The organism is Arthrobacter sp. FX8, from assembly GCF_026723805.1.
In the GTDB taxonomy this organism is placed as follows: Bacteria; Actinomycetota; Actinomycetes; order Actinomycetales; family Micrococcaceae; genus Arthrobacter.
The window spans coordinates 1,147,439-1,378,124 of sequence record NZ_CP113505.1 but is presented as its reverse complement, the minus strand read 5'-3'; the positions used below and the strand labels follow the sequence as shown (position 1 = coordinate 1,378,124).

Sequence of the window (230,686 nt, the reverse complement as noted above, 5' to 3'; positions counted from 1 at the left end):
GTAGGGCGGCCGCAGCAGGGACGCGGCCTGGCCGGTGACGCCCACAATCGCGTCCTGTCCGCCCTGCACCTCAAGTTCCCGGCGCCAGTCGGGAGCTGGGCCGAGGTCCGTGTGCGTCAGCGTGTGGACCCCCACTTCATGGCCTTCGGCCACGATGCGGCGCAAAAGATCCGGGTTGTCCACCGCTGCGGAGCCCACGACGAAGAAGGTCGCATGGACATGGTGTTCCCGGAGGACGTCGAGGATGCGGGGCGTCCACAGGGGGTCAGGGCCGTCGTCGAACGTCAGGGCGACCGTCCGGTCCGGCGGCCTGACGGACGTTACGGTCCCGCCACGGGAATCCAGCACCGGGCCACCGTGGGAAACGGCATCCGGGACATTCCCGGCGGCCTGGTTCACGGGCACCTGGTCCACGCCGGCACCGCCCAGGTGGTGCAGGTATCCCTGCACCGCCAAAGCCAGCCCCAGCGCCATCAAGGTGGCCAGGAGGACGAACCAATGGGCCCTGACATTCGCGGGCACATTGCTCTTTGCGTTTCTGGTGCCCTTGTTCCGGAGGGTCATGTTACTGGCGGGAAGGGGCCGACGGCCGCGTTGCCTGGCCCGGTGCAACACCGCTGGACCCCGGCGCAACACCGCTGGTACCCGGGGCCGTCCCGCTGGAGCCGGGGGCGGTTCCAGCGGCACCGGGGGCCGTCCCGCTCAGTCCGGGTTGAGTGGACGCAGCAGGAACCGGAGCAGCAACAGGGGCGGAAGTCGCGACGGCGGTACCGCCCACCGGGGGTGCGGCCGGTGCGGCGGCCAGGGCCACCGGCACTGCCGCCGGGGACTGCTCAACGGGCGGAGCGGCGGGGCCGGACAAGGCTGCGGCAGTGTGGGAATCAGCCGCTGGTGAAGACGGCGGAATTGACGGCTGGTCGTGGGGGCCTGCCGCGGCGGGCAGGGGCAGGAAGGGCGCGGAGACCCCGGAGCCGCCAATGAACGCGGCAAGCACCAGGACGACGTATCCGGCCACCAGCCCGAGAACCCCCAGGCCAATCAGCTGGACCCGCCGGAGGCGCCGTCCTGAGGCATCAACAAAAACGGGTCCGCGCGGGGAACCTGCGGGCAGCTGATCGGAAGTCTTCTCAGGGGCTTTCATCGAGCGTCAACCTTAGGGGACCCGGATTGGCTACCACAAAACCCGGGCCCCCGGCCCCTGGCCAACGGCGGGGTGGAAATCCAGGGGCGGGCCGTCACCATTCCACCCCGGCGCCGGCAAAGGCGGGCACCACTTTGGCCGGTCAAAACGAAAACGGCGTTCGAGTGCCACAACCATGGCATTGGTGTCGGATAGAATGCCCTCTCGGCGAGTCCCACTCGCCTCGATACCCGCTAAAGGGCGGAGGTTGACAGCAGAATACAAGGGGAAGCAATGAGGCATGCCGCGGCTAAGGTCCGGGCGCACGGCACCAACGGCTCCGGGGCCAGACGGGACATCCAGGGCCTCCGCGCACTGGCCGTTGGGATCGTCGTCATCTACCATCTTCGGCCTGAAGCCCTCCCGGGCGGGTTCGTAGGAGTCGACGTGTTCTTCGTCGTCTCGGGCTTCCTCATCATCGGCTCCCTTGCCAGGGAAGCGTCAAAGAACGCGTCAATCTCCGTCCCCGAGTTCTACGCACGGCGCATCCGCCGCCTCTTTCCGGCGTCGGCCGTTGTTTTGGTTGCAGTCCTGGCCGGGGCAATGCTGCTGCTTGCCCAAAGCCGCTGGCAGAACATCTCCTCCGATGTCCTGTTCTCGCTGCTCCAGGTACAAAACTGGCATCAGGCCCTGTCCGCAGTCTCATACGCCGGCGCAACGCAGGAAGTGTCTCCCCTTCAGCACTTCTGGTCCCTTGCCGTCGAGGAGCAGTTCTACCTCGTCATCCCGTTCTTCTTCCTTGGCCTGATCTCCGCGGCGCTCGCCACAGGCAAGCCGCCCGGCCGCTTCATCGTCCCGGCGTTGTCCGTGACTGCCCTGGCGTCGTTCGTCTACAGCATCTACCTGAGCGACCATGAACACACCATCGCGTACTTTGCCACGACGACGAGGATCTGGGAACTCGCCGTCGGCGGGCTCGCCGCTCTCCAGCCGGCACTGCCGAAACCGTCCGGCCGGCTTGCAGCGGTCAGCGGGTGGCTGGGCGTCTCTGCCATCGTCGTCCCCGCTTTTCTCTTCAGTACTGACATTGCCTTCCCCGGCAGCATCGCCGCCATTCCAGTACTCGGGACCGCCATCCTCTTGCGCACTGGCCCTCCAGCAGCAGCCGTTCCGTGGTCCGCTTCCAGGTTCCTTGCCATCCGGCCCATGACGCTCGTCGGAGACGTGTCGTATTCCCTGTATCTGTGGCACTGGCCCGTCATCGTTTTCGCTGTCGCGCTGTTGGGCCGCACGCCACGCATCAGGGAAGCGCTGCTTCTCGCCCTGCTCAGTCTTGTCCTCGCCGTAGCCTCCTACCACCTGGTGGAACAGCGCTTCCGGCACCGCTCAGGGCATGCTGGCTGGAGCGTGTACCGCCGGACTTACGCGATGGCGCTGTGCGGCGCGATGGTGGTGTCCGTTGCAGCGTGGGCGCCGTGGCAGGTAATTGAGATTAAGCGCGCACAACTGTCGACCGAACTGTCGGACCACGATTACCCCGGCGCCCAGGCGTGGTCCACCCGCCCCGCGCCGGTACCTGCCGGCCTCCCCATCCGCCCTGATCCCTCGGTCGCCATGCAGGATGTACCTGCCACCAGCGCCGGCGCCTGCGGCGTTTACGACCCCGCAGTGGTGCCTGACACTGATTGCTGGTTCGGTTCGGTGGCACAGCAGGATGCGCCTGTTGTTGTGGTTGTCGGGGATTCACACGCCGGCCAGTTTGTTGACCCCCTCATTGCCGTATCCCGGAAGATCCCGCTGAGAATCCACGCCCTGGTGCGGAACGGCTGCCCGTTTGCCTTGACTCCGCCGCGGTCCGAGACCACCCTCTACGCCAACTGTTCGAACCAAAATTCCATAACAGCCGAAAGAATCGCAGCAGGAAAACCGGACCTCGTCCTGGTTGCCGGGATGCGCGAGTCCGGTTACAAAAAGGCTCTTGGGTGGTCCTGGGCGCCGGATGCCCCGCTTGTCGAGGGTTATGTTCAGACCCTTTCCCGGCTGCGTGCTGCGGGACTGCGGGTCGCGGTCGTCGCGGACCTGCCGTATCCACAGGGCAACCCGGTGGAATGCATTCAAAAGTATGCCGACCACGGCGCTTGCGCCACGCGTGCCTCGGAGGCCCTTGCGGGCGGGGATGACGCGCTTGTGGGGCGGCCCGCCGGGTTGGAGGCATTGAAATTGTCGACCTTTCCAGGCTCTTTTGCCGGGACGGCCTTTGCCCGGCTGTCATCGGGAACGTCTTGGTCTATCGGGACAACCACATGACCAATACCTTCGCGAAGTCACTGGGACCGGACCTCGCCGTCGCCTTACGCCTGGGGTAGGTGTCTGTTGCGGTTCCGGCAATCCCACAGACGGCGGCGGGGCCCGCTGACAGCCAGACTTCAATAGCGGCCAGGGATTTCGACGGCGGGACTGATGACCCAGGCGCAGGCTTTGGTTAGGATCAAGGTTCCACGCTCAGTCGTTTGAGGCCTTGGCGCCCGCCGTGCCCCCGGGAGCGCCAAGGAGGCAGAGAGGCCACCATGGACGTCACACAGGCTGCTGAATATCCGCTCGATCCCTTTCCCCACTACGAACAAATGCGTGCAGCCGCTCCTGTCTTCCAGGACGGCCGATCGGGGAGCTGGCACGTATTCCGGTATGACGATGTTCAGCGGGTGCTGTCCGAGCACGCTACGTTCTCATCCCGCATGGGCGGTGAAAATCCGTCCGGCTCCGGCCAGCTCTTCGCCTCAAGCCTCATCACCGCCGATCCCCCGAGGCACCGGCAGCTGCGCTCCCTGGTGACACAGGCTTTCACGCCAAAGGGCGTTGACGCGCTGGCTCCACGTATCGCCGGCCTCACGGACGAACTCCTGGAGGGGATCGCGGCCCGCGGGAGCGGCGACCTGATCAAGGAATTGGCGTACCCGCTGCCGGTCATCGTGATTTCCGAGCTCATGGGCATCCCGGCGGAGGACCGCGAGCGTTTCAAGCAATGGTCCGACGTGATTGTCAGCCAAACCCGCACTGGCCCGGCCAGCGACGGGCAGGACGCAACCGCCTCAGAGATGATCGAATACTTCCTGGCCCTCATCGACCAACGCAGGAGCCGCCCCGGCAGGGACCTGATCAGCAGCCTGCTGTCTGCCGAGATTGACGGCCAAAAGCTCACGGTCCCTGAACTGCTCGGCTTCTGCAGCCTGCTGCTCGTCGCCGGCAATGAGACCACCACCAACCTGATCGGCAACGCCGTTCTATGTTTGTCCGAGTCGCCGGGCTCTCTCGAGCGTGTCCTTAAGGAGCCGGCCCTGCTTCCCCAAACCCTCGAAGAGGTACTGCGGTTCCGGTCGCCGGTCCAGTCCATGTACCGGGTGACGGTGGCGGAGACGATTTTGGGCGATCAGCGAATCCCGGCCGGGGCACCGGTTGTTGCCTGGATCGGGTCCGCCAACCGCGACGGGCAGCAATTCGAGCGGCCGGCGGAGTTCGACATTGACCGCAACCCCAACCGTCATCTGGCGTTCGGCCACGGCATCCACTTTTGCCTCGGCGCGCCCCTTGCCCGGCTGGAGGCCAGGATTGCGCTGGAGGCACTGCTGGCCCGCTTGCCTGGGCTCTCCTTGGCTCATGAAGCGCAACTGGAGCGGATGGAAAGCACCATCGTTTACGGACTGAAGGCACTTCCCGTCAGGTGGCAGCCTGCCTGACGCACGGACGGCCGAGTCCACGGGGAGACCCCGTATGCACCTGAAGCCGGCACTGCGACCGCCAGCCGCCCGGCATCATTCGGGGGTGCCCGTTTCTGCGGCGTAAGCGGTCGCCTGGGCCCGCACCTGACGGATGTAGGCATCGGACTGGTTGTAGGAGTGGATGGCGTCTGCCCACCCCTGCGGGGTTGTGAGGTCCCGGCCGTGGGCGCACAAATATGTGGCCGCGCTGAGGGCGGCGTCGTCGATGTTGGACGGGTCCGCTGTTCCGTCCCCGTTCCCGTCCCTTCCTGCAAGCCGCCACGTGGAGGGAATGAACTGCATCGGCCCCACCGCGTGGTCCCACCGGGCGTCGTCGTCAAGGGCGCCGCCATCCGTATCTACGATGGCGGCGAATCCATCGCCGTTAAGGCTTGGTCCCACGATGGGCCCGCTCGCATGGCCGTTGCTGTCCAGGCGGCCGCCGCCATAGGTTCCATGGGCTGATTCGACGAAGCCGACAGCAGCCAGAGTATTCCAGCCGATTCGACACATCGGGGTGGCGTCATTGGCCGTGGCGGCGGCACCAACGTAGGCCCGCAGGGCCCGGGCAGGGATACCGGTCTGGGTGGAAGCCTCCAGCAGCCACTGGGCGTCCGGGCTGCGTGTTACGTTGACGGCGGTGTCGATGCCGGCGGGGCCGAGTGCGAAAGTTGCCCCTGCCCGCGGCGGTGCGGAAAAGGCCACCCGGGCGTCCGCGCCCGGCTGCCGGATGAGCCAGAAGGAGACAGCAGTGCTGATGCAAACGACAAACAGGCTGAAAACAACAAAGCGTTTTACACGGAGCACTGACTAATCAAACCATCAACCGCGAGGGCTGAAGGACGAGCCGGTTCCCAACCCACCATGCAGCGCCCGGGAACATCGTCGGATCCATCTTCTTCAGCACGCAGTATCGGTACCATCAGGCATGGGCAGGAAGAACTACCTCATCGAAGGCGGCTCAGGAACCGGCAAGACCGCTGTCTGCGACGAGTTGCGCCGGCGCGGTTATCACGCAATCAACGGTGACCGCGAACTGGCCTATCAAGGCGATCCTGAGACCGGTGAACCACTCGCCGGCATCACCGGCGTCTCCGTGCACCATCACCATCTCTGGAGGGTGGACGACGTGAAGGCCCTCACCGAAGACCGGCGGGAGGCGGTGACGTTCTTCTGCGGCGGATCCAGGAATCTCTCAAAGTTCATTGAGCTTTTTGACGCGGTGTTCGTTCTTGAGGTGGACCTCGAAACGCTTCGCCGGCGGCTTGATGCGCGCCCAAAGGACGAGTGGGGAGGGCGCCAGGCTGAACGGAAGCTCATAGAACGCCTTCACGGAACACGGGAAGAAATCCCGTCCGGTGCCATTGCGATCGACGCTACTGCACCACTCCAGAGCGTGGTGGATGACATCCTCCACAGGACCGGAACAGGTTCCGGGAGCTAAGCAGGCGGTTTACGAAACCTGCGCGCGATGGTTGTCTGCAAGGACGGCAAGGTCGCGGATCAGGCGCTGTACCTCATGTTCCCGCCTGCTGGAACGCGAGGTCTGTTGAACCGTGCTGGGTCTTGCCAAGGGCCCCACAGGTGGAGCGGGCACCGGCCGCGTCACCGTATGTTCGTCCTTGGCGGCCGGCGGATTGCTTGTGCTCATGCGGCCCCCCTTGGCCTGGTCAATTGGGGGACTGTCCCCCAAGTCGTAGCTGTACGGCCACTTTAGGAAGCCCTGCGGCCACGGGGAAGATATTTTGTCCACTACAGGGATTTATTGTTTCAATCTTGAGCTTGGCTTCATTGTCGGCTGTCGACCAAGAACCCCCACGGCCTCCCGCCGCGAAGGTGCTGCCAGTGACCGGACCATTGCCTTGAACCGCGGCCATGGCGACCATGGAAAGGTGGGAATGAAGGACAGGCAGCGTGGTCTTGCTTTCACCCTTTGCTTGCCGATTGTGGCCTGGGGAACCGCCGGCTGCGCGTATGAGTACAAAGAGACTGTGCAGAGTCCCATGGCGAGCCCGTCCCCAGTCGCTGATTCCCCTGCCCCCTACGTTGACCCGCTCGTCCTGGAGCGCGAGGTGGGAAACTATGCTGAGCTGGACCGGCTTCTTAAGGCAGTACCCGGGCCTGCGCTCCTTTTCGAGGAGGGACCCCTGGATGGCCCCGTCAGGGGTTTGGCACGATGGCGAAGGTGCCGGCGGCTGGGCTGTACACCGTCACCGTAGCCTGCGTGGGTGGTTCCGGCGCTGTGGTCTCCGTGGGGCAGGAACATCCCGGCGCCCCCTTTCAGCCGGTGGAGCTGTGCCTGAAGTGCGCAGGGGCCACGTCCAGGGTCCTCCCACTTGAGCAGGGGTACGTTTTTGCGCATCTGGTGCTGCCCGTTCCGGGCGATACGCCGTGGACAGGGGCGGTGGGCGGAGTACGTGTCACCGGTCCCGGCGCGTCATCGTTGGGACCGTCACCGGATTCTTTGTTGGACTCCTCCAAAATCGAGTCGCCCAGGGAGAACTAGCGTCTGCTGTGAGGCATATTCCATGTAGACGCAAAGGACCAATTAATGACCATCCAGGCAAACCTTCCCAGCGCCGGCAGCACCGGGACCACCGCGGGCGGAGGCTACGCAATCCTGGAAACCGCCCGCCGGCAGGTTCTCGGGGACGGCATCGGCCTGAACCAGGCCCAGCTCGAAGAGGTCCTCCGGCTCCCGGATGAGGCACTTCCAAGCGCCCTTGAATTGGCCCACCAGGTACGGCTCCGCCACTGCGGGGAGGAAGTGGAGGTAGAGGGCATTATCTCCATCAAGACCGGCGGCTGCCCGGAGGACTGCCATTTCTGCAGCCAGTCCGGTCTCTTTGACTCCCCCGTCCGTGGCGTGTGGCTGGATATCCCGGAACTGGTCAAGGCCGCCAAGGAGACAGCCGCCACCGGGGCCACGGAGTTCTGCATCGTCGCTGCCGTCCGGGGGCCCGACATCAAGTTGATGAACCAGATCAAGTTCGCCATCGACCGCATCACCCAGGAAGTGGACATCAACATCGCCTGCTCGCTGGGCATGCTGACGCAGCGCCAAGTGGACCAGCTCAAGGAGTGGGGGTGCACCGCTACAACCACAACCTGGAAACGGCACGCAGCTACTTCCCCGAAGTCGTCACCACCCACACCTATGAGGAACGGCTGCAGACCTGCGCCATGGTCAAGGACGCCGGCATGGAACTGTGCTGCGGCGCCCTTATCGGAATGGGTGAAAGCCTGGAGCAGAGGGCTGAACTGGCCGCCCAGCTCGCAGCCCTGGAACCCCACGAAGTGCCGCTCAACTTCCTCAATCCCCGGCCTGGAACTCCGCTGGAGAACCAAGGCATCATGGACGGCAAGGACGCCCTCCGCGCCATCGCCGCCTTCCGCCTGGCCATGCCCCGCACCGTTCTTCGGTACGCCGGCGGCCGCGAACTCACCCTCGGCGACCTCGGCACCCGCGATGGCCTGCTCGGGGGCATCAACGCCGTCATCGTGGGCAACTACCTCACCACCCTCGGCCGCCCTGCCACCGCAGACCTGAACCTGCTCGTGGACCTCAACATGCCCATCAAGGAACTTCAGAAAACGCTGTGAAGAGAGCTTTTCCCTCCATGTATTCAGCCGCCGGGAACTTTTGCGGGCACTGCGGCGAGGCGTTCGACGGCGGCAACCACCCGCCGTCGAACGCCCACCAACGCTGCGGCGAACGCATGGCAATGGAACCGCCGCGGTACTGCGCCGCCTGCGGGCGCCGGATGAAAGTACAGGTGACGCCGCTTGGCTGGACAGCGGAGTGTTCCCGGCACGGCGTGGTGGTGGCCTGAGCCGGGGGCTTCGCCCACGTCTATTGACTATGGTGTGGCACCGCGCTATACGTCAACTAAGTCCAGCAGCAGGCCCCGCTTCAGCTCAGCCGGAGGCCGCTGTGACATCACCCCTATCCCCCACCCGCTGCAGGATCCTGCGCGTCAGCAGCCACCCCGGACCCCACCATGGCATGGGACCGCCCGTGGTGCGTCCGGGTACAGAGGCACCACGCCAATGACCCCGTTCTTTACGTGAACCAGCAAACCCCTGCTTCCTGAGGAAGTGCCGCAGTGGACACGATTCCGACAGTGCTCCTTGTCATCGGCGTTGCGTTCGCCTGGATCGGCCTGACCGTCCTCGTGATCGTCCATCTTCGCCGCCGAAGGAACGGATCCACCCTGGTGGCATCAGCGCCGTCTACCACGGTCCACCTTCATGCAAGGCCATGGCACAGCCGCATGCGCCGAAACCGTGCCGCTCCACACCCCCGGAGGGTAAGCCTGCGGCGGGCACGGGGCCGAGGCAATACCCCCCACATCTGATCACTGTCTCGAAAGCAGCGCCGCGCTGGACCCTTGCATACTGAAAGCACCGCCATGGTCCCAGGCACCAAATCGCCTCAAGGAAGCTAAGCCGTGTACCGCCTTCTTCGCTTTGCAGGCCCCGGCAAAGTAGAGATCATCGAGAGCCAGAGCGTTGCCCTCCAGCCCGGAGAGGTTCGGGTCCGCACCCTGTTTTCGGGTATCTCGGCCGGGACCGAGATGACCGCGTACCGGGGCACTAATCCCTACCTGACCTCCGTATGGAATCCCGGGATCCGCCTGTTCCAGCAGGATCTACGTGAACCGCGGCTTGGCTACCCCCTGGACGGGTGGGGATACTCGGAGGTCGGAGAGGTCGTGGAGGTTGCTGCCGTGCCCGACCCGGTCGATGAGGGGAAGGACGCCGGCCGGCCTGTCAAAGTCGGAGACACCGTCTGGGGCATTTGGGGGCACCAGTCCGAGGCTATCCTGCCGGCAAAGACCGTGGCCGGTCACCAACTGCCCGAGGGCATGGACCCGCTCGCTGCCGTATTTGTGCGGGTGGGAGCGATAGCCCTGAACGCCGTCCTGGCAGCTGACCTGGGGGTGGGTTCGACGGTTGCCATTTTTGGCCAGGGCGTCATCGGCCTGCTGGCCACCCGCTTCGCCGTTTGAACGGCGCGACGGTGATCGCAGTTGACGGAACCAGGGTGCGCCAAAACAAGGCACTCGCTTGGGGTGCGGAGGAAGCCTTGGCGCCGGACCCGGATCCCGCAGCCCGGATTCGCGAACTTACCGGCGGCATGGGGTGCGATTGCGCCATTGAACTCAGCGGGAACTACCGCGCCCTCCACGAGGCCACGCGGGCCGTGGGTGCCGATGGCACAGTGGTTGCTGCCGGCTTTTACCAGGGCGGCGCGGCACCACTCCGCCTGGGAGAAGAGTTCCACCACAACCGGGTCCAGATACTCGCCTCGCAAATCGGTTCGGTCCCAAACCGGCTGCGCACCCGGTGGAGCGTTCCCCGCCTGGAACAGACAGTGATCGCTTCGATCGCGTCCGGCGCCCTGGACGCAGCCTCGCTGGTGACCCACCGGTTCGACATCGCAGATGCTGCCAAGGCCTACGAGCTGTTGGATAACAATCCCGAGTCTGCCCTTCAGACAGTTTTGGAGTTCCGATGATCCCGCTCACCGTACAAGAGCAGCACCTGCCCGGTAGCTGCCTGGAGGAGAAATTTGAGAGAGCCGTTGCCTGGGGCTTCGACGGAATTGAGCTCCGCGCCCAAGGCGACCTGGGTTTCCAGAACCGTCTGTCCGAGCTTCGGCGCGCACGGAAGAACGGAGTGGTCATGCCCACCGTATGCGTGGACATGCTTCACTTCATCGGAGACTTTGACGAGGCCCTCCGTCGGGACGCCGTGGTTCAACTTCGATCCCAGCTAAGTGTCATGGCCGAGCTGGGGGCCGGGGCGCCGTAACCCCGGCCTCGTACGGCATGTTTTCAAAACGCCTTCCCCCGTTCATTCCGCCGCGAACCCAGGAGGAGGACACGGCCGTGCTTGTTGATGTTCTCGGTCAACTTGGCGGGCACGCCGCGCGCGAAGGCGTAGAACTCTACCTGGAACCCTTGAACCGGTACGAAGACCACATGGTCAACACACTCGCCCAGGGCGTGGAACTGCTGCGGAAAGTCGGACTCGGTTCGGTCAAGCTTGCCGCAGACACCTATCACATGAACATTGAAGAAGCAGATCCCGCAGCGGCACTGGAGGCAGCGGGCGCTTTCGTCGGCCACGTCCAGGCCAGCGACTCCAATCGACTGGAACCGGGCGCCGGCCACATCGACTGGGCTCCGATCGGCGCCGCCCTCAAGGCCATGGGGTACCAGGGAACAGTGGCCCTCGAGTCCCGGCTTTCCGGTCCCCCCGAACTGGTCCTGCCCCGGGTCCCGGAACTGCTCAGACGCTTCCTCTGAGACGCTGGCCTTTCGGGGGATAATCCATCGGTGGCCGGCGCCTTTGTAGAACGATGCTTTCTTGCCGCCGCTGAACGCCCTCCTACATCCGTCCTGAGGCAAGATCTGCGTCGACATTCGCATCCGCACCGCTCATGTCCTGCGAACTGTCCGAACGCACCGTCTCTTCCTTGGACGCCTGCATTGAGCGCCAGACTGCTGCCCCGGCTGCCAACGCTGCGAGCCCTGCGATCCACCACCACATCCGGAAGGCCGGCTGCCGGGACCTCACCGGGCCGCGTCTCTTGGCTCGTGCGGCCGGTTTCGGGCCAACGCGCTTAAGCTGTCCCTGGACCCGTGGCGTCAGTGTCTCCACACCCCCGGCAAGCTCATCGGCCAACCGGCGCAACAGCGCCTGGAGGCGGGGAGAAGCGGTCTCGATGCCTGCATCCAGCCCGGCCACCGCCCGCTGAAGCGCAGCCTGCACACCAGGCGTGGCCCATTCCCTGCCTCTGGCCAGCTGGCCCATGAGGTTCTCGGAGAGATGATGGACCCGCTCGGTTTCAGTCATTGCAGCTCTGCGCATGGATGCCTCCTTGATGTAATGGATGACGACAGACTAGGGCGCGGAGAAGTGCCCAAACAGGGTCTTTGGAACCAAGACAGGTATCCGGGGCGTCCCGGCGCTCCAGAGGTACAGGGTGCCATGACCAAAGCCCCTACTCCGCCATTGCCTGCGCTATCACGCTGGGAGTTGGGGGTAGCAGCTCCCGGGTCACCGGCGGGCGCGCGTTTGGTCAGGCAGGAGGGTCCCCATGACAACGCAACCACAGCCCGGAGTGCCGCTCGTTTCGGGCGCCGCCGGCAAGGGGTTCTCCTCGTTCACGAGGCGCCATCCCTTGCCTGTTTTCTACCTCCTCGCATTTTTCATCTCCTGGGGCGGAATGGCTGCCATTCTCAGTGCAGGGCACCTAACCGTAACGTGGGCCGCGGCGGCGCTCCCGGCAGGGCCCGCCGCAGCCGGCGTTTCCCTTACCGCCCTTCTATACGGCCGAACAGGGCTTCGGGAACTCGGGACCCGGCTGCGCCAATGGCGGGTGGGCCCCCGGTGGTACCTTTTCGCCCTTCTTACTGGCCCGATCGTCATGGCTACGACGGCGGCCTTGGTCTCGATGATGTTTCCGGGTTACTACGCGGGCACGACCACACTGGAGGGGACAGCGGCCATTATCCTGGGCGGCCTCCTGGTCGGGCTCGCGGTCGGCATCCTGGAAGAGCTTGGCTGGACGGGCTTTGCCCTGCCCAGACTCCGTAGGCGTTACGGCATTCTTTTGACTGGCCTCATCATGGCCCTGCTGTGGGGAACCTGGCACTACCCGATGTTCGCGGACAGCACTGACCCTTCAGGAGCTATACCAAACGCGGTTATCGTGGCGGTGTTCCTGTTTGCCTGGCTGCCCCCATTCCGGGTGCTGATGGTGTGGGTCTACGACCGGACAGGGAGCCTCCCGCTGGCGATGCTCATGCACGCGCCGCTTTCGGCAGGGGCGTTCATCAACTCTTTCATGGCATCAGGTACGGCGACCGGAATGGCGGTCCTGATGCCGGCACTGCTTTGGGGTGCTGCATTCTGGACGATTGTTGCGGTTGTCTTCCTCGTCAAAGCCCGTCGACTTCGGGACGCAAACCCTTAGCGCACCACCTTGCGGTGGCCTGCGTCCAACCGCTGGGTCCACCCCCGCGAATCGAGGTGTTCCAGCAGTGGAACCGCTATCCGGCGCGTCGTTCCGAGGGCTTGGCGCGCCTGGCTGGTGGTAAAGGGCTGCTCCAGGCCGGCGAGGGTTCGCATCGCAAGGGCCGGCGCCGTTGGCAGCAGCACCACGCCGTCACGCAGCCTCAGCAGGCGGCCCGAGCGTTCTGCAGCAGCCAGCTCCCGCGTGCCCAAACCCAGCGCGGCCAGCTCCTCGGATTCCGGGGCCTGGAACGTATCCGTGGTGAGCCTGCGCTCCAGCTCGGCAATTGCCGGTTCGATGGGGCCAAGGTGGCCCCGGCTGCCGGGCAGCCGGATGTGGCCTGCGTCCTGTTCCAGGGCGGCCCCACGGATGACATGGGAAAGCAGCTTCTCGTCGGGCAGGCGAAGCAGGTTGCGGGCTGCCCCCATGGAAAGGCCCGGCGCCAAGGGATCGGATTCCTGCAGCGCCTGGACTGCGCTGCGAAGCTGGTGCTGCCAGGCCTCAAGGACAGGAGCGTGCACCCACCAGTCGTCGATGACCTGCACGCCGGACGGCCCTTCCGGGTCCTGCCCGGACAACAGCCCGAGCCGGCGCAGATGCTCCACCTGCACGGCTTTGCGGGCTGCCACCTCCCCCAGCACGTCACCCGCCGGGTCCATGCCTGCAAGCCGCTGGGCCCAGTGGGCGCCGTCTCCGCGCCGCCGCAAGGCCGGTGGATCGGCGTCGAGGATGCGTGCCCCGCCCAGCACAGAGCGGCTTCCGGGGTCGCGCAGCACCAGCCGGTCGCCCAGGACGAGAGGCAGGTGCCTGTCAAGGACGAGCCTGGCGTGGTCGGCGCCGAAAGGACGCAGCCTGGCCGGCACGGACGCGGTGCCAACATGGACCATGAGCTGCTCCGGCACATCCGTATACGCCACACCGGTGGTCCGTTGGATGCCCACGACGCCGGTGGTGGGCCACGCATCGGGGGTGAGCAGCGCATCACCGCGCCGGATGTCCGTGGCGGAAACGTCGCGCAGGTTGAGGGCCACACGGCTGACTGGCGCCACCGAGGTGTACGAGGTGTCGCGGCTTTGCAGGCCACGGACGACGACGGACCGGGAACCAAGGTGACCAAAGAGGCCCAGCCGGTCCCCCTGGACGATCGTTCCTGCGGCCAGCGTTCCGGTCACCACGGTGCCGGAACCGGTGATCGTGAACGACCGGTCCACCCACAGCCGGACCCGCCCATCTGTGACGGGTTGGGGCACACTGGCCAGGACGCCGTCGAGCGCTGAACGCAGCTCAGCCAGGCCGGTGCCGTCGATGGCGGACACGGCAACGGCCGGGGCATCCCTCAGACCAGTCCCGGCCAGCTCCACCCGGGTGCGTGCCAGGACGTCCGCCACCCGCTGGCTGGACGCCCGGTCCGCGCGGCTGAGGACCACCACACCGTGCTCGATGCCCAGCGCCGCCACGGCGTCCCGGTGGTCACTCGACTGGGCCTGCCAGCCTTCGTCGGCGGCGACGACGAAACACACCACCGGCGCGGGTCCGATGCCGGCAAGCATGTTGCCCAGGAAACGCTCGTGGCCGGGGACGTCGACGAACGCAACATCCTGCCCGGACGGCAACGTGGTCCAGGCGTAACCCAGGTCGATGGTCAGCCCGCGGCGCCGTTCTTCTTCCCAGCGGTCCGGCTCCATGCCGGTAAGGGCGCGGACAAGGGTGCTCTTGCCGGAATCGACGTGACCGGCCGTGGCAACGACGTGCACGGTTCAGCCCGCCCTGCCAACATCCGCAGCCTCGAGGGCTGCCTGCGCCTGCCGAATGGCCTCGAGAATCCGGTCGTCGTCCGCGGCGGGCACGCACCGCAGATCGATCAGGCAGGAACCGTCGTGGACGCGCGGAAGCACGGCGGGATCGCCGGTACGCAGGAGCCGCGCCAGTCCTTCGGGGAGCCGGAGCGCCCACCCGGGCAAGGCAAAACCGGGGGCGCCCCCGCCGCCCACCCTGCCGTCATGCGGCACCACCGCTGCCCCGAGTTCCTGGGCCAGCCGTTCCGTGCGGCGCCGCAATTGCCCGACGTCGGCGTGCAGTGCCTGTACGACGGGCGGCATTCCGCCGGCCACGGTCGCCTCCAAGGCAGCGAGGGCAAGTTTGTCGGCCCGGACGGCCCGGGCAAGCGGGTGGCGGGCCAACCGGGTGATGACCTCCTTGCGGCCCAGCAGCAGGCCCGCCTGGGGTCCGCCGAGAAGTTTGTCGCCGCTGGCGATGACGACGTCGGCCCCGGCCGCCAAAGCGGAGGCAACATCAGGTTCATCAGGGAGGTGCGGGTCAGGTGCCAGCAGTCCACTGCCAAGGTCGGCCACGAGCGGTACTCCGTGTGCCTGCGTCAGCGGGGCCAGTTCATGCAGCGGAACAGCGGAAGTGAAACCGTCTACCCGGAAGTTGCTCGGATGGACCTTCAGCACGCAGCCCGTATCGGCGCCGAGGGCCGCGGCGTAGTCGTGCAGGTGGGTCCGGTTGGTGGTGCCCACCTCGCGAAGCCTTGCCCCTGTCGATTCCATCAGGTCGGTGAGCCTGAAGCCTGCACCGATCTCAACGAGTTCGCCGCGGCTCACCACCACGTCCCGGCCGGCGGCCAGGGCTGTAGTGGCCAGTACCAGCGCCGCTGCTCCGTTGTTGACCACCAGTGCGTCCTCAGCGGCGGGACAGGCGGCGAGCAGTACCGCCCGGGCCCCGGCGCCACGGCGCGAGCGGTTTCCGTCAGCCAGGTCGAGTTCCACGTCAACGTAGCCGCTGGCTGCGATAACAGCTTCGACCGCGGCCGCGGAAAGGGGTGCCCGCCCCAGGTTGGTGTGGACGATGACCCCGGTGGCGTTCAGCACCGGGCGGAGGGTTGTTGCCTTGCGGTCAGCGACGGCGGCCAGCAGGACTGGCTCCACCTGGCCGGGAGGAAGGTCACCGCGCCGGGCCTGGTCCTGGATGTCCCGGACGAGTTCGCGGATCACACGCTCACTCAGCCGTGACCGGGCTTCGCGGACGGGCGGCAGTGCCAGCAGGTCGTCCGTGCGGGGAATCAGGCGGCGGGGATCGACGTGGTCCACAGCCCTCCTCATATCGCGGCATTCACTGCCGAAAGTTGGCGGTGGCGGACGGGAATCGAACCCGCCAGGCCGAGATGCTCAGCCGCACCGGTTTTGAAGACCGGGGGGCCCACCAGGACCCGGACGCCACCGCGCCTCAATATAGCAGGTCGATTCACGGGGGTACGCTAGGCGGGTGAATGAGGCCCAGACGTCAGTCCAGCAACTTGATGAGGGCGCCGTGGGCGCCCTTCGGCTCACCGACTACGCCCACGGAGGAGGCTGTGCCTGCAAGATCCCGCCGGGTGAGCTCGAAGATGCCGTCCGTGGCCTCATCGGCCAGCCGGGCGCAGAGGTGCTGGTTGGCCTGGACAGTGGCGACGACGCGGCGGCCGTCCTGGTGCGCGACGACCTCGCGGTTCTTACCACGGCGGATTTCTTCACTCCCGTTGTCAACGATGCCTTTGACTGGGGCCGGATCGCCGCCGCCAATGCGCTCTCGGATATCTATGCAATGGGCGGCCGGCCGGTCACGGCCATCAACCTGGTGGGCTGGCCCCGCGGCGTCCTGCCAATGGAGCTGATGACGGAGGTCCTCCGCGGCGGGCTTAGTGTGGCGTCGGAGGCCGGTTGCCCGGTGCTTGGCGGACACTCCATCGACGATCCGGAACCCAAGTACGGCATGGCCGTCACCGGCGTCGCGCACCCGGACCGGCTGCTGCGCAACGACGCCGCCCGGCCGGGCCTGCCCATCACGCTGACAAAGCCGATCGGCGTCGGGCTTCTCAACAACCGGCACAAAGCGACCGGTGAAGTGTTTGCCGAGGCGATAGCGACCATGGTGGGCCTCAATCGCGACGCGTCCGAGGCAGCGGTGGCCGCCGGCGTCCGGGCAGCAACGGACGTCACGGGTTTTGGCCTGCTTGGCCATCTTCACAAGATGGTCCGGGCATCGGAAGTGGGCGCAGTGATCGACCTGAAGGCGGTACCGCTGATTGATGGAGCCCGCGAGGCACTGCGCGACGGCTTTGTCTCCGGCGGGACCCGGCGCAACCTCGACTGGGTGCGGCCGCACCTGCAGACCGCACCGGGCATCACCGAAGACGACCTGCTGCTGCTTGCCGATGCCCAGACTTCCGGCGGGCTGCTGGTGGTCGGCGAGCTGCCAGGGCACCCCGTCATCGGCCACACCACTGCCGGCCGGGGCATCAGGATCCGCTGATGCCTGGCGGCCAGGTCAGCTGGCGGTCGTGATCGCGTCGCCGGTTACGCCGGCTGCGCGGCGGGCTGCGAGCCGGGCCTTCTGCGGTTCGATGGTGTACCGCGGGTCCTTGGCAGAGGCCAGCCCCGCTTCGAAGATGCCAAACCGGGTCAGTGCAGAAGCGGCCAGCAACGCCACCCCCGAAGCGGCAGCTGCGACGCGGTTGCGGCCACCCAGCACGGTTCCCAGGCCGCCGGCGACTGCCAACCGCTCGCTCCACTTCAGCATGGTGCCTGCCTTGCCCTGATGAAGGGGCTCGGCTGCCACCGGATCCATCCGGCGCTCCATGATCTTCATGGCAAGCACGTCGCCCACGACGCCAAGCACCGCGAGTTTGCGGGCGGGACCGGTCTCGCGGGCCGGCGTGGTGACCATGGCGAGCCCGGCAGAAGCGAGGCACGCCGAACTGACGAAGACGAACGGCAGTTCCTCGTGCGCAGCGTTCCAGGTGGGGGTGGCGGTGTCGCCAAGCAGCACAGCTGTGTATGCCGCCAATGGTCCGGCGAACACCGCAGCCTCGACGCCCGCCGGTCCTTCCACGGCCTGCAGCACCCTGCGCAAGGGTCCCAGCGGCAGCCGGTTTCCGCTCATCCGGTCGATTTCGGCCACTGCGGCAACGCCCGCACCTGCGCTGAAGGCGCTGAGGATCCAGGAGCCCACGCTCATCGGCGAGGTCACTTTGAAGGTCCGCAGCATATGCAGGAAACGCTCCGGCCTGCCCAGGTCCTTCACCAACGCGACGGCGCCGGCACTCACGGCGGCCAAGGCACCCAGCCGGGCATTCCGGCGAAGTATCGGCCGTCCGGTCAACTGGCCGCCGAGGCCAAGCAGCGCCGAGCCTGCTGCCACGCCGCCCAGGAACAGGTAGATGGCAACGTCATCGCCCCACGGCGCGGGCTTTACGACGGGGCGGCCGTAGTAAGAGGTGAATTCAGGCTCCGGGACCATGGGCACTTCGCGGGAACCGTCCCCGTTGTCCCTGCGGCGGCGCAGGCCGGGTTTGCCGTCCTGCCGGCGGCGCCGGGCACGCTCCGCCGGCCGGAAGCTGTCGAATTCCGAAAGGGTCACGCCCGTCCTCCCAGGAAAGCCAATGCTGCAGCCGCGGCCATGCCCGCTACAGCCATGCCTGCCCGCCGGTACATCTGCGGCAGGTCGGCTGTGGGGACGCGCGGGTCCGGCGGGAGCCCGTACACCTCGGGCTCATCCAGCAGCAGGAAGACCGATCCCGTTCCACCGACGCCGTCGTTCTCGTTCGCACCGTAGAGCCGCGCTTCGGTGAGGCCTTGCGCGTGCAGGTGGGCCACCCGCTCCCGGGCTGTTTCCACCATGTCGTCGTGGTCGCCGAACTTGATGGACGTCGTCGGGCATGCCTTGGCGCACGCGGGCGTCTCATCGGCCACCAGCCTGTCGTAGCACAACGTGCACTTCTGGGCCACGCCCACGTTGGGGTCGGCGGGATGCTTTTCGTGCTGCTCGTCCCGCTGGCCGGCCACCTTCACCGTGCCATTGCTGCGGCGTTCGATCACGCCGAAGGGGCACCCGGCCACGCAGGTTCCGCAGCCGTTGCAGACGTCGTCCTGGACCACCACGGTGCCGAATTCGGTACGGAAAAGGGCCCCCGTGGGACAGACGTCAAGGCATCCGGCGTGGGTGCAGTGCTTGCAGACGTCGGAGGACATCAGCCACCGGAAGTCTGCCGTGTCCGGGGGCGTCGTGTCGGCCTCTGCCAGGTCGGTCGCTGCGGACCCTGCCGTGGCGGGAGGACCAATGCGGGGCATGCCCAAATTGACCAGGGCCCGCCCGGATTCCCGGGCCTCGGTAATGCGTTCCTGGCCTTGCTCAATGAACGCCACATGCCGCCAGGTGCTGGCGCCCAGGGATCCGGTGTTGTCGTAGGAAGACCCCAGCAACTCGAGGTTTCCGTCCTGCGGGTTGTGGTTCCATTCCTTGCAGGCAACTTCGCAGGCCTTGCAGCCGATGCAGATCGAGGTGTCGGTGAAGAATCCCTTGCGCGGATGGTTGTGTTCCCAGTGGGCATCGGCGGTGGGGTCGGTCGGTCCGGACAGCTGGCCCATCTAGTCCTCCGTTGTGGGATCGGTATGCGGGGCGGGTTTGTTGCCTTCCGCCGTCGGATTGGTGACGGCGCTGTTCCCCGTCTCGATGGTCACTCCTGCCCGGGCCTGGTACTCCGCAACCAGGGCAAGCAGTTCCTTCCCCCGCGGACGGCGGCCCGGACGGATATCGCACGAAGCCACCTTGGACTCCTGGATCTGGACGTTGGGGTCCAGGGTCACACCCAGCAGGTCGTTGGCCGCGTCACCACTGACCACGGCATTGCTGCCGACGCCCCAGTGGTAGGGCAGCCCAATTTGATGCACGGTGTGGCCGCCAACAGCCAGGGGCCTCATCCGGTCCGTGACAAGAACCTTCGCCTCGATGGCGGAGCGCGGCGAAATGATCGTGGCCCACCCGTACGGCTCAAGTCCGCGCTCGGCGGCCAGTTCAGGCGAGACCTCGCAGAACATCTCCGGCTGGAGCTCCGACAGGTATGGGAGCCAGCGGCTCATCCCACCCGCCGTATGGTGCTCCGTGAGCCGATATGTGGTGAAGACGAACGGGTAGACGTCTGCCCCGCTGGTGCCGGCGCTCGGTGCGCTGAGGTTGTCCGCGCGGGGGAACACCAGCCGCGCAGGACTTTGCTGCTGCGGATAAAGCGCGTTCGCCACCGGTGATTCCTGCGCCTCGTAATGGGTGGGAAGGGGTCCATCCATGAGGCCCTTCGGCGCGAACAACCAGCCTTTGCCGTCTGCCTGCATGATAAAGGGATCATCACCGCTGAGTGCGGCTGGACCACCGACAGAGGGATCGGGTTTGCTGCCAGGTGCCCGGTCAACCGGGAAGTCCGGCACGTCGTCTCCGACCCACTTACCCTGTTCCTGGTCCCACCAGATGTATTTCTTCCGCTCGCTCCACGGGTTGCCGGCCGGATCAGCCGACGCGCGGTTGTAGAGGATCCGGCGGTTGGCCGGCCATGCCCAGCCCCATTCCGGGGCCGCAGGCCCCTGTTCCTTGCCCGGCTTCCGGTTGGCGGCGTGGTTGACACCGTCAGCGTACACGCCGGTGTAGATCCAGCAGCCGGCCGCCGTGGATCCGTCGGCGCGCAGTTCGGTGTATGCCGAGAGGGGCTTGCCCGCATCCGGGCCGTCCAGGTGGCGGCCGTTGATTTCCGCCAGCACGGCTTCACCATCAGGTTCGCCATGCTCGTCCGTGGGGTAGTCCCAAGTGAGGTCCAGCAGCGGACGGTCCCGTTCGTCCTGCGACCCGGCCAGTTTCTCCCGGATCCGCTGGCCCAGTTCGAAGAAGAACTGCAGCTCGCTCTGGCACTCCCCGGCGGCGACACCGCCTGGTGCCGCCACTGCAGCAGGCGCTGGGTCTGGGTGAAAGAGCCGGCTTTCTCAACGTGGGTTGCGGCAGGCAGGAAGAACACTTCGGTCTCGATGTCCTCGGTGCGCAGCTCCCCGGATTCAATTTCCGGACCGTCTTTCCACCACGTGGCCGACTCGATGAGGTTCAAGTCACGCACCACCAGCCACTTCAAGTGCGACATGGCCAGGCGTTGCATCCGGCCGTGGGCCGAACCCACTGCAGGATTCTGGCCGAGAAGGAAGTAGCCCTCAACTTCGTCCTCGAGCATGCCCATTACTGTCTCGTACGTTCCGTGGGCCCCCGTCAGTCTCGGGAGATAGTCGTAAGCCCAGTCGTTGTCCGCGTTGGCAGCCTCACCCCACCAGGCCTTTAGGAGGCTGATGGTGTAGGCGTCGGCATCAGCCCAAAAACCCTTCTGTTGCTTCGAGCCAATGACTGACAGGTACTCCTCAAGGCTGTCATGGCGTCCGGCGCTGGGCATGGGCAGGTACCCGGGCAGAAGGTTGAAAAGGGTGGGGATGTCCGTTGAGCCCTGGATGCTGGCATGGCCACGCAGGGCCATGATCCCGCCACCGGGGCGTCCGACGTTCCCGAGCAGAAGCTGCAGGATGGCGGCGGCCCGGATGAACTGAGCCCCAAGGGAGTGCTGGGTCCAGCCGACGGCGTAGGCGAAACACGTCGTGCGGTCGCGCCCGGAGTTTTCCGTGATGGTGCGCGCCAGGTACTCGAAGTCCGCGGCGTCGATCCCGCACATGTCCTGGACCATCTCCGGGGTGTAGCGGGCGTAGTGCCGCTTGACGATCTGGAAAACAGTCCGCGGGTCCTGGAGGGTGTCGTCGCGCTGCACTTCGGCGTGCTCCAAAGGTGGGCCGCCGCTGCCAAAGGCGTGGCCGGCGGCGCGGGCCGTGGCATCGGCTCCGTGTTCCGAACCTGGCCCGGGCTCATCGATGGCACCGTCCCCTTTTTCCGCATAGGCCCACGATGACGTGTCGTAGGCGCGCTTCTCCGGATCAAAGCCGGAGAACAGCCCACCCAGGTCCTCGGCGTCGCGGTAATCCTCATGGACCAGCGTGGCGGCGTTGGTGTACGCGCTGACGTACTCCTTGAACCACAGGTCATTGGTGAGGACATAGTTGATCAGCGCACCAAGGAGAACCACGTCGGAGCCTGCACGAATGGGAATGTGCTTATCCGACACTGCCGACGTCCGCGTGAACCTGGGGTCAACGTGGATGACCTTGGCTCCGCGGGCTTTAGCCTCCGCTACCCACTGGTATCCCACGGGATGGCACTCGGCCATGTTGGAACCCTGGATAACGATGCAATCGGCGTTGGCCATGTCCTGCAGTGACTGCGTTGCACCACCGCGTCCAAACGAGGCTCCCAAACTGGGAACCGTGGCGGAGTGTCATATGCGGGCCTGGTTCTCGGTCTGCACCGCCCCTGCAGCCGTGAAGAGCTTCTTGATCAGGTAGTTTTCTTCGTTGTCCAGGGTTGCGCCGCCCAGCGAAGCAATGCCCATGGTGCGGCGAAGCAGCCGGCCCTGGTCGTCCTCCTGCTGCCACGTCCTGCGGCGCGTTTCGATGAACCGGTCCGCCACCATCTCGACGGCCGTGGCCAAATCCAGGTGTTCCCACTCCCTGGAGCGCGGCGCACGGTAAAGCACCTTGGTCTGCCGGCCTGGTGAATTGACCAGTTGCTCGCTGGCAGAACCCTTGGGGCACAGGCGGCCGCGCGAGATGGGTGAGTCCGGATCGCCTTCGATCTGGATGACCTTTTCGTCCTTAACGTAGACACGCTGTCCGCAACCCACGGCGCAGTAGGGGCAGACGCTCTGGACAACGCGGTCGGCAGTAGCTGTGCGGGGGGCAATGGCCTGGGTCTTGGCCGAGGTGACAGCGGGCCCACGGCCCAGCAGATCCCCCGTCGACAATTGACGGATGACCGGCCATTGAAGGAAACTTCGCGGTGCCATTTGTGGAGCATATCCCGAAGCGCCGCGAAAGCAACAGGACAGCGTTCGCGTGTCTTCCGCAGAAACTACGGCGCCGAAATTCAAGTAGTCCCCACAAAAGTCAAGGAGCACGACGACGGGACGCACCGCCGTCGTGCACCTTCCGCCGGTGCCCCCTCCCCCAGGCGGACGCAAAAAGACATTCGCCCCGGTCCGACCGTCCCCGCGTTCAGCTTCATGGTGGAACGATGGACGCATCAGAAGGTAAAGGGAGAGAATTTTGAACCAGTTTGATAACTCCGACGACGGCGCTGAAGGCGGCGAACGCGGTTCGCATGCGGGCGGCACCCCCGCGGCCCTTACGGTCGACCAGTTACTGGAAGAGAGCCGCAGCGGGCTCGTGCGTGTCCACCCTTCGGATCTTGAGCGGGAAATGGCAGCGGGCGCCCTTGTTGTTGACATTCGGCCCGTGGATCAGCGGGACCGGGACGGCGAAATTCCGGGAGCCGTCGTGATCGACCGCAACGTTCTTGAGTGGCGGCTCGATCCTTCCAGCGCCCATCGGCTCCCGATCGCTGACGACCCCGCCCGCCGCATCGTGGTTGTGTGCAACGAGGGCTACAGTTCCAGCCTCGCTGCGCACACCCTGCAGAGGCTGGGGCTGATCCGTGCCACCGACCTGATCGGCGGTTTCCAGGCGTGGGCGGCGTTGCGCAACCAAAGCAGTGAGTAACCGGCCCCGGGCCAGCGTCCAACCGGATTTCACACGCCTTAGCTGATGCGCGCCCGGGTCCAGTCAGCACGTTTTTTCGTAGTTTTTGGCGGCGTCAATTAATAGATTGACACCCTGCGTGGCACGAGTCACACTGTTGCATATGGTGATCGATGTTGCGTACAGCGCGAACAGGGACGTCCCCGACGGACGCATTGGTGCAGGTCGATCCTCCCCAACCTTTATGACTGCAAAGTTGCGGCAACGCCGGTTGCCGCCTCCAACTCTGTGGTCGCCACGAATCGCACACCAGCCAGCCCTCCCGGGAGGAAACCCAACATGACTGCTTCAGTGAACGTCCCCCTCAAGCGCGGAAAACTCGCTGCATCCCTGCCTGCCGAGCAACTGGCGGAAATCACCGAACTGTTCGAGTTCCGGCGCACGGGATATTCCCTCGATGCCCCCTTCTACACGGACCCGACGATCTTCAATATCGACATGGAGGCCATTTTCGGGCAGCACTGGATCTTTGCCGCCAGCACTGCCGAACTGCCGGAACCGGGCGACTACGTCACTGTCGACTACGGGCCCTATTCCCTGATCGTGCTGCGCAACGACGACGGCGGCGTGAACGTACTGCACAACGTGTGCCGGCACCGCGGCGCCCGCGTCCTGACGGAATCCACGGGATCAACGGGAAACCTGGTCTGCGGCTACCACTCCTGGACCTACTCGCCCAGCGGCGATTTGATCCACGCCTCGGCCCCGGGGGAAACGAAGTTCGACAAGAGCTGCTTCGGCCTCAAGCGCGCCCACGGCCGCGAGGTGGCAGGACTGATCTTCGTCTGCATTGCGGACGTGCCGCCGACGGACTTCGATGAAACCGCAAAGATCTTTGAGCCCTACCTCGCGCCCCACGATCTGTCGAAGACGAAGATTGCCTACCAGCAGAACATCATCGAAGAGGGCAACTGGAAGCTGGTCATGGAGAACAACCGGGAGTGCTACCACTGTGACGGCCACCCCGAACTCGCCTGCTCCCTCTTCCCCACCTGGGGCCTCACGGAGGGGCTGATCCCGACGCACCTTGAGGAAGTGTGGGACCGCAACAAGAACGCACAGTCATCGCTCGAGGAGCGCTGCCGCCGCTACGGCCTTCCCTACGAGGTGGTCGAGGAGCTCGACACGCGCATCGCGGGAATCCGCATCTCACGGGAATCGCTCGACGGCGAGGGCGAATCGTTCTCGCCCGACGGACGCAGGCTTTCCAAGAAACTGCTTGGCGACCTTCCGGACTTCCGCCTTGGCCGCTGCTCGATGCACCTGCAGCCCAACAGCTGGTTCCATTTCCTTGGGGACCACGTCATCACCTTCGGTGTCTTCCCCATCAACGAACACCAGTCGCTGGTGCGAACCACCTGGCTCGTGGCGGACGACGCGGAAGAAGGCGTCGACTACGACCTGGACAAGCTCACCTACACCTGGAAGCAGACAAACCTGCAGGACAAGGCGTTCGTGGAGCTGTGCCAGAAGGGTGCCGGCAGCCCTGCCTACCAGCCCGGCCCCTACATGAAGAGCGAATACCAGGTGGAGGCCTTCATCAACTGGTACGTTCAGCGCGTTCAGGAGCACTTGGCATGACGGAACTCCTTACTGAAACGGTAGTCCAGGAACCCCAACGCATCCGTGGCCTTGAGATGCCGTGGAACAGGGTAATGGGCAGCGCCGAGGCACCCGCCCGCGCTGCACGTGCTTTGGGTCCCTGGCATCCGCAGGAGTTCATGGCGGAATGTGTGGAGACCGTACCCGAGGCCGGGGGCATGATGACCTTCGTGTTCCGCCGCTGCGACGGCGCACCCCTGGCATTCAGGGCCGGCCAGTACGTGAATATCGCCTTTCCCGTGAACGGCGAGGACCAGGAACCCGTGGACCGCAGCTACTCAATCTCCAGCTCACCCACGGAACCCTGGACCTTCAGCGTCACCGTTAAGCGCGATCCCGGCGGACTGGTTTCACCATGGGTGCATGACAACGTCAAACCCGGCACCGTCCTGGACATGCTGGGACCCGTGGGGGCATTCCACCTGCCCGATGCCGACCGGCGCGCACGGTACCTCTTCCTGGCTGCCGGCGCGGGCATCACTCCGATCATGTCGATGCTGCGGACCATCCACTCGCTGCCCGGTACGGCCAATGTGGTAGTGCTCTACCACGGAGCGGAAGCCGGCGGCTTTGCCTTCCACCGTGAACTGGCCTACATTGCGTCGGTGGACTCGCGCGTCAAGGTCTTCTACGCCCTTGGCGACCGCGGCCGGCCCGAGGAGTGGGATGGCTTCAGCGGAAGGCTGTCCTCGGCCATGATCGACGAGGTCGCTCCTGATGCCAACGGCCGCCAGGTGTACGCCTGCGGCCCGGAAGGTTACCTGAACACCGCCACCGAGCTGCTTAAGAAGGTCGGCGTCGACGACACCTCCATTTACATGGAGTTCTTCTCGGGGGATCGCCAGACACTCCTTGAATACCAGGCAGAAATCGCGCTCGCTTCGGACATCGCGGAGGAGATCGCCGAGGAAATCGCCGATTCCGCCGAGGACTACTTCGACAGCCAGCCCAGCGCGTTCGGGCTCTACGAGCCCGGCTACGACGACGAGGGAACCTTGAAGGCCACGGGGCTGCCGCTGGAAACGGTCGACCCGGGCAAGGCGGCCGCCGAAGGCGGATCAGATGCGGAACCGGAGGCCGCGTCCCCCGACGCCTCGAGCTTTGACACTGTGGGAACGGGCAGCCTCACGTTGTCCTTCATGCGGACGGGCATCAATGTACGGATCGGCCCGGACGAACACATCCTCGGAGTGGCCCAGCGCGCAGGCGTCCGGATCGGCGCGAACTGCAAGGAGGGTATGTGCGGCTCCTGCAAAGTCGTCAAGCTTTCCGGCGAGGTGGAGATGAACCACCAGGGCGGGATCCGGGCACGTGAGATCACTGCAGGCAAGTTCCTTCCCTGCTGTTCAACCGCGCTGACCGACATGGTAATCGACGCCTAGCCGCACGGACCGGGCCGCCCGGCACATCAATCCACCCCCTTGCTTCACGAAAACTGACAACTCTTGCCCCACGGAAGGTCTGATGCAGCCGGCGTCAGGCCTTCCGTGCCAATTCGAACACCAACCATAGGAGCCATGCCCATGTCAGCCAACAAAGCCGTTGCGTACAAGGCACCCGGGATTGTCGAAATCATCGATACCCCCTACCCCACCTTTGAACTGCAGGCCGGCCCCGGGGTCAATCCCGTCAACGTCGGCCGGAAAGTCCCGCACGGCGTCATCCTGCGCACCGTGAGCACCAACATCTGCGGGTCGGACCAGCACATGGTTCGCGGCCGCACGACCGCCCCGGCCGGCCTGGTCCTGGGTCACGAGATCACCGGGGAAGTCATCGAGACCGGGCCCGACGTCGAGTTCATCAAGGTCGGGGACATCGTCTCGGTCCCGTTCAACATCTCCTGCGGGCGCTGCCGGAACTGTAAGGAGCGCAAGACCGGGATCTGCCTGAACGTGAACCCGGACCGCCCAGGATCCGCTTACGGCTACGTCGACATGGGCGGCTGGGTCGGAGGGCAGGCGGAGTACGTCCTGGTCCCTTATGCCGACTGGAACCTGTTGCGGTTCCCCGACCGCGACCAGGCCCTGGAGAAGATCCTGGACCTGACCATGCTCTCCGACATCCTCCCCACCGGATTTCACGGCGCCGTCACGGCAGGTGTCGGCGTCGGGTCAACCGTCTATGTTGCCGGGGCCGGACCCGTAGGACTTGCCGCGGCGGCAAGCGCCCAGCTGCTGGGGGCCGCCGTGGTCATCGTAGGGGACCTCAATGAGGATCGCCTCGCCCAGGCCCGGTCCTTTGGCTGCGAAACCGTCAACGTGGCCAACGGCGACCCGGCCGACCAGGTCGAGCAGATCCTCGGCGTTCGGGAGGTCGACGCCGGTATTGACGCAGTCGGTTTCGAGGCCCGCGGGCACGGGCATGGCGCCAAGGAAGCGCCGGCCACCGTGCTCAATTCGTTGATGGACCTCACCGCCGCCGGCGGGTCCGTGGGCATTCCCGGCCTTTACGTCACCGGAGACCCGGGCGCCGCGGACGAGGCGGCCCAGAAGGGTTCACTGTCCCTGTCCCTGGGCACTGGCTGGGCAAAGTCCCTCTCCTTCGCGACCGGCCAGTGCCCGGTGATGAAGTACAACCGGCAACTGATGATGGCGATTCTGCATGACAAGATCCAGATCGCCAAGGCGGTCAACGCCACAGCCATAGCGCTCGATGATGCACCGCGGGGGTACGCGGAATTCGATGCCGGAGCGGCCACAAAGTACGTCCTGGACCCGAACGGCTACCTCAGCAACTAGATCCGGGCAGGAAGCGGGCTGCCTGGGCAGGCTACCTCGTGTGAGGTCCGCCGGTTCGTCACCGGCGGACCCGCTCCCCCTGTCCGGTATCGCTCCCCCGCCGCCTGCGGTTCTCCGGCCGGTTCAAGTGACGGTGAGCTCCGTGTACATCCCTGCCCAGTAGTGGCCCGGGAGATTACAGAACAGTTCATACCGCCCGGGCGGCAGGTCAAGCGTGACCCAGCCGCTCGTGGACGGCAGGATCCCCTCTCCTTCACCTTCGGCGCAGGCAGCGGAGGCCTCGCCCAGGCTGCCGGCCTCGTCGGCTCTTCCGTCCCGGCCCACGGGGCGCGTTCCTGCGCTCTGGGTGCCCGCCACGGGGACGACCAGCATTTCATGGGGAATGGTGCCGGCGTTGACGACCAGGAAGGACACTTTGCCGTGGACCACGGTGGCCCGGTCCGCGGTCAGGCGCATGCTGCCGCGCATCATTCTGGGACCGGCCATCATGGTCCCGCCCCTGTCGATGGTAGTGACGTTCACGACGGTGCCCGCGAAACTCGGCGCCGCACAGCGGGTGGTGCCGGGATTCCCTGCTCCGCCCGGATTCGGGGCACCGCCCAGCAGCGCGATCCCCTGTCATGGACAACGCGCTCAGCAGTACTGTCGCGATAGCCCCGATCAGGATCTGCGTGCTGCGGGAGAGTGTCTTCACGGCCTGCGTCGGAGAGCAGCCCGGCGTTCATTCAGCTCGGTAGCGTCGATTTCCCCCGCGCGAAACGTTCATTCAGGATCCGCTCAGCCTCATCATGAGCAGACCCGTAGTATCCCCCGTGCCCCTGGCGTCCGCCGCGGACCAGAAGAATCACGACCGTCACCACACCACCCCAGAACAGCAGCATCATCAGGGCCATGACAATCCAACCGCCCACACCCCAGTCGCCATACCATCCGTACATCATCCCCGGACCCGCCCCTTCAATCCCTGCCGTTCATTCCAGCTTTGCGCGGTCACCGACGGGCGAACAGAGCCATTAGTCACCTGGTTTCGGGCCTTCCCGAAGCCACGGGATTCCCTGGCCTCCCGCCCGTCGCGACGGCGCATTCCGCCGGATCGTCCATCTGTGCTGTGTTCAAACCAAGCCTTGAACAGCAGGCACTTTCTCATCTGGTTGACATGCAGAGCCGGTCAAGGGTCTCGTTCAGGGAGGACTCGACCTGGCTGTCCAGGAGGTCACGCCTGTTCCCGGTGGACGGGCCTTCGAGTTCGGTGGGCAGTGATGGCGTTGTGACTGTCATCGCCGCCTGGTAGCGCCCGTCAGCGCTGCTGACTGCTATGGTCCGGTATCCCCAGACTGAGCCCCTTCCTTCGTGCCGCGACTCTTTCGAGCATCCGTCCGCCTGCTCCCACAGGCCCAGCCCGTAGGGGCCAAACCCGGGCCTGGTGTTCACCCTGGAAGGGCTCCTGCCCTTGGATACCCTCCACGCCTTTACGGTGGGCAGGCAGGGTTGTTTCGGACGCTCGAAGCAGTGACAAACACAACGGGAAGGGCGCGCTCACTGAACGGAGCGCGCCATACATGGCACGCCTCTTCACTGGCAAAGCGGTTACGGTGGAGATGCTGCGGGAAATGGAGACCAGCCCGGTTTCGCCCCGACGGACTGGGCCTGTGGGAGCAGGCTCCGCAGCCCTGCACAACTGACCAAAGACCTATTCTGACTGTCTTGGCACCGTCGAATCAAGGGCACAACAAAGCCTCGGACCAGCAATGGTCCGAGGCTCCCCAGATGCGCCTAACGATCGATGCGGACGCTGAGATCCAGGTGGATGTTCTCGGCCATGAGGCGGTCCTGAAGGTACTGGGCGAGGCTCGCATCGGTCGCGGTGTGCGGGCCTTTCGGCGCAGCCCCGCGGAACAGGGCCTGGGTGTTCGTTGACTTGATAACGTCCAGCGGCGTCCACCGGAGATGTCCGTCGGTCATCCGCTCGATGTCGGTGCGGAAGGTGCGCCGTTGGTCGTCTCGGACCGAGGCGCGCATAGTGAAGGGAATGAAAGCAGTGGGCAAGAGGGTCCTTTCGAACGAGGCAGCCAACCGTCGGCGCCTCACTGGGAACAAGCCCAAAACCAGCACTGGTATTCCCTCTAAGCCAGAATGAGGTGGGCGTCACTGACGGACGTCAAGGTCCCGCTTGTTGGGGGCAGGACCTTGAATGGGGACAGGGCCGGCGGCCGTGGCAGCTTTGAGACAGGATGCTGCCCTCTAACCGCCGCCGGCCCAGCCTTTCCCGGGCATCTGCGTGGGAGGGCTCCTGCGCCGATGATACCTGCGTGCCAAGAATCATCTGGGGCCCGGGCCTCGGCTGGAGCTGACACCGGAGCTTGAAAGACGACGCCCCGGACGCTTAGCTTTTGGCGTCGAGTCCGGCCTGCGAAATGAGCTCGCTCAGCCACGGCCGGTGTTCGCGGTGGAAAGTGATGCCCTCCGGCAGGCCCTGCACCGATGGGCCCGAGGGGGTGATGTCAATGGTGATCCGGCCCCCGGCAAGGGGCGCATTGGTAATGTGCAGATCCCCGTACGATGCCGGCAGAGCAGGATCCATCCAGAAGCCGCCCCGCGACACGTGGGCGTCGTACCGCATCAGGCTGGTGATCAGCATGATGGGTGTGGTGGCCGCCCACGCCTGGGGTGAGCAGGCCGTGGGGTACGGCACCGGTTCGGTTACCTGTTCCCGGCTGAAACCGCAGAACAGTTCCGGGAGCCGCCCGTCGGAGTAGTCCGCCGCTTCAAGCAGGGCCGTGGCGATCCGTTGCGCCTCCTCCACGAAGCCGTAACGCATCAGGCCCGCCGCGATAATGGCATTGTCGTGGGGCCAAACAGACCCGTTGTGGTAGCTTGCCGGATTGTAGGCGCCCATGTTCGTGGCAAGGGTCCGCACGCCCCATCCACTGAACATTTCAGGCGACATCAGCCGCTCGGCCACCATCGGCACCTTGTCATCATCAATGATGCCGTGCCACATGCACTGGCCCATGTTTGAGGCGCAGGCATCCACCGGGCGTTTCCTGCCGTCCAGCGCTACCGCGAAGTAGCCGCGTTCCGGCAGCCAAAACGCCTCGTTGAACCTCTTCTTGAGCGCCGCCGCCTCATCGGTGAGCTGCGCGGCCAAACCCGCGTCGCCGCCGTCGTACGCCATCCACGCCCGTGCCTGCAGCGCAGAGTACACCAGCGCCTGCACCTCGCAAAGGGCTATCGGCGGCTCGGCAAGGGTGCCGTCAGCGAAGTTGATGCCGTCCCACGAGTCCTTCCATCCCTGGTTTAGCAGGCCGTGGTCATTGAGGCGGCAGTACTCGACGAAGCCGTCGCCGTCCTTATCGCCGTAGTTCCGGACCCAGTCCAGGGCGCGGTCCGCGTTGGGCAGGAGGGCTGCGATGGTTTCCTTGGCGAAACCCCACCGGCTGACGGAGGCCAAGGTCATCACGAACTGCGGAGTGGCGTCCACGCTGCCGTAGTAGACCGACTTTCCGCCCAGAGCCAGCCCGGAAGATACCCCAAGCCGTACCTCGTGGAGGATCTTCCCGGGTTCCTCCTCACTCACCGGGTCCACCACCTTGCCCTGGCGGTCGGCCAGGGTCTGCAAGGTGCCAAGAGCCAGTGACGGATCCACAGGAAGGGCCATTTCTGAAGCCCACAGCGAATCGCGCCCAAAAAGGGTCATGAACCATGGCGCTCCTGCGGCCACCACAATCCGCTCCGGATACGCAGGGTCCTCGATCCGAAGTGCGCCGAGGTCGTCGTAGCTGCGCCGCAGCGTCCGTTCGATGGACCGGTTGGTCATCTGCAGCCTGGGTATCTTCGCGACCCATTCCTGGTGCCGCCGATCACTCTGTGAGGTGCCGTGCCGGACAGGGCGTGAAACGTCCTTTTGCCCGGCCGGTGCAACGCTTAGCCGCGTTGTCCAGTGGCCGTAAGCGGGCACCACCGCCTGGTACGTGAGTGCGCCGGCGGTGGCCACGGCCGCGCGTCCCCGCACCAGGACAGCCTTCCGCAGGTCCTGCCATGCCGCGCTGATAATCAGGGAATCACCGTCGGCTCCACGGACGACCTCCCAGCGCCGCTGGACCCTCGCCTCCTTCACCTCGAACAGGTCCGCGAAATCCGAATCGACGCCAACGGAGACGCTGCACTCCACAGGGTTTCCGGAGTAGTTGCGAATGGTGATTTCCTCTATCACGCCGTCAGCGACTTCCCGCAGGCGCTCCACGATCAGAGGGCTGTCCGCGTATCCGTCCCCGCGCGGAACGCGGCCGATGAACAGTGCCCGGTAGGGTTCTTTCGTTTCCGCGGCCAGCGGCTCAAGCGACTGGCCGTTCACCGTCATGCTCCACCCGGACAGGATCCGGGTGTCCTCGTGGAATACACCGTGGGGAAGTTCCGAATGGATGTCGCCGTTGGCGGCGGAGATGCAGAAACATGACCCTTCCACCAGCGTTACGGTTCCCGCCCCCACCGGCCCCGCCGCTGTGTCCGCATTCCATCCAGCCATGTCCGCTCCTCTGACGGCTACGACCGTTCCCGGCGGAATAGACGATACGCCGCCGCCAGGGCTCATGAAAGGGCCGTCAGCAGGAGTGGCAGGGCGTCATCCCGCACATCCTCGACAACGGACTGGAGCGACGTCGACCGCATGAAGACCTGGGTGGAACTCCCCCGGACGGCATCGCCGGCGGGACGCGAGTTCATGGGGACGAGCCCCAGCCGTTTCAGACTGGTCCTGGTGAGGCTGGGGCATGTGGCTGTCCCGTGAGTATTGGAGGACTGCTGACTTCACACCCGTCTGCAGGCCCTTAGGAATTGTCAATAAATGTTGACGCTAGCGATTTCCGTCAACTAATGTTGACGCATGGAGGTGGACCGGATGAAGACATTGGTTGCATCAATGGACGGCAAGGGCCCCGCTGACGCGTTGCGCGCGGTCGCTGAGCTGCAGAAGGAGGTTGGGCGCACCGAAGCGTCCCTGGTCAGGAAGGCCCGGCAGGCCGGCCTTTCTTGGGAAGCCATTGCCCTGTGCCTGGGCGTAAGCAAACAAGCCGTCCACCGCAAGTACGGGAAGCGCTAAGCGCTGCTCCTCAGTCTTTCTACCGGCTCGTCCCCGCCGGATGGGAGCAAACTTTGGCAGGACAGACAGGTGCCCCATCTCCCGCGCCGAAGAAAGTAGCCGTCCGAGGAAGTTCCCCACCACAATCAGCAAAGTCTTGTTGTGCCCGCTCCCCCGGCCCTTGCACCGGTGCTGGCCATCCCGAACCAACCCGACACAGCCGGAAACGAAGCCGGCTGTTCGCTGTTCAGCTTTTTGATTCGGGGTCGACTGCCTGGCTCTTTGCCGCTGCTGGCGACCGGGAGGGGCGGATGCGAGACGGTGGCGAGGGCCCTTCGACACGGACGTGCAGCTCGTTGTCCCCGCGCAGAATGGCGCGGAGCAGCCGCCGCTCCTCCCATCTGAGTGACCTGAGCGCGTGACCGCGCCGCAGTAGCAGACCCCCGTTCGGGGTGGCGTACCACTTCTGCAGATCTCCCAGCTCCTCGGCTCGCAGCAGCGCGACCGTGCTGCCCGCCGCCGAGTCGATCATGCTGACAAGCGACGAAGGTCCCGTCAGATCGGTCGAAACGACTCGCCGCTCGCTCTCGGCGAGGATTGTCTTTTGCGCTGCGCGTGTCACGACGAGGGGACGGGACGGGCCGTCCAACAGCCCGGTCAGCACGTCCGCCGCAGCGTCAGGGCGGCCCGTTCTCCGCGCCGCCGCCTGCATCCGCTGCAGGCGGCCCGGCTCCCGCAGCAGCTCGTCGATCTTCCAACCGATCGTCGCGGGAGTGTTGCAACGGACCGCCGCCCCCTGCTCCATCAGGTAATCCCCGTTGCGAACCTCCTGCCCCGGAATGGGGTTCACAAGCACCATGGGCAGCCCTGCAGCCATGCACTCCGCCGCCGCCAGACCGCCCGGCTTGCCCACAAACAGGTCGGCGCGGCGCAGCAACTCGGGCATCTCCGCCGTGAAGCCGAGCACGCGGTAGCGGTCGCCAGCGGGCGCCACTAGCTGTTCGATACGCTGCCGCAGGGCATCGTTGCGTCCGCACAGAACCGTGGCCGTGAAGGATGAGCGCATGTGCAGCGTCTGCCGCACGACCGAGACGGCATAGTCTCCGCCAGTCGCGCCCGCCGAGATCAGCAGCATCGGGGGCTCGTTTACATCGCGCGCAGGCGCTACATCCAGCTGGCTGGCGATCGGGATGCCCGTGGCCGCGACGCGGTCGGGGGCAAACCCAGCGCTATCAGCTCCACCCTGCCCTCTTCCCTGGCCAGGAAGAGCGCATGGAACGCCCCCGTAAGCCATAGGCCCTGGAAGTCGTAGTCCGTCATGACGACGGCGGTCCGCGCGTCAATCACGCCGCGAAGGAGCAGCGACGCCAGCAGTTGGGCTGGCAGGAAGTGCGTGCACAGGATTGCGGTCGGCCGGAATCGCTTGATCGCACCGATCACCGGAAGAGCGTTCACCCGTGTCCAGGGATCAACTGGGACCCGGCGCCGGAACGGACGGTCGTTGATGTCGTAGCCCCACTCGACCAGCCAGGGCAAGTCCTTGACCAGGACGAAGTAACCCTTGCCAAGCAGTGAGCGGTAGAGCACGCTGCTCACCTGCAGCACGTCGAGCACCTGCACCTCATCAATGTCGGCGCGCGCGGCACACGCCTGCCGCAGCGCCGCCGCGGCGCTGTTGTGCCCCGCTCCTACCCCTGCTGACAGGATAAGTACGCGCTCGCTCCCAGCGGCGTCGGGGCCTCGTGCCGAGGTTCTGCGCATGAAACGAGTCTAACCGGCCCGACCCTATCACCACCGCCTGACCCAAGTAGTACTCGATCGGCATGGGATTGGTTCTCCTGTTGACGGCCCTGCAATCCTGGGCACCCTCAGGCTTTCCGGCAGGAGTAGTGTTGGAAGCACCGTCCATGACCTAGCCCTCTCACGTCTGCCACAACTTGAGCGATTGCTTTCTGCTTTCTGAACGTGTCTGTGAATCTCAAAAAGTCGTTATTTCTGGTGCTGAACCTATAGGCGAAGTGAGGTGCCCTCCAGTAAGCGAAACAGCTACCTGACCTGTTCAACGCGTGACATATCCGAATATCAGTTAGGCCCTGGACAGAACCGCTGGGGCCTAACTGCTCCAATCAGGACTCACTCGCACCGAACGGCAGGTACGCCCGCAGCAGGCGGAACGATTCGGTCATGAACGGCCAGGGAGAGCCCGTATGCACTTCTGAAAGGTGGCACAAATATTGTTGGTTCGCTTCGACGCCTACTGACCACAGCCTTCAGGCACAATGGCGTCATGTGCGGCAGATACGTGATATCCAAGGCCACCGGCGACCTTCTGAGCTACTTTGATGCCAAGAGGTAGAAGGTGACCCGCCTCCTCCGAGCTGGAATGTGGCGCCGACACAGAGCGTGCATATCGTGGCTGAGCGCCTGGACGAGGGCTCCATCGAGCGGCATCTGCTCGTGGCCCACTGGGGTCTGGTCCCCTCTTGGGCGAAAGACATCAAGATCGGCAAAAAGCTGATCAATGCCCGCAGTGAACTGGAGAAGTCGTCATTCCGCAAAGCGGCGGTCAAACGAAGGGCAATCCTGCCAGCTGACGGATACTTTGAGTGGCAGAGCACCTGCTGGGCTCTCTGCCGGAGCCAACCCTGACACCCCGGGTTGTCAGCACGAGGGTAAACAGCGTCCGTAACAACGGACCTGAGCATATCGAGCCGGCCGAGTGATCGAGGCGTAGAGCACCACGATGCCGTTCCCGCATGCCCCGATGTGGCTTATGGCTGGCAGGCTTCGCGTCCCATGTAATTGTTTTTGCATGGCGAAATTGGCCGGCATTGAAAGGTCAAGGATGCCTTCAAGGAGTAACAGTTCTATACGGGAAGGGCGCGCGCTCAGCGAACGGGGCGCGCCTTCTTCGTGCCCTCTGACCTTCCTGCGTTGAACTTGAAATAGCGTGGCACCAGGCCACTGGCTGCCTCCGCTCTCCGGCCGTCCCTGCGGCGGGAGGAGGATGGAGTTAAGAGGTGCCCGGAGGGCCGTCCGCCATGTCGAAGAGGTCAAGGACCGCTGCGCCCTCCTCCAGCAGGGGGTCGCGATCGGCTGGCTGCGCCACGAGCCGGGTTACGTCGCTCATAAGGGTCTGCACATACTGCCGAACGACGGCGCGGTGCGCGGCGTCTCCGAACCAGGCGAGATCACGGCACACCCGCAGCAACGCCCTGACGACGCGGGGTTCGTTCGATCCGTAACGCCGAACCTGTCCGAGGGCCAGATCGACGAGATAGGCGAAGTCGCGGGCCGGGATGTGGAGCCTGACCGTACCTTGGGCGTCTGTCACTGCTCGCGGGCCGTGCTGCCTGAGTGTAAGCGCGGCGAGGATCGTGCCCAGATGGTCGACCGCCTGGTTCGCCGTGTATGGGTCATTAATAGCTGGCGAGAGCGCCTTCGACGCGACGTCCGCGAGCTGTCGGATCCCGAACGCGACGTCCTGCTCCAGGGTCCGTTCGTAGCCGATGCGTACACTCTGCGCTAGTGCACGCCGAAGCGGGGCGGAAGCCTCGGGCACATACGGTCTCCCGCTGCCGTCAGCGACGTCCCATACCCAGGCGATGGGTGCTCCGGCAACCACGTGCCGGCCCACCATGGGCACCATCAGTGCCTTCAGGCCCCGCTCCGCGAGTGCACCGACGAATGGCCCGACATGGAAGGCCTGGACGTATCCCGATGCCGGTGCCGGCAGGGCGGTGGCACCCTGCGGCACGTCCGGCATGGGGATCCCAGGGTCGCCGGGGACGTATGACTGCTCGATCACCTTCAGCGTCGCCGTCTCGACGCCCTTCATGACTTGGTCCACCTGGATCGAATGCGATAGATGGTGGACGAAGAACACGAGCATCACCATGCTCACGAACAGCAGCATCAGCGCGCCGCTAACGGCGAGTCGGGGGTACTCCTCGATGCGTTGGCCGCCTGCGATGCCCACCGTGTAGAGCCCCGCCGTGCTGTACGCGAAGGTCGCGACGAAGGCGCTCAGGGTCAGCTGGTTGGGGATGTCGCGGAGGAAATTCCGCAGGAGCCGAGGGCTGAACTGCGTCGACGCGAGCTGCAGGGCCACCACGGTAAGTCCCAGGACGAGGGCGATGACCGTGACCATCGTGCTGGCGATGCTCACGAGCAGGTTCCGGGCGTCATCGGATGTCCCCTGGAAGAGGAGGACTGCAAGAGGCGACGTCTTGTCGATCTGCACAGCGGAAAGGCTCGCCCCCGCGATGAGCGCGAGCACGACGGCGCATGTCGGCATCGCCCACAGTGCGCTCGCCAGATACTCCCGAAGAGCCACACGCTTCACATGTGCCACTCTCTGCCGACGGTCCTCGGTCGTCAAGGGGCGCTGTGCTGAGTCCGGTCCACCGGAGGTCACTGGTCTTCGCAGGACGGAAGCCCATGGCATCCATGCCCTTGCTGGTCTCCTCAATACCGCCGCCGCCGAACCACCCGAGTTGTTTCTGCCACCCGTGTGCGACGAGTACACCGCGTCCGCTCCGCCCAGCTGCGTGGTGGGGTTGCAAGGCCCTGCGGGCGAATCCGACAGCGCTGGGGCGAGGGTGAGGGGCCGGGTCTGCTGCTGATGCTGCTAGGCGCCCTCGGCTGCGATCCACGCCTGAACCTTGTCTAGATGCTCCCGCTCCTCACCGGTAACTGTCGCCTCGTCGATGTGAAGCGGGGCAGCGACCGCCAAGAGATGGATACCTGTGACGGCGCCACGATACGCCTGCCCGAGCCGCGAGGTGATTCCGGCGCCGAGATCACCACCATGCGCCGCGTACTGCTGGAGGCCGAGATGACGGTCATCAGGTGGTGCCAGAGTTTATGCGTTTGCTCGTCCAAAGTCGGTCGCTGGGGGAGAAGCAAAGCCCAGGAAGGGCCGGAACTACCACCGTAACGGCGCGGTCCGGGTCGCCACCGAAGCGCGACGGCGTGGCCAGGCGCTGTGCCACTTCAACGAGCTCGAGGACACTGATTGGCCACCCATTGGTAAGAATGCTTACTCAATTCGGACGGGAGGGAAAATAGATTGTCTTCAGTGAAACTAGCCTGGGCGACATCATCCCGGGTCCGGGTCGGCATCTCCCCCAGAGATGGACGAGAAACAAGTCCGTGCCACCCCGACGGTGTTGGTGTGCATGGGTTCGCGAAACAAAGCTGTCAGTGTCCGCTGCGCCGGCCCGACGGTTAACCCCGGGGTGAGGTGTCGAGGACCAGGCGGGCGAGTTCCTTGGCGATCCGGACGGCGTCCGGGTGCTTGTCGAGTTGCGAGTTCGCGACCGCTCCGTCGTAGAGCAGGCAGATGCGGGCGGCGACATCGGCGGGGTCCCTAAAGCCTGCTTCTTCCGCCAACGCCAGGAGGGTGCCGGCGAGCCAGTCGCGGAAGGCACGCAAGGCCTTGGCTTCGACGCTGTCCGGGAGTGCCTCGGCATTGGCGTTGGCGAATGCGCAGCCCCTGTAGCCCGGGGCGAGAACTGCCTCCTCCAAGGCATCAAAGACGGCCAGCAGCTTATCAATCGGGTCCTCAAGGCCCAACTGATGGCGAGCGATCCGGTCGCGCCGCCGGTGGTCCCGGCCGGCAAGATAAGCGGCAACAACGTCGTCCTTGCCCGTGAAGTTGTAGAACAGCGATCCCTTTGCAACCCCGGCCTCTTCAATGAGCCGGTCAATACCGACGGTATGGACTCCCTCGGAATAGAACAGCTTGTCAGCCGCATCCAAGAGGCGTTGTCGTGCCGAAACCCGTGCAGAGGCCATACATCCACCATATCAGACAGATCGGTCTAAACAGCGCTTGACAGCTTTGTACAGATCTGTCTAACTGGAAGTGTTAGACCAATCTGTCTAAGGAGTTTCCACCTTGTTCCCCAAGAAAATGTCCGCGCGTCTCGCCTTCCCCGGGCTCGCCGCAGTATTCGCAGCGTTCTTTTTCGCTGCCGGTGCACCGACCCCACTCCTCTCGCTGCGCCAGCAGGAGTGGCACTTTTCAACTGGCCCCCTTGGCATCGCTTTTTCCGCGTACGCCATAGGCCTGTTGGCGGCGCTGCTCGGGGCTGGTTCGCTGTCCGATCACGTGGGCCGTCGTCCCGTCATGCTCGCTGCTCTTGCTGCTGAACTCGCTGCGATGATTGGATTCGTACTCGCTCCAAGCATCACGTGGGTCATCGGTGCCCGCATCCTTCAAGGCATCGCCACGGGCCTGGCGACCAGCGCCTTCAGTGCTGCCATTACGGAGCAGGCACCTGCCCGATTCAAGAAGTTCGCCGGGGGCCTGGCTGCGGGTTCCGTTGCCGGCGGCCTGGGTGTCGGGGCGCTCGTGACCGGCGCTGCCGTTCAATTCACTTCCGACGCCAACACCGTGATATTTAGTGCCCTTACGGCAATCATGGCGCTGGGCCTTGTGTTCGTGGGCTTCACGTCCGAAACAACTCCGAAGTGGCCCGGCGCACTACGCTCCCTCATCCCCCGCATTGGCGTGCCCGCAGCGCTCCGCAGCGAGTTCGCTGCCGGCGTCCCGGTGCACGTCGCGGGCTGGATGTTCCCGGCCTTCTTCCTTGGACTCTCACCTGCGATCCTCCGCCTCCATTTCGCCCTGGACGGCGGACTGGTCGCAGGGTTCACCGCATTTCTAGGTCCTTTCGCCGCTGCCGTCTCAAGTTTCACCTTCAACCGGCACCCCGCCAGGCAGGCCACCATCATCGGTACGTCCCTCACGCTGATCGGGGTCATCGTGGTCCTCATCGGCGTGAATCAAACCTGGCTCGCCGCCGTCTGGATCGGTGCCGTACTCGGCGGGACCGGCTTCGGTGCCTCATTCGGGGGCAGGTCCGCCTGATCGCCCCGCACATCCAGCCGCACCAGCGTGCCGGCGTCTTCTCCGGCATCTACACGGTCGCGTACTTGGCCTTCGGTCTTCCTGTCATCATCGCCGGGCAGCTTGTACCCATCCTCGGACCGGTACCGACCTTCCAGTGGTACGCAGCGGCCATCGTGGCCTTCGCCGTCCCGGCGGTCGTCATCCAACTGGTCCGCCAACGGCGCGATACCGCAAGCGCCCTCACCCCGGCAGCCCCCGCCGCCTGAAAAAGCAACCCCCAAGAACAATCACCACACAACAGGAGCATCAGTGAACCCGACACATCCAAGCAGCACAACGGCCATCCAAGCCCCGCCCGTGGCGTGCCGGGTTGAAGCGGTGGTCATCCCCTCGCCGACTTCTCCCGGGCCAAGGGCTTCTACGCGGGGCTGGGCTGGAGAATCGATGCAGACCTCGACGACGGCAATGGGTACCGCCTGATGCAACTGACCCCCGGGTCAGACGCCCTGTCCTCTTCGGCACCCAGGTCACCTCCGCCCAACCCGGCAGTCTCGACGGACTGCTCCTGGTGGTCGATGACACCGACGCCCGCCCGCACTGCCCTGATGGAGTACGGCGATGGACCGGGCGAGGTCTTCCAAGTCGCCAAACGGTAGCCTCGGCGGTGGTTTCCACATCAGCCTCGGCGGTGGTTTCCACATCAGCCTCGGCGGTGGTTTCCACATCGCAGACGAAGGACGGGCCCCAGGACAGATCCCGGCGGCCGATCGCATGCCTCCTACGCATCATTCCATGATTCGGAAGGCAACCGCTGGATCCTGCAGGAGATCACCACAAGAATCCCGGACGCATCAGCGCCACCGGTACCACGGACACAGCGGATCCCGCCGAACTACTCAAGGAGACCGCGGAGTGGAACATCTCCCTCCGGAGCCGCACTGGCGGATCACGAGCCGACCCCATGGAGGCGGCTTTCCTCTTTAGCGTGCAGGAACCTACCTTGTCCTCGCCGAACACGGCATCACCCGCCAGGACGACTCTTCATCGGCAAACCAACGCAAGCAACAGCGAATTCGTCTACCAGGCATCCACCGCAATCCCTTGACGGCTCAATATGGCGCAGGTTACAGTTTTACAGCAATCCAGTTATACGAATAACTGATACGAATAACGACCGGCCCAAGGAGGTGCCCATGGCACGACCCCGCTCACACTCAGGCCCAACCATGCACGACGTGGCGGCGGAAGCGGGTGTCTCGCAGGCAACTGTCTCCCTGGTCCTGAATTCGGCTTCCGGCTCACGCTTTTCGGACGACACACGAAAACGGGTGCAGGATGCCGTCCAGAAGCTCGGCTACCGCACTAACGCCCATGCCAAAACCTTGCGTGACGGCGTGTCTGGAATCATCGGATTCCTCGGGGATGCCGTGGCCACCGCTCCGTTCGCCGGAAAGATCATCGAAGGCGCACAGGAACGGGCATGGGAAGACGGCCTGCTCCTGCTTACCATGAACACCGGCGGAAACAAGGCCCTCGAGGCAGCGTCGCTGGACTCCATGCTCAGCTACAAGGTGGCTGGGGTGGTGTATGCGGGCATGTACCACCGCCGCCTGGACGTGCCTGAGGCGCTGATGGACGTCCCTTCCGTGGTGCTGAACTCCCAGGACCGAAGGGGCCGCCTGCACAGCGTGGCTCCCGACGAGGAATTGGGGGGCCTCACGGCTACCCGGCATCTGCTGGACGCCGGCCACACCCGGGTGGCGATGATCAACATCGAAACCCTGGAAAGCGAACTCCCCGCCGCCGTCGGACGCTTTCGAGGCTACACCCAGGCCATGAACGAAGCGGGGCATGGCGTTCAGCCGGAGCTGGTGCGCTTCGGCAGGGGCAACGAAGAGGATGGCTTCACCCACGCCATCGAGCTGCTTACGGCTGCGGAGCCGCCCACCGCCATCTTCTGCGCCAACGACCGTACCGCCTGGGGCGCCTACCAGGCCGCCCAGGAACTGCACCTTTCGATTCCGCGTGACCTATCCATCATCGGCTTCGACAACCAGGAAACCCTCGCCCCGCACCTGCGGCCCGGCCTCACCACCCTTGAGCTGCCGTTCGTGGAGATGGGACGCCGCGCCGTGGACCTCATCCTGCAAGGCGCCGAACCCGACGGCCAGGTGGAATTCATCACCTGCCCCCTGATCGAAAGAAACTCAGTGACTCATCCCAAGGAGAAGCCATGAGCCGCATCCTGGCTCGATCCACACCGGCAGCGCCGCCGGCTCCACCGGCTGGACCAACGCGCCGCACTCCCCTGCCACTGCGGCTGAAGAAAATCGCCCGGTCTTGGCAGTTATACGTATTACTAACCCCGGCCCTCATCTATATCGCGGTCTTCAAGTACTGGCCGATGTACGGAGTGCAGATCGCCTTCCGCAACTACAACCCGGTTGACGGCTTCACAGGAAGTCCGTGGGTGGGGCTCCAGCACTTCATCAGGTTCGTCAACTCATACCAGTTCGGCCAGGTTGTGGGGAATACCCTCTGGATCGCGGTCCTCGGCCTGGTGGTGGCCTTCCCCATCCCGATTGTCCTGGCCCTGCTGGTCAACCAGCTGCAGAGCGAACGGTTCAAGAAGTTCACGCAGACCGTGCTGTACTCGCCGGCGTTCATCTCCACGGTGGTGGTGGTGGGAATGATGTTCGTGCTGCTGTCTCCACGGTCGGGCCTGGTCAACAACGCCATCCAGCTGGCCGGCGGCGAGCCCATCTTCTTCATGGGTTCGGCCGAGTGGTTCCGGCCGATCTATGTGATCTCGGATGTCTGGCAGAACGCCGGATTCTCCATGATCGTCTACCTTGCTGCGCTCTCCGGCATCGACCCTGCGCTGCATGACGCAGCCAAGGTTGACGGCGCCTCCAAACTGCAGCGTATCCGGCACATCGACCTCCCGGGCATCATGCCCGTGGTCACGGTCCTGTTCATCCTGGCCATCGGCAATTTGCTCAACGTCGGTTTTGAGAAGGCCCTGCTGATGCAGACCAACCTGAACCTCCCGGCGTCGGAAATCATCCAGACCTACGTCTACCACGCAGGCCTGCAGCAGGCGCAGTTCAGCTACTCGGCCGCCATCGGCCTGTTCAATTCCGTCCTCAACCTCGTGCTGCTGCTGACCTTCAACTGGGTAGCACGCCGGGCCAACCAAGCAACCCTCTGGTGATGCCGCTATGACCCTCCATACCGAACCCCTGTCCACTCCGGCCCCTGCCAAACGAACCAGGCCTGGAACGAATGGGCCAGCCTCCGGGCGGCCCGTCCCTTTCCGCGAAAAGTGGGCGGACAAAGCCTTCAACATCACGGCCATCACCATCCTGACCCTGTCCATCATCGCGGTGGTCTATCCGCTGTACTTCATCGTCATCGCCTCCGTCAGCGACCCGAATGCCGTCTATGAAGGCAAAGTGTGGCTGGTCCCCTCCGGCGTGACGCTGGAAGGCTACCAGCGCATACTCGCCGACAGCCGGATCTGGAACGGCCTCGGCAACACCCTGGTGTACACCGTGCTGGGGACTGCCATCAGCGTGAGCACCATCCTGTGCGGCGCCTACGCCCTGTCCCGGAAAGACATGCCGGGCCGGAAGATCCTGATGCTGCTCTTTGTGGTCACCATGTTCTTCGACGGCGGCCTCATCACCAAATACCTGGTGGTCCGCGACCTGGGCATGCTGGACACGGTCTGGGCCGTTGTCCTGCCGGGCGCAGTGGGCGTATGGAACCTCATCATCGCCCGCTCGTTCTTCGAACACACCATCCCCGGTGAACTGCGCGAAGCCGCCCAAATGGACGGCGCCAACGACTTCACCTTCTTTTTCAGGATGGTCCTGCCACTGTCCAAGCCGCTCATCATGCTGATGATCATGGTCCACGTGGTGGCCCACTGGAACTCGTTCTTCGACGCCCTGATCTTCCTCAACGATGACACCAAGTACCCCCTGCAACTGGTCCTGCGGAACATCCTGATCCAGTCGGACGTCTCCTCCACCGGCACCACCGGCGCGGACATCCAGTCCTACGCTGCCGCCCAGCGGATCGCCGAACTGACCAAATACGCCATGATCGTGGTCTCCAGCCTCCCGCTGATGATCGCCCTGCCGTTCATGCAGAAGCACTTCACCAAGGGCACCATGATCGGTGCCGTCAAAAGCTGACACCCCGCAAAACCAATTCTCGACGCCGTTGCCCCGCACCGCCGTCGTACTCCTCCCTCCACCCAAGCAAAGGAAAACCCATGGCAACCAGCCGTAAACTCGCCGTCGCCGGCGCCCTGATGGCAGGAACGATGCTGTTCACCGCCTGCTCAGGCAACTCCAAGGGCACTGCGGAGATCAAGGATTCCTCCGCGGACTTCGGCTTCCAACAGTCAGGACTGCCGATCGTCAAGGACACCCTGACACTCAAGTTCTCCGGAACTAAAACAGCACTTGCCCCCGACTACAACACCATGTCCCTGGTGCAGCAATGGGAAAAGGACACCAACGTCCACATCGAATGGCAGAACCTTCCCGAAACCGTGTTCAAGGAAAAGAAGAACCTCATCCTTGCCAGCGGCGACCTTCCTGACGCCTTCTTCAACAGCGGCCTGACCGACGCCGAAATCGCCACCTACTCGGCCAGCGGCACCTCATCCCGCTGGAAGGACTGATCGAGACGAATGCCCCCAACCTCTCAAAGCTGCTCGCGGACAGGCCCGACATCAAGGCAGCCATCACCTCCTCCGACGGGCACATCTACTCCCTCCCCTCCATCGAGGAGCTCGGCCTGGTCCAGTTCCCCAACGAAATGGCCATCAACACCGCCTGGCTGGACAAGCTGGGCATCCCGATGCCCAAAACCGTCAACGAACTCCACGACGCCCTGCTGGCCTTCAAGAACCGCGACGCATCCGGCACCGGCAAGACGATCCCACTGAGCTTCATGCCTGGCTCATGGTGCGGGGACATCGTGGACCTGATCGCCGCACTCGGCGGCGTTCCGGACAACATGGACCACAGGATCGTCCAGGACGGCAAGGTTAGCTACACCGCCACCCAGGACGGTTACAAGAAGGCCCTCCAGACCCTGCACCAGTGGTACCAGGAAGGACTGATCGATCCGGAGTCCTTCTCCCAGGACGACAAGGCCTACCTGGCCAAGGGCAAAGCCGGAACGGAAAACCTCGGGTCATTCGTCTGGTGGGAGATCAAGGAAATGGTCGGTGCCGATCGCGCCTCCGACTACAAGCTGCTGCCGGTCCTGGAAGGAGTGGACGGCAAGCGGCGGGCCAGCCAGTCCAACAACCAGGAGATCGCGCGCGGCGCCTTCGCCGTGACGCGGGCGGACAAGTATCCCGCCGCGACCATCCGCTGGGCGGACCACCTCTACGAACCCATCCAGTCCGCCCAGGCCAACTGGGGACCCATCGGCGAAACCCTGCAAAAGGACCCCGCCACCGGGCTGCTCACCCAGATCCCGGCACCGGCGGGCACCAGCGAAGGCGAACGCCGGCAAAAGGTCGCCCCGGGCGGTCCCAAAGCCAACACCGCTGAAAACTTCAAGAACGTCGTAGCGCCCGAACCCCGCGCCGCCGAGCGTCAGAAGACGGTCCAGGAGAACTACAAGCCCTTCGCCGCCAACGACGGGTACCCGCCGGTCCCGCTGTCCAATGAGGAAATCCAGCAGATCAGCACCATCGAGTCCGACGCCGCCACCATCGTCAAGCAGTCAACGGCCAAATGGATCGTGTCCGGCGGCATTGAGAACGAATGGGACGGCTACGTCTCACAGCTTAAGAACATCGGAGTGGACAAGATGGTCGAGGTCTACCAGCAGGCCTACGACCGGTACAAGAGCAACTCCTAAGCCCCCGGCTTTCCCTCCCGGTGCCGGGCGCGGACTCCGCGCCCGGCACCCCAGCCTGCGCCGCCCCGGCCGGCGGCATCACGAAAGAGACCCATGAACACTGTCACGTCCACCCTTGAGACCTTCCGCCCGGCCATGCACTATACGGCCAGGGACACCTGGCTCAACGACCCAAACGGCCTGGTCTTCCACGAAGGCACCTACCACCTCTACTACCAGAACAACCCGTTCGGGAACGTCCACAGCAACATGTCCTGGGGACACGCAACATCCACAGACCTGGTGAACTGGGAAGAGCAGTCGGTGGCCATCCCATGCGATGACACTGAAGAGATCTTCTCCGGGAGCATCGTGGTGGACCACGGGAACACCTCCGGTTTCGGCAACGACGGCACGGCCCCGCTGGTAGCCATCTACACCAGCGCCTACAAGCCGGCCTCAGCCCACCCCGGCATCCAGGCACAGTCCCTCGCCTGGAGTACAGACGGCGGCTACTCATGGACCAAATACGCCGGCAACCCCGTACTCACGCGTGACTCCCCCGAGTTCCGTGACCCCAAGGTCTTCCGCTATGAAGGCCCCGCAGGCAGCTACTGGGTGATGGCCGCCGTCGAAGCCCACGACTACGCTGTCCTCCTCTACCGTTCCGACAACCTGAAGACCTGGGAGTACCTCAGCACCTTCGGGCCCGCGAACGGCACAGGAGGCATCTGGGAATGCCCGGATCTCTTCGAACTTCCCCTGGACGGCGACGCCGGGAACACCCGATGGGTCCTGACCGTGAACATGAACCCCGGCGGCCCCAACTGCGGGTCCGCAGGGCAGTACTTTGTGGGAGAGTTCGACGGCGTCACGTTCAGCTCCGAGACAACCCTCACCGAGGGGATGCAGGACCCTGAGCGCGTACCCGACTACCAGTGGCTGGACTGGGGCCGGGACTACTACGCAGCAGTCTCCTTCAGCAACGTCCCGGACGGCCGGCGGCTGATGATCGGCTGGATGAACAACTGGCAGTACGCCAACCACATCCCCACCTCGCCCTGGCGCAGCCCCATGAGCCTCGTCCGCGACGTCACCCTCACCTTCGTCAACGGACAGCCGCGGCTGGTCCAGCAACCCGCCGCCGAATACACCGCCAATTCGGTTCCCGTTCCCGCTCAGCAGCTGCAACTGGACGGGACGGTTGCGGTCGACGGCGGCACGGCCGTCCAGCAGATACAGGTCACCTTCACTCCGGGAACAGCGGAAGAATACGGCGTTGCGGTCAGGGGCGGCGAGGATGGTGGCGCTACCAGGATTGGCATCCGTCCGGTATCCGGCGAACTCCTTGTGGACCGCACCAACTCCGGCGACACTGGATTCCACGACGCCTTCCCCTCCGTCAGCACCGCACCAATCCAGCCGGGTCCCAATGGGACCTACTCCCTGCAGATCTTCATCGACCACTGCTCCGTTGAGATCTTTGCGCAGGACGGGCTCGTGACGCTGACCGAACTGATCTTCCCTGACCCCTCCGCGACCTCGCTGGCGCTCTACTCGACCGGCGGAACAGCCGCCGCTTCCCTGCAGCTGACGCCGCTCGCCTGAAACATGAACACCTGCACCAAACAACCGCACGGCCCTGACGTCCTTGTGGTCGGCGAGGCCCTGATAGACGTCGTCAACTCACCGGAAGGAGTCTCCGAACACCCGGGCGGCTCACCGGCAAACGTGGCCTACGGGCTGGGTCGCCTGGGGATCCAAACCAGCTTCCACACGTCGATTGGCCAAGATCCCCGGGGGCGCGCGATCGCCGCCCACCTGAACAGCGCCGGCGTCGAACTCTTGCCCGGTGCACACCGCGACAGCCCGACGGCCACCGCAACCGCCACTTTGTCCACCGATGGGTCCGCGTCCTACCACTTCGACATCAGCTGGGACCCTTCAAGGATCGCTCGGCACTTCCTGCCGCAAATCCTGCACGCGGGATCCCTCGCTTCCTTCCTGGCGCCCGGAGCATCGGTGGTGAGGGAACTCATTGCACAGGCTCACCGGCGGTGTCTTATCACCTACGACCCAAACATCAGGCCGGCTCTGCTGGGCTCCGTATGGGAGGCACGGTCGACGTTCGAGGATCTGGCGGCGTTTGCACAGGTCATCAAACTCAGCAATGAGGACGCCGCCTGGCTTTACCCAGAATTGACGGCAGAGGAGGCTGGCAAGCGAATCCTCCGCCTCGGGCCCGGGATGGTGGTCACCACACTGGGTGCAGACGGATCACTCCTGATGACTCCTCACGGCAGTGTGCACGTACCGGCATTCCCCTCACCGGTCGTCGACACCATCGGAGCAGGGGACTCATACATGGCCGCCCTCATTTACGGGCTCCTCGCGCGCGGAACACACGGACTGACGCCCCAGGCCCAGGAAAGACTCGGCCGAACTGCTGCCGCCGCAGCTGCAATCACGGTCAGCCGAAAAGGCGCAGCTCCGCCTACCGCCGGCGAACTGTCGGCATGGCTGCAGCAGGCCAGCATCCCCAGCTAATCTGCGCGCGGCGTGTGGGCCGGGAAATCGTCCCCGCCAGCATCATCCTCGCCCTCAGCCCCGTCATTGAACGAAACCCTCCATGTAGTGGGCGACGGCGGACGAGTTAAAAACCTTTGACACCAACCAACTAACGCGGGTAACTTAGATCACGCAACAAGGTAACGCGAGTTACTACCGATAAGCGCAAACCACTAGCAGCCAACGTCCAGTTCAACGAAGACTTCTGGAGCATCCAATGGCGGACACCGCCTCCCAAAGCCGGGCACGGAACTACTCAGGCATTGCTTCGCCAGGCGCTCACCCCACGCGATGAACCTGAGAGCACCCCGACTCCTGCAATTGCAGCCAGTTGATTTCGCAGTGGTCCCTTTACGCCAACACACGCCCGCTCCACAGGTCCGAGGACCTCAGCCGGCCATGAAAAGAGAAGAATGAACAGCGTTACCACCACCGTTGAGACCTACAGGCCGGCAATGCACTTCGCCGCCAAAGACACGTGGCTCAACGATCCGAACGGGCTTGTCTTCCACGAGGGCACCTACCACCTGTACTACCAGAACAACCCCTTCGGAAACGTCCACGCCAACATGTCCTGGGGCCATGCGACTTCTACTGACCTGGTCAGCTGGACGGAGCAACCGGTAGCGATTCCCTGCGATGACGTCGAGGAAATCTACTCCGGCAGCATTGTGGTGGACGCCGAAAACACCAGCGGATTCGGCGCGGACGGTAAGGCTCCCCTAGTGGCCATCTACACCAGCGCGTACAAGCCGGGCTCCCTCCACGAGGGCACGCAGGCGCAGTCCCTCGCGTGGAGCACGGACGGCGGATACTCCTGGACGAAGTACGCCGGCAACCCGGTCCTGACCCGAAACTCGCCGGAATTCCGGGACCCCAAAGTCTTCCGCTACGACGGCCCTTCGGGCAGCTATTGGGTCATGGTGGCGGTGGAAGCCCATGATTTCACCGTCCTGCTCTACCGCTCACAGGACCTCAAGATCTGGGAATATCTCAGCACCTTCGGCCCGGCCAACGCCACCGGCGGGATCTGGGAATGCCCGGACCTCTTTGAGCTGCCCCTGGACGGTGACTCCTCAGCCATGAAATGGGTCCTGACGGTGAACATGAACCCCGGCGGCCCCAACTGCGGGTCCGCAGGGCAGTACTTTGTGGGAGAGTTCGACGGCGTCACGTTCAGCTCCGAGACAACCCTCACCGAGGGGATGCAGGACCCTGAGCGCGTACCCGACTACCAGTGGCTGGACTGGGGCCGGGACTACTACGCCGCGGTCTCGTTCAGCAACGTCCCGGATGGCCGGCGGCTGATGATCGGCTGGATGAACAACTGGCAGTATGCCAACCACATCCCCACCTCGCCCTGGCGCAGCCCCATGAGCCTGGTCCGGGACGTGTCCCTCGTTTCCGTGAACGGGCAACCCCGGCTCCTGCAGCACCCCGTACCGGAAGTGAGGGCAACTTCGACACCCGGTCCCGAGCAGCGGCTGGCACTGAACGGCCCCGCAACTGTTGAGGGCGGCACAGCAGTACAGCTTATTGACATCACCTTTTCCCCTGGGGACGCCGAGGAATTCGGCGTCGTGGTCAGAGGGCCAGCGGACGGCACGGTCGGGACACGGATCGGGATCCACCGCGGCAGCGGCGACCTGATCGTGGACCGCACCCACTCCGGCGACACCGACTTCCACGAAGCCTTCCCCTCTACCAGCCGCGCCCCCATTGCCGCAGCCAAGGACGGCAACTACACCCTGCAGATCTTTGTCGACCACTGCTCCGTGGAGGTCTTCGCGAACGATGGGCTCGTCTCGGTGACCGAACTGATCTTCCCGGATCCAGCCCAAACTTCCCTCACTCTCTACTCCACCGGCGGCACAGCCGACGCAGTGCTCCAACTCACCAACTTCGAAAAGGCTGATGCCTAATGGAATACCGCAAACTGGGAACCTCCGGCCTGTACATCAGTGAAATCGCCTACGGAAACTGGGTCACCCACGGCGAGCAGATCGACCAGGCCGCGGCGACGGAATGCGTCAAACAGGCACTGGAGTTGGGCATCACCACCTTCGACACTGCCGATGCCTATGCCGGAACCCGGGCGGAGGAAGCTTTGGGTTTGGCGCTAAAGGGAACACGCCGTGAGAGCGTGGAGATCTTTACCAAGGCCTACTTCCCCACCGGGGACGGCCGGAACGACCGCGGCCTGTCCCGCAAACACGTCATGGAGTCCATAAACTCCTCGCTGCGCCGGCTCCAGACTGACTACGTCGACCTGTACCAGGCGCACAGGTATGACTACGAGACTCCGCTGGAAGAGACCATGCAGGCTTTTGCCGATATTGTCCGGGCGGGGAAAGCACACTATATAGGTGTGTCAGAGTGGACGACGGACGAGATACGAGCCGGTGTTGCCCTTGCCAAGGACCTTGGGGTCCAGCTCATCTCCAACCAGCCGCAGTATTCCATGCTGTGGCGCGTCATCGAGCAGGAGATCGTTCCCCTGAGCGAAGAACTGGGCATTGGCCAGATCTGCTGGTCCCCGCTCGCCCAGGGAGTCCTCACCGGCAAGTACACCCCCGGCGCGGCGCCCCCACACGGCTCCCGCTTCCGAGGCGACAACGGCGAACTGAAGAATGACCACCGCTTTCTCAACGAGGACATCCTCACCCGCGTCCAGGAACTGAAGCCCCTGGCCGAAGAGACCGGAGTGTCCATGGCAGCCTTCGCGGTCGCATGGGTACTGCAAAACCCCAACGTCTCGGCAGCCATCGTGGGAGCATCCCGGCCCGAGCAGCTCGTTGACAATGTCCGGGCCGCAGGAGTCAAACTCGACCAGGAAATGCTCCTGAGGATCGATGACATCCTCGGCCCCGTCATTGAAAGAGACCCCGGGAAGGTCGAGTCCTTCAAGCACCGCCCCTAACAGCAGCGGCTGAAGAAACGTCTTGACACCGTTTAGTAACGCGGGTAACTTAGATCACAGCCCGAAAGTAACGCGAGTTACTATACACAGATTCACCCAATTACTTCCGTATTAGCACGGGCAACCCCAGCTCAATGAAGACCTCTGGAGCATTCAATGGCGAAGACCACCTCACCCAACAAACCCGGCACTGCCCGGCAGCGTGGCGTCACCATGAATGACGTAGCCAAGCATGCCGGAGTATCCCGGACAGCTGTTTCATTCGTGCTGAACAACCGTGAAGACGCCAGCATCTCGGAGGAGACCCGGGTCCGCATCGCTGACGCGGTTCAGGCTTTGGGCTACCGTCCAAATGCCGGGGCCAGGGCGCTGGCATCCCAGCGCAGCGATTGGTACGGGATCGTCACCGAGATCGTCACCGCCCCCTTCGCCGTGGACATCATCAAGGGTGCCCAGGACCAGGCCTGGAGTGATGGCCGGTTCCTCCTGATCGCCCCGTCGGAACAGGGTGATGCGGCTGGCCCCAACCAGGGGAGGGAGGACGCCGCTGTGGAGAAGCTGCTGGAGCAGCGGGTGGAAGGCCTGCTGTACGCCGCAACACACCACCGCGGCGTCCACGTGCCCCGCAGCGCACACGAAGTACCCACGGTGCTCGTCAACTGCTTCGACCTGGACGGGAAGCTGCCCTCAATCGTCCCTGACGAACGCGCGGGCGGACGGGTCGCCGTCGAACGCCTCCTCAGGGCCGGCCACACCAAAATCGGTGTGATCAACCTGGACCCGCGCATCCCGGCAGCTGTTGGGCGTTTGCAGGGCGTCCGGGAGGCCTTGGCCGACGCCGGCCTGGAGCTTGATCCGGAGCTGGTGACGGCCGGATATGCGACGGCAGACGGCGGCTACGACGCTGCGTGTCAGATCCTTGACCGGTACCCGGCCAAGGAAAGGCCCACCGCACTGTTTTGCCTCAATGACCGTATGGCCATGGGGGCTTACGACGCCATCAAGGAACGTGGCCTGGCCATCCCCGGTGACATCGCCGTGATCGGCTTCGACAACCAGGAACTCATCGCGGCCTACCTCAGGCCCAAGCTGACTACTGTTGCGTTGCCGTTCGAAAAGATGGGCGCTCTGGGAGTCCAGACGCTCGCCGCCCTTACAGCCGGACAGCCGATCACTGCCAATCAGCAGTTGGTCGACTGTCCGCTGTTAGAACGCTCTTCGGTCTGACCGCGAAATCAACGTCGAAGAGCAAAACCCCAACCCACCCTTCACCTTGCTGATGAAGACAGGAAGAGATAACCCCATCATGACACAAACCAAGTTCCTCAAGTCCGCCCGCATTGCCGCGGCCGGACTGGCGGTAGGCGCGATGCTGCTGACCAGCTGCGCCGCCACCGGCAACAAGTCCGGCGGCACCGACGCCGCGGCCAACGCCAGCGCATTCCTCACCATTCCCCGTGAAGACATGGGAACGTTCGTGCAGAACTTCAACCCGTTCGCGCCGACCGTCAACCCCATGGTCCAGCAGTCCATTTACGAGTCCCTCCTGGTCTTCAACCCGGCCAAGGGGAATACGGTGCCGTGGCTGGCCACCGACTGGAAGGCCGCGGACGACGGAAAGTCCATCACCTTCACCCTGCGTGACGGGGTGAAGTGGTCCGACGGCCAGCCCTTCGTTGCCGACGACGTCGCGTACACCTTCGAGCTTCAGAAGAAGCTTAAGGGCGGCTACGAGTACCTCGACGGCGTCACGGCGCAAGGCAACAAGGTCACCTTCAACTTCAACAAGCCCTGGTCCCCCGCCCTGTCCGACGTCGGCCAGCTCAGCATTCTGCCCAAGCACATCTGGTCCGCACTGGCCGATCCGGAAAAGGATGCCAACGCCAAACCGGTCGGCACCGGACCGTACACCGAGGTGGACAACTTCCAGGCGCAGTCCTTCGTGCTGAAGAAGAACCCCAACTACTGGCAGCCGGATAAGCAGAAGATTGCCGGCATCAAAATGCTCGCGTTCGCGGGGAACGACGGCGCCAACCTCGCCGCCGCCAACGGCGACGTGGACTGGGCGCCCCAGTACATCCCGAATATCGAAAAGACCTTCGTCTCGAAGGACAAGGACCACCGGCACTACTGGTTCCCTCCGACCGGTGCCATGATCAACTGGCAGCTCAACATCACCAAGGCGCCCTTCAACGATGTTGATGTCCGCAAGGCGCTGAGCATGGCCGTGGACCGGGACCAGGTCACCAAGATCGGCATGAGCGGCTACGCGCAGCCGGCCGACTGCACCGGCCTCTCCGGCAACTACGAGACCTGGAAGAACACCCAGGTCAAGGACACCTGCACGTGGACCAAGCACGACGTCCAGCAGGCAAACGACCTGCTGGACAAGGCGGGCTACCCCAAGGGCGCCGACGGCAAGCGCACGCTCAAGGACGGCAAACCGTTCGAGTTCAAGATTTCCGTGGGTGCTACCTCGTCCGACTGGCTCTCCGTGGCCAACGTGATCTCCCAGAACCTGGCGGAGGTCGGCGTGACCGCGAAGGTGGACTCCCCGGACTGGGCTGCCGTCGTGGCAGGGTACGAAAAGGGTGACTTCGACTCCGGCATCGTCTGGAGCGCCAACGATCCCAGCCCTTACAAGTACTTCAACACCACCATGGGCACTGCATCGGTGAAGCCGGTGGGCACTAAGGCCTCCGACAACTACCACCGTTTCGGCGACCCCAAAGCCGATGCCCTGCTGAGCGACTTCGCCGCAGCCACGGACCAGTCCAAGCAAAAAGATATTGCCAACAAGCTGCAGGAAGAATACAACGACGTCGCACCACTGGTGCCGCTGTTCTCCGGCCCGGAATGGGGTGCGTACAACGACACCCGCTTCACCGGCTGGCCCACCCAGGACAACCCGTACGCCACCCTCTCTGTCCGCGCACCCTCCACGGTTCTGGTGCTGACCAGCCTGGAACCGCGCAAGTAGTCCCCCGCCCCTGAGGCCCATCTGGCCCTCAAGGCATCACACGCCCGACGGCCTGGCTCATGCCATCAGCCGGCCGTCGGGCGTACCCACAATCTTGACCACTCCCGAATTGGAGGGAAACCGTGCGCTTCATCCTGCGCCGACTGGGTTTCTACCTGATCGCCTTCTGGGCATCCATTACCCTGAATTTCCTGCTCCCCCGCTTCATGCCCGGGGACCCCGTATCACGCATGTTTGCCCGCTCCCAGGACAGAATGCAGCCCGAACAGCTCGAAGCCCTGCGCAAGCTGCTTGGCGTGGACGACCGGCCCATCTGGGAGCAGTACGCCGGCTACCTCCAGAACATCCTCACCGGACAGATGGGGGTATCGATTACACGCTTCCCCACCCCCGTCACCGAAGTCATCTCATCCCAAATCGGCTGGACCCTCCTGCTTGGCGGGACCGCGCTGGTGATTGCCGCCGTCGTGGGCAACCTGCTGGGCATCCTGGCAGCCTGGCGCCGCGGCAGCGCCCTCGACTCGGCTCTGCCCCCCGTGCTGGTCTTTATCGGATCGTTCCCCTACTTCTGGCTGGCAATGGGCGCCCTGTACCTGTTCGGCGTCGTGCTCGGCTGGTTCCCCATCCGCCACGCGTTCACCGACGGCCTGGAGCCGGCGTTCACTGCCGAGTTCATCGGTGACGTCGGCGCCCACCTCGTGCTACCGGCGCTGACCATCGTGCTGGTCTCCATCGGTGGCTGGATGTTGGGCATGCGGAACACCATGATTGCCACGAACTCCGAGGACTACATCACAATGGCCGAAGCCAAAGGCCTGCGCCCCGGACGGATCATGCTCCGCTACGCAGCCCGGAACGCGATGCTGCCCTCGGTGACCAGCTTCGGCATGGGCCTGGGCTTCGTCGTCGGCGGCGCCCTCCTGACCGAGGTCGTCTTCGCCTACCCCGGCGTCGGCTACCAGCTCCTCAACGCCGTCCAAGGCCTCGACTACCCGCTTATGCAGGGCCTGTTCCTGACCATCACCGCCGCCGTGCTGCTGGCGAACTTCCTGGTGGACATCCTCTACGTCCGCCTCGACCCCCGCGTGCGCAGCAACTGAGCAGTGCGTACCCAGTAACCAAGGGACCGACCATGACCAGCGTTATCCTCCAGCAGCCAACTGAAGCAAAAGCTGCCCGCAAAACCAACCGCGGTTTCATCCACGGACTCATCACCAACAAGAAGGCCATGACCGGCATGGCCATTATGCTCGTCTTCATCGTCCTGGCCCTGGCCGCGCCGGTACTGTTCCCGGACGACCCCTCCCGGATCACCGGGATGGCCTCACTGGAACCAGACAGCGAACACTGGCTCGGAACCACCGCCAAGGGCCAGGACGTGCTCGCCCTGACCATCCACGGCGCCCGAAGCTCCCTGCTCGTAGGGCTTACCGTCGGGTTCGCATCCACTTTCATCGGAATCCTCGTCGGCCTGGCATCAGCCTATTTCGGCAAATTCATCGACGAAGCACTGTCGCTGCTGACCAACGTCTTCCTCCTCCTTCCCGGCCTGCCGCTGCTTGTGATCCTGGCCGCCTTCCTGCCCCCAGGCCTGGGCACGGTCATCCTGGTCCTCACCGTCACGGGATGGGCCGGATCAGCGCGCGTACTCCGGGCACAGGCCCTGTCCATCCGATCCAAGGACTTCGTCGCTGCCGCGGTCGTCTCCGGAGAGCGCGCCGGCCGCATCATGTTCCGCGAAATCCTGCCGAACATGGCATCGATCGTGATGGGAACGCTGCTCGCCTGCGTCATCTACGGCATCGGGGCCCAGGCGGGCCTCGAATTCCTTGGACTGGGCGACGTCAGCACCGTCTCCTGGGGCAACAACCTCTTCTGGGCCGGAAACGAAGGCGCCCTGCTCACTGGAAGCTGGTGGGTCTTCATCCCCTCCGGCCTCTGCATCGCACTGGTCGCGTTCGCCCTGGCCCTCATCAACTACGCCGTTGACGAAGTAACCAACCCCCGCCTGCGGAAGATCCGCAAACCCGCCACCACCGAAAGGGGCGCCGCACAGTGACCGTCTCCCAAACCTCCTTCGGCTCCCATGAACCGGTCCTCGACGTCAAGAACCTCACCGTCAAGTACATCGGCGACTCCCGCTCGACCACGGCTGTGAACGACGTCTCCTTCAGCATCGGCGCCGGCGAGGTGTTCGGGCTGGCCGGCGAATCCGGTTGCGGAAAATCAACCATCGCCAACTCCATCATGCGGCTGCTCAAGGACCCGGCGAAGATCGCCGCCGGCAGCATCTCCTTCGGCGGCAAGGACGTGCTCGCCATGAACCAGGACGAGCTGCGCCGTTTCCGCTGGCAGGACGTCGCCATGGTGTTCCAGTCCGCCATGAACTCGCTGAACCCCGTGCTCACCGTCGGGGAACAGATGGCAGACATATTCACCACCCACGCCGGCTACTCGCGCAAAGAATCCCTTCGACGCGCCGCACAGCTGCTGGAACTGGTGAGAATGGACCCCGCTCGCCTCAAGTCGTACCCGCATCAACTCTCCGGCGGCATGCGGCAACGCGCCGTCATCGCCATGGCTGTGGCCCTGAAGCCGTCACTGCTGATCCTTGACGAGCCCACCACCGCACTGGACGTGGTGGTGCAACAGGAGATCATGGCCCAGATCAAGGATCTCCAGCGCGAACTGGGCTTCTCCGTCCTCTTCATCACGCACGACATGTCCTTGATGGTGGAACTCTCCCACCGGATGGCCGTCATGTACGGCGGCCGGATCGTAGAGACCGCCAAAGCGCACGACATCTACACCGCCCCAGGGCACCCTTACACCCAAGCCCTCATGGGCGCGTTCCCGCCGCTCACCGGCCCGCGGATCCCGCTTAAGGGCCTGCCCGAAGGCGTGAAGTTCCGGAACATCCCGGACCTCGCCGAAATTGCGCCCGGCCACTTCGTGGCACCGTTTGATGCCGACGCCGAAGCCGCCGTCCTTGAAGGAGCAGCACAATGAGCCACGCCGTCCACTCCCCGACACGGCCGGATGTTTCGACCCTGACGCCGGCCCTGGAGGTGCGCGGACTGGGTAAGTCCTTCCACATCGGCGGCCTGTTCTCCAGCCAGGCGGTCCGGGCGCTCCACCGCGTCGACCTGACCATCGGCCGTGGAGAAATCGTGGCACTGGTCGGCGAATCGGGCTCAGGCAAGAGCACCCTGGCCCGCTGTGTCGCCCGGCTCGAAAAACCCAGCGAAGGGGCCATCCTGGTCGACGGCGTCGACGTCCTCAAACGTGACCGTTTCCAGGCCTCACGGGAGTTCCGGTCCCAGCTGCAAATGGTCTTCCAGGACCCCTTTGGCTCACTGAACCCCGCCCACCGAATCGAGCACTTCCTCCGCCGGTCCCTCACCGTCCACGGCAAAGGCGGCACCCGCCAGCGCGGTTCCGAAGAGCAGACCAGGCGCCGTCTAGAAGAGCTCATGACCACCGTCGGGCTTCAAGCCGACATGCTCGACTCCTACCCCCATGAGCTCTCCGGCGGGCAACGTCAACGGGTCGCGATCGCGCGGGCCCTGGCCGTGGAGCCAAACGTCATCCTCGCCGACGAGCCGACTTCCATGCTGGACGTTTCGGTCCGCATCGGCGTGCTGAACCTGATGCGGAAACTGCGCGATGAGCAGGGCATTTCCATGCTCTACATCACCCACGACCTCGCCTCCGCCCGGTACCTGGCGGACCGGACGGCAGTCATGTTCGCCGGCGAAATCGTGGAAGAAGGTGAATCACTGGACCTGCTCGCCAACCCGGCCCACCCCTACACCCAATTGCTCGTCTCAGCCGTCCCCGACCCGGCGCGGGCGGGATCCTACGACCCCATCCACCGCGCCCATCTCCGGCAAGCCGTCATGGCTTCCGCCAGCTGCGCCTTTGAGAACGACCCGGAGCAGCGCTGCTCATCCGAGGAACCCGTCCGGCACCAGGTGGGCGACCCCCTCAACCGCCACTGGGTCCGCTGCCACCTCTACCGCCCGCGCGCCGGTGCCGGCGGCCATGCATTGGCGACAGAACCGGAGCCTGGAGACTGACGTTCCCGTTCCCACGTCCAAAACATCAACATTCACGCACTGGCAGCACCGACGCTGCCCGCCGAAGGGTAACTGATAAAAGATTCACCCGCCGTATCCCGGCGTGCCCTCCTGACCGGAAGCGGGGCCGTTGCCCTCACCGGATCGCTCGCACTCGCAACACCATTCGCCCAATCAGCGGCAGCGGCACCCCGAACGCCCGCGACAACGCACCGGCCAAGCCGCCCTACAAAGGACCAACCCGTATGCGCCCGACTTATCACTTCAGCGTCCCCGACAACTGGAAGAACGACCCCCAGCGGCCCATCTACATTGACGGCGAATACCACTACTACTACCTCTACAACGCCGATTACCTCCAGGGCGGCGGCGGCACATCGTGGCGCCGTGCCACCACCACCGACCACGTCTCCTTCCGCGACCGTGGCGTGGCCATCCCCAAGTTCAGCAACGACAACGGCGACTGCTGGTCAGGCTGTCTTGTCATCGACGAACGAAACACTGCCGGCTACGGTGAAAACGCCGTCATAGCCCTCGTGACCCAGGCACCCCAGGGCCGCCAGGCGCAATACCTCTGGTACTCAACAGACCGTGGGCGTTCGTTCAAACCTGGTGGGACGGCGCCGGTACTTCCAAACCCAGGCGTGCAGGACTTCCGCGACCCGAAAGTCATCTGGGACGCCGACCGCGGGCAGTGGTTCATGGTCAACGCCGAAGGGCAGAAGCTCGGCTTCTACACATCTGCCAACCTGCGTTCCTGGCGGCGGGTCGGCGAATTCGTCCGGACGGACCTGGGGTTGCTGGAGTGCCCGGACCTTTTCCGCATGACCGCCGACGACGGTACTTCGCACTGGATCCTGGGCACCAGCGCCAACGGCAAGGGCCGTGGACTGCCGGCAACATACGCCTACTGGACAGGAGCCTTCAACGGAATCACGTTTACTCCCGACCATGCCGAGCCGGAATGGCTGGACTACGGCTATGACTTCTACGGTGCAGTGACCTACCCCCATCACGACTCCTCCGGCGCGGAGGATGCCACCCTGCGCAGGGCGCTTGGCTGGGCGAACTTCTGGGACTACCCCCACAACACTCCCACCCTGGCGACCGACGCGTACAACGGTGATGACATGATCGTGCGCGACATCCGGCTCAAGAAGGCAGGCGGAAGCTACCACCTCGCCTCAACCCCCACCACCGGCCTGGCCAACCACATCAAACGCACCCACCACCTCGGGGACGTCAAGGTCACGGGAACCCAAGACCTCGATATCAGTTCACTGGCCTATGACCTGACCTGTGAGCTCGTATGGGACCCGGCGGCCCCTCCGTCCAACATCGGCCTTGAGCTCTGCCGTGCATCCGGTGGGGGCCGGCACGTCGCGGCCGGTGCATTCCTCCGCGGCCCGTTCGCCTACGTCAACAGGCGACCCACCATCAACCCCACTGGCGGGGAAAGCCAGACACCTATCGATCCCTCGGCAGGGCGCCTCACACTCCGCCTCCTGGTGGACCGGACCAGCGTCGAAATGTTCGTCGGAGACGGACGGGTGGTGCACTCACACCGCGTTTTTCCCCTGGAAGGTGACAACAACATCCGGCTCTACGCCAACGATGGAACGGCCACCTTCAGTGACCTGACGATCAACGAGATCAACGCGACGACCTAGCCGCTCCCCCATCAACACTGTCCGAGAGACAAACATGGATTACCTCAAAGCAGCCTGCCCAGACTCCCAAAAGCCTTTTGACGCCGTCGTTGTCGGTGAAGCGTTGATCGATGTGGTCACCACCCCGAACAGCCAGGTTGAGCATCCTGGCGGATCGCCTGCCAATGTCGCCTATGGCCTCGGTCTCCTGGGGGTCACCACGGGCTTGCTCACGGCCATTGCACCCGATGAGCGGGGAAGAACTATAGAGAACCACCTCCACCGGGCAGGGGCGACACTTCTGCCAGGATCAAAATCCCTCACCCGCACCGCAACAGCGACCGCAACCCTCGGACCGGACGGATCCGCCGCATACGACTTCGACATCCGCTGGCAGCTGCCAAGAGCAACGCCTGCCTGTTTCCCCCAAATCCTGCACACCGGTTCCATCGCCACCTTCCTCAACCCCGGCGCCGGTGCCGTCAAAACCCTGCTCGAACAAGCCCACAAGCATTGCACCATCACCTACGACCCGAACATCAGGCCATCCCTGCTTGGCAGCCACGCCGAAGCGAAGGCAACCTTCGAAGCAATCGGCGCACTGACCGACGTCGTTAAACTCAGCGACGAGGACGCCCAGTGGCTCTACCCCGCGAAAACACTGGAAGAAACCGCTGAGCACATCCTCCGCCTCGGCGCCGGGCTGGCGGTGATAACCAAAGGTGCTGCCGGCTCCCAATTCACCTCGCCGTCCGCGAGCATCACCATTCCCGCCGTCAAAGCGACGGTGGCGGACGCCATCGGCGCCGGCGACTCCTACATGGCCGCACTGATCCTGGGCCTGCTCACCCGCGGCACCGAGGGCTTTGCCCCCGCCGTCATGGAGCAGCTGGGACGCACCGCAGCCGCAGCAGCGGCCATCACCGTGCAGCGCGCCGGGGCTAACCCACCCACCCTTAACGAACTCACAGCTGCTGTCGAAGCACACGCCTCCACACCACGGGCTTTCGCATGCGACCAGGCATAAACAAAACGACCCTGCGGGCAACAAAAGTAAAGGACGCCGTTTACCCTGTTAGGAGGAGCCAACAATGACGTCTGAAAAGACACCGGGGCACCAAGCCCCTGCGCATTCGCTGCCGTCCAGCAGCAGGTTTGCGCAACTCACCCGGCGTTCCATGCTGGGCCTGGGCGGGCTCGCCGTGGTGGGGGCCCCTGTGGGGGCCTGGCCCCGACTTACCGGCGCTGACATTCCGGGCCGCAGCAGCAAGGCCCTGAACATCGCCATTCTGGGAACGGCAGCGGATGCGGCGGGACGCCAGGGCCTGATCCAGGCTTTCACCGCCGCCCATCCCGACATCCCAGTGCGGCTGCAGGCGATTCAGGGTGCGGACTGGAAGGACTTCTTTTCCAAGATCCTGACCATGGTGGCCGCGGGCACGCCCCCGGATGTGGTCTATGTCGCCACCGAAGGCGCCCAGTTGTTCGCCGACAAGCTGGCCGAGCCTCTGGATGGATATGTCCGCCGGGACGCCGCGGCGATGAGCGACTACTTTAACGACGTTCATCCGAGCCTGCTGGAAGCCTTCATGTACCAGGGAAGCCTGTACCAGCTTCCCCTGGACTGGAACGCGGCGAACATGTACCTGAATACCACCACCTTCGCGCAGGCCGGCCTTGACCGGCCGAGGGACGACTGGACCAAGGACGACTTCAGCGCCACACTGCGAGCCCTGCGCAAGGCCCGGCCGGCTGACTTCACCCCGTACTACTGGACCAACCGGCTTTTCGGCGGGGTTGTCCCGTGGCTTTACGCCAATGACACCAGCTTCCTGTCCGAAACAAAGGCTCCCGGCGGGGACTGGCTTTGGGACCGCTTCTACCCGAGCGATCCTGCCCGTGGGACCCGCGGCGGCGGGTACCAGTGGCTGGCCCCCAACGCCGAGGACGGGCGGGTGGTCGAGACCTTCGACTATCTGCGTGAACTGGTAGCCGAAGGGCTTGGCGTGCGGCCCGAATCCGGGGGCGGCAACGCCCTGGTGGGCCTGTTCGGCAACAACCGCATCGGCACGACGCCGGCCGGTGGCTATTGGGCGCAGGGCCTGCACGAGGCCGGGATGACCGCCGATCAGTTCGACGTGCAGTTCTTCCCGCGCTGGCGGACCCAGCGGCACCAGTTCGGCGCTGCCGGCTACGCGATCATGCGCACTGCGAAAGACAAGGACGCGGCCTGGGAATGGGTGAAGTTCTGCTCCAGCCGCGAAGCGATGCAACTGGCCATTCCCAAACCGAACACCACCCCCACACGCCGTTCGATGGTCAACGAGTCCTTCTACGCCGCCACCGGGCCGCGGCACTGGAAAGTCTTCTACGACACCCTGGACAGGTTCCCCACCTCCGGTCCGATCCCCGCCCCACCGCAGCAGGCGGCCGTCGAAACTGCCCTGATGAAGAACGTCTCCACCGCGGTCAGCGGCAGCTCCGCCGATGTACGGACAGCGATGGGCAACCTTCAACGTGACCTCGAACTGGCCCTGAGGAGGAATTCATGACCACCACGTCCACCGTCCCGCGGCCAACCATGAAGCCACCGGCCGTGCGCCGGTCCTTTGTCGAGCGGCGGCTTGCAAGGATTTTCCTTGCTCCTACGGTGATCGGGATGGCCCTTTTCACCTTCCTGCCGATCATTGCTTCGCTGGTCCTGGCTTTCTTCCGCTGGGACATCATTTCGGCACCACAGTTCGTCGGTTTCGCCAATTTCGCCTCACTGGCACAGGACCCCACCGTCCGCGTGTCCTTCCTGAACACCATCGGGTTTGTGATTGTGGCGGTAGTCCTTCAACTGGGCATCGCCCTTGGCCTGGCCTCCATGCTTCAGGCCAGGATGCCGTCCTGGCTGAGGGTATTCCTCCGTTCCACCTTCTTCTTTCCCCTGGTCCTGTCCGCCGCGTCGGTGTCCATCTTCATGCGGTACATGTTCAACGAACAATTCGGCGTGGTGAATTGGCTCCTGTCACTCGTCGGGATCCCCGCTGTGCCGTGGCTGACAAGCCCCGCGGCGTCCGCCGCCGTCGTCGTCCTGGTCTACTTGTGGCAGAACTTCGGGTTCTCTTTCCTGCTCTTCCTTGGCGCCCTCACCAATATCCCGAAAGAACTGCATGAAGCAGCGAACCTGGATGGTGCCACGGGCTGGAAACAGTTCAGCAACGTGACCCTTCCGCTGATCAGCCCGACGGTGCTCGTGGCGTCCGTCATGGCCATCATCAGCGCCCTGCAGGTCTTCGACCAGCCCTATGTCCTGACCAACGGCGGCCCCGGCGACTCCACCCGGACCGCCGTCATGGTCATCTTCGAATCCGCCTTCCAGCAACTGGAGTTCGGCAAAGCCTCCGCCATCGGCCTGGTACTCACCGTGCTGATCCTTGCCGTCACCGCCCTGCAATTCCGCCTTAGCCGCCGCTTCGTCTTCTACCAGTGAGGTCCCCCATGTCCAGCCAGACCCTGCACACCGGGACCGGCTTGCCTTCCGGTTCCACCGCCGAACCGCCCGCGACCCGTACGCCCCGCCGCTTGCCCTCAGCCAGCACTGTCGGCAGATACGCCGCCTTGGCCGTGGCAGCGGCGCTGACCCTCGGCCCTGTCCTGTGGACCTTGTCCACGTCGCTGCGAACGCCGTCGGAATCGTTCAACCTGCCGCCCTCCATCCTGCCCATCAACCCTGACGTCACCGCCTACCAGGATGTGTTCAAGCAGATCAACGTCGGCCTCCTGGTCCTGAACAGCGCCCTGGTGACCGGCCTGATCGCACTTGGCCAGATGGCGTCGGCCACCCTGGCCGGCTACGCCTTCGCCCGCCTGGACTTCCGCGGTAAGAACGCCATCTTCTCGCTGGTGCTGGCCACCATGATGGTCCCGGTGCAGGTCACCATCGTCCCGGTGTTCATGCTGATCCGTGGAATGGGCCTGTCCGACACCCTGCTGGCCCTGATCCTTCCGGCCATTCCCACAGCATTCGGCACCTTCCTGATGCGCCAGTACTTCCTTGGCCTGCCGAACGACTTCGCCGAAGCAGCAGCCCTGGACGGTGCCGGGCCGTGGCGGATCTTCCGTTTGGTCTACGTCCCCCTGGCGGTCCCCGGCATGGCGATCGTCGGGATCCTCGCCTTCAACTTCCATTGGAACGAGTTCTTCCGGCCACTGATCCTCACCATCAGCGAACAGAATTTCACCCTTCCCCTCGGCCTGGTCACGCTCCAGGGCAACCTCGGCACCGGCAGCATCTCGGTGGTCCTCGCCGGCGTGATCCTGTCCATGCTGCCGGCTCTGGTCGTCTTCATCTTCGGCCAACGAACCCTGCGAGAAGGCCTCACCGCCGGCGCCAGCAAGTAGCGGTGCTGTAGGAAAGAAACACGCCCACGCAGTGGGGTGCATCATCTCGGGACGGCACGGCGAGCACCGCGGCGGCCCGGCCACAGCCCGCGACAGAACCCTCAGAGCGACGAGAATCAAGCTCCGTTTAGACGTTAAAGGCACGCGGAGCTCGTCGTTTAGCTCCATCACAGGCGTCCTAGACTACCCGCCGCTGTTCGGCACGCGGGGCGCGCTTCGACGACGGCGCTGAGGAGAGTGCCGCCGCCAAAGTTCCGTCTGCGCCAAGGCTGGCTTAGTCGACTGTGGAAAGCCTGTACAGGACCACCTGATCGGGGTGGATTCTTGGTGAGGCGACGCCCACCTTTTCCAGTGAACTGCCTGCGAACACAGCGCCCGGAAAAGTCACGTCGTCCTGGACGGTCGCCCGCAGGGACGTCCGCGCAATGGGCACTCCGGCGGACGTTGGTTGGCCCCACCATTCCGGCGGCACCAGTCCGGATGGGGTGGGTCCGGTAAAGACCGGCGCCACCTTATACCTCACTGTCGGGTCGAGTCCGCGGAAGCGGAGGCGCCCGGCCGGGTCCGGGTAGAGGCTGTCCAAGGCGGCTTGCGCGAACATCGCTTCCGAGCGATCCGGACTGACGACTCCATGAATAAACACCTGGGAATCGGGGCCGTCCATGCGGATCACGTCGCCGGTGAGCAGCAGTGCACGTTCGTGTTTGTAGAAGGAGATCCACCGGCGCAGGTGGTCGAGTTCCTCGTCGGTGGCGATGGTAAGGTCCCACTCAACACCGAGGTGCCCGAAGACGGCGGTGCCGGCGCGGAACGCAAGGTCGTGTTGGCGGCCGGTGGTGTGGGAACGGCCTGATGCAATGTGTGATCCCAGGTATTCGGGCGGCAACAGCTGCGTGGTCCAGCGGAGCATTGTCTGCCGGTCGTGGGGATCGATGTTGTCAGACACCCAGACCCTGTCAGTGTGCTCGAGTACGCCGAGGTCTATGCGCGCTCCTCCCGAGGAGCATGATTCAATCTCCAGGTCGGGGTGTTCCGAACGGATCTCCTCCAGCAGCGCATAGAACGCCAAGGTCTGCCGGTGAACACCCGGACGGCCACCCTCCAGCTGGTTTCCAGCCTCAATGAGGTCCCGGTTGTGGTCCCATTTGATGTAGTCCAGCTTGTATTCGGCGAGGAGCGCGAGGATCTGCTTCTTGACGTGCTCGTACGCCTCTGGGATTCCGAGGTTGAGGACCTGCTGGTTGCGTGATTCCATGGGCCAGTCGGAGCGGGCCGCCATGATCCACTCCGGGTGGTCGCGGGCCACATCACTGTCCGGGTTGACCATCTCGGGTTCGAACCATAGTCCGAACTGCATTCCACGTGCGTGGACGCGGTCCACCAGCGGGTGGAGCCCGGCCGGCCACACGTCCGGGGAGACGACCCAGTCCCCCAACCCCGAGGTGTCGTCGCGCCTCGAACCGAACCAGCCGTCGTCGAGCACGAAGCGCTCAACGCCGGCGGCAGCTGCATGTTCCGCCAGGTCGAGGAGTTTTCTTCTTCATGGTCGAAGTAGACTGCCTCCCACACGTTCAGGGTCACGGGGCGATCGGCGGAGACCGGAGAAGTGCGGCTCCGCACATGGGCATGGAAACGCTTGGCGACGGCGTCAAGGCCGGTCCCGTAGGAGGCGTAAACCCAGGGGCACTGATAGGTATCTCCAGGGCCCAGCCGGACCTCGCCCGGAAGAAGCAGTTCCCCGCCACCGAGCAGCTGGTCGCCAAAAAAGCGCTCCGCATAATGCAGGTGGTTTCCGCTCCAGGCCGTGTGCACCGCCCAGACCTCGCCGTGGCCGAAGCCGAATCCGGGAGTTCCGGCGTGCAGGATGAAGGCGCTGTCAGACCCGGTCCGGCCCTTTCGGTTCTCACGCAGGTGCGTCCCTGTGCGCAGGGTTCCGCGCTGTGAAACCCGTTCAAAGTTGTGGCTGCCCGCGAAATCGAGCAGTTCCGTTGCCTCAGCGGGAATAGGGAAGGCCACGGAGACCTCGTCGACCGCATACGTTTTCTCGTGCAAATTGGTCAGTTTCGCCCGGCTGCGCATCAGGCCGCCGGGAAGCAGGTCCAATGTCAGGTCAAGGCGCAACCGTTGCGCGTCGTCGATTGCGCCGACCAGCACGCGACCTGCTCCGGCGGGTGCGAACCCGGTCACTGGTGCGCCATCGAGGGTCACTGTGTGTACCTTGAATTTCGGTGACCAGCCCACACCGTCGAAGGACCCGCGTAGTCCTGGGCGCCCCATCCAGCCTGAGTCCTGTCCGGGCAGGAGGCCGGGCCGGGGCGGGACGTCGATGGTACTCGACCCTGCGACGGGCGTACTGGCGCCCACCAGTGTCCGGGCCTCTTCGGCAGTCAGCACCGGCAGTTGTTCGCCCCAGTGCACGATAGCGGGCAATTGGCCGTCCCTGGCGTCCAGGACCACGGACACTCCACCCGCTGTCAGATGCAGGATCGCTCCAGGGTGGCGGGCGGGCATGGAAGTCCTCATGGGTTCGTGGGCGACGGGACGATGGCCAGGGCTCCCCGTTCGGGATCCCAGTGCACCGGCAAGGGGTCGGACACGATGCCGTCGAACGTGCCGTCGCTGTTGGCGTCATGGCAGGCCATCATGAACCATTGTCCGGACCGGTCCTGGACCAGCTTTCCGCTGTAGAGCGGCGCGGTAGTGACGACAGCGGCGGAAGCGATATCGAAGGGACCACTGGGCTGGCGGGTTTCGAGGCTCCAGATGCCGCCGCCGTCGAACCCCTCAGCCTTCCCGGCGGAAAGTGTCTCCACGCCGCACGAGAACACGAGGAGGTTCCTGCCGTCAAGCACCAGGGTCTGGGGAACCTCGAGGTGCCCGAAGCCGGCGCCGGGCCGGCTGAGGGGTGGCCTGACTTCCCAGGAGGAGAGATCGGGTGAGACTGCGTGTCCGATGACGCCTCGGTTGTCATCCTCACCTTCATTCGCGCGGGCGGTGATCAGCATGTGCCAGCCGTCGCCGTCCGGGTCGGCGAAGACCCAGGGGTCCCGCCATGCCTCTTCCGGCCAGCTGCTGTCCCCGTATCGTTCGTACCAGCGGCCGTCCGCTTCAATCACGACGGCGGGTTGCTTGGTCCAGGTGTAGAGGTCCGGGGACGTTGCAACACCGATGGCCTCGATGTTGTGGGTGTCGTAGAAGCGGGCGCCGGTGTAGAACATCCGCCACATCCCGTCCGGGCCCTGGACCACGCTGCCCGTCCAGGTGGACGTTGCGTCGAACGCCTCCGGATCATCTGGCTGCAGGACCACGCCTTGGGGTTCCCACGTGACCAGGTCCTTTGAGGTCGCGTGGCCGATCCGGGCATTGCGGTGCCGCAGTGCCGGGTCTCCCAGGCTCTTGGGGGCGTGGAGGTAGTACATGTGGAACGTGGCGCCGTCGTCGGCGATCCAGAAGTCCCACACCCATGAGTCTTTGAGGCTGAAGGCCAAGGTAATGCATCCATTCTGTTCGTTGAGGTGGGCCGGTGAAGTCGACGCGGTGCGTCAGCCCTTGATGGCGGAGCTGCTGATACTGGCGACGAACCATCGCTGGAAGATCAGGAAGACTGCCAGCACCGGGACGATAAACATCGTGCCGAACGCCAGTACCTGGCCCCATTCGGGAGGCTGCTGGTTTTGGAAGATGCTTATCGCCAACGGCAGTGGCCGGACGGTCGGGTCTGAGACCATCAGGACTGGCCACAGGTACGAGCCCCACTGGGCGAGAAACGTCAGGATGGCCACTGTGGCGAATGCCGGCTTGGTGATCGGGACGATGACTTGGAAGAACGTCCTGAGAGGCCCGGCTCCGTCCAGCCTCGCGGCCTCTTCGATCTCGCCTGGGACGTCCAGGAAGAACGTGTAGAAGAGAAAATCGAGAACGCGTTGGCTATGAACGGAATCGCCTGGATGATGACAGTGTCCCGCTGTCCCGAAAACATGTAGTACAAGGGAAGAGCGACGGCTTCGAACGGGATGATGGTCAGGATGATCACCAGCAGGAACAGCACCTTCTTGCCGCGCCATTTCATCCTCGCGAACGAGTAGGCCGCCATGGAATTCACGATCAGGCTGCCGGCAACCACGGCCGTGGTGACGACGATCGAAACAAGCGCGAACTGGACGAAGTGGCCGGTGGCATCTGAACTGAGGTGGTCGAAAACGCCGGCGTAGTTGGCGAAGGACAAGTTGGTTGGCACGAAGCCGCTCAGGCCGCTCAGAACCTCTGAGGATGGCCGGAAGCTGCCAACAATCAGGTAGTAGACGGGCAGGAAGAAGAACAGCGCGACAACCGTCAGGATCAGGTAATGGAGTGCTGTTTGCCAGCGGCGGGTACGTTTCACGCTGCTGGATCGCCGGGTCCGCTCCATAGTCTTGGACATCGTCATCAGACCCCTCCCCGCTGGCGCACGGCGGCGCGTTGGATGATTGCGATCACGGTGATGATCAGCATGAAAATGACAGTCATGGCAGCGGCTTGGCCCACGTTGTTGTTATCGAATCCTGTGTTGATGATTTGCGTCATGACGGTCTCGGTGGAAGCACGGTCAACGCTGCCGGAACGGCTCAGCAGGTAGACCTGGTCGAACAGCCTGAACGAAAAGATGGTGGTGATGAGTGCAACGAAGATCAGGGTGTTGCGTATGCCGGGAACAGTGACGTTAAGGAACTGCTGCCACTTGCTTGCCCTGTCCAGCGATGCGGCTTCGTAGAGTTCGGCAGGAACGCTCTGCAGGGCCGCCAGGACAATGATCATTTGGAAACTTACGCTCTGCCAGATCGACATGACAATGATGGAAGCGAGCGCTGTGGAGGGGCTGCCGAGCCAGTCGTGGCTGGACAAAGCGCCGCCACTGATCAGCCCCAGGATGGAGTTCAGGAGCCCCTCGTCGCCGCGGGAGTAGATCAGCCGCCAGATCACGGCGGTCAGTGCCAGCGGGAAGACCAATGGCATGAAGATGAAGGTCCTGAAGACCACCATGCCGCGCAGCTTGCGGTTGACCAGGACGGCCAGGGCCAAGGCCAGAACCGTCTGCACCGGAACAACAATGACGGCGAAGGTGAAGTTGTTCAGCAGTGCATGGCCGAAGGCTGCGGACAGGTCAGGATCGCTAAACAGGCGTGTGTACTGTTCAAATCCTACGAACCGTGCGGGCCGCGGGCTGTTGAGCTGCACCCGGTAGAAGGACAGGACGATCGCGAGCACAAACGGCGCCACGAGGAAGATGGCAAGGCCGATCAGGGCCGGGCTGGCGAACAGTGGACCCGCGAACCGGTGGCCGGTAAGACTGCCGGATGACTTTCGCTTGGCCGGCGCCGCTGCGGGGGCCGGGATATTTCGGGTTTCAGTGGTCATGATGGAGGCTTTCGCTGGGAGCGAGTCCGGCGGGTCCGGCCACCCTGAAGTGGGGCGGCCGGACTGCTGCGGAGGTCTATTTCTTGTAACCGTCGTTGTCGGCGAAGTTCTGGTCGATGGCGCGGGCCGCGGCGCTCAAGGCTTCCTTGGCGTCCTTGCCTGAGTAGATGGCGGCTTCTGCTTTACCGACCTGGTCCGTCACGATGGGGTAGCCGGCGGTCACCGGCCGGGTGACGCTGACACACGTCTCGGTGATCTGGTCTTCGGGACCGCAGGCCTTGCCCAACTGGTTGCCAAGCAATTCCAGTTTCTTGCCGGGACCGTAGAGGCTCGAAGCTGCCAAAGCCGTTTTGGTCGCCGGGGGAGCTCCGTTGGCGTCGGTGTAGATGCGGACGCTTTCGTCGGACATCAGGAAGTCCAGGAACTTCCCGGACGCGGCGCCGTTCTTGGTGGAGGCGCCCATGCCCCACGCGAAAGTACCCGACGCAGTCTTGGTTCCTTTCCCGAAATTAGGCAACGGAATTGACACCAGATCGCTGCCCAGGGTTTTGTAGGTGGGATACGTCCAGTGGCCCACCCAACTCAGCGCAACCCGGCCGTTCGGGAACGCCAGGCCGTCAGCATTCGGATCCGTGTATTTTTTCCACGATGCGAACGTCGTCAGTGACTTGACGTTGGCATCGGAATCCAACGCACCGGCTGCCTTGTTGTCCTTGAGCATCGTGCCACCACCTGACCAGATGACCGGCCCGGCAGAACAGCACGTTCCCCACTCCCCAGCGAAGCCATACTGTTCAGACAGGTCCAGCGGCTTTCCCCCTGGGACGACGGCAGCGAGCTTATCCAGGACCCCGGTGAACTCCTCAGCTGTCCAAGCCTTCTCGGGCGTGGTCGGGTACGCGACGCCCGCAGCATCAAGGAGTTTCTTGTTGCCCCACAGGGCGAGGCCTGCATTCATCATGCCAACGCCGTACACAGCACCGTCAACAGTGTTCTGCGCCTTGATGGAGTCCGTCTGATTGGAGAGTGACTCTTGGGAGACGGAGCCCGTCAAGGGTGCCATCTTGCCGTTGTACACGAAACTGGCCAATGTGGGCCCGTCGAAGTCGAGTACATCCGGCAGGTCGCCCGGGGCCGCCGAGTTGACTGCTTTGGTGTACTGGTCCGAGGGGAACAGCTTGAGATTTACCTTGATCTTGTTCTGGGACGTTTCGAAGTTGGCGATGATCTTCTTCAACGCGTCATTCTCGGCCGCCTGGCCATCTACGGCCCAGACGTTGATCGTGCCCTCACCGGACCCGGCTTGGACGGATGGGCCGGCGTTGCCGGCATCCGGTCCACCGCAGCCGGCCAATGTCAGTGCCGCCACGGAAACTGCAGCCGTGGCTGCAATGGTCCGTACCCCGCGACGGGATTTTGAAATGGTCATCATCATTGATTCCTCTGGGAAATATGGAACTTATGGAAGCGTTTCGATGCCTGGATATCGTCAGGCGGGGCATGAGGAGGGTCACTTCTCACTGCTGCAAATGCAGTCTACGCGGGTAGACTAGTGTCCGCAAGAGATAGTTTTTTCCCTCAAATAAGGTGGATTTGGTCCTTTGCTACTGAGTCCACCCGGGTAGACTCAATCAAACAATGAGGTGAAAGGTGTTCTTGATGGCAAGCATGCAGATAGGTTCCGGAAAAGTCACACGGACTGACGTTGCCCGATATGCGGGCGTCAGCACCGCCGTCGTCAGTTATGTGATCAATGGCGGACCCAAGCCGGTTGCGGCAGCCACAGCCGAACGCGTCCGGGAAGCCATCAGGGCACTTCAGTACCAGCCCAACGCAACCGCCCGCGCCCTGACCATGGGCTCCGCCCGCCTGTTGGGGATCATTGTCCCGGACAGCACCAACCCGTACTTCGCCGAACTGACGGATACCATCGCACAGGCGGCGGCGGCCCGCGGCTACGCCCTCCTCACGGCAAACTCCCGGACCGACGCCGAGACCGAGCGACAGAATACGGTCAATCTCGTATCCCGCCAGGTTGACGCGATCATCCTCGCAACAGTCCTGCCACCGAGCGAGGTCGCGGCAATGCAGGTCCAGGGTATTCGCCGCGTGCTTATCGACCAGTCCAGCATCGTCCATGGCATACCAATCATCAGTACCGACTTTGAGCAGGGAGCCACCATCGGCGTCAAGCACCTGATCGGTCACGGGCATCAAGACATCGGCATATTGGTGGGCAGGGATATTGATCCTGCGCGCCCGGACCCGCGGCAGAATGGCTGGAAGAAGGCCCTTGCCGAGGCAGGCCTGCCGGAGGGGCCGGCCGAACTCACCGACTTCACCCGCCAGGGCGGATATGAAGCAACCCGCCGCCTGCTGGCACTGCCGAAACCGCCCACAGCGATCTTTGCAAGCTCCGACCTTCTTGCCGTGGGCGCACTGCGGGCCATTCACGAGGCCAACCTGTCCATACCGGACGATATTGCCGTCGTTTCGTTCGATGGGACATCCGAATCGGAATTCAGCTGGCCGCAGCTGACCACTGTGCGCCAGCCCATCGACCGGATTGCCGAGCGGGTGCTTGCGGCCGCATTGTCAACGGAAGAACCCGCCGGCGGGATCGAGCTACTCGCCACCGAACTCATTGTTCGCAGATCATGCGGCTGCTGACCCTGGAGCCCAGGTAGCTTTCCTTCAGCTTCCTTCGTTTTTTGCCCTTCTGATTCTCATGGGAATATATCCTGAGCGCACTCAGTTATGAGTGTAGTCACCAACGTGCGGACGCATTGGCAGGTCTTAGCGTCCACGTCGCCCGAACTGTGGCTGGACGGCGGTGATGCTCTGATACATCGAACGCAAAGGACTACCCCGTGACCTTTTCCGCCCTGTGGCAACCACTTACCCTTGGCCGCCTTGACCTCTCCCATCGGCTGGCGCTGGCACCCATGACCAGAAACCGCTCCAGCCCTGATGGCGCGCCGGGTGACTTAGCGGCCGAGTACTACGGGCAGCGCGCCTCCTTGGGATTGATCATTACCGAGGGCACGCAGCCGTCGGCAGACGGACAGGGCTATGCCAACACACCGGGGATCTACACACCCGAGCATGTCGAGGGCTGGCGAGGCGTCACCGAAGCAGTTCACGCCCGCGGCGGGGCGGTGTTCATCCAACTCATGCATGCGGGCCGCATGTCCCACCCGGACAACACTCCTCACCACCGTCAGCCCGTGGCGCCCTCGGCGATCTCCGCAGGCCAGGATATTCTCACGCCGACCGGACCCCAGAAAACGCCGACACCCAGGTCGTTGAGCGTTGAAGAAATCCATGCCACCGTGGCTGACTTCCGCCACGCGGCAGCATCGGCCATCGCCGCCGGCGCCGACGGAGTTGAAATCCATGGAGCGAACGGTTATCTCCTCCACCAGTTCCTCTCCCCCAACGCAAACCACCGCACCGACGCGTACGGCGGATCAATAGAAAACCGGTCGAGGTTCGTGATCGAACTCGCCCAGGCCCTGGCCGATGAAATCGGCGCAGACAGGATAGGTATCCGCCTCTCCCCCGCCATGCCACTGGGTGGAATCAACGAGGGCGACACCGAGAGGGTGCGCGCCCAGTACCGGCACCTGGTAGCCGAGCTCGCGACCCTGAACCTGGCATACCTGCACCTTCACCATGTAGGCGACGACGAACTGCTCCGCTCCCTCAGGAACATATGGCCGACGGCGGTGCTCGTCGTCCGCTACGGACGCAACCGAGAGCAGATAGCCGACGACGTTGCGGCCGGCCTTGCGGACGTGGCCCCATTGGGCCGTTTCGCACTGGCCAATCCCGACATCGTTGAGCGCCTGCGCTCAAACGCTCCGTTGAATCCGGTCGATCCCAGCACCCTTTACGGCGGCGGTGCAGCCGGGTACACCGACTATCCGGCCCTTGCCAACGCCTAACCCCACACCATTCACGCCAACCGGCACGGATGAACATCAACACAAGAAAGTCACGAAATGAACTCGCTTAATGAAGCAGTCGTCCTCGTCACCGGTGCGAACGGCGGCATCGGAACCCACTTCGTCCACGCAGCCCTCGCACGCGGCGCCAGCAAGGTTTACGCCACCGCCCGCACCCCCGCACCTGGGAGGACGGACGCATCGTCCCACTGACCCTTGACATCACTGACCCGGCCTCCATACGGGCCGCCGTCGAGGCTGCGGGCGACGTCACAGTATTGATCAACAACGCTGGAGCGTCCGTTGCAACCCCCGGCATCCTGACCCACACCGACGCCGAGATCCGGACCAATGTGGAGACGAACTTCCTCGGGCCGCTCTTCCTCGCCCGCGCGTTCGCGCCGATCCTGGCAGCGAAGGGGAAATCCGCGATCATCGACATCCACTCCGCCATGAGCTGGTACGCCGTCGGCGGCATCTACAGCGCCACCAAGGCCGCCCTCTGGTCTGCCACCAACTCGTTGCGCCTGGAACTCGCACCGGAAGGGGTGCACGTGGTCGGAGTCCACGTGGGCTACGTCGATACGGCCATGGCCGCGCACTCCACCGACCCCAAGATGGACCCGGCCGATTTGGTCACCGCGGTATTGGATGCCGTCGAAGCCGGTGAGTACGAGGTCCTCGCCGACGAGACGTCCGTGCAACTCAAGGCCGGCCTCAGCGCCCCCATCGAGGCGCTTTATCCCCAACTTGCGTCCGGGAAGTCTTAGTAATTGATCCGCCGTGGTGATGGGCACCATCACCACGGCGGATCTTTGAATGTTTGACTTTTAACTGAGCGTACTCATAATTGATTATAGTCATCTAAAGAAGGAGCATCGCGGCATGCGGGCATTCGTCATTACCAAGTACAAGGAACCCCTCCACGAAGCCGAGGTAGCTGAGCCTGTCGTCGGCGAACGGGACGTGCTGGTCCAGGTGCAGGCGGCCGGCCTGAACCAACTCGACGAGAAGATCCGCCTTGGGGAGTTCAAGCAGATCCTTCCCTACAAACTCAAGCTGATCCTTGGCAACGACGTCGCGGGGACCGTGCTGCGAGTCGGGTCAAAGGTCACGGGATTCAAGCCCGGCGACGAGGTCTACGCCCGTCCACACCAGGATCGCATCGGGACGTTCGCCGAACGCATTGCCGTCGCGGAGGAAGACCTTGCACTCAAGCCCGTGTCCGCCAGCATGGCGGAGGCAGGCTCGCTCCCCCTGGTAGCCCTCACGGCATGGCAGGCACTCGTGGAGCGCGGCCATGTCCAGCCAGGACAGAAAGTCCTCATTCACGCCGGCGCAGGCGGAGTCGGTTCCATCGCCATCCAGCTCGCCAAACATCTCGGCGCGACCGTTGCAACCACAGCCAGCAGCTCCAACGCCGGTTTCGTACGGGACCTCGGTGCTGACATCGTTATCGACTACCGCACCGAGGATTTCGAGCAGCTTCTGAGTGGCTACGATCTGGTGCTCGACAGCCTCGGAGGGCAGAACCTGCAGAAATCACTGCGCATCCTCAAGCCCGGCGGAAAGGCGATCGGAATTGCAGGACCGCCCGATCCGGCCTTCGCCCACGAAGCCGGCCTCAACCCCTGCTGCGCCTGGCGATCACCGGCCTCAGCAGCAAGATTCGGAGGCAAGCCAGGAAGCTCGGCGTCAGCTATGAATTCCTCTTCATGCGCGCCAACGGAAACCAGCTGCGGCAGATCAGCAAACTGGTGGACTCTGGAGTATTGCGCCCCGTCGTCGGGAAAGTTTCCCCCTTCGACCAGGCGCCGGAGGCACTGGAATCCCTGGCGGCGGGAGGCTTCCGGGGCAAAGCAGTACTCACCCTCACCACGTGACCCAGCGCCAGCCACTCAAACCAAGATCCAGGAGAAACACCGCCATGGAAGACACCAGTCCCCCGAACGAGCCCGTTGTCACCTCATACGCCCAGGCACCCGCCAGGACCATCACCGCAGGAGGCGTCAGTTACGCCTACCGCGAGCTTGGGCCAAAAGGCGGCATTCCCGTCGTGTTCTTCGTTCATCTGGCAGGCACCCTTGATAACTGGGACCCCCGCATCATCGATCCCATCGCCAGGAACCGCCACGTCATCACCTTCGACCAGCCCGGCGTCGGCGCTTCCAGCGGACACGTCCCTGGCAGCATCGAAGAAATGGCCGACGACGCTTACACCTTCATCCAGGCCCTCGGATTCAACACGATTGATGTCTTCTCCTTCTCACTGGGCGGCATGGTCGCCCAGGACCTGGTCACCAAACATCCCGATCTTGTCCGCAAGCTCGTGCTGACCGGAACCGGTCCGCGGGGCGGTAAGGACATCGACAAGGTCGTGGGCACCACCTACTGGGACATACTGCGGGCGGCACTGACCCGGTCCGACCCCAAGGAATTCCTCTTCTTCAACCGCAACACCGCCGGCAAGACCGCCGCAAAGGCGTTTGTCCAACGGCTTCAGGAAAGAACGAATCATCGTGACAAACCAATCAGCCCCCGCGCCTTCCAGACGCAGCTGAGCGCAATCCGGAAGTACGGCCGGTCGGCCCCGTCCGACCTGTCCACCCTCACCCAACCCACCCTCATCGCCAACGGCGACAACGACCGCATGGTGCCCTCCAAGCTCTCCGACGAACTGCACCAACGCATCAAGGGATCCCAACTGATCATCTACCCCGACTCGGGCCACGGTGGTATCTTCCAGTACCACGCCAAGTTCACACCCGCCGTCGTCGAATTCCTCTCCCCTGACCACAACACCCGCGAATGTAGGCCCTAATGGGCGCCCCACCGAGCACAACCCCGGCATCTGGCCCGCAACCACAGGCATGGAGACCGCCATCCCGGCGGACTGGAAGATCGACGGCATCGCGGAAGTCACGCGGACCGTAGGAAACAGACTTGTGCCCGCCTTGGTTGGCACCCGGACGCTGAAGGAACTGCGAAACCAGTCCTTCATGCCTTGGATCGCGAAAAATGTGGATACCCCCGACGTGGCCCATGACAACCCGGCAGGCCAGCGGCTTCCACGCATCAATCATCCTGGGATTCGCCGACCCGGCAGCACGCGCCGCATTCTTCACCAGTACCACCGTCCGCAGCCTCTCACCTCACCTGGCGCCAGTGGTCTCCGCCATCCACGCCTACGAAGTTGAAGCAGCACTGACATACGTAAAGGAAGGCGAGATCCTCCCCCGCTTCGAACAGTAAAGACGGCTGCCGGGCAGCCCGGCCCTCCACATATCGAGGATATACTCAATACTGAGTCCAGTCAGTTACGCCCGAGGAGCCATCATGCCCGTCACATCCCCGCCGCTCGGCAGGCGCGAGCGGAACAAACAGGAAAAGCTGGGCCGCATCAAAGACGCAGCCGCAGAGCTGTTTGCTGAGCACGGCGTCGAGGACGTCACCACCCAGCAGATCGCCGACAAAGCCGACATTGGTACCGGAACCCTCTTCCTTTACGCCAAATCCAAAGGCGAACTCCTCCTCCTCGTTCAAAACGCCCATTATGCCGAGGCCCTACAACGGGGACGGGCTGACGCTGGAGCCATCCAGGATCCCCTGGACGCGGTGATGGCCATCGTGCGGCCGATCGTGGAGTGCAACCGGACCCAGATCGATAACGGACGCTTCTACCTCCGGGAAATGGTCTTCGGCGACCCCACGGAGCCACACCACAACGAAGCCCTCACCATCGTGGCCCAAACCGAGGAGGCCATCGCCGCCATACTGGGCCGCCACACAATGGCTGCTGCCGATGCTGCGACGAAGGCGCGCATCGTCTCGGCGATCATGTTTGTCACCATGGCAGCAAGTGTGAATGCCGGATCGGACGTCGATCCGATCGTGCAGGAAATCAGGACACAAATCGCCCTGCTGATACCCCGCTGAGACGGTCCGAAAATCTTTAGGCACGGGGCTGTGTGAACACATAATAGGAACCTTCGATGTCTCCGGCAGCTGGTGAGTTGATCACCCCAGTTGACGTACACCCAACCTGACGCCAGGAAGTCACTAAGAGGTCCTCATGCGAAGTTTTACTTTGCCTGCAACTAGCGTGGGCTTGCGACAACTCGCAGCCTAGGTTGGTGGGGCGGAACAAGCACACGGCGCACCGGAGATCGGGTCGGCTCCGCACTTAGTGCACGACCCGCGCCAGCCCCACTGTTGCCCCTCGGAGCTCGCTGGTTGCTCCGGCACTGCTCAATCTGGGCCGGACAGGCCCCGCAACCACCACCGGTCCAGAAGAGCCTCTTGCGACTTTTTCGAACCAAAACCAGCAAAGTCATGTCGTCCCCGCTACCCCACAAACCTGCACAGGCCCCTCGGCGGCCAGGCCACAGCCCGGCGAACCAACCCGTCAGGGCGACGAGACCAAGTTTTGTCAACACGTCAAAGCACAAAACCCCTCTGACGAGGGGATCTGCCGTGCCCGAGGTGGGACTCGAACTACATTCCAGCCCTTGCAAACACTGGGATCCTGCGAAAACATGCGGAATCCGGGGCAGTCCGAAGGCTGTTTGGCCCAGTACGAAACGAAAAGTGTGGACATTGTCCACACCCCTTGCGGGGGCACCGAAGGACTACCGGGGCACCAGATGCCGGGAAATCTCGGCGGCAGAGTCCAGCAAGGCGATAGTGCCCGCGGCGACTCCAACGACGAGGTCGAAGCCTTCATCTGTGGCGAAGCTGTGCCGGTAACCGTTGATCCAGAGCAGGAGCACCATGAGCGTCCACGCGGTCCGTTTGTTTCCATCAATGAGTGGATGGAACCGGGCGACCGACTCCAACAAGGCTGCCGCCTTCACCGCGAGTTCCGGATAAGCCTCCGCGCCCATGACAGTTGTCGCCGGCCTGGCCAACGCCGAGGCCAACAACCCGACATCACGGATATGAAACCCGTACCGATCGACTACTTGAAGCGCATCCTCAATGTCCAGATACGCTGTCACGCGTCCTCAAGGCGCTTCAGCAACTCAGCATCATGACTCATAACAAAATCGAGGCCCTCACTGATTTCACGCCGGCGCGCGTGGCGCTGCAGAACCAACTCGGCCCCCTGCAACAGAAGCGCGGACTTGGACGTGTGTTCCTCGGCAGCCAACTTCTCCAGCCGCCGATCGAGGTCTTCAGGAACACGGAGATTCATAGCCATACGCCTATGGTACCAAAACGGTACCCGCGTCGCTGCTGGACGCCATGTCGGGTAGACAGACCCTGGACCTCAGTGGCTGATCCGGATCGGACATCGTTTGGAGGCGTCGTGCCTCAGAAAACCCTCTCGGGCATCTATCTAAGACAAAACGCGGCGAGACAACTTTCCAAAACATCAAGACACCTGTCCAGACGCCACTCCAACTGGGCTACTTAGGGCGGAGGCAGTGTCTTGAATAGCTGTTGTTTATCGAGACAACCCTTTTGCCTCGAGCTGCGCTGCGATAAGGTGCGTAGACTCCTTATATGCCTGGCGGAGCAGTCGGCCGCCGCATAGGTTGATTCGTATGGACACCGATACAGCTGGAAAGAGAAGAGACAAGATTTAAGGCCCTGAGGGGCTTGAGCAACGGGTATCCGCCGTTGCTATTCTGTCCGGAGCTTACTCAGGGTTAAGCGGAGAGATTGCATATCAGCTTCCCCCATAGCTGTCAGCCCCAGGACAAAGGCGCACAGATCGGGCACCGATACGGTGCCGCCGTGAGCGTTGAAGACCAGCCACAGTTCCTGCAAACTCACATAACCACTCTTCAACAACTCCGAAGCCTCCTCCCGGATTTCCTCCACAGTCCCCGCCCTTCTTCGCTCGCCCGCGCCTTCTGGACTCCTACACGGAAAATACCCGCATGCAGAGGGCGAGAAACCAGTGGGCCGCCGCTAAAAGAACAGCCGTCGGCGGTCCATGCGTGTGGCACCATGGGTAACAGCTCCAGCAGCGGCGGCAACGGTGAAAGAACCAACGCCGCGCCGAAAGGGCCGGCCGCAACACTCAAGGGGCCATCATGGAAGATCCGCGACTCACAGCGCTAAACCTCATCCAACAGGACAAAAACTACCTGGACGAACTCTGGCTAAAGTACTGGGCCAACGGCGGAAGCGCCGGTTCAGTCGAATTCGAGGGCTACCTGCACGGCCTGACCCAACCGGACAGCTTCGACCTACAGATCCTCCATTGGGCGATCGACGAAGTAAGGGCCGCCGCTCATCCCCACCAATAGGTGCTCATCACGACGACATTGAACGCCGCAAAAAGCCGCCATATATTGCCGAGACTCGCACTTTTTTCGGAGGGCTGCCGGCAACAGGTCGCAGAGCTTCGCGCCTATGGCCCGCACTGACCCCGTCATTGGTCCAAAACGGGTGAAAATTACAGGATGAACTATGCGCACTGACAGGTCGCCCAGCTTGAGGGAATCGTTCTAGCCAGCTGCCCGGCGGGAAACGCTGGCCAGGTTTCTTACCCGGCCTGTTGACTCCTGCTGTGGTGTTTGCGGTCTGTGAGGTAGAGCCGGTGGGCGGTGATGACGATGGTCAGCCAGGCGGCCCCTAGTGTCCAGGCGGCGAGGACGTCGGTGAGCCAGTGGTGGCCGAGGAAGACCCGGCTCAGCCCGATGGTCAGGGCGAACAGGGCTGCAGTGGTGATGGCGAGGGTGCGGGCACGCCTGCTCTTAAGTCTGAGGATGATCAGGTAGGCGACGATACCGGCGATCACGACCGCGTTCAGTGAGTGGCCGCTGGGGAATGAAGCGGAGTGTTCGTACGGCGGGACGGCGTCGGTGAGCGGCGGGCGGGTCCGTCCGATGAGTTGCTTGCCGGCGATCGTCATCAGCAGCGAGCCGGCGCCGGCGATCACGATCAGGATCCCGGGGGTCCAGGACCGGCGCCGGATGGTCAGGACCGCCAGTGCGGTGACGGCGAGGATGGGCATGCCTATCGTTCCGCCGATATCTGTGTAGGCGGTGACGAGTGTGTCCGCTGCCGGGGACCTGATGGATTTGGCGAAATCCAGGACGGGGTGGTCCAGGCCGGCGACGCCGTCGGCTTCCACGACGGCCTCGTAGACTTGCGCGAAGATGGCCGTAAGGGATGCGGCCAGGACCGCCCCGACAAGCAGGGTAAGGATCAGGGCGCCGTGGGGTCCTACTGCCTTGCTGACCCTTCGCACGGCCGAGGCCAGCAGCTGTCCGGCCCGGGTGTCCCACCTTGTGAGGTCCTGGGTTCCTACGAAGCGGTCCTGGTGCAGTTCTCCCTGCACACCGCCAGCTGGTGCGTCCTGGTCAATCACGGGTTGCTCCCTACGCTGCGAAAGTGGGAAATACACGGACGATTCTCCGTCCGTGAGTGACCCGGTGGACGGGAATCGTTGTCTTTGTGGCCTCCGGCCGGGCTTTCAGCCGGCGAGAAGTCCGCCCCCGGAAGGAGGCGGACCTCTGGGTTGATGCCGGGTCAGGCGATGCCAGGGAGCCCGGGTGGGGTTTCCTGGGCGGGATTACCGGTTAGCGGTTGGCGCGGCCGTCGTCGTCGATTTCGATGTTTTCCTTGCGGACCTCTTCGTTGACGGTGTGCTGCTCGGTCACGGTTTCCTTGTCGAGCCGGACGCGTTCGACCGGCACTGCCTCTTTTTCCACCACGGGGCGTTCTTCATGGAGGATGATCTCGTGTTCCTCCTCGCTGATCGCAGGGCCGTCCAGGGCGGCACCGCGGTTGGCGTCCGTGATCGGTTCGCGTTCAATGCGGACCTCTTCACGCTCCACCGGGATGGTCTTGGTGACGTTCTCGGTGACGACGTACTTGCGCAGCCTGGCCCTGCCCGTGGCCTGCTTTTCGGTGCCGACGTGCAGCTGCTCCTCCGAACGGGTCATCGCGTCATCGGTCGTGGGACCAGAAGTGTCATGTCCCACCGCGCCGCGCGCGGTCGTTTCCCTGTTGGTGGTGTCCCGATCGGTGGTGGTGCCGGTGGAGGCGGCACCGCCGGAGCGTTCGTAGTAGGTGTAGAGGCGGTCTTCCTCTTCGGGTTCCAGGTGGCCGTCCGGGGCAACCCGGGGGCGTCCTTGACCTCGTCCTTGGTGTGCGCGACCACGATGTCCTTGCCGTCCTGGGTTGCGGTGTCCAGCGGGACGAAGGACTCATGGGTGCCGAACAGGCCGGTCTTGACGGTAACCCAGGTCGGTTCCGAGGTGTCGTCAGCGGCGTAAATCTGTCCGATGGACCCGATCTTGGTCCCGTCAGAGGCAACGACGTTGCCGCCGGCGGTGGTCAGTGCGGAAAGGTTCTCAGTGCTGATCATGATGTTCTCCTTCTCGTGCTGCGGGTAATTCCGGTTTTAACGGTTGGTGGTGCGGGAGTTACGTGTGTTGCGGGAAAGCAGGATGGCAGGGCGATCATGCCGATTCCCAGGATGAAGTGCAGCCAGTTGTCCGCACTGTTGACCGGGACGAAATTGGCGGCGGAGTCATGGCCGATGATGAGCCCGTAGATCCACAGCACAAAGTAGATGACCCCGCCGTACAGCAGGTAGCTGCGTGCCTGTGGGTGGGTGCGGGACATGAGAATTCCGGCGACGCCGAAGAGCAGGTGGACGATGTTGTGCAGAACCGAGACCTGGAAGATCCCGAGGAGGAGCGCTTCTGAGCCGTGTCCGGCGAAGGATAGCGCGTCATAGTTGCTGGTAATGCCCGGAATGAAGCCGAGGACGCCGACCAGCAGGAAGACAGCGCCTACTGCCTGGGCTGCCCTTTGGAGGGTTGTTTTGGTTCCGGTTGCCCGGTTTGTTGCAGTAGCCAAGTGGTTGCTCCTGTGTAATTGGAATGGTTGGTCCGTTGTTCCTGCCCGTGGCGCGGCACTGGCCCTGTTCGTGTCCGCTGTTCCTTTGACTCATGCGCTGCGCGGCCCTGTTCTGTGCTCCTCAGCTGGCGGATGTGTTGTTCCAGCTGGTGGCGGAACTCGTGGTCGTCCTCTGACTCGTTCCCGGTTCCCTCCTGGACGAGGTTCCCGGCGGCAGAGAGGACATCGCGTCCTTCTCGGGTGAGTTTTAGGTAGGCGCTGCGGCCGTCACGGCCCGGTTCCTTGGTCATAAACCTCATGCTTTGCAGGCGCCGCAGGACCTTCCCGAGGCTTTGCCGGGTCACGCAAAGCAACGCCGCGACGTCCGTGGCTGTTGCGGGCTGAAGTTCTGCAACAGCTTCCATCGCATCGAGTGCTGAAATGGTGAGTTTGTACCTGGCGAGCCGCTGGTTGAGCCGGCGTTCGTGCAGCCGGGCCGCAATAGTGACCAGGCGGCGGGTGGTCCAGGGGCCGGGGTTTGGGTCGGACGTGGCCCTCATGTGGCGCGGGCCGCCTGCCAGGAGGTGCGGGTCAGAATCTCCGGGCCGCCGCGCCGGGTTGCGCGGCGGCTTCGGGGCCTTGTCCTGGCCGCTCACGTGTTCTGGACGTTGTCCTTGGCTTCGGCGGCGCGGTCTTTGACGTCACTCGCTGCGCTCTGGCCTTCGTCCTTGACGTTCTGAACCGCGTCACTGGCGGTCGCTTTGACGCTTTCCACGGCTTCCTGGGCTGGTTCCTTCAAGTCCTGAACCACGTCCTTGGCTGCCTCGCTGACCTTGCCGGCGAGCGGCTCCGCTGCTGTCTTGAGCTGCTGGGCGGCTTCACGTTCCTTGGTACTGGCAGGGATCAGGGAGGAGATGAGCATCCCGGCGCCGAACGCGATCAGCCCGGCGGCCAGGGGGTTGCCAGCAGCTTTGGTCTTGACCTGGCCGGGGGCCTGGGAGATCGCGGTGCCAGCGTCGCTGAGCTTGGATGCGACGGTGTCCTTGGCCTCGTGCAGGCTGCCGCCGGTGCTGTGCAGGGCGTCCCCGGTGCTGCTGGTGCCCGAGGAGACTTTGTCCTGAACGGTTGAGACCTTGTCCTGGACGGTGGACGTGGCCGAATCGGCTGCTCCCATGACTTTTTCCTTGACCCCGGTGACGGCGTCCTTGAGACCGGACTTCACCTTGTCGGTCTGCCGGTGGACGATGTTGGACGGGGTGACCTTGTCCGCGACGGCGTCCACGTTGGTGCCCAGCCGTGCGCGGGTTTCTTCAATTTCCTGACGGATTGCATCCGGGTTATCGCTCATCGGTTTACCTCACCTGGTTTTAGGGTTGGGGGAATTTCAGAAAGTGTTTCGCCCGTCTGGGGCAGGCCCTTGATCTGCTTGAGTTCCTTCCGGCCGGTCGAGGCCAGGACGGCGGCGATGATGCCCCAGATCACGGCGACGATCAGTGCGGCCCAGCCAAGGGGCATCAGCGCGCCGAGGGCCCACATCAGGGCCAGGGACAAAAAGACCAGGACGAAGTGACCGGCCACGCCGGCGCCGGCGAGCATCCCGCCGCCCTTCCCTGCCCGGGTGGCCGACTGCTTCGCTTCGGCCTTGGCGAGCTCCACTTCCTGGCGCATCAAGGTGGACAGGTCCCGGGTCACGTCGCCCAGCAGTTCACCCAAGGAAGCGTTGTCGGCCTTCAGGTGCGCTTGGCTCGGAGCCGGTTCGGGGATTTGGCTGCTCACAGGTGGCGTCCTTCCCCTGGCTGGTAAAGGTCATCCTCGAACCGCAAGGGCACGTCGTCCGCGGTACCGGAAGGCAGCGTCGTACTGGAGGCAGGCGCTGCGCCCGTGACAACCGGTTCCTCATAGAAACCGGTGCCGCCGCCTGTCGGGAACGTCTGCTGTGGCAGGGCGGCTGCCTGCGGAGCCCGGGCCGGTGGCTGGGGCTGGGTGGGCCGGCCACCGTTCTGTGATTCCGGTGCCCCTGCGGCGAGGCTGCGGGTAAGTCGTCCGGCCAGAAGGCCGGCGCCTGCGGCAAGCAGCAGGAAGGTGCCCGGCTTGTTGCGGGCGAAGCGCTGCACGTCAGCAAGCACGTCACCGGGCTCCTTGTTCTCAATCCAGGAAGCCACCGATTCGCTGCGCTGGGCTGCCTGGCGGATCAGGTCACTGGCGACACCTTGCTGGTCCGGTGCCTCAGCCATGGTGTGCAGCTGGCTGGAAATGGTCCGGATACCCTCGGCAGCCTTCTGCTGCTGCGTACCGGCCTGGCTGGACAAGCCCGACTTCGCCTGGGACAACAGGTCCTTCGCGCTGGACTTCACCTCGGCGGCGACGTTAGCTGCTTCTTCCTTCGCGGTCTGCGCTACACCCTGCGCCGCCGTAGCGGCATGCCCTGCCACATTCGAGGCCTCTTCCTTCACCGCGTCCTTCTTGGACCCGGCCCCCGTGTCCGAGGTAACGGACGGGGCTGTCTCGATGATCGTGGTCGCCTCCGGATCCTGGGAGGAGGACCCGGTGACGTTGGTCCACTGGTTTTCCGTCATCATGCTCTCTTTCCTTCATGGTCAACTGCCGGGAGGACCAGCACTAACGCAATACTAAGCATGATTACTAATTTTTAGTAAGTACCCTTCCTAGTTTTTTCGTACTGACCGGTCTGTTTGCTTTGGGTGTAGTGTCACTTGTGTGATGGCACACGCTTACGACTTTCCACCCGCCGTCGAAGGCACCTCTGCACCGTCGCGCCTGACTTCCGGCCGCGCAAGGGGCCGCATCCTGGATGCCGCTTACGAACTGTTCTTACAGCGGGGCATCCGCGACGTCGGTATCAATGAGTTGATAACGCGGGCCGGGGTGGCGAAAGCAACGTTCTATGCGCATTTCACGTCCAAGGATGAGCTGGTCCTTGCATACTTGGAGCGCTGCCATCAGGACATGACGGTCGAGGCGATCATGGCCGAAACCGGAAGGCGGACCGAGGACCCTACGGGCCGGTTGATGGCCATTTTTGATGTCCTGGACGGCTGGTTCCGCCAGGACGACTTCCAGGCCTGCGCCTTCGTCAGCACCATGCTCGAAATGGGTCCCGCCCACCCCCTGGGAATCGCATCGATTGACTATCTGGCGCAGGTCCGGGCCTTCATACGCGCCCTCGCAGAGGAAGCCGGACTTGAACAACCCGACGTCTTTGCCCGCTCCTGCCACATCCTGACAAAGGGTTCGATCATTTCAGCGGTCGAGGGAGACCGCGAGGCAGCTATCTTCGCCAAACGAATGGCCGCTTCCCTCATCCGCGACCACGGAGGGGACGCCCCCATGGCCCCCTGACCCCTCAACACCCGCGCACATCGTTCTCCATTTCTTTTGGGCGGTTCCAAGCTGCTGCGGCCCCCTTTATCCACAATTTCGTAGAAGGAACAGGAGCCATGAGAGATGGAAACCCCGGACTACGCCCGTTTTGTTCAGGAATGCATTGCCGCCGATACGGTTGATGACCACATACTCAGCGAAGACCAGTTCTACGGCGTGTACCTGAGCTGGTGCGCGCTGCAGACACAAACCCCCGGACCCTGCGAGTCGTTTTGGGCAGCAATGTCCGAGCAAGGCATCCACGAACGACGCGCGAACGACCACCGGCGGATACGGCCGGGACTTCGAATGACAGGTCCGGCTGCTCTGGACTACATCCTCGCCAGCCAACCAAGCCTGGTCTGATTAAGGCCCCTGGCACCTCAGGAGCTTACCCCTGACGGATTTAAGGCCGACTAAACTCTCGTTGCCGGCGTCCATTGAAATGGGCGCCGCTAGTGAAAGGGACAACCCATGTCAAAGAATCTGAGGATCACCCCCGGCGACCCGTTTCCCGAGGATCTGGAAACGCTGAAAGACGAGAAGCTGCAGGTTCTCGACAGCCAGGTCCAACGCCAACTCGACCACGAAATCGTCGCCGATGGTGAGTCTGACCCGGAGACCGAGTTCCGCCACCACGAGCTTGATACGGAGTTCCAGCAGCGCGAAAACTAAACGCTGCTCGTGGCCCCCGAAGAACCCGTTTGATCTCGCAGTCCCTCCACAGCGGCCTTCATAGCTGTCGAAGCGACGGCTCTTCACCTTAAAGGGGCCCCGCCGCCGAGCTGCTGCAGCGACAGGACCTAAGGCGTTGCCTTTGATTCGCCGCACTCTGCTACACGACCGTCTGAGTGTCCCTTCTGCTCTCCTGCATCTGCAAACCGGCTTGAGAAATGGCGCCTGCACGGGCCCCCCACACCAGGCTTCCGCTTCGCCCTGAAACACCACGTCCAGAGCGCGTGGAGGCCGAAGGTCTAAACTTCGCTCATGCCCGACATGAATTCCTGGCCCACGGGCCGCCTCTTATCAACAGCGGCCAGGCTCGTCGAGCACTCCTGGAACGAGAAACTGGCCGCTGCCGGGCTGACCCACGCCGGAGTCATAGCCCTCGATGTTCTATCCAGAGCCAAGGAGCCCATGAGTCAGACGAAAATTGCCCAAAGGGTCCGTGTGCAGAACCAGACAATGGGCAAGACCTTGTCCCGCTTGCAGGCATGGGGCTACATCCGCCGACAGCCCAGCCCATCCGACCGCAGAAGCCAGGTCGTCTCCATCACCGACCTCGGCACCCGGGTCATTAACGAAGCCCGCGAAGTTGACCGCACCGTACTGACACACGCAGCAGCGGACGGAGACAAACTCCGCAAGGAACTGCAAACCATCGTTCGCCAGCTCGCCTCCCACACCAACGAAATCAAACCGGGCAACCCATAACTACGCGCCTTCGGTGCGAAGCAGTTGACCCCGACATCGATCTCGCTTGTCTCATAACTTAGGTGCTCAAATCCCTAGCGTTCCGAGACGCCTGGCTGGCGTGGTGGGCGGGTCGGCTGCCGTTGCATCCTGGGGAGGTGGCCGAGGCGCGGCACCGAGTGCCCCGCGGCAGTAACAACACCACACCGGGCGTACCGCGGGAACCGGGACGGTCAACCGCCAGCTGCTTCAACCCCTACAACGCGGGATCGCCCCGGTTCGGCAGAGGCGTAAATGGTGTTGAGCCGGCGGTAGAGCGTTCGGGCGATGTAGCGCTTGAGCGATCTGCGAATTTCCCGGTAGCTGCGGCCTTCCTGGGTGGCCCGCGCCCGATCAATCAGCATTCGACGCGACTGAGGGGCAAATTCCATCTTGGCAAGCGAACCAACAAAAGTCATCGCGGGTATCGACACCCACGCCGACACACACCACGTGGCCGTCATCAATGAACACGGCAAACCCCTCGCGGACAAAGAATTCTTGGCCGTGGGATCCGGATACCGGAAAATCGTCGACTTCATCACCTCCTACGGCACCGTCGCCGCCGTCGGGGTCGAAGGAACAGGGTCCTACGGCGCCGAGCTCGCCAGAACCCTGCGGGGTGAAGGGCTCACCGTGAAGGAGGTCAACCGCCCAAACCGGGCCGCCCGCCGGCTCAACGGAAAGTCCGATCCCCTGGATGCCTACCAGGCCGCCAAGTCCGTGCTCGAGGGACGGACGAAGGCGATCCCGAAGGCCAAGGACGGCCCGGTTGAATGCCTGCGGATCGTACGCTCGGGGCGCGCGTCAGCCGTCAAGGCCCGGACCGCGGCCATCAACCAGATCAAGGCACTCCTCGTTTCGGCCCCGGACAGAATCCGGGCGAAATACCGGGCGCTGGCCACCTCCGCGCTGATTACTGCCCTGCAGCGCACGAGACCTTCGGGGCACCTGGCTGACCCCGAGTACGTGACCCTTATGACGCTCAAGTCGTTGGCAGCGCGCTGCCAAGCACTGGGAGCGGAAATCGAGGCTGCTGACGCGGTGCTCAAGGAAATCCTCGATAGCTACGCTCCGCTGCTCTGTGATCTCCCAGGAGTCGGAACCGAGGTAGCCAGCCAGCTGTTGATCACCTTCGGGGACAACCCGGACCGTCTGGGAAACGAAGCCCAGTTCGCCTCGCTCGTCGGGGTCGCGCCAGTACCAGCCTCATCCGGCAAAACAACCCGACACCGCCTCAGCAGGGGCGGCGACCGCAGCGCCAATAACGCCTTGCACCAGGTGGTCCTGGTCCGCATGGGATCGTGCCAACGGACCAAGGACTACGTCGCTAAACGCACAGCCGAGGGCAAGAGCAAACGCGAAATCATGCGCTGCCTCAAACGCTACGCAGCCCGGGAAATCTACCGCCAGATCACCAACCCCCGGCCAGCACCAGACAACTCCGACCTCCGCTGCCTCCGCACCGAACTCGGCCTCACCATCACGACCGTAGCCGGCGAACTCGGCCAATGGGTTTCCATCCTCTCGCGCCTCGAACGCGGACACATCCGTAATGAGGAGCTCGCGGCAACCTACCGACATTGGCTCACCGACCAGACCCAAGTACAGCGCCTCGCGCCTCCTTAGGCGGCGATCGTCAAGACAAATGCTTTACGGGGAGCAGTTACCCGCACTGCATGAGTTCAGGGGGTCCGGACCTCTGCGACGGCACGCCCTCGATTCAACAGCCGGCCGCGAAGCGGACGCCCGCCAACCGGTTGAAGCGCAACGGAAACGAGTGCTTGCCCTGCGAGCATTCAAATGTCCCTGAGTGGAGTGGGGGATGTGTGACCCAGCTCGACGCCTTGGCCCCTGCAAAGAGGCTCGATGCGCCAGCGTATGGAGGTCAGCGTTTGGCGGCCGAACCTTTACCTAGTTACGCAGGAAAACGGCCGAGCCCGAGCCGACTATGAAAAACAGACCCGCAACCATGTACATGAAACCCATCCCTCTGATCGTGGGTACGTCAGCAAAGGTGAAGCCACTTGGCCGGATCCCGCGACTCTCCTTATAGATGGTCGACCAGACGCTTGCGGTGTTGTTGATATCCCTGAAAACGTGCAGCCCAAACAAGAACAAAGACACGCCCGCCCCGATCATTCCTAGGAAGAACCAGTTGACCCTAGTGACCGCGAGGAGCAAAAAGGTACCGAAAAAGAATCCGACGAAACACCAGGAAAAAGTACGGGCCGGCTGAGGAAGCTCTGTAAAGAGTCTCTTGATTGCCCGAACAGTCTTCACTTTGCTCCTTAAAACAGAGTCAACCATTGTCTTTCCGCCACAGTCGGAGCCTATAACTCTCCGGGATCGGTTGTCATGAGGTCCTCAGCCCCTTCGCCCGGCACCCGAGCGCGCTGACACGGCAAAAACAGGCACGGGTCTTTTTCCCTAAGTTGATTGCGAGTCGCCCCGTTCATGCCAAGATGAGCCTGTGATCAACCAGTTGGCTATCCAGGCCGGCAACATCAGTCGTCAGGGGCCGCGATGAATGCGCAGGAACGTCATTCGCGGTTCCCTCGAATCAGGATCACAGTTCTCGAGCTCTTTTTCCTGCTCACGGCGGTCATTTTTGCTGCTATAAATCCCACGCCCGGTCAGCTCATGATCTCCGGCGTGCAGCTCGCGCTCGTCGCGATCGCAATGGCCGTCACTAACCTGAGGAAAGAAGCGGCACCGCCCGAAGTATTTCTTGAGGAGGAGCACTTCGACGGCGGCGGCACCATACCCGTGAAAGGCAAAGCCCTGTCCAAGATGTGGGGAAGCCAACCGGCGGTCTTTTCGGTCTCTCCGCAGTTGCGGATGCTGGTGCTTAGCCCCACGGTGGAAGCTTTGGAATTCAGCCTTGCGTATGGTCTGGGGCGGTTCTTTGGGCCTTGGACTCTCAAGCGAGAGGACGTAGTAGAGATCCAGCATGTGCGGACATGGTTAGCTCCCTACCAAGGTGTCAGAGCGGTACCCGTCGCCGGTCGCCCATGGACATTCGTAACACGCGAACCCGCAACAGTGCTGGCTTGTTTGGAGGAACTCGGCTACCCGAAGGCGACCGAGGCATTCAGTTTGTGGTGATTCCTTCCTTTGACGAAATGTTCAATTTGACGCCTATAGGAGCATCGTCGTAGACACACAGGTTCAGGGGGTCCGGAGCTCTGCGACGGCGCGCCCTGGATCCAACAGCCGGCCGCGCCAGCGGACGCCCACCAAACTGGTTGAAGCGCAGCGGAAACCAGGGCGCTTTGCATCCCCGCGCCTGGCTTTAGGCGGGCAGTGCCGAGAGGCGGACCCAGGGACTGTGGCCCGCCTCTCGCCTGTTTTATGTTTCCTGGTCCTTCCTTATCTTGGCCGTGGCGCGGCAGGCGGTGATGGAAGCGCCAAGTGCTGCCAGGGAGAGCACGAAGTTGATGATGGTCAGTGGTTCCATGATGGTTTCCTTATCGTTGAGCAGGACTTAGTCTGGGAAGGAGCCGGTGGCCGCAACCTTGCGGTCACGACCACCGGGTTCGTAGCTACACCTACTTCCTTGCTTTACGCTTACGCTTCCGAGTTGCCGCTCGGGAGCGTTTGCTCGTTAAGAGCGCGTTCCGCGTGGAGAGCAGAGCGATGATAGCTGTCACCAGGCTCACGACCGCTGTCGCGAGCTTGATCGCATCGTCGATGCTCATGTAGCCACCTCCTTCCTGCCCCGTCGTGCGAAGCCCCCGCTGTCGCAGCCGGTCGAGGGTGGGCCGTCAACCCCGAAGAGTGCGCGGGGAATCCTGCGAAATAAGGGAGCGCTGGCGACCGCGTGGGATTGTCCGTGTACGTGGGTTGATGGGTCGGGCCCCCGGACGGCTACGATGAGCGGCCTTGTACGGAGAACAACCCAGCCAGATGTAAGGGAAAAACAAGCATTTACAGGCCGGAGCGCAGCGAAGGACGATCTCCTGGATGCAGCGCAGCGGAGACCAGGGCTTTGGCCCGGGTTATGCCCATTGGCGGGCAGGTGGAGCCCTTGGCACAGCTCAAAGCTGGGCAGCTTCTCACGAACGTCGCAACACCAATCTGAAAGAGGTGTTGGATCATGCGCAGTTCGACGCGCCGATCGCGGAAAATGGGCCCAGAGGGCTTGGTTGAGAAGAAGCCCTTGTACGTTCAGCTCATGAAAGAAGGCCACTCCAACTCGGCAGCATGCAGGATTCTTGGAATCCACAAAAACACGGGCAGGCGTTGGTTGCATGGACGCAACGGGGTCGAGGGTCTGGTGCAGCAGGGCTTGGACCCGAGACCTGGTAAAGCGGTTCCGGCCTCAACCGTCTCCAGCCGCTATTTGTCAGAGAACGAACGCATCTTCATTGCCGACCGGTTGCTGGCTAAAGCGAGCCTTCGATCTATCGACCGCGATCTCGGCCGGCCACCCTCCACAATCAGCAGAGAGCTGGCCAGAAACCGACCGGACTCTCGTCGCTATCATCCGTTCCGCGCCCAGCAAATGGCACAGAAGAGAAGGCCACGACCCAGGCTGGCAAAGCTTGCTGGGGATGATGAGCTCAGGGACTACGTCGTGGCCTGTCTATCGAAGCCGTGGAGCCCTCAGCAGGTCTCCCAGGCCCTGAGGGAACGGTTTCCTGGAGAAAAGCACCGGCACCTGGCTCATGAAACGATCTACCGTGCGCTCTACCAACTGAGCATCCGCCCCGTTCCGGCGGGGTCTGCTCGCCTGCTGCGTTCGGGTAAGTTCAGCAGGCGACCCAGGTCCAGGACCAAGGTGAAGCCACGCCAGTACATTACTGATGCTCTGAAGATCGGAGACCGCCCAGCCCACATTGCCACCAGAGAGGAAGCTGGCCATTGGGAGGGTGACCTCATCATGGGGAAGGGAAACAAATCAGCGATAGTGACGCTGGTTGAACGCTCTTCTCGACTCCTCGTCGCTTTCGTTCTCCGTCCAGGGAGCAGATCCGACAACATGCGGGACCAGCTCATCGAAGTGCTCGGTGTCATGCCTGCTACCTTGCGGAGGACGTTGACGTGGGACCGGGGATCAGAGATGGCCAAGCACGCCGAGGTCACAGCTGCGCTGGGGACGCTGGTCTACTTCTGCGATCCGGCCAGTCCCTGGCAGCGCGCATCAAACGAGAACGCCAACGGCCTACTTCGTCAGTACTTTCGGAAGGGAGATGACCTAAGCACCATCAAACCGGCGGATGTACTCTTCGCCGCGGCGGAGATCAACAGCCGCCCCAGATCTGTGCTGAATTGGTCCAGCGCATCCGCCAAGTTCGCGACTTATCACGCCGCGGCGGCCAAGTTGGCAGGATCCGGTTCCTCCGTCTCGTAAGGAGATCCTTTACCCAAACGCCCCGCTGCTCGAAGCTTGTCCCGTCGAGCGCTAGTCTCACTCCATGAAGCGTCGGTGGGCACTACTCCTTGCAGTCGGCAGCGTTGTCGCAGTGTTGGCAGTCATTGCTGTGATTGGCGGCGTGTCCCGTGTTCCCCGTGTGTGCCCAGCCATTGGTTATGCCTATACGGGTCCCGTGGAGTTAGTGTTTTCCTCCGCGCCGGCGTCGGTTGCGGCTTGTTTTGGGGAAGGGTGCGTGCCTGAGCCGGTGGCACAGAATGATGAGCGGAAGTGGCTGGTGCCCCAATCCGCGCCTTACCTGATCGCGCCTGTAAGCGTGACTTCGATCCACGTTGAGGCCGCAGCTGCGGTTGGCGGCCAAACCGCGGTTGAACTGCCAGTAGAAACTGAATCCACCGGAGAACATCCCTTCGGAGTTGGATGTGGGGGGCCTTTCAGGTTCAAGCCCGTTCAGGTCACCTTTAACTGAGGACGTTGGCTAAAGGATCCGCCACTGGGAGTCGGGCAAGTGAGATCTTCGGTGTGTTGAGGGCAGAAGTGGCTTCCGCGTGTTGGAAACCTTCCCGGACTGGTGTCCAGGTGCGATGCTAAAGGCGCGAGCACCGCTTATAGCGGTTGCAAAAATTGGGGGACAAAAACATGCAACGGAACAATCCGAAGAATGCAGCGCCATCATATGCCAAGAGAATTTTTCTCCCGGTTTCCGGTTTGGTTGGAGTTGCTGTTATTACACTGCTCTGTGGCTGCTCGACTTCCGATCCGCAGAAGGCATCAAATGCTGCTTCGCCGGCTCGGACGGGAGCCAGTCAGGCTGCTGCACCACCTGACTCCATTCCCAGCGCAAATGGCCGGGACAAGACTGCCGACTTCAAGACAGCAAAGAAGAACGCGCCATGGTTGGGCAAAATCAAATCCGTAACCGAAACCGAAGCGGGCAGGATTCGCATCGAAACCAGCCTCGTGGATCCTCGCGGCGCTGACGGTGGCGAGGAGGCCAAGAGCGCGATCGCCATCTGCGAATCAGTAGTCTCTCTCTTCGGTCCGAGCTACGTGTCGGTTCTTGAGGATGATGGCACCAATTTCGTCCTGTTCGGACACCCCTCGGTACCTAGGGGTGCTTGCGCTGAAGTCTGACTAGGACGAGGATCTATGGATTTAGCTGGGCACATCGTTAGGGAAATTGATCGCTACTGGGCGGATGAGGTGAATATTCTCGGTTACTGGCAGGACGGGCCGGCTACGGTCTGGGTTGTGTATCGCCGCACTATTGACCCCACGGTGGTGCTGGGACGTCGGCTCGCATTTCACTCAGAGGCGGCGGATGGCACCGTTGAGGGCTTTGCACGTGATGTGGCCATAAACATGGCCGAGCCAATTGGTCGTGCCGCCAGCCGTCCTGATCAACACGGGGTTGTTTGGGTGGGCGTTCCCAAGGACCGCCGGATCCCTGAGCCTCCGAGCGAGGTCTTGCAAATCCTGAGGAACAATGAGCCCGGCTAGCTTCCGATTTCCAATCTCCCCGATTTCGAGAGGCTAATATCTGGATCAGAGCGCTGTCCTCGTTCGCTCCACCCAGCCCGTAAGCCGGTCCCCCACGGGCCGTTTCAGAGCAGGGATTCCTGGAGAAGGCCAATGAGTCTTACTCATCCCACAAGACTCGCCTGCAAAATTACCCGGTGACGGCGCCCGAAGGGCCAACCTCACACCCGAGAGAAGTACTGGTATTCGATCCCCGAATCAGCAGGTATGTTCAAGGCAACCCCCTGTTGCAACGTCCATGAGAAACCGCCCTTCCGCACCCGCGAACATGCAAATCGAGCACATGGGGTTGGTACGCAGGATCATGATCTCTGCCCGAGACCTCTCACCATTCGCCTCTATTTAAGAACGGCTTCGACACTGACGGAGGTCTCCGCATCCTCAGACATTGGTGGCAGTCGTGGGCCATGGCCAGCGGTCCGCGGGTGGCAGGTCGCCCGTCGCCTCGCTAAGAGCCATTCGAAGCAGCTCACGTTGAAAATGCGATAGGGGCCGCGCTCCGTGGAGGTACTCGTTGACCTCGTACTCCCGAGCAGAACCGCCCAGACTGCAGTACCGCAACCAAAGTTCCCCAACGGTGATGCCGTAGTAATTCAGACATGTATTCACGTAGCGAATATCAAGCAGCGCTTCGGTATTTATGCTCATGTGTCTCCACCTACCAGTGTGCAAACCCCCAGCGGGGATTTCTGGGAGCGGCCGCAACGAAACCGCGTCCCGCCGCCCGTTGCGAACGCCGCTTGCCGTTACCAGAACTTTACTTTCCGTGGGTCGAAATGATAAGTGGCTGCCAAGGGTTCCCGCCCTCCTTGGTGATGTGTGGTTACAGGCCGTGCATGAGCAGGACGGGCAGCATCTCGGCTGGTCCTGCTTCGGCAACGTGGAGGCGCACACCAAAGGGAAGGGCGATGAAGCGGTGGCGGACCCCTTCCAGTTCGGGCAGTTCAGCCGCCTTCGTCTCGCTGATAGCAGCCTTTTACGCCGTTCTTCGCCGAAAGTCGGCACTCAAGCTTTAGTGCCTGGCTCTGGCGAATGGTGCCTCTGCCTCAGGACATGATGAGGGTCCGCCGCTCAAGGAGCGACGGACCCTCAATGCGTTCCTGGGGCGGAAAGGAATTATCCGCTCCGGGGACCGCTTGCGCTTAGCAGGTCAGCGGCACACGGCCTGTTAGGCCGGTGGAGCTGCTGGCAGAGCAGTCGAAGATGACCGTTCCAATAGGCTGTTCAATAACCAGATGTATGGAAGTGACGGTCAGTGTCGGGTTGACCCCTGTCCAGTTGGGATTCGGGCAGCCGGCCTCGGCACCAGTGACCGTTGTGGGAGCAGTGAGCACCGCAGGGTCGGTGACCAAGGTCAGGTTGCCGTTCTTAATTGCGTCGCTGTCAATGAACGTCGGCGCTGTTGCTGGGCCTACAAGAACCTTGTTCTGACCGGGAGCGACATTGCCGCCCTGATTCCGGCACTGGTAGACGGCCGAACCCGAGGTGGTTACCGTAGCGAGCAGGTCGTCGTTACCGAGGCCGGCGAGCACCGTCCGGCACGTGGTGGACGCGGACGCCCCTGATGTGGTGACGGTACAGACAGGTTCGCCGCCCTTTTTGAAGTGCGGGCTGGCGGCCTGAGCTGCAGACAGCCCCGTCGTGAACACGAGGAAGATGGCTGCCAACAGCATCATCAGTGGTCGAAGGTGATTTTTCATGACTTGCCTCATTGAAAGAGCATGTATCTCTTAAGCCGCAACACTCTTGCGCTGCGGTGACAATGGCCGTCCGTTGCCCCAGCTGCGTGGCCGCAACCGGGCACCCCTCCCAGCACTATGCGCCCTCATCATGAACAACAGCAGCATCCTGACCTCCCGCAGAATCTGCCCGTTGCAAAACAAAGACTACTTAGCTGCAGCACCGCCGTCCACGCCTAAATCCCCCTAAAAAACCCAACTTCAGGGTCATCACTGGCCGGTAGCCGATTCTTCACAAAATCGATATCGGGCGCAGTCTTCGTCAGGACCTGTAACCAGGACAAGGCCTGTTGCTCATCCGAGAAATAGCGGCTCGGGCAGCCGGGTGCTAGGAGGCCACGCAAACCGTGGGCAATGACGCGGTCCACGGGCGTGTTACCCAGGATCGCGAATGCTGTGACGGTCGCCGCTTCACTGAAAAACCGCACCGCCTCCCGACTGACGGACTCGACCCCTGTGATTTGCAGGAGTACCGCGGTGTCTGCGCCGCCGGACCGCGTCAGAAGCTCGTGGCGGACCAAGGCCGCATCCTCTTCGGTAATCCGGCTTCCAGCGCGCAACGTGATCCGCAGGACCCCTCCGCCAAGATCTTCCGTGACCGCAGTTGCGGGGCCTTTACTGACTGGGTGACTGCCTGCCATCGCTGCACCAATAACAGTGCACGGATCGACGAGAGTGTACAACCCGCCGTCCCCGTCATAGACCACTGTCATCAATCAATCCCCCGGAAGTTTCTGGACTGCGGCTACGCCAGCAGTCGGCCGGGATGAGCCGGCACAAACACAAGATACGCGGATGAGTGGTCTAAGTCACCAATAATGCCCATTATTGAGCGCAGCCTCAGAAATGGTCGTTTTTGACCTACCCCGGATCCGTCTCGAGCAGCTGAAGAGCAGTAACCGAGAATGCTGCCGCCGCCGGCGGCCAATGAATAACCGCAACTTCAGCTCTTTCTGAGGGCACTTCCCTCCGGGGCGCGCCCTCAGAAGCCAAATCTGGGCAGGGCCCAACCAGGCGCCGCAAATACCACCGACTGGCTCTGCCCGCCGCCAGCTCGACCGCATCTGATGACCCAGCGTTTCGAGACACTGAGGCTATGAGACACCTAGGAGGAGGAGCCGGCGGGCGGGAGCGCCTTATGGGATCAGCTGGTCACTTGCCGGATCCGAACACGACCGAGTCGAAAACGGCGCGTGCCTCTCTCATCAGCTCCGGATTGATCGATTCGTCGATATAGCCCACCGCAACGACAGCCCGCCGACCCTCCAGGTCAACGACCCGGTAGGTTTCGCGTTCATTCTCAGTCAAGTACCAGCGCGAGCAACCGATATTAGACGTTGAGTGGATGCAAAACTTGCCGCCATTGCAGGTGTTGCAGTCAACGCTGCCTTCGACGTAGTGGTCGAACTCGAAGCCGGAGTAATCGCCCACCGATGCGGCCGGATCGATAAGTCCGCACGTCTTCTGGTGGAATGGCACAAGTTACCAACAACTTACCCACCTCCGCGAGGACGGCAGCCCGGCGCTCCAAGTTAGTCCCGCCTTCCAGGCTGTCCTGGAATCGGTAACTACCGACAGTTAGCGGCTGCAGAAAGTGTCCGATACGCCACGCGCGTAGAGAGATCCTCTTGTGGGCGATGCTACTTGCCGCCAGATCAACCGAGATCAAGGAAGGACTGCGCCACGTCGTAGTTCCCAATTAATCTGGCCAGTCCCACTGGGGTTTGGCCCGCCAAGTTAGTATGCAGTGGATCGGCTCCGAGTGAGCGCAGCAGGTCAACCATTTCCGGCCGCCCGCGCGAGTTGAATACGGCAACGAACAGCGGTGTATTGCCGAAGGTGTTGGTTGCGTCGATCGTTGCACCCAAATTGAGGAGCGCGGCCGCCGCGGAAAGGGCGTGTTCCTGGCAAGCAAAATGAAGCGGGCTAAATCCCTGACTGTCCGACGAATCGGGCGACTCGCCTTCCGCGATCAGGCGCGTCACCTCGCTGGCATCATTCGCAAGTGCTGCGTAATGGAGCGCGGACCTGCCGGCGGGATCCATCGATACCTCGATTCCTCATACTAGGAGACACTGCACCGTAACCGATGTCCTGCCCGGACCTGAAAGGCGTTCGATAAGGGATCCTCTACGGGCGGAGAGGTCGCAGTTCTCCTGGATCATTCCTTTCCGGTTGCTGCTTCGCCTTTCATTGATTCAGAGCTCCGGCCCGGTGTGCCAGATTCCAACGCCTTCAAGGCGCCCGGGAGTGCAAAGACGGTGCTGATGAAGCTGAGGTCGACGTCTAAGTCTGGCCTCGTCTGGCGCCCTTCCAACCCCCACACCTGAGTTCCGTTGCGCCGAACCCATGACATGCTGCGATTGACCCACCGTTCATAGTCCTTGGAAATCTGCGCCATCGAATCTGCTTGTGAGCCCAGCGAGCTGGGCAAGATCGCTTCTGTATGCAGACGAGCAGGAGACCACAAGATGGTGGGCGAAGCGTTGGCGTCCATCAAGGCTTCATCCTCAGCGGGAGCTAACGCCTCCCAGTTCAATCTATTGAAGACCGCGGAGACCGAGCCACCTTGCATGGCTGCATCACTGGGACGTACTGGGATGGGCAAGCCGAGCTGGTGATTGACCACCAGCACACGTGATTGCTCAAGCGCCTCTTCCCGGTTCAATACCGTCAGTGGCGTCGTGATGAGAGGCCATGGATGCAAGGTCACCTTTGCGGGCTCACCCAAATAATCGAGCAGCATCATTTGATCTTCAAGAGTCGCGAAGTAATGAACAGCGGTCACCATGACTGGAGTCTTTCACGCCGTGTCGCAGATTTGAGGACTGTCCGTTAAGCCGGTCTCTGAGCGCCCCGCCGTCACCGCAGCTTCCATCGCACCGTTGCCAGCCCCTGAATGCACGTTTACTCCGCACAAAGAGCTGCACGGAGAAGGCGCCGCAACCGCTCCGCTGCAAACTGTCTCAGCGCCCGTGGGATGCGAGGCAAAGTAGCGGGTAGCGTTCAGCTCATGCCAATGGATAACAAATGACAGAAAGGCACAGCTTCGTGAGTATCTGAACGATGCCCGCGAAGCGGGCCTGTGGAAATGTGAGGGCCTCAGTGATGCCCAGGCACGTACTTCTGCACAGCGTTGAGCTTGAACTCGAATGAATACACTCGGCTGCTTGGCTTGGTCACAAGAGCAGTATCTCCACGAACGCGCCATCTGTCGTGCAAGCGGAGGACAGCTTTTCGACCCACACCGAGCTTTGTAGCCACGGCTCTCGAGCCCCAACCGATCTCAAACAACGCCACCGCGGCATCGCGCTGCTCCTCAGACAGCGAACTGCTCTTAAACATGAAACTGCTCCCGGTAAGTCCGAACTGAATTTTCAGTCCAACTTTCGGGGGAGCAGTTCACGAGCCGGTCGGACCTTCTTGTGGCGCGCGTCGGCGGCCGGCAGCGACGGGTTATCCGACCTTCCCCGCCAGTGCCACGAGCACACCAGCTGTGGCGAAGAACTTGTTGCTCCCCAGGTCGCGGATGGTCTTGATACCCATGCCGGCGAGCAGTTCTTCGTGCTTTTCCGTTAATCCGGCAAGGGCCGAGGGCGGCGCGGCCAGAATTTCGTCGAGAGTCGAGTTCTCGTAGGCCTTATCTAGTGCCTTGCCCAATTCAATAGAAACAGCCATGAACATGTCCTTTCATCGATTACGGAACAACAGCACACCCACCACAGAACCTGCAAAGCAAAAATGGGGCATGCTCGGACGCCGGGTTATTTCCCTGAGCTCCTGCCGGATACGCTATCGCAGCGCACCCACTAAAACATCCAAATCCGGCAATAAATGTGCAAAGACGCTTCACGATCGCCCGGCCGACGCTGGGGGTACGGACATTTAATTTTCCTTACCCCTAAAGAACTGCCGGCTCCTGCCGGGGCTGGCCGTTGCTGGTTGGCTATTAGCGGCGGTCCTGCTGCAGGGCGTCACGGATTTCCGTGAGCAGCGCAATCTGGGGATCCTCGGCCGCCTCTTCCTTGACGTCCGGGGTGATGCCTAGGCGGCGGTTGCGGCGTTCGACCATGTGATTCATCGGGACAACAATGACGAAATAGATGGCTGCCGCCACGAGTACGAAATTGACGATTGCCGTGAGCAGGACACCGAACTTGATGTCGTTTCCGTTCAGGGTAACGACAGCGAAACTGTCAAAATTGGGCGATCCGACCAGAGCCGCAATGAACGGCATGAGAACACTTTGGACTAAGGCCGTGACGACGGCGCCGAAAGCGGCACCAATCACCACGGCGACGGCAAGGTCTACGACGTTGCCCTTCAGGATAAAATTCTTGAATCCGGTCAACATGGTCCTCAACATACTCCACTGTGAAGCCAATTCGGTGACGACCTGCCAAATTACAGGGGAGGCGAAGGTGACCAGCCGGCACTAACTGTTATGTCATCCCTTACGGAGTAAGAAAGACTCGGACGATATGACCTAGGAATGCCGATGCATAGACTCAGTTGCCAGGAATCCTGCAGACACAACTATCGCTCCCGGCAGACCTGCCATGACCGCGCAGGCATCACCCGCGGGGTGCCCGAGATAGCGGTAGAGACTATAAGAGCTGACGGTCGACGGCGGGCTGCCCCGCCTTCGGCGGCGCGGTCAGCGCCCGGTGGTTTCATCATCATCCTCGCCGCGGCGACTCCGATGCTTGTAGAGGTGACAACTTCCAGGCTCGGGATCTGCGTCGGTGCCCTCAAGACCTCGAGGATCCGGGCCGCAAGGCCGGTTGCTTCCTGCGGGCCGGCGAAGCCGTCAACAACAATGAACTCATCACCGGAAAGACGGGCTACCGTACTTGTTGCCCAGGCCGTGGATTCGAGCCGTTGCACTGAGCGTCGGGCAAGTACTCCGTCCACGAGGTCCAGCAGTTCCTGGGCGGCCACGTCAACGGGTTTCACCGCAGCGCTCAGGACCTGCCGTAGCGGGCGCCCCACGCCAGACCAGCGCGCGCTTCCTCAGACCGTTCAGTTCTTCTCGCACAACCTGAGCCCCTCACCGTCGCTTATCCTTCGCTGTAATCCGAATGCTTGCATACAGAAGGGTTCCTCACCATGTCATCGGCTTCAAAGCCCTGAGACCGGCACTTTTTGAGCCTCTACATCGAGAGCCTATTCGCCAGCTCACAATACGCCGGGTCACCAGTAGGCCTCAGAAGGGGCCGTCCCCGGCGCTCAGGAGCCCGGCAAAGCTAATCGTGAGGCGCCCTAGGCGTGTCACCGCAGCACCATCGGCCTCGCCCCGCATAAATGCCACAATTACGGCGCATTCCAATCCCTAGGGAGCTAGAGGGGTGCAACAGTAGCCTCAAGGCTGAACTGACCCGGGGGCCAACCGGCACGTGGTTCAGCGGCAGGGGTGGTTTTCGACAGGGAGTAGGGGCCAGGTTGTGAGAAGGAACGTAGCGCCGGCTACTCATGCCAGCGGCCGTTGGCTTCTGCCGGGGCTGGCCCTGATGCTGTGGGCCATCGTGGCGTGCCAGCCCTCTGTCCCCGGCGAAGCATCGAACGGAGGCCTACCCGGGCAGTCAGGCACGCCGCGGCACATCTTCGTGATCAACTTGGAGAACCAGAATTACGACACAGTCTGGGGTGCCGGATCTGCCGCCCCTTACCTCTCAGTCACTCTTCGCAGGCGGGGAGTTTTGCTGCAGAACTACTACGGCATCGCACACGATTCCCTGCCGAACTACATAGCCCAAATCTCCGGTCAACCCCCTAACGGCAGCACGCGGCGTGACTGCCACACCTACAGCCCGTTCCAGCGGACGGGCGCCGACGCTCAGGGCAGGTTGGAGGGTGACGGTTGCGTGTTTCCCGCGGACATGCCCACATTGGCCAGCCAATTGACAGCATCGGGAAAGACCTGGAAAGGCTACATGGAGGATATGCCGAGCCCCTGCCTGCACCCTGATCTGTACGCAAATGACACCCATGTCAAAGCCACAACGGAAGGCCAATACGCCACCAAGCACAACCCGTTCGTCTACTTCCGTTCCATCACAACGTCACCTGAGTGCACCAATAACGTGGTCAACTTCGAACGTCTCTCCCGCGACCTCGCGTCCGCTGAGACTACCCCCAACCTTGCCTACATCACGCCCAACCTCTGCCACGACGGTCATGATCACCCCTGCGTAGACGGCACAGAAGGCGGACTGCCTGCCGCCGACCAATGGCTCCGCGAGCAAGTGCCGGCCATCTTGGCCTCACCGGCGTATCAGCAGGATGGCATGCTCGTGATCACCTTTGATGAAGCCGAACGCGGCGTCGCGGGCCCCGCAGAAGGAACACCCGGCAGCGTGCCCGGAGGAACAGCAGGCGGACGGATCGGCGCACTGGTCCTCTCCCCTTCAGTACCCCTGGAGGGACTTCTGTCCACCCCTATAATATTACAGCCTGCTGGCAACCCTGGAAAACTTCTTCTCCCTGCCCCGTCTGGGCACCGCCAAGGACCCCGGGATAGCCGCGTTCGGCGCCGACGTCTACGAACACGACTAACGTCAAGACTCACAACACGGCCAATGCTGCGGGTTAACGGGAGCGGGTGTGGACTTGGCTTCCAAGGATTTTCGCCGCTTTGCGGCGTCCTGGTATCCGTTGTTCACGGCGAGAATCCTTTCCAGCACGGTCCACGAGCTGCTCAAAAGCCTGGGAAGACTTTAACAGCGGTGAGCTCGACTCAGCGGCAATTCCTCGATGACCTTCAGCTCATTGGGAGAACGAAAGGCAATTCGCGGCAGACAGCGGAACGTAGGCCACGCCGGGGAGTGAGGAGCCGACGGAGCGCTGCTAGGTAAGTAGGCCTGGCTTTGTACAGGCCTTCCCGACCACGAGGGCCAGTCATAAAATTGAGGAGCTGGGCGACGGTGCCATCGCAGGTCTGGCCGGACCTGGTGCCGCACGCGGCCCCGACCTCTAACCTCGTCCCCACCGGATCCGGACAATGCGCACGAAGAATCACGTTTGGACGCCAGCGGCCCTCGGTTTGATCCTCGCTCTATCCGGCTGCACCTATTCCCCTGATGAGCCCAAACCAGCACCCAGCTCGCCCAGTCCCTTCGCCTCCCTGGAAAATCAGATTCAGCTGTTCATGGATGAGGGCGCCGTGGCCACCGTCGTACAGGTCCGCTGGCCCGAGGGCGAGTGGTCCAAGGCCTACGGCGTGCGCAACCTTGAATCCAGGACCCCGGCGCAGCCCACGGACCGGACCGAGGTCGCCAGCGTCACGAAAACGATGACAGCCGTGACCGTGCTGAAACTCGTGGACGACCACCTCATCGGCCTCGACGATTCCGTCAACGACATCATTCCCGGGTTCACATCCACACTCAAACCCCCGGGGCTCATCACCGTGAGGCAACTGCTCAGCCACACGTCCGGGATGCCCGAGGTCAATGACGCCCTGCCCAAGGATGTCGACTTCCGCCCTGTGCTCTCACAGACACTCACCATGGAGCGGGGCCTGGAGCTGGCAGGCACCCTCCCCTGGACCCCGGCCAGTGTCGGGACCTTCAAGTATTCCAACACCAATTACCTCGCCCTCGGCCTCCTCGTCCAGACGCTACGGCACAAACCCTTCGTCCAGGTCATGCAAGAGGAGGTCTTTGACCCACTCGGCCTCAAGCACACCAGCCTCGACCACCTCGACCCGCACGAGACCGGGCTACTGCACGGCTACGTGACCCTGCACGGTGAACGCGTCGACACCACGGACAACACCTTCACGATCGGCAATCCTGCAGGCGGCGCGGTTTCGACCATGGAAGACCTCAACCTTCTCATGGCCACCATCTTCCAGGGGCGGGCGGTGTCTGCGGCCTCGCTAAAGGAGATGAAGACAAGCCCCGGCTTTGGCCCGTACGGGCTGGGAGTCTGGGAGCACGCGGACGGATGCTCGAAAGAGTCGAGACACGAGGGCCGGGGATCCTTCTGGGACTACCAGACGGTAGCGGTCAGCAGCGCAGACGGGCGATACCAGGCAGCCATGACCGTCACAACTCCACCAATGCCCACCGAATTCGAGGATCCGTCCACCGCGAACAAGCGTGATCTCCTCAACGGCCAAATTGAGTCAACCCTCAATGAGACCCTGGACCGACTCTGCAAGCCCGCCAGCTAAAGGCCGTAAACGTCCCGCTGACGCAGCCTTCGTGATCTTCCATAGCATTGGAGCAATGCGGAGACGCCAAGATGCAGGCCTGTTGATCGGATCCGAGGAGGTCCAGCTACCGATGTTGAGGTAGCTTTTCGGATTGTCGGCGCACAGCAGGTCATGGTGGAAGGCGATGCCTGGGATGGGGCCACGCTACGATCCTTCTGGAATTTCTGCTGATTCATCATCGCGTATCAAGGACCGGTTCAGAGGTTTCAGGAACATAATTGAAAGTGGGCTGGGATACACATTCTCGAAGAGGAGCGGTCATGATCCAGGCCCTGCTGTGCAGGCTCAATATCGGGCACCATTGGCTCGCAGAAACCGACTCCGATGGAGGGTTCCGTCGGCGCTGCACTAAGTGCGGGAGGTATGACCAGAACGCCAAATGGTCGGGGCACCTGACGGCCCGCGACCACCCGGGCAACAAATGGGGCCCGGTTCCTGATTAGCCAAGCAGGCTGCGACACTGGCCGTGACCAGATTGCTCAACCCTCAACGAGACCCTCGGCCGACTCTTCGGCCCCAAATCAACGCCCCGCTGACGCAGCCTTCCGTGGCCATCCGAAGCCTCAGTCAGCTCCCGCATACCGCACGATAGCGGGCATGCTCGATCCAGGCGGTCTTACGGGTGCCAGCCTTGGCAGCAACAGCGGCTTGCGGGGATGGGCGTCGGCTTTCGTAGTCACAGGAACCACCGTGGGAGTAGTAATGGATTCCGCCGTTACCGTGACCGTCGCTGGCCCGGACCATACGGTTCCGGAGTGACCAGCCATGAAAAGTATCAGGACCGGGATCGCCCCCATCGACATCGCAGGGCATGGCCAAGACAGTCCTTTCATTCTCAATCCCCCGTTTAATCGTGGAATGCCTGCCGCCGCATCGTGTCACTCTGGGTGCCACGAGTATCGAGGACTCGACTTTGCAGAGGCTGTGGAGGCGGCAATGATCAGTACTGAGATCAAGCCAAAGCGCAGTTCAGGTTTTCCAGGGAAATCGCGAGGCGGGATTCCGGGGCGGTACCAGGGCCTCCACGGTCACGGGCATGAATTCGTCAAGGTCCATGGGCGGCATGTGTAGGGCGTCGCCGCGGCTGCTCTACGCGGCAGGTAAGGGAGGGCAAGCACGTCGCAGCCCCTCCCCCGTACTCAGGACATGGTCGGACGCATGTGAGCCTCGATGGTGTTGGCCGCGTTTCTGAGTAGGGGTGAACGTGGGCCGACGGAGTCCATGATCTTCGACATCTGGTGGAGGTGCACGCACAGCAGGTCTTGGAAGGGCGACCACGCTCCCCTGGCAGCGCCTCAGTAACTGTGCTGTTCCTCGACCACCGCCTGTACTCCCCCAGATCTCTGTGGCGGTCTCACCCAGAACGGCTGCCAGGCTCTCGGCCGGCGAGCCTAGGGTTCTACTCGTGTCCGCCCCGGCTTCGAGGAGTCGGCCTGCATCGCCTGGCGCCCCGGAGACCACCTACCTGGACACGTCCAGCGGCGGCGGTTCCAAGAGCTGACTGACACCCGCCCTTGGTCTGGCAAGAGGAAGCGTCGTTCCTTGTGCTGGAGCGGCGGGACTCGCGTTGGCACCGTTGATTTCCTTGGGACGCGACGGCCGGCAATTTTTCTTTGAGATTACCCAGCCAGCGGAATAACCGGAACGCCTTCGAGCGTAATGTCTGCAGGCGGGGCTACCACGTGGGCGGTGATACCTTCTACACGCAGTTCATCAAGGAGCACGTGAAGCATGGCGTCTCCCATTTGCCGGGTCAGTTCTCCCTTCGTATCTGTCCAGACCATCGGCCCGCGGGGCGTCAGGTAGACATCGGATACGAAATTTGGCGTGTAGGCCGCTTCCCACGTCTTCGCCGCCTGCTCTTCCGCAAGTCTCTGCTCCGGCGCGAGCTCGCTACCGTACTCATCGATGTGAAAGAACCGCACGGCAGCCCTGCCGAGTGCATCGGCAGCCTTACTAACATCGTCGCTCACCACGAGAAATGCTGGAGATGTTTCCCAGCCGTCGCCGAGACTCGCTTCGTACTTCTCGCCTTGCCGGTCGAAGATGTCCGGCTCAGCAGTCACCACAGGAGCCTCTTCCAGCGCACTGCCACTGGAAGCACCCACTGGCACTGAGGCCGGCGGCTGCTTCGAAGCAGGGGGCTGTGCGCTGGCCGACCCTTCGATTGTTGCGGTTGGCGACGCTGCAGGGACTGCGCGATGAACGTCGGTCACGGCCCCGGTGTTTGGCGAAAGCGAACAGCCCGCCGCAACAAGACAGAGCCACACTATCGCCGACACGGCCACGGGCGCACGCCACCCTGTGCGTGCCGTAACCCCTGTGGTCGGGGAATCGCGCCAATGGGAGGGGTCATAGCCATTGATGAGCGGCAAACGTCTCACCGGCTGGTCGTTGTACTCTTTGGCGGCGGTGTGATGTGAATCAGCAGCATCATGTGAAACGGCAGTTTCTTGTGAGCCGGCAATGTCTTTTGAAACGGCTTCGAGCTTGCCCACGTCGCCGTCCGAGTCCAGTTCCCGACCGTCCTTCCGGACATCCCTGGCCCGCTGCCTCACAGCCATGTCAGCTCTCCCATCGCGGACGAGGATCCGGCTACCTGAACCACTAGTGCCAACCCTAGACGCGCCCCGTCGCCGAAACCCGCTGAACCCCATCAAGAAATGTGCAATTTCTCCCAGCCAAACCGACGGGAAATGCCGTCAAGCATCCTCGTACATCCTCCGATTAAGAATCCCTTAAGAGCTTTGAATCATCCTTGAACACATCGGACCCCATGGATGCAAAACGTAAGCGAAGCAACCAGTACCCAGCCGATGACCAGCCATTGAAATCGCTGATCATGGTCCATCAGCACGCTGATAAATCGTTCCAGCCATATCAACCACATTGATCCGAAGGATGAAGATGTCGCAAACAATTGCTACTAAAGGAATCGCTGCTTCCATGCTCATAACAGGACTGGTGAGCTCGGGTCTGCTCAGTTTTGCACAACCCGCGCATGCCGGATACTGCACATATAACTGCCCAACCGGAAGCTCGGGTACTGGCACCGTCGCTCCGCCCAAAACGCCGGTCATAGGTGTCGCAACATCGGGTGTACCCGGCGGGGCCATCACAGCGACGGCCAACTGGAGCGCTCCGCCTGCCGATTCCGATCCCGTTTTTCGGGCGGAGGTCAATGGCTATCGAGTCCTCGCAAAGCGGTGGCAGCCAGTTTATGACACGAACACTCAAACAACACGATGGGTGGTTGTAGGCAGTACGACTTCAGAGGTTCTCGCCTCATCGGTTTATGCCACTCCCCCAAAAACTCTCTCCATGACTCTTCCAGGAACCGGCACGTACTCGTTCCAGGTCCAAGCGATGAGCGGAGCGGGCGATAGCCCCTACTCGGCTGCTTCAAATCTTGTAACGGGCCAGTAAGCGAATTGCAGCATACTAATACGATGACGGTCGGTCCGGCTCTAGGCCGCGGCCGACCGTCACCCGCGCCCAAGATATGCTGGCACACAAGAGATCAGCGAATCTCGGGTCAAACATCGTCAAATGAGTTGGTCAGGACCGCGGAGCCGCAGTGGGTAGCGCCGTGCCAGTTCCGGTACCGAGCGCCGAGATTCCAAACGAACAAGACTGATTCTTGTTGGCTTAGCAAATGTTCGTTGCGAATTACCTCTTCGGCTCTGGCCCTGCGCATCCTGGAATGGAGCCACCGGAAAGAAACCCTCGTCGTCTGCGGACCCTCCGCAACAGGAAAGACCTTCTTCCTCGAAGCCTCGGCCAGCAGGCCGTCGAAGAAGGGATGCGCGTCGCGGCTTTGACGAGCTCATGCCCAAAACCCTCGCCACCACGACCGTCGACCGGCTCCTGCACCACGCCCACGTCTGCCAAACAACTGGCGATTCCATCCGCCTCACCCAGGCCCTGGCCGGAAAGGGCATCATGCCGCTGAACTAAACCCCAAACCGGTGGCCAGCACACCCCACCCCGAACTCGGGCAAACCTCCTGGCCACCCCTGGGCAGCTCTACTGGCCAGTGGTGGGCAGAAATGCTGGCCATCAATGGGCACTTCCCAATGGCCGTTGACAGCGGGAGGCCGAAATGCCAAGCTCGCCAAGTGACCTCTCCACCCGAGGAGATCAGGCCGGACGTCACACCATCTATGGCCTCTTCACGAGATTTCGACGTAAGCGATGGATAAGTCCGCGCATCAGGCCAAACGAGTTGCGTTGACGGGCCAGCGTTAGGATCACCTGAACCCAACCGCGCTTTCGGCATTTTCCTGACTTAAGGGAAAGGCCCCGAGGTAGCCCGGGCACTGTGTTGACCCCCAACGCAGTGCCGGGAGGCTAATCGGCCGCGTCGCGGTCTTAACCAGCCCCGTGGATGGTCAGCCTGGTGAACGGGGCCGGGGGCTTAGGCGAGAAACCCCTTCAGTCCTGGACGCGGCAACAGTTCGGTGTTGCCGTCCATGCGACCCGGAAGCGCAAGGTGTGGAGTTTGCCGATAAATGGCGGCGTTTTGTGATCGATCTTTGTCGCACTACTGCACCGGCTGCCTTGAATCTCTAGGGTTTTGAGGCGCAAGGGTTTCGAGACAACGGGCTGGTCGAGAGGTTATACGGAACAGACGACAGCCGGCCCCACCCTCCGGCTTCCCGTGCGGGAGCAAGAGGGTGGACCGGCTAGTTCGGGTCTTACCTGGATGCGGCAGCGGACTTCAGCGGGTGCGTGTTCTGTTTTTACCTTCGTCGGCGAAATTCTGTGGGGACATTCCGATGGTGTCCAAGTCGAGGTCCTTTGACTCCTTGGCTGCGGCGACCGCGGTGACAGCGATGAGGGTTGTCAGGACGATGATGGCGACCAGCGGCCAGGTACCGCCTGACCAGAGGACGAGGGCGCTGGCGATGACCGGGGTAAACCCGGCCAGAAGGATGGCTGCGGTCTGGTAGCCGACGGAGATTCCTGTGTAGCGGACTTCTGTGGGGAACAGTTCGCAGTAGAAGGCGGGGAGTACGGAGTAGACGGCGGCGTGGCCGAGGGTGAGGAAGATGGCTACGCCGGCGATGATCGCGAACGGGTTGCCGGTTTGGATCATGGCGAAGATGGGCCAGGCGCTGACGATGATGACTCCGGCGCCGAAGAAGAACGTGTTCTTGCGGCCGATGCGGTCGGAGATGGCGCCGAAGACCGGGATCATGGCGATGTTCAGTGCCGAGCCGATCATGACGGCCACCAGGCCGTAGGATGCCGGCAGCTTCAGCGTTGTGGCCACGTAGGAGAGCAAGAAGACGGTGAAAAGGTAGTAGTTTCCTGCTTCGGCAAAGCGTGAAAAGAGGGCAATGACCAGGGACCTGCGGTGCTCCTTGAAGACAACCGGGATTGGCGCTTTTTGCTTTTCCTGTTTCTGTTCGGCTTCGGCTTTGGCGGCGAGGAAGGCTGGGCTTTCGGAGGCATTGAGCCTGATGTACAGGCCGACAGCAGCCAGCAGCACGCTGAGAAGGAAAGGCAGGCGCCAGCCCCACTCGATGAACTGGTCCCCTGAGATGGCCTGGGAGATGGCGACGGCTCCGGTGCCCAGGAGCAGGCCGCAGGAGACGCCGATCTGGGGCCAGGCTCCGAAGAATCCGCGGCGTCCCTTCGGGGCGTTTTCGACGGCGATGATCGCGGCGCCTCCCCATTCGCCGCCGACGGCGAAGCCCTGGGTGAGGCGGAGGATGCACAGCAGGACCGGCGCCCAGAAGCCGACGCTCTGGTAGGTGGGGAGCAGGCCGATGGCGGCCGTGGACGCGCTCATGATGAGGAAGGTCAGGATCAGGGTGGATTTGCGTCCGATCCGGTCACCGAGGTGGCCGGAGACGAAGGCGCCGACGGGACGGGCGAGGAAGCCGACGCCGAAGCTCGCGAGTGCAGCGATCTGGGATACGCCGGGTTCGGTGGAGGGGAAGAACAGTGTGCCGAAGACGAGGGCGGCGGCGGTGCCGTAGACGGTGTATTCGTACCATTCGATGATCGCTCCGACGGTGCCGGAGATCAGGCTTCTGCGGCGGATCTGGTTAGGGGTCAGGCCGGCGAGGTGCGCTGTTGTCATGCAGGTTCCATTTCAGGATTGTGGGGCGGCAGGTCAGGCAGTTGTCTCGTCGATGAGTATCGCGGCGCGGGTGACTTCGCGGGCGAGTGACTTTTCGAGGGCCTCTTCGACACCGTCGAGGGTGAAGGTCGCGTCGATCATGGCATCGAAGGGGTACTTGTCTTGGTGCTCCGCGAGGAAGGCCAGGGACTTGTAGAGGTAGCGGCCTTCATAGCGGTCCACGTGCTTGATGGTCAGGGCTTTGCGGGTGACGTAGCCGGGGTCGAACGGGATGGCCCTGCCGGGAGAGAGGTTGCCCATCACCAGGTAGCGTCCGCCGCGGCGGATCTGCCGCAGCCCCTCGGCGAAGGCATCGGGGACACCGGTCAGCTCAATGGCGACGTCGGGGCCCTGGCCGCCGGTGAGGCGCTGGATAGCGGAGATCCTGTCCTCGAGGTCCGGGATTTCTGCCATGTTGATCGTGTGGGCGGCCCCGAAACGCCGGGCCTGTTCGAGCCTGGGTTCGGAAGGGTCGATGACGATGACGGTCGCGCCGCGCTCCACGGCGACGGCGACGGCGTTCAGGCCCAGTCCGCCGGCCCCCTGGATGAGCAGGGTTTCGCCGTACTGCAGGCCGATCTGGTCGATGCCGAAGGTGACCTGGGAGAGGGCGCAGTTGGCGCTGGCGGCCACGGAGTCGGGGATTTCGTCGGGGACTTTGTAGACGTGCTGGCGGGGGTGGATGTAGTAGTGGGTGCCGAAGGCGGCGTGGAAGTGGGGCGCTTCGGTGGGCTGTTTGCCAAAGAATTCGTAGGCGTTGTCGCACAGGTTGGGCTGTCCGCCCAGGCACCTGGCACAGCGGTCGCAGGTTTGGAAGTAGGTGGCGACGATGCGGTCTCCGGGGCTGAGTGGTTGGCCGGCGTTATCGGTGGGACGGCCCTCGCCGATGGCGGCGACGGTGCCGACCATTTCGTGGCCGAGGCCGCCGCTTTTCTTGACGGGGTGTTTGCCGTTCCAGATGTGCAGTTCGGAGCCGCAGACGTTGGCTCTGGTCACTTTCATCAGGATTGCCCCGGGTTCCGGGGCGGGAAGCGGGTACTCGGTGTAGTCGAGTTCGCGTGGGCTGGTCATGACGGCAATGCGGCCGTAGGCGGTTTCAGGCATTGGGGGTCCGTTTCGTTGGACGGCAGTTGCCGGGGGCTCGTGGGCGCCCCCGGCAACTGCCCGCTCGTGTTGTTAGTGGGCTGTCTCGTCCGCGGGTGCTCCGCCGGCGACGGCCGGAATGTGTACGGGGTCCGCGACGTGCTGGTGCTTGCGGGAGAACAGGACCGCGACGCCGGACAGGACACATGGGATTGCTCCGAAGAGGAACGCTGCGGTGGCCCAGTTGCCGCCGTTTGAGAGCAGGGTTGCGGCCAGGGCGCTGGAGATGATGGCGCCGATGGGTCCTACTGCTGCAACGAAGGTGGCTCCGCGGCCGCGGATGCGGGTGTCGTAGCTTTCGCCAACGAAGAACAGGACGCAGGAGTACGGTCCGATGAGGAAGAACGTTCCGAGGCTGTAGAGGGCGACAACAGTCCAGAAGTCGCTGGGTCCGAAGATCATGGCGGTGAAGACGATGCCACCGGTGATCCAGCCGAATGCGATGACGTTGCGCCGGCCGAACTTGTCGCCGAGGAATCCGTGGGTGAGGTAGCCGAGGTAGGCGATGAGGTTGGACATCAGGAGGATGGCCAGGGAGTTGGTGAAGGACACGTTGTGGACGCTGACCAGGACGGTGGTGCCGAGGACGCTGAAGACCTGGACGGGGAAGTAGTTCAGGATGTGCCCCAGCGCCAGGGACAGGGTCGTGCGCAGGCTCCGGCCGCGGAAGACATCAGCGAGGGTGCTGCGGGTTTCGTGCTCTTCGATGCCGAGGGCCGCGGAAAGGTGTTCTGCGTCGGCGTGGTGGCCGGCCTTCTGGAGCTGGCGGATCTTTTGGATGGATTCGAACTGGGGTGATTCGCGCAGCTTGCGGGCCAGAGCCGCGACGATCAGGGACGGGACTGCTGCGAAGACGAAGCAGCCGGCCCAGCCGATGGTGGGGAGCAAGACGGCGGTCAGCGCTGCGGCGAGGATGGCGCCGATGGGCCATCCGCCCTGGACGAGGGAGTAGATGAAGCCCTGCCGCTTCTTGATCCGAGGGTCATCGGACGCGCCGTAGAGTTCGCTGAGGTAGGCGCCGTTGACGCCCTGTTCGGACAGGCCCAGGCCGCTGAGGGACCGGATGGCGACCAGGGCCGCGACGGGAACAATGCCGCCCAGGGCGGTCAGTGCCGAGGCGATGCCGGCTCCGGCGGTGGTGAAGGCGAGCCCTGCTTTGCGGCCGAATTTATCGACGACGGGTCCGGCGAGCAGGCCCAGGGCGACGGCGCCGACGGACATCCAGGTGACCATGGTGGCCTGTTCGGCTTCGTTCAGGCCGAGGTCTTTGCCGAGTTCGGGCAACAGGGTGCCGAAGAGGATAAAGTCGTAGACCGCGAACGCCCAGGCCAGGAAGGCCAGGATGGTCGCGAATTTGATCTGCCGGTTGGTGACGTGCGCCGGCCGCCAAGCCGTGCTGTTTGTTGAGGACATGTTCCAGCTCCATTGATGGGTACTGATGAATGTGATGGGGGTTGCACCTGTTTTTGGGCGTGACTGCCTAAGGACGTGGCGGCAGCAGGGCCGTGCAGTGCGGTGATGCGCCGAATGGTCGGCGCTGTGTCCGGCGGGCCGGACAGTTCCGGCCCGCCGTTAAGGCCGGGTCCTAGGCGGAGTTACCTTCGATTTCTTCGAGGATCGGCAGGAGGAACTTGCGGAACTCGTGGTAGTTTTCGGTGACCGGGAAGTGGCCGAGCTTGGGCATTTCCCAGAACTTGGAGCCCTTGACCAGGTTGGCGGCTTCCTTGGTGTCGGCCGGGGAGGTGTTGGGGTCGTATTCGCCGGTCAGGAAGTAGAGCATGCACTTGCTGGTGTCGATTGCTGCGGCTTCTTCGGGGCTGACGTTGTGGTCGTAGTAGTAGTAATAGAGGTCGCCGGCGAAGATACCGGGTCCGCCGCACTGGTACTCCCACTGGATTTCTCGGACGTTCTCCTCCGGCGAGTACGGGGAGATGTTCAGGAGCATCGCCGCGCCGGTGGAGGTGCGTGAGACGTTGGGGTTGTCGAACTCGCGGCGGATGCCGTCCATGCCAACCTCCACATACTCGGCCGCGGAGCGAAGGGCGCCTTCGACGGAGATGGTGGCGCGGTAGCGGTCGTTGAAGTTGGAGGCCAGGTCGATGGCCAGGTGACCGCCCATGGAGCTGCCCATGTACACGGGCCGGTCCAGTTCCAGTGCTTCGGAGAGCGCGTTGGGGAAGGCCATCATGCGGGACTTGGTCATGTTGTATTCGCGGGTCCACCATTTGTCTCCGTGCGGAGGCAGTGATTTGCCGTGGAAGGGCAGGTCGAAGGCGATGACGCGGTAGCGGGAGGTGACTTCTTCGTCGTTGAGCAGGTGCCGGTACTGGCGGCCGTCGGAGCCGGCGGTGTGCCCAACGATCAGCGGGATGCCCTGACCGGCTTCTTCGTAGTAGACCCGGTATTCGATGTCCTCGACGGTGAGGTAGACGTAGCCACCCTTGATGGGTTCGAACTTTGCCATGGCTGTTACGCTCCTTCGCGGTTGAGCTGGCGGAAGATTTGCATGAGCCGGTTCAGCGCCGGCAGGTAGGCGTAGAGCTGGTGGGTGTTACTCAGCAGCACGCCGTGTTTGGCCGATGAGCTTTGCAGGGACTGGAAGAAGGGCCGCGGATGCTCGGCGGTCATGTCTTTCCACTGCTCGTCGGTGCCTTTGATCCAGATCGCCGCGTCCTGCGGGTCCGTGTCGGCGGGTTCGACCGAGAGGAACTTCCCGTCGTCGTAGGCGGCCAGCCATGCCTTGTCGCCGATGGAGACGTGCAGTTTGCCGGTGTAGTAGCGCATTTCGCGGTTGAACTCGAAGTCCTTGGTCGCGGTCTGCAGCACTTGTGCGAAGTCACGCATGGATTTGCCTTTCATCATTGAAAGCAGGGGTGGTGGGGGTGGCGAGGTATTCATACATCCTCGTGTGGTCTTCGGCGCCGTGACCGGCGTCGAGGACGGACTGCCAGATGGCTTCGCAGTCGTGGCTGAAGCGGGCATCAACGCCCAGTGAATCGGCGAGGGCGGTGGCGATCTTGATGTCTTTGGTCATCAGCCCGATCGGGAAACCCGAACCGAACGTGCCGGACAGCATGAACTGTGCAACCTTGTTCTCTGACGTGTTGCTCCGGCCCGAGGAGGCGTTCAGGACCTGGGTCAGGGTTGCCGGGTCGATGCCGAAGCGTTCGCCGACGCGGAGCGCTTCGACGGTGGCGGCTACCGAGGCGGCAGAGACCAGATTATTCAGGGCCTTGGTCGCGTGGCCGGAGCCGGCGTCACCAACATGGATGACTGATTTGCCCAGGACATCGAAAATATCCGTGGCCTGGTCCAGGTCGTGCCAGCGGCCGCCGACCATGATGGCGAGTTGACCGTTTTGGGCTCCGCGCACGCCGCCGGAGACGGGGGCGTCCAGGTACCGCATGCCCTGCCGTTCGAGCCGTGCGCGCAGGTCGCGGGAGCGGATCGGTTCGGAGGAGGACATGTCGATGAACAGGGTGTTCAACGAGGCGGCCGCGGCCACTCCCCCGGTCAGGACTGCTTCGACGATGTCGGAGTTGGGCAGCATCGTGATGATGATGTCGGCATCCTGCCAGGCTTTTGCGTCCGTGGCCGTCCGTGATGTGGGGTGCTGGTCCTGGAACCGCTGCACGGCGCCTTTGTCGCGGTCGTCCACGATGAGGCTGTGGCCCGCAGCGGCGAGGCGGGAGGCCATGGGGAAGCCCATGTTGCCCAGGCCGATGAAGCCGATGGTGCTCATGCTTCGGCCTCCATCTCTTTGAAGACCTCACGGGCGAGGCGGAAGCTCTCCAGGGCGGCCGGGGCGCCGCAGTAGATGGCGACCTGAAGGAAGACTTCCTTGATCTGTTCCTTGGTGACGCCGTTGCGGACCGCGCCGCGGACGTGGACCTTCAGTTCGTGGGGCCGGTTCAGGGCGCTGATCATGGCCAGGTTAATCAGGCTACGCTGGGCGCGTTCCAGGCCTGGGCGGTTCCAGACATCGCCCCAGCAGTACTGGGTGACAAGTTCCTGCATCGGCATGGAGAACTCGTCCGCGCTGTCCAGGCTGCGCTGGACGTACTCGTCGCCGAGGACCTCCCGGCGGGTGTCCAGGCCCTTGTCAAAGAGTTCCTGGTTGATGGTGGTGGTGCTCATTGTGCTACTCCTTGTGCTGCTTCCTTGGTGGCGTTTAGCGGGGTCTGGTCCCAGACGGCCTGGATGTTGGTGAATTCGTGGACGCCGAGGTAGGAAAGTTCGCGGCCAAAGCCGCTCTTCTTCACCCCACCGATCGGGATGCGCGGGTCCGAGACGGAGAGGCCGTTGATGAAAACCCCACCGGCGTCGATCTTCCGGGCCATGGCCCGGGCCTTCGCATTGTCGGCGGTCCAGATCGCGGCGCTGAGCCCGAATGCGGAATTGTTGGCCTTTGTCAGGGCGTCCTCGGCGTCCTCGGCAGCGATGACGGTTGCCACCGGGCCGAAGATCTCCTCTTTGAAGGCCGTCATGGCTTCGGTGACGCCGGCCAGGACCGTCGGGGCGTAAAAGGAGCCGGGACCGGGGATGCGGTGACCGCCGGTCAGGAGCTCGGCGCCTTCAGCGACGGAGCGCTTGACCTGGTCATCCACGTCCAGGAGGGCCTCTTCTTTGGCCATCGGGCCGACGAAGGTGTCCGGGTCGGTGGGGTCACCGACCTTGAAGCTTTCAACCCGGCGGGCGAGCTTGGCGGTGAACTCGGCATAGACGGGCCGTTCGACGATGATCCGCTTGGCCGAGATGCATACTTGGCCTGCGTTCACCATCCTGCCGGTAGCTGCGGCGTCGACGGCCTTGTGCAGGTCGGCGTCGGCCAGGACGATGAACGGGTCCGATCCCCCGAGTTCGAGGATGACCTTCTTAAGCGCTCGGCCGGCTTCGGCGGCGACGCTCTGCCCGGCGACGGTCCCGCCGGTCAATGCGACGCCCGTGATCCGCGGGTCGTGGATGATCGCAGGGACCTGGTCACGGTCGCAGTTCACGACGGCGAAAGTACCCCTCGGGAGCCCCGCCTCCTGCCACAGGGATTCCAGCGCCAAGGCGCAACCGACCACGTTTGAAGCCGGCTTCAGGAGGTAACCGTTGCCGCCCAGGATGATTGGGGCCGCGCCGCGGAAGATCTGCCAGACCGGGAAGTTCCATGGCATGATCGCCAGCACCGTGCCGGTGGGCAGGTAGGAAACGTAGGCTTCCGGGCCGATTGTTGTTGGCGTGTCGGCCAGCATGGCCGGGCCGTTCTCTGCGTACCAGTCCAGCATGTTCGCGCACTTGGTCACTTCAGCCTGCGCCTGCGTGACGGGTTTGCCCATTTCGGCTGTGATCACCCCAGCGAGCTTCGCCGTGTCTCGGCGCAGCAGTTCGGCAAGACGGCGGAAAACCTCAGCACGCCGGACCGGGGATGTCTCCCGCCACTGGGCAAAACCTTCGGCGGCGGTCTGGACAACCCCCGCGACGCCCCGCGCATCCAGATAGGGATAGGCCGCGACCTCCTCGCCGGTGGCCGGGTTCGTCGACTTGGCGACGGCAACTTCGATGGTGCCCATAATTGTGTTCCTTCAAGTTCGTATGTGATGGGACTAACAACGACTCTAGAAGCCCGGGACACTTTGATAAATAAGAAGTTTCCGAAGTTTCACTTCTCAAAAACAGAAGGGTCTGGAGCGTACTTCGGGCTTCCCGGTTTGCCCTTCTCTCTCAGGGCGGCTTGCGACCGAAGAGGCAGGTATATGCGCCCAGTGCGGTTGAAAAGAATCTCGAAGACTGTCATCATTCTGTGAACGTGATGCTTCGGTGTGCATCACTTCGCTCAGAGAGAATGAGGACGATGGAGATCTCGCAGCTGGAAATCTTTCTTGCCGTAGCGGAGACGGGCAGCATCACCAAAGCCGCCAACAAGCTTCTTCGTGCCCCCTCCAACGTTTCGACGCGTATTCAACAGCTGGAGCGGGAACTTGGTGTCAAGCTCCTGGTCCGGGATAAGCGGCAAAGCTCCCTTTCGGCCGATGGGGAGATCTTCCGCGATCATGCCCAGAAGATCATCGACCTGTGCAACGACGCTAAAGCCTTCACGGCACAGGGCGAGCCCCGCGGCAAGTTCCGTCTCGGCGCCCTTGAAAGCACGGCTGCAGTCCGGATACCACCCATTCTGGCAAGCTTCCATCTCCGCTACCCCGCCGTTGACGTGGAACTCGAAGCCGGCTCCTCGGGAGTTCTGTTCGACCACCTGTTGAACGGGCAACTCACGGCAGCATTTTCTGACGGAAAGCCGGCTGTACCTTCACTCACCGGCATCAGGGCCTTTGCGGAGGATCTGGTCATCCTCACTCCGCAGACTGTCACCGAGATCAATGACGACTTCAAGGCATCCCACCCGACCGCCTTCATGTTTGGCACCATCTGCTCTTACCGCCAGCGCTTTGAGGACTGGCTCGAGTCTCAAGGAATGGTCCCGGGACGAATCGTCGAAATCTCCTCGTACTACAGCATGCTCGCCTGCGTCGCGGCCGGCGGTGGCATCTGCATGATGCCCAAATCCCTCCTCGAAACGCTGCCCGGAGCAAGCCGCGTCCAGGTTCACGGGATAGAAGGCACTCTCGGCACCGCGGAAACCTGGCTGATGTGGCGGCGGGACTGCCGGTCCGCGAACCTCAAAGCCTTCATCACCGAACTCAAGGACCACCTCAACCCGGCAGGGCAGACCGTGTCTGCGGCTGCCTAAGGGCCGTCACCAGGATCCGCAGCGTCGGACCATCGCTACTGAAAAGCCCCGCTATGTTGCCGGCATTGGCGGCGCCCCTCCGGCTGGCTCCGGACAGACAGTACTGCTGCCGCCCCGGCCACGGAATCACGGGAAAGCAGCGAGCTCGACGCCTTCCCTGTGGTCAAAGGCACGCCGTTGCCCGCCGTCATCGATCACCCATACAACGGCCGAATCAGCCGTTTTCGTATCAATCGTCGCCGGGTAGCCTTGGCGGCCGGGCTCCGTCACGACCACCTTGTCTTCCGGGGACAGGCCGGACCAGTCCCGCACGAGGCGGTCCTGATATGCCGTCACGATCTCGGCTCCATAAAAGTAACCGGCATCGACATTCCCAAGCCATCACACCAGGCGTCGAGCACTGCACCTGCCAGTCGACGGATCCGTTCACGGAACTTCATGCGGCACATCCTCTGAGGTGTAGGTGGAGACGTGGCGGTAAACCAGCCGGGGAATGATCTGACGGACGCCTACGTCCAGGAAATGTGGACTTTCCCTGTGCCGGTCGAAATCTTCCGCCTCGTGGTAGGACTCGAGAATCACGATCTGTTCCGGATCCTCCCCGCCCCGATAAAAGTCATAGGAAAGGTTGCCCGGTTCCCTGCGGGTAGCGGCTGCCATTTGCGCCAGGAGACCGAGAACGTCCTCCGTCATCCCCTGCTTGACGCCATACTTGGCGACTACGTTGAACAAAAAACTCTCCCTTGAGCATGGTGTGAAACAGAATCGGGACCTCCGTCCGGTGACACCAGAATATTTGGGCCCCAGACTTCCTTGTAGACGCACTTTGCCAACATTTACTTCTCCCAAAGAGAACACCTCGCACTTAGAAGGATGATTCGAACCGGGCACCGGGGCGAAGGAGCAGAGCCTGGGCCTCATCGAGGCGCTTCGTCTAAACGAACTTCTTAAGGCCGTTTTGGCAGGAGCTGCAGAGAACCAATTTCGAGGCGTCTCGAAACCCTTGCGTTTCAAGACAGTCGACCGGCGCGTGCCGTGAGTGTGTGCCTCGAGCGGTGCGTGCTACAGCATCTGAAGGATCGGCCTAGCGATCGAGGGTGGCATTTAGCGCTGCGAAAAGACGGCCATTTATTGCTGCGGCGCACAGCGCAAAAAGCGCCGAAGACAGCAGACGTGAATGTTGACTCTGTCAACACCATCTTTGACAGGACTACGGCCGGGATGGGACTCCCAGAGGCTCCCACGATCGCACCGAAGAATTGCCTGCACAGAAAATCGGCGCGGTCATGTCGTCTTCGATCTCTCGGCACATGAATAGGTGTAGGCCAGCCTGGGCATACCCGACAGAACCGGAAGGAGGAACAGCATAACCACATGTCAGCAGGCGGAGCGCTCACCAGCCAGGACACTGAGCCCGCCACCCCCCACACCTGCATAGGCTCCGCGGCAGCCAGGCCAACGCCCGCACCCCTAGCGTCAGAGGCGCACCAGCGCAAGCTTTGTCAACACATCAAAGCAAAAAGCTCTCTGCCGAGGGAATATGCCGTGCCCGAGGTGGGACTCGAAACTGAATTCCCGCCCTTGCAATGACCGGGCATCCGCGAAAACATCCGGAATCCGGAGCAGTCCGGAGCCGGTAGAAGACGATCCGAAGCTGAGACTGTGGACAATGTGCACACACCCCGATTTCACCTCCTGCCGACGATCAAACCAGAAGACCGCGCTCTCCGACGAATGGGTACGTTCCTCTTCCCGGTACCACGAGGTGCCGAGGCGCAAAACCCTGCTATGTAGTGATTCACCTACGAGGAAGAATTACGCTGCTGGGCAGACAGGCTTGGCTAGCTTTGGAAGTCTGCTCGCAGTAACCAAACCTGGTCCTCCGAAATTGATGCCTTTGTTCACGCTGGTACTCCGGACACGTCCCGCGCTTGTCAGGTGTGGCTGGAGATCCAGTTCGACAATGGGGTTGCCAGTCATCGATTGGCGGGACGCCTGGCAGCCACAGCGGCTGATAATGTATGTTCCCCGAGACCGAATTGCGGACTTATGCGGGACGGGAAGAGCCATACAAGATCGGTCCCTTGCAGGCTGCAAGGGACCGATCTCTTGTGGATATAAGGCGAATGCAAACACGGATCCTCGAAAAGCTCACACTCAAAAGACCGTCAGACTTCCTCGGGATCAGCACGGAGAACAGGCACCAGTACCTTCGCCAGGCCAAGTTTTCCTGCGCCTTACCCTTGGCTTGGTACCAGATGTCCAGTTTGCCTCAATGGGGCGACGGGCTTAGCTATTCAGGTGCCCATCCCGAGGTGAGCGCCGCCAGCCACATCCAGAGACACGCCGGTGATGTAGCGGTTCTCCGGGTCAGCGAGGAAGAGGATGGCGCGGGCAACTTCGTCCGACTCGGCGAAGCGGCGCATCGGGAGCTGCGCTGCCCGTTTGGCCCTGTTCGCCGCCGCATCCGGTCCTGAGTCTTTTGCGAATTGTGCCCACATGGGAGTGTTCACCGGTCCCGGTGCGATGGCGTTAACCGATATGCCGTCGGGGCCAAGCATCTCGGCGAAGGACCACATGATGTGAAGTACCGCGAGTTTGCTTGCATTGTAGGGCAAGTAGTTGAGGCGGGCTTCTTTGGCTGCCACGGAAGAGAGGATCACGATCGCGCCCCGAGTTCCAGTCCCGCGCATTGATTGTGCGGTTTCCCGGACCATGGAGAACGTTCCGGAGCCGTTGATCCGCATGATGGAGTCGAACTCTTCGGTCGTTGTTTTCATGATGTCGGCCGTCGGGCCCAGGACGCCCGCTGCGTGGACGAGGGCGTCAATGCGCCCGTACTTCTCTGTGGTGTCGCGGACGACTGTGGCGCACTGTTCTTCAGAGGTGATGTCGAGCGGGAAGAAATCGGCCAGCTCCTGGCCTTCCTTTGGCGCGCGGTCGGCACCGATGACGCGGGCCCGTTCGGCGTTGAGTGCGTCGACGACTGCATTGCCGATTCCGCCGCTTGACCCGGTTACCAGAACAACTTGGTCTTTGAGGCTCATCTGACGACTCCGCTCGTCTCTTGCTGCCCTGCGGTTGGCTTATGGGCTGCTCGTTTCATCTTTCCAGGTCCTTAGTTGAGGTGTTGAAGCGCGGGTTGTTTGCCATCCCAAACCAGGGGATGGATCACGTGCCCGTGCTGTTTAGCTGTTGCCGCTCGTGGCGTGGCTTGCCCATAGCCGGCCTTCTTGTTCTTCTGTGGGCAGTCCGGAGGCGGCAAGGATCCGGTCGAGCAAACGCTGGGTATGAACAGCTTCGCGACCGGACGTGAGCGGCTGTTCGCGGTCAGCGACCCGGTCCAGGAAGTGGTGGACGGCGGCGGAGAATCCGAGTGTATCGGTCGCTGTTGCCCAGCCGTAGGCCTCGGCGCTGAGTTCGCGTGATGTGGTGACTCCTTTGACGGTGGTCGACACGGTCTCGGGTGCACGCACTTCCACGGTCTTGCCGTCGCCGTAGGCGTCGAGTTTTTCGTTCCAGGCACCTGCTGTTCGGGCCGCCATCAGTACCCCCGTGTTGCCGGTGCTGAAGCGGATCATGGCTGTGGTGCCGTCTTCTTCCCACGGATCATTACCGGCCGCGTGGGCGGTCACGTCCACGGGTTCGCCGCCGCAGTACCAGCGCAGCAGGTCGACCATGTGGATGGCGTTCTCGAATGTGGCGCGGTATTCCGATCCCGGGCGGTTCTTTTGGGCGACGCAGAAGGTAGCGCCCTTCGTGCCAAACACTTCGCGGCCGGCGGTGTAGACGGGTGCGTAGCGGCGGTTGAAGTCGACCATCAGGATGCGGCCGCGTTCGTCGGCAAGGTCGGCCAGACGCTCGGCATCTTCCGTGGCGGGCGCCAGCGGTTTCTCACAGAACACATCGACGTCGTTCTTAAGGCACAATTGGACGGCGTGGGCGTGTTCGGAACGGGGTGTGAGGACAAAGACGGCGTCCAAATCCTGGGCGTCAAGCATGTCTTCCACGGACCGGTAAGCGGCGCCGAACCCCCAGCGCCGGACCAGGTTGCCCGGGTCTTCGCGCCGGGATACCAAGGCTGCCAGCTCGATATCATCGCGCTGGACGAGTGTGGGCAGTTGGGCGATGGTGGCGATGTTGCCGGCGCCGATAACGCCGACGCGGAGGCGCTGGCCGTTCATCGGGCGTTCTCCATTTCTGCAATTTCCGCGAGCATGACGCGCAGTGCGTTCGCGGATTCCCGGAATCCGTCCTCGGGGGCGGGAAGGTCTTGCGGGTGCCAACGGTATTCGTACTCGATGCTCAACAGGTCGTCGTAGCCGTGTCGCAGCAGGGCCGCGAGGATCTGGGGCCAGGGAAGGACACCGGTGCCGATCACCTGCGATCGAACGGCACGCTCCGATGCGTCGACGCGGGCTGTTTCCGTCGCGCGGAAGGCTGCGTTGGGGTCTGTGAAGACGAGGTCTTTCGCGTGGACGTGACCGATGAGGTCGCCTTGGACGGCAAAGGCTTCCTCGACTGATTCATCGTGGGTGAAGGTGAGGTTGGCCTGGTCGTAGAGGACACGTATGGCCGGGTGGGCAATCTCCCGGACGAGCGCGGCAGTTTCTGCCGCGGTCTGGGTCATGGTGCCGAAGTGGTTTTCCACGCACAGCCGCACGCCGGCCTGTTCCGCTTCGGGTGCCAGGACCTGCAAGGCCTCCCGGAGTTTCTCCCATCTCCGGTCGTGGTCGGTGTCGCCCGGATGCCAGGCTCCGGCGTACACGCGGACCCGGTCGGCGCCGAGCAGATGCGCGGTTTCAATCGCGCCGCGGAATTCGTCGACTCCCCCGCGCCACTCATTCCCGTCGAGGGAGTTAATGGCGGTGGTGTAGGGGTAAGACCGATGATGGGCAGGCCCTCGCCTTCTGCGGCCTTCAGTGCCTCCAAGGCAGCGCGGCGGTCTCCCTGAGGCAGACCTGAGGTGTAGCCGTCCTGGTAGATGACTTCGGCGGCATCGAGCCCCGCGGCCCGAAAAAGCTGTAGCGCCTGGGGAACCGTGTGGTGTGGAGTGCCCAGTGTGTGACCTGCAAGCCTCATTGTTGAATGTCCTTCCTGGAAATGTCTTGTGTGGCCGTCCAGTCCGCTGGACCGACGAGCCGGGGTGGGGATGCGACGCGGGAGCGGTCGACTATTTCCATCAGCAGCCCCCACGGGGTAACGAAGTAGGTCCAGCGGTTGCCCGCCACGCGCGGACTGTCGCCCGCGACTTCCTTGCGCTCCCCCAGTACGCGCACGCCGGGCGTCTCCTGGAGCACGCCGATCGCTTCGTCGACGTCATCGACCACGAAGCACAGGTGGTGCCCGCCGGCGTCGCAATGCCGTGGCGCGGTGACGCGCCGCTCAGCGCTGCTCCACTCGAACAACTCGATGTTCAGGTTTGGGGGAAAACGGAGCATAGCGAGAGTGAGCCGGGCATCGGCAGGGACATCGAAGTTCGCGGGCATGAACTTTTCGTCGGGTCCGCGCTCGGAACGGTACAGCTCTTCGGCACCGAGCACCTCGACGAAGAACCTGATGGCGTCCTCGAGGTTCGGAACGGTCAGCCCGACGTGGTCGGTGTACTGCAACCCAGGCAGCCGCCGACGGGCCCGCGTAGTGGTTTCGGTCATTTGCGTGGTCCTGCCGTTGAGGAGCGCACCAACAGTTCAGGTTCCAGGACGACGTGGTCCACCGAGCCATTAAGATTCTGCTTTTCCGCCAGTTCGATGGCGATGTTTCCCATGTCTGCGATCGGCTGCCGCACGGTAGTCAGGGCCGGGTTGAACCGTGCCCCCAGGGCCAAGCCGTCAAAGCCAATGACCGACACATCCTCCGGCACCCGCACGCCGCTTTGCCCCAAGGCCGAGATCACCGCGAAGGCGACCATGTCATTGGCGGCGATGATCGCCGTCGGCGGATTTTCCATCTCCATGTAGTGTTGCGCCGCCCGGGCTCCTGCGTCCGGATCGGAGCCGCTGTCGAGAACAAGCGGTTTGCTGTCACCCTGCGCGGACAGCTCCAAGTAGGCGTCCATCCGGTCCTGCGCGGTGTGGGTTCCTGCGATGCCGGAGACGTAACCGACGGACGTGTGCCCCAACGACCGCAGGTGCTCCAGGGCCAAGGTGATGCCGCGGCGGCTGTCGACCGTCACCGTTGGAACAGATGAATCCCCTTCGACCCGGTCGATCACAACCACCCGGTGGCCAAAATCAAAGCGCTTCAGGGCCTCTGTGTCGACCTTCGTTGAGGGAGCGACAATCCCGAAGGGCGCGTACATGGCCTGCATCGCGGTGAAGTACCCCTCGGTCTTGGCAGGGTCACCGTTGGTGACGCACAGCAGCAGCTGGTAGCCGCGCTCATCGGCCGCCTGCGTCATGGTCTTGGCGAGTTCTGCAAAGAACGGGTTCGTGATGTCGGGCACGATCAGGGGGACGAAGGTGCTGGTCTTTCGGCGCAGCGCCTGGGCCAGCGGGCTCATGGTGTAACCAAGCCCTTCAGCGACTCGTAGGATGTGTTCGCGGGTTTCGCTTTTCACCGCTTCCGGCCGGGAGAATGCCCGGGACACCGTTGAGCGGTGGACACCGGCAGCCTTCGCGACGACGTCAATGCTAAGGTCGGCCATTTTCTTTTCCTCCGTGCTGGTCGTCATATGCCTGCCAAATCGGGCGCATCACATCTTCGAGCTGGGCCAGCGTAGTCAGGCCCCGGAATCCATCTTCCAGCGTCCGGGCTACGCTGCGCACGAACGGATCGTAAAGGGGGTCGCTGTCCACGTTGATCCTGTCGACCTCCGTGGTGCCGTCCAATGCCGTGAACGCAGCTGTGCCGTCCGAATTAACGGCGGCGAACCCTGCCTCACCGGCCGAGGTAAAGCTGCAATAGCGCTTCAGCGGCGAACCAGGGAAGGCATAGCCGACCTCCACGATGGCCTCGCGTCCCTCCGGGGTGGAAATGATGAGACTGGCGTGATCCTCAACAGCCTGATTGTGAAGAACCGATGAGAGCCGGGAGTCCACATGGGCTGCTGACTCACCGCTGCCCTGAAGGAAGAGGTCAACAAAATGCGGCGCCAGGTTGGCAAGGCAACCCCCGCCGGCCTTATCGGGGTCGAGCATCCAGGGATTGGCGTTCTCGAGATACCGGGATGGTGGGCCGGCAATGAATGTACTTCGTTGGTAAGTGGGTCGGCCTGCCTTGGCAAGCCAGCGCTGTGTGGGCCCGCCGCGCTGGACCAACGGGACAGTGACAGGGACGCCAGCTGCCTCGGCGGCTCGACGCACAGCAGAAAGCTCCGCAAGGGATGTGCCCAGCGGCTTTTCCACGACGAACGGTATACCGCGCTCGATCAGCGCGAGACACTTCTCGGCCATACCGTCGTGGGGGCCGAAGACGTAGGCAAGTCCAACGTCGGGGAGATTAACCAGCTTCTGCCAGTCGGCTTCGACCGGCGCACCCCAGCCTTCGGCCAGGTCCTGCACCTGCACTCGTAGTACGTCGTCGTCACCGACTCCGACCACCTCGTGTTCTTCGGCAATGGCCCGCGCACAGAGCGGAACATGCCAGTGGGAAGCACCCAAAACGATTGCGCGTATGTGTGTCAACCGCAATACCCCCTTGTATGAGATCGGTTGCTGAGATCGGTTGCAATAACACTATGGATGGTGGCAGAGTTTGTCAACGGATACCACATACCGACCCGTGCCGGGCCACCCGGAAAGTCCCGGGCACCCGGCCAATGAGAGGCCATCATGTATAGGAAACTTCGCACCCTGCAAACCATCGAGGAATCGGGCGCCGTGCTTATCGTGCGACTGGAAAACGCCGACGTCGCAGAACGCGTGGCGGAGGCGGCGATCGCCGGAGGCTTCCGCGCCCTGGAAATCACGCTCTCGATCCCGGGCGCCGTTGAGGTGATCAGCCAACTTTCGACCAAGTACAGGACCGATGGAGTAGCGGTCGGAGCCGGAACGGTTCTGGATGAACACTCAGCCTACGAATGCATCCGGGCCGGCGCCGATTTCCTGGTCAGTCCCCAGTTGAATCCGGCAATGATCCGCACCGCCAACCGATACCAGATACCGACCATCAGCGGCGCCTACACACCCACTGAGCTTGTCAACACGGCGGAGGCAGGCGCTGACATTCTCAAACTCTTCCCCACCGAGGCCGGCGGCATCCCCTACGCCAAGTCGGTACTCGCCCCGCTTGCACACCTGCCCATCATGCCGGCCGGCGGCGTCACGGTAGAGAACGTCGGCGAATGGTTTGCCGCCGGCGTGGCCGGTGTCGGCGTCGGAAGCTATGTGACCAAGGCATGGCAGCCGGACGGCGACTTCTCCCGCGTCACCGAAGCCGCAAAAGAGTTCCTCTCAGCGGTAGCAAAGGCACGCCAATGACAGCTCCGCAAGTCTTCATCGTCATTGGCCCTGCCGGCTCGGGAAAGACAACGACTGCCCAGCAAACAGCAAAAGAGCATGGGGCTGCATACCTGGACAAGGACAGGGTCAGTGGACGCTTCGTCGAATTTGCTCTCACCGCGGCCGGGCACGACCCCACCGACCGCGAGTCCAACGACTTCTACCGCGACAACTTGCTGCCCCTTGAGTACGAGACCCTCATGGATGTGGCAGGGATAAACCTGCGCCTCGGTCGATCCGTAGTCCTCGACGCTCCCTTTGGGGCCTATTTCCGGGAACCCGACTACCTACGCCGCGTGGCAGAAGAATTCCAATGGCCATCGCCGAAGATCACCGTGATACGGGTCCGGGTCCCCCGAGACGTTCTACGTACCCGACTCGCCCTGCGGGGCCTTGACCGGGACCAATGGAAGCTTGCGCATTGGGACGAGTACTGGGCCTCCTACGGCAGCTTGGACTGCACATGGTCAGGCGTCACAGTCCTGGATCTCAATAACGAAAAGTCCCTGCCGGTTCAGCCAGAACCCTTGCAGGCCACACGCTCGGTTGATCCCCCACCCCCGCCACTCACTGCCCGTGAGGGTTTCTGACCCAGCTATTTGTAACCCAGAAAATACCGTTGACAGGACTGTCCAGTCTCCGTATTGTAGCTTGCAACCGATCTCAGCAACCGATCTCATTTGTGAGGTCTACTGCAACCGATCTCAGGGAAAGACGCCGGACCAGCTTCTTTCCCACAGCAAGTCAGGCAACGCCTACGCGTTTCGACGGCCGGGCTACGGCCGGGCGAAACCGGGACCCATCCAAAATGGCCCGCGCAAATTCCATTACCCCTCCGCAGCAAACTTGAAAATATGGAGAGTTCAATGAAGACCTCAAAAGAAGCCATCGGCAGTCCGCACCCTACGGGGCTTTCCGAAGCGCCGGGGCGCCCTCGCCGCAACGTCAATATGGTGGCGGGCACGATCGGCCACTTCGTGGAGTGGTACGACTGGTACATCTATGGGCTGCTCGCAGCAGTGTTCTCAACCCAGATATTTCCAAGCGATTCCCCGTTCGCATCCCTCATCGCAGCACTCCTCACCTACGCGGTCGGGTTTGTTGTGCGCCCGCTCAGCGGAGTCATCATCTCTCCGCTGGCTGACCGTTTCGGCCGACGGCGTATCCTCACACTGTCCATCTCCGGCATGGCGATGGGTGCGCTGATCATCGGCCTCACACCGTCATTTGCGACCATCGGCTATGCAGCACCGATCCTTTTCCTGGTGGCACGCGTTCTCCAGGGAATCTCCGCCGGCAGCGAGGCGCAGAGCGCCATCGCCTTCATGGTCGAACACGCTCCCGCAAACCGGAGGGGCCTGTTCGGTTCCTTCTCCAACACTGCCAGCGGCCTGGCGACTCTCGCAGCGACCGGCGCCGCGGCAATGGTGACGTCAGCCTTTGCCCCAGCTGACCTGGCCGCGTGGGGTTGGCGCATCCCGTTCATCGCGGGCGGCCTTCTCGGCGTCGTCGGCCTCATCTTGAGGGCCCGGGCAGAAGAGACCCCCGAGTTTGAAGCAACTGCCCTCGTCGATCAAAAGTCCGCAGCGGCCCGCATGATGGACCTGCTCCGCGAACACCCCAAGGCACTGCTCCAGGCAGCAGCACTCTCTGCCCCGGCCGTGGCCTACTACACCTGGGCCACCTTCCTTCCCACTTACGCCAAGCTGACCAGCGGCCGGGACCTGGCCTCCACCCTGACGGGGAACGTTATCGGACTGGCCCTGCTCGTCGTCATCGTGCCGGTCTGCGGTGCACTCTCTGATCGACTCGGCCGACGCAAAATCTTCCCCATCGTCGGAGCCATCGGCATGATCGTCCTCTTCTACCCTCTGCTCCTTCTGCTGAACCAGCCAGGCTTCGGCGTCTACGTCCTGGTATCGGCCTCCGGTTGGGTGGTTCTCGCTATCTGGCAGGCCGTCTACCCGACCATCCAAGCCGAACTGTTCCCTGCTGCGGTGCGGGTATCGGGCATCGGGTTCGCGCATCAAATCGTGATCGCAGTCTTCGGCGGCACGGCGCCGTTGATCGCCGCTGCATTCGTCGGCGCCGGCCAACCCATGTTGGTCGCGGTCTACATGATCGTTATTGTTGCTCTCTGCCTTATCGTGTACTTCACCCTCCCGGAGACCGGTAGCCGGGCCGGACGCGCCACCGTGGCCCTTGCTGACGCTGAGGTACTCGAAGGCGAGCACCTGCTGCTGGGCACTTCGCCGACCACCCAGGAGACAAAGCGTTCCCGGTAGCCACCCTTGTCCCTGGGACGTTGTGGCGGCTCGACCGGGCAGAAGGGGCGGGTCTACCCCGCTGGCCCGGTCGAGCCGCCCGGCGCGTTTCGATCCCTTCCGCAGGATAGACACCCACGGCGCGTTGTAAGCGGAACACTTCTTCTCCAGAGTCGAAGAGCAGAAAGGATGCCTTCAAGTGAGCCAAATGATTATCAATACTTTCTCCTACCTATGGTCTGCTACGGCGATCGATGCGATAGCTGAATTGGTGGACCACGGGTATGAAACCTTCGAAGTCCCGATCAGCTCACCGCATTGCTGGCCGGATGACATGTCCTACCAGGAGCGTTCGGCGACTCATGCCAGGCTCAAAGAATACGGCGCCAAAATCAGGTCGCTGAACGCCGGCGGGTATGACATCAATCTGGCCAGCCCGGGCGCCAATATGCGACGCAAAAGCATCGAGCACATCAAAGCGGTGATCGACCTGGCCGCAGCCTGGGATGTCCCCGACGTCGTGATATCCCCCGGTACACGGCGCCCCATGATCTCACCGTCACTCGAAAAGACCTACGGGTGGATGTACGAGAGTCTGGAGAATCTCATCCCGCTGGCCAAGCAGGCCGGCACCCGACTACTTTTCGAAAACACCCCCTACTGCTACACCCCTACCATCGAGGACCTGGCAGGCGTCGTCAGCACCATCAACGACGAAGCGGTGAAGATCGTGTACGACGTCGCCAACGCTGCCTACATCCGAGAAGACCCTGTAGAAAGTCTGCGCTCCCACCACCACGCAATAGGACTGGTGCATATATCCGATACGGGCACCGAAACCTGGGGCCATGATCCAATCGGCACTGGAATGATCGACTGGCGCGGACTGGGTAAGGCCGTCAAGGAAACATGTGGAGTCGATAACGTAGTCCTTGAGATCATCCGGGAAGAAAACCCTGTACAGGAATTCAAGAAAGCAATGCAGGACCTCAAAAATCAAGGCTGGGAACTGGAAAGCTGACTTCCCGCATCGCGAATAGCGTTGCGCCCCGAGTAGGTTTTATTTAGATATGCAGGCGGGTTCCAGGTCGGAGTGAACTGCAAAGCGACGCAAGTTTGTAGTCCATGGCTGCCGATCAAAACCCGCAGCCAACAATGATCCCTGTAAGACCCAGTTGAAAGGAATGTGTGCAATGAGAGCACTCGTCAGTGGCGGAACGAGCGGCATAGGCGCAGCTGCATGCGTGAGAATCGCGGAGGCGGCTCTAGCAAGAGGCGAGCACCCAATGATTGCAGTGGCTGGACAGGAAGCCAACAGCAGCCAGGAACAAGTCGTTCGGTCAATCCAGACAATGGGCGGCACAGCCATCGCATTGGCAGGCGACCTCGGTGATCCCAATGTTCCAAGCCAACTGGTGGAAGCTGCGGCAACCAAATTCGGTGGCCTCGACACGTTGATAGCCAACGCCGGAATCGCCAACCCTGGCGCCATCTGTGACGTGTCCCTCGAAGACTGGGACAACATGTTCTCCGTCAACCTCCGAGGCGCCTGGCTTCTAGCTAAAGCAAGCTACCCGCACTTGAAGCAGAGCCGCGGTGCCGCTTGTTTCACCTCTTCAATGTCCGGCCAGCAGCCGCACGCCGGATCCGGCGCTTACAGCCCCAGCAAGGCCGCGTTGACCATGCTGGCCCAAACACTCGCATTGGAATGGGCGCCTGACGGAATCCGCGTAAATGTGGTCTCCCCCGGCATGACCCACACACGCATGACTGAAAAAATGTATGAAGACCCTCAAATCAAAAAGGCAAGGGAAGGTATTGTCCCGCTGGCAAGAATTGGCGAACCCATGGACATTGCCAACGTGATCGAATTTCTTGTCAGCCCGCTTTCTGGTTATGTCACCGGACAAGACATCTGTGTTGACGGCGGCTTCTCCAAGTCTATTCTCAGCCACATTCCTGGTCGACCCAGCTCCAAATCCTGAAGCCCGGGCTGTGCCGGCACCCCCGAAAGTGACGTAGCCGTCGCCCCAATGCGGCAGCCCCACCACCGGCGACGCCATACCCAGGCGATGCCGTGACCGGCAGTAGCGGGCAGAGAACGGTAGCACTCGGGACGATCCCGCTCGGCCGGCCCGGCGGTGACGGCGCCCGCCGCCGTACCGCCCGGGAAGCTGACGGTAGCAGGCCTTGCCCGACGAGTCCCTACTGCCACACCGGTCTCACTAAGTGCGGTGATCCAGCCCGGCGACGACCCTAGAGCCCGTCCGATAAGACGCAAGTGCTTCAGGTAAGAGTCTTCTGGGCGTGTCGCGCCCTCAGTTGCTCTCGGATCCCCAGTGGTCGCTGATCGGAGTTACCGCCACAGCCGACGCGTCGGAAAGTCCGCAGCAGCCCTCAACAGGAGAGCGCCCCACAAAAGGACCCCAACTTGAATCAAGCGGCCAGACCACTTATCCCGGAGCAGCGCCGTCAGGAACTTCTGCGGCTACTGCGGCGAGAAGGCGTACTCAGCATCCGTAGCCTCACCGATTACATGAGCGTTTCCCATATGACCGTCCGACGCGATATCACTGCCTTGGAAAATTCAGGACAAGTCGTCTCCGTACAGGGCGGAGCCCGTCTCGCGGAACGGACAGGCAATGCCTTTCCCGGGGAGCGGGAGTTCACTGCCCAACTCGAATTGCCCCGCAAGCAGGCCATTGCACAACTCGCCGCCCGGTTCGTTGAGGACGACATGGTGATCTTCCTGGACGCCGGCACCACCGGCCAGTCGGTGGTAAGTTACCTCGGCGCGCGCAAGAATCTCACGGTCGTCACCAACAACTTTCACGTCGTGACCAGCTTCTACGCCCACCCGCACATCCAGGTCATTCACACCGGGGGCGCCGTAGATCCATCCAGCGGTTCCAGCGAGGGACGCATCGCAGCCGACACAATCAAAGGCGTCAACATCGACTTGTCCTTCCTCAGCACCGGAACCTGGAACATGCAGCGAGGGGTCACAACCCCATCAATGGACAAAGTGGAAGTCAAACTCGCCGCCCTCCAAGCCTCCACCTCCTCATTTCTTCTGGGCGACAGCACCGAGTTTGGAACGGTCTCAAAATTCCGCGTCGCCGCGATTGGGAAACTGGATGCAGTCGTCACTGACGAACAGCTCTCCCAGGAAATACAGGAGAATATCCGCGATCTCGGTGTTGCAGTCCATGCGGCTTGCCTGAGCAAGCGCAGCTTTCTGTAGGCGCGACCCTTCGAATCGAGGTTATCCAGATAAATCACACCCGACCCGGCGTCAGTCAGGTTGGGGTGCCACAGTCAGACTTGAGTCCAATTCGGACTTCTTGGGTACGGACTTCGAGACGACTTATGTTCCAAACTGGAACTCTTACGCGTCTGGCAAGCAGGCACGGCGGTTACGTGACGAGTGCCGTCCGCAGTCTAGGGAAGCCCTTCCGCAGCACCGCCGTTGCAACCTTGCCGGCAGGGTGATTCCCTGATTGCTCCCGGTCTCGCAATTTGCAAGTCAAACCAGTTGCCCCGAGATGACCCCGTTCTGAAAGCGACGGCTAACTCTTATAGATCCCCCCACGGCGGCCTCTAAAGGCGAAGAACCAACACGAAGCCGCAAGTAGCCGCCCTCGGCCACGACGCAAATATGCACGTTCCAACCTTCTAGCTGGCGGTAAGGTCGCCACCAATGGTCGACGTCGCATCCAGGACAATCGGTGCCGATGTGAGTAGTGGCTGTGGCTCCCCGGGGGCGGAGGTCCTGGGCAGCACCTCTCGGATGGCGTCCAGCGCCAGGAGCCCCAATGAAGCGGCATCCGGCACCCGCCCACAAAAGCACACGTAAGTGTGGACAGTGTCCACACCCTCTTTGACAGGACAAATGTCGGCGCATTGCCGCCTCGGGCCGTCCTGAACCTGCTTCTACAAAAACCCTAGGTCGAGGTCGTAGCAGTCATGTCGTTCCCACTCCCCCGGCTACATGAGTAGGTGTAGGCCACCCGGGTTTACCCAATAGAACCGGAACGAGGAACCTCAAGAACCCAGTCACAGCAGGCGGAAGGCCCACCAGCCAGGGACCTGAACCGCCACCCCACACACGTGCATAGGCTCCGCGGCAGCCAGGCCAAAGCCCGCGAACCATCCGTCAGAGACGCCTCAGCGCAAGCTTTGTCAACACATAAAAGCAAAATCGCCTCTGACGAGGGACTATGCCGTGCCCGAGGTGGGACTCGAACTACATTCCCGGCCCCGCAAACACTGAGAACCCGCGAAAACATGCGGAATCCGGAGCAGTTCGATGGATGTACGACCCATTCTGAAGCTGAAAGTGTGGACATTGTCCACACCCCTTTCGGGGGCGCGGTAGGACTACCGGGGCAGCAGATGCCTGGAAATCTGGGCGGCAGCGTTCGGGCCAGCTCGGCCGACACATCCCGCCAACCGATCCCGCAGCGGTATCGGTATATAAGGCCAAAGACCACCCGCCGGTCGTTCCGGACGGGGCGACCCCGGCGACCGATAGAAGCCGGCAGCAACGGCTAAATAGGAGCCCCTTTCCCATCAGTCAAAACATAGAAACACGAGACACCCATCACACATTCCGGGCAACCGCCTCAGGACTTGGGAGACATGCCCTAGCGGCGTTCGAAGGTTCCCGTCAGCCTCGCCCGGCCCAAAGTGTGGGTGGAGAGCGCGGATTGCAGGGCGGCCGCTGTGTCATCAGTGCGAAGGTCCAGCCGCTCAACATCCACGGCATGGACCACCAGCAAATACCGGTGCTGACCGTGCCCGGGAGGAGGGGCAGCTCCCACGAAACCGGCAAATCCGGCATCGTTCTTCAATTGCACTGCACCAGACGGTAACCGGGAGTTGTCCCGGGAACCTGCACCGGCCGGGAGGGAGGTGACGTTTGCCGCGATGTTCACCACACCCCAATGCCAGTAGCCCCCGCCTGGGGCATCGGGGTCGAAAACGGTGACTGCGTAGCTCCTGGTTCCCTCGGGCGCGCCCGACCAAGTGAGCTGGGGCGATTCGTCCCGCCCACCGGCTCCCAGCACGGCGCTGCGTTGGGCTTCCGGAAGAACCTGGCCATCCTCGAAGGATTCGCTGATGACTTCGAAGGACTTGATCCCGGATGTTGGTGCAAATGGATCATACGTTTTCATGGCTGCCTTTCAGTTGCTGTCAAGCTCCGCACCCATCAGTTCGATCGAAACGAGGCCACTGACGGCTCTCATACCGGCGCTGGCCCAATCCTGAATCTGAGTTTGGTGCTAACACGATACGGGTAAACAATGAGCCACGGGACTAAGCATCTGCCCGTACTCCCCCATGCCGTCAGAGTCACTGCAGAAAACGGAAAACGCTGTTCCCGTCCGGGAGAACCGGACAGGTCGGATGATGATCTGCTGTGAAATACGCTTGGCGACGGGATCGGGGTCGTTGAAGTGTGGCGGGAGTGCCACACACAATGCAGACAAGTCCGCGCCGTATTGCACGCTGCCTGTGTGCATGCATCCGTTCAAGATCCTGTTCGTCCCATTCAAGTCCGTCTATTACACAGAACGCGGCTCTCATGCGATTACACGGTGGGATAGTTGGGGCCGCGAAAAAGAGGGCCCTTTTGCAACTGTTGACGGATTGGAGTCGCCACCGCCAGCTTGTCCGAGCCTGATCAGGGTGACGGAATCTGCATTATCGGCATTCTGACTTGGCAGAGGAGAAGCCCAGAAAAGGCCTTCCGGCCTGTAGCTACGACCACGTGCATCTTCCTTGGTCACCGTCGGCCCAAAGCGGGTAAAAGTCAGAAAGGACGGCCGGCGCCACGGCGCGCATCGTTATCAAGTTCTTCTGTGCGCTGGTAACCCGACAAGGGTCCCTCGACGGACTACCACCCGGGATCTGTCTTGGGTGAGAGCATCAAGAGCAACACTTCCATTCATCGGAGACAGTTGTTAACGCCAACCGAAAATAGGGCCAGTTTTGCCGATTGAAAACAGGGCCACGGGTTGCTGTTCTATTGTGCCTGAAGCTGGGTTTTTGTCTTGTTCCGGAGCCGGTAGCTGCTGCCGGTGAGGTTCAGGACTTCTGCGTGGTGAACGATCCGGTCGATCATCGCCGAGGCCACTGTCGCGTCGCTGAAGACTTCGCCCCATCTGCTGAAGGCGAGGTTGCTGGTAAGCACCAGGGAGGCGTGTTCGTAGCGGGATGAGACCAGCTGGAAGAACAGGTTGGCCGAGTCCTGGTCGAAGGGAATGTAGCCGACTTCGTCAACGATAAGCAGTTTGTATCTACGCAGCTTGGCCAGTTCCTGAGGCAGGCGGCCGCGGTCGTGCGCTTCGGCCAGTCTCGATACCCACCCGGTCGCGGTGTCGAACAGGACGCGATGCCCGGCGCGCGCGGCCCGGATCCCGATCCCGACGGCCAGATGGGTCTTGCCGGTGCCAGGGGGACCGAGCAAGACCACGTTCTTGGCTTCCTCCAGGAAGACCCCGGTGCCCAGATGCAACGAGGTTCCGGTCCGCGGCAGGCTGATGGTCGAAGTTGAACTCCTCCAGCAGCTTGTGTCCGGGGAACCTCGCGGCCCTGATCCGCAAGGCGGCCCCGGAAGCCTCACGTTCGGCGACCTCGCGGGAGAGGACAGCAGCTAGGTATTCCTCGTCTGACCAGCCTGCCTCCCGAGCCCGGTCACCGAGGGACCGGTAACCATCGGCGACCCGCGGAGCGCGCAGTGCGCGGGCGTAGTACTCGATGTCCTTCACCGCAGCGCTCACCGGCCTGCCCCGGAGAGCTCGCGGGCATCGTCGGGCATGGCGACGCCGAACAGTTCGTCATAGATCGACAGGTCCCGTTCCTCCACCACCGTGGACCGTCCGGCCTTGACGCTGCGGTGGACCCGTCGGAGGGAGGCGGCCTTGTCCACGTGCCCGGGGTCGGTGAATATCTGGTGCCTGGCCCACCGCCGCTCGTGGCTGGCAAGCAGCCGGCCGTCTGCGCTCACGGTCACTCTTTCCAGGTCGGCTTCGACGTTCACGATCCGCCCGATGGCGCCGGGGTCCACGGAATAGTCGTTGGAGAAGACCCCGCACGTAGTAGTCCCGTGGCAGCCGGACGCTGCTACGGAAGGCGAACTCGGGCGCCACCGGCGTCAACGGCCGCATTGCGTCCCGGCCCCGGACGAAAAGCTCGGCCGGGCGGCCGTGCCGGGTCCGGGAGTAGCGGGCGTTCGCCCGTGGCAGCCAGTCCGCGAGCTGATCGTTGAAATCCAGCGGTGACCGCGAACGTCCGGCCTGGCATGAAGCCCTGGCGGAAGTAACGGTTCATCCGCTCCACCATGCCCTTGGATTCTGGATCCCGTGGCGGCAACTGCCGGATCTCGCAGCCCAGCACGCCGGCGAACGCCGCCGCCGGCTCGGTCAGTCGGCCCTGGCCGATCCCTGATTCGTTGTCCCAGACCAGCTGCTTGGGCACTGCACCGGCCCCCTGCAGCAGCGACCACATCCCGCCCAGCAGATCAAAGGTCGTGCGGGTCGGCAGCATCCTGGCCTGGATGTATCCGGAGAACGCGCTCGTCATTACCAACACCGAAGGCTTGCCCTCCTGTCCGCGACCCAAGGGCAGCGGCTCATGGGGAAACCATAAATCGCACTGCATCGCCTGGCCCGGTTCATGGACCAGTCGGTCCACCGGATCCGCCGGCATGTACTCGGGCCGGAGTCCACGGACCTTGTCCCGGAACAAGGATGCAGAGCCCGTCCAGCCGACGCGTTCGGCCAGTGCCGAGGCCGGCATCGTCGGCGTCTGTACCAACAAGGACCGTACCTGCGCAGCGTAAGCATCAAAACTCGAACCGGCGGGCTTCCGCTCATACTTCGGTGGCCGCTCCGCCTCCAACGCCCGGTCTACCGTCCCCCGGGAGACTCCGAGCTGTTTAGCCAGCTCCCTCTTGGAGATCTTCTCCGTCGCGTATCGGTGGCGTATCCGCGCCCAAACATCCAATGTGATCACCTTCCATAATGGTCAGTGGCCTCATTTTCAGTTGGCGTTATTGGCCCTATTTTCGGTTGGCGTCAACAACAGTTGATTAGTCCAAGCCCAGTCTGCGAATTGAAGTGGCGACTAACTGTTCAGGAAAGCCCGTCCTACGGGCTAGCTCAGTTACCCCGATGATCCTGACGGCTTCACGCGGCGACTCGTAATGTTTGAACGATGCAATTTCCAGTACCGCTCTCCCTACGGTCTCGGCGGCGGCCTCCGCCCCAGAGGCAAGCCTGCCTCGCGCGGGTCCGGGGGCAAAAGGTCGGTCAGGAACTCCCGCGTTGTATTCAGGTGATGTCAAGTACTCAAAATCATCGGCGATGTCCACTTCTTCATGGAGCCAGCGGTCAGTTGCCCGCATAATATCCATAGCGGCGGTCCAGCGTAACCAGGGGCCCGGAATGCGTATCAACGGTGCGATCCGTTGCGCGGGGGAGTCTGCCAACAGCACGCCAGGGTGCGCCCTATTGGCGGGCAGCAAGCATGCTCGGTAAGAACGCTCCAACATTGGAGGCCAGCTCACCTCGATGCCATTCAGGTCTCGTTCAGGAAGGGCCGCTGCGAGAGCCATAACATCAGGATGATCGCCAATAAGGTGTTCGAGATTGCGCACTACAGTCTGTACGAGCTCGGGGTCGGGTGAGGGCCCCATCATCAGCGTGTGTAAACCGAGGACGCCCAGTATCGGGTTCCTGAACTTGCCGTATAGAAGCATCTCGGTGGTGAACCGATCGATAGAATCGGTTCCGTCTCGGAGGCCCGCGAGGGCCGCTTCAGTGGCGGCCGCCTCAATGTCGTCAGGATGCCACATGCTGCCCAAATCCGTCATATGAACCGATAGCCCCCTCGAATCTGGTCCGAAGCTGGTATTAGGGACGAAGACAATGGTTTGCCACCCAGGCGAGAGCCATATCGTCTGATCGACCCATTCAGGTTCTGGCGAACCTCGCATACTGGTGCGCAGGATGTAGGGCCCTGGCTTCAACCTGCCTAGGCATCCCGCGGCGTCGCCACGTTCGTCGTAGATCCAATCGGAAGTCAGCTCCGGCACTTTATTGAACTCACCATCAAGTAGCTCAAGAAGGCCGGTCTGCAAGGGAGCCGGCTGTTGTCCGCCCAAGTTCCTAAGTATGAGAACGACGCCGGCGTCTGGTCCCCCTACTTGGCTCAGTTGGCCGCTAAGCTCATACGCCAGCCTTCCACGGTCTTCATAGGGTGCCCCCGGTTTGTGGACTGGTGCTGCAGTAGCGAACTGCACACTGAGGTCTTGCCTTTCCTCGGAATCAGGTCGAACGGTGATGAGGCGTCTTGTGGATGCTGACCCAATCCGCCCCTCGACCATATAGACACCAGCGGCCAGGGGCTCCCGGTACCAATCGTTCCTACTTATGACGGGCTGAAGGCCGCTATCCAGCACCGTGATCTGAACTCCTGGGGTTGCGCTGGTCAGCGTCAACCATCCCTTCTCAGAGCTGGACATCGCGCGCTCCCGTAACCGTAAATTCTGGGTGTGCCAGTCCTGAGGTGTCCCAGGTGCCAGGAATATACACCCCATAAAGCCCGGGCGGGAGACTAAGCACCCACGGAGTTGGCGCCCCTTCGTACCTCAGGCGTTCACCACCATTAGTGAGGAGCTCCACCGGCTCTGACCACCCCGCAGGGAAACGCAACCTTATCTCATATTTATGAGGGCGCTGCAGTGCCACTGCCGAGCTTTGACGGCTCGGAAAGAGGATCGGACGGGCGGGTTCCTCAGGCATTTGCACCCGCTGCTGAATGCGCTTGCCGGCAGTCGACTGTTGAACAGCCAGATTCACATATCTGGTCAACGTCGTTGAAGAGATGGCCTGATAATCTGGGTCAATGGAGGCCGCCCCACGAAGGCCCTGGAGCACCGCCTTGGTAAAGTACCCACGTCGCTCATCTGCCGGGACTCCTGCTTCCACTGACTCGTAGGCCGGGTCCCCTGGTCCTGCTGCATACCCCATCAGCGAGTAGACCCGTGACCCTAGCTCGGCTGGATCATCGAAGGGAACTACCGACCGGGGGACCTGCGGAAACCAGTTCCGACAACAATCGGCAAAAATGACAAGCTCGCTGAAAATACCGGATTTCTTGTACCAGTCAGCGTATACGCCCAGTTCGAAGTTTTCGTACATCCCGCGCCGGGCGTCCGCGAGCAGTAGGGCACATTCACCACCTGAAGGCATAATGCCGTGTCCGGCGACATAGAGGTAGAGTCGCGACTGTGCCCGGCGCTCCTTGACGCTGCCAATGTCGTCGCTTGCCTTCTCATTTGTCATCTCAAGAAGCCGGTCGATTTCTCTCTTGATGGGGCGACCATCATAGGGGCTATCCATGGCGATAGCAATGTCAGGACTCTTGGCCACGCGCATGTTTTCCAACGAGACCCCGCCGTCGGTCGTTAGCCAGTCGCAAAAGTCTGCGGCATCAACCAGTGGTCCCTCGAGATTGCCCACTCCCGGGTACCGGCTGATACCCACGACAACGGCATAGTGGTATAGGTTCATGGCACGTTCTCTAACAAGTAAGCGATGCTCTCCAGAACGAGCGGATCGTCATCAAAAGCGCCATGAGATAGAGCACCGGCGCGCCGACCTAGTGGCGCATCCAGCGGAGATGGAGAAAGAATTACACGCTCATCGGTAAGGAACTTCCGTCCCGCAGCAAGATCAGTCCGGTTGGAGTAGCTAGAAGCTCTGTAACGCGCCATCCCTATAAGCGGCATAACTCCCGACTTTCCGTCCCTGTCGCGCTCTACAACGCCCGAGACGAAATACAACAAGGAGCGCGGATATGCTGGCCCTAGGAGTTGGTCAGCCTGCTCCGATTCGTCCGTCATAGTGATAACGCGCATCTCGCTAATGAGATTCTCATAGTTCTCAACGCCCGCCGTGAAGCGCTCATAGGTTGCGGCGGGAGCTAGAAGAATCACTCGTATTTTCTGATCATCCGGCCAGATCCGGTACCCTTCCGCGCGGCCCTTGACCAGCTCCGAAAGAAGATTATCGATGTATACAGCTCCCGTGCTGTGGCCGACCAAAGTAATATCCACTTGTGCGTTGCCTGTTAGGGCTTCCGCAATGCCATCTACAAGGAGTCGCCCACCACGGCCGGTGCCGACGAAAGTGTCACTAGTCTCATTCTTCATCGCGGTCCAGACCGCCGCGCCGGCATTGGCTACGTAGAATTCGCGAAGAATCTCCTCGACGACAGTCGGATACACGCCATGATCATCCGAAATGAGAAAACGCCGGATGACACGAGCAAAGACAGCCGCTGCCTTTCGGGCGACAACCACCATGCTGATGACCCCACGATCTCCCTCCCCGTTTGGTGATGGATCGATCTCCGCAAGGGCAGTAGGATCGATGAGACTCGACCTGGATGCCCTCCGCGCAACGGTGGCCCCCTCGCTCCTTCCTCCACTATTTCTGGGTGCCGCTCGGCCACGACCTGTGAAACCGCCGCGCGCAAGTCGCCGTCTACCTGGATGACTCGTTCAAACTGTTGCCGTTCTTCGTTTGCGACCTCGGACAGGAGGCCGTCTTGGAGCTCGTCTCGGTATGGCTCACTCCCGATCAGCCTCTTGGCAAGTTCTTCGTCGACATCCAAAATTTTTGGCGTCATTACTACACCGGCAGCACGCTGCCCCTCCTCTTGCCAGAATTTCCCAACGGTAAACTGCAGCACCCTTCTTAGCAGTCCGTTGAAAAGTTCCTCCTTGAAGATTTCATCCAGGTTGTGGGATATCACCTCCAAGAGGCCGCTCTGCCAAACCATGAACACTGGGTAGGCGCCAGCCCCCTATAGATAGGGGTAAGCCGATCGGCAGTCTCTACTCCGGCAGCCTTATTCACTAGCCCACCGTGTATATGGATAACAAGCTTGCCCTTTTTGCATGCTTTGGACAGTATTTGGCTGATTTCGTCCGGCTTTACTCCGTCGAGTTCGCCATTGCGTGTAGTGGCAATTACATGTTCTTCGGGCATATCCGCCTCATTTCGTGTGGATCCCGCCTCATTTCGTGTGGATCCCGCGGAGCCTTATAAATGGCATCAGAATCGGCCGTGAAAGCTTAAAGATCAAGACTTATAGGCTTGGAGCAGAAGACCGATTGCAACTAACATGCTGAAAACGCGTCTTGGTTATTCGGTGATGCAGGGGGTTTGGCCCGGGCTATGCCTACCGTCCACCACCAGGTTGAGCGGTTGTTGGCTGCTCAGTTGGAGCCACGGCTGGCGTGTCTGCCCCGATCCTCCGATTGCTCGTCACTACTCGGGTGAATGGAGTACCGACCGCGGTCGAACTCACCACGATCTCAGCAAACCCCTCGTCGCCGCGATCGCCGATCCCAACTTGGACATAGAGGTGAAGGAACAGCCTCAGGAAGCCGTTGGCCGGGTCCTCCCCTATGGTGTGGCTGAGACGTGCCTTGATTCTTCCGTGCCTCGACATTTTTTCTTTAGATACAATCACCGTCGTGTTGTCGGGAAGGCTCCGAGAGATGTTCCGAAGCTCATTCGGGTGTTCGTGCTCATGGCGGCCTCGGGCGATGTCAAGGGTAAAAGTAGTCGTCTTTCCACGGGGCACCTCCAGTGCCAGCACTATTTCCGCTCTACGCGGGACGGCGCTCCAAGGTCGCTTAGCACCCGGCGCTTCATAGTCGCCGCTTCGATCAAACCGATTCGAGTCGTCCTGCAGGACAAGAATGCGCCACTCATCGTGCTTCACCCCGAAAATCGCCCCTGAACGTCGTTTCCACCAGATAACTTCACAGGGATGGATCTCGGGACGCCGACTATGCCCGCCATCACCAACCCACGGCCCGTACAGACCAAGCTTCTTCCCTACCAAGGGTGATTTTCTGTCATTGTTATTGGGAAACCAGGGATTGGAGTAGTAAGCCTCGTCCGGCGTAATTTCGCATTCGACGCAAAAACCTGAGGGTCCGCGGGTGCGCGCATGCAGATCCTCCCGCTCCTTCTTCGTCATCTTGACTACTACATCATCCAAGATGTACATGTAGGCAGGATCGGGCGCAATCAGTATGTTGAAATCGGCCTCGGCGCCACTACCCGCGGGGTTGAAGAATGCGTATCGGTCGACCTCTCCGACCAACGTGTGCTTCTTGCCGTCCACAGGCGTGTATCCAGGAACTGAGAAGGGCCCAAAACTTCTCTTCGCTGCGCCCATACCAATGTCGTGCCCGTCCGGGTCCTTCACGGCGATGCCCAACTGTGACTCGCTAATTTTCTTCCAAAGGGCATGGGGGAAAGGAGGGGCAACGCCAGCATTCTCTTGGAGAACAGGTAGATCATCACTGAAAAAGGCAGGCATGATTTACTCCTACAACAGCTAACGGCAGTTTCATTCGTGTAAAGGCGCCCGTTATGCACATGGCTATTGGTCGCCGACAAGATGTGAGCGCCGGACGACGCTCCAGAAAGCGAAAGTCGATCATGTTGCTAATTGGCTGCTGGCGTCGCCCCCGCGCCTGAAGTCCCTGTGCGCCATCGATATAGCCAGGACGGCTAGCCCCGCAAAGACTGCGACAAAAACGCGCTCAAGCTGACCTGAGCCTTCGTCGGGCTCCCAACCTGTGAGCATTTCAATCCACATAGGCCAAACAATCGTGGCGAGTGTCAGGGCTACGAATAGGATGGCGAGAGTAAGTTCCAGATAAGGCTTTGCTTTCATTACGTTGCTCCACTGAATCGGATGCGACCTGCGCAGCACGCACTCCTATCGGAGTGCGATTCGCACTTTGAAAAGTTGAGTGAAAGATTGGGCGAAGCCCCCACGACCCTCAGACGGGCGGAAGCATTCTGAAAGAGAAAGCAGGACGACGTGCACACTCTGGCGACCGGCCATACATGATCCAATCCGATGTCCCCCAGCGCCACATCAATATCATCGAACGGAATAACTTAGCATCTTGGCCCGAGCAATTGGGGATGTCAATAGAGCGCGTTGACTCATTGAAAATCTCGGCGTAGCCGGATTCGTTGCCTCATTGGAATACCTCCGCGTAGCGGCGTGGTTGAGGGTGTTGGCGGCGGTTGCGGGCTATGCCCGTTTTCATGGAGCTAACGATGGCCCAGCGCAAGCTGTGACGAAGAAGAAGGCCATGGCGTATCAGACCGCTGACCGAGCGGGGAAGTCCCGGATCCTGGACGAGTTGGTCGAGCGGACCGGATGGCACCGCGACTATGCCCGTGCGGCGCTGCTGGATGCCCTGGTCCCGAAGATCGTCAGGCCACGGCCGGGCAGAACGCCGGTCTTTGGTCCGGACCTGCTGCCGGCGCTGATCAAGTGCTGCGCGCCCCGGCCGGCTGGCTGCTGGCCCCGATGCTGCTGGTGCTGCGCCGCGATGGAGAGCTTGACATCACCGAGGAACAGGCCGGGCTGCTGATGCGGATGAGCGCGGGCACCATCGACCGGAAACTGGCCGGGGAACGGGCCAGACTGATCCCGAGGGGACGGTCCCATACCAATCCGGGCACGCTGCTCAAACCCCAGATCCCGGTCCGCACCTGGGCCGAATGGGAACGACGCGGTCCCGGGCTTTGTCGAGATCGATCTGGTCGGTCACGAGGGCGGCAACGGCTTCGGCGAGTTCTGCTTCACCCTGACGCTGACCGATGTTTGTACCGGGTAGACCGTGAACCGGGCGGTGCGGAATAGGGCCGCCAGATGGGTCTTCGAGGCCCTTGAGCACGTCACCGCCCTGTTCCCGTTCCCCATCACCGGCACGATTCGGACAACGGCTCAGAGTTCATCAACGAACACCTGCTGGCCCACTGCCACGCGCACCAGATCACCTTCACCCACTCCCGGCCGGGAAACAAGAATGACGGAGCGCACGTGGAGCAGAAGAACTGGGCCCAAGGCCGGGAGCTGGTGGGTTACCTGCGCTACGACACGGCCGCCGAGTTGGACAAGCTCAACGAAATGGCCCAGTACGAGACGAAAAGTGTGGACAGTAACCACACCTCCTTTCGGGGCGCTGGAGGACTACCGGGGCACCGCATGCCTGGAAATCTCGGACGCAACGTCCAACAAGTCGATACTGCCCGCGGCGACTCCGACGACGAGTTCGAAGCTTTAATCCGTACTGAAGCCTGGTGATGGTGTGCAGGGATAAGTCTGGGGCAATGTGCCGGTGCCACGCGTCCAGGAACAGCGGCTCCCGATCCTCCCGGAAGCTAAAAGTGTACTGCCCAAAGCCTGCTACGGCAGGGGTGAAGCCATTTCTGTCGGGTTGAAACTTCACAGAGGATGGAACGTGGCCACAAGCTGGGTCAACTGGTGAGAAGGCTGGACGGCCAGCTCTGCCTGCAGCCTGTCGGCAAACATGGCGTAGGCGCGGAACTGCAGCTGCCCTATTACCCGCGGCTAGGTGCCCCTGCACCAGAAGGCGATGGGCCGATTCGCGGAGCGGCTCGATGGCCGTCGCGGATAAGGCGGCAACGATGGCTCTACCAGGTTCCTCCGCGGCAAGATACCGCTGGGTCATCAGTTCCAGGGCGCTTAGGCGCAGCTGCCGCAGCCGTTCCTGCTCGAAGACTACCCAGTCGTCGTACCAGCCCGGCAGCAGGTCCGCCCAGCTCAAATGGTCCAGGTACGTGTCCGGAACATGGCTTTCTGGTTCTTCATTGATACACGAAACTTGCTGCCGCAGGGCCATCACATCGACGCACACCGACGCCTCAAGCTCAAGGGTGTCCGGCCCAAGGTGCAGAAGGTGTGGGAAGGAGCGCGAGACACACCAGATCGCTTGTGCGCAGGTTTCCGGCAGCCCAGCTTACGCTGCTTTTCCGCCACAGCAGGCCGGCCAGGAAGCTCCGGTGCCGGCGGCCGAGGAGCCCCACGCAGGCGATGGCGGAACCTAAAGGGACCAGTAACGCACCAGTAACGCCCGCCCTGCATGGTTGGCACCAACATCGGTCTTGTGGAGACCGGGAGGTTACAAGGTGGCATTGCACAAGGATCGCACCCGTTCACAAACCCATCGGGCATGGTTGGCAGCCATTCTGTCCCTCGGACTTGCCGCCCTTGTCTCAGGCTGTAGCTGCGCCCCACCAGCCCCGCCGAGGGAGTCGGGTGCCGACAGCCAGCATGTTCCCACGGACAGTTCCGACACAAGGGATACTAGCGACGGGGCAACCGGAAGCGACGGCACCAACGGCGGAAGCACCGGCGGAAGCGACGGCACCAACGGCGGAAGCACCGGCGGAGGCGACAGCACCGGCGGAAGCACCGGCGGAAGCGACGGCACCGGCGGAAGCACCAACGGCGGAAGCACCGGCGGAAGCGAGGGCAACGCTAAACCGGTGGTCTATGAGTGGGGTTTGCCGTCAAGCGATATCAGCGTCACAGGAAACGACGGGCCGGCCTACGGCAGCCTGAGGAGAGGGTGCCAGGAAGGTCAGGACTTCGTTTTTTCGGAGGCCCGTTTCGGCTTTCGCAGCCCCAGGAATGTAGTACTTTTTGCTGCCGGGATAAGAATTTGTTTCGGTGACATCGCCGGTGGCCGGCAATACTTCGAGCACGCGCGCGATGTCTACGGCCTGGACGGGCTTGCCCCCGAAGGCGTTGCCGAATGCGACCTGTACAAATCCGTGAGGAGCGTACTTGAGCAAAAACCCCGCGCCGACTTCCCCTGTGCTGGCGGCCTAGCGCCACCATACCGTGGCCAATACCCCACACTCGATGACCCACTGACACTCGACATCGACGAAAGCACAAGCGGCAAAGAGCCGCCTGTGGTCTATGAGTGGGGTTTGCCGTCAAGCGATATCAGTGTCACAGGAAACGACGGGCCGGCCTACGGCAGCCTGAGGAGAGGGTGCCAGGAAGGTCAGGACTTCGTTTTTTCGGAGGCCCGTTTCGGCTTTCGCAGCCCCAGGAATGTAGTACTTTTTGCTGCCGGGATAAGAATTTGTTTCGGTGACATCGCCGGTGGCCGGCAATACTTCGAGCACGCGCGCGATGTCTACGGCCTGAACGGGCTTGCCCCCGAAGGCGTTGCCGAATGCGACCTGTACAAATCCGTGAGGAGCGTACTTGAGCAAAAACCCCGCGCCGACTTCCCCTGTGCTGGCGGCCTAGCGCCACCATACCGTGGCCAATACCCCACACTCGATGACCCACTGACACTCGACATCGACGAAAGCACAAGCGGCAAAGAGCCGCCTGTGGTCTATGAGTGGGGTTTGCCGTCAAGCGATATCAGCGTCACAGGAAACGACGGGCCGGCCTACGGCAGCCTGAGGAGAGGGTGCCAGGAAGGTCAGGACTTCGTTTTTTCGGAGGCCCGTTTCGGCTTTCGCAGCCCCAGGAATGTAGTACTTTTTGCTGCCGGGATAAGAATTTGTTTCGGTGACATCGCCGGTGGCCGGCAATACTTCGAGCACGCGCGCGATGTCTACGGCCTGGACGGGCTTGCCCCCGAAGGCGTTGCCGAATGCGACCTGTACAAATCCGTGAGGAGCGTACTTGAGCAAAAACCCCGCGCCGACTTCCCCTGTGCTGGCGGCCTAGCGCCACCATACCGTGGCCAATACCCCACACTCGATGACCCACTGACACTCGACATCGACGAAAGCATAAACGGCCCTGCGCCGGGCGGTGCCACGACGCCTCTTAGCGAATCGGCTCAGCTTCCCGTCCCTTCAGATGACCCCGCTGCTTCTTCCTCGCCGACGAACTGATTATGAGCAGGCCCTTCCGGCATCGCCGTCCCTTCGGTAACCGACAGGATGCCGCACACAGTCTCCGCGAGCCCGCTCGCAGGAGCTCGTCGGACTTATCATTGCGAGGGGCTGAAAAGGCTGGTGAAGAACGCGGCGATCTTCTACGCCGCATAGCGGCCGGGCTAGGCAACGTCGGCGTCCTGAGCGCCCTTTTGGTGTATTTCGGCTGGGTCCGCAGTGAGGTGCAGGCCAAGAGTCTAGGCATCGACGAGAGCATACTCGGCATGACACCTGTGGAGTACATGCTCCGCAGTGTTCGGCCGGTTTTGATCTTGCTCATCGTAGTTGCCGTTGCAGGGTTACTATGGGCGGTGGCCGACCAGTGGCTTGAGATGCGAGTGGTAAGCAAAGGACCGCGGGATTCGGTCTTCAGTTGGACTGCCAAACTCTTGCCCACCAGCATTGTGCTTCTTCCGCTCGGCATCTGGTCGATGAGGTCAGTTTGGCCAGCTTTCGCTTTCGTCGCGTTTCCTCTCGCTTTAGCTGCAGGGCTGCTCCTCCTCCTGTACTCAATTCACTTGAAAAGCGCCCTGCCGGGACATACTCCAATGTCCGAATCACGCATCCACTTGTTGCGCTTATGCGCGGGGACGCTCGTATGCGTGGCCCTGTTTTCAACCGCTGCTAATTATGCAACCGTCGAAGGAACTGAATTGGGGCGAACTTTCGAACGCCAAATACCCTCGCTCCCGAGGGTAGTGGTCCATAGCACTCGCTCCTTGAACATCATCGCGCCCGGAGTCGAAGCACGCCAACACACTGAAACCACTGACTTTGGATTTGAATACAGCGGACTTCGACTGCTCGAGCGGACCGGTGGCCGATACTTCCTCGTATCGGATAAGTGGACCCCCAGGTACGGAGTTGTTGTCGTCTTGAAGGATGACGAACAGGGGGTTCGTTTCGATATCGTTCGAGATGTTCGATAGCCCTACAGGCGATCGCAATGCATTCAGCCACCGAACAAGCTCGCACAGTGATAAGAACTGCTTGATGCGACCAGCGAAAACCAATCCGCTGGACGGGCTCGTCCATGTTCGTCAAGTACGCCCCGGGGTCGTTCCATCGCCCTCTTTGAACGAGCCAGAGATGCACTCACTCACGCAGGCGTCCCTCCGCCAATTTCAGCGGCCGATCTGCGGGCAGGCCTTGAAGACGTCTGCTCCAGGCTTGGTTTCGGGCTATTGTCGGTGACGGTCGAAAAGTGAGCCGGATTGTGGGAATCAGCCGTAGCTCGGGGACGCGATGGCGGCTTGGCCACTCGGTTGTTCTGAAGTCCGGAGAAATCAAGAAGGTTGCGCCCATCTCGCATCAGAGGGCGGCGGTTATCTCCGCCCGGTTTCTCTCCGAGTTGGAACGGATCACGATCGCGGACCTCCTGCATGCAGAGCGGAGCATTCGCGCTATCGCCACAGAACTCGGGCGCAGTCCATCGACTGTGAGCCGGGAAATCCGCCGGAACATTTACGAGCCTCGGTAACTACCGTCCTCGCACGGCCCAGCGGAGTGCCGAGTGTCGACGGAGCCGCCAGCGGACGGGAAAGATCATGTCGAACCCAGTGCTGCAACAGTTCGTGCGGGAACACCTGAAACAGCGCTGGAGTCCCCGTCAGATCAGCAACCGCTTGCGCGCCGTTTTCCCTGGACAACCGGAAATGCACGTTGTCCCGGAGACCGTCTATCAAGCCCTGTACGGGCGCGGAGCCTGGATTTGGCCGTGGATCCAGCAGTAGCCCTGCGCACCGGACGCACCGGTCGCCGGCCGCGTCGTCGGAAGGAACACCGAACCAGGCGCTTCCCGGACATGGTCATGATCCGAGACCGGCCGGCAGATGCGATCGGCAGACTAGTACCAGGGCATTGGGAAGAGGACTTAATTATTGGAAAGGGAGGCCGCTCTGCCATCGGCACTCTGGTCGAACGGACCACGCGCTTCATCGTACTCGTACACCTGGCCGGTAACCGCGGAGCTGAGAACCCGCGCGATCGACTGGCCGAAGCGATCGGACCGCTACCGGCCCATCTACGCCGATCTCTGACCTGGGATCAGGGCACTGAGATGGCCTGCCACCAGGATTTCACGCGGCAAACACTCGTCCCTGTGTACTTCTGCGACCCAGCCAGCCCTGGCAACGCGGATTCAACGAAAACACCAACGGCCTGCTCCGCCAATACTTTCCGAAGGGAACAGATCTCAGCGTCCACACCCGCGACGCCGCCGAACTCAATCAGCGACCACGTGAAATCCTCGGATGGCAAAGCCTATTGGAGCACCTGACTAGACTGGTCTCACCTTCGACCAAACCATAAATCGTTGCAACGACCGCTGAACTCCGCCGCCCGCGAAATGGCTCACTTTTCGACCAGCGCTGACAGCTTTAGGAAAGTTAACGACTCCGCTCACGCAAGTAACGTCCCCAGGGCGATCGGAACGGTCACTCTTCGTAGGCACTTGAAGGTATCTTCCACCCGCATAAGATACCCGTGTGTAGGTGCGCTGGACGTCCGCCAGCCAGCAAGGGCCGGATTGCCCATACGCCGTCCATCACCTGTTCTTGGGTCGTGGCCGGGGACCGTGACTAATCAGATATGAGGTCCCACCACAGGGTGGCCGCGCCCACCCTGTGGTGGATGTGCGCCGATCCAGGCTAGACGCCATGATCGGCAGCAGTCACGAGAAGTAGTGCTTGCAGCGCGACGTCGCAGCATCATCTTCGGCAACAACCTACGGATGTTGACGCGATCTGTCAGTCAGCACCAACGGACCCCGTCTTAGCTTCTACCGACCGAGGAGGTTTTGGTGTCTCCACGCTAGGCGAACGAACCCTTCGGCGTGGCGACCTTAGTCTCCGTTGGAGATCTGAACGGGCAACTTCTATGAACGCGTCGTTCGCCATTCGTGCCTTCCGACGTGCATTTACTTTCTCGTCCAGGAGGTCATGACCCGTCGTTTCTGCCTCGTGTTCGTGGCTTTTCCGCGCAAGATTCAAGTAGTCCAGGGTAGTTCTGCGCAGTCGGTCCGCGGCCGAAGACACCTGCGGGCTAGCTAGCAGTTCGATTTCATAGTTCGCCGCAGAAAGCTGTGTGCGTTCTGCGTCCAATTCAGCAGATTCATGATTCCAAACTTCGCGAGACAAGTATCGGAGTTTCCGGGCAGAAGTTAGTAGTGAGAGATAAGCCGACTTTCTTTCGTTTCGTGCAGCTTCAGCGGCCTCTCGGTCACTCATCAGAAATTTCCCTCCGAGGGTGAGGACACCGCCCAAAAGTACTCCGAAGAACCCCCAAAGTGCATCCATCCTATGCGCCCTCCCCAATTTTAGAAGTACTTAAAGGATATAAATTCCATGATGGCAACGAGGCGTTACGCGAGCGTTACCGAGCCACGGAGTGGCTGGCCCACTGATCGTGTAGCGTTCAGCGAGTTGCTTACACATGGCGGTTTGTAGTTTTCGGCTCAGGCCCCTTGTGAGCAGCCGGGCCAACTCAGCCCGCTTCTCTTGAGAATTCGCACATCGACTGCAAGATGCGGTCCGGAGGGTGAGCTCTCCTTAAGAAAAGTAGGGGTCCGGGAGTATCCGGGAAATCTGCAGGCGAGGGTTTTGATTACCGACACCACAGCACGCTGCTCCTGATTGCATTCCATCGTCCAACTCATCATCGAAATGTCTACGGGGCAGCAGCCCTTTTCGGCAGCTTGCAAGATAAGCATGCTTCCTATTATTGTTGAAGTCAATCATCCGCCCGTCCCCACCAGGCATAGTGGTTGCCACGAAAGCCCTGCAGCTCTTTTTCCTATGCTTCAAGCGCACTGATAACAATTCCATTCAGGCCCTCGCGCCGATCCTGTCGTGCAAATACGTAAGCGTCACATGGGACACGGCAACGCTGGAGTCCGTGCATATCCTGGATGCAACCCAAGCCGTAACGGTGCCCTGGAATGCTATCGCCCTTAGGGTGATCCTGGGAGCTGGTCTGCGCCGTCGTAATGGTATTTCTTGTCCGAAGCGGTCGTCGACCCGGGGCTACAGAGTCTTTCCCCACTGCACCAGGAGCCAGGCATCCTTGACGCCGTCGGCCGTGATTGCGGCCTTCCACTCGCCGGTGAACGTCGGCGCGTTGGTGGTGATTTCCGTGCGCTTCAGGTCGCCGGCAAACGCGCCCAGGTCATCCGGGCTCGACCCGTCCGGTTTCGCCACCTGCAGCGCACCCTCGCCACGCGCGATCAGGACGGCGGATTTAACTTCGCGTTGCTCACCCGCCCTCGTCCGGCTCCAGAATGGGTAGTGCTGCGGAGTCAGCTCAATCGTGATGGGACGGAACGTGTCCGCCACCTTCGGCGCGGCCTTGTACGCGGCCCACGCGACGGGAAAGTCGTGGCGCAGCGAGAAAAGCCTTGTGCAGCCGGGTGCCTGGGCCTCGTCGATCTTGCTTTTCATGTCAGCCAGCGCCGGCCTTCCGAGCGTGTCACCGCCCTCGCGGGCTGTATAGCGGATGTGAAGTACGACGTCGGCGATCGTGTCGTAGTCAAACTGCGTTGGGTCGCCGGCGGCCGGGTCCGCTGGCAGCTGGAGCTGCCACTCGCTGATCGCCCCGGAGTTTTCGAAGGGCAGGTAGCGCTCGTCGCGAAGGTTTGTCTCAAATAGTCCCCCGTCGTTCTGCGCGTGGCTGGTCACGATCGACTGCATGCTGCCGTAGTAGTCCTCGAATCGGACGTCCTCAGAGTCCGTGCGGGCGTACTCGCCCTCGCTCAGGGTCCCGGTTTTGCGGATGCTGCTCTTGAGCAGGGTGAGGGTGCAGTTGACGCTGGCGTACGGCCCGGTCACGCAGGGGACGGTGGCCGCCACGTTCTTGATCCGGCGGAAGTAGTGGCTTGGCCCGTCCAGGTTGAACAGCTCCTCCTTGAGCGTCACCGTGCAGCGACCGGTGGAGCGCAGCTCAAGTAGTGCCTGCGGATTCACAGTCAGCAGGCTGACGTTCTTAGTCAGCTCGTATTCGCGGCGGTTGAGCTCGAGGAAGGCGATCTCCATGCGTTTGAGGTCCAAGAACAGCCGCTCGCCGGCCAGCAGCCCTTCCTTACCGGCGAGGTAGCCGAACTGCAGGAACGCTAGGCTCGCATCGCCCAGCTCGTGCTGCAACGCGCGCTCGGCCCTTCGTGCGACGTCGAACGCCATTTGGTAACACTGGGCATAGAGGCCCTTGACCTCGCGCTTCAGGTAGGCGTAGAGGGATTTGTTGGTCCTCTTGCCAGTCTTATTGGCCCCGTCCTCGTTGAGGAAGTATTCGATCTGGGCGGCCTGCTTTATCTGCTCGCGGTGGTTGCGTAGCTCCAGGTCGGCGATGGCCTCGCGGATCTCGGCGGCCCGGATCTGCTTGAAGATCTGCGTGATTTCGCCAGCGGCCTGGTTGCTCTGGAAGGCCCACTCGCGCTCCCGGCGCGCGAAGCCATCGATGCGGGCTGCGCGTCGCGCCTCGAAGTTCAGCCGTTCCGCTACCGCGCGCGCCGCAGACGCTACTGCCCCCGCGGCGTTGCCCACGTTGACGCCGCCGTACTCCACGGTAGTTCCCAGGCCCCACGGCTGAACATGCACCTGAACCGAGGGGACAGCGTGGCCGACGGAACTTACCGTGTTAATGATATTGGCGATGTCAGAGGCGAGCTGCGCACCCTCCAGAAACAGCGTCTCCCGCACCTCGTGCGAGCTCATCAGCTTGCCACCGTTAAGGAACCCGGCTGCCTGGGCAAAAGCGTCCGTCTCAATGTCCACCTCGATGTCGCGCACCGGCATCCCGCCCTCTTCGGCCTGCAGCTTCATCTGTTCCAGGCCAGCCCGGTCCAGGCCGACCAGCGCGGGCACGGCCGCCTGGATCTGTTCCGGCGTCTTGCCCAATTGCAGCTCGAAGTACGCATACTTCTGCAAGAGGATCTGGAGCGACGCCTGCAGCCCCTCCTTCGACTTGACCGCCTCCTGCACTTGCGCGTACCTCACCTGCTCGACCAGGAGCAGGATGGCCTTCTCGTGCTTGGCGCGGAGAAGCGCCAGTGCTTCGCCGTCCTCCTTCTCCATGCTGGCAAGCAGGCTAGCGCCCAGCGCCTTCACCTCCTGGGCCAGCTCTACCGCCTTCTGCAGGAGCACGGGGAAGCGCACCAGGGGCAGCGGCTGGTTCAACCCGTTGACGATGGCAGCGACGTCGAGCCCGGCCGCGGCGGCGCGGGCCAACAGGGCAGGATCGATGGGCGGCTCGAACAACGGAAGTTGCCTGAACACACCTTGCAGGTTCAGGCTGTTGCGGATTTTGTACAGCCGGTCCGCGACGGTGTCCCAGTAACCCAGGAGCTTGTCGTTGCGCGGGACGCCGAAATACAGTGCCTTGCCGAGGCTGCGCACCGCGCCGGTCTGCGGGCTCACCGCTCCGTCCTCAGCGGGCAGCGGCATGAGATCGAACGGTGCGTCGGACTCGACGTCCCGCAGCACGGTGCCGAGCTTGGCAAGGTCCTTGCGCAGATTGTCGTACGTCTGTGGCTTCATGGTCCCCTTCTGCAGGACGGCCTGCGGCCGCGGGCCGAGGATGCTGGCGGCCAGCACATAGAGCATCAGCGCCTCGTCGATCGCCTCCCCTGTGTCCTGTGCAAAGAGCGAGTCGCCCCACGCGATCACGTTGTCGAGGTACGCCATGACCGTCTTGTACATGTACGCCTGCTGCCGGTAGCGTGCTATGACGTGCGGCCGGAACGGCGCGCGCTGCCACGCGTCGATGCTGCTGGCTGTCTCGGCCTGGAGCGTGGCGTCCGCGCCGGTGGCGAGGTTCACCAGGATCTCCTCGAGCTTCTTCACGTCGGTGGTCTGGAACGGTTGTACCTTCCAGAAGCGCTCGGGTTCCGGGCCGGCGCTGCTGTCTGTCGGGTCGAAGATGTAGTGGAACCACCGCTGCGCCTCCGCGAAGCGCTGATTCTTGCTCAGGTGGATCGCCGTTATCAGCGGCGCGTGAAAGAACAGCTCCCAGTTGTAGACGGCGTACGCGCCGCTGCTCGTAAAGTCGAGGTCGCGAACAGGCCGGGGCCGCTGCACGAGAGGCGTCGGGTTGTACCTGTCCATCGCGTTGGCGTAGAGGAGGGGCCGTGGACGGCTTTTCAGGATAGTGGCCTGGGAGTTTGCTGCGACGGGGAATTCCGTCGCGCGGGCCAGTGTCACCTCGGTCCCCGCGGGCACAGTCGCCGTCAGCCCGTTGAACAGGATCAGCTGGGTGTCGGCCGTGAGCTTGACGGGCGTATCCACGAAGAGGAACGCCGGCTGCGCGTCCAGCGTGAGGGATTCGCCGGGAAGGGGGTGTTCTTCATCCCCTTTACCAGCGTGGCGTGCAGCCCGTGCGGCGCGGTCGCTGCCGCGGCACCTGCCGTATGCAGGTGCACGGACGGTGCCAGCTCCAGTTGTGTCCCGTCCGGCAGCCGTGCCTGCGTCGTGGCGCGCAGCGTCATGCCCGACCGCTCCAGGATGGTGATCCCAGCGTCCGCCCCGAGCGCGAACTCGACGCTTTCGGGCAGGGACTCGCGGTCCGGCAGGTACTCGGTGTCCGCGGCCTGCAGCCCGGCCAGGCCGCGCCGCCGGAGACGGTCCTCGAGCACCGTGACGTAGTCGTGGTAGTGCGTATAGAAGCGATAGGAGACATCGCGTTCCTGCACGACGAAGTGCTTCATCTCCTTCGTTTCCACGTAGCGCTTGAGGTGAAAATAGATCTCGCGGTCCAGCATCCCGTGCATGGCACGGCCTGTGGCTGCCATTTCAATATCCATAATGCTCTCCCGCCTCAACGCGTGGGGCCACGGCCGGCCGGGCCGCCCAGGCCTTCCCTCTTGAAGGAATCGACGTTCTGGCGCAGCGCGGCGTTGAAGCCGGCGCTGCCGACGATGTTCATGCCCTTGGTGAGCTGGGTCAGCCCCATCTCGGCCTCCACGTTCCCGCCGGGCACAACCACCACGGCATCGGCAGCGATGCCGCTGCCCGCATTCACCTTCACGATGGCCGCGCCCTGGGCCGTCAGCGCAGGCACTTCGCCGACCCGGATCACGTTGACCGGCGCCAGACCTCGGCTCCCGATGATCTGCCCGTCGAAGAGCAGGCCGGTGCCGGGGTTGGCCATCCAGTCGATGTTGGCTTTCGGCTCGATCAGCGACTTGTTGAAAGGGAATTTCACGCGCGGGTCTAGGGGGTTGACGACCTCCGGGACGGGGTAGATCGGCTTTACGTATTCCTCCCAGAAGTGCGGGTCCAGGTGCCAGATGGGCGCTTCGGGTTCCGGCACCGGCGTGCGGGTGACCCATTCCTCCCACTGCTGGATGGTCCGCTCGGTCACTTCCGGCTCCACAAAGAACACCTGGTGTCCGTCCTGGAAGAAGACCGGCTTGATGAGGGACTCGATCTCGCCGACGCTTGTCTCCAGCGCCTTCTTCACGTCGTTCTGCTCCTCCTCCGAGCCTTGGGCGGCCACCATCGCGTCAGTCGCCACGCCCAGGGTGATCCTGTTGTTGACCGGCAGCAGTGTGAACGGACCGGTGGTGCCGAGGATGGCCGGCGACTCGGGCTTCACATCCGCCCCGGGCTGCCCCGGCCCGGTGATGATGCGCTGGCGGAAGGAGACGGTCAGCTTGGCGCCCGCGCCGACGTACGACGTCGGCCGGCGTCGGGCGTCAGTGGTGTCGACGCCGAACGGGACCGTCGGCGTGGCCAACGCGCCGCGGCTGATTGGTGCGCTGTGCCGGCTGGCCAGATAGAAGGCCTTGTTGATGGGGTTGCCGAGGGTGATGTAGACGCCGGCGTCCTGCAGGTTCGCCGCACTCTCTTCGCCGACGTCGGGCGGCTCCACGACGGCGACATGCACGAACACTGTCTGCGGGTCGAAGGTGTCGAGCTTTTCGGCGCGCACCCGCAACTCCTTGGGTGCCTGGTAACCACCCGACTCGTGGGTCTGCCACTCGCCAGCCATATATTCGCTCCAGTGCAGCTGGGCTTCGACGTCCCGTTTTGTCACCGGGAGCTTGGTCAGGTCGCTGGCGTTGGCTGGCCCGGCGCCTTCGGGCCTGCCGCTCTCCAAAAAGGTCACCCAGAACAGGTAGAGCCGGTCGCGCCAGACGACCGGCGCCAGATGGTCACCCTCGATATCGGCACTGACCGGTTCCCACGACGTCCACATGCGGTTTGCGCAGCGACGATAGAAGTACTTGTGAGGAGTGCTGTGCGTGCGGCCGAAAACATGCAGCGTGTTCTTGGCAAAATCCGGTTTGCTCTCCAGATGCATCGCCACAATCTCGAGCTTCGCCAGCGCGGCCAGTTTGTTCAGGTAAGCGAGAAAAGCGTCGTCCGCCTTGTCCGCGGAGACGTCGTCCTCCATCAGCGCGGACTCCAACTCCTTGAACAGGTGCGTCTTGTCGTCGCGGAACTCCGGCTCCAGCCAGTTCTCGGGGAAGAGGAAGATCTTACGGTTGGCCTCCCACACACGGTAGCGCTTCATCCAGTCCCACTGCTGGACGTTTAAGATGGCGGAGGGGTGTACCTGCCCTTCGAGATTGAGGAGGCAGCGCTGGATAAACAGCTGCACCGATCCGATCGCCAGCCGGATCCGCGACGTCCGGACGACCGGCTCCATGCCCGGATCGATTAGGAAGTACTCATACAGCTCCTCCAGACGCGACAGCTGCCGGCGGTGCATGACGGCCGCGACCAGGGCGTCCCGCTGCCGCTTGCGCAGCCTGTCGAAGATGGGCTGCGCAACCCGCTGCCAGGTCGCCGGGTCAAAGCGCGCCTTGACGGTCTCCTTGATCTCGCGGGCAATCGCGAAACGCGCGTCGTTTGCTGGTGCGCCGGGGCCGGACGTCGGCGCTGCGATCTTCGTCCAGCCTTGGATCGCCGCTGCTGGTGCGCCCAGGCGCTCGACGAGCTTGAGCGCCTCCCAAAGGCGCAGGAGGCGGCGGTCGTCGGCAAAGTTTCGCTCTTCCGCCACGAACAGCGTCTCCGCCGCGGCCTGCACCGTGGCAGGGTCTCGCCGGGCCAGCTTGCCGAGGCGCTCGTACACTTTCGCCAGCCGGTCCGCTGTTCCCGTGCCGTTCGCCTCGAACACGTCGATCAGCGCCTCCGTGCCGCCGGCGAGCTCGCGCTTCAGCACCGCGTACTCGGCCAGGCGCAGGAACCAGCAGAAGCGCTTCGTCGTCGCGGTCGACTCGGGGTCGTTGTCCCCAATCGGTTTTGCCGGGAGGTCGCTGAGGTTCACGTCCCCCCAGCCTGCCGGGTTGGCCGTGATGTGCGCGATCTCGCGCAGCGTCAGGCCTAGGCTGGCAAGGAGCTCCAACGCCGCGCGGAGTAGGGTGTGTGCCGCTTCCGCGGCCTCAAGCCCGGTGGTGGGGTACAGCGCCAGCTGCGCGAGTGGCCCGCGCGGGGTCGTCTCGCCCTGAACGGTGAGGCGGCCTGTGCCCCCGTTCAACGCATCGAGCTCGAACAAGAAGCGGTAGGGCACGGCGGCCTGCAGCTCGGTGTATTCCTTCGCCTCGACGCCGAACTCCGCGTTCGCGCCCGCCGCCGTCTTGTCGAGGAAGTGTGGGTTCGGTAGGTGCTCGAAGGTCAGCCGGGCCTTCGCGCCCGTCTTCTCCAGATTGATATAGAACCGGTACGGTCCCGTGGCCCGGGCGGCGAGGAAGCCGTCAAAGCGGGCGCTGTTTGCCGGTGGCAGGACTTGCCCGCTCCCGCTCTTGGCGGGCCGGAGGGCGGTGTCGGCGCCTGCGAGGCGTTTCGGGGTGTCCTGCCGCGGGGCGCTGCCGTCCGCGGCGACATAGAAATCCGCCTGGACGCCTTCGTCCGCGGCTGCGGTGAACGCGTCGACCATCGGACGCTTTGGAACACCGTCCACCTCCATCGACAGCAGCGCGGTATCGGTAATCAGTCGGTCGACGAGCGCCGGCTCCTCGCCGGTCTCCCCGGCTAGGGTCTGCACCGCGAGTTGGCGGCTCAGCCGGTTCTGCAGCACCGGTAGGACCGCGGCGCCCAGGCGGTTGCGGCGGTCCGAGAGCTTGGCACGGTTCTCCGCAAGGATGGTTTCGTTCTCGGCCCGCTTGGCTTCGATCTGTTGTGGCGTATCACCCGGTTCGATCCTGTTCAGCAGCTTCAGCGGCGTGAACAGCGCCGGGTAGTCCCCGGCGTCCAGGAAGCCGGCTTCGTCGGCCTGGCGCACCTGGTGCTTCTTGAGTACGTCGTCAAAAATGCCTTCGTCGACGCTGCGTCGACGTCTTCCTCCCCGCACCATGCGCAGCACCGTTTCGGTGTTTACCGGTGACAGGAGTAGGCCCAGCTTCTGCTGCAGGAATTCCTCGGTCATCGCCTGGGGATCCGCGGGCACGGCGTGCTCCTTGCGGATCCCGCGGATCCCGTCCGCCAGCGCGGCGAGTAGGGCGAGCACCGCAGGCCGGTCCTGCCCCCGCGGTCCGGCCTCGTCGAAGCGCCGGCGCAGCAGGAAGTCGACGTCCTCGGTCTTGAGCCCGCTGTCCTTCACCTTCTCGGCCACCCTGACGAACTCAAACGTCTCCCCATACGGGTGGTCCTGCTCCAGCCCCGTCAGGGCGTCGCTGCCAGCGGCTTGAACGGGTGCCTGCCGGACAGCGCCTTGAGGGTGATGAGGCCGTGGACGGAGACGCGGAGCGCCTTCGCCAGCATGCCGTAGCGGTGCAGCACCGAGAGGTTGGCGATCGTCAGCTTCGCGCTCCCGAGGGGCTCATTGGCATCCGCCAGGATCTCTGCCACTTCGGCCGCGGTCAGTCCGAGCGCGGACTGGATCGCGGGAAGGTGTCCTTTGACCAGCACGAACTCCAGGGGCTTGCCCTGGCCCTGCTTGGCCACCCAGTCCTCGGCGAGGTAGTGGCCCTGCGGGTGGTCAAAGATTTTGTCGGCCTTGAGCACGCTGCGGGTGAGGAAGAGCTGGGCGTAGAGCGAGTTCTTGCCTTCAGTCGGGATGTCCGTCCAGAGCGTGAGCAGCCGTGTCCGGCTCGGCTGGCCCACCTTGAGCCGCTCATCCAGCGCCTTCAGGTGCGCGAGGTAGATTAGCGCCGTCTCGAGGGGCTTCTTGTCAAAATGGCCCTCCGCGAACGGCTCGTCCGCGGGGATGAAGGTGACCAGCGCCTGGCCGACCTCGGCGAGGCTCCAGCCCAGCTTGCGCCACAACCGCACGAACACGTTCAGCCGCAAGAACACGTCGCCGCCCGCCGGGTCGCCGTCCGCGTAGCGCAGGATCGTCGCATCAAAGCTGCAGCCCGCGTCGGGGTCTGCCAGGACCAGGACGCCATCGAGTGCGAGGCCCGCCAGGCCCGCCATCACGTCCCCGACCGGCTCCTTGAACTCATCCGCGTACGCCTGAACCCGGTCCGCAAAGCCGCCCAGGTCGGTGAGCAGGGCCCATTCCTCCTTGGTCAGCGCCTTGACCCGTGCCTGTTGCGCGGGAGTGAGGTCCTTGCCGAGGAGGTCCTCGTTAGTGGACAGGAACGTCTGGTTCTCCGGCTTGAGGAAGGTCTGTAGTTCCGCGATGCTCGCCGGTAGCTTGTAGAGCACACCTAGCCTGGCCAGGTTTGGGTTCACGAACGTCGTTTTGACGAGCTGCACAAGCTCCTTGTACGTCACACCCAGCCGCCGGGACAGGGCCTTGGCCGAGTTAAGGTCGACGCGCTGACCGTTCTGCGTGGCCTCGGCGGTGGCCTCTTCCTCCGTGTCGTAGCCGTAAAGCTTCCACCACGCGGCCAGCGGGTCCCCGTCGGCGAAGATGGCGCGCTCGGCCGGGGATAGCCCCAGGGACTCGATGAAGATGCCGGCCCAGCCGTACCCGGGCGCCGCCGGCAGGAAGTCCTCGGACGTGCGGAGCGTCTCAAGGACCCGGTGAAGCGGTGTCTCTGCATAATTGCAGAACTCCCGCACGGTCTCCAGCCACAGGTCGAAGGGCAGCGCGAGCGGGTACTTTTCGCCCAACAGCTCCCGGTACGCCTCGGCGATGACATTTTGCGGCTCGGCCAGCAGCTCAGCGCTGGTGGCGTCGCCCGTGTCGTGGGCCGCGTCCTTCGCCAGCCCGCCTGTCGCGACGTAGTATTCGAGGATCTCGTTGACGACGTCGATGTAGGGCAGCGCGACGTTGGTGTTCTCGCACGTCAGCGGAATGTGCGGCAGGTCAGGCCGCCGGCTGGTCAACGCCTCGTAGGGATCGAGGAAGCCCATGCCGGCGTACGTCTTCCCGTTGCTCTCCTCCCAGGCTTTGAGGAAGTTGGCGCGCGGCTGCGGCTCCGCCTCCACGAACTGCAGCAGGTCGACCAGGTAGGCGGCCGGGCTCAGCACGGAGCGGCAGTGATCGCACTCGCAGAAGTCCATCGACCCGAAGAGCTCCTCCATCGTCGGGTAGCCCTTGAGCGCCTCCCTGAGCCCGTGGCGGTCTTCATCGCGGCGCCGCGTAGAACCGGATACAGCCGGCACGGCAAGGTCGGTGGCCAGCTTCCTCGCCACCCCGAAAATGTTGTACGTCATGCTGCTGACCTGCTGCGCCTTGCGCCAGACCAGCCGTTTCACCGCCTCGGCGGGTTCCTCCCCGTATAACTCCAAGTACTTCCTGTCGAACACGCGGTAAAAGTCGTTCTCCGCCAGCGCAGTAATGTCGAACGCAGAGTCGAGACCCAGCTCCTTCAGCACGGGCATGGACTCGTTGGTGGGCGTGATCTGGTACACCCGCTGGAGCTTTTTGATTTCCTGCTTCGCGAGATCGACGTCTGACTGCGCCATGCCCTGGGGCAGCGTCATTCCCGCGGACAGGAACCGCTCGACGGGGGTACGCCCCATCGTGAAGCCCTGCGGCGCGGCGGCCTGCAACAGCTTCACCGTGGCATCTTTTGCGCCGTCCAGCTTGATCTTCTCCGTCTCCACCATGCGGGTCACGACCTCGGTGGGGTAGCTAATGCGGATCTTGCGCGCCATGTCCGCCGCATACGCGTCCAACCGGTCGTCCACCGTCTTGCCCTCGTACGCGGCGGGGACCAGCGCGGCCAGCGCTGCATCGTCTGCCGCCAGGCCTCGCACCTCAGCCTTCCACCTCTCGGCGTCGTACAGGTCCAGGGACACCAAATGTGCAGGGCTCTTCAACTCGGCCGGCTTACCCGCCGCCACCGGCTCGCCCTCCAGCTTGCTCATGAGGTGCTCGGTGACCTTGCCGCTGTTGTTCGCCAGGAAAGCCAGCTTGCCCTGCCACTGCAGCTTGCTGATGGCCTCGTCAGGGATCTTGGCCTCGCGCGCTGCCTTCCACAGCCCCGCAGGGTCGCCGCGGTGCTTGAGAAAAACGCCGGCGAATGCATCTCCCGCCCCCTCAACCCGGGCAGCCTTAAGCAACTCGGCGTAGGACGTCTGAGACCCCGGAGCGGGGATGGCCAGCCGCACCTCCCTGGCGAATTCGGCGAACTTGCCTTTGAACTGGTCAATGTCCTGCCCTGTCATGGCGACGATGCCGTTGTCGGCCAGGTTCTTGAGCGCGACGCCGACATCCTCCGGTTCGACCTGCGCCAGCATATGCTTGTCGCGCGGCAGCCCGGCGCGGAAGAGCCCGTAGAGCGCTTCCCCGCTGAGCTTTACCTCAGGGTCCTGCTCCAGCTTCTGGGCGGTGGCTGCCACGGCAATCAGGCGTGCATCCCACCCGGTCGCGGCGTTCAGCGCGGTCAGGTCACGCTGTTGGGCGTTCTCACGGGCGTCGGCCAGCCGCTCCAACTGACCCACATGGGGAGTCAGCGCCGCCACGAGTCGCCTGTACTCCGCTTCGGCAGCCTGCACGGTTGCAGGGGCAACAAGGTCGGCCCGCAGGACCTGCGTCCCTGCCGGGACGGCGAGCGGCTTGGACAAAGGCACTTCCCCACCTCCGGGCGCCGCTGCCCGCACCTCGAGCATTACCGACCGGTCGTTCGCATCGAACGGGAGCGAGTAATCCCCGGCGGCACCCGTGTTGCCTGACTGCAGCCGCGCAGCTTGGGCGCCGAAATCCAGGCGGTAGAGGCGGATGCCAAGGGCGGTTGCCGGCGCGCCGTTGTCCAGCACAATGCGCCCGTCGACCCTGCACTGGGCCGCGGGCGCGTCCGGTCGCTGCGCGAACAGGTCGAGCCGCACCATCAGATGGCCCAGGGGCTGCGGGTCGGACCTGGCCACGATGGCGCCGTGGTCATCCGCGGCCTCGACCACGAGCACGATCTGCGGCACGGCGGATAGTTCGTCGAACCGGATGGTATAACGCCCGGCCCCGTCGGACCGGTCCAGGCCCAGCCGGATGGACCCGGCGTCGTCCGTGTGAAACGCCGAGACCTGCAGCCCGGCGTACAGGTTGCCGTCCTGGTCCGTCACCTGGCCGGCGATGACGTAAACCCGGGTCCGTACGGGCTGCCCCTCGAACGCGCCCAGCTCCGCCAGAACCTCGTTCATGGCGCTGGCCGTGTCCTTTTTCACCTCACCGGTTGCAGGTATCCCGTTACGCTCCTGGAAGAGGCCCACGAGCTTGGCAGTGATGTCGCCGTATTTTGCCGCCTGCCGCTCGGGGCGCAGGCGTTCTAGGAAGGCCAACCGCTCCCGCTCGGACAGGTCCAGGCTGTTGGCCTCCAGCATCAGCCGGAGCCCGTTCTGCAGGTCGGCGACCTCCGGGCCGTCCATACCGGGGACCAGGTCGAAGGTGATCCTGTTCATGGTTTACGCCACCTCATTTTTTGTAAATCACGTCCGGAACTCGGAGAACCGTCGATATCGTGCAAGCTTCTGCGCGCTCATGGTTGCGTCGACTACTCACGACTCGGCGCGAGGTAGTATTCAAGCCCCGACTGCCCTCCGCGAGACATCCCGTAGCCGGATTGGAGCATCCATGGCGGCGCCAACTGCAGGTATCGCTGCAGTCCCTGCAATTGCTGTCCGGCATAGGCACTCTTGAATGCCTGTGACATGAACTGGAAACGGTAAGCATCGACCATCGCGTGCTCAGTGGCCCAGACCGGCGTTACGTTCCAGGGACGATTAAAACCATTCATACCCCTTCGTCGAGCGCTGAGAAACGAAGTGTGACAGCTCAATGCGTTCGACTCCTCGGTAGAACAGTGGGTTTGACCTCATGCGGCCCGCTGCGTCGCCAAGGCCGTAGACGTCCTGAATCTCGCTGCGCACCGCCTTCCAACTACTGTTGGCGGCCGTTCCGAACTCGACCTCACGTAACAGCATGCGGCCAGAACTGGAGGCCAAAGTCACTCCGGCTTCTGTGAGACCGCCGAGAAATGCGCCTCGGCGCACCCCTCGTCATTCTGGTAGTAGAGGGCGCCTGCAGTACCTCCCAACATCCCTCCGGGAGAACCCGCAAACATCATCATTGTTGAAGACGCACGGTTCAGCTCCTCGTCCTGTTGCGCGGTTGTCTGGCCGGAGTACGAAATCGCTAACTGGCCGGTACCAATGGCCGTGCCTGCAATTCCGGCGGACAGTGCCAGAGCGCCTGTCAAAAGAACCAACCAGCCGACAGGGTTGCTGGCAAGGATTGCGACACCGATCCCCGCAGCTAGGCCTCCACCGATCAAGGTGCCCCCTCCTCGACTCCAGAAGGTGCGGTCGGGGGCGCCGCCGGTGTCGGGGTTCCCGAGCCATCTCCTTGCGCGTTGCCCGTAGCAGTCAACGGTCCGGTTGCCCCAATCGCCACCGACATACGGACCTGCGAATTCTGAGCTGTCAACGGGATAGTGAAGCCTTGGCAGGACGGATTAAGCTCGTCGCAGTAACCCGGCTGGTTTACAGGCCCTAATGTCAAGCCTCGGCTGCTAAACGTCAGCCCAACTCCCGGTGCCAACGCATTCTCTTCCTGCATGCCCCCGGGATCACGAAAGCCAACTGGGTTATTCCTCGAATAGACATACAGATTTTCACCACTCACCAGACCAGCCGGATCGGCTGCCGTCCAGCGGCCAAGGTCCGTGCGATAGTAACGGGTGGATTGATAGTTGAGTCCGCTCTCTTCGTCCCGTTCCCTTGCCGTGTACCGGTACCTTTTGGCTGCCACCTCCACGTCCGAGCGCACGGCCTGGTAGGTGGTGCTACCGTACGGCGCGTACTCCTCGTACGAGATGATCTGCGCCTGCTGGTCCACCTCGAGGCTGGCGGACCCGAGGTGGTTGGTGAGCTGGTAGCGGATTGCCTGCGCCGGTGTCCCGTCGTCGACGTCGCCGCGGGTCTCCACGAGCGCGATCCGCTGCTTGTCGTCCATGACGTGCAGCGTCTCGCGCACCAGCCCGGCATCCTGCCCCGAATGTTGCCGGTAGATCTCGAAGCCGCCTAGGTAGAGTCGTTCCTCTTTCAGCGCGCCGCCCGCGGTTTCAGTGACCTTCCGGACCCGCTGCCCTCCCCCGTCGTAGGTGTAATACGTCCGCTCGCCGTGCCGCGCCGTCCCCTCCACGTCCTCGGCGTTGATCGCCTGGCGTCCCGTGATTCGGAGTTGGTCCTGGAAATCCCACGCAAGCTCCCGTAACGGGGCCATGCGCAGCATGTTACCGTGCGGGTCGTAGCCGTCACCGCTGGCGCTGTAGGTCTCCGTGTCGCCCAGGACGGTCGAGGCGGATAGCTGGTTGCTGCGCCGCAGCACGCCGTCCGCATCCCGGTCGTCCAGCTGGGTGGCCTCGTCGTAGGCGTAGGTGCGCGCCCACGAAACAGCGCCCGGGCAGGCCTGATGGTGCCTCATCGCTCGTATATTGCCGGACGGGTCATACTCGTACGTCTCGCAATAGCGGCCCATGGCGTCGCCGTCGCCCGGGTGGGGCAGGCCCTTGCGCCGCAGATCGCTATACCTGTGCGGGAAACCGGGGCCGCCCGCCTGGCCGACGTGCTCGCGGCCGAGGGCCTGGACCAACCGGTAGAGCGCGTCGTAGGTATAGTCACTGGACGCGTCCACGATCCGGTTGCGGAAGAAGACGGTCTGCTGGGCGTCGTCCCTTATGCGGGTGATGTTGCCGGCGGGGTCATAGGTGTAATGCAGATTTTGCAGCCCGCAGGGCTTGCCGGCCGGGGGCACTTCGGGAGCGGCGGTCCGCGGCGGGGGTGGATCGCCGCCGCAGTCGTCGGTGAACGCCGGACCGCGCCGGGTGTAGAGCTGGATCAGCCGAAAAGTATCCGGATCGTAGTTGTATCTCGTGGTGACACCGTTGCGGTACGCGATGAGCGTCCGTTGGCCTTTGGCGTCATAGTCGATGTCCTCCACCCCGACAGCGGAGGACGGTTCGGTGTCCGGGTCGAGCAGCCCGTCCGGGTCCGCCGCGCGGCCGGTCCAGACGCGCAGCTTCTCCAACAGGTTCGCCTCGTTGTACACCGGCTGCACGACGCTGCGCTTCGCCGCCGCACCGTCGAGGTGCGGCGCGAGCATCTGGATGGGCCGGTTGAGGGCGTCGTACCGTGTGGCCGCAATGAACCGTTCGCCCGGGGGCTGCGGCGCGGCCCAATTGATCGCGGTCTTGAAGCCCGCCGCCACCTCACGCACCTGGCCGGTCACATTGCCTTTGAAATCGTAACGGTGCGTCACGGTGCCTGCCGCGTCGAACGCCCGGAACACACGACCGCGCAGGTTGCCTTCCACGGCGTCGAGCTGCCCCTCGCCGTACTCCGTCTGCTGGCACAGCACCAGCCCGCCACGCGTGTCAGGGTCGGACGCGGCCCCGCTCCCCTGGACAAATTGCCGTACCGGCCGCCGCAGCGCGTCGTACTCCGTGCTGAAGTTGTGCCCCCGACTGTCCCATGCACGGACCGTGCTGGCTGCCACGTCACCCAGGGCCCATCGCTCGCCCGCTTCCATACTGGACTGCCGCGTGCGGTTGCCCAGCATGTCGTAGTCATACGTCATCACCGTGCGCCCTTCCGGATCGGTCACGGCGCGCGGGTTGCCCTCGATATCAAGAGTGAGACGCGTATCGAAACGTATGGGGTGGCCGTCGCCGTCGAAACCCTTGTGCGTACGGGTCAGGAAGGTGCGCCCGAGTGTATCGAGATATCCGGTCGTCGGTGTGTCCGCGTGTGCGGTTGCCTTGGCCGCCGCGTCGGCTTCGGCCGCGCTCACGGCCGTGCCCTGCCGCTGCGCCAGCCAAGTTTGCCAGTCTGGGTCCTCGCGCTCGAAATAGCGCTTCAGGAACCCCGCCACGTCCGGGTCTGTCCGGGGGTCGCCGGTCTGCCGGTTGCGCTTCGCGATCGTGTCATTCACGTCGTAGCTCACCTGCCGCCACGGGTCGAAGACGACCTTCTCGTACGTATGGTCCGGGTGGAGCACGGCGACGGCTCGCCCGACGGCGTCGTAGAACAGCGTTTTCGTTACGCCGATGCGCGCCTCGAAATCGCACCGGTGCGTGTCGGAGAAGAAGGGCTCATACTGGTGCACCGGCTTGCCCTTGTTGTTGAATTCGGTCCAGCCGCTGCCCACCCAACGCCGGGACATATCCCCGCCCGTCATCTGCGGGCGTCCGCCTATGACGACGATCCTGCCCGCGGCGTCGCGAACGGGTCCGGGTCCCGGCTCCGCCTGGACCTTCTTCTGGATCTCTCGGCCGAACCCATCTGAGTACGAGAAGGCGTGCTGCACGTTGGTCTTCGCGCCGCCTTCGAGATCGCTCTCATGCGTCTCCCGGACCAGCGCGTACACGGCCGCCGGGGCGGGCTGGGCGTCTCCCCGGGTCCGCTCGTAGGCAAAAAGGTCGTAGACGAGGCGCGTCGTCGCCTTTCCGAGCAACGCGTGCGGGTTGGCCATCGGGTCGGCGAACGCCTTTCGCACGTTCTCCGCGGCCAGATGGGCGGCGAATCCCGAAAGCTCGTCTCCCTCACGCGGGTTCGCGGCCGCCTGCCCCATGACCGCGGTCGCGACCACCATGCCGAGCGCGTCGAACGCCACGGCGGACCGATTACCGTTCGCATCGGCGAGCGCCTTCGAGGCGAGCACGCGGTAGTCCGGCTCCGCACTCACCGTGTTCTGCAGCGCATCGATCGTCGCTACTGTCTGGAGGTCGTGAGAGTCGTATGCCACGGTCGTTTCGGTCGGCGTTCCGGCCGTGTGAAAGGGGTTGCGATGGCGGTGAGGCAGGAAGAAGTGGCGAAGCGCATGGTCGAGTTCCTGCCCGGGAGTGGCCTCGGCACCCGGGCTGTAGAACAGCCTGCCGGTGGGGATCCACCAGGCGCCGTCCCCGTCCAGGTCCACATACCCTCCCCGCCCTGCTGCAGTGTTTCCTGCAGCATTCGCATTGACCGGCAGCACGGCTGCGGGTTCGGGCAGCAGGTTCTCGACCGTCCCGTCCACTCCGCGCTGGTAGATCCGACCCAGCAGTCCCGGCGTGAAAGCGAGCCTGTAAGTTTCAAAGGGCAGCGCCCGGAGTTGAAGCTCCCCCAGCCGCACGGACCGCCCAGGTTGTCCTTGCGGTACCGCATGCGCTCCTGCTCGATGAGGCGCTTCTCAAGCCGCCCGTCGGTCGGTGGCTCCTCGTAGTCCAAGCCGTCCGCGTCCGCAACCGCATCCTTCACCTGTGCGAGGGTGAGCCGCACCTGTTTCTCCGGGAGAGTCAGGCCGGTGAGATGGTAGGTCCGCACCTGGAACGGCGCGGGCGTGCGGTGGCCGTCCGGCGTCGTCAGGGCAACGGTGAGGGCGTTCGTGTACATGGTTTCGGTGCAGGTGGCCAGGAGTTGCCGCTGCTCGACGGGCAGCTCCGGTCCGAGATCCGGGTCCAAGGTCCGCCGCGCGTAACCGATACTCGCCGAGCGTGTGACCTGGCCGAAATTGTTCACCTCCATTGTCAGCGTATGCATCACTCGAGGGTCCGCCGGGTTGCGCTCGTAGTGATAGCTGATCGCCTCAGCCGGGTGGGTGAGGAACACTGCGTGGCGGTGGGCTTCCTGAGGCTGCACCAACCGGATGGAGAGATTTTCCTCGATCACCATGTACGGGTGGCCAAAGGGGTAGCCCTGCTCCTCCGACCCGTCCAGCGCATACACCTCCTGCCGCAGCATAGACCCGCGCAGCGCGCGGCATGCCTGCCGCTCCTCGTCGGGAGTCAGCTGGGGCGGAAGTTGCGTGTCCTCGAGCAGCCGCGCGGCGGCCTCGTCGTCGGTCAGCGCCGGCTCGCGGTAGTACTCCGCCGCGTAAAGTTGCGAGATACGGCCGCGGTCAGGGCGGACGCCAGTGTGAAACCATGTCCGCGTCAATACGGGCGGCACATGCGCGGAAGCTTCATGGTTCCGCGCTGCCGATGCACCCGTACCCTGCTCCAACAGCTCATAGGCCTCGGTGTCGTACTGGTCGACGCGCCCAAACCCCCGGAACTCGCGCTCTACGCCGTCAAAATAGCCGTGGTGGTACTCGTAACGGCTGGCGAAGCGGTTCCGGCTCACCCGGTCAATGGTCTCGACACGCTCGACCACATGAACGGGGAAGGGCAGCCGGGTAATCCGCGGCGTGCCCTTCTCATGGTCCGCCAGATAGAAGTGGGTGGAGGAGGCGTAATGGACGGTCGTCTCCGCGCCCAGGTTGTTTTGGACCTCGACCAGCAGGTGCGGCTTCTCGCCCGCCATCAGGTCGATGTACTTAAGGGGCGTCTGCGCGTCCCCTGGCAGCGGTGACGACCATACCAGGCACGACGTTCCATTGCCCAGGAGGTCCGCCGTGGACACCGAGGAGGTGTTGTTCCCCAAGGGGAAGTGCGTGACCGGCAACGCATCGGTCCAGCGATTGCCGGACTGGTTGAAGTAGACGTACGTGCCGTCCCGTCCGAGGTAGACGATGTCGGTGACACCGCTGCCGTCGATGTCCGCGAGCCGGACGCGCTGTTGCCCGAACTGATCGTCGTGATCGAATAACGGAGCGTTGTCCATCAGGACCCGCTCACCGAAGCGGCCGTATCCCAGGTTGGGCCAGTAGCACACCTCGCCGTTGGCAATCCGTACCAGGTCCGCCAGCCCGCTGCCCGACATGTCCGCCAGGAACACCGAATCCGTCCCGTCCGCAAACACCAGGCGGGGCCCGTATTCCTCTTCAAACGGCTGGACGGCCCGCCGCGCCGGCCCGAAACCTTCCTCGGCCAGCGACGGGTGCCACGTGAACGCGTCTTGCTCCGTGATCAGCACGTCGGCATGGCCATCGCCGTCCAGGTCGATGAAGCGGAGGTTCGGGTCATCCCAGCGGAGGTTGGGCAGCGAGCTGAAGCTGCGGTGCGGCGCCCAGTCCCCGTCCTCCGTGCGCTCGTAGAAGCCCGGGGCCCCGCCGCTGAGCTCGACGAGATCCAACGCGCCGTCGCCAGCCAAGTCCAGGAGCTGCCGCCCACCGCGCAACCCTGTCGCGGGCCGGCGGGCCACCAGTTCAACCCCTTCGAGCCTGCCTCCGCCCTTGTTGCGCTTGTACCACCACGCGCCGCCTTGGTCGGTCAGCACGCCGGCAATGCCCTCGGCGTCCAGATCGACCCAGTGGTACTCCTCTCCGAGCCCCACCGGCAGGTTCGCGGCGCTCGCCGTGTCAAGGGTACGGATTTCGGCGTCGATCATGGGCTTGCTGTAGCGGAAGGTGACTGCCGGCATCGATTGCCTGAGGTAGCGCAGGTAGCGTTCCTGGTGGGCGCCGGCGGTGACTTGGGGGCCGGTTTGTTCATAGCCGTGCTGGGTCGCCGACATGAGGAACGATGCAAACCGGGTGCTACCCGCGTGCTGTAGCTCCTCCTCCGTGGTCGACTCATCCGTGTAATCGAAATCCGCGTACCCGAGTTCCAGTCCACGCACCAGGTACGGCTCGGCACCAAGCTCCGGGATGCTATGAAACATCAACACGCGGTGGCAGCGCCGGTACGTCCGGGTCTCGAAGCCGGCGCGGTAGGTGGAGAAGGGGTCTGGGCGGACGGGCCATTCACCCTGGCTACTTCTTGAGGCCTGGCTGAACCGGTGCTGTTCGTCCGCGGGTGTCCCCTGGTCCAGCGGCAGGTCCGCATAGTGCCCCTCGCCGTAATCGAAGACGGCCTCGAAGAGCCAGTCCTGGTGCCAGTCGGCGGGTGGCTCGGGGTGCAGCCGCGACACCACGTTGCCGTAGCGTATGGACTTGATGTAGCGCTGGGTCGCGCAGGCTGTCGCCCGGTGGTGCTGTTCGTACGGCAGTGCCACGTCCACGCCTTTGCCGTCTTCCTCCTTGTACTCGTATTGAATGCCGTTGCCCTTATCGTCGCAGCTTTCGCAGATAAGCCAGCTAAAAATATGCGCCTCGTCGTCCGGGTCAAAGATGCGCGAGCTGCGGTCCAGACCGTAGAAGGACGTGACGTTATCGCGTGTGATGGCGCGCCAGAAGACTTCGGTCCGGTCATCGTCCTTTGTCCAGCGTTCGATTCGCGCGAACAGTCCCTCGGTGCGGGGTCGGTACCGCACGATGTGATAACCGCCGCGATCCTCCGCGTCGGGGACCGGCCGGTTGTGGCCGTCCCAAACGACATCGCCTGTGTCCGTCAGACGGAAGGCAGGAACCAAGTCCTCTGCGCCGGAGAGGATGAACACGTCCGACTCCGACGCGTCGTCGTACTTGGGCAATCCCTTGTCGGTCTTGCGTGCAATGGCAGGCAACCCGATGTTCCAGCCCAGCCCGAATATTCCGTTCCCCGCACCTGAATCGTAAGTAAGGGCCAGCTCAGGCCCGAAACCGGACCTCCCCGGGCTCACCGACACGGGCAGGCTGAACGACCCGGTCCCCGTAGCCGGGTTCGCCGAGAACTTCTCGCCTATGCCGCGAAGTGCGCCGCCGCCTTTGGGCAGCGAGATGGTGGGAGGGGTGAAAGGCGATGAGGACAGGGTCGATGCAGCGCCGGACGACGGGCGGAACGCTCCGTGCTGGATGCCCACAGCCTCGTTCGGATGCTCCTGCCATTCGACCATAGATCAGAGGTTGCCAAGCGACCGTTACTGAGGCGTTACGGAGCATGCCGACAGCCTTGAACATTGATGTCCTGCTCATCCACGATTTCATGCGCCCTGAGTAAATCGAGGACAAGTCCTCGGCATCCTGATTGCCTTCCATACCACTTGGCGTCCTATTCCAGGATGTTGCTGGTCAAAATCAAGCCTCCATCTTCTTTGCTGTGAGGCGTTCGGCTTCGTCGATGAAATCTGCGACTTTCTTTTGCGTCTGGTAGAGGGCTGATCTACTGGCCGGCGTTCGACGCGATGACCTCTATGCCGGTGGGCCCCCCTAGTCTGGAATTATGGCGTGGATCTGGTCATATCGGGCGCCGAGCCGGACAGTGGCGACCTGCATGGACAGGCGTGTAGCGGTGGCAGCCTAATTGATGCGTCTGACGGAGTGTACGTTGGGGTGTTTTCCCAGCACGGATTCGCTACCGAGACCGAGGCGCGCGCTTTCATCGATTCAGACGAATAGACAGATCATTACACGCGTCCAAGCACTGTGCAGACAACCGTGGTGAACCGCGTTTGGCCTAACTGCGAGCGAGCCTTGAAATCTTCAGCCAATGCAACGACAGGCAGTAACGCTTCGGTAACGCGAGTTGAGCTAATAACAGCTGAGATGCCGGTACGATACGACGGCTCAGACTAGAGGGGGCAGGCGTCGATCATGGAGCGCGGGCCGGGCGACAGCCTTGTCCTTGTCCTCCGGCCACCAGAAATAGACGAAAAGCCGATCCCTCCGGCGAAGACCGGGTTCACGTGGCCATCGGGCGGAAGCAGCGACGATAAGGGACTTAATGTCGATTATCTCCGCAAACGGAAGGACCGAGACGAAGAGTTTTGATGTCTGACGCTAAGGAGACGCCTTAGGGTACTTTTCCTGCATCTCGTTGGCGGGAAGCTGCTGAGAGGCTTCGTTCAACCGCACGCGTCTTTGTCGTGTCACTAGGGACGGTAGCGGTAACTGTTGTTGCGGGCTTGAGTCTTACAGGTTTGGGCACCTTGGACCCAGGGTCGAAAAACTTCACGTATGCCGTAACTGGCGCCCTACTCGCTTCCTATCACCGCAGCCAGGGCTTCATCACAGGTTTTCCCTACTAATAGGGGCGAACCAATAGGGGCGCATCAGTACGCTACCTTTCGACCGCTTGCGGAGATCGTTCACGTCGTCCGTGCATATAGCGTTTGATCCCTCAGACCAACTCCCGTAAATTGTTCGTATAGACGTCCCAGGACCGTTGCCACCGGAGTAGACGTACTCCTCGTGGGCGTCATAGTTTCGACCAGCCTTCTCCCCGACCTCGTGCAAAGGAGAAGTGCGTCAAATTCACGGCACGCGGTAGACTCCAGCGGTGCTTGCTACCTACCGCGTACCCCTCCTAGACGCCCGCCAATTTGTCTCAGATTCCCACACGCTAGGTGCATTGCGGCTCCCGGCCGTTTGGGACGGGAGAAGCTTTATTCGAGGGATGGGCCGCTTACAAGCACGGACGACGCCCGCGAGTCAGCCTTGGACATATGAGTCTTCGTTCGGGAACCTTGATCGAACTTTGACCTTTCCGCCGTCCAACGTCCATGCCCTCAATCGCCTCAACGTCGAAAATCGCGTGCACTCCATCAGAAAACGAGCGTGGCGCGGCCTTGAAAAATCGAATGCGCTCTTGGACGTCGATATCGCGCTCCAGATCAACCCGTCGGGCGTTTACGACGTTGTGTATCCGCGGAATAAGCCGGTTGAAATTGGCGAGTTGGTTCAGCTCGTAAGCGCCGGCGCGGCCCTGCCTGTCCGTCTTCGCTCCGAGGAGAACCCCCTTATCAGACTCGGCAAGCCGCTGGCACAACACTACGCAAGGCAGACGTCCATAGAACGAGCCAGCGATGGTCTTGTGGGCTCTGGGTGGGTTACCGCGGTAGTGGAGGCACCGGGGCTCGACTGTACGATCCCCGAGTGGATGCGGGGCGAGAAAGTCGAGCGTACCCATATTCAACTCGCAAGCCACGATACGAGTGTTCCCGGAGGAGGCAATCTCCGGATCCATGTACTGTGGGGTGGTCGTCGCACGACTGGTGACCGAACCCTGATTCGCGCCCTACGCATTCATATACTGCGCCTGCATTCAATTTATGAGCTGTTGCGCTTCCTGGCGTCTGGCGCCTCCACACGGTCGGGCTTCCCCTACTCTGCAGTGCCGGGCGAAAAGGGATTCGACAACCTTCAGAATACCCTCTTAGAGTGCGCGAGGATAGTGAACAAACCTGACGCAATCGGGGGTCTGCCTCTTCCTGATGTACTAAACACCGCCTTTTTCTCGCGACAGTTCGCAGATCGGGACCTCCCTCAGATGTTTGGCCAAACACTCAATGCCATGAGGCCGAAGGTTATTAAAGCTGTCAATACTCTCATAGAAAAGGAGGCGCGGAGATTCGAGAACAATGTTGCCACCTTTGTGACGGATACTGATCGCCAAAAACTCAATATTCAGCCCAACGAGCAAAGTGCCTTTGAATCCTGGGTCCAGAACTTGGCTGAGGCGTATAAGCATGCAGTCGAAGAAACTGAAGCTTGGAGGCTTTTATGGAACGATGATGGAACTCATCGGGAAGAAAAAATATGCCAAGTGGCCGCGGATTCGATGTGGCGTAGCAGTTGTGAGACTGCCGACGTCGACATGAGCCGAGAAGTGGATACAGGTAGAGGCCCAGTGGACTTCAAGTTCTCTCATGGATGGGCAAACCGCGTCCTTCTTGAGGTGAAATATATTAAAAGCTCCAAGTTTTATTCGGGTACGGAAAAGCAACTACCTCAGTATCTCAAGTCTGAGCGCATCTCTTTCGGAATATACTTAGCGATTGGCTTCACTGACGAAGATTTTAAGCCGCACCAACGCAAGCGAGTTCAGGAGAGTTGCGCGAAACTTTCAGATGATGCCGGGGTTAGAATTATTCCGGTTTTTGTTGATGCCCGAAAAAGTACAAAGAAGTCGGCCTCAACATTGTAGATAGTTCACCCGGGGAGCACCTGCCATTACTGACTTACTGGTCAGTGCAACTGGCCTCGCCATGCTTTAGGGGCTACGCGGAGAGCGAATGTGCAGTTCTTGGGGCTCTTTCTTCCTTTACCGCGGTTGCCGAACCTGATCACGCTCAAAAAGGGGTACTCCGCCTGCCATCCTCTATGGTTGGTAATTTGAACAGCCATGCCGCCAACGGCTGACAAAATGGAGGTACGGCTCCGCAATTGCCAAACTCGCTTGATCTTCGATTCAGCAACCATGGAACCAAAAAGGCCAAAGCAATGCCGATTACAGCAAGGATATTGCTGAACTGCTCGCTCAGCCACTTCACAAATTCATTCACTCGTTTGATGCTACTCGGTAGCTCCGGCATAACTTGAGCATGAAGAACAAGCCTCTTAGAGCACTGTTCGCCACTGCCACCGAGGAGTGTTAGAGCCGCCTGGTTCTGGAATGGTTGTCGGACGGCATAACACTTAGACAAGGAAGTCCCCGCGTATTCGTCTGAAAAGCAAAGCGTTCTGCCTGTCAGAAGCGCGTGAGGAAATGGACGATTGTAGAGCGATAGGCACCTTGCGGCGAGCAACATCATCACGCTGAGCTACGGAGACGAGTTGACGACGCGCGCTCTCAGGAGCGAACCGTGCAGACTAGGACACGAGTGCAGACGACTTGCGCATCAGTCGCCCTCGACCGATCTCTTAACTAGTTGTCTCTGAATAGTTGAGCGTCTTGTTGATCGCTTTGAAGAGGTTCTCAAACCGGCTCAAGGTGGTTTCACTCAGCTTTGGTAGTTGTACCAGCTTGTGGCGAAGTAAGTAGTCAGCGGGCCGGCCGTGGTCCACGAACGGTTTGTTGTTCGCCCTGCTGATTCTGGCCACTATCTTGTCCGCTCCTGGAGTTCCCTTTTCGGTGAGCTTCACACCGAAGGCTAGGTTATAGAGGTGGATGTAGTCCTTTTCGTCGAACAAGTCCTCAATGTCCGAGGGTGAGACACCGTCAGTGAATTGATCCGTTACGAAGATGCGATTCTTCTCAAGAAGTCCTCGGTCGGCAAGATTGTGCAGTTTGGTTTGGGCAGACGGCCCACCATCAACGAGCGTTGTCACATCTAATCCCTGGCCGATCAGGGCTACGAACGACGGTATGTTCGCGGCTCCCCCGCCGGGAGTATGCGCCATTTGGCGTCAAGGCCTTCTCTGTTGAGGGACTGTAGATGATCTGTCAGCAACGAGAGATACGTGTAGTCACTTGTCCCCTCGACTACTAAATTGTTTGGGCCTATAAAGAGATTTTGGGCTATGTCGTAGCCCAGGGCAGCCTGAAGAGGGAACAAGGAATCGACTCCCACAGCCAAGGTCTCGCGTGTTGCCACGGATCCTCGCTTTGCCCCCTTGTCTTCGATGATCCTCACCCTGTCGAGTTTCGCGGGATCCACCATGAACGGCGAGTGAGTAGTGAATATGACCTGGGCGCTTGTGGCAAGTCTTTCATCAATGTAGCGCAGAAAGTCCGCTTGAGCTCGTCCGTGCAGAGTGAGAGCCGGCTCGTCGAGAAGGACGACTACACCGTGTTCGTAGTCTTCGAATTCGCTAAACGCAGCGAGGAAGCTGAAAAACCATTTGAAGCCGCTGGACCGCTGATCGAAATTATTGGTGAAACCATGGCGGGCATCCCTCACCCTGACATCAAGGAATTGAGCGACGGCGGTCTGGCCGTTGTAGCCGTTGGGGACCGTTTTCCTGTCAAGATCGATCTCTACGGACAAGTCCGTGTTTTGTTTCCAGAACTCCAATACTTCCTCGGTCAATTCGTTGCTCACTGCTTCGAGTTCCGCTTTGCGGTCCTCAAATTCTTCCTCAGTGAGCGACGCAGCGTCAGTTGAGGCGAGCTTGAGTAGCGCTCTCGCTGTTTGGATCCCGGTTTCACCGGGAATATCGGCACCCTGAAGCTGGGCGATGTCGATGCGGCCCGGAAGCGCCTGGTAGTCGGAAAAATAGAAGAACTTTGGTAAACGTTTTTCAAGAAGGGCTGCTACTGCACCTTGCGTATTGTTCCCGTTCAGGAGAGCTGCCGCTTCCTTCAGAACACTGGCTAGATCCTCTGCGCTCCAATCTCCGTCTTCCGGTGACTCAAGTCCGTCGGCCAACTTTTTGACTCCAGCCAAGCCTTTGCCGGCCAATACTTCGCGTAACACTTGGGGGTTTCCAAAGTCTCGAAGACGTTCTTCAGAGCTCGTTCATGATCGACGGAGCATTCGAGGATGGAGTCACCGCTATAAGACTTGCTGACTGCGAAAGTATCGGCCGTGAGCACGCCCTCACCAAATGCATCCACAACTGCATCACGATCAGCCTCTTCGATATGAAAGACAGCCGCAACCGGCACAGCATCATCGATATCACCGGCTTTCCTGTCTTTGGAAAGGCGCCAACGTGGGTAGTCCTTGCTGGCCTGGAACGTAGTCGACGTGTGTACCGGGTTGAGGCGGTACAGAGCGTTAAGAAGGGCGGTCTTACCACTTTCATTCTTTCCTACAAAACAGGTGACTTGGGGATCAATATCGATTTCCTCACTGTCGACGACGTTGCGGAAGAGCTGGACTCTGACTGATTTGAGACGCATGATGTTCATTCTGCCGCCTGAATTGTCATTTGCCTGAGATGTATGAATCGTGTCGGTTAGTAAAGCAAATGTTCCACAATTGGAATCGGAACCGCCATGAGCAAGCTCGTTCACCCTAGTCAGCGCTACCGCCTGAGCGTCTGAAGCCGATACCGCCCAGATAGCACTCGTTTGTGGGACGATGCCGATAACCTCATTGCATGGAAGACGCAGCACACCGCGACAGGCTCAAGTTCTATGGTCCGCACGACCTGGCCAACGTCGTGCTAGTCGATGAGGCAGTGGCCCTGATCCGGGCGCAGTCCGGCGAGCAGGCAATTGCTTCGATGAATGACGCTCTCGAGGTCCACAACGCGCTCGAGTTCGAGAGGCTCGGCGTCCTGCCTAGGACGCTGACCCCGGAGGAGCGTGGCACGCTCCCAACGGCGGCCCGGGTGCTTCGCGGACAGCTCGCCGCCTTCTTTTCGAAGCTCGACAGCTCGAGCATCGACGAGCACCTAAACGGACTAGACAGAGAGTACACCCAGGACGTATTGGTGCTCATCGGCAGGTACAAGGTAGCGAAGAACGTGGGAGGACAGGCGCTCTTTGACGCGCTTGTCGCGGCGGGTATTCCGCTGTGGGCGATGCTCGGGGACAAGCAGTTCGTGGGGGCCCATGACGGAAGGCTGCGCAATTCGCTGCTTGCCGACGACCGATGCGGTGAGCTACTGGTGAAAAGCCATCTGATCATGAACTCCTCCGATGCATGCGCCCTGCCGAAAAGCCTGACTACCGCCGACTCGCAACAGATCCTGCAGAGCTACATCGACAGCGAATCGCCACATCTCAACTACCTCGAGGCCATCGCGAACGCTCAGGACAAGCTGGAGCACGGCATCACCCCCAAAATCCGCCTGGCGGCACAGCGTCGTAAAGCCGACCTCGTTCGGGCCTTGTTCGAGGACAAGACACACACGTCCATGAGCACTGGGTACGCCGTGGGAATCGACCCGGAGCAGCGGGAGCCCGTCCTCGACCGCGTGGAACGGAAGGACACCAGAACCCTCCGTCAGCGCACGTTCGGCGGCCTGCACCTGAAGTCGTCGATGGAGTCGCTGCACGTCCTCGCGAACTTCTGGGACATGGTGGGGTACTCGGAAGGACGGGGGCTGCTAGCCCTCCCTTCCTTCAGGAGCCAGATCGGCACCCTGGAGGGGCTGCGTGTGTCAGGAAAGGACGCCTACCGTCGAGGAGGCGCTTTCGCTCACCGCGACTACCTGACTATTCTCGGCACCGAGGCCTACTACGACTTTCTCCAGCGAGAGGGCGTCGAAGTCGAAGATGTGATTGCTTGGTACTTTCGCGAGTACCTCGCCGAGGCGTTCGATGCCGCAGGGTTCGACTATGCGCCTTCCACCGCTAGCAGCACGTACCTCGAACGCTGCCGGCATATTTGCGCGGAGATGGAGAGCGTCACCAAGCAATTCACACTCTATTGCGAGGATGGCGAACTTGACCGCGAGCTCCTGCAGATGACGTCGTCCCCGCGCCCCTGGGGAAATATCCCCAGCCTGGTCGACCGGAAGCACCTGATTCGCGCCGAAAGCCGGGACTGCGACGCCGCACTCCATCTTCTGTTCAATGACCAGTCGAGGATCACCTACCTCAACAATGAGCTTCGGGCCAGGACGTTCGTGGAGCTGGTCCTGACTCACGAGGTCCGTTACACGGATCTGCTCCACTACCAGGTAGAGCCGGTCGACTGGCTGATCGCGGAAGGCCTAATGTCGCTTGAAGATGGCGTGATCTGTTTCAGCTCCCTGCCGACGATCCGAGTCCTGCAGGACGTCCACAAGTATGGAGCAGGTCCCTTCGGTCACTATGGGTTCGAGGAATCGGCCGCGGTATCCCTGGTGGACAAAGGATGGCTCGAGTTCGGTTCGACGCTCCTCACTTCGGCCGAAGCGAGCTACTTCAACTTCTTCCTGAACAGGAGTGAGTTCAGCGACGGCCACGACTTGCGCAATAGGTACCTCCACGGCACCAACGCGGACCCCCGCGACGAGTCCGCTCACCGGACATCCTACATGCAGCTTCTCCGCATGATGGTGTCACTGGTGCTGAAGATCGAGGACGACTTCTTACTGCACAGACGCTCCTAATAACACGCCGCCTCGACCGGCAAGAGCCGGCACGCCTCGGGCTGGTGGCTCACCCTAAGTGCAACCTGTGAGATTAGCGCCACCCTGGGCTGGCCCCCTGAATGGGTCGCTTCAAACTGCACCTTCCCCCACGGATCATGATCCGGCATGCCGTTGTCCCGTACCCGGTCAGAATGGAAACGGCAAAGAGCCACCCCCGCTCGGCGGCGCCGTCGGGAACGGCGGCCGCGCCGAGCTCCCGCAGCGCTTGTGCGTCGAATAGCGAAAGAGTCGCTCAAGATTTATGCAGGAACCGCGCGACTCTTGGCTAGACGGTTAGCCTGACGTTGTTTCGACATCGACAGACCCGGGGGAACTTTGAACGCAATGCAGCTCATTCCACTCAGCAGCGCAGGCCGTGTTCACCGTACGCGCGTGAAGGCATATCCCAGGAAGCGCTGCGCGTTGGCAGTCCCGCTCGTGATGATGGCGCTAGCAGGCTGTGGAGGGACCTCCGAAGCATCAAGCCCGACAGCCTCCACCGCGACAACTTCCGCCCCTGCTGAGTCTCTAATCCACCAGGCGCGCCATTCCTGCAGGCTGGACAGCAGTGTCTTCAGTGAATACGCCACGCTCGGGGATTCAGACCATACGATGACAATGAAAGGCGCGCCCGAGGACCCCACCTACGCCAACATCCTCAAAGTCACCGGCCTCCGCGACACAGACTTTGAATGTGTTTTCACCGCTGTTGCAATGCCGGACAGTGTCTTCAGTCAAATCAGTGCGACCCGCGCCTTGGACGGCATGCAGAAAGCGTCGTGGGACAAGTTCTCAGCCACATGGACTTACCACCCGGACAATGGCCTTCGAGTGATCTTGACGGAGTCCAAGTAGGCCTCTATTTCGCAAGAAACGGAGTAGCAAAGCCCCACTTCAGCAGCCGAGCGGCGCGGCGACATCATCCGATGACGGACCATCCGATCGCCCACACGCGACTCCCGGAGGGCCGATGCCCACCCATGGTCAGAGGCGTGTCGACGGGTGATGACCAGTGATTGTCCACTATGCCTGTGGCCAAATGCCCGTTTGTCCTGCATTCCCGTTCACACCCGTGACATCGATTTGTCTCCAACCCGGGCCATGCACGACGGCTGACCTGCGCCCGCGCTTGACCAGATGCAGGATCCTTTTTCGCGCGTTTTACTCAATGCCCAGACCCCGGCGATCATGTCATCCCTACCGAAGCCGGCGTGGAAGGCTTTGGCAGTTACTCCCCCTCGTTTTATCCGACTGTCAGTGGGGTATGTCCTGGAAGTATTGGGCGACGTCGTAGTTGCCCGATCAGCCTCGCCAGCCTAACTGGTGTCTGTCCGCTGGCGTTGGCGTGCAGCGGGTCCATGCCGTGGGCGCGGAGGAGATGGATGAGGTTGCCTCGGCTCGTTCAGATGTGCTGGAGTCACGCCTGCGCTTCCGCCATCGAGACGATCCTGAAGGTCTGATCTGGCCCCTGGCTCGAGTCGAAGAACTTTCAAACGTTCTTGAAGCTGCAGACCTAGATGATCTGGTACTAGATTCATCTGACATGCCTGCCGTTGAGCTGGCGGTGGCTGTTCGGCGAGCTGCGGGCTGGGACTCATCCCGCCAGCGCCAGCATTGGGGTGGGTCCTGGTGAAGGATCCCCTTTGCGGGCTGCCCCATGCGCCAAATAGCGCTGTGAAAACGCCTCCGTTTACCGCTGAAAGTCACACGCCCGCTGCTCCACCGCCGGCCAGGACCTGACCGCGCAGCGCACCGCAGCCGGCCAGCCACTTTGCCGTCTACGCGGGGACCCGTCCGACCGCCCACCACCCAGGCACGGTGATCGGCCGCGAGCACTCGTCCCGGCCCAGAAACAACATCCGGGAACGCCCTGTTCCGCTGCGCCTCGGCTGCAGGCTAGGGTCAACGGCCCCGGAGATAGGCGTGCCAGCCAGTCCTCGGGCACGATAGCTTCTGGAAAACCTCGGGCGACCGGCGGGCCATAATCTGGCTTCTTGACTTCACGACGTTGAGCCTTATGTCGCTGATGAACAAGCAGAAGCTCCATTTCTGGTTGTCGTTCCGGCATGCCCCATGATCGCTGCGCGGGTCCTCCGCGCAACCACCGCTACCGCGCCGGCCCGGCACCGAAAACTCGCATATTGGAGATGAGTGGCACAGCAGGTACTTGTCTCCAGACAAATGCTACTAAGCAAGTCGGTCATGATCAGTTTGCTCACGATTGCTCACGATCGATTCCAATCCCGCAGCAGCTTAGGTGGCGCCGGCCCGGACGGGACGGTTCACAGCAACTCGTGGCGCAAAGGGGCAGGCTGAGCCAAGTAGTTCCAACTGGCTGTCAGTTGAACGCCATGCCACGTGAACATGTGCAGCTGGCGTTTCAAGGCTTTCAACCACCTTCCCTACTCTCAGGGCGATAGGGCTACAGTCGGAGACTTTTATTGCTGCGGCTGTCATCCTGGCCATACCGTGAGCTCATTGCCATTTGAGTGGTCTGGAGTTACAAGGAGCGCTGCGACGATCAGCGTCATCAAGCTGATGATTTCCGCGGTTGTCATCCGCCTATTTTTGCTTGTTCCGCGATGAGCACTAGGCGTAGTCAACCCTCTTCGGGGGCCCACCATTTGGGTCCCTCTGTATTCAGACTGGGATAACGGATGGCGACGTAACGAGAATGACGGGACGACGATCTTGAGTGTTCGAACGCCGCCCCGTGCGGCATTGTGGCTGCCGCAATATCTGTGAACATCCTTCCAGAGTCCCCGTGCCAAAATCATCACCTTAAAAGGCTCCAGCTCCTTCCTCAAAACAACCACTTTGAATCCGTCGTCAGAACCGGCAAATACGGCAGGCGACCCTGTCAACGTGGCTCCCTGTTCAGCCATCACCGACACCCGCGGACCGCGGCAACGAAAACTTGTCACACTAAACGTTGAAGCCATTCCCTGCCTGACGTTTTCGCTCGCCAGAGGTTGCCCATGTTGCACTCTCGCCCCTTAGAAAAGCAGGAGCGCGCGACAGCCAATCTTGCGTAAGTTTTGCAGAAAGACCGGACCTACTCCTGATCCGGCTTAGGCAGGATCAGGGCTATACAAAGAAGGACACTTGGCTGGAGGAAAATTTGTCAAACTGGCAAAGAGGCTCAAACCACAGCACCTATACATCTTTCGCCAGCAGAGTGGCGCCACGTACTGAGAGGGTATCAACGATGTCGGACGACCAGTGGTCTGAACCTGCCGACCGCACCGGTGTAGATCGAGGTGCGGCGGCAGGGGGTGTAATGGTCATCCGAACATGGCACGAACCTGGACAACTCCAAGGGTTCCGAGCACGAGTAACCTACGGGCAGTCCTCGGAGCGTACCCAGAAAACGCTCTCCGCCTCAGACCCGGCCGAGGTCCTAAAACTGGTCGAGCGCTGGCTTGCCGTTCAACCTGGGTCCAGCGGCAATCACTAGGTGCATTCTTCTATTTTGAGGTTGATTTTGAAACGCACCGGTAGTTGAAAGCCTGCAACCGATCCTGAACGCGAACATCCGGCGCACCACCACTCACGCGGCGCTCGAAACCAGATCCCTGACCCCGGGCACCAGCGCCCTGCGCCCTGGGTTGGCCTCGGCACGAGACCAGCCACGACGAGGAAGGAGCAGTACCGATGAGCCCCACATTTCCCACGCCGCCCCGCCTAGGCCGGCCGAGCTGGACGCGCTCAGGCTGCAGCTGAACATGCCCGACGCCCGGGCGCCGGCCCCGGAACTCATGGCGACTGGACGGGCCCAGCGCTAGGAACCGACCGAGGTTATGGATGCCCCGTTCACTAAGGAAGCCGGGCCCGGTCCACTCTCGCCACGCAATGCAGCGGATTTCCCGACCAACAAAACCTTCGACGCCTTGGACCGCGCCGTTTCGTCCATCCCCGCACCGACCCAACAAGCCTTCTTCCTCGAAGCGCTCGGCCAACAAGCCATCAAGGCCGGAATCTGCATTTGCCTAGTTCAGGCTCGAAGACCTCGCGTCCTGATCCGCGCCCACGACGCCGACGACAGCGTCACCAAAGCATCGCACCCCTTGGCGGGCTCGGACTCCTCCCCTTCCACGCATGCAAAGGCATCGCGAGCGAGTTCAACATCGTGCAGGAAGGCAGACTTCCATGACCTGCCCGTCGCTCACATACATCCGCATGCCTCACCTCGGGCGTTATTGTTTGTCATGGACGCTCAGTTTGACCAGAGGTATGCTGACCATCCCGCGATCTGAGGCTGCACCGGCTCAATCCGCCCCGCCCGGGCCGCGGTCCAAGCACAGCTGGGGGATCGGATGACGGCTCAAATCACGTCCAGAGGAGGACGAAGCTTCCTTACGGATAAATACACCATGCCCAATCTGACCGGCACGGATTCGTTGCGCGAGCCTCTAGATGCCGAAAGAACCACGATCGAGTACGTCAGCGAAAGGATTGTCCGAGTTACTTTGCCGCCAGGCAGTACCATCACAGCCGAGGACGGGGCCCTTATGGGCGCTTACTCAAGGTGCCGGCGCTGCCGTCCTACTGCAAGTTACTGGGGTTGAATCCGTAAGCCGGGAAGCAGTCAGAATTATCATCGAAGCTGTCACCGTCATCGCCTTCGCAACCCTGGGCACCACATCAGTAGACCGTGTCCTCGCCCATGGACGCCGGGACTACCTGAGCCGCGGTGCCCAATCCGGTATTTTCCCGACGCAGAACAAGCATTGGCGTGGCTATTCACCGAAGCCAGAGCCAGCACCTGATCGCCTCCTCTGGAAGACTGAACCGCCGTTCGGCTGCTGATCAGCGCGTTGGACTTCGAACCTAAGCGAGTAGCAGAACGCCCTCCGCCTGGGCTCCCCGCGGGCTACTGCTAGGGCAACCCGAAGAAGCTTTCCGAGTCGTCCGCGCCCAGGAGGTCCTGGTGGAATGCGATGGCGTCCACTGGCTGGGTCTCCACGAACAGGACCGCAACATAACATCTCGGGAGTCGACTACCGTGTAGCGGGTGCGGTCTCCCACCCGGGAGCATAACTGTCCGCCGCTGATCCTTACCAGTCTTACGCGTTGTGAAGCATTGGCTCCTGACCCAAACTGCTGCCCGGGAAAAGTAGCCGCTGCGTTGTCCTGCAGTCATGACAGCCAACGCATTCTTGGACCAATCGTTGTAGACCTTCAGATGGAGAAACACCCATGTCCATCTGCAGTTGTGCCTCGTACTTTTCGTAACCGAGAAAGGCAGAGGCAACGTTTCCCTGTGCCATCTCTGCCGTAAAGAGTAGTCGAACGGCGCTTTCATACAAGGGCTCGATCTCCAAAGCTGCCATTGCTGCTTCCGATGCAGCATCATAGTCACCGCAGGCGGCCAGCCGCTGAGAAAGCGAAGTAAGCGCTCGAAGGCGGTCGTGCTGTAGCCGGCTCTGCTCAAACACCACCCAGTCTTCATACCAGCCAGGGAGAAGGTCCACGTCGCGGAAGTCCTGCAGCAAGTCACTCGCGCCATCACTGCTTGCTTGGGCTTTTTTCAGGGCAGCACGAAGCCTGTGCAGGTCCACATCAAGGCTTCTGTCCAGGGACAGGAGAGCTCCGTTCTTGACTAGTAGTCCCGGTAATTGTCTTGTCGTCAGATGGATAGCCATCCGAAGACTTTCAAGCGCATTGGGTTCCGGGCGCTCCGGCCACAACATCCCAGCCAAGTAGTTTCTAAAGCTGGCACCGCGGACGGCCAGCGCTGCAATAAGGCGCTGCTGACGCGCAGCAACACGGACTGCTTCTCCCTCCTGGCGAAGTTGCCAGGAACCGATGAGGTCTAGTTCAAACGCTCCACAGCCATCGTTGCCCATGGTTTACCCGATCCCAGTGGATTAACTACATCGAATATGTAAGTTCGAGGATCCTCACGCTGAAAAAGAAAGTCAATGCGGCAATCCCCCCAATTTGTTTTAGGGAGAGGCTTCTCTCAGCCGTCAAGGGCAGGGGTGTTCTTGAAACCGCTTGACTGCCCAACTAAAGCGCATTCAGGTCGTGATCAGGTCCGAGAGTGGACGAACGACGGCGGGTCCCAGCGTCGTTCGTCGCTCAGTTCGCGTTCTGACCTATTCGCTGTGACTCTTCTTCGTGGTTGGGATGGCCTACGCGGATAAGGTCCGCCGGACCAAGCGGTTCCCGAGCAACCAGCGATGAAAAGTATCAGGACCGGGATCGCCCCCATCGACATCGCACGTCCTGGCCAAGACAGTCCTTTCACTCTTAATCCCCCGTTTGATCGTGGAACGCCCGCCGTCGCATCCTGTCACCTCACGAGCATGAATTCATCAAGGCCATGGGCGGCATGTATACGGCGCCGCCGCGGCTGCTGTACGCGACAGGGTAAGTGAGGGCAAGCACGTCGCAGCCCCTCCCCCGTACGCAGGACATGGTGGGATGCATCTGAACTTCGATGGTGTTGGCCGCGCTTCTGAGTAGGGTTGAATGTCGCCCGACGGAGTCCATGATCTTCAGCATCTGGTGGAGATGCACGCACAGAAGGTCTTGGAAGGGCGACCTCCTTGGGACGCGACGGCCGGCAATTCGTCGTTGTGGGCTAACCGGCCAGCGGAATAACCGGAACTCCTTCGAGGTTGATGTCTGCAGGCGGAGCGACCACGTGGGCGGTAATACCTTCTACACGTAGTTCGTCAAGGAGCACGTGAAGCATGGCGTCTCCCATTGGCCGGGTCAGTTCTCCCTTCGTATCCGTCCAGATCATCGGCCCGCGGGGCGTCAGGTAGACATCTGATACGAAATTTGGCGTGTGGGGCACGTCCCATGTCGTCGCCGCCTGCTCTAACGCAATTCTCCGCTCCGGCGCGAGCTCGCTACCGTACTCATCGATGTGAAAGAACCGCACGGCAGCCCTGCCGAGTGCATCGGCAGCCTTACTAACATCGTCGCTCACCACGAGAAATGCTGGAGATGTTTCCCAGCCGTCGCCGAGACTCGCTTCGTACTTCTCGCCCTGCAGGTCGAAGATGTCCGGCTCGGCAGTCACCACAGGAGCCTCTTCCGGTGCACTGCCACGGGCAGCACCCGCTGGGGCTGAGGCCGGCGGCTGCTTCGAAGCAGGGGGCGGTGCGCTGGCCGACCCTTCGGGTGTTGCGGTCGGCGACGTTGCAGGGACTGCGCGATGAACGTTGCCGGTATTCATCTTCACCACGAGGTCCGACTTAGTCCGCTTCTCGAACCAGCGGTCAAATACTTCTCGCTGAACCTCACGCAGGTACTCAAGGCGCCCACTCTTACTTGGCATTGCAGCGAAGATCGCACGCGGGTGAAGTTCTCTATCCGAAGCGGAAGGCGGGCCTAGCTTTGCAAAATCGATTCCTGCCATTGTGGCCCCCCAATATACGATGTTTCAGATTTCACCCTACGTGAGAAGCCCTGGATTCCATCTGTCCGACGCAGGCCTAAGACCCGTTTAATGGGCGCTGTAACTAAGGGTGTAGCACCATCTCCGTGGCGCACGTCCGACGTTTCCGTCAACCGCTACAAGAATCCCTGGCACAACCCTGGCATCGGCACTCGCATCTGACGCGTGAGCGTTGTCCTATAAATTCGCTTACCCTTCAGGTCTTCCCTCCTTTTCAAACGGTCACGCAACAGTTGGTTTTGTCCGCTAAGCATCCAGGCGAGCAGGCGCCCCTTCAACGTCAGCGGGGAGAAGCCAAAAGAAACCTAGAACAGTGAATGCAGCAATAGCGAAAGCGAGCGCGTCCTGCACGGCTGTATGTGTACTGAGAGCGCGAACTCGCCGGTCACGATCATCCCGACCCTGGACATCCCACCTGTAGTCATTAAGTCGCAAAGGAAGGGCCATCAGTCGGCTCAGGTGCGAGGCATCTTCTCTGAGATGGGAGGGCACCACCAAACCCATTCCTGCTATCGTCCGCCCCACATGGCCATTGTTGACGCCAGTTATCCACACCAAAACCCCGACGTAAAGGGCAATGAAGCCGACCAGTATCTGCGCCACTATGGCGGGTCCGTAGAGAAAGTTCTTTTGGGAGGGAATGTGGGCATAGATAGTCAGCGGCAACCATGCCATGAGCAACCACATGGGCAGCAGCATAAGCGAGTCCTGAACTGCTGCCTTACGGCGATCTGCCCATGCCCAATCCTTTGGTTCGGACTTCCCATAGATGCTTATGGTGGCACCGAACGTAAGGGTAAAAACAATCATGTATGCCCCCGCCAAACCCAGTAGAGACTGCGGCACCTGAACGGGCGCATCCGGTCGGCCAATCGCTATGGTCAGGGACCAATAAACGGCAACGAAGACGCTGGCAACAACTGCCACCAGGATTACTTTCGATCCTAATGTGGGCCGCACCAGCCCCATCCTCAGCCCATTACTGAGGATGCACTCACCGGCGAAAAGTGCTAGGAGGAAGCTTTGGATTGCGGCCCATAAGTCGAAGGAAGCACCGTCCAGCACTTGCACGAGGATCGGTACGACGAGAACCAGGCAACAGGAGAGGCTAATAGATACAGTGGCTTTGGCCCTCCATCCGTCTGAGGCGCTCCTTTGCATACCCCTATCCGGAATAAGGAATAGGACGACGCCACCTAGAACGGTGACGATGGCCCCGAGCACAGCTCCCAACGACAAAGGCAGACCTGCTGATCCGTTATCCCATCCGAGTGTGTACGACGTGAGAAATGCGAGTGCAACAATGGAGCACAGCGCGCCCACACCCGTCACGGCCAAGCGCCAGTAGATTCGCGCGATTTCCGGCTTCTGCACGACCGTGGGGCTAGAATCATTGCCGCGATATTCCGGGCTAGATTCAATGACGGTAAGCTTTTGCAGCTCCGTTTTTCCCACCTTGATTGCCGGGCCCGCCAGGATGGCCCCCAAGATCGCAAAAACAAGACCAGTTGCAGTTTCAGACAGGTCCGGGCTGCCCGACAAGGCGGTGGCCCCGGATGTGGCCACGAGGAATACTGCCGAGGTAACTATCCACGGGTAGTCCTCCCTAAAGGACCAGATGCCGCGACGCAACCTGCGAACGACCAACAGCCACAGCACTGCGCCCACTACCGCACTGAGGAGAAACAAAAGAGATACGGGCTGATCAACGCTGGAATGAGTCGCAACAACAGCCGGAGTTACATACAGGCACGCCCCAGCGACTAGTTCCAGAGCTGAAGTTCCGGTGACTGTCGTCGCTGTGCCTGCGGCACCGTGAAACCGCTGAGGCGAGAGAGCGACTGCGAGCCCAAAAGCAGCCGCCGCAATCACGAATAGAAGAGTGACGAGGCTGGGACTCCAGAAGAGGGTCACTGTAAGTAGCGCAACGGCGACAGGGACTGCAACCGCTAAAGACAGAACCGTGCTCAAGAAATGCCGCCAGCCTACTGCCCAAATAATGGACGAACCCAGCACCAATAGCGAAGCACAAAGAGACACGAGCGAGGCCTGCCCAGCTTGTGTCAGCCTTACTGCGCCGCTGTCAATTCCCGCGACGAAGCAGTACGCGATGAACGATCCCCACGCAATGGCGACGGCTCCGGAGCTTAATACAGTCCTACCTTCTGCGACCGTGGATGGATTTGAAAAGGCGTTGCGCAACCTTTGAACAAAATCAGCCCAAAGCCATGCGAGCAGTCCGGCGGCGACAATGAGAAAAGCTGCGTGATACCACCCCGCTGCATTCAGCTCATGAACACGCGGCATCGTCCAGTTGGGCTGCACGGAGGCGTCCATCATCCAGACCGCAACGACCACTCCTCCGGAAGAAGCCCCGATTATTCCTGCGGACCCTCGAAAAAAATACCCCTCAGGCCTAGGAAGGTTCGAACTTGCCCAGACAAGGGCACCAACGAACATGGGTAGGAATAGCCCATCCCCCCAAGTCGCACTAGGGTAGTCAAACAGCCCCGGAAGGGCGCTCTGATACGAGCCGACAAGCCACCATATTGACAAAGCTCCAAACCCGAACAAAAACACTATTCCGGCAAGAATCGACGATACCCACAGCGATCGTTTCATCGCGGTCCCCCAACAACTTCGGCCCAACGGTCTGTGGCCTAGTATCTCGCAGGAACAGACGCTCAGGGATAAGGCACGAGTGTGTCACTGTCCCTTCGAGGAGACACGTTTCTTCTTCGCACCCGTTCACTTTCCAACGGGACCTGGGGAGAGCCTTATGAGCAACGGTTTACTGGCTACGGCCCTGTTGAGCACGCTTCCATGAGGGCGTTCTGTGTCCTGGAGTGCATTCATGCTATGACTGTACTTTGCCTCTGATCGGCGGACGGCATGAGATTTTAGCAGTATGCTGGTTGAATCCGAATTGAAAAGCCGGATGCTCCCAAAAATGAAGACCCCCAGCAAATTCAATCCGATGCGTTGGGGGTCCTTTTTGTGTGTCCCGGTAGTAACCGGGCGTCGCGTGACAGTGACCTTCCGCTCTTGGCCGATCGAAAGAACGGGCATGACGGATAGCACGAGAAGAACATCTCCGACGCAACCATAGACGTCGTCCCGCCCTCAGTGATTTTGGAGTCGTTGGGAACCACATGTACCTAGCTCGGTAATCACTAAGAGGAACCTCACCGGCTAATCACGCCTCCGTTGCTGCCACGCTAGAAGCCCTTCAATGACAGCGTTCTTAGCGACTGAAGGCGTCCATCCAGGCCTGAGCCCGTTCGGGTCCTGAGGCTTTGTGTAGTACAACCCCGGCAACCGTTCACTAATAAGCCATTTCTCATCGATGACACAGAGGACACAGTCCATGGCTAAGACAGGCGACCCAGACCCAGACGCCGAATCTTCACCTCGCACTAAAAACCGCTCCAAGAATCCAAGCAAATCGACTTGCTTCCGTTGAAACTCGACCGACATTCGATTTCTAGCCCAGCTCTGACCCCCACACATAAGTAGTAGGTCGAAACCACGCCAAAAGCCGGGACTTCCAACAAGAAACGAATCTAAATTAGAAAAGGCATAATATGCTGAGTGCGGCCCGCCAGCCATATCCGAAGCCATCGGCTCAAAGGCATGCAGGCGACTCTCATCGTAATAGCTATAGCTGAGCATTTGGTTGGTCGCTAGGGGAATAAGAAATTCCTTCAGTCGCCTAAGAGCGTTATTTTCTGGCGGGATGTTTGCACTGGCAGCTAACCGGACGCGACGTTCACCGGAAAGAAGAGTGATCCGAAAATCATCTGCGTCACTCATATCTTCAAACAGATCGCTGCACTGACGCTTAGTCAATCCGGGATGTACGGCCAGTAAGCTTCCGAGCCAACGGTGCAGAGCATTTCTAGCAGAAGCATTTCCTTCGCGGCGCAGCAAAGACACAACTGACACCGTAAGGCTGGCAACCTCAGTAGCGTCGATGTCGAGGTCAACTCCCAGCGCTTTCGTCGCCGCGAGCTTTCGATGGCTGGCAGCAACGGACGTAAAAGTAGCTGGAAAGCTGTCGTCCTTGAGAACCTCCAATTTTCTCTCAATGAGTGATTGCAGATCAGCTTCCAGTTGGACGTCAGAAACATCTTCGGATGGAACCGAGAACATAAAGTACCGGTCGAAGTAATCCTGATTTGATATACGCCTCGGTCTCTTATTAGGTGGTTTCCATTCTTCCTCATCTTCGTCTTCGATTATGGCCGCCGGGAAAAGAAGGCACATTAGCGAACATATGTCGTCCGGGGATAGACGTTCGTCGGAAGGAGCCAGAGATGTGTCTGAAAGTACGTGCTGCCAGAAAGCCTCAGGGTCAAGCTGCTCACGGTCATACCCACCCTGAACTATTTTGGCCTTCATCGACGGCAAGCGATGGTAAAGCCTTGGGAGGGCCATTCGTAGATATGTGATACCCAGAAAGTCAACTATGTCAATTTCTTCTTCGTTGAGAAGCTGGAAGTAATACCGGGCCTGGGCGATGTAGCGTTTGATTGCGCGAACAGTATCGAAAGATATGTGCATGCAACTGTCGTAATATTCCGAAAATTGCTCTACCAGCGCGTTGAAATCCCGCTTCGTGTTATAAAGCGATTCATATATAGACTGGCTCGCATTCTCATCTGCTACGAATATCGGATAGAGACCCTCTAATAGGATTTGCTTCAGCCGTCTCGGGTCCGCCGGTGGAATAGCCAAAGGATATTGCACAATTTTTTCTAGGTACGCGGCGGCCCGATGTCGGTCATTGCTCGCAACGCCTGTCATAGCGTCAACGAGCGCCTCGTTGTCATAGGCCAGCAAATAATGAACATTATGGAATCTCCCCAACATTCGGATCGTTTTAATTAGTGTCATTACCTCCTCTCTCTGAAGTCGATCAACATCATCGACTATAAATAGGACGCGCCCATTGAGTTGTTGTAGGGCGTTGTCCAGCTCCGTAAACAAGTGTGCCCAGTTAGTCTCGCCTATAAGTTCCCTTGAGAAACCTTCCAGAGCCGACCCAGCAATAGGTACAGCCTTTAGTAAAGGCACCATTTTTTTCAGGGATCGGGCGATTTTTTCATTCAAATCCGGCACACCGATGGAAGTGCATGCAGAACGAAGTGTCGAATAGAACTCACTTATCAGTGAAAGGCTATCCAACACGGCCCACGGGCTGAACCTGACCGTGACAACAGAGTCCTGAGAAGGCTGCACTTCCGAGGACCCGTTCAATAGGAATGCCTGTCGATCACGAAGTCGCTGTTCCACCATATTCAAGATTGAAGACTTACCGCTGCCCCATGGACCCACCAGGCCAACAACGGTACTTGGTGCGCCGCTTGGTATACCGCTGATGAACGCGGCAACCTTCTCGCAGAACATTGACCGGTTCAAGGAGTCTTGTTCTACTCTCGTAATTTCATCATCGCTCCACACCAGATGCATCGCGTCAGGCTACGGTCAAGGCGTCTTCTCGTCTAGGGGGTTTAGTCCCCTCACTGCTCGGGCTATGCGTCGGGCGTGCCAAGCGCCGACCAGGCTTGACGCGCCGAGCTGCAAACATGGTGTCATCAAAAACGAAGGTATTTGGGAGAACGTCAGATGCCTTGAAAGGCTCTCTCAAAAATCTCTCAAAACACCTTCTCTATCTATAGCTGACTGGAAACGTTGAAGCGGCCGTTGCGCAGGAGCGCGCCCAGATCGCAGCGGAACTGCACGATATCGTCTCGCATGCCGTGACCGTCATGATGCTCCACGCGGCCGGCGGGCGCAGGGTCATTGAGACGGACCCGCAACGTGCCGCCCAAGCTCTGGAAGTCATCGAGTCCGTAGGGACCGAGGCAACGCAGGAACTCGCCCGCCTCCTGCGACTGTTGAAGGCACACCATGACATAGCGGCCGACGAACAGCCGAACCCGCTGCCAACACTGGACGACATTCATGGGCTGATCGAGCCGGTCCGTTCAGCGGGAATACGGGTGGATGTAAAGGCATCCGGCGAAGCCGGAAAACTTGATCCCAGCGTGGGCCACGCCGCCTACCGGGTGGTGCAGGAGTCGCTGACAAACATCTCCAAGCACGCCGGATCCGGAACGAATGCGCTCATCGACCTCCGATGGGAGCCCAGCGCGCTGACTCTCCAAATTTCCGACGACGGCGGCAGGCGCCAAAACGCTCCTGGCACTAAATCCGGCTACGGGCTCCTGGGTCTTAAAGAAAGAGTTGAAGTCGCCGGGGGAAGCATCCAGTGGGGGGCCCAAGGACGAAGGTTTCTTCCTCAACGCCCGCCTTCCCTCAACCCTCCAAGCTCAGTAATACCAGGCATGGTGGGCAGGAACGCTACTCGACCACCCCGCCCGCCCTAACTCCTGCAACACAAACGCCGAGACGGACCGCTTGTCCAGATGCTGAAGTTTCCACCCGTAGGCGCGGCCGCACCATTGCTGAGAGTGGAATTCTTCCCATCAGACGGTAGTCCCCACACCTCTGAGAAGTCTGTGGCGGCCACAGCAATCCTTTCCTGAAATTGGGCACGAGAGCAGCGAGCCACGGCGGACGCGAGCAGGCCATGTTCGCGCGGCTGTTTAGATTCTGTCTCACCGACTGGGCCCACCCAATCGCTCAACTCTACGCCGCCTCCCTCGCGTCTCGTCGTCGTCTTTGCCGCAGCGGAGACACTCCCTGCGGAGGCTGCCGTCGTCGGTGTGTTCGATGGGCCATTGGTGTTGAATGTTCTGCAGTCTCGTCGGCAGCGAGGCGCTCTGCGGTGCTGCGTCGTGCTCAGGAAACGCTACTAGGTCGATTCGGCAGTCACCGGGCCACCTTATGTGCGACTGATACTGCGAATGTGCTGCGCCGGCTGAAGCTTAGCGGTGTGTATCGGTAGGGGCGGATGCAACCAATCAGCAAGGTCGGATTCGCGCTGCACTAGTGGCTCTCCAACGCTTCCCAGCCGTGGGTTCATCGAAGCTGGCTTCATCGGGGAAGGGCGGGACGAGCAAGCACTAATAATGGGACCACCGGCGTCGTCGCAGACGGCAACCTCATCGGGTTGATAGATCGGACTGTACCCAGCAACCCCTGTCATTCCGGAGGATTGTTTGAGCCGAAACTGATCTCCGTACAATTCGTCATTGTCACGGGTCCTGTGCCGGAGGAGACTTTAGGCGACGGCATCCCATCCCGGGCCGCCCGCGGGGCCATCCGGCTGCGGGGCCTCACAGCACCTTGTAGTGGCCTGGCGGATCAATGAGTTCTGTGACACCCCTCGAAAAGGCCGCTCAGCGGTCGCGCTATCTCTTGCCCTTGGTGACTATCGCACTGATTGGATGTCTGGGCGGGTGCGAGTATGTGTCTAACGACGCGCCCCTCCCGTCTGCCAGTTCTCCGATTACAGAGGCTCACACGGTCCCACCGCTGCCGGAGAGTCGCGACACTCGCACGCTCCCCACCCTGCCGGACAGTGGCGATATCGACGCCGGCACATACCTAGTCCCCATCACCGGCTACAAGGAGCCTTTCCAGATCACCGTCCCAGGCGGTTGGTTTGCTCTCGACGGCGACAGCCTGGGCAAGGATGACCCGGACCACCCGGCTGAATGGGCCGTCTACCTGACTCTTTGGCCCGCGAAGTATGTGGCGATGGACGCATGCAAGTGGAGGGGCGCCCTTTCCGATGACGGTCCGTCCGCCGAGGCCTTCGTTCACGCGATGGCAGCGCAGTCATCAACGACAAGCACGCCTCCCACCAAGATCATGGTGGGCGATTACTCCGGCTTCGAGTTCGACCACTCCGTCGAGAGCAGCGTGGACATCAACGCCTGCGACGGCGGCAAGTTATGCATCCACTCAGGATCTAGAAACGACTGCTCACGCTGGTACTCAACTCAGAGTGAACACGAAACCTACCGGGTGGTCGACCTGGGCGGCCAGCGGGCTGTCGTCGCGGTGGCCCATATCGACGAATCGATCAATCCGGCGCTGATGAGCGAGGCACGCGCCGTTTTCGACTCGATCGTGTTCGGATCCGGCAAGTGACCAGCTGATCCGATAAGGCGACCCCGCCCGCGGGCGCCGACTCTTCCTCTGAACCCACCCGGGTATGCCATAGCCTCAGTGTTTCGAAACCCTAGGGTCTCGAGACACCTCTGTGCCTTTGCGAATAGGAGTAACCGGGCTAGTTAGTGGTAACAAGCCGTCCGCGCACATGTCAGAACTCGTCTACACATCTCAAAACGGCTAGGGTCCGGCTATGCAGGCCCTAGGGACGTATGGCTTCGTTTGCGGGTCGCGCTCCAGTCGGCTACGGATAGCTTCTGCCTTCACGCCTAGTTCCCGGGCCACCCAAACTCGCACCACGAGTATCGATTCTCGCCACCGGTTGAGTAGTTCCAGTTCCGTGGGGAGGTCTCGATTTGCATGCTTAATCCCGTTGTAGGCCTCTGTCATTCCGGCTGCCCAGTCGCCGCCATCAAAGGGCACCACATCCTCTATCTCGCCAAGGATCCGGTCCAACCGTGCACGAAGAGGTTTCCTATTGGCTTCCGAGGCGTTCATCCCATCTTTTGTCTGCATAATCAGAAATCCCAACGCTTCCAGGCCCGGTCCGACCTGAGCCATATGCGTCACGGGACCCACCCCGCTGATAAACCTGTCCGAAATGACCGGATCGAGCGCTCTCTGGAACCGGTCACGCAAAGAGAACCAGCGATCAATCCCTTCAGGGCCGAGGTCTGCATACTCAACCAGATGCGTGAGTCGTCCCCTCGGGGACGACGACGATGGATCCGACTGCGGTTCGATCACCGTTCGCCACTGTTCGCCATGCTCGGCTCCATCCAGCGTTTTAAGAGGGTCGGCATCGTGTTGGGCTTGAACTATTCTGCACGTCTCCGCAACCCATCGGGAAAGAACAAGCAGATCTCGCATGCCCCGGTGTGACCCCACCAAGTCTTCCCAAGAAGAAGGGTCACTGCTCCTCGACTCACAGAACACCACGTTCTTGATCGTTGTGGATTCATGTCCGTCGCGGGTGATATCCCAACTAGGCAGGAAACTAAGGAGCGAATTTACTTGAATCGGTTCGCTGGACGCTGCCTTGATTGTGAGGACACGGGTTTCGAAGTCGAAGTCTTCTTCGAAAGACTCCACGCCCAACCATTCCCGCAGCCCAGTCACCTCTGAACGGACACCATTAACGATGGAGTAGTCGATGTCGTCATTGACACCAGGTACCGCATATCGCGCCCAAACTCGCCCGGTTCCGGTCGAAATGTTGGTGTGATAACCCTGCGCCCAGCAATCGACTAAAAGTACAGATCCGTAGGAGTCCCAGAACAGGAGGTTCTTCGGCATGGGCGGCCAGACCGCCCACTCTGGACGCCTTGTGTGTTCGCCCATGAACCACGACGAGTAGTAGTCGTCTCTTCCGCCCCACGGAACAGTTACGCTGATGCCCTTCTCGTCGCGCTCCAGCGTTACGGAAACGGACGGGGTGTCCGCGTTGAAATCCACCAGATTTCCGACGCGACGAGTTCCTTTCGGAAGATCGTTATCCATGCCAAGGAGCTTAGACGGCCAGGAAGGCAAACTGCGTGGCGCCTTCAAACCCTAGTCCAGCGGGCTATTTCAAGACTTCGCCTGTTCAGCGAGAATCCTTGGTGCCCGTTGTATGAGCGGCGCTGGTGTCGGATGCAGCTGGCGAAACCTGCCGCCGAGACTGGAGACGGCCACGACTGGTACGAGCTCGTGCTGCGTTATGGTTCCAGTCGCGGGCAGCGCTCCTCGCCCCGATCCCGGTTCGCTGTCTCATAACCCCCGGTGCCTCGAATCCCGAGCGATTCGAGACAACCGGGCAGCACGCCAAAGCTGGCCTGAGTGCCTCTGACGCCCGGGCAGGGGCATCCGAAGGCGATATGTAGAGGTGCTGAAGCGCCGCCTTTCATCGCCGTTAACCACTCCGTCGCAGCCACGGTGCTCCAAAAAAGTACATGCCAGGCACCGTGATCGAAAGGTTTATGGCCCGAGCAGACATTCGACTCAGTCCTCAGGCCGTGCAATAAAGCAGACGTAAGTGTGGACACTGTCCACATCCTATTTGGCAGGACAAACCTCGGCAGGCCTCTCGTGGGCAAGCCTAAAACCGCCCTTCTAGGGTGCTTCCTGTAGGGACATCGCCGAAGTCATGTTGTCCCCGCTCCCCCGGCCCATGAGTAGGTGTAAGCCACTACCGGCCTACTCGACACAACCGGAACGAGGAAACGCAAGAACTCACCCCCAGCAGGCGGAAGGCCCAATAGCCAGGGCCTTGAACCCGTCACCCCACCCACCTGAACAGGCCACCGCGGCAGCCAGGCCAAAGCCCGCAACCCAGCCGTCAGAGCGACGCGACCACAAGCTTTGTCAACACGTCAAAGCAAAATCGCCTCTGACGAAGGAAAACACTGTGCCCGAGGTGGGACTCGAACTACATTCCAGTCCTTGGGAACAAAGGGAACCGGCGAAAACATGCGGAATCCGGCCGCATCGAAAGGCAGTACGGGATAGTCCGGGGCCAGGAGTGTGGACAATGTCCACACTCCTTTTTCAGATTGCTCGCGAGAGACGGGCTGTAGTGCTTAGTCAGGGAATTGCTAGCATCGCCGGGGTGGGTCCACCTGCGGCAGTGGTGCCGATACTGACCCGGGGGTCGAAGGCGATGGCTCCGGGTTCGACCGCGATCAGTCCCCCGTCCACCGGGATCGTGGCTGCGTTGACGTATGAGGCCTGATCGGAAAGCAGCCACGCAATGACATCGGCGACCTCCGAAGACGCGGCCGGGCGCCGGCTTGGGACGAACGCTGTGGCGAGGCTATAGGCGTCCTCGCGATCAATGCCACTGTGTTCTGCGAATTCACCCATCTCCATGTCCGCCATTTCCGTCCGGGTCCAGCCAGGACATACCGCGTTGGCGCGCACCCCGAGCGGTCCGTAATCGACCGCGATGGATTGCATCAACATGGCAAGGCCGGCCTTCGTGGCGTCGTAGCCCGCGATTCCAGCCGTCGCGCGAAGCGCTGCTGCTGAGGCCACCCCTACGATCGAGCCGCTGGCTTTGATCAGGTGCGGCAAGGCGGCACGGACTAGTAGAAAGGGCCCGGTGAGGTTGGTGCTGACCATGGCGTTCCAGTCTTCATCGGACAGCTCGCCGGCACTGCCGGCGCGGACAATTCCGGCATTCAGTACGAGGCCGTTGATGGTGCCGAATTGCTCCACGGTATCCGCGGCCAGCCGTTCCATATCCGAAACCGAAGCGACGTCCGCGACAACAGCGTGGGCGCCGGTCATGTCAGCGACTTTGGTGACAGCTTCCCGGCGGCGTCCGCAGATGACAACTTCCCACCCTTGGCGTCGGAGTGCTGCGGCGGTGGCGGCTCCGATTCCTGTTCCTCCGCCGGTAATAACTGCAACTGGTGTGGGGGTCATTCGGATCTCCCGGTTCTGTTTGGAGTGTGTGGTGTTGCCGTCTCGTAGAGGACTAACCCTTCGAGTTAATAAACCGTGCGGCGGACCTCTGTTGCGCCACCCTGACGGCTTTCAGTGCCGAGACATCGACACCTGGACGATGGCGAATACCCTGCTGCCAGCCGCAGGGCGGCAGCAGGGTATTCCGCGTCAGATAACTTCTTTGGCGTAGTCGATGTCGCGCTTGCTCCTGCCGAACACCAGGCCGCCAAGGATCGCCAAAGGTATAAGGATCAGCAGCCATTTTGCGGCGGCGTTGTCAGGCCCAATGAGGGCGTCGTAGTTCTCGATCGTCACGTAGCCGATGTAGGAGAGGATCAGCGTGGAGAGAGTAGGGGCGATCTTCGTCGCCCAGATACTGGTGTTGTCCTTGGTCCGGACGAAGAACACGACGATGGATACGGACGCCACGATGAGGATGGTGATGAAGGCCGCCGTAGCCAAGGCGCTGAACCAGGCGAACACGACGGTCAGTGGGTCAGCGCCGAGGACCAGGAAAGTCACCACAACAATGCCGACGGCCACACCGTTGGACAGGGCCGCGACCGCGGGACTCCCATCCTTCGAAACGGCGGCCAGCCTCGCCGGCAGGACTCCGGCACGGCTGAGGGCGAAAAGGTAACGGGCGAACATGTTCATCAGGCCCAGCAGCATGGCGAGGTAACTGGTCACGACGAGGACCTGCATTGCCATGCTCAAGACGCTCCCTCCGCTTTCGGAGGCGAGGTTGAAGATGAATCCTGCAGGGTCATCCGTTGCCGCCTGTTGGATGTTGTCCACCCCGATGGCCCCTCCGATAACCCAGATGGAGAGCGTGTAAAAAATTCCGACGAAGGCGATCACGGCGTAGAGTGCCCGCGGGATGGTCTTGCGGGGGTTGATTGCTTCTTCCGAGAACACCACGGTTGCTTCGAAGCTGGTGAAGCAGAGGAAGGCGAACAGCAATGCAATGCCCAGGCCCGGGCTGAAGAGGTTCTCAGCGGTGAAGCCGGAGAATGTGAAGACTCCGGGCCCCTTGCTGGCAACGAGCACAATGACCAGAGCAGCCACGACGAGGGTTTCGCCGATGATGAGCACGGCCAAGAGTCGGATGCTCGTGTCGACGCCCCGCATAGTGAGTGCCGTGGTGATTACCAGCAACGCGACTATCCAGATGAGCGGAGGCACGGAGAGTCCCGTGATGCTCTCCAGCAACTGCCCGGCGAAGACGCCGAACTGTGACCACAGCCCGACCTGCAGGCTGAGGTACATCAGCAGCGCCAGACCAGCTCCTGCGGTGGCCCAGGGTGTACCAAGGCCTTTAGCGATGTAGGCGACGAAGCCGCCGGCGTTGGTGACATGCCTGCTCATGCGCAGGTATCCGACGGCGAAGAGGGCGATGAGCAGGGCGGCAATCGCGTAGATCAAGGGGGCTGCGGGTCCAACCGCCGCAAAGACAACGGGACCGGTGCCGACGACGGCCGCCATGGGGGCCGCCGCTGCGATGACGAAGAAGGCGATGGCGAAGACGCCGAGTCTATTTGAGCGAAGGTGGCCGGCTTGCGGTTGGACAGGTGCGCTGGACGGCGTCGTTGCCGGCAACTCGCTGACATTATCAATCATGGGTTTTCTCTTTCGGGCAGATAATGGCCTTAGCCGTGGTCGGGCTTCCTCAGACGAGGAGCCGTGCCTTGAGTTTGTTTGTGAGCGCCGGAGTGATGCCGAGTCCGTCTTCCAAGTAGGAGTGACGTGATCCCCAGGTGTGCTCCACGCTGTGCCATGCGGCTTCGAGGTACCCTTGCCGCGCTTCCAGCAAGGGCGTGATGACTGTTCGCAGGTGCCTGTCGATGGGGGCGACGCTGCCTGCGGAGTCTCTGATGAGGTATTGGTTCTCCGGTAACGAACTCTGAACGTAGTCTTCCAGGATTGCGGTTTCAGGTACTCCCAGGATGGTCAAAAGGATGGCTATTGCCCATCCGGTTCTGTCCTTCCCTGCCGAGCAGTGGACGACGACAGGCAGCTCAACTCGAGCCAATGACTGAAGGAAATTGGCAAATACCGATGGATTGCCTGCTATGTCACGGGCATAGAGCCGGTGCATTGCCTCTTCAGCCTCCGCAGCCGTCAGCGTCCTGTGGAGCCCGCCAACGCGGCCTTCGCGAATCGCAGACCACAGGCCCGCGTCCCTGCCGTCTTGAGCCTGTAGTGGCGTTTGTACGGCCGTTAGCGCAGGCACGCAACGGTCTTCGGTTTCGGATTCCCAGGGACTTCGCAGATCCATGAAGTGCAGGCGTGCCGCCTCCAGCATCTTACGGTCCAGGGCTGTCGAGTATCCGAAGTGTCCACTCCTGTACACCAGGCCTTCAGCCACACGGGATCCTCCGTGCGCTGGCAGTCCCCCGAGGCTTCGGAAGTTCCGGACGCCCTCAAGGGAGTTAGGGCCAGCCAAGCCTGGTGTGACCTGTTTCATACATAAAAGGTAAACACTGAATGTTTCGTACTGCAATAGAACAAGTTAAATATTTGTTGCATGACTGGTTCAAAACTTAGGCATAGTGTTCAATGTTCCCAACCGCATCGGAGAACCGCGTTCCCTTTCTTCAAAGTTTGCACAGACTGTTCGCTTTTAGGATCTGATGTGCAATCATGTGAAGCAGATCACCAGCACCCCACACGAAGGACCAGAAATGAGCGCCTCCACCAAGCCCCTCTCCCTTCGAGAGCGCAACCGCATGAGAACCCGCGGCGACATTCTCGACACCGCAGCTGAGCTGCTGAGTTCGGAGGGGTACGCCTCTACCGCACTCGAGGTTCTTAGCCAGCAGGCGGGTATTTCAAGGGGGACCATTTATGCCCACTTCCCCGGCGGAAGGGACGAAATTGTTCGCGAGGTGTATCTGCGGATCGCCGACGCAGTGTACGTACGGGGCATCAGCCTGAGGGATCCCCTCACGGACCCCGGCGCAAGAATCACGGCGCTGGCTACCGCACTGGTGGAGGCGACCAAGGAGCCCAAGGGCAGGTTCTACGGGGTCATGGGACCGGACCTGGTGTCAGCACTATCGGACGTCATGGGCTCGACTTCCCGCTCTTTCGAAGAGCTCATTGCGCGGGATCTGAAGGATGCCAAGGACAGCGGCACCTTGCCGGAGGACGCACCGACAGAGGCGTTGGCCGCAACGATAACCGGGGCGATCCGCGCTGCCGGGGCTGCTGCAGCACGTGAGCCGGCGAACGCCGGGCCAGCGGTCGCGGCTATCCGGTTGCTCATGGACGGACTTCTAGTACGAGCCACTGTTTGACCCGCCAAGGGTCCGAAACCACTAACGGAGGAATTTGTGTCAACACAACACTACGACGTCATCGTCATTGGACTGGGCCCTTGGGGCTCATCGGCGGCGTGGCACTTGGCAGCCCGCGGCAAGTCCGTGCTCGGCCTGGATAAGTTCGCACCGCCGCACATGCACGGCTCACACGGAGGCGCCACACGGCTGGCCCGGCAATCCAGCAGTGCAGGAGCCCAGTACACCACCTTCACAAAGCGGACCTTTGAGTTGTGGGACGAGTTGGCCGCGAAAACCGGGACCCGGCTGTTGGAACGTTCGGGAACTGTGTTCGTCGGCGAACCCGGATCAATGTGGTTCGACAAAACGGTGGCATCCCTGAACGCGTCCGATTTTGAGTACGATGCCCTCAATGCGTCGGCGGCACGGAAGCGGTTCCCTTGGGCCACGATTAAAGACGACGAAGTCGCCGTATGGGAGCCAAACGGCACCGTTGCCCTCGTCCACCCCGCCATCACGGCCCTGCAGTCGGAGGCTCGCCGGCTCGGCGCAACCCTGCGCACGGGAGAAGCGGTTCAAGGCTGGGATGAAAGCGCTTCGGGCATCGTCGTGAGCACCGATCAGGGTAACTACTCGGCCGACAAGGTCGTCGTCACCGTGGGTGCCCGCGCCAACCATTTGATGCAACTGGATCTGCCCTACAAGGTCGACCGTCAGGTGCTGGCCAATTTCCGCCAGGACGGGCCACCGAAGCCGGCCATCTACTTCGCCAAGCCCCCAGGATCGGACGAGGCACCTGCTTACGGTTGCTCCGAGCCTAACGGTGAATGGAAGTTCTCTGTCCCCGGGAAGGGAAACTGGATCGATCCCGAGGACCTCAGTCAAGACCTCAGGCCCGGAGACCTCGAACGGATCCAGGAAGTCCTCAGCGCCAGGCTCCCGGACATCGACACCAGCCCGGTATCGACCACCGTATGCATGTGGTCTGAGGTGGAGGACGGCCATTGGGTTATCGGTGGACACCCGGAGTCGTCCAGTGTCGTCATCGGCACCGGAGACATGGGCCGCGGGTTCCGCTATGCAGCGGTTGTTGGTGAAATGCTGGCCGATCATGTCGACGGCATTTCCCGCCCCGAAACAAATCTGTTCCTGCCTTCACGCTTCGCCGTAGCAAAGGCGTAAACAGTGACACCGGCAGATGTCCTGGCCGCACCGTTACAGAGCTTGTGGGAGCTCGTGAAACAGTGCGAACAGTGCAGCCAGGACAACCTCCGACCCCAACACAGTGCACCTGCATTCGAACATCGAAGGACATCCAATCCTAATGACCATCGTCCCTGATACCGAAATCACCAGCATTGAGGCGGTGCTTTCGACGAACCCCGACTGGGCTGGCGGTCACGTCACCGCACATTCCCTCTCCGGCGGCCAGGCCCATAAGAACTACCTCGTCGAGGACGGTTCCCGTCGTTGCGTCGTCAAGCTCTGGAACAACTACTGGGAAACGGTAGGAGTTCTGCCCGCCGCCCACGTGGTTCTGGAAAACACGAGAATTGCCGCCGAGATCGGCGTGGGCGCGCCCGTCATAACAGTCTCAAACGAACCCTTGGCGCTGGCTCTCGACTTTGTTCCGGGAGGCCACCCGAGGCTAAGCGACGACGATGACTCCGTCACCCGACTCGTCCCTGCCCTTCACCAGCTTCATCACTCCGGCCGCCGGTTCCTCAACGACATCAACCCCTTCAACCTGGCCCGACAAAGGATGGAGGCCGCCAGACGACAAGGTCTCGAGCTGCCGCCAGGAACGTCAGCCATCCAGGCCCTGATGGACCGCCTGGAGACCGTCCTGGCCCTGGATCCGTCCCAGTTTGTTCCCTGCCATCTGGACATTTGGGATGCAAACATCATCAAGGACACCTCCTCGATGACCTACAACATTATCGACTGGGACCTCGCCGGCAACTCGGACCCGTGCTACGAGATTGGATTTATTGCAGCGCAAAACGGATTCGGTAAAGAGAAGGCACAGGCACTCTTCGAGGCCTACTTCGGCAACACTGACCCAGTAAAAATCGCCCGCGCCAGGCTCTTCATGGCGGTGGCTCATTGGTCCAACAGTGGACTGTGGATCACCGCAATGGGCAACGCTGCGCCCAACGACGACGCCGACTACGCAGGGGAACTGCGTACCTGTTGGGAAGGGCTGATCACCGAAATAACAGCCCCTGACTTCCTCGACCTCATAAAGGCAGCCGCAAAACCAGCAGCTCTCGTCTAACACCCCGCCGCGCGTTAGCGCCCAACCAAGGCTGGCTCTACACCAGTCGATACAACTACGCCCATAAACAGGAAAAGATTTCGGAGCAACAGATGAACGACATCACACAGCAAGAAGCACACAAGATAGTTGAAGCGGCACGAGAGGCAGCCCTGGCCTCGGAAACCCTGATGAACATTGCCGTTGTAGACGCCGGCGGAAACCTCAAGGCCTTCACCCGCATGGACGGTGCGTGGCTCGGCAGTATCGACATCGCCATCAAAAAGGCACGCACGGCCCGTTACTTCGACATGCCCACCGGAGACATCGGCTCCATCTCGCAGCCCGGCGGACCGCTATTCAACATCGAGGTATCCAATGGCGGCCTGATCACCTTTCCCGGAGGCATCCCACTGACCAAAGACGGGGTCACCATCGGCGCCATCGGTGTCAGCGGCAGCACCGTGGAAAACGACCACCTGGTCGCTACTGCCGGCGCCCAAGCCCTCTAACCGGTTGCCGGGGCCGGCCATCGACCGTCCGACCCCGGCAACACGCACAGACTCATGTTCCGGACTCAAATCCGCACCAACGGCCAAGGACAGCAATGACACTCGAAACAGCCACAGAACCGGCACCCGACGCACTCCTCCAGGAAAGCCTCATTGACCGCCGCGAACGCACCATCGGCCGCCACTCCCCGCTGTTCTATGCCACTCCCCTGGAAATAGTGGCCGGCGAAGGCGTGTGGGTCCACGACAAAGCCGGCAATACCTACTTGGACGTCTACAACAACGTTCCCCACGTCGGACACTCCAACCCCGTCGTCCGCGAAGCAATCACAGCCCAGCTGCAGACCGTCAACCTCCACACGAGGTACCTCAACTCCCGCGTCGTTGAGTACGCCGAAAAGCTGCTGGCGCTCTTCGATTCCCCCTTGGAGCGGGTGTTCTTCACCAACAGCGGATCAGAAGCAAACGAGCTCGCGCTGCGAATCGCACGGCAACACACCGGCAACACCGGCATCCTTATTTCGGACCACAGCTACCACGGCAACACCATGACCCTTGCCGAACTGACCACCGGCCTCCAGGTCAGAGAACCCCTCGGCGCCCACGTACGCCCCATTCGTATTCCGGACGCAGCAGGGCTGACACCGGCTAAACGAAAGCGCCTCCTCCAGGAAGCGCTGCGCGACGTCGACGCAGCCATCTCCTCGCTCCAGGCCGAAGGCTACGGCGTCTCAGCCATCCTGTATGACCCGCTGTTCTCAACCGAGGGACTCCTGCAGACCCCCGACGGCTACATCGAGGCGATCACCGACCGGGTCCATGCCGCCGGCGGACTGATCATCGCGGACGAGGTCCAGTCAGGCTTCGGACGAACCGGCAACCACATGTGGGGCCACCAGGCTTTCGGCACCACCCCTGATCTGGTGACACTTGGCAAGCCGATGGGCAACGGCCACCCCGTAGGTGGAGTCATCACCACGCACGCACTGATGGAGGAATTCGGGGAAAACAACACCTACTTCAACACATTTGCTGGAAACCCCGTTTCATCAGCAGCAGGCCTTGCTGTACTCCAGGTCATGGAAGAGAACGGGCTTGTTGAAAATGCACACCAACTCGGCAAGTTCATCGCGGACGAACTCGCAGCCCTTACTAAGGGCAACCCCCGGATCAAGAACGTACGCGGCCGGGGCCTCTTCTTTGGCCTGGAAATCGTCAATCCCGACGATGCGACGCCGGACCCCGCCGCCACCAAGGCACTCACAGAAGAGATGCGTTCCCGCGGCGTTCTCATCGGAAAGATCGGTCGCCACGAAAACGTCCTCAAAATGAGGCCACCGCTCGTCTTCGAACTCCAGCACGCCCAACACATGATCGAGCAACTCCGTCTGGCACTGGAAACACTCGACGGCCCGGCTGATCAAAACCAATGGTGACCATCCCGGATTCACGCGGAACAACAACTAACCACTCAATGAGGAGAATGCCATGAACACCACACCCGTCCTGACCGAGGGCTCCGTTGCTGCCCGGACCATCTTCAATCCCGCCACCGGGCAACCCGTTGGAGAAGCCCCGGTGCATACGGTCGCGGACCTTCAGCACGCCATCGACGTGGCAGTCGCCGCCCAACCGGCGTGGGCCGCGCTCGGCCACGAGGCACGGTCCGCTGCCCTGTTGAAGGCCGCCGACGCCGTCGAAGCGCGCGCGGAAGAACTCGCCCAGCTGCTCTCCCGCGAGCAGGGCAAACCGCTGAACGGCCCCAACGCCCGCTTCGAAGTCGGTGCCTGCGCGGCCTGGCTTCGCGCTGCCGCCGGGACACCGCTCGAAGCAGAAACCCTGGTCGATGACGGTGAAACCCGCGCCGAACTGCATTACCGGCCCATCGGCGTCGTCGGGGCCATCGGGCCGTGGAACTGGCCCATGATGATCACCGTCTGGCAGGTCGCCCCCGCGCTGAGAATGGGCAACGCCGTGGTGGTCAAACCCTCCGAATACACCCCGCTCAGCGTGATTGCCCTCGTTGAAACCATCAACGAAGCCCTCCCCGAAGGGCTCCTCACCGTAGTCTCCGGCGGACGCGATGTAGGCGAAGCCCTCGCCTCGCACCCTGCCATCGGGAAGATCATGTTCACCGGCTCCACCGCAACGGGCAAGGCAATCATCAAGTCCTCCGCGGACACCGTCAAGCGGCTCACTCTGGAACTGGGAGGAAACGACGCCGGCATCGTCCTGCCCGACGCCGACCCGAAGGCCATCGCCGAAGGCCTGTTCTGGGGCGCCTTCATCAACACCGGCCAAACCTGCGCCGCCCTGAAACGCCTCTACGTCCACGACGACATCTACGACGCCGTCTGCGAGGAGCTCACCCATGTGGCCAAGGCCATGCCAATGGGTAACGGCCTGGACGAAAACAACGTCCTGGGGCCGCTGCAGAACAAGGCACAGTACGAAATCGTCGCGAACCTGGTCGAGGCCGCCAAAGCCTCCGGGGCCCGCGTCCTCCTCGGCGGAAACCCGGATACTGACCAGCCCGGCTACTTCTACCCCACCACCCTCGTGGCCGACATCGACAACGACAACCCGCTCGTCGCCGAAGAACAATTCGGACCCGCCCTGCCCATCATCCGCTACAGCACCATCGACGAAGCAGTCGAGAAGGCCAACGCACTCGACGTCGGCCTCGGCGCATCCGTCTGGTCCTCAGACCCTGCAACAGCCCGCAACGTCGCCGCCCGAATCCAAGCAGGCACCGTATGGATCAACAAACACGGCGCCGTCGACCCCCGCATCCCTTTCGGCGGCGCAAAACAATCCGGCTACGGCCTCGAATTCGGCGTCGAAGGACTTAAACACCTCGGCGTCCCCCAGGTAATCAACGGCTGAAACACCACTGACGGGTGGGGGCACCGCCGCAGGCGGTGCCCCCACCGCGGAAGACCAAGGCTGAGGGCGCTTGCCTGATACAGCGACCGGTAGTGCCAATCGACATTGCGGAGGATTACTTGAACCGCCACACCGGGACTGTAAGAAAAACGGTGTGTGAGGGTCCGGCCTGATCCGAAAGGAGACGGCCGTGTCAGAGTCCACGACCGAGATGACAGGGGTGATGATCGATCCTGTGACGGGAGAGATCATTGATCAGAAGGAGCTCGCGGAGCGGTTGCTCGCGCAGGCTAAGGAGCAGGGCGTGAGCTTGGTAGGCCCGGGCGGGCTGCTGAACCAGCTCACGCGGAACGTGCTGGAGACCGCGCTGGAAGCCGAGCTGACCGAGCACCTCGGGCACGAGCATGGCCAGACGCCGATCGCAGCCAACATGCGCAACGGCACCAGGTCCAAGACCGTGCTTACTGAGATCGGCCCGGTTGAGATTGAGGTGCCCCGGGATCGGGACGGCTCGTTCGAGCCGGTGATCGTGCCCAAGCGGAAACGGCGCTTGGACGGGATCGACCAGATCGTGCTCTCGCTCTCCGCCCGGGGATTGACCACCGGGGAAATCGCCGCGCACTTCGAGGAGGTCTACGGGGCCAAGGTCTCCAAAGACACCATCAGCCGCATCACAGAAAAGGTTGTTGGCGAACTCGCGGAATGGTCGGCCCGGCCTTTGGATCCGGTCTATCCGGTGCTCTTCGTGGACGCGATCGTCGTCAAGGTCCGTGACGGGCAGGTGCGCAACACCCCGTTCTATGTCGTTATGGGCGTCACCGTGAACGGGGAGCGGAAGATTCTGGGGATCTGGGCCGGCGACGGCGGCGAGGGTGCACGGTTCTGGCTCCAGGTGTTCGCGGAGCTGAAGAACCGCGGTGTCGAGGATGTGTTGATCGCCGTCTGTGACGGGCTCAAGGGCCTGCCGGAGGCGATCACGACCACGTGGGAGCGAACGGTCGTGCAGCAATGCATCGTGCACCTGATCCGCAACAGCTTCCGCTACGCCGGACGCCAGCACCGCGACGGCATCGTCAAGGCCCTCAAGCCCGTCTACACCGCCCCGTCCGAGCAAGCGGCGAAGGACCGGTTCGCCGAGTTCACCGCCGAGTGGGGCCAGCGATATCCGGCCATCGTCCGGCTCTGGGAAGCCTCGTGGGCCGAGTTCGTGCCGTTCCTGGAGTACGACGTTGAGATCCGGCGGGTGATCTGCACGACGAACGCAATCGAGTCGATCAACGCCCGCTACCGCAGGGCTGTGAGGGCCCGTGGGCACTTTCCAAACGAGGCCGCCGCCCTGAAATGCCTGTATCTGGTAACCAGGTCTCTTGATCCGACCGGCGGCGGTCGGGCACGCTGGGTCATGAGGTGGAAGCCTGCACTGAACGCGTTCGCGATTACCTTCGCGGGCCGGTTCGAAAGAACCACTAACTAATGAAAACCGGCCGGACCCACACACCGTTTATCGGACAGTCCCGCCACACCCTTGCAGTTGAGGTAGAGGACTGGTCCAGGCTCCGGGCCGGCGACAGGGTTGCCGTCTCAGAAGACCTCTTCTACCAAGACGGGCTCCAAGTAGAAGAAACAGCAGCAGAGATAGGCGTGATCTGGGTCCGCAGAATCTCCAGTGGTGACCGCCAGCTTCTCAGCGTCGGGACCCACAGAATCTGGCGTCTCGACACTAAAGACGTCTGATCCGCCCCGGTTCAATATCAAGAACGCAAACGAAAGTACACATTCATGGTTCATAAAGTTCAAGCTGTCGTTGTCCGGGAGAAGAACGCGCCGGTGTCGCTGGAGACCATCCTGGTGCCGGATCCGGGCCCGGGGGAGGCGCTGGTGGAGATCCTGACCTGCGGTGTCTGCCACACGGACCTGCACTACAAGCAGGGCGGCATCGGCGATGATTTCCCGTACCTGCTGGGCCATGAGGCTACGGGTGTGGTCAGCGCCGTGGGCCCGGACGTGACGTCTGTCGTACCCGGGGACCGGGTCATCCTGAACTGGCGTGCCGTGTGTGGCGAGTGCCGGGCGTGCGCCAAGGGCCAGCCGCAGTACTGTTTCAACACCCATAACGCCACCCAGAAAATGACCCTTGAGGACGGCACGGTCCTCTCTCCTGCCCTGGGCATCGGCGCCTTCGCGGAAAAGACGCTGGTCGCTGCCGGGCAGTGCACCAAGGTTGACCCGGATGTCGATGCGGCCGCGGTGGGGCTGCTGGGCTGCGGCATCATGGCTGGCATCGGTGCCGCGATCAACACCGGTGAGGTCAAGCGCGGGGAGTCCGTGGCCGTCATCGGCTGCGGCGGTGTGGGCATCGCCGCGATCGCCGGCGCGAAGCTGGCGGGTGCGACGACGATCATCGCCGTTGACATCGACGACAACAAGATCGGGATGGCCAAGTCCCTCGGCGCCACCCATGGCGTGAACTCCCGGCAGGAAGACGCAGTGGAAGCCATCCGCGCCCTCACCGGAGGCCACGGCGCGGACGTGGTGATTGACGCCGTCGGCCGTCCCGAAACGTACAAGCAGGCCTTCTACGCCCGTGACCTTGCTGGCCGCGTGGTCCTGGTGGGCGTTCCCACGCCGGAGATGACGCTGGAACTGCCGCTGCTGGACGTCTTTGGCCGCGGCGGCTCCCTGAAGTCCTCCTGGTACGGCGACTGCCTGCCCTCCCGGGACTTCCCCATGCTGGTGTCCCACTACAAGCAGGGCAACCTGGACCTGGACGCGTTCGTGTCCGAGCGCATCACCATCGACCAGGTGGAGGAGGCTTTCGGCAAGATGCACGAAGGCAAGGTGCTGCGTTCAGTGGTGGAAATCTGATGGCGGTGACCATTGAGAACCGGGTCACCTCGGGCACGTTCTCGCTCGACGGCGGCACCTGGGACGTGGACAACAACGTCTGGATCGTGGGTAATGACGAGGAATGCGTCATCATCGATGCGCCCCACGACGCCGCTGCGATCATCAGCCAGGTCCGGAGCCGGAAGGTCAAGGCCATCCTGCTGACCCACGCGCACAACGACCACATCGGTGCCGCCCGTGAGGTTGCTGGCGCGCTGGGCGCCCCGATCCTCCTGAACCAGGAGGACCTGGTGCTGTGGGAGCAGGTCTACCCCGACGCCAAACCGGACAGCTACCACGCCGACGGTGACGGATTCGAGGTGGGAGGGGCCACCCTGAAGGCCATCCACACGCCCGGCCACTCGCCGGGGTCCACCTGCTTCTACCTCGAAAGCGAAGGAACAGTCTTCACCGGGGACACGCTGTTCAACGGCGGCCCGGGTGCCACGGGACGGTCCTACAGCGACTACCCCACCATCCTGGCCTCTATCCGCGAACGGCTGCTGACGCTGCCGGCGGAGACCGTGGTCCGCACCGGCCACGGAGACAACACCACCATCGCCGCAGAGCAGGAGACCCTCACGACATCGACGTAGAACCTGAAAGTCGCTGCTGCCGCAGCGGCAACGACGGTCCATTTGTCAGGAGCTGTACCCGCCGAGGTCTTCGCCGAAGGACAATGCCATCGTTCCGCTGCGCTTCAGCGCGTCTACCACCACGGCCGGCTCGATGGCCTGCGCCCGCGTGGCCCACTCAGCCCCTTTCAGATAGGCAGAAAGTGCTGCGCGGCTGGGAAAGACGGCATCGACAACAAGCTGGAAGTCACCGGCGAGGACCGCCGCATACCGGACTGACGAGGAAGGAAGCATTTCCGCTTCCACACGGTCCAGTTCCGGGAACGGCACCTTGACCCACAGCAGAACCTCCACCGGCAACCCGAGCAGCGCGGGCTCGAATACCGCGCGGATGAACAATGTGCCCTCGCGCCGCATCCGCTCCACCCTGCGCTGGGCGGTCTGCACTGAGAGCCCAGTGATACGCGCCAGTTCCTCATAACTGGCGCGGCCATCGCGTTCCAGTGCCCGGAGAATCTGCCGGTCCTCTTTGCCCAATTGCTCCACGTGCTCCAGGGCGGTGGGAGCCTCCGAGTACCGGGTTCCGCCCATCGCCTCAATCTCCGCCGGCGTCAGGACGCCGGGATTCCACTGATGCATGGTCCTGGGATAGCTGAGGACCGGATACGTGGCGGCCGACCTCACCCCCGGGATGCTCCCTATGTCCCGGATGAGCAGCTCCGCAAACTTGGAAGCAGGGCTGGAAAACTCCGCCGCACAATCCGCCGAACCGGTGAGGATGTAGGTGTACAAGGTCTCCGGCCGTCGCGCGAGGGCCGCAGCGGCTATTCCTGCTGAGCCCGGATTGCAGGCAACCTTCAACACAAACTGTTCCAGATGCCTGAAGCGGCTCGGATTCGGCAACGCGCGTATCCGCACCCGCCCGTCCCGGAGGAGCTCGGAGCCCCTCCGCGCCACCGTCCGTTCGGCCTCCCCTAATGCTGCGGCCACTTTCGCCCACGAGGCGCGCCCGTCTACCTGGAGGGCGCCGACAATCCGCTGGTCCAGCTCATCCAGCACATCCATTTCCCGCTCCCTTTTTACGACTTCTTTGTCACCTCCAACTCTAGACTTTCCGCCAGACTTTTGGCTGATTCTTCCACTTATCCAGAAATCATTGTCGGAAACACGTGACCCAGCACACGATTGTTGACGAAGTCGATACCTAGTGAAGGAAAAGCAATGACAGGCACAGTCGCAATGACGCGTCAGGGAGCAGTTCGCGGGGTCACGAACGATGGCACCATCAGCTGGCGCGGGATACGGTACGCCGCTCCCCCGAACGGAGCCCTGCGGTGGCAGGCTCCCCAGCCGGCAGAGCCGTGGGAGGGCATTCTGGACGTGACCACGTTTCCAACGCGTGCCCCGCAGGTGCTCGCGGCCGAGCTCGTGCCGCCTGGCGGGGCAACGCCGTCGGACGATGACTCGCCCATGGGTGAGGACTGCCTCTTCCTCAACGTCACTGCTCCGACGCAGCCGATGGACTCGCCCTGTCCGGTTCTGGTCTGGTTCCACGGCGGCGGATACACCTGGGGATCAGGAGCCAACTTCATCGGGGACGGGACGGCCCTGGCACTCGAAGGCACCATTGTCGTCACTATCAACTACCGGTTGGGAGCGCTCGGCTTCCTCAAGCTGGACCACCTCCTCGGGGACCAGTACGCCTCGTCGGCGAATGCAGGCCTACTGGACCAGATCGCTGCACTGAAATGGGTCCGGGACAACGTGGCCGCATTCGGGGGCGACCCTTCACGCATCACCATCGCCGGTGTTTCCGCCGGCGCCAAAAGCGTGGTCAATCTGATGGCGTCGCCGATGGCCGAGGGCCTGTTCCACCGCGGAATCATTCAAAGTGGCGGCGAGCACCTCAACACCCCCGACACCGCAGAGCAGGTCACCGCTGCACTGCTTCGCACCCTCGGCCTTAGCCCTGCGGATGCCAAGGAGCTCCTAACGATGCCCGTTGAGACAATCCTCGCCGCACAGCAGGAGATTGCCGCCGGCGTCAGGGCAACCTGGGTCTGGCGCCCAACCGTAGACGGACTCATTCTTCCCGAGGGCCCGGTCCACGCCTTCGCCAAGGGCCGCGCCAGGGGGATCAACATCATGGCCGGCGTGACAGCCAACGAGGCCGGAAGCTACGACCTCGCCGACCCGTGTGCATCGCAACAGTCACCACGCGTCCTACAGGAGATCTTCGGGGACGAAGCAGAACAAGTGCTGGACAATTACCGGAGCGCCTTCCCAGAAGCGGACGAGCGCCGCCTCCACTGCGCCGTGCTGGCCGACGAACGGTACGGCATCCCCACCATTCGGCTGCTCGACAGCCAGTCCGAACACGCGTCCTGCTGGCGTTACCGCTTCGATGCTCCAAGCCCCGGCGCCCCCAAGGAGAAGTGGGGGTTCCATGGCGCCGACGTTCCCTTCGTCTGGGACATCGGACTCGAAGCGGCAGAACCGGCGTTACAGACTCTGGCATCAGGAATCCGGCAGGCGTGGACAACCTTCATCCATCACGGAAAACCCGAAAGCCAGGACCTGCCCTTCTGGCCGGAATACCGGCGAACAGAACGGTGGACAATGTTGCTGGACACCACCCCAACAGTGGTCCCGGACCCCCGGCAGCAACAACGGCAGGCATGGGAATCGGCAGAGTGGCAGCCCGACACCTGGTGGACATTCCCCGCCCTGCATCCAGCACACAACACAACCCACTGACGAGTGAAAGAGTCCGTACAATGACGTACATCCACAACACAGCTTCAGAAGGCACTGGGGACCTGCCAACGCCCCTCTACAAGAAGCTCGCCTGGCGGATTCTGCCCCTGGCCTCCATCTGTTACGCCGTGGCCATCATCGACCGGGTCAATATCGGCTTCGCAAAGCTCGAAATGAGTGCCGACATTGGTCTCTCGGCAGCGGCCTACGGCCTCGGCGCCGGCATCTTTTTCCTCGCCTATATCTTCTTTGAGGTGCCCAGCAACATGATCCTCGAACGCGTCGGCGCAAAAATGTGGATCGCCCGCATCATGGTCACCTGGGGCGTTGTCACCATCGCTACCGGCTTCGTCCAAAACACTGAACAGTTCTACATTGCCCGGATCTTCCTGGGTATCGCAGAGGCCGGCTTCTACCCAGGCATGGTCTACTTCCTGTCCCAGTGGTTCCCACGCAAACGCCTCGCCCAGGCCCTGGCACTGCTGGTTATCGCAGGACCCATCGGAAGCATGTTCGTCGGCCCCCTCTCCGGCTGGGTCATGTCCAGCCTGGGGGGACTCGCAGGTATCGCAGGCTGGCAATGGCTCTTCGTGATCCAGGGCATTCCGGCAGCCCTCCTTGGCATTATCTTCTACTTTGCCGTCGCTAGCACACCGAAGGACGCCGCGTGGCTCACCAGTGAGGAAAAGGCCGCCATTGCGGTAAGCCTCGGCCCGGCCGGCGCGCGTGAGAAAGCAACAACGCAGTTCAAGATGGCCGTCACCAACAAGCGGGTCTGGCTCCTCGGCGTCATCCTGGCAGCCAATTACATAGGCATCTACGCCGTCGTCTTCTGGATACCCACCATCATCAAAAACACCGGCGTAACGGATGTAATGACGATCGGCTATCTGTCCTCCGTCCCGTTCGCAGTCGCTGTCGTGGCCACCATCGCCCTTGGCATCTATTGCGACCGCAGCCAGGCGCACCGGCGGGTACTGGTCACGGGTATGGTACTGGCCGCACTGGGACTGGTCGCCAGTGTGGCCACCGGCGACCAACTGGCCCCCACCCTCATCGGTATCTCCCTCGCCAGTGCACTCTTCACCGCAACCGGCCCCGTTATTTGGGCGGTCACCAACCTCCAGCTCAAGGGCATGACGGCGGCGGCCGCAGGCATCGCACTGATCAATACCGTGGGCTCCATAGGGTCTTTCCTTGGCCCCTACGTCATGGGCCTCGGCCAGGACTGGACCGGCAACGTCATCGTTCCCCTCCTCTTCATCGCAGGCGTCGCGGTAGCCGGGGCATTCGCTGCCCTTGCCATCCCCCGCACCCCAACAAATCACGAACGCATCGAAGAAGGGCACGACAGCGCACTGAAACCGGCGCCACAAGGGAAAGCAGGAGCCCAGTCGTGAGCACCCTCGCCGACAAAGTCCGGAGCGTAATGGCGGCCTACAACAACGGGGACCCGGAACCCCTCGTCGCCACTTTCCACGGCGATGTTCAATACACCATCGTCCATCTCGACAGGACATACCGAGGTCTGGAGGAAGTCAGCGCTTTGGCCCGCGAAGGGGCTGGCCAAACCCGTTTCCGCTTTCAGGAGGTCATATCGCATGGGCCGTTGATCGCCTTCTCCTATGACCACCACAACCCTCTAGCCGGCACGAGCTACCAAGGCCCCGGACTCGCCGTCCAAAAGTACGATGACGACGGGCGGCTGCTCTGCCAGTGGGCCTATCGGGCTTGAAAACCAGCGCAAGGGACGATGGCGGGATTCCCGCCGTCGTCCCTTGTCGCACTGGCCGCTGTCATCGCGGCAGCGCGAAGGGGCTACACCTGAAGGCAAAATGTTGTCAAGCTTTGTCAACACCCAAAGAGGAAACAGGCCTCTGACCTGCGGAAACACTGTGCCCGAGGTGGGACTCGAACCCACACACCTTTCGATACCGCATTTTGAGTGCGGCGCGTCTGCCAATTCCGCCACTCGGGCGCGGATTACGCGGAGCCAAAGTACGCTCACAGCTGACTGTGAGCAACGCGATCGCTTCACGTACGCGGAATTACTCTACATGCAGATAGGCTGAATTCCAGAATCGCGCCGCCGTCGCCGCAAACAAACCCTGCAAACCAAGTACAGCAGCGGTGGCACCTAAGATAGTGATGTCCCGCCGTACCTTTTCAAGGAGATCCCGTGACTGAACAGACGGAGTCCAAGCCCACGTCCCAGCCGGCGCGCCGCGTCATTGTGGCAGAGGATGAAACCCTCATCCGCCTCGACATCATCGAGATCCTGCGCGGCGAAGGTTACGATGTCGTGGGTGAGGCGGACAATGGCGAGAAGGCCGTCCAACTCGCCGAGGAACTCAAGCCGGACCTGGTCCTCATGGACGTCAAAATGCCCGTCATGGACGGCATTTCTGCGGCCGAAAAGATCGTCAAGGCCCGTATCGCCCCCGTGGTGCTGCTGACCGCCTTCAGCCAGAAGGAACTGGTGGAGCGTGCCCGCGACGCCGGCGCCATGGCCTACGTCGTCAAGCCCTTCACCCCCGCGGACCTCATCCCGGCGCTGGAGATCGCACTCTCCCGGCACGAGGAAATCAAGGCCCTCGAGAGCGAGGTGTCCGACCTGCAGGAGCAGTTCGCCACCCGCAAGCTCGTGGAACGCGCCAAGAGCCTGCTGACCACCAAGATGGGCCTGACCGAACCCGAAGCCTTCCGCTGGATCCAGAAGACCTCGATGGACCGCCGCCTTAGCATGCGCGAGGTTGCAGAGACCATCATCAACCAGGTCAACTAACGCGCCGGCCGGGCCCGAAGAGTTTCCGACGGCGGCCCGGCCCCCACGCGTAAAGTCCCCTAACGCGCACAGCACCAAAGCGAAGGACCCCTGCCAACCGGCAGGGGTCCTTCGCTGTGTCTGAAGACTAGGCCTAGGCCTTCTTCTTCTTTTCCGGCCAGGGGCCGAGCTTTTCCTTGTTGCTGCTGACTTCACCGGCGCGGGTGGAGTCGGCCAGGTCGCCTACCTTGTGCACCTTCAGCGAGTTGGTGGAACCGGCCTTTCCGGGAGGCGAACCGGCGGCGATGACCACCAGGTCACCGTCTTCCACAAGTCCCATTTCCTCAAGGCTGCGGTCCACCTGGGCGGTCATGGCGTCCGTGTGGTCCACCATCTGCACCAGTACCGGCTGGATGCCCCAGGTGAGCGCCATCTGGTTCCAGACCTGCTCCACCGGGGTGAACGCGAAGACCGGCTTGATGGGCCGCAGACGGGAGAGCCGGCGGGCCGAGTCACCGGACTGGGTGAACGCACAGATGTACTTGGCGTCCAGCTGGTCGGCGATTTCGACGGCGGCACGGGTGATGGCGCCACCACGGGTCCTGGGCTTGGTCCCCAGCGGGGGACGCGCTCCAGGCCGTGGACCTCGGTGGATTCGATGATCCGGGCCATGGTCTTGACCGTCTCGATCGGGTACTTGCCCACGCTGGTCTCACCGGACAGCATGACAGCGTCAGCACCGTCCAGGACGGCGTTGGCGCAGTCGGAAGCCTCTGCACGGGTGGGGCGCGGGTTGTCGATCATGGACTCAAGGACCTGGGTGGCCACGATGACCGGCTTGGCCCAGCGGCGTGCCAGTTCAATGGCGCGCTTCTGCACGATCGGCACTTCCTCCAGCGGAAGCTCCACGCCCAGGTCGCCACGGGCCACCATGATGGCGTCGAAGGCGTCGATGATCTCGGGCAGCTGCTCAACGGCCTGCGGCTTTTCGATCTTGGCGATGACCGGTACGCGGCGGCCTTCCTCGTCCATGATCTCGTGGACGCGGGCGATGTCCGTAGCGTCACGCACGAACGACAGCGCCACCAGGTCAACGCCGCGGCGCAGCGCCCAGCGGAGATCGTCCTCGTCCTTCTCGCTCAGCGCGGGCACGTTCACGGCCACGCCGGGAAGGTTGATGCCCTTGTTGTTGGACACCATGCCGCCAACGGTCACCTCGGTGACCACCTTGACGTCGTCCACCGCCGTGGCACGCAGGGCCACCTTGCCGTCGTCGATCAGCAGGGCATCGCCCACCTTGACGTCCTCGGTGAGGCTCTTCAGCGTGGTGGAGCAGATCTCCCGGGTACCGGGAACGTCTTCGGTGGTGATGGTGAAGACGTCACCCACGGCCAGGGCGTGCGGACCGTCGACGAAACGGCCCAGGCGGATCTTGGGGCCCTGCAGGTCGGCCATGATGGCCACGGCCTTGCCAAGGTCGGATGCTGCCTTGCGGACGTTCTCGTAGGTGTTGTCATGCACGGAGTAGTCGCCGTGGCTCATGTTCATGCGGGCGACGTCAACGCCGGCTTCCAGCACCGCGAGGGTGTTTTCGTAGCTGGCAATTGCCGGGCCAAACGTAGCCACAATTTTTGCGCGTCTCATATACCTACCCTATTGGTCTCTTGCATTGGTTAAGTTGTCTGCGAGGTGAACCCTCGATGCATCCTGCGGGACTGCGGCCAGAGGACGGCGGCTAGAGGACGGCGATGGCCCGGTCCGTCGGTGCTACGGGAGCGGGAAGGATCGTGCTTCCCATCAGGTACTTGTCAACGGCGGCAGCGGCGGCACGTCCCTCGGCGATGGCCCACACGATCAGGGACTGCCCGCGGCCGGCGTCACCGGCAACAAACACGCCCTCGGTGTTGGTCATGTAGTAGCCGTCGCGGGCCACGTTGCCGCGGCCGTCGAATTCGGCGTGCACCTGTTCGGTGATGCCGGCAGGCTCGGCACCGGTGAAGCCGAGGGACAGGAACACCAGGTCCGCCGGGATGATCCGCTCGGTGCCGGCCTTGGGGAGGCGCTTGCCGTCAACGAACTCGGTCTCCGCCACCTTCACGCCGGTCAGCTTGCCGTTCTCGCCAACGAACTCGACCGTGGACGCGAGGTAGGTGCGTTCGCCGCCTTCCTCGTGCGCGCTGGCCACCTCGAACAGGGTGGGGAACGTCGGCCACGGCTGGTGGCTGGCACGCTCCGACGGCGGCTGCTTGCCAATCGCCAGGGTGGTCACCGAGGCGGCGCCGTGCCGGTGCGCGGTCCCCAGGCAGTCAGCACCGGTGTCGCCGCCACCCAGGATGACAACATGCTTGCCGTGGGCGTTGATCTGGTTCTCGATGGTTTCCCCGGCGACTGCACGGTTGGCCGGCACCAGGTAGTCCATGGCGAAGTGGATGCCGTCCAGGTCGCGGCCCGGGATGGGCAGGTCACGCGGAACGGTGGCGCCGGTGCAGACCACGACGGCGTCGTAGCGCCTGCGCAGCTGCTCCCAGGTGACGTCGGTCCCCACGGAGACGCCGGTACGGAAGCGGGTGCCCTCGGCCTTCATCTGCTCGACGCGGCGGTCCACCTGCTCCTTTTCCATCTTGAAGTCGGGGATGCCGTAGCGGAGCAGGCCGCCGATCTTGTCGTCCCGCTCATAGACGGCAACCGTGTGGCCCACGCGGGTGAGCTGCTGGGCGACGGCGAGTCCTGCCGGGCCGGAGCCAACCACCGCAACGGTCTTGCCGGTCAGGCGTGCGGGCGGCAGCGGGTTGACCCAGCCGTTGTCCCAGGCCTCGTCGATGATCGAGACTTCCACCTGCTTGATGGTGACCGCGGGCTGGTTGATTCCCAGCACGCAGGACGCCTCGCACGGCGCCGGGCAGAGCCGTCCGGTGAACTCGGGGAAGTTGTTCGTGGCGTGCAGGCGCTCGATCGCTTCCTCACCCTTGTCCCGCCACATGAGGTCGTTCCACTCGGGAATGAGGTTGCCCAGCGGGCAGCCCTGGTGGCAGAACGGGACGCCGCAGTCCATGCAGCGTCCGGCCTGGGCCTTCAGCGTGCCTTTTTCCTGCGCCTCATAGACCTCTTTCCAGTCCATGATGCGGACGGGAACAGGACGGCGTGGCTGGGTTTCACGCTGGCGTACTTTCAGAAATCCGCGTGGATCAGCCACCGGTCACCTCCAGGATTCGAGACCATACTTCTTCGCCGTCGGGGTCAAGGCCCTCTTCGATGGCGTCGAGACGGGTTTGCAGCACAGCCGCGTAGTCGCGCGGCAGCACCTTGGTAATGCGGGCAGCGGTGTCATCGAAGTTCTCGAGGAGACGCGCCGCCAGCTGGGAGTCAGTTTCTTCCACATGCTTGACCAGCAGGCCGTGGACGATGTCGCGGTCTTCGGCGTCCAGCTCGCGGAGCTGGAGTTCGCCGGACTGCAGGGCGTCCTTGTTGACCTTGGCAGTGTCCAGGTCCAGGACGTAGGCGGTTCCGCCGGACATGCCGGCACCGAAGTTGCGGCCGGTGCGCCCGATGATCAGCGTCTGGCCGCCGGTCATGTACTCGCAGCCATGGTCGCCAATGCCTTCGACGACGGCGGTGGCACCGGAGTTGCGGACCAGGAAGCGTTCGCCCACCTGGCCGCGCAGGAACATCTCGCCGCTGGTGGCGCCGTAGCCGATGACGTTGCCGGCGATGACGTTGGTCTCCGCCTTGAACACGTTGGTACGGTCCGGGCGGACGACGATCCGGCCGCCGGAGAGGCCCTTGCCCACGTAGTCGTTGGAGTCGCCGTAGAGCCGCAGGGTGATGCCGGCAGGCAGGAAGGCACCCAACGACTGGCCGGCGGTGCCGTTCAGCGTGATGTCGATCGTGTCCGTGGCCAGCACATCCGTGCCGAAGGTCTTGGTGACCACGTGGCCCAGCATGGTGCCCACCGAACGGTCGGTGTTGATGACGTCAACGGTGATCTTCACCGGGCTGCGGTCCGTCAGCGCTTCCGTGGCCATGGTGATCAGCCGCTGGTCGAAGTGCTTGTCCAGCTCATGGTTCTGGCCGGTCATGTTGCGCAGCGGCGCGTCGTCGTCGAACTCCAGGCCGTGCAGGATCGGGTCCAGGTCCAGGCCGTCGGCCTTCCAGTGGTCGATCGCCTCGCGGGCGTCCAGGACCTCTGCGTGGCCAATGGCCTCCTCGAGGCTGCGGAAGCCAAGCTCCGCCAGGATCTCGCGGACTTCCTCGGCAAGGAACTCGAAGAAGTTGACCACGAACTCCGGCTTGCCGCTGAAGCGGGCGCGCAGCTCGGGGTTCTGCGTGGCCACACCCACGGGGCAGGTGTCCAGGTGGCAGACGCGCATCATGATGCAGCCTTCCACCACCAGCGGAGCGGTGGCGAAGCCGAACTCCTCGCCGCCCAGCAGCGCGGCGATCACAACGTCGCGGCCGGTCTTGAGCTGGCCATCCACCTGCACCACCACGCGGTCGCGCAGTCCGTTGAGCATCAGCGTCTGCTGGGTTTCGGCCAGGCCGAGCTCCCACGGGACACCGGCGTGCTTGAGCGAGTTCAGCGGTGAGGCGCCGGTACCGCCGTCGTGCCCGGAAACGAGTACGACGTCGGCCTTGGCCTTGGTCACGCCGGACGCCACGGTGCCGATCCCGACTTCCGAGACCAGCTTCACGTGGACCCTCGCCGAGGGGTTGGCGCGCTTGGCATCGTAGATGAGCTGCGCGAGGTCCTCGATCGAGTAGATGTCGTGGTGCGGAGGCGGGGAGATCAGCCCCACGCCGGGGGTTGAGTGCCGTGTCCGGGCCACCCAGGGGTAGACCTTCTGCGCCATCAGCTGGCCGCCTTCGCCGGGCTTGGCACCCTGGGCCATCTTGATCTGGATGTCGTCCGCGTTGGTCAGGTAGAGGCTGGTCACGCCGAAACGGCCGGACGCGATCTGCTTGACCGCAGAGCGGCGCTTGGGATCGAGCAGGCGATCCACGTCCTCGCCGCCTTCACCGGTGTTGGACTTGCCGCCCAGCTGGTTCATGGCGATGGCCAGCGTCTCGTGGGCCTCCTGCGAGATGGAGCCGTAGCTCATCGCTCCCGTGGAGAACCGCTTAACGATGCTGGAGACCGGCTCCACTTCCTCAAGGGGCACGGACGGCCGGTCGTTCTTGAACTTGAGCAGGCCGCGGAGGGTCATCAGGTTGGTGGACTGGTCGTCCACGCCCTTGGTGTAGGCCTTGAAGATGTCGTAGCGGCGCTCACGCGTGGCGTGCTGCAGCCGGAACACGGTCTCCGGGTTGAACAGGTGCGGTTCGCCGTCACGGCGCCACTGGTACTCGCCGCCGCCCAGCAGGGGCGGTGCGGCTGCTCGATGCCGCCCTCGGGGTAGGCCATCTGGTGGCGTGCGGACACTTCGGCCGCGATCACGTCCAGGCCCACGCCGCCCAGCTGGGAGTGCGTGCCGGCAAAGAACTCGTCCACCAGGTCCTGGCCCAGGCCAAGGGCTTCGAAGGTCTGGGCGCCGGTGTAGGACGCCACGGTGGAGATGCCCATCTTGGACATGATCTTCAGGACGCCCTTGCCCAGGCCCTTGATCAGGTTGTAGACGCCGTCCTGCGGGGTCACACCGGTGACGTCGCCGGCAGCGATCAGCTGCTCCACGGATTCCATCGCCAGGTACGGGTTGACGGCGGACGCGCCGTAACCAATGAGCACGGCCACGTGGTGCGTCTCGCGGACATCGCCGGCCTCGACCACCAGGGCAGTCTTGGTGCGGTTGGCGCTGCGCAGCAGGTGGTGGTGCACGGCGCTGACCAGCAGCAGCGACGGGATGGGTGCCCACTGGGCGTTGGAGTCACGGTCGGACAGCACGATGTACTGCACGCCGCGGTTGATGGCACCGGAGACCTGCTCGCAGATCTCGGTGAGCCGGGCGCGGAGCGCGTTCTCGCCGCCTTCGGGCCGGTACAGGCCGCGGACCTTCATGGCCACGCGGTTGCCGTCGGCGTCCTCGATGTTGGCGATCTTGGCGAGCTGGTCGTTGTTGATCACCGGGAAGGGCAGCTGGACCTGGGGCTGGCGGACCTGCTTGGTGTCCAGCAGGTTGCCGTTGGGTCCGATGGCGCAGGTCAGGGACGTGACCAGTTCCTCGCGGATGGCGTCCAGCGGCGGGTTGGTGACCTGCGCGAAGGACTGCACGAAGTAGTCGAAGAGCAGGCGGGGGCGCTTGGACAGCACGGCCACGGGGGTGTCGGAACCCATGGCGCCCAGCGGCTCGGCGCCGGTGCGGGCCATCGGGCCGAGCAGGATCTTCAGTTCCTCGGTGGTGTAGCCGAAGGTGCGCTGGCGGATGTTCACGGACGCGGCAGTGTGCACCACGTGCTCACGCTCGGGCAGGTCGTTGAGGTCGATCAGGTTGTCCTTGACCCACTCCGCCCACGGGTTGGCCGCGGCAACTTCGGCTTTGACCTCTTCGTCATCGATGATGCGGCCGGCCTCGGTGTCCACCAGGAACATCTTGCCCGGGGACACGCGGCCCTTCTTGACCACCTTGGAGGGTTCGACGTCGATCACGCCCACCTCGGAGGCGAAGACGATCAGGCCGTCTTCGGTGATCCAGAAGCGTCCGGGGCGCAGGCCGTTGCGGTCAAGGGTTGCGCCCACCAGGTTGCCGTCGGTAAAGGACACGGCGGCGGGGCCGTCCCACGGTTCCATCAGCAGGGAGTGGTACTCGTAGAAGGCGCGACGGGCCGGATCCATGGTGGCGTGGTTTTCCCAGGCCTCGGGGATCATCATCATGATCGAGTGCGTGATGGGCCGGCCGGACAGCCACAGCAGCTCCGCTACCTCGTCGAACGAGGCGGAGTCGGAGGCGCCGGGGGTGCAGATGGGGTACAGCTCTTCCGGCGAGTCGCCCAGCAGCGGGTTGGCGAGCTGGGACTGGCGGGCGCGCATCCAGTTCCGGTTGCCCTTGACGGTGTTGATCTCACCGTTGTGGGCAATGGTCCGGAACGGCTGGGCGAGCGGCCAGGACGGGAAGGTGTTCGTGGAGAAGCGTGAGTGCACGATCGCCAGCTTGGTCTTGAACCGCTTGTCCGAAAGGTCCGGGTAGAACGGCTCCAGCTGGGCGGTGGTGAGCATGCCCTTATAGACGATGGTGCGCGAGGACAGCGAGGGGAAGTACACGCCGAACTTGTTCTGGGCACGCTTGCGGATGCGCCAGGCGCGCGAGTCGAGCTCGTTGCGGTCCAGTTCCTCGCCGTTGGCGGATGCCAGGAAGGGCTGGGAGAAGTAGGGCATGCAGGCGCGGGCCATGGCGCCCACGAGGTCGGCGACCACCGGCACTTCACGCCAGCCGAGGACCTTCAGGCCCTCATCGGCGGCCAGGCCCTCGATACCTGCCTTGGCGGCGTCGGCCTCGCGCTGCTCGGCAGGCAGGAACGCGGTACCGGCGACGTACTGGCCCGGTGCGGGCAGCTCGAACTCGGTGACCGCACGGAAGAACTCGTCGGGGATCTGCATGAGCAGGCCCGCGCCGTCGCCCGTGCCCTCGTCAGCACCCACGGCACCGCGGTGCTCCAGGTTGCGCAGGGCGGTCAGGGCGGCGTCGACAATGTCATACCCGGGTTCGCCGCGCAGGGTCGCGATGATCGCGAGTCCGCAGGCGTCCTTCTCCTGTTCCGGGTTGTAGAGCCCGGCGGCCTCCGGCATGGCTGCGAAGCGCTTGAACGGCGACATTGCAGTCTCAGGCTGGTCCGGTTCGGACCAGCTGGGAGTGTGAAGAGTTTGGGTCATGGGAGACGTCCTTCCTCCTGATCGTGCGTATGGAAGGGACACCGTTGGCCCCACTCGTCGGCGCCGCTGCGGTGGGCACAACAAAGTGTTGATTACTGGAAATTGTAGGTCAGCGCAGCCTGCTGAACTAACGGTTACGCAGGCCCCTGCCCGAGGCATCATCAGCCAGCAAATCCATGCTGGGCGGACGGTGCCCCATGCCACGACATTGTGGTTTTCGGGCGCTTCGAGCGGTGGCTCTGCTGCCCTGCCTGGCCGGCGCCCTACTTGCCGGTGCCGGCCTCCGGTGCGGGTCCTGTGGCTGTGCTGCCGGAGTGTCCGGCAGCCGTTGCATCCGTTCCGGGCTTTGAGCCCGCCGGTGCCGCCGCGGCTTCTTCCGTGGGGTCGGAAGCATGCCTGGAACCGCTGTGGTTATCAGGGAGATTACCACGCGAATCACTATCTGAGACAACATCGTCCGGATCACGGACTTCATGACTGGCCACGGAATCGGTTCCCGGTTCCACGGTTTTCTCCGCTCCGTGCCCCGGAAGGTACACGGTGTCCGGGTCCGTCCGGCTTTTGAGGCCCAACAGGATGAAGGCGACCAGGGCCGCCAGGAACACGAAGATGCTGGTCCACACGTTGAGCCTGGTGGTGATGCCGAAGATGGTGATCTGTTCGGCGTCGTCGATGCGCATTGCCTCGATCCAGACCCGGCCCAGGGTGTAGTACATGGCGTACAGCCAGAAAAGCCGGCTCCGGCGGAAGTTGAAGCGCCGGTCCAGGGCCAGCAGGATCAGGACGCCGGCCAGGTTCCACAGGGACTCGTAGAGGAACGTGGGGTGGAAGAGGGTGTCCGCGGGCATGCCGGCGGGGAAGTTGGGGTTGTCGGCGTCCACCTGCAGGCCCCACGGCAGCGTGGTGGGACCGCCGAAAAGTTCCTGGTTGAAGTAGTTGCCCCACCGGCCTATGGCCTGGGCCAGGAGCAGGCCCGGGGCCGCTGCGTCGGCGAATGCGCTCAGCTTCACTCCGCTGCGGCGGCAGCCGATCCAGGCGCCAAGGGCCCCAAGGACCACGGCGCCCCAGATTCCCAGCCCGCCGCGCTGGATCTGCGGGATCAGCGAGAGGTCTCCGGTGCCGTCGAACCCCGGGCCGAAGTAAGCGTCCGGTGATGACACCACGTGGTAGAGCCGGCCTCCGATGATGCCGAAGGGGATGGCCCAGATGACGATGTCCCAGACGCTGCCTTCAGGGGCGCCGCGCCTGGCCCAGCGGACGGATGTGAGCCAGAGCCCCGCGACGATCCCCGCGAGGATGCACAGCGCGTAGGCGTGGATCCGGAGGCTGCCCCAAGGCAGGGGAATGTCGAAGCCGGACCAGTCCGGGCTGGGGATGCTGGCCGGCACCATCGTGGGTACCAGCGCGGCTGCCTGAAGGAGTGGCTGCATGTCCTAGGCCCCGGCTTCCTGCGCCGGGCCCGGTTCAGGCGCCAGGCCGGTGCTCAGGTCCTTGGTGAGGGCGGCGACGGCATCCACTCCCCCGTCGCGGAGGGCCGCCACCAGGGCGGTGCCCACGATGACGCCTTCGGCGTAGGCGGCGATTTCGCGGACCTGGTCCGCGGTGGAGACGCCCAGCCCGACGCAGACGCGCTCGGCGCCGGCGCCGTGCGCCGCCGCCACAACGTCCTTGGCTGCGGTGCTGACGGAGGTGCGGGCACCGGTGACGCCCATGATGGAGACGGCGTACACGAATCCACGGCTGGCATCCACGGTCCGCTGCATGCGCTCCGCGGTGGAGGACGGCGCCACGAGGAACACACGGTCCAGGCCGTACTTGTCCGAGGCTTCCATCCACTCGGCGGCCTCGTCCGGAATCAGGTCCGGGGTGATCAGCCCGGCTCCCCCGGCTTCGGCCAGCCGGCGCGAGAACTCATCCACGCCCATCCGGACCACCGGGTTCCAGTACGTCATGACCAGGACGGCGGCGTCGGTCCTGCTGGTGATGCCGGCCACGACGTCGAACACCTGGCTGACGTGGAAGCCCTTGGCCAGTGCCTCGGTGGTGGCGGCCTGGATGACCTGGCCGTCCATGACGGGGTCCGAGTAGGGAATGCCGATCTCGATCAGGTCCGCGCCGTTTTCCGCCAGGGCAATGCCTGCGGCGATGGTGTCCTCCACACTGGGGTAGCCGGCGGGGAGGTAGCCGATGAGGGCGGAGCGTCCCTGGGAGCGCGCCCTGTCGATGGCTGCTGCCGACTTGCTGGTCATCTCTGCCCGGTTGGCCATTTCTGCACTGCTCACAGCTGCTCCCCCTCTTTGCCGATCTCGGATTCGGCGGAATTCTTGTCCAACAGGTCAAACCATTCGGCGGCGGTGGCCACGTCCTTGTCTCCGCGTCCGGACAGGTTGACGATGACGATCTTTTCGGCCGCGGCCGCCGGGTCTTCGGCAGCAAGCCGCTGTCCCACCTTGATGGCTCCGGCCAGCGCGTGCGAGGACTCGATGGCGGGGATGATGCCCTCGGTGCGGCACAGGAGGCGGAAGGCCTCCATGGCTTCGCTGTCCGTGATGGGCTCGTAGCTGACCCGTCCGATGTCGGCCAGGTAGGAGTGCTCGGGTCCCACGCCGGGGTAGTCCAGGCCGGCGGAGATGGAGTGCGACTCGATCGTCTGGCCGTCGTCGTCCTGCATCAGGTAGGAGCGTGCGCCGTGCAGCACGCCGGGCTTGCCCAGGGTGATGGTGGCGGCGTGCCGGCCGGTTTCGACGCCGTCGCCGCCGGCCTCGAAACCGTAGATCTTCACGGAGGGATCATCCAGGAACCCGTGGAAGATGCCGATGGCGTTCGAGCCGCCGCCGATGCAGGCGCAGACGGCGTCCGGGAGGCGGCCCTCCTGCTCCAGGATCTGGGCGCGGGATTCCTCGCCGATGACCTCGTGGAAGTAACGGACCATGGCCGGGAACGGGTGGGCTCCGGCAGCGGTGCCCAACAGGTAGTGGGTGTTGCCAACGTTGGCCACCCAGTCCCGGAGGGCCTCGTTGATGGCGTCCTTGAGGGTCTGGGATCCGCTGGTGACGGGAATCACCTTGGCGCCCAGGAGTTCCATGCGGGCGACGTTAAGCGCCTGGCGGCGGCAGTCCTCGGCGCCCATGTACACCACGCACTCCAGGCCCATCAGGGCGGCAGCGGTAGCGCTTGCCACGCCGTGCTGGCCTGCGCCGGTCTCGGCGATGACGCGCGTCTTGCCCATGCGCTTGGCGAGCAGCGCCTGGCCAAGGACGTTGTTGATCTTGTGCGAACCCGTGTGGTTGAGGTCTTCGCGCTTGAGGAAGATGCGCACTCCCCCGGCGTGCTGGGAGAACCGCTTGGCTTCGGTCAGGAGGGACGGCCGGCCGGAGTAGTTCTTGTTCAGGTCAGCGATCTGCGCACGGAAGTCGGGATCGTCCTTGGCCTTGTTGAAGGTCTCTTCAAGTTCGTCCAGGGCGGCGATGAGGGACTCGGGCATCCATCGCCCGCCGTAGTTGCCGAAGTACGGCCCCGGGGCGTGGCGGAGGGATCCGCCCTGCAGGAATGCTTCCGCGGTGTTGTTGTCAGCGTTTCCTGAGGGTGCGTCAGCCATCAGTCCTGTCCTGTTCGGTGGTGGTTGGTCAAAAAGTTGCTGTTCCGGCGGTGGCGGCCGGAATGGTGTGCTGTCCGTGCGGGCCGGCGTGCCACGGGCCCGCAGGACGACGGTTTGGTGCGTTTCGTCAGCCGCGGGCGGCGATGGCGGCGGCACCTGCGGCAGTGAACTCTGCGATGCGTTCCCGGGGCGTGGCGTGGCTTACCAGTGCCTCGCCCACCAGTATGGCGTTCGCGCCGCTGCCGGCGTAGTGCGTGACGTCGTCGGCGTCGCGGACGCCGGATTCGGCAACCACCACGGCCTCGGCGGGAATCAGCCCCGCCAGTGCGGCAAAGACGGAACGGTCGACGTCGAGCGTTTTGAGGTTGCGCACGTTGACGCCGATGATCCGCGCGTTGGCGGCCACGGCCCGCTCGATTTCCTCTTCCGTGTGGGTCTCCACGAGCACGTTCATGCCCAGGTCCCGGCTGAGGCCGCTGAATTCGGCCAGCTGGGCGTCCGAGAGGGCAGCCACGATGAGCAGGATGAGGTCGGCGCCGTGGGCACGGGCCTCCCAGATCTGGTACTCGTCGAGCGTGAAGTCCTTCCGCAGCAGCGGGATGTCGACGGCGGCGCGCACGGCGTCGAGGTCGGCCAGGGACCCGTTGAAGCGGCGCTGTTCGGTGAGGACGCTGATGACGGAGGCACCGCCGTCGGCGTACTGCCGGGCGAGCGACGCCGGATCCCCGATGCTGGCGAGATCGCCCTTGGAGGGGCTGCGGCGTTTGATTTCGGCAATGACTTTCAGCTGTTCCCGGGTTGGGGAGGTGCCGCCGAGGGCTGCCCACGCGTCACGGGCAGGTGCCGCGGCCTGGGCCAGGTCCTTCAGCTCAGCCAGGGAAACGAGCCGTTTCCTGGCCTCCATATCCTCCCTGACACCGGCGTTGATGTCGTCGAGAACAGTCGCCATCAGTGGCCGGAGTTCTTCAGCTTGCTGCCTTCGACGCCGTAGCCTGCCTTGCGCATGACGTATCCGAGGATCAGTCCGACGACCATGACAACGGCGCCGCCGATGAAGATGGGGGTGCTGGCGATGACGAAGGCGATGGCTGCGATGAGCGCGCCGACGAGCATGACGATGACGCAGGTCCACGCGGCCGGGCTGTTGCCGTGGCCCAGTTCCTGGCTGTGGTCAATGGCGCCGGGGGCAACGGTGCGGGTGCCTGACTTGGAAACGGACGCAGGTGCTTTGCTCATGGAAATCTCCTCAGGATGGATACTGCTTACATTCTGCCATTTTTTGGCTGCCGCCCGCGTACCGCAGGGCCTGCCGCCCCTGCCGGCGCCGGCGTCCGCCGGTCTTAGGTGGGGTCCTCGCCCCGGGAAAGCCGGTCCCAGCTGTCGATCTCGTCCACGGGGCCGGCCACCGCCGTGGCGCCGGCGGCCGTGGGTGCTGCCGCTCCGGCCGCGTCATATTTGGTGCGCGTCTTCCAGTAACGGGAGGCGGGCAGGATCAGCAGGGCTGACAGGGCGAGAAGGCAGCCCGCGACGACGGCGAGCAGCGGGAACGGGGTAACGTCCACGTGCGCCTGGCTGCCGGAGACGCCGGTGGCTGCCGCAATCGACCCTTGCGCCGCGGCGAGCGGATCGGCCAGGACGGTGGCCGCTGCCGTCACCACGCCTGCGGAGGCAAGGACGATGATGGCCGTGATCACCCACCGGGCGATCCTGCCGGCGATGGCCGCTGCGAGCCCGCCTGCCAGGGCCACCAGGGCCAGGGCCGTCACCGTGGTGGCGGCCTTGCTGCCCTGCACCTGGATGGTGCTTTGGGCGGCTCCGGCCTGTCCCACCTGGTTGGGGTCCAGGGTGGCGGTCATCCAGGTCTGGGTGGTGGTGCCGAAGGCGGCCAGCGCCAGGAGGGTAATCAGCATGACCAGGGTGGACTTGCGCGCCCAGACCGGCACGGCCCGGGCCTTGCCGGCCTTGCTGGCCTTGGCCGCCGTATCCGCCTGTCCTGCCTTGGCCGCCTCTTCGGGGCGGCCTGCCGCCATGCCGGAGTCCGGCATCAGGAAACCGACCCGTCGGGAAGGGATTCCGCGGAAATGTTGTGCAGCGATCCGGCCGTGTGCACGGCGCGCAACGGAGCGGCGGCCTTGTTGACCGTTTCCAGGGCCTCGGTGGGGTTCACGGAGTCTGCCACGATGCCACCCCCTGCCTGGACGTAGGCGCGTCCTTCCCGGATCAGGGCGGACCTGATGGCGATGGCCATATCCATGTCGCCGGCGAAGTCGAGGTAGCCCACCACGCCGCCATAGATGCCGCGGCGGTGCGGTTCCAGCTCGTCCAGCAGCCGCAGGGCACGGGGCTTGGGTGCGCCGGAGAGGGTGCCGGCCGGGAAGGTGGCCTTCAGCACGTCATAGGCTTTGGCCTGCGGAGCCAAGCGGCCCACCACGGTGGACACCAGGTGCATGATGTGGCTGAAACGCTCCACCTCCATGAACTGGGTGACGTCCACGGTGCCGGCCACGCAGACCTTGGAGAGGTCGTTGCGGGAGAGGTCCACCAGCATCAGGTGTTCGGCACGTTCCTTTTGGTCGGCGAGCAGTTCCTCGGCCAGGGCCTTGTCCGCCTCGACCGTCTTGCCGCGCGGACGCGAGCCGGCGATGGGGTGGGTGATGACTTCCTCGCCGGTGACCGTGACCAAGGCTTCGGGCGAGGAGCCGACGATCGAGTACTCGCGGCCCTCGGCGTCGGCCAGGCTGAAGATGTACATGTACGGGCTGGGGTTGGTGTTGCGCAGGACCCTGTAGACGTCCAGCGCGGACGCCTTGCACTCCATCTCGAACCGGCGCGAAATCACCACCTGGAAGACCTCGCCGTCCACGATCGCTTCCTTGCCGCGGTCCAGCGCCGCAAGGTATTCAGCCTCGTCCCAGCGTTCCTGGACGCTGGAGGCAAAGTCCAGGGCCGCCGGCGTCAGGACGGAGACCGGCTGCACCACCGGGGTGCTGATTTTGGCCAGGAGTTCCTTGACCCGGCGCACGGCGTCGTGCCAGGCCTCGTCAACGCGTTCGGAACTGTTGTCGAAGTTGATGGCGTTGGCGATGAGCAGGACCGTACCGTCCACGTTGTCATGCACGGCCATGTCGGTGACCAGGTTCAGGGCCATCTCCGGCAGCTGCAGGTCATCCTCGGGCGGGCTGACCAGCCGTTCCCAGTGCCGGACGGTTTCCCAGCCGAGGAAGCCCACCAGCCCGGAGGTAAAGGGCGGCAGCCCTTCGAAACGGTCGGTGCGCAGCGCCTCCACGGTGTCGCGGATGGCGTCCACCGGACTGCCGCTGACCGGCACGCCCGCGGGCGGCTGGCCCAGCCAGTGCGCCTGGCCGTCCTTGGTGGTCAGGGTGGCACGGGACTTGGCGCCGATGAAGGAGTACCGGGACCAGGCTCCGCCCACCGCTGCCGATTCCATCAGGAAGGTGCCGGGCTGACCCTGCGCCAGCTTCCGGTACAGCCCGATGGGGGTTTCGGCGTCGGCGAGGACCTTGAGCCGGACGGGAATGACGCGGCTGTGGCCGGCAAGTTCCCGGAATTCCTCGAGGCTCGGGCTGATGGTTCCAAGGTCCTGCATGGTTATGCTTGTCCGCCTGTTCTTCGAAAGGGCCGGCATTGCCGGCCCTTGGTGTGCTTGCTGGAGTGGCCGGGGTGTGGAGGAAACCCGGCCGGGCAGCGTGTCCGCCTAGCCTGCGTGGCCTGCCACCACGTCGAGGTCCCTGCCGTCGAAGCAGGTGCGGGTGCCCGTGTGGCAGGCCGCGCCCACCTGGTCCACGCGCACCAGCAGTGCGTCGCCGTCGCAGTCCATGGCCACGGATTTGACCCATTGCACATGCCCCGAGGTATCACCCTTGCGCCAGTACTCCTGCCGTGAGCGGGAGTAGAAGGTCACCCGGCCGGTGGTCATGGTGCGGTGCAGCGCCTCGTCGTCCATCCAGCCGAGCATGAGGACTTCATTGGTGTCGTACTGCTGCACCACCGCGGCCACCAGGCCGGCGGCGTCGCGCTTGAGTGCCGCGGCTACCTCCATGGGCAGCGGGCTGGCCGGGACGGATTCCCCGGACGACGGCGGCACGGATGCCACAGGCTGGGACACGGCGGATCCTGCGGTGGGGACGGGGGTTGGCTGCTCAGACATCGGGTCAAGTCTA

General features: G+C 62.5%; 178 protein-coding genes, 2 tRNA genes and 14 pseudogenes (1 of these 194 only partly in view). 90 read left to right on the top strand and 104 right to left on the bottom strand.

Annotated features, from left to right (window positions below):
* Both OUO20_RS06215 and OUO20_RS06210 read right to left on the bottom strand, forming a co-directional pair.
* Nucleotides 1–522, bottom strand: the beginning of a protein-coding gene (locus OUO20_RS06215) for a bifunctional polysaccharide deacetylase/glycosyltransferase family 2 protein (protein ID WP_268003099.1). Its footprint begins 1,614 nt before the window's first position; the window shows 522 of its 2,136 coding nt (coding positions 1–522); the start codon lies at nucleotides 520–522; its stop codon lies beyond the left edge, outside the window.
* 43 nt (nucleotides 523–565) lie between these two features.
* Entirely contained in the window at nucleotides 566–1,141 is a 576-nt protein-coding gene (locus tag OUO20_RS06210) for a hypothetical protein (protein WP_134165394.1), read from the bottom strand.
* Nucleotides 1,142–1,414: 273 nt separating this feature from the next.
* On the opposite strand from OUO20_RS06210, the pseudogene OUO20_RS06205 reads away from it, so the two are divergent.
* The 3 genes and pseudogenes from OUO20_RS06205 to OUO20_RS06195 form a co-directional block, all read left to right on the top strand.
* Nucleotides 1,415–3,196 (top strand): annotated as a pseudogene (locus OUO20_RS06205) (acyltransferase family protein); the annotation flags it as partial.
* Between the two features lie 137 nt (nucleotides 3,197–3,333).
* On the top strand, nucleotides 3,334–3,486 hold the full coding sequence (locus OUO20_RS06200) for an SGNH hydrolase domain-containing protein (RefSeq protein WP_326498090.1): 153 nt from the start codon (nucleotides 3,334–3,336) through the stop codon (nucleotides 3,484–3,486).
* Nucleotides 3,487–3,687: 201 nt separating this feature from the next.
* Nucleotides 3,688–4,854, top strand: a complete 1,167-nt coding sequence (locus OUO20_RS06195; RefSeq protein ID WP_268003098.1) for a cytochrome P450 — start codon at nucleotides 3,688–3,690, stop codon at nucleotides 4,852–4,854.
* Nucleotides 4,855–4,929: 75 nt separating this feature from the next.
* Here OUO20_RS06195 and OUO20_RS06190 read toward each other — a convergent pair whose 3' ends face one another.
* The gene (locus OUO20_RS06190) at nucleotides 4,930–5,682 is read right to left on the bottom strand and encodes a lytic transglycosylase domain-containing protein (RefSeq protein WP_268003097.1); all 753 of its coding nucleotides are present in this window, start codon (nucleotides 5,680–5,682) and stop codon (nucleotides 4,930–4,932) included.
* A gap of 121 nt (nucleotides 5,683–5,803) precedes the next feature.
* Here OUO20_RS06190 and OUO20_RS06185 point away from each other — a divergent pair, with 121 nt between their 5' ends.
* From OUO20_RS06185 to OUO20_RS06155, 7 genes and pseudogenes are all read left to right on the top strand, one after another.
* Nucleotides 5,804–6,319, top strand: a complete 516-nt coding sequence (locus OUO20_RS06185; RefSeq protein ID WP_018771013.1) for a hypothetical protein — start codon at nucleotides 5,804–5,806, stop codon at nucleotides 6,317–6,319.
* Nucleotides 6,320–7,426: 1,107 nt separating this feature from the next.
* A pseudogene (gene bioB, locus OUO20_RS06180) lies at nucleotides 7,427–8,478 on the top strand (biotin synthase BioB).
* Complete coding sequence (bsaP, locus tag OUO20_RS06175) at nucleotides 8,475–8,708, top strand: biotin synthase auxiliary protein BsaP (protein ID WP_268003096.1); 234 nt, start codon at nucleotides 8,475–8,477, stop codon at nucleotides 8,706–8,708. The pseudogene bioB and the gene bsaP overlap by 4 nt, the downstream one beginning before the upstream one ends.
* Nucleotides 8,709–9,326: 618 nt before the next feature.
* Entirely contained in the window at nucleotides 9,327–9,887 is a 561-nt protein-coding gene (locus tag OUO20_RS06170; RefSeq protein ID WP_268003095.1) for a hypothetical protein, read from the top strand.
* An 11-nt stretch (nucleotides 9,888–9,898) separates the two neighbouring features.
* On the top strand, nucleotides 9,899–10,396 hold the full coding sequence (locus OUO20_RS06165; protein WP_268003094.1) for a zinc-binding dehydrogenase: 498 nt from the start codon (nucleotides 9,899–9,901) through the stop codon (nucleotides 10,394–10,396).
* Nucleotides 10,393–10,692, top strand: a complete 300-nt coding sequence (locus OUO20_RS06160) for a hypothetical protein (protein WP_268003093.1) — start codon at nucleotides 10,393–10,395, stop codon at nucleotides 10,690–10,692. The genes OUO20_RS06165 and OUO20_RS06160 overlap by 4 nt, the downstream gene beginning before the upstream one ends.
* A 77-nt stretch (nucleotides 10,693–10,769) precedes the next feature.
* Entirely contained in the window at nucleotides 10,770–11,189 is a 420-nt protein-coding gene (locus OUO20_RS06155; RefSeq protein ID WP_268003092.1) for a sugar phosphate isomerase/epimerase family protein, read from the top strand.
* A gap of 82 nt (nucleotides 11,190–11,271) precedes the next feature.
* On the opposite strand, the gene OUO20_RS06150 is transcribed toward OUO20_RS06155, so the two are convergent.
* On the bottom strand, nucleotides 11,272–11,754 hold the full coding sequence (locus OUO20_RS06150; protein ID WP_268003091.1) for a hypothetical protein: 483 nt from the start codon (nucleotides 11,752–11,754) through the stop codon (nucleotides 11,272–11,274).
* 586 nt (nucleotides 11,755–12,340) lie between these two features.
* Here OUO20_RS06150 and OUO20_RS06145 point away from each other — a divergent pair.
* Nucleotides 12,341–12,862: a CPBP family intramembrane glutamic endopeptidase gene (locus OUO20_RS06145; RefSeq protein ID WP_268003396.1), complete on the top strand. Its 522-nt coding sequence runs from the start codon at nucleotides 12,341–12,343 to the stop codon at nucleotides 12,860–12,862.
* On the opposite strand, the gene selB is transcribed toward OUO20_RS06145, so the two are convergent.
* The 3 genes from selB to OUO20_RS06130 form a co-directional block, all read right to left on the bottom strand.
* The gene (gene selB, locus OUO20_RS06140; RefSeq protein ID WP_268003090.1) at nucleotides 12,859–14,655 is read right to left on the bottom strand and encodes a selenocysteine-specific translation elongation factor; all 1,797 of its coding nucleotides are present in this window, start codon (nucleotides 14,653–14,655) and stop codon (nucleotides 12,859–12,861) included. The genes OUO20_RS06145 and selB overlap by 4 nt on opposite strands.
* A 3-nt stretch (nucleotides 14,656–14,658) precedes the next feature.
* On the bottom strand, nucleotides 14,659–15,990 hold the full coding sequence (gene selA, locus OUO20_RS06135) for an L-seryl-tRNA(Sec) selenium transferase (protein WP_268003089.1): 1,332 nt from the start codon (nucleotides 15,988–15,990) through the stop codon (nucleotides 14,659–14,661).
* 36 nt (nucleotides 15,991–16,026) lie between these two features.
* Nucleotides 16,027–16,121, bottom strand: a tRNA-Sec gene (locus OUO20_RS06130).
* Nucleotides 16,122–16,210: 89 nt separating this feature from the next.
* Here OUO20_RS06130 and selD point away from each other — a divergent pair.
* The gene (gene selD / locus OUO20_RS06125; RefSeq protein WP_144600025.1) at nucleotides 16,211–17,191 is read left to right on the top strand and encodes a selenide, water dikinase SelD; all 981 of its coding nucleotides are present in this window, start codon (nucleotides 16,211–16,213) and stop codon (nucleotides 17,189–17,191) included.
* Nucleotides 17,192–17,206: 15 nt separating this feature from the next.
* Here the strand turns inward: selD and nrfD are convergent, their stop codons facing one another.
* The 3 genes and pseudogenes from nrfD to fdh all read right to left on the bottom strand — a co-directional run bounded on the left by nrfD (nucleotide 17,207) and on the right by fdh (nucleotide 22,631).
* Nucleotides 17,207–18,298, bottom strand: a complete 1,092-nt coding sequence (nrfD, locus tag OUO20_RS06120) for an NrfD/PsrC family molybdoenzyme membrane anchor subunit (protein WP_056390125.1) — start codon at nucleotides 18,296–18,298, stop codon at nucleotides 17,207–17,209.
* Complete coding sequence (locus OUO20_RS06115; protein WP_018771024.1) at nucleotides 18,295–19,305, bottom strand: 4Fe-4S dicluster domain-containing protein; 1,011 nt, start codon at nucleotides 19,303–19,305, stop codon at nucleotides 18,295–18,297. The genes nrfD and OUO20_RS06115 overlap by 4 nt, the downstream gene beginning before the upstream one ends.
* Nucleotides 19,306–22,631: pseudogene (gene fdh, locus OUO20_RS06110) on the bottom strand (formate dehydrogenase). It abuts the gene before it with no gap.
* Nucleotides 22,632–22,890: 259 nt separating this feature from the next.
* Here fdh and OUO20_RS06105 point away from each other — a divergent pair.
* From OUO20_RS06105 to fdhA, 4 genes are all read left to right on the top strand, one after another.
* Nucleotides 22,891–23,343 carry a rhodanese-like domain-containing protein gene (locus tag OUO20_RS06105; RefSeq protein WP_056390116.1) on the top strand — a complete coding sequence of 151 codons (453 nt, stop codon included), beginning with the start codon at nucleotides 22,891–22,893 and terminating at the stop codon, nucleotides 23,341–23,343.
* A gap of 318 nt (nucleotides 23,344–23,661) precedes the next feature.
* Nucleotides 23,662–24,963, top strand: a complete 1,302-nt coding sequence (locus OUO20_RS06100; RefSeq protein WP_018771028.1) for an aromatic ring-hydroxylating oxygenase subunit alpha — start codon at nucleotides 23,662–23,664, stop codon at nucleotides 24,961–24,963.
* Entirely contained in the window at nucleotides 24,960–26,366 is a 1,407-nt protein-coding gene (locus OUO20_RS06095; protein WP_268003088.1) for a ferredoxin reductase, read from the top strand. The genes OUO20_RS06100 and OUO20_RS06095 overlap by 4 nt, the downstream gene beginning before the upstream one ends.
* A gap of 141 nt (nucleotides 26,367–26,507) precedes the next feature.
* Entirely contained in the window at nucleotides 26,508–27,722 is a 1,215-nt protein-coding gene (gene fdhA / locus OUO20_RS06090; RefSeq protein ID WP_268003087.1) for a formaldehyde dehydrogenase, glutathione-independent, read from the top strand.
* A gap of 123 nt (nucleotides 27,723–27,845) precedes the next feature.
* Here the strand turns inward: fdhA and OUO20_RS06085 are convergent, their stop codons facing one another.
* The 6 genes from OUO20_RS06085 to OUO20_RS06060 all read right to left on the bottom strand — a co-directional run bounded on the left by OUO20_RS06085 (nucleotide 27,846) and on the right by OUO20_RS06060 (nucleotide 32,444).
* Nucleotides 27,846–28,244 (bottom strand): sulfocyanin-like copper-binding protein, encoded by a 399-nt coding sequence (locus OUO20_RS06085; RefSeq protein WP_268003086.1) that lies wholly within the window; start codon nucleotides 28,242–28,244, stop codon nucleotides 27,846–27,848.
* A 203-nt stretch (nucleotides 28,245–28,447) separates the two neighbouring features.
* Nucleotides 28,448–28,663: an SHOCT domain-containing protein gene (locus tag OUO20_RS06080; protein WP_268003085.1), complete on the bottom strand. Its 216-nt coding sequence runs from the start codon at nucleotides 28,661–28,663 to the stop codon at nucleotides 28,448–28,450.
* Between the two features lie 202 nt (nucleotides 28,664–28,865).
* On the bottom strand, nucleotides 28,866–29,153 hold the full coding sequence (locus OUO20_RS06075) for a hypothetical protein (protein ID WP_268003084.1): 288 nt from the start codon (nucleotides 29,151–29,153) through the stop codon (nucleotides 28,866–28,868).
* A gap of 342 nt (nucleotides 29,154–29,495) precedes the next feature.
* A complete protein-coding gene (locus tag OUO20_RS06070; protein ID WP_268003083.1) occupies nucleotides 29,496–29,768 on the bottom strand; it encodes a hypothetical protein in 273 nt (90 codons plus the stop codon).
* Nucleotides 29,769–30,105: 337 nt separating this feature from the next.
* Nucleotides 30,106–32,247, bottom strand: coding sequence for an amylo-alpha-1,6-glucosidase (locus OUO20_RS06065; protein WP_268003082.1), 2,142 nt, complete (start codon nucleotides 32,245–32,247; stop codon nucleotides 30,106–30,108).
* A gap of 62 nt (nucleotides 32,248–32,309) precedes the next feature.
* Entirely contained in the window at nucleotides 32,310–32,444 is a 135-nt protein-coding gene (locus tag OUO20_RS06060; protein WP_018771052.1) for a hypothetical protein, read from the bottom strand.
* A 160-nt stretch (nucleotides 32,445–32,604) separates the two neighbouring features.
* Between OUO20_RS06060 and OUO20_RS06055 the strand changes: the two genes are divergently transcribed.
* The gene (locus tag OUO20_RS06055) at nucleotides 32,605–32,820 is read left to right on the top strand and encodes a hypothetical protein (protein WP_018771053.1); all 216 of its coding nucleotides are present in this window, start codon (nucleotides 32,605–32,607) and stop codon (nucleotides 32,818–32,820) included.
* Between the two features lie 226 nt (nucleotides 32,821–33,046).
* On the opposite strand, the pseudogene OUO20_RS21650 reads toward OUO20_RS06055, so the two are convergent.
* Nucleotides 33,047–34,560: pseudogene (locus OUO20_RS21650) on the bottom strand (MGDG synthase family glycosyltransferase).
* Between the two features lie 651 nt (nucleotides 34,561–35,211).
* Here OUO20_RS21650 and OUO20_RS21440 point away from each other — a divergent pair.
* Nucleotides 35,212–35,448 carry an SOS response-associated peptidase family protein gene (locus OUO20_RS21440; protein WP_326498073.1) on the top strand — a complete coding sequence of 79 codons (237 nt, stop codon included), beginning with the start codon at nucleotides 35,212–35,214 and terminating at the stop codon, nucleotides 35,446–35,448.
* 364 nt (nucleotides 35,449–35,812) lie between these two features.
* On the opposite strand, the gene OUO20_RS06035 is transcribed toward OUO20_RS21440, so the two are convergent.
* Both OUO20_RS06035 and OUO20_RS06030 read right to left on the bottom strand, forming a co-directional pair.
* Nucleotides 35,813–37,246: a DUF2254 domain-containing protein gene (locus tag OUO20_RS06035; RefSeq protein ID WP_442781116.1), complete on the bottom strand. Its 1,434-nt coding sequence runs from the start codon at nucleotides 37,244–37,246 to the stop codon at nucleotides 35,813–35,815.
* A gap of 782 nt (nucleotides 37,247–38,028) precedes the next feature.
* Complete coding sequence (locus OUO20_RS06030; protein WP_056390089.1) at nucleotides 38,029–38,598, bottom strand: TetR/AcrR family transcriptional regulator; 570 nt, start codon at nucleotides 38,596–38,598, stop codon at nucleotides 38,029–38,031.
* 103 nt (nucleotides 38,599–38,701) lie between these two features.
* Here OUO20_RS06030 and OUO20_RS06025 point away from each other — a divergent pair, with 103 nt between their 5' ends.
* The 22 genes from OUO20_RS06025 to OUO20_RS05920 all read left to right on the top strand — a co-directional run bounded on the left by OUO20_RS06025 (nucleotide 38,702) and on the right by OUO20_RS05920 (nucleotide 64,114).
* On the top strand, nucleotides 38,702–39,676 hold the full coding sequence (locus OUO20_RS06025; protein ID WP_268003078.1) for an MFS transporter: 975 nt from the start codon (nucleotides 38,702–38,704) through the stop codon (nucleotides 39,674–39,676).
* 65 nt (nucleotides 39,677–39,741) lie between these two features.
* Nucleotides 39,742–39,924 (top strand): hypothetical protein, encoded by a 183-nt coding sequence (locus OUO20_RS06020; RefSeq protein WP_268003077.1) that lies wholly within the window; start codon nucleotides 39,742–39,744, stop codon nucleotides 39,922–39,924.
* Between the two features lie 927 nt (nucleotides 39,925–40,851).
* On the top strand, nucleotides 40,852–41,895 hold the full coding sequence (locus tag OUO20_RS06015; RefSeq protein ID WP_268003076.1) for a LacI family DNA-binding transcriptional regulator: 1,044 nt from the start codon (nucleotides 40,852–40,854) through the stop codon (nucleotides 41,893–41,895).
* A complete protein-coding gene (locus tag OUO20_RS06010; protein WP_268003075.1) occupies nucleotides 41,892–42,872 on the top strand; it encodes an ABC transporter permease in 981 nt (326 codons plus the stop codon). Before OUO20_RS06015 ends, OUO20_RS06010 begins: the two co-directional genes overlap by 4 nt.
* 7 nt (nucleotides 42,873–42,879) lie before the next feature.
* Entirely contained in the window at nucleotides 42,880–43,860 is a 981-nt protein-coding gene (locus OUO20_RS06005; protein WP_268003074.1) for a carbohydrate ABC transporter permease, read from the top strand.
* Between the two features lie 80 nt (nucleotides 43,861–43,940).
* A complete protein-coding gene (locus OUO20_RS06000) occupies nucleotides 43,941–44,354 on the top strand; it encodes a hypothetical protein (protein ID WP_268003073.1) in 414 nt (137 codons plus the stop codon).
* Nucleotides 44,355–44,491: 137 nt separating this feature from the next.
* Nucleotides 44,492–45,550 (top strand): hypothetical protein, encoded by a 1,059-nt coding sequence (locus OUO20_RS05995; protein WP_268003072.1) that lies wholly within the window; start codon nucleotides 44,492–44,494, stop codon nucleotides 45,548–45,550.
* A 93-nt stretch (nucleotides 45,551–45,643) separates the two neighbouring features.
* Nucleotides 45,644–47,137, top strand: coding sequence for a glycoside hydrolase family 32 protein (locus OUO20_RS05990; protein ID WP_268003071.1), 1,494 nt, complete (start codon nucleotides 45,644–45,646; stop codon nucleotides 47,135–47,137).
* A 3-nt stretch (nucleotides 47,138–47,140) separates the two neighbouring features.
* Nucleotides 47,141–48,076 (top strand): carbohydrate kinase family protein, encoded by a 936-nt coding sequence (locus OUO20_RS05985; protein WP_268003070.1) that lies wholly within the window; start codon nucleotides 47,141–47,143, stop codon nucleotides 48,074–48,076.
* Nucleotides 48,077–48,510: 434 nt separating this feature from the next.
* On the top strand, nucleotides 48,511–50,019 hold the full coding sequence (locus tag OUO20_RS05980; protein ID WP_268003069.1) for a glycoside hydrolase family 32 protein: 1,509 nt from the start codon (nucleotides 48,511–48,513) through the stop codon (nucleotides 50,017–50,019).
* Nucleotides 50,019–51,017, top strand: coding sequence for an aldo/keto reductase family protein (locus OUO20_RS05975; protein ID WP_268003068.1), 999 nt, complete (start codon nucleotides 50,019–50,021; stop codon nucleotides 51,015–51,017). The genes OUO20_RS05980 and OUO20_RS05975 overlap by 1 nt, the downstream gene beginning before the upstream one ends.
* Before the next feature lie 156 nt (nucleotides 51,018–51,173).
* Nucleotides 51,174–52,244, top strand: a complete 1,071-nt coding sequence (locus OUO20_RS05970) for a LacI family DNA-binding transcriptional regulator (protein WP_268003067.1) — start codon at nucleotides 51,174–51,176, stop codon at nucleotides 52,242–52,244.
* Between the two features lie 79 nt (nucleotides 52,245–52,323).
* A complete protein-coding gene (locus tag OUO20_RS05965) occupies nucleotides 52,324–53,997 on the top strand; it encodes an ABC transporter substrate-binding protein (RefSeq protein ID WP_268003066.1) in 1,674 nt (557 codons plus the stop codon).
* A gap of 122 nt (nucleotides 53,998–54,119) precedes the next feature.
* Nucleotides 54,120–55,097: an ABC transporter permease gene (locus OUO20_RS05960; protein ID WP_268003065.1), complete on the top strand. Its 978-nt coding sequence runs from the start codon at nucleotides 54,120–54,122 to the stop codon at nucleotides 55,095–55,097.
* Nucleotides 55,098–55,129: 32 nt separating this feature from the next.
* On the top strand, nucleotides 55,130–56,056 hold the full coding sequence (locus OUO20_RS05955) for an ABC transporter permease (RefSeq protein WP_018763807.1): 927 nt from the start codon (nucleotides 55,130–55,132) through the stop codon (nucleotides 56,054–56,056).
* Nucleotides 56,053–57,006: an ABC transporter ATP-binding protein gene (locus OUO20_RS05950; protein ID WP_056390055.1), complete on the top strand. Its 954-nt coding sequence runs from the start codon at nucleotides 56,053–56,055 to the stop codon at nucleotides 57,004–57,006. Before OUO20_RS05955 ends, OUO20_RS05950 begins: the two co-directional genes overlap by 4 nt.
* Nucleotides 57,003–58,076: an ABC transporter ATP-binding protein gene (locus OUO20_RS05945; RefSeq protein ID WP_268003064.1), complete on the top strand. Its 1,074-nt coding sequence runs from the start codon at nucleotides 57,003–57,005 to the stop codon at nucleotides 58,074–58,076. Before OUO20_RS05950 ends, OUO20_RS05945 begins: the two co-directional genes overlap by 4 nt.
* A 245-nt stretch (nucleotides 58,077–58,321) precedes the next feature.
* On the top strand, nucleotides 58,322–59,746 hold the full coding sequence (locus tag OUO20_RS05940) for a glycoside hydrolase family 32 protein (protein WP_056390774.1): 1,425 nt from the start codon (nucleotides 58,322–58,324) through the stop codon (nucleotides 59,744–59,746).
* Nucleotides 59,747–59,780: 34 nt separating this feature from the next.
* A complete protein-coding gene (locus OUO20_RS05935) occupies nucleotides 59,781–60,752 on the top strand; it encodes a PfkB family carbohydrate kinase (protein WP_268003063.1) in 972 nt (323 codons plus the stop codon).
* Nucleotides 60,753–60,816: 64 nt separating this feature from the next.
* Nucleotides 60,817–62,277: an extracellular solute-binding protein gene (locus OUO20_RS05930; RefSeq protein ID WP_268003062.1), complete on the top strand. Its 1,461-nt coding sequence runs from the start codon at nucleotides 60,817–60,819 to the stop codon at nucleotides 62,275–62,277.
* A complete protein-coding gene (locus tag OUO20_RS05925) occupies nucleotides 62,274–63,203 on the top strand; it encodes a carbohydrate ABC transporter permease (RefSeq protein ID WP_442781115.1) in 930 nt (309 codons plus the stop codon). Before OUO20_RS05930 ends, OUO20_RS05925 begins: the two co-directional genes overlap by 4 nt.
* 8 nt (nucleotides 63,204–63,211) lie before the next feature.
* Entirely contained in the window at nucleotides 63,212–64,114 is a 903-nt protein-coding gene (locus OUO20_RS05920) for a carbohydrate ABC transporter permease (RefSeq protein WP_268003061.1), read from the top strand.
* Between the two features lie 274 nt (nucleotides 64,115–64,388).
* Here the strand turns inward: OUO20_RS05920 and OUO20_RS05915 are convergent, their stop codons facing one another.
* The 7 genes and pseudogenes from OUO20_RS05915 to OUO20_RS05885 all read right to left on the bottom strand — a co-directional run bounded on the left by OUO20_RS05915 (nucleotide 64,389) and on the right by OUO20_RS05885 (nucleotide 70,943).
* Nucleotides 64,389–64,715 carry a hypothetical protein gene (locus OUO20_RS05915; RefSeq protein WP_268003394.1) on the bottom strand — a complete coding sequence of 109 codons (327 nt, stop codon included), beginning with the start codon at nucleotides 64,713–64,715 and terminating at the stop codon, nucleotides 64,389–64,391.
* A gap of 135 nt (nucleotides 64,716–64,850) precedes the next feature.
* Nucleotides 64,851–66,625: pseudogene (locus tag OUO20_RS05910) on the bottom strand (alpha-galactosidase); the annotation flags it as partial.
* A gap of 8 nt (nucleotides 66,626–66,633) precedes the next feature.
* A complete protein-coding gene (locus OUO20_RS05905) occupies nucleotides 66,634–67,602 on the bottom strand; it encodes a family 43 glycosylhydrolase (RefSeq protein ID WP_268003060.1) in 969 nt (322 codons plus the stop codon).
* A 54-nt stretch (nucleotides 67,603–67,656) separates the two neighbouring features.
* Nucleotides 67,657–67,968, bottom strand: coding sequence for a carbohydrate ABC transporter permease (locus OUO20_RS05900; protein ID WP_268003393.1), 312 nt, complete (start codon nucleotides 67,966–67,968; stop codon nucleotides 67,657–67,659).
* Nucleotides 67,884–68,522 (bottom strand): carbohydrate ABC transporter permease, encoded by a 639-nt coding sequence (locus OUO20_RS05895; protein ID WP_268003490.1) that lies wholly within the window; start codon nucleotides 68,520–68,522, stop codon nucleotides 67,884–67,886. The genes OUO20_RS05900 and OUO20_RS05895 overlap by 85 nt, the downstream gene beginning before the upstream one ends.
* A gap of 17 nt (nucleotides 68,523–68,539) precedes the next feature.
* Complete coding sequence (locus OUO20_RS05890; RefSeq protein WP_268003059.1) at nucleotides 68,540–69,508, bottom strand: carbohydrate ABC transporter permease; 969 nt, start codon at nucleotides 69,506–69,508, stop codon at nucleotides 68,540–68,542.
* Between the two features lie 76 nt (nucleotides 69,509–69,584).
* Nucleotides 69,585–70,943, bottom strand: a complete 1,359-nt coding sequence (locus tag OUO20_RS05885; protein WP_268003058.1) for an extracellular solute-binding protein — start codon at nucleotides 70,941–70,943, stop codon at nucleotides 69,585–69,587.
* A gap of 224 nt (nucleotides 70,944–71,167) precedes the next feature.
* On the opposite strand from OUO20_RS05885, the gene OUO20_RS05880 reads away from it, so the two are divergent.
* The 7 genes and pseudogenes from OUO20_RS05880 (at nucleotide 71,168) to OUO20_RS05850 (ending at nucleotide 77,391) form a co-directional block, all read left to right on the top strand.
* Nucleotides 71,168–72,178, top strand: coding sequence for a LacI family DNA-binding transcriptional regulator (locus OUO20_RS05880; protein ID WP_268003057.1), 1,011 nt, complete (start codon nucleotides 71,168–71,170; stop codon nucleotides 72,176–72,178).
* Between the two features lie 200 nt (nucleotides 72,179–72,378).
* Nucleotides 72,379–73,455 (top strand): alkene reductase, encoded by a 1,077-nt coding sequence (locus OUO20_RS05875; protein ID WP_268003056.1) that lies wholly within the window; start codon nucleotides 72,379–72,381, stop codon nucleotides 73,453–73,455.
* 57 nt (nucleotides 73,456–73,512) lie between these two features.
* Nucleotides 73,513–74,225 (top strand): annotated as a pseudogene (locus tag OUO20_RS05870) (SDR family oxidoreductase).
* Nucleotides 74,226–74,340: 115 nt separating this feature from the next.
* A pseudogene (locus OUO20_RS05865) lies at nucleotides 74,341–75,338 on the top strand (NADP-dependent oxidoreductase).
* Nucleotides 75,339–75,382: 44 nt separating this feature from the next.
* On the top strand, nucleotides 75,383–76,276 hold the full coding sequence (locus OUO20_RS05860) for an alpha/beta fold hydrolase (protein ID WP_268003055.1): 894 nt from the start codon (nucleotides 75,383–75,385) through the stop codon (nucleotides 76,274–76,276).
* 221 nt (nucleotides 76,277–76,497) lie between these two features.
* Complete coding sequence (locus tag OUO20_RS05855; RefSeq protein WP_268003054.1) at nucleotides 76,498–76,707, top strand: hypothetical protein; 210 nt, start codon at nucleotides 76,498–76,500, stop codon at nucleotides 76,705–76,707.
* An 84-nt stretch (nucleotides 76,708–76,791) separates the two neighbouring features.
* Nucleotides 76,792–77,391 carry a TetR/AcrR family transcriptional regulator gene (locus tag OUO20_RS05850; protein ID WP_268003053.1) on the top strand — a complete coding sequence of 200 codons (600 nt, stop codon included), beginning with the start codon at nucleotides 76,792–76,794 and terminating at the stop codon, nucleotides 77,389–77,391.
* Nucleotides 77,392–78,083: 692 nt separating this feature from the next.
* Here the strand turns inward: OUO20_RS05850 and OUO20_RS05845 are convergent.
* On the bottom strand, nucleotides 78,084–78,452 hold the full coding sequence (locus OUO20_RS05845; protein ID WP_268003052.1) for a type II toxin-antitoxin system death-on-curing family toxin: 369 nt from the start codon (nucleotides 78,450–78,452) through the stop codon (nucleotides 78,084–78,086).
* Nucleotides 78,449–78,655: a ribbon-helix-helix protein, CopG family gene (locus tag OUO20_RS05840; protein WP_240685144.1), complete on the bottom strand. Its 207-nt coding sequence runs from the start codon at nucleotides 78,653–78,655 to the stop codon at nucleotides 78,449–78,451. Before OUO20_RS05840 ends, OUO20_RS05845 begins: the two co-directional genes overlap by 4 nt.
* 841 nt (nucleotides 78,656–79,496) lie before the next feature.
* Between OUO20_RS05840 and OUO20_RS05835 the strand changes: the two genes are divergently transcribed.
* Nucleotides 79,497–79,712: a hypothetical protein gene (locus OUO20_RS05835; RefSeq protein ID WP_268003051.1), complete on the top strand. Its 216-nt coding sequence runs from the start codon at nucleotides 79,497–79,499 to the stop codon at nucleotides 79,710–79,712.
* Nucleotides 79,713–79,951: 239 nt separating this feature from the next.
* Here the strand turns inward: OUO20_RS05835 and OUO20_RS05830 are convergent, their stop codons facing one another.
* From OUO20_RS05830 to OUO20_RS05805, 6 genes and pseudogenes are all read right to left on the bottom strand, one after another.
* On the bottom strand, nucleotides 79,952–80,779 hold the full coding sequence (locus OUO20_RS05830) for a phosphatase PAP2 family protein (RefSeq protein ID WP_268003050.1): 828 nt from the start codon (nucleotides 80,777–80,779) through the stop codon (nucleotides 79,952–79,954).
* A gap of 211 nt (nucleotides 80,780–80,990) precedes the next feature.
* Nucleotides 80,991–81,781, bottom strand: a pseudogene (locus OUO20_RS05825) (YsnF/AvaK domain-containing protein).
* Nucleotides 81,778–82,278 (bottom strand): DUF4383 domain-containing protein, encoded by a 501-nt coding sequence (locus OUO20_RS05820; RefSeq protein WP_268003049.1) that lies wholly within the window; start codon nucleotides 82,276–82,278, stop codon nucleotides 81,778–81,780. The pseudogene OUO20_RS05825 and the gene OUO20_RS05820 overlap by 4 nt, the downstream one beginning before the upstream one ends.
* A 631-nt stretch (nucleotides 82,279–82,909) precedes the next feature.
* Complete coding sequence (locus OUO20_RS05815) at nucleotides 82,910–83,605, bottom strand: DUF3618 domain-containing protein (protein WP_268003048.1); 696 nt, start codon at nucleotides 83,603–83,605, stop codon at nucleotides 82,910–82,912.
* The gene (locus tag OUO20_RS05810; protein ID WP_268003047.1) at nucleotides 83,602–84,033 is read right to left on the bottom strand and encodes a phage holin family protein; all 432 of its coding nucleotides are present in this window, start codon (nucleotides 84,031–84,033) and stop codon (nucleotides 83,602–83,604) included. Before OUO20_RS05810 ends, OUO20_RS05815 begins: the two co-directional genes overlap by 4 nt.
* Nucleotides 84,030–84,836, bottom strand: a complete 807-nt coding sequence (locus tag OUO20_RS05805) for a hypothetical protein (protein WP_442781114.1) — start codon at nucleotides 84,834–84,836, stop codon at nucleotides 84,030–84,032. Before OUO20_RS05805 ends, OUO20_RS05810 begins: the two co-directional genes overlap by 4 nt.
* Before the next feature lie 142 nt (nucleotides 84,837–84,978).
* Between OUO20_RS05805 and OUO20_RS05800 the strand changes: the two genes are divergently transcribed.
* The 4 genes from OUO20_RS05800 (at nucleotide 84,979) to OUO20_RS05785 (ending at nucleotide 87,072) form a co-directional block, all read left to right on the top strand.
* Nucleotides 84,979–85,617, top strand: a complete 639-nt coding sequence (locus OUO20_RS05800; RefSeq protein WP_268003391.1) for a TetR/AcrR family transcriptional regulator — start codon at nucleotides 84,979–84,981, stop codon at nucleotides 85,615–85,617.
* Between the two features lie 105 nt (nucleotides 85,618–85,722).
* On the top strand, nucleotides 85,723–86,004 hold the full coding sequence (locus OUO20_RS05795; protein ID WP_268003046.1) for a hypothetical protein: 282 nt from the start codon (nucleotides 85,723–85,725) through the stop codon (nucleotides 86,002–86,004).
* 108 nt (nucleotides 86,005–86,112) lie between these two features.
* A complete protein-coding gene (locus tag OUO20_RS05790; protein ID WP_268003045.1) occupies nucleotides 86,113–86,313 on the top strand; it encodes a hypothetical protein in 201 nt (66 codons plus the stop codon).
* A gap of 312 nt (nucleotides 86,314–86,625) precedes the next feature.
* Nucleotides 86,626–87,072 carry a MarR family winged helix-turn-helix transcriptional regulator gene (locus OUO20_RS05785; RefSeq protein ID WP_326498072.1) on the top strand — a complete coding sequence of 149 codons (447 nt, stop codon included), beginning with the start codon at nucleotides 86,626–86,628 and terminating at the stop codon, nucleotides 87,070–87,072.
* Between the two features lie 212 nt (nucleotides 87,073–87,284).
* On the opposite strand, the gene OUO20_RS05780 is transcribed toward OUO20_RS05785, so the two are convergent.
* Entirely contained in the window at nucleotides 87,285–87,455 is a 171-nt protein-coding gene (locus OUO20_RS05780; RefSeq protein ID WP_268003044.1) for a hypothetical protein, read from the bottom strand.
* Between the two features lie 28 nt (nucleotides 87,456–87,483).
* Here OUO20_RS05780 and OUO20_RS05775 point away from each other — a divergent pair, with 28 nt between their 5' ends.
* Nucleotides 87,484–88,719 carry an IS110 family transposase gene (locus OUO20_RS05775; RefSeq protein ID WP_268003043.1) on the top strand — a complete coding sequence of 412 codons (1,236 nt, stop codon included), beginning with the start codon at nucleotides 87,484–87,486 and terminating at the stop codon, nucleotides 88,717–88,719.
* Between the two features lie 285 nt (nucleotides 88,720–89,004).
* Here the strand turns inward: OUO20_RS05775 and OUO20_RS05770 are convergent, their stop codons facing one another.
* Nucleotides 89,005–89,400 (bottom strand): hypothetical protein, encoded by a 396-nt coding sequence (locus OUO20_RS05770; protein WP_268003042.1) that lies wholly within the window; start codon nucleotides 89,398–89,400, stop codon nucleotides 89,005–89,007.
* Nucleotides 89,401–89,616: 216 nt separating this feature from the next.
* Between OUO20_RS05770 and OUO20_RS05765 the strand changes: the two genes are divergently transcribed.
* Entirely contained in the window at nucleotides 89,617–90,198 is a 582-nt protein-coding gene (locus OUO20_RS05765; protein ID WP_268003041.1) for a hypothetical protein, read from the top strand.
* A gap of 443 nt (nucleotides 90,199–90,641) precedes the next feature.
* Here OUO20_RS05765 and OUO20_RS05760 read toward each other — a convergent pair whose 3' ends face one another.
* Nucleotides 90,642–90,791, bottom strand: a complete 150-nt coding sequence (locus tag OUO20_RS05760; RefSeq protein ID WP_268003040.1) for a hypothetical protein — start codon at nucleotides 90,789–90,791, stop codon at nucleotides 90,642–90,644.
* A 476-nt stretch (nucleotides 90,792–91,267) separates the two neighbouring features.
* On the opposite strand from OUO20_RS05760, the gene OUO20_RS05755 reads away from it, so the two are divergent.
* From OUO20_RS05755 to OUO20_RS05745, 3 genes are all read left to right on the top strand, one after another.
* The gene (locus tag OUO20_RS05755; RefSeq protein ID WP_268003039.1) at nucleotides 91,268–92,446 is read left to right on the top strand and encodes an IS30 family transposase; all 1,179 of its coding nucleotides are present in this window, start codon (nucleotides 91,268–91,270) and stop codon (nucleotides 92,444–92,446) included.
* 660 nt (nucleotides 92,447–93,106) lie between these two features.
* Complete coding sequence (locus OUO20_RS05750) at nucleotides 93,107–93,601, top strand: hypothetical protein (RefSeq protein WP_268003038.1); 495 nt, start codon at nucleotides 93,107–93,109, stop codon at nucleotides 93,599–93,601.
* Between the two features lie 15 nt (nucleotides 93,602–93,616).
* Nucleotides 93,617–93,967, top strand: coding sequence for a hypothetical protein (locus tag OUO20_RS05745; RefSeq protein WP_268003037.1), 351 nt, complete (start codon nucleotides 93,617–93,619; stop codon nucleotides 93,965–93,967).
* A 1,181-nt stretch (nucleotides 93,968–95,148) separates the two neighbouring features.
* On the opposite strand, the gene OUO20_RS05740 is transcribed toward OUO20_RS05745, so the two are convergent.
* The 8 genes from OUO20_RS05740 to OUO20_RS05705 form a co-directional block, all read right to left on the bottom strand.
* Complete coding sequence (locus OUO20_RS05740) at nucleotides 95,149–95,706, bottom strand: hypothetical protein (RefSeq protein WP_268003036.1); 558 nt, start codon at nucleotides 95,704–95,706, stop codon at nucleotides 95,149–95,151.
* A gap of 215 nt (nucleotides 95,707–95,921) precedes the next feature.
* Nucleotides 95,922–96,458 carry a DUF7793 family protein gene (locus tag OUO20_RS05735; protein WP_268003035.1) on the bottom strand — a complete coding sequence of 179 codons (537 nt, stop codon included), beginning with the start codon at nucleotides 96,456–96,458 and terminating at the stop codon, nucleotides 95,922–95,924.
* A gap of 439 nt (nucleotides 96,459–96,897) precedes the next feature.
* A complete protein-coding gene (locus OUO20_RS05730) occupies nucleotides 96,898–97,224 on the bottom strand; it encodes a hypothetical protein (protein WP_268003034.1) in 327 nt (108 codons plus the stop codon).
* 176 nt (nucleotides 97,225–97,400) lie between these two features.
* Nucleotides 97,401–97,790: an ankyrin repeat domain-containing protein gene (locus OUO20_RS05725; RefSeq protein ID WP_268003033.1), complete on the bottom strand. Its 390-nt coding sequence runs from the start codon at nucleotides 97,788–97,790 to the stop codon at nucleotides 97,401–97,403.
* Between the two features lie 116 nt (nucleotides 97,791–97,906).
* Nucleotides 97,907–98,536: a hypothetical protein gene (locus OUO20_RS05720; RefSeq protein WP_268003032.1), complete on the bottom strand. Its 630-nt coding sequence runs from the start codon at nucleotides 98,534–98,536 to the stop codon at nucleotides 97,907–97,909.
* Between the two features lie 665 nt (nucleotides 98,537–99,201).
* The gene (locus OUO20_RS05715; RefSeq protein ID WP_268003031.1) at nucleotides 99,202–99,423 is read right to left on the bottom strand and encodes a hypothetical protein; all 222 of its coding nucleotides are present in this window, start codon (nucleotides 99,421–99,423) and stop codon (nucleotides 99,202–99,204) included.
* A gap of 271 nt (nucleotides 99,424–99,694) precedes the next feature.
* The gene (gene mscL, locus OUO20_RS05710) at nucleotides 99,695–100,099 is read right to left on the bottom strand and encodes a large conductance mechanosensitive channel protein MscL (RefSeq protein ID WP_268003030.1); all 405 of its coding nucleotides are present in this window, start codon (nucleotides 100,097–100,099) and stop codon (nucleotides 99,695–99,697) included.
* 182 nt (nucleotides 100,100–100,281) lie between these two features.
* Nucleotides 100,282–100,701 (bottom strand): diguanylate cyclase domain-containing protein, encoded by a 420-nt coding sequence (locus OUO20_RS05705; RefSeq protein WP_268003029.1) that lies wholly within the window; start codon nucleotides 100,699–100,701, stop codon nucleotides 100,282–100,284.
* Between the two features lie 554 nt (nucleotides 100,702–101,255).
* Between OUO20_RS05705 and OUO20_RS05700 the strand changes: the two genes are divergently transcribed.
* Both OUO20_RS05700 and OUO20_RS05695 read left to right on the top strand, forming a co-directional pair.
* Nucleotides 101,256–102,599: an alkaline phosphatase family protein gene (locus OUO20_RS05700; RefSeq protein WP_268003028.1), complete on the top strand. Its 1,344-nt coding sequence runs from the start codon at nucleotides 101,256–101,258 to the stop codon at nucleotides 102,597–102,599.
* Nucleotides 102,600–102,892: 293 nt separating this feature from the next.
* Nucleotides 102,893–103,921, top strand: coding sequence for a serine hydrolase domain-containing protein (locus tag OUO20_RS05695; protein ID WP_268003027.1), 1,029 nt, complete (start codon nucleotides 102,893–102,895; stop codon nucleotides 103,919–103,921).
* Nucleotides 103,922–105,582: 1,661 nt separating this feature from the next.
* Here OUO20_RS05695 and OUO20_RS05690 read toward each other — a convergent pair.
* The gene (locus tag OUO20_RS05690; protein ID WP_268003026.1) at nucleotides 105,583–106,461 is read right to left on the bottom strand and encodes a hypothetical protein; all 879 of its coding nucleotides are present in this window, start codon (nucleotides 106,459–106,461) and stop codon (nucleotides 105,583–105,585) included.
* A gap of 1,330 nt (nucleotides 106,462–107,791) precedes the next feature.
* On the opposite strand from OUO20_RS05690, the gene OUO20_RS21435 reads away from it, so the two are divergent.
* Complete coding sequence (locus tag OUO20_RS21435) at nucleotides 107,792–107,920, top strand: ATP-binding protein (RefSeq protein ID WP_326498071.1); 129 nt, start codon at nucleotides 107,792–107,794, stop codon at nucleotides 107,918–107,920.
* Between the two features lie 763 nt (nucleotides 107,921–108,683).
* Here the strand turns inward: OUO20_RS21435 and OUO20_RS05680 are convergent.
* The 8 genes from OUO20_RS05680 to OUO20_RS05645 all read right to left on the bottom strand — a co-directional run bounded on the left by OUO20_RS05680 (nucleotide 108,684) and on the right by OUO20_RS05645 (nucleotide 116,794).
* Nucleotides 108,684–110,054, bottom strand: a complete 1,371-nt coding sequence (locus tag OUO20_RS05680; protein ID WP_268003025.1) for an MFS transporter — start codon at nucleotides 110,052–110,054, stop codon at nucleotides 108,684–108,686.
* 33 nt (nucleotides 110,055–110,087) lie between these two features.
* Entirely contained in the window at nucleotides 110,088–111,197 is a 1,110-nt protein-coding gene (locus OUO20_RS05675; protein ID WP_268003024.1) for a zinc-binding dehydrogenase, read from the bottom strand.
* Between the two features lie 72 nt (nucleotides 111,198–111,269).
* Nucleotides 111,270–112,649, bottom strand: coding sequence for an MFS transporter (locus OUO20_RS05670; RefSeq protein WP_268003023.1), 1,380 nt, complete (start codon nucleotides 112,647–112,649; stop codon nucleotides 111,270–111,272).
* Between the two features lie 172 nt (nucleotides 112,650–112,821).
* Nucleotides 112,822–113,700, bottom strand: a complete 879-nt coding sequence (locus OUO20_RS05665) for an alpha/beta fold hydrolase (protein ID WP_268003022.1) — start codon at nucleotides 113,698–113,700, stop codon at nucleotides 112,822–112,824.
* 5 nt (nucleotides 113,701–113,705) lie between these two features.
* Nucleotides 113,706–114,080: a hypothetical protein gene (locus OUO20_RS05660; protein ID WP_268003021.1), complete on the bottom strand. Its 375-nt coding sequence runs from the start codon at nucleotides 114,078–114,080 to the stop codon at nucleotides 113,706–113,708.
* Complete coding sequence (locus tag OUO20_RS05655) at nucleotides 114,073–114,978, bottom strand: NAD(P)-dependent oxidoreductase (RefSeq protein WP_268003020.1); 906 nt, start codon at nucleotides 114,976–114,978, stop codon at nucleotides 114,073–114,075. Before OUO20_RS05655 ends, OUO20_RS05660 begins: the two co-directional genes overlap by 8 nt.
* On the bottom strand, nucleotides 114,975–115,373 hold the full coding sequence (gene pcaC / locus OUO20_RS05650; RefSeq protein WP_268003019.1) for a 4-carboxymuconolactone decarboxylase: 399 nt from the start codon (nucleotides 115,371–115,373) through the stop codon (nucleotides 114,975–114,977). The genes OUO20_RS05655 and pcaC overlap by 4 nt, the downstream gene beginning before the upstream one ends.
* Nucleotides 115,370–116,794, bottom strand: a complete 1,425-nt coding sequence (locus OUO20_RS05645; RefSeq protein WP_268003018.1) for an NAD-dependent succinate-semialdehyde dehydrogenase — start codon at nucleotides 116,792–116,794, stop codon at nucleotides 115,370–115,372. Before OUO20_RS05645 ends, pcaC begins: the two co-directional genes overlap by 4 nt.
* Before the next feature lie 281 nt (nucleotides 116,795–117,075).
* Between OUO20_RS05645 and OUO20_RS05640 the strand changes: the two genes are divergently transcribed.
* Nucleotides 117,076–117,969 carry a LysR family transcriptional regulator gene (locus tag OUO20_RS05640; RefSeq protein ID WP_268003017.1) on the top strand — a complete coding sequence of 298 codons (894 nt, stop codon included), beginning with the start codon at nucleotides 117,076–117,078 and terminating at the stop codon, nucleotides 117,967–117,969.
* 126 nt (nucleotides 117,970–118,095) lie between these two features.
* On the opposite strand, the gene OUO20_RS05635 is transcribed toward OUO20_RS05640, so the two are convergent.
* The 8 genes from OUO20_RS05635 to OUO20_RS05600 form a co-directional block, all read right to left on the bottom strand.
* A complete protein-coding gene (locus OUO20_RS05635; protein ID WP_268003016.1) occupies nucleotides 118,096–118,305 on the bottom strand; it encodes a hypothetical protein in 210 nt (69 codons plus the stop codon).
* Nucleotides 118,306–118,395: 90 nt separating this feature from the next.
* Nucleotides 118,396–118,701 (bottom strand): putative quinol monooxygenase, encoded by a 306-nt coding sequence (locus tag OUO20_RS05630; RefSeq protein ID WP_268003015.1) that lies wholly within the window; start codon nucleotides 118,699–118,701, stop codon nucleotides 118,396–118,398.
* Nucleotides 118,702–120,266: 1,565 nt separating this feature from the next.
* On the bottom strand, nucleotides 120,267–121,016 hold the full coding sequence (locus tag OUO20_RS05625; protein ID WP_268003014.1) for an SDR family NAD(P)-dependent oxidoreductase: 750 nt from the start codon (nucleotides 121,014–121,016) through the stop codon (nucleotides 120,267–120,269).
* A 141-nt stretch (nucleotides 121,017–121,157) separates the two neighbouring features.
* Nucleotides 121,158–122,153, bottom strand: coding sequence for a Gfo/Idh/MocA family protein (locus tag OUO20_RS05620; RefSeq protein ID WP_268003013.1), 996 nt, complete (start codon nucleotides 122,151–122,153; stop codon nucleotides 121,158–121,160).
* Nucleotides 122,150–122,776, bottom strand: coding sequence for a sugar phosphate isomerase/epimerase family protein (locus tag OUO20_RS05615; protein ID WP_268003389.1), 627 nt, complete (start codon nucleotides 122,774–122,776; stop codon nucleotides 122,150–122,152). The genes OUO20_RS05620 and OUO20_RS05615 overlap by 4 nt, the downstream gene beginning before the upstream one ends.
* Nucleotides 122,777–123,047: 271 nt before the next feature.
* Nucleotides 123,048–123,623, bottom strand: a complete 576-nt coding sequence (locus OUO20_RS05610; protein ID WP_268003012.1) for a VOC family protein — start codon at nucleotides 123,621–123,623, stop codon at nucleotides 123,048–123,050.
* Nucleotides 123,620–124,615 (bottom strand): LacI family DNA-binding transcriptional regulator, encoded by a 996-nt coding sequence (locus OUO20_RS05605; RefSeq protein ID WP_268003011.1) that lies wholly within the window; start codon nucleotides 124,613–124,615, stop codon nucleotides 123,620–123,622. Before OUO20_RS05605 ends, OUO20_RS05610 begins: the two co-directional genes overlap by 4 nt.
* Nucleotides 124,602–125,594 carry a Gfo/Idh/MocA family protein gene (locus tag OUO20_RS05600; RefSeq protein WP_268003010.1) on the bottom strand — a complete coding sequence of 331 codons (993 nt, stop codon included), beginning with the start codon at nucleotides 125,592–125,594 and terminating at the stop codon, nucleotides 124,602–124,604. The genes OUO20_RS05605 and OUO20_RS05600 overlap by 14 nt, the downstream gene beginning before the upstream one ends.
* A gap of 147 nt (nucleotides 125,595–125,741) precedes the next feature.
* On the opposite strand from OUO20_RS05600, the gene OUO20_RS05595 reads away from it, so the two are divergent.
* The 6 genes from OUO20_RS05595 to OUO20_RS05570 all read left to right on the top strand — a co-directional run bounded on the left by OUO20_RS05595 (nucleotide 125,742) and on the right by OUO20_RS05570 (nucleotide 131,918).
* Nucleotides 125,742–126,389 carry a bifunctional 4-hydroxy-2-oxoglutarate aldolase/2-dehydro-3-deoxy-phosphogluconate aldolase gene (locus tag OUO20_RS05595; protein ID WP_268003009.1) on the top strand — a complete coding sequence of 216 codons (648 nt, stop codon included), beginning with the start codon at nucleotides 125,742–125,744 and terminating at the stop codon, nucleotides 126,387–126,389.
* Nucleotides 126,386–127,000: an AAA family ATPase gene (locus tag OUO20_RS05590; protein ID WP_268003008.1), complete on the top strand. Its 615-nt coding sequence runs from the start codon at nucleotides 126,386–126,388 to the stop codon at nucleotides 126,998–127,000. The genes OUO20_RS05595 and OUO20_RS05590 overlap by 4 nt, the downstream gene beginning before the upstream one ends.
* Before the next feature lie 276 nt (nucleotides 127,001–127,276).
* Nucleotides 127,277–128,695, top strand: a complete 1,419-nt coding sequence (locus OUO20_RS05585) for an MFS transporter (protein ID WP_268003007.1) — start codon at nucleotides 127,277–127,279, stop codon at nucleotides 128,693–128,695.
* Between the two features lie 187 nt (nucleotides 128,696–128,882).
* Nucleotides 128,883–129,695, top strand: a complete 813-nt coding sequence (locus OUO20_RS05580) for a sugar phosphate isomerase/epimerase family protein (RefSeq protein ID WP_268003388.1) — start codon at nucleotides 128,883–128,885, stop codon at nucleotides 129,693–129,695.
* Between the two features lie 172 nt (nucleotides 129,696–129,867).
* Nucleotides 129,868–130,659, top strand: a complete 792-nt coding sequence (locus tag OUO20_RS05575) for an SDR family NAD(P)-dependent oxidoreductase (protein ID WP_268003006.1) — start codon at nucleotides 129,868–129,870, stop codon at nucleotides 130,657–130,659.
* 446 nt (nucleotides 130,660–131,105) lie between these two features.
* On the top strand, nucleotides 131,106–131,918 hold the full coding sequence (locus OUO20_RS05570) for a DeoR/GlpR family DNA-binding transcription regulator (protein ID WP_268003005.1): 813 nt from the start codon (nucleotides 131,106–131,108) through the stop codon (nucleotides 131,916–131,918).
* A 1,195-nt stretch (nucleotides 131,919–133,113) separates the two neighbouring features.
* Here the strand turns inward: OUO20_RS05570 and OUO20_RS21645 are convergent.
* From OUO20_RS21645 to OUO20_RS05535, 8 genes and pseudogenes are all read right to left on the bottom strand, one after another.
* Nucleotides 133,114–133,221 (bottom strand): annotated as a pseudogene (locus OUO20_RS21645) (IS5/IS1182 family transposase); the annotation flags it as partial.
* Nucleotides 133,222–133,320: 99 nt separating this feature from the next.
* Nucleotides 133,321–133,851 (bottom strand): YbhB/YbcL family Raf kinase inhibitor-like protein, encoded by a 531-nt coding sequence (locus tag OUO20_RS05565; RefSeq protein WP_268003004.1) that lies wholly within the window; start codon nucleotides 133,849–133,851, stop codon nucleotides 133,321–133,323.
* Nucleotides 133,852–134,702: 851 nt separating this feature from the next.
* Nucleotides 134,703–135,459: pseudogene (gene istB / locus OUO20_RS21640) on the bottom strand (IS21-like element helper ATPase IstB).
* A complete protein-coding gene (locus OUO20_RS05555; protein ID WP_268003003.1) occupies nucleotides 135,456–135,746 on the bottom strand; it encodes a Mu transposase domain-containing protein in 291 nt (96 codons plus the stop codon). Before OUO20_RS05555 ends, istB begins: the two are co-directional and overlap by 4 nt.
* 56 nt (nucleotides 135,747–135,802) lie before the next feature.
* On the bottom strand, nucleotides 135,803–136,498 hold the full coding sequence (locus OUO20_RS05550; protein ID WP_268003002.1) for a hypothetical protein: 696 nt from the start codon (nucleotides 136,496–136,498) through the stop codon (nucleotides 135,803–135,805).
* 271 nt (nucleotides 136,499–136,769) lie between these two features.
* A complete protein-coding gene (locus tag OUO20_RS05545; protein ID WP_268003001.1) occupies nucleotides 136,770–137,819 on the bottom strand; it encodes a hypothetical protein in 1,050 nt (349 codons plus the stop codon).
* Nucleotides 137,820–138,189: 370 nt separating this feature from the next.
* Nucleotides 138,190–139,254, bottom strand: a complete 1,065-nt coding sequence (locus tag OUO20_RS05540) for a caspase family protein (RefSeq protein ID WP_268003000.1) — start codon at nucleotides 139,252–139,254, stop codon at nucleotides 138,190–138,192.
* Nucleotides 139,251–140,048 carry a hypothetical protein gene (locus tag OUO20_RS05535; protein WP_268002999.1) on the bottom strand — a complete coding sequence of 266 codons (798 nt, stop codon included), beginning with the start codon at nucleotides 140,046–140,048 and terminating at the stop codon, nucleotides 139,251–139,253. Before OUO20_RS05535 ends, OUO20_RS05540 begins: the two co-directional genes overlap by 4 nt.
* 245 nt (nucleotides 140,049–140,293) lie before the next feature.
* Here OUO20_RS05535 and OUO20_RS05530 point away from each other — a divergent pair, with 245 nt between their 5' ends.
* Nucleotides 140,294–140,446, top strand: coding sequence for a hypothetical protein (locus OUO20_RS05530; protein WP_268002998.1), 153 nt, complete (start codon nucleotides 140,294–140,296; stop codon nucleotides 140,444–140,446).
* 483 nt (nucleotides 140,447–140,929) lie between these two features.
* Here OUO20_RS05530 and OUO20_RS05525 read toward each other — a convergent pair whose 3' ends face one another.
* Nucleotides 140,930–142,084, bottom strand: coding sequence for a hypothetical protein (locus OUO20_RS05525; protein ID WP_268002997.1), 1,155 nt, complete (start codon nucleotides 142,082–142,084; stop codon nucleotides 140,930–140,932).
* Between the two features lie 1,527 nt (nucleotides 142,085–143,611).
* On the opposite strand from OUO20_RS05525, the gene OUO20_RS05520 reads away from it, so the two are divergent.
* Nucleotides 143,612–143,875 (top strand): hypothetical protein, encoded by a 264-nt coding sequence (locus tag OUO20_RS05520; RefSeq protein WP_268002996.1) that lies wholly within the window; start codon nucleotides 143,612–143,614, stop codon nucleotides 143,873–143,875.
* Between the two features lie 229 nt (nucleotides 143,876–144,104).
* Here OUO20_RS05520 and OUO20_RS21635 read toward each other — a convergent pair.
* A pseudogene (locus tag OUO20_RS21635) lies at nucleotides 144,105–144,434 on the bottom strand (bacterial transcriptional activator domain-containing protein); the annotation flags it as partial.
* Between the two features lie 286 nt (nucleotides 144,435–144,720).
* On the opposite strand from OUO20_RS21635, the gene OUO20_RS05515 reads away from it, so the two are divergent.
* Both OUO20_RS05515 and OUO20_RS21630 read left to right on the top strand, forming a co-directional pair.
* Entirely contained in the window at nucleotides 144,721–146,460 is a 1,740-nt protein-coding gene (locus tag OUO20_RS05515; protein ID WP_268002995.1) for a hypothetical protein, read from the top strand.
* 1,225 nt (nucleotides 146,461–147,685) lie between these two features.
* Nucleotides 147,686–148,812: pseudogene (locus OUO20_RS21630) on the top strand (IS30 family transposase).
* 1,712 nt (nucleotides 148,813–150,524) lie between these two features.
* Here the strand turns inward: OUO20_RS21630 and OUO20_RS05510 are convergent.
* The 7 genes from OUO20_RS05510 to OUO20_RS05480 form a co-directional block, all read right to left on the bottom strand.
* The gene (locus tag OUO20_RS05510) at nucleotides 150,525–153,776 is read right to left on the bottom strand and encodes a hypothetical protein (protein ID WP_268002994.1); all 3,252 of its coding nucleotides are present in this window, start codon (nucleotides 153,774–153,776) and stop codon (nucleotides 150,525–150,527) included.
* A complete protein-coding gene (locus tag OUO20_RS05505) occupies nucleotides 153,737–154,279 on the bottom strand; it encodes a hypothetical protein (RefSeq protein ID WP_268002993.1) in 543 nt (180 codons plus the stop codon). Before OUO20_RS05505 ends, OUO20_RS05510 begins: the two co-directional genes overlap by 40 nt.
* A 26-nt stretch (nucleotides 154,280–154,305) precedes the next feature.
* Nucleotides 154,306–158,046, bottom strand: a complete 3,741-nt coding sequence (locus OUO20_RS05500; RefSeq protein ID WP_268002992.1) for a neuraminidase-like domain-containing protein — start codon at nucleotides 158,044–158,046, stop codon at nucleotides 154,306–154,308.
* Between the two features lie 50 nt (nucleotides 158,047–158,096).
* Nucleotides 158,097–162,224, bottom strand: a complete 4,128-nt coding sequence (locus OUO20_RS05495; RefSeq protein WP_268002991.1) for a Tc toxin subunit A — start codon at nucleotides 162,222–162,224, stop codon at nucleotides 158,097–158,099.
* Between the two features lie 545 nt (nucleotides 162,225–162,769).
* Nucleotides 162,770–163,096, bottom strand: coding sequence for a hypothetical protein (locus OUO20_RS05490; RefSeq protein WP_268002990.1), 327 nt, complete (start codon nucleotides 163,094–163,096; stop codon nucleotides 162,770–162,772).
* Nucleotides 163,093–163,776, bottom strand: a complete 684-nt coding sequence (locus tag OUO20_RS05485) for an RHS repeat-associated core domain-containing protein (protein ID WP_268003387.1) — start codon at nucleotides 163,774–163,776, stop codon at nucleotides 163,093–163,095. Before OUO20_RS05485 ends, OUO20_RS05490 begins: the two co-directional genes overlap by 4 nt.
* A 2,756-nt stretch (nucleotides 163,777–166,532) precedes the next feature.
* Nucleotides 166,533–170,432 (bottom strand): SpvB/TcaC N-terminal domain-containing protein, encoded by a 3,900-nt coding sequence (locus OUO20_RS05480; RefSeq protein ID WP_268002989.1) that lies wholly within the window; start codon nucleotides 170,430–170,432, stop codon nucleotides 166,533–166,535.
* Nucleotides 170,433–172,012: 1,580 nt separating this feature from the next.
* Between OUO20_RS05480 and OUO20_RS05475 the strand changes: the two genes are divergently transcribed.
* A complete protein-coding gene (locus tag OUO20_RS05475; protein ID WP_268002988.1) occupies nucleotides 172,013–173,461 on the top strand; it encodes a hypothetical protein in 1,449 nt (482 codons plus the stop codon).
* Nucleotides 173,462–173,606: 145 nt separating this feature from the next.
* On the opposite strand, the gene OUO20_RS05470 is transcribed toward OUO20_RS05475, so the two are convergent.
* The 4 genes from OUO20_RS05470 to OUO20_RS05455 all read right to left on the bottom strand — a co-directional run bounded on the left by OUO20_RS05470 (nucleotide 173,607) and on the right by OUO20_RS05455 (nucleotide 176,215).
* Entirely contained in the window at nucleotides 173,607–173,819 is a 213-nt protein-coding gene (locus OUO20_RS05470; protein WP_268002987.1) for a hypothetical protein, read from the bottom strand.
* A 358-nt stretch (nucleotides 173,820–174,177) separates the two neighbouring features.
* Nucleotides 174,178–174,585, bottom strand: a complete 408-nt coding sequence (locus OUO20_RS05465) for a hypothetical protein (RefSeq protein ID WP_268002986.1) — start codon at nucleotides 174,583–174,585, stop codon at nucleotides 174,178–174,180.
* Nucleotides 174,586–174,608: 23 nt separating this feature from the next.
* Complete coding sequence (locus OUO20_RS05460; RefSeq protein WP_268002985.1) at nucleotides 174,609–175,625, bottom strand: ATP-dependent nuclease; 1,017 nt, start codon at nucleotides 175,623–175,625, stop codon at nucleotides 174,609–174,611.
* On the bottom strand, nucleotides 175,571–176,215 hold the full coding sequence (locus OUO20_RS05455; RefSeq protein WP_268002984.1) for an AAA family ATPase: 645 nt from the start codon (nucleotides 176,213–176,215) through the stop codon (nucleotides 175,571–175,573). The genes OUO20_RS05460 and OUO20_RS05455 overlap by 55 nt, the downstream gene beginning before the upstream one ends.
* 86 nt (nucleotides 176,216–176,301) lie before the next feature.
* Between OUO20_RS05455 and OUO20_RS05450 the strand changes: the two genes are divergently transcribed.
* On the top strand, nucleotides 176,302–178,245 hold the full coding sequence (locus OUO20_RS05450; protein WP_268002983.1) for a hypothetical protein: 1,944 nt from the start codon (nucleotides 176,302–176,304) through the stop codon (nucleotides 178,243–178,245).
* 639 nt (nucleotides 178,246–178,884) lie between these two features.
* Nucleotides 178,885–179,121, top strand: a complete 237-nt coding sequence (locus tag OUO20_RS05445; protein ID WP_268002982.1) for a hypothetical protein — start codon at nucleotides 178,885–178,887, stop codon at nucleotides 179,119–179,121.
* A 4,211-nt stretch (nucleotides 179,122–183,332) separates the two neighbouring features.
* Here the strand turns inward: OUO20_RS05445 and OUO20_RS05440 are convergent.
* The 4 genes from OUO20_RS05440 to OUO20_RS05425 form a co-directional block, all read right to left on the bottom strand.
* A complete protein-coding gene (locus OUO20_RS05440) occupies nucleotides 183,333–184,115 on the bottom strand; it encodes an AfsR/SARP family transcriptional regulator (RefSeq protein WP_268002981.1) in 783 nt (260 codons plus the stop codon).
* A gap of 740 nt (nucleotides 184,116–184,855) precedes the next feature.
* Nucleotides 184,856–185,641, bottom strand: coding sequence for a hypothetical protein (locus tag OUO20_RS05435; RefSeq protein WP_268002980.1), 786 nt, complete (start codon nucleotides 185,639–185,641; stop codon nucleotides 184,856–184,858).
* A gap of 285 nt (nucleotides 185,642–185,926) precedes the next feature.
* Nucleotides 185,927–188,038, bottom strand: coding sequence for a hypothetical protein (locus OUO20_RS05430; RefSeq protein WP_268002979.1), 2,112 nt, complete (start codon nucleotides 188,036–188,038; stop codon nucleotides 185,927–185,929).
* Between the two features lie 834 nt (nucleotides 188,039–188,872).
* Nucleotides 188,873–191,152, bottom strand: coding sequence for a KAP family P-loop NTPase fold protein (locus tag OUO20_RS05425; RefSeq protein ID WP_268002978.1), 2,280 nt, complete (start codon nucleotides 191,150–191,152; stop codon nucleotides 188,873–188,875).
* 299 nt (nucleotides 191,153–191,451) lie between these two features.
* On the opposite strand from OUO20_RS05425, the gene OUO20_RS21625 reads away from it, so the two are divergent.
* Both OUO20_RS21625 and OUO20_RS05415 read left to right on the top strand, forming a co-directional pair.
* Nucleotides 191,452–192,072, top strand: a complete 621-nt coding sequence (locus tag OUO20_RS21625; RefSeq protein WP_442781131.1) for a sensor histidine kinase — start codon at nucleotides 191,452–191,454, stop codon at nucleotides 192,070–192,072.
* A gap of 1,276 nt (nucleotides 192,073–193,348) precedes the next feature.
* Nucleotides 193,349–193,744, top strand: coding sequence for a hypothetical protein (locus OUO20_RS05415; protein ID WP_268002976.1), 396 nt, complete (start codon nucleotides 193,349–193,351; stop codon nucleotides 193,742–193,744).
* A gap of 201 nt (nucleotides 193,745–193,945) precedes the next feature.
* On the opposite strand, the gene OUO20_RS05410 is transcribed toward OUO20_RS05415, so the two are convergent.
* The 4 genes from OUO20_RS05410 to OUO20_RS05395 all read right to left on the bottom strand — a co-directional run bounded on the left by OUO20_RS05410 (nucleotide 193,946) and on the right by OUO20_RS05395 (nucleotide 199,658).
* Entirely contained in the window at nucleotides 193,946–195,265 is a 1,320-nt protein-coding gene (locus OUO20_RS05410; RefSeq protein WP_268002975.1) for a HEPN domain-containing protein, read from the bottom strand.
* A 1,062-nt stretch (nucleotides 195,266–196,327) separates the two neighbouring features.
* Nucleotides 196,328–197,170 carry an SDR family NAD(P)-dependent oxidoreductase gene (locus OUO20_RS05405; protein WP_268002974.1) on the bottom strand — a complete coding sequence of 281 codons (843 nt, stop codon included), beginning with the start codon at nucleotides 197,168–197,170 and terminating at the stop codon, nucleotides 196,328–196,330.
* A 189-nt stretch (nucleotides 197,171–197,359) separates the two neighbouring features.
* Entirely contained in the window at nucleotides 197,360–198,811 is a 1,452-nt protein-coding gene (locus tag OUO20_RS05400; protein ID WP_268002973.1) for an APC family permease, read from the bottom strand.
* Nucleotides 198,812–198,860: 49 nt separating this feature from the next.
* The gene (locus tag OUO20_RS05395) at nucleotides 198,861–199,658 is read right to left on the bottom strand and encodes a tyrosine-protein phosphatase (RefSeq protein ID WP_268002972.1); all 798 of its coding nucleotides are present in this window, start codon (nucleotides 199,656–199,658) and stop codon (nucleotides 198,861–198,863) included.
* 217 nt (nucleotides 199,659–199,875) lie between these two features.
* Here OUO20_RS05395 and OUO20_RS05390 point away from each other — a divergent pair, with 217 nt between their 5' ends.
* From OUO20_RS05390 to OUO20_RS05345, 10 genes are all read left to right on the top strand, one after another.
* Complete coding sequence (locus OUO20_RS05390; RefSeq protein WP_268002971.1) at nucleotides 199,876–200,490, top strand: TetR/AcrR family transcriptional regulator; 615 nt, start codon at nucleotides 199,876–199,878, stop codon at nucleotides 200,488–200,490.
* A gap of 36 nt (nucleotides 200,491–200,526) precedes the next feature.
* Nucleotides 200,527–201,654: an N-methyl-L-tryptophan oxidase gene (solA, locus tag OUO20_RS05385; RefSeq protein WP_268002970.1), complete on the top strand. Its 1,128-nt coding sequence runs from the start codon at nucleotides 200,527–200,529 to the stop codon at nucleotides 201,652–201,654.
* Nucleotides 201,655–201,796: 142 nt separating this feature from the next.
* Nucleotides 201,797–202,750, top strand: coding sequence for a phosphotransferase (locus OUO20_RS05380; RefSeq protein WP_268002969.1), 954 nt, complete (start codon nucleotides 201,797–201,799; stop codon nucleotides 202,748–202,750).
* 92 nt (nucleotides 202,751–202,842) lie between these two features.
* Nucleotides 202,843–203,241, top strand: a complete 399-nt coding sequence (locus OUO20_RS05375; RefSeq protein WP_018771074.1) for a GlcG/HbpS family heme-binding protein — start codon at nucleotides 202,843–202,845, stop codon at nucleotides 203,239–203,241.
* Between the two features lie 95 nt (nucleotides 203,242–203,336).
* A complete protein-coding gene (locus OUO20_RS05370) occupies nucleotides 203,337–204,677 on the top strand; it encodes an aspartate aminotransferase family protein (protein ID WP_268002968.1) in 1,341 nt (446 codons plus the stop codon).
* A gap of 52 nt (nucleotides 204,678–204,729) precedes the next feature.
* A complete protein-coding gene (locus tag OUO20_RS05365) occupies nucleotides 204,730–206,127 on the top strand; it encodes an aldehyde dehydrogenase family protein (protein WP_268002967.1) in 1,398 nt (465 codons plus the stop codon).
* Nucleotides 206,128–206,350: 223 nt separating this feature from the next.
* Nucleotides 206,351–207,601 carry an IS256 family transposase gene (locus OUO20_RS05360; RefSeq protein ID WP_268003386.1) on the top strand — a complete coding sequence of 417 codons (1,251 nt, stop codon included), beginning with the start codon at nucleotides 206,351–206,353 and terminating at the stop codon, nucleotides 207,599–207,601.
* The gene (locus tag OUO20_RS05355) at nucleotides 207,601–207,861 is read left to right on the top strand and encodes a hypothetical protein (RefSeq protein ID WP_268002966.1); all 261 of its coding nucleotides are present in this window, start codon (nucleotides 207,601–207,603) and stop codon (nucleotides 207,859–207,861) included. The genes OUO20_RS05360 and OUO20_RS05355 overlap by 1 nt, the downstream gene beginning before the upstream one ends.
* A 45-nt stretch (nucleotides 207,862–207,906) precedes the next feature.
* Entirely contained in the window at nucleotides 207,907–208,992 is a 1,086-nt protein-coding gene (locus OUO20_RS05350; protein WP_268002965.1) for an S-(hydroxymethyl)mycothiol dehydrogenase, read from the top strand.
* Complete coding sequence (locus OUO20_RS05345) at nucleotides 208,992–209,609, top strand: MBL fold metallo-hydrolase (protein WP_268002964.1); 618 nt, start codon at nucleotides 208,992–208,994, stop codon at nucleotides 209,607–209,609. Before OUO20_RS05350 ends, OUO20_RS05345 begins: the two co-directional genes overlap by 1 nt.
* A gap of 45 nt (nucleotides 209,610–209,654) precedes the next feature.
* Here OUO20_RS05345 and OUO20_RS05340 read toward each other — a convergent pair whose 3' ends face one another.
* Nucleotides 209,655–210,653 carry an Lrp/AsnC family transcriptional regulator gene (locus tag OUO20_RS05340; protein WP_268002963.1) on the bottom strand — a complete coding sequence of 333 codons (999 nt, stop codon included), beginning with the start codon at nucleotides 210,651–210,653 and terminating at the stop codon, nucleotides 209,655–209,657.
* A 156-nt stretch (nucleotides 210,654–210,809) separates the two neighbouring features.
* Between OUO20_RS05340 and OUO20_RS05335 the strand changes: the two genes are divergently transcribed.
* Genes OUO20_RS05335 through OUO20_RS05325 form a run of 3 tightly spaced genes read left to right on the top strand, consistent with a single transcriptional unit; the run spans nucleotide 210,810 to nucleotide 214,080 of the window.
* Nucleotides 210,810–212,345 (top strand): carboxylesterase/lipase family protein, encoded by a 1,536-nt coding sequence (locus OUO20_RS05335; RefSeq protein ID WP_268002962.1) that lies wholly within the window; start codon nucleotides 210,810–210,812, stop codon nucleotides 212,343–212,345.
* 20 nt (nucleotides 212,346–212,365) lie between these two features.
* Nucleotides 212,366–213,745 (top strand): MFS transporter, encoded by a 1,380-nt coding sequence (locus OUO20_RS05330; protein WP_268002961.1) that lies wholly within the window; start codon nucleotides 212,366–212,368, stop codon nucleotides 213,743–213,745.
* Nucleotides 213,742–214,080 carry a nuclear transport factor 2 family protein gene (locus OUO20_RS05325; RefSeq protein WP_268002960.1) on the top strand — a complete coding sequence of 113 codons (339 nt, stop codon included), beginning with the start codon at nucleotides 213,742–213,744 and terminating at the stop codon, nucleotides 214,078–214,080. Before OUO20_RS05330 ends, OUO20_RS05325 begins: the two co-directional genes overlap by 4 nt.
* 161 nt (nucleotides 214,081–214,241) lie before the next feature.
* On the opposite strand, the gene OUO20_RS05320 is transcribed toward OUO20_RS05325, so the two are convergent.
* Nucleotides 214,242–214,323, bottom strand: a tRNA-Leu gene (locus tag OUO20_RS05320).
* Nucleotides 214,324–214,524: 201 nt separating this feature from the next.
* Here OUO20_RS05320 and OUO20_RS05315 point away from each other — a divergent pair.
* Nucleotides 214,525–215,130, top strand: coding sequence for an ANTAR domain-containing response regulator (locus tag OUO20_RS05315; RefSeq protein ID WP_009358190.1), 606 nt, complete (start codon nucleotides 214,525–214,527; stop codon nucleotides 215,128–215,130).
* 133 nt (nucleotides 215,131–215,263) lie between these two features.
* On the opposite strand, the pseudogene pyk reads toward OUO20_RS05315, so the two are convergent.
* From pyk to hisI, 11 genes and pseudogenes are all read right to left on the bottom strand, one after another.
* Nucleotides 215,264–216,753: pseudogene (gene pyk / locus OUO20_RS05310) on the bottom strand (pyruvate kinase).
* Between the two features lie 91 nt (nucleotides 216,754–216,844).
* Entirely contained in the window at nucleotides 216,845–218,302 is a 1,458-nt protein-coding gene (locus tag OUO20_RS05305) for a glutamate synthase subunit beta (protein WP_056393678.1), read from the bottom strand.
* Nucleotides 218,295–222,907, bottom strand: a pseudogene (gene gltB / locus OUO20_RS05300) (glutamate synthase large subunit). The gene OUO20_RS05305 and the pseudogene gltB overlap by 8 nt, the downstream one beginning before the upstream one ends.
* Before the next feature lie 263 nt (nucleotides 222,908–223,170).
* Nucleotides 223,171–224,337: a prolipoprotein diacylglyceryl transferase gene (gene lgt, locus OUO20_RS05295; RefSeq protein WP_056393675.1), complete on the bottom strand. Its 1,167-nt coding sequence runs from the start codon at nucleotides 224,335–224,337 to the stop codon at nucleotides 223,171–223,173.
* Nucleotides 224,338–224,340: 3 nt separating this feature from the next.
* On the bottom strand, nucleotides 224,341–225,174 hold the full coding sequence (gene trpA / locus OUO20_RS05290; protein ID WP_056393673.1) for a tryptophan synthase subunit alpha: 834 nt from the start codon (nucleotides 225,172–225,174) through the stop codon (nucleotides 224,341–224,343).
* An 11-nt stretch (nucleotides 225,175–225,185) separates the two neighbouring features.
* On the bottom strand, nucleotides 225,186–226,505 hold the full coding sequence (trpB, locus tag OUO20_RS05285) for a tryptophan synthase subunit beta (RefSeq protein ID WP_056393671.1): 1,320 nt from the start codon (nucleotides 226,503–226,505) through the stop codon (nucleotides 225,186–225,188).
* Nucleotides 226,506–226,632: 127 nt separating this feature from the next.
* Nucleotides 226,633–227,454, bottom strand: coding sequence for an indole-3-glycerol phosphate synthase TrpC (trpC, locus tag OUO20_RS05280; protein WP_268002959.1), 822 nt, complete (start codon nucleotides 227,452–227,454; stop codon nucleotides 226,633–226,635).
* Complete coding sequence (locus OUO20_RS05275; protein ID WP_018770784.1) at nucleotides 227,454–227,741, bottom strand: HGxxPAAW family protein; 288 nt, start codon at nucleotides 227,739–227,741, stop codon at nucleotides 227,454–227,456. Before OUO20_RS05275 ends, trpC begins: the two co-directional genes overlap by 1 nt.
* 104 nt (nucleotides 227,742–227,845) lie before the next feature.
* Nucleotides 227,846–228,550: a Trp biosynthesis-associated membrane protein gene (locus OUO20_RS05270; protein WP_268002958.1), complete on the bottom strand. Its 705-nt coding sequence runs from the start codon at nucleotides 228,548–228,550 to the stop codon at nucleotides 227,846–227,848.
* Complete coding sequence (locus OUO20_RS05265; RefSeq protein ID WP_018770782.1) at nucleotides 228,550–230,112, bottom strand: anthranilate synthase component I; 1,563 nt, start codon at nucleotides 230,110–230,112, stop codon at nucleotides 228,550–228,552. Before OUO20_RS05265 ends, OUO20_RS05270 begins: the two co-directional genes overlap by 1 nt.
* A 108-nt stretch (nucleotides 230,113–230,220) precedes the next feature.
* On the bottom strand, nucleotides 230,221–230,673 hold the full coding sequence (gene hisI / locus OUO20_RS05260; protein WP_018770780.1) for a phosphoribosyl-AMP cyclohydrolase: 453 nt from the start codon (nucleotides 230,671–230,673) through the stop codon (nucleotides 230,221–230,223).
* Between the last annotated feature and the right edge of the window lie 13 nt (nucleotides 230,674–230,686).

Excerpts from the sequence above, each read along its gene's own strand:
- OUO20_RS06210 (WP_134165394.1), bottom strand. The coding sequence starts at position 1,141 with ATGAAAGCCCCTGAGAAGACTTCCGATCAGCTGCCCGCAGGTTCCCCG.
- OUO20_RS06195 (WP_268003098.1), top strand. The coding sequence starts at position 3,688 with ATGGACGTCACACAGGCTGCTGAATATCCGCTCGATCCCTTTCCCCAC.
- OUO20_RS06185 (WP_018771013.1), top strand. The coding sequence starts at position 5,804 with ATGGGCAGGAAGAACTACCTCATCGAAGGCGGCTCAGGAACCGGCAAG.
- OUO20_RS06160 (WP_268003093.1), top strand. The coding sequence starts at position 10,393 with ATGATCCCGCTCACCGTACAAGAGCAGCACCTGCCCGGTAGCTGCCTG.
- OUO20_RS06150 (WP_268003091.1), bottom strand. The coding sequence starts at position 11,754 with ATGCGCAGAGCTGCAATGACTGAAACCGAGCGGGTCCATCATCTCTCC.
- OUO20_RS06145 (WP_268003396.1), top strand. The coding sequence starts at position 12,341 with ATGATGTTTCCGGGTTACTACGCGGGCACGACCACACTGGAGGGGACA.
- OUO20_RS06115 (WP_018771024.1), bottom strand. The coding sequence starts at position 19,305 with ATGGGCCAGCTGTCCGGACCGACCGACCCCACCGCCGATGCCCACTGG.
- OUO20_RS06100 (WP_018771028.1), top strand. The coding sequence starts at position 23,662 with ATGACTGCTTCAGTGAACGTCCCCCTCAAGCGCGGAAAACTCGCTGCA.
- OUO20_RS06095 (WP_268003088.1), top strand. The coding sequence starts at position 24,960 with ATGACGGAACTCCTTACTGAAACGGTAGTCCAGGAACCCCAACGCATC.
- fdhA (WP_268003087.1), top strand. The coding sequence starts at position 26,508 with ATGTCAGCCAACAAAGCCGTTGCGTACAAGGCACCCGGGATTGTCGAA.
- OUO20_RS06080 (WP_268003085.1), bottom strand. The coding sequence starts at position 28,663 with ATGATGTACGGATGGTATGGCGACTGGGGTGTGGGCGGTTGGATTGTC.
- OUO20_RS06065 (WP_268003082.1), bottom strand. The coding sequence starts at position 32,247 with ATGGCTGGATGGAATGCGGACACAGCGGCGGGGCCGGTGGGGGCGGGA.
- OUO20_RS06060 (WP_018771052.1), bottom strand. The coding sequence starts at position 32,444 with ATGAACTCGCGTCCCGCCGGCGATGCCGTCCGGGGGAGTTCCACCCAG.
- OUO20_RS06055 (WP_018771053.1), top strand. The coding sequence starts at position 32,605 with ATGGAGGTGGACCGGATGAAGACATTGGTTGCATCAATGGACGGCAAG.
- OUO20_RS06035 (WP_442781116.1), bottom strand. The coding sequence starts at position 37,246 with ATGCCATGGGCTTCCGTCCTGCGAAGACCAGTGACCTCCGGTGGACCG.
- OUO20_RS06030 (WP_056390089.1), bottom strand. The coding sequence starts at position 38,598 with ATGGCCTCTGCACGGGTTTCGGCACGACAACGCCTCTTGGATGCGGCT.
- OUO20_RS06015 (WP_268003076.1), top strand. The coding sequence starts at position 40,852 with ATGGCACGACCCCGCTCACACTCAGGCCCAACCATGCACGACGTGGCG.
- OUO20_RS06010 (WP_268003075.1), top strand. The coding sequence starts at position 41,892 with ATGAGCCGCATCCTGGCTCGATCCACACCGGCAGCGCCGCCGGCTCCA.
- OUO20_RS06005 (WP_268003074.1), top strand. The coding sequence starts at position 42,880 with ATGACCCTCCATACCGAACCCCTGTCCACTCCGGCCCCTGCCAAACGA.
- OUO20_RS06000 (WP_268003073.1), top strand. The coding sequence starts at position 43,941 with ATGGCAACCAGCCGTAAACTCGCCGTCGCCGGCGCCCTGATGGCAGGA.
- OUO20_RS05995 (WP_268003072.1), top strand. The coding sequence starts at position 44,492 with ATGGCCATCAACACCGCCTGGCTGGACAAGCTGGGCATCCCGATGCCC.
- OUO20_RS05990 (WP_268003071.1), top strand. The coding sequence starts at position 45,644 with ATGAACACTGTCACGTCCACCCTTGAGACCTTCCGCCCGGCCATGCAC.
- OUO20_RS05985 (WP_268003070.1), top strand. The coding sequence starts at position 47,141 with ATGAACACCTGCACCAAACAACCGCACGGCCCTGACGTCCTTGTGGTC.
- OUO20_RS05980 (WP_268003069.1), top strand. The coding sequence starts at position 48,511 with ATGAACAGCGTTACCACCACCGTTGAGACCTACAGGCCGGCAATGCAC.
- OUO20_RS05975 (WP_268003068.1), top strand. The coding sequence starts at position 50,019 with ATGGAATACCGCAAACTGGGAACCTCCGGCCTGTACATCAGTGAAATC.
- OUO20_RS05970 (WP_268003067.1), top strand. The coding sequence starts at position 51,174 with ATGGCGAAGACCACCTCACCCAACAAACCCGGCACTGCCCGGCAGCGT.
- OUO20_RS05965 (WP_268003066.1), top strand. The coding sequence starts at position 52,324 with ATGACACAAACCAAGTTCCTCAAGTCCGCCCGCATTGCCGCGGCCGGA.
- OUO20_RS05955 (WP_018763807.1), top strand. The coding sequence starts at position 55,130 with ATGACCAGCGTTATCCTCCAGCAGCCAACTGAAGCAAAAGCTGCCCGC.
- OUO20_RS05945 (WP_268003064.1), top strand. The coding sequence starts at position 57,003 with ATGAGCCACGCCGTCCACTCCCCGACACGGCCGGATGTTTCGACCCTG.
- OUO20_RS05940 (WP_056390774.1), top strand. The coding sequence starts at position 58,322 with ATGCGCCCGACTTATCACTTCAGCGTCCCCGACAACTGGAAGAACGAC.
- OUO20_RS05935 (WP_268003063.1), top strand. The coding sequence starts at position 59,781 with ATGGATTACCTCAAAGCAGCCTGCCCAGACTCCCAAAAGCCTTTTGAC.
- OUO20_RS05930 (WP_268003062.1), top strand. The coding sequence starts at position 60,817 with ATGACGTCTGAAAAGACACCGGGGCACCAAGCCCCTGCGCATTCGCTG.
- OUO20_RS05925 (WP_442781115.1), top strand. The coding sequence starts at position 62,274 with ATGACCACCACGTCCACCGTCCCGCGGCCAACCATGAAGCCACCGGCC.
- OUO20_RS05920 (WP_268003061.1), top strand. The coding sequence starts at position 63,212 with ATGTCCAGCCAGACCCTGCACACCGGGACCGGCTTGCCTTCCGGTTCC.
- OUO20_RS05915 (WP_268003394.1), bottom strand. The coding sequence starts at position 64,715 with ATGTTCGCGCAAGCCGCCTTGGACAGCCTCTACCCGGACCCGGCCGGG.
- OUO20_RS05895 (WP_268003490.1), bottom strand. The coding sequence starts at position 68,522 with ATGGAGCGGACCCGGCGATCCAGCAGCGTGAAACGTACCCGCCGCTGG.
- OUO20_RS05890 (WP_268003059.1), bottom strand. The coding sequence starts at position 69,508 with ATGACCACTGAAACCCGAAATATCCCGGCCCCCGCAGCGGCGCCGGCC.
- OUO20_RS05885 (WP_268003058.1), bottom strand. The coding sequence starts at position 70,943 with ATGATGATGACCATTTCAAAATCCCGTCGCGGGGTACGGACCATTGCA.
- OUO20_RS05880 (WP_268003057.1), top strand. The coding sequence starts at position 71,168 with ATGGCAAGCATGCAGATAGGTTCCGGAAAAGTCACACGGACTGACGTT.
- OUO20_RS05860 (WP_268003055.1), top strand. The coding sequence starts at position 75,383 with ATGGAAGACACCAGTCCCCCGAACGAGCCCGTTGTCACCTCATACGCC.
- OUO20_RS05855 (WP_268003054.1), top strand. The coding sequence starts at position 76,498 with ATGACAACCCGGCAGGCCAGCGGCTTCCACGCATCAATCATCCTGGGA.
- OUO20_RS05850 (WP_268003053.1), top strand. The coding sequence starts at position 76,792 with ATGCCCGTCACATCCCCGCCGCTCGGCAGGCGCGAGCGGAACAAACAG.
- OUO20_RS05840 (WP_240685144.1), bottom strand. The coding sequence starts at position 78,655 with ATGGCTATGAATCTCCGTGTTCCTGAAGACCTCGATCGGCGGCTGGAG.
- OUO20_RS05835 (WP_268003051.1), top strand. The coding sequence starts at position 79,497 with ATGGAAGATCCGCGACTCACAGCGCTAAACCTCATCCAACAGGACAAA.
- OUO20_RS05815 (WP_268003048.1), bottom strand. The coding sequence starts at position 83,605 with ATGAGCGATAACCCGGATGCAATCCGTCAGGAAATTGAAGAAACCCGC.
- OUO20_RS05805 (WP_442781114.1), bottom strand. The coding sequence starts at position 84,836 with ATGATGACGGAAAACCAGTGGACCAACGTCACCGGGTCCTCCTCCCAG.
- OUO20_RS05800 (WP_268003391.1), top strand. The coding sequence starts at position 84,979 with ATGGCACACGCTTACGACTTTCCACCCGCCGTCGAAGGCACCTCTGCA.
- OUO20_RS05795 (WP_268003046.1), top strand. The coding sequence starts at position 85,723 with ATGGAAACCCCGGACTACGCCCGTTTTGTTCAGGAATGCATTGCCGCC.
- OUO20_RS05790 (WP_268003045.1), top strand. The coding sequence starts at position 86,113 with ATGTCAAAGAATCTGAGGATCACCCCCGGCGACCCGTTTCCCGAGGAT.
- OUO20_RS05785 (WP_326498072.1), top strand. The coding sequence starts at position 86,626 with ATGCCCGACATGAATTCCTGGCCCACGGGCCGCCTCTTATCAACAGCG.
- OUO20_RS05780 (WP_268003044.1), bottom strand. The coding sequence starts at position 87,455 with ATGCTGATTGATCGGGCGCGGGCCACCCAGGAAGGCCGCAGCTACCGG.
- OUO20_RS05770 (WP_268003042.1), bottom strand. The coding sequence starts at position 89,400 with ATGGTTGACTCTGTTTTAAGGAGCAAAGTGAAGACTGTTCGGGCAATC.
- OUO20_RS05765 (WP_268003041.1), top strand. The coding sequence starts at position 89,617 with ATGAATGCGCAGGAACGTCATTCGCGGTTCCCTCGAATCAGGATCACA.
- OUO20_RS05760 (WP_268003040.1), bottom strand. The coding sequence starts at position 90,791 with ATGAGCATCGACGATGCGATCAAGCTCGCGACAGCGGTCGTGAGCCTG.
- OUO20_RS05755 (WP_268003039.1), top strand. The coding sequence starts at position 91,268 with ATGAAAGAAGGCCACTCCAACTCGGCAGCATGCAGGATTCTTGGAATC.
- OUO20_RS05750 (WP_268003038.1), top strand. The coding sequence starts at position 93,107 with ATGCAACGGAACAATCCGAAGAATGCAGCGCCATCATATGCCAAGAGA.
- OUO20_RS05745 (WP_268003037.1), top strand. The coding sequence starts at position 93,617 with ATGGATTTAGCTGGGCACATCGTTAGGGAAATTGATCGCTACTGGGCG.
- OUO20_RS05740 (WP_268003036.1), bottom strand. The coding sequence starts at position 95,706 with ATGAAAAATCACCTTCGACCACTGATGATGCTGTTGGCAGCCATCTTC.
- OUO20_RS05735 (WP_268003035.1), bottom strand. The coding sequence starts at position 96,458 with ATGACAGTGGTCTATGACGGGGACGGCGGGTTGTACACTCTCGTCGAT.
- OUO20_RS05725 (WP_268003033.1), bottom strand. The coding sequence starts at position 97,790 with ATGGATCCCGCCGGCAGGTCCGCGCTCCATTACGCAGCACTTGCGAAT.
- OUO20_RS05720 (WP_268003032.1), bottom strand. The coding sequence starts at position 98,536 with ATGGTGACCGCTGTTCATTACTTCGCGACTCTTGAAGATCAAATGATG.
- OUO20_RS05715 (WP_268003031.1), bottom strand. The coding sequence starts at position 99,423 with ATGGCTGTTTCTATTGAATTGGGCAAGGCACTAGATAAGGCCTACGAG.
- mscL (WP_268003030.1), bottom strand. The coding sequence starts at position 100,099 with ATGTTGACCGGATTCAAGAATTTTATCCTGAAGGGCAACGTCGTAGAC.
- OUO20_RS05700 (WP_268003028.1), top strand. The coding sequence starts at position 101,256 with ATGCTGTGGGCCATCGTGGCGTGCCAGCCCTCTGTCCCCGGCGAAGCA.
- OUO20_RS05695 (WP_268003027.1), top strand. The coding sequence starts at position 102,893 with ATGGATGAGGGCGCCGTGGCCACCGTCGTACAGGTCCGCTGGCCCGAG.
- OUO20_RS21435 (WP_326498071.1), top strand. The coding sequence starts at position 107,792 with ATGCCCAAAACCCTCGCCACCACGACCGTCGACCGGCTCCTGCACCAC.
- OUO20_RS05680 (WP_268003025.1), bottom strand. The coding sequence starts at position 110,054 with ATGACAACAGCGCACCTCGCCGGCCTGACCCCTAACCAGATCCGCCGC.
- OUO20_RS05675 (WP_268003024.1), bottom strand. The coding sequence starts at position 111,197 with ATGCCTGAAACCGCCTACGGCCGCATTGCCGTCATGACCAGCCCACGC.
- OUO20_RS05670 (WP_268003023.1), bottom strand. The coding sequence starts at position 112,649 with ATGTCCTCAACAAACAGCACGGCTTGGCGGCCGGCGCACGTCACCAAC.
- OUO20_RS05665 (WP_268003022.1), bottom strand. The coding sequence starts at position 113,700 with ATGGCAAAGTTCGAACCCATCAAGGGTGGCTACGTCTACCTCACCGTC.
- OUO20_RS05660 (WP_268003021.1), bottom strand. The coding sequence starts at position 114,080 with ATGCGTGACTTCGCACAAGTGCTGCAGACCGCGACCAAGGACTTCGAG.
- OUO20_RS05655 (WP_268003020.1), bottom strand. The coding sequence starts at position 114,978 with ATGAGCACCATCGGCTTCATCGGCCTGGGCAACATGGGCTTCCCCATG.
- pcaC (WP_268003019.1), bottom strand. The coding sequence starts at position 115,373 with ATGAGCACCACCACCATCAACCAGGAACTCTTTGACAAGGGCCTGGAC.
- OUO20_RS05645 (WP_268003018.1), bottom strand. The coding sequence starts at position 116,794 with ATGGGCACCATCGAAGTTGCCGTCGCCAAGTCGACGAACCCGGCCACC.
- OUO20_RS05640 (WP_268003017.1), top strand. The coding sequence starts at position 117,076 with ATGGAGATCTCGCAGCTGGAAATCTTTCTTGCCGTAGCGGAGACGGGC.
- OUO20_RS05625 (WP_268003014.1), bottom strand. The coding sequence starts at position 121,016 with ATGAGCCTCAAAGACCAAGTTGTTCTGGTAACCGGGTCAAGCGGCGGA.
- OUO20_RS05620 (WP_268003013.1), bottom strand. The coding sequence starts at position 122,153 with ATGAACGGCCAGCGCCTCCGCGTCGGCGTTATCGGCGCCGGCAACATC.
- OUO20_RS05610 (WP_268003012.1), bottom strand. The coding sequence starts at position 123,623 with ATGACCGAAACCACTACGCGGGCCCGTCGGCGGCTGCCTGGGTTGCAG.
- OUO20_RS05605 (WP_268003011.1), bottom strand. The coding sequence starts at position 124,615 with ATGGCCGACCTTAGCATTGACGTCGTCGCGAAGGCTGCCGGTGTCCAC.
- OUO20_RS05595 (WP_268003009.1), top strand. The coding sequence starts at position 125,742 with ATGTATAGGAAACTTCGCACCCTGCAAACCATCGAGGAATCGGGCGCC.
- OUO20_RS05590 (WP_268003008.1), top strand. The coding sequence starts at position 126,386 with ATGACAGCTCCGCAAGTCTTCATCGTCATTGGCCCTGCCGGCTCGGGA.
- OUO20_RS05585 (WP_268003007.1), top strand. The coding sequence starts at position 127,277 with ATGAAGACCTCAAAAGAAGCCATCGGCAGTCCGCACCCTACGGGGCTT.
- OUO20_RS05580 (WP_268003388.1), top strand. The coding sequence starts at position 128,883 with ATGATTATCAATACTTTCTCCTACCTATGGTCTGCTACGGCGATCGAT.
- OUO20_RS05575 (WP_268003006.1), top strand. The coding sequence starts at position 129,868 with ATGAGAGCACTCGTCAGTGGCGGAACGAGCGGCATAGGCGCAGCTGCA.
- OUO20_RS05565 (WP_268003004.1), bottom strand. The coding sequence starts at position 133,851 with ATGAAAACGTATGATCCATTTGCACCAACATCCGGGATCAAGTCCTTC.
- OUO20_RS05540 (WP_268003000.1), bottom strand. The coding sequence starts at position 139,254 with ATGAACCTATACCACTATGCCGTTGTCGTGGGTATCAGCCGGTACCCG.
- OUO20_RS05535 (WP_268002999.1), bottom strand. The coding sequence starts at position 140,048 with ATGGTGGTTGTCGCCCGAAAGGCAGCGGCTGTCTTTGCTCGTGTCATC.
- OUO20_RS05525 (WP_268002997.1), bottom strand. The coding sequence starts at position 142,084 with ATGCCTGCCTTTTTCAGTGATGATCTACCTGTTCTCCAAGAGAATGCT.
- OUO20_RS05505 (WP_268002993.1), bottom strand. The coding sequence starts at position 154,279 with ATGGCAGCCACAGGCCGTGCCATGCACGGGATGCTGGACCGCGAGATC.
- OUO20_RS05495 (WP_268002991.1), bottom strand. The coding sequence starts at position 162,224 with ATGAACAGGATCACCTTCGACCTGGTCCCCGGTATGGACGGCCCGGAG.
- OUO20_RS05485 (WP_268003387.1), bottom strand. The coding sequence starts at position 163,776 with ATGGACGACAAGCAGCGGATCGCGCTCGTGGAGACCCGCGGCGACGTC.
- OUO20_RS05480 (WP_268002989.1), bottom strand. The coding sequence starts at position 170,432 with ATGGTCGAATGGCAGGAGCATCCGAACGAGGCTGTGGGCATCCAGCAC.
- OUO20_RS05450 (WP_268002983.1), top strand. The coding sequence starts at position 176,302 with ATGGAAGACGCAGCACACCGCGACAGGCTCAAGTTCTATGGTCCGCAC.
- OUO20_RS05445 (WP_268002982.1), top strand. The coding sequence starts at position 178,885 with ATGAAAGGCGCGCCCGAGGACCCCACCTACGCCAACATCCTCAAAGTC.
- OUO20_RS05440 (WP_268002981.1), bottom strand. The coding sequence starts at position 184,115 with ATGGGCAACGATGGCTGTGGAGCGTTTGAACTAGACCTCATCGGTTCC.
- OUO20_RS05435 (WP_268002980.1), bottom strand. The coding sequence starts at position 185,641 with ATGGCAGGAATCGATTTTGCAAAGCTAGGCCCGCCTTCCGCTTCGGAT.
- OUO20_RS05425 (WP_268002978.1), bottom strand. The coding sequence starts at position 191,152 with ATGCATCTGGTGTGGAGCGATGATGAAATTACGAGAGTAGAACAAGAC.
- OUO20_RS21625 (WP_442781131.1), top strand. The coding sequence starts at position 191,452 with ATGATGCTCCACGCGGCCGGCGGGCGCAGGGTCATTGAGACGGACCCG.
- OUO20_RS05415 (WP_268002976.1), top strand. The coding sequence starts at position 193,349 with ATGGACGCATGCAAGTGGAGGGGCGCCCTTTCCGATGACGGTCCGTCC.
- OUO20_RS05410 (WP_268002975.1), bottom strand. The coding sequence starts at position 195,265 with ATGGATAACGATCTTCCGAAAGGAACTCGTCGCGTCGGAAATCTGGTG.
- OUO20_RS05405 (WP_268002974.1), bottom strand. The coding sequence starts at position 197,170 with ATGACCCCCACACCAGTTGCAGTTATTACCGGCGGAGGAACAGGAATC.
- OUO20_RS05400 (WP_268002973.1), bottom strand. The coding sequence starts at position 198,811 with ATGATTGATAATGTCAGCGAGTTGCCGGCAACGACGCCGTCCAGCGCA.
- OUO20_RS05395 (WP_268002972.1), bottom strand. The coding sequence starts at position 199,658 with ATGAAACAGGTCACACCAGGCTTGGCTGGCCCTAACTCCCTTGAGGGC.
- OUO20_RS05390 (WP_268002971.1), top strand. The coding sequence starts at position 199,876 with ATGAGCGCCTCCACCAAGCCCCTCTCCCTTCGAGAGCGCAACCGCATG.
- OUO20_RS05380 (WP_268002969.1), top strand. The coding sequence starts at position 201,797 with ATGACCATCGTCCCTGATACCGAAATCACCAGCATTGAGGCGGTGCTT.
- OUO20_RS05375 (WP_018771074.1), top strand. The coding sequence starts at position 202,843 with ATGAACGACATCACACAGCAAGAAGCACACAAGATAGTTGAAGCGGCA.
- OUO20_RS05370 (WP_268002968.1), top strand. The coding sequence starts at position 203,337 with ATGACACTCGAAACAGCCACAGAACCGGCACCCGACGCACTCCTCCAG.
- OUO20_RS05365 (WP_268002967.1), top strand. The coding sequence starts at position 204,730 with ATGAACACCACACCCGTCCTGACCGAGGGCTCCGTTGCTGCCCGGACC.
- OUO20_RS05360 (WP_268003386.1), top strand. The coding sequence starts at position 206,351 with ATGATCGATCCTGTGACGGGAGAGATCATTGATCAGAAGGAGCTCGCG.
- OUO20_RS05355 (WP_268002966.1), top strand. The coding sequence starts at position 207,601 with ATGAAAACCGGCCGGACCCACACACCGTTTATCGGACAGTCCCGCCAC.
- OUO20_RS05350 (WP_268002965.1), top strand. The coding sequence starts at position 207,907 with ATGGTTCATAAAGTTCAAGCTGTCGTTGTCCGGGAGAAGAACGCGCCG.
- OUO20_RS05345 (WP_268002964.1), top strand. The coding sequence starts at position 208,992 with ATGGCGGTGACCATTGAGAACCGGGTCACCTCGGGCACGTTCTCGCTC.
- OUO20_RS05340 (WP_268002963.1), bottom strand. The coding sequence starts at position 210,653 with ATGGATGTGCTGGATGAGCTGGACCAGCGGATTGTCGGCGCCCTCCAG.
- OUO20_RS05335 (WP_268002962.1), top strand. The coding sequence starts at position 210,810 with ATGACAGGCACAGTCGCAATGACGCGTCAGGGAGCAGTTCGCGGGGTC.
- OUO20_RS05330 (WP_268002961.1), top strand. The coding sequence starts at position 212,366 with ATGACGTACATCCACAACACAGCTTCAGAAGGCACTGGGGACCTGCCA.
- lgt (WP_056393675.1), bottom strand. The coding sequence starts at position 224,337 with ATGCAGCCACTCCTTCAGGCAGCCGCGCTGGTACCCACGATGGTGCCG.
- trpA (WP_056393673.1), bottom strand. The coding sequence starts at position 225,174 with ATGGCCAACCGGGCAGAGATGACCAGCAAGTCGGCAGCAGCCATCGAC.
- trpB (WP_056393671.1), bottom strand. The coding sequence starts at position 226,505 with ATGGCTGACGCACCCTCAGGAAACGCTGACAACAACACCGCGGAAGCA.
- trpC (WP_268002959.1), bottom strand. The coding sequence starts at position 227,454 with ATGGCGACTGTTCTCGACGACATCAACGCCGGTGTCAGGGAGGATATG.
- OUO20_RS05275 (WP_018770784.1), bottom strand. The coding sequence starts at position 227,741 with ATGAGCAAAGCACCTGCGTCCGTTTCCAAGTCAGGCACCCGCACCGTT.
- OUO20_RS05270 (WP_268002958.1), bottom strand. The coding sequence starts at position 228,550 with ATGCCGGACTCCGGCATGGCGGCAGGCCGCCCCGAAGAGGCGGCCAAG.
- OUO20_RS05265 (WP_018770782.1), bottom strand. The coding sequence starts at position 230,112 with ATGCAGGACCTTGGAACCATCAGCCCGAGCCTCGAGGAATTCCGGGAA.
- hisI (WP_018770780.1), bottom strand. The coding sequence starts at position 230,673 with ATGTCTGAGCAGCCAACCCCCGTCCCCACCGCAGGATCCGCCGTGTCC.